Raw genomic sequence first — 230,686 nt, 5'->3', positions numbered from 1 at the left:
CATACGCATACCTTGCTGCTGGCCTTGCCGCAGGCGCTGTTGCTGCTGGCACTGTTATGGTTGCTGTGGCCCGGCGCGCGCCGGTTGCTGAAGGACAGCGTGCCAGCCCGCATCGGCCTGGCGGCTTGTTTGCTGCTGGGATTCTGCTTGCACATGGGCATGGATTTCCTCAATTCCTACGGCTTGCACCCGTTCTATCCCTTCAACAGCCGCTGGCTGTATGGCGACATGGTCTTCATTGTCGAGCCCATGTTCTGGGTCTTGCTGGGCGTGCCCGTGATCATGTCCTTGCGTTATGGCATCGTCAAAAGCGTGCTGCTGGCCGCGCTGGCGGCGGCCCTGTGCTTCTTCACCTATAAAACCTACCTGGCGCCCGCTTCGCTGGTCGTACTGCTGGGGCTGGGCATGGTGCTGGCCGTGCTGCAGGGACGTGCCGGCGAGCGGGGGCGGGGGCCGCTGCTGCTGGCCTTCGCGCTGGCCGCCACCTTCATCGGCACGCAGGGCGTGGCGTCGGCCCTCGGCCGCACGCGCATCGAGGCGGCCGTGCAGCGCCTGGACCCCGGCACGCGCGTGTGGGACGTGGCGATGACGGCATTCCCCAGCAATCCGCTGTGCTGGATTTATGTCTCGCTCGACAGCAAGACCGACGTGTACACGCTGCGGCGTGGCACCCTGAGCCTGCTGCCGGACGCGCTGGCGCCCGCCGCCTGCCCGGCCGGGCTGGCCGAAACGGCCAAGCAGGGCCAGCAACTGGCGCCCGGTATCGCCGTGTCGGCACAGGCGGCCGGCAGCCTGACCGCCTTGCGCGCGCTGCAGGAGGATAATTGCTATGTCGACGCCTGGTTCCGCTTCGCCCGCATGCCCCGCTTGAATGCGGACAAACTGACGGACGTGCGTTTCAACCCCGGCATGCTGCCCAATTTCACCACGGTCGAACTGCAACAGTTCCGCAGCCGGCCGTGTCCCGCCTACGTGCCGGGCTGGGACCGCCCCCGTGCGGACATGCTGGCGCCGCCGCAAGCGCAGCGCCCGTAGCGGATTTATTTCTTTATGGAAAAATATCGTGTGTGCTCCTGCTTCACCATGGGCGCGCATGCGAAAATTGCCAATTCAGCATAGATGTCATTCAGTTAGGATTATCTTGGAAGAGCAACACGCCTTACCTTATTTGCGGGAAACCCTGCTGTTTCTCGCCCTGGCCGGGATTTTCATTCCGCTATTGCAACGCCTGAAGGTCAACCAGGTGCTCGGTTTCCTGGCCGTCGGCGCCCTGTTCGGCCCGTTCGGCTTCGGCCTGTGGGCCGGCGACTTCACGTGGCTGACGTATTTCTCGTTCGTCCGTGCCGAGCAGGTCAGCGGCCTGGCCGAGCTGGGCGTGATGTTCTTGATGTTCATGATCGGTCTGGAACTGTCGACGGAACGGCTGTGGGCGCTGCGGCGCTGGGTATTCGGCGCGGGCGTGGGGCAGGTGGCCGTCAGCGCCTGTCTGATCGGCGCCGTGGCGTATTACTTTGGCCTGTCGCTGGAAGCGTCCATCGTGCTGGGTCTGGTGCTGTCGCTGTCGTCCACGGCCGTGGTGATGCAGTTGCTCACCGACCAGCGCTCCTTGCAGACCCCAAGCGGACAGGCGGGCTTTTCCATCCTGATGTTCCAGGATTTGATGGTGGTGCCGCTGTTCATCCTGATCGACGTGTTCGCCAGCGGACGCAGCGACGACCTGGCGTATCTGCTCAGTTTTGCGGCCGTGAAATCGGCCGGCGCCATCCTGCTGATCTATCTGCTGGGACGCCGCGTGATTCGCCCGCTGTTCCAGTTTTTCGTCAAGAAACGCCAGCCCGACGTGTTCATGGCCCTGACCCTGCTCAGCACCCTGGGCATCGCGGGCTTGACCTACCTGGCGGGCCTGTCGATGGCGCTGGGCGCCTTGCTGGCCGGCCTGCTGCTGGCGGAAACGGAATTTCGCCACGAAGTGGAAGTGACGATCGAGCCCTTCAAGGGCTTGTTGATGGGCTTGTTCTTCATGTCGGTGGGCATGCAGATCGACGTGCGCGAAATCCTCAAGTCGCCCGTCTTGATTCCCCTGGCCGTGCTGAGCCTGTTTGCCGTAAAAACCCTGGTCATCAGCGTGATTTTCCGCATCGGCGGCTTTCACTGGGGGCGCGCCGTGGAAACGGGCGTGCTGCTGGGGCAGGGCGGCGAGTTCGCCTTCATCGTCGTCGCGTATGCGCTCGGTACCAAGCTGATCGGCCCGCAGGTGGCGCAGTTCGTCATGCTGGTGGTGGGCCTGAGCCTGTTCGCCACGCCGGCGCTGGCCAAGGCGGCGCGCGCTTTCGGCAACTGGTGGGAACGGCGCCATCACCATCAACTGGCCGACCTGGCGCACGGCGCGCCGCCGCCGCAGGGCAGCACCGTCATCATCGCCGGTTTCGGCCGCGTGGGGCAGTTGCTGGCCAAGGTGCTGACGGAGCAGGATATCGCCTATGTGGCGATTGAAAATGATGCGCGCCTGGTGACGACCTTGCATCCGCGCGGTTTCCCCGTGTATTTCGGCGATGCGTCGCGCGCGGAATTGCTGCAGAAGGTCAATGCGGACCGGGCCGCCGCCGTGGTACTGACCATGGACCATGCGGCATCCGTGCTGCATGCCGTGAAATCGATCCGCCGCGAGTATCCGCAGCTGCCCGTGTATGCGCGCGCCCGCGACGAGGCGCATGCCGTGGCCCTGATACAGGCGGGCGCCACCCTGGTCGTGCCCGAGGCGCTGGAATCGGCGCTGCAACTGACGGCCACGGTGCTGCACACGGTGGGCCTGTCGGAAGCGCGCACGGCGGACATCGTGCAAGCCGAGCGCGACCGGCGCAATGCCGTGTTGCTGGCGAAGAAGTTGGTGTAGCGCAAACCTTATTGCAATCGTGCGTGTCGCCGTGCTTTGTCAATTATCTATACAATAATAGTATATGAGCACACTCACCACATGAAAGCCGCGACGAAGAGCGGAGCGGCGCCCCTGACGCCGCAGCAACTGGCGGCGCAGGAAACGCAGCAAAAATATGGCAAGCCCGAGCGGGGCTGGCGCGAGCAGGTGTACACCGTCATCTTCGAGGCGGAAACGCGCACGGGCCGCGCCTTCGATTTGCTGCTGATCGCCGCCATCCTGGTCAGCGTGACGGTGGTCGTGCTCAGCAGTGTCGCCTCCGTGGCCGAGCGCTATGGCGCCTGGCTGACGGCGCTGGAGTGGTTTTTCACCATTTTATTTACCATCGAATATGTCGCCCGCCTGTCGTGCCTGCGGCATCCGGTGCGTTACGCCAAGAGTTTTTTCGGCATTATCGACTTGCTGGCCATCGTGCCGACCTACATCGGCTTGCTGCTGCCGGGCGCCCACGTGCTGATCGACGTGCGCATTTTGCGCCTGCTGCGCATGTTCCGTATCCTCAAGCTCACGTCCTACGTGCATGAATACACGGTGCTGGGGCGGGCCTTGCTGGCCAGCCGGCGCAAGATCCTCATTTTCTTGTCTTTTGTCATGATGGTGGTCTTTCTGTTGGGTACTGTGATGTATGTCGTGGAGGGGCCGGATAACGGTTTCAGCAGTATCCCCACGTCGATCTACTGGGCCATCAGCACCATGACCACCGTCGGGTTCGGCGATATCACGCCGCGCACCGACATCGGGCGCACCATCGCTTCGCTGATGATGTTGCTCGGCTGGGGCATCCTGGCAGTGCCTACCGGCATTATCAGTGCCGAAATGACGGTACAGCGCAGTTCCAAGCTGGTCACCACGCGTACCTGTCCCACGTGCCTGAAAGAAGGGCTCGATGACGATGCCAATTTCTGCAAGAACTGCGGCGTTGACTTGCCGCCGCTGGCACGCGATTAATTCATAACCATATTTACTTTGTTAAGGCCAACATGATTCCAGTTCGCCTGATCGCGACGGGCAAAGCCGTGCCGTCGCATAGTGTGACTTCCGCCAGCCTGGACCTGACATTGGGTCATCCGGCCGGCTACACCCTGCGCAAGAGCGGCGTGCTGTCGCGCTTTGTCGCCGCGCCCGATGAATCGCAAAGCCAGCTGGGCGCCGCCGCCCTGCTCGACGCGCTGAAGAACGCCAGCCTGCGTCCGGCCGACATCGACCTGCTGATCTGCGCCAACGGCGTGCCAGAGCAGGCATTGCCGAACACGGCCTGCTTCGTCGCCGAACACGCAGGCTTGCCGCCAGGAACGCAAAGCTTCGACGTCAACGCCAGCTGCCTCAGTTTCATGGCCGCCTTCCGCGTGGCCGCCTCGATGCTGGCCGGCGGCGCCTACCGGCGCATCGCCATCGTTTCATCCGACCTCGCTTCGCGCGGCGTCGACTGGAGCGAGCCGGAAGCGTCGATGATCTTTGGCGACGGCGCCGCCGCCGTCATCGTCGAGCAGGGCGATGGCAGCGCCGGCATCCGCGCCTACAAGATGGGCACGTATCCGGAAGGGCGGCGCTACTGCGAAATCCGCGGCGGCGGCACCGAGCGCAACCCGCGCAACGGCTGCGAACCGGGCGACTACCTGTTCCGCATGGATGGCAAGGCCGTGTTCCGCCTGGCCGTCAAGGTGATGCCGGATTTCCTCGCGGAATTAATGCAGGAATCGGGCGCCGGACTGGAACGGGTCGATGTGGTCGTGCCCCACCAGGCCAGCCCATTGGGGCTCGCGCATGCGGCGCGCATCCTCGACGTTCCCGATGCTAAAATCATCAAGATATTTGAAACGCATGGCAACCAGGTGGCCGCGTCCCTGCCCACCGCCCTGCACGAGGCGGTGATGACGGGCCGGGCCGTGGCGGGCCAGCGTTTGCTGATGATGGGCACGGCCGCAGGCCTGACCATCGGCGGCATGATTCTTGACCTGTGAAGGTGGTGTGATGAGGCGGATACTGGTCACGGGAGCGACGGGCGGCTTGGGGCGCAATGCCGTGCGCACCCTGCTGGCGCAGGGCGTGGAAGTGCGCGCCACGGGCCGCAACGCCGCCGTCGGGCGCGAACTTGAACGCATGGGCGCGCAATTCGTCGCGCTCGACCTGGCGCAGGCGTCGCCGCGCCAGGTCGACGAGCTGGTGCGCGGCATGGACACCGTCTGGCACTGCGCCGCGCTGTCGTCGCCGTGGGGCGCGGAGCGCGACTTCATCGCCGCCAACGTCACGGCCACGGCGCAGTTGCTGCGCGCGGCCGCCAGCCTGCACGTGGCGCGCTTCGTGCACATTTCCACGCCGGCCATCTATTTCGATTACCACAACCGCTACGACGTGCCGGAAACCTTCCGCCCCGATTCTTTTGTCAACGCGTATGCGCGCAGCAAGGCGATGGCGGAAAAGCTGGTGCAGGATTGCGTCGACCGCCACCGCGGCATGACCTGCGTGATCCTGCGCCCGCGCGCCATCTTCGGCCCGCACGACCAGGTGCTGATCCCGCGCCTGGCGCGGGTGCTGCAGGAGCGCGGCGGCAAGCTGCCCCTGCCCAACGGCGGCGCGGCCACCATTGACGTCACCTACGTCGACAATGTCGTGCATGCGATGTGGCTGGCCACCGTGCACAAGACCATCGCTTCGGGCGCCGCCTTCAACATCACGAATGGCGAACCGGCGCGCCTGTGCGACATCTTGCGCAGCCTGTTTTGCGACCATCTGCAGCAGCCGTTCGAGATCGTCAGCGTACCTTACCGCGTGCTGGCGGTGCTTGCGCGCCTGATGCAGTTCGCTTCGCGTTTTACCCGCCGCGAACCATCGCTCACGCCCTACAGCATCGGCGCGCTCAGTTTCGACATGACGCTCGATAACGCCAAGGCGCGCAAGGTGCTCGGTTATCGTCCCGTCGTCAGCCTGCAGGACGGCATCGCCCGCACGGCGCAGTGGATGCGCCAGGAAGCGGCGGCGCACAAGGTGGGCAAGGAGCGCAATGGCTAGCATCACCGCGTTTCGCGTCGGCCACTGCACCCATCCTTCGTGCATGGTCTTGAAAGGCAGCGGGCTGGCCAGCCGCTGCTTCCCCTCGCGCGCCTACCTGATCGAGACCCGCGCGGGCCTGTACCTGTGGGACACCGGTTACGCCGAGCACTTCCGCGCCGCCACGTCGAAAGGCGTGTACCGCATGTATGCGTGGGTGACGCCGATTTCGTTTGACGAGAAGGAATCGCTGCACGGCCAGTTGCGCGCGCATGGCGTGTCGCCCGGCGACATCCACACCTTGCTGCTGTCGCACTTCCACGCCGACCATATCGCCGGCCTGCGCGACTTTCCCGGCGCGCGGCTGATGGCCTCGAAAACGGGCTGGGACGCCGTGCGCGGCCTGTCCGGCGTGGCCGCCGTGCGCCAGGCCTTCGTGCCCGAGCTGCTGCCGCCCGATATCGCCGACCGCCTGGATTTCGTGGAAAGCGTGCCCGAGACGGCCTTGCCGGCGGCCCTGCTGCCGTTTACGCACGGGCGCGACGTCAGCGGCACGGGCGAGATCTACATCGTCGACCTGCCCGGCCATGCGATCGGCCATCTTGGCGCCTTCGTGCTGCAGGACGAAGGCTGGACATTGCTGGCGTCGGACGCGGCCTGGGTGCCGGAAAGCTTCCAGCAGCTGCGCGGACCGTCCGAACTGTCGTTCCTCATCCAGCACAAGCGCGCGCTGTACTACGCCACCCTGAACCGCCTGCACCAGCTGCACCGGTCGGGCAATGCGCAGATCCGCATCACGCATGAAGACACGCCCGACTATCTGCCTGTGGCGGGCCGCCCGTGAAGCGCATCGTCTGGCTGTTATTGTCGTACTGGCGCACGCGCCGCCTGCGCTTCACCAGCCGCGCGCAGCTCGACGCCTACCAGCGCAAGCAGCTGGCGCGTTTCATCGACACCCTGTGCGCGCGCAGCGCTTACTTCGCCCCGTACCGCGATCTGCCCCTGGCGCAGTGGCCGACGATGAACAAGGCCTTGATGCTCGAGCATTTCGATGCCATGAACACGGAAGGCGTCACGCTGGCGCAGGCGATGGACGCGGCCATGGCGGCCGAGCATAGCCGCGACTTCACGCCGGCCGTCGGTGACATCACGGTGGGCCTGTCGTCGGGCACCTCGTCGCGGCGCGCCGTGTTTACCGTCAGCCCCCGCGAAAAGGCCCAATGGGCGGGCGTGATGCTGGCCAAGGCGCTGCCCGAGGGCCTGTTCTCCGGCGAGCGGGTCGCGCTGTTCCTGCGCGCGAACAGCAATCTGTACACGGCCGTGCGCTCGCCGTGGCTGACCTTTGCCTTCTATGACTTGTTCGAACCGTTCGACAGCCTGTGCGCGCGGCTGGCGCACTATCAACCGTCCGTCATCGTCGCGCCGGCCCAGGTGCTGCGCCAGCTGGCCTTGCGCGTCATCGATGGCAGCCTGGCGCTGGCGCCGAAAAAAGTCATCTCGGTGGCCGAAGTGCTGGAAGCGCAGGACCGCGCCCTGATCGCGCAGGCGTTTGGCACGGTGCATGAAATCTACCAGGCCACCGAGGGTTTCCTCGCCAGCAGCTGCGAACACGGCGTGCTGCACCTGAACGAGGAATACGTGCACATCGAGCCGCAGTGGCTCGATGCTGAGGCAGGCGAACAGCAACGTCGCTTCGTGCCCGTGATTACGGACTTTACCCGCGTCACGCAGCCCATCGTGCGCTACCGCCTGGACGATATCCTGCTCGCGCGCGCCACGCCATGCCCGTGCGGCCGCGCCACGCGCGCCATCGACGGCATCGAAGGGCGCTGCGACGACATGTTGCTGCTGCCGTCGGCGCGCGGCGGCGAGTCGGTCGCCGTGTTTGCCGACGTGCTGACGCGGGCCTTCGCGCAAGCCTTGCCGCCGGACGCCGATTACCGCCTGGCCCAGTCGGGCGAAGCGGCCCTGCAGCTGCACGCGGCCCTCGACGATGCCGGCCTGGCCGCCCTGCGCGCGCACCTGGCCGCGGTGCTGCAGGGCCTGGGCGTGGCCGTCGACGGCCTGGCCTGGACGATCAGCGGCGAATTGCCTCCCTTTGACCCCACCACGAAACGGCGCCGCATCCGGCGCCTCGCAAGCGCATGAATCCTTCTTCCATGACCATACGCGGCCGCCTGCTGCACCTGCTGGCCGGCTGGGGCAGCGTCGGCCTTGTGTATTTTTCCAGCGACCTGCTGCAAGGGCAGGGCGTGCTGCTGCCCGAAACGGCCATCGACCGCGCCATTCCCTACAGCGACTCGGCCATCTGGCTGTACCTGTCGTTCTTCATCCTGATCCCCTACGCCTACCTGGCGGCCGATGCGGCGAGGGTGCGCTGGCTGGCGCGCGCCATGGCGCTTTCCGCGCTGGCCTGCGGCGTGGTCTTCCTGCTGTATCCGACCACGCTCGCGTATCCGCCCGTCGGTGACGGCAGCGCCTGGAGCACGCAGGCGCTGCGCCTGCTGCAGGCAGCCGATTCCGCGCAAAACTGCCTGCCTTCGCTGCATGGCGCATTGACCCTGCTGTGCGTGTGGGCCTTGTGCGACAGGCGCCACCGGCTGCGCTCCGCGCTGGCCGTGGTGCTGGGCGTGGCCATCTGCTACGCCATCATCGCGCTGCGCCGGCACGTGAGCATCGACCTGGCCGCCGGCCTGGCTGTTGGCATCGCTGGCGGCATGTTGGCGAAAATGCAGGTATCCTTGGCTGCCCGTCGCGCCGTGTCCATGAAAACCGCACCATGATGAATCCCTTTGCCCTGTCGTTTTTGATCATGCTGGCCTTCGTGCTGGCCGAACTGCTGATCCTGAAATGGGTACGCAAGACACCCGTGCCGTGGAAGGACGTGATTTTCAACCTCAATTCCGGACACATACTGATGTGGGTGTTCCGTGGCGTGGAGGTGGCGGCCTTCGCCCTGCTGCTGCGCCACGTGAACCTGCACATCGTCGACCAGTGGCCGGTGGCAGCGCAATGGGTGTTCGCTTTTTTTGCCTGGGACCTGTGCTTTTACTGGATGCACCGGCTGCACCATAAAATCCCCTTGCTGTGGGCCGTGCACGTGGTGCACCACCAGGGCGAGCATTTCAACCTGTCGCTGGGCGTGCGCAATTCCTGGTATTCGTCGCTGACGAATTTCCCCTTCATCGCCATCCTGGCCGTGCTGGGCGTGCCGCTGGAAATCTTCCTCGTCGTCTCGTCGCTGCATTACACGGTGCAGTTCTACAACCACAATGCGTTGGTGAACAAGTCCGGCATCCTGGATAGCTTCATGGTCACGCCGTCGCACCACCGCGTGCACCACGGCACGGACAAGCGTTACATCAACCGCAATTTCGGCGGCACCCTGCTGCTGTGGGACCGGCTGTTCGGCAGTTTTCAGCCCGAACTCGAAGGCGTGCAAATGCGCTATGGCGTGAAGGGTATGACGCCGACGCACAACCCCCTGTTGGCCAGCAACGGCAAACTGTTCGCATGGCTGCGCACGCGCTTTCCCCATTGGCAGTCGCGCGGCACGTTCGAGGTGCCCGAGCTGTTCATCGGCAGCGGCGGCGTGATCCTGTTTGGCCTGGTGATCTATTACGTCAACCACGAAGCGGCGCTGGCGGGCGCGCAGCAAGCCATCCTGTTCGCGCTGATTTTTGCCGGCACCCTGGCGCTGGGCGGCCTGTCCGATGCGCGCCGCTGGGGCGCCATCGCCTGGGTCGCCATCGCGCTGGCCACGCCGCTGCTGTTCCTGGGCTGGTATGGCGCGCGAGATGCGTGGGGCATGGTGTTCCTGGCCGCGCTGCTGGCGCATGGCCTCGACGGCGCGCGCCGCCTGTGGTGGCCGGCAGCGGCGGGGACGCGCGCGTGACGCAGCCTGTACCTTCGCTGCCGCCGCTGCGCTTCCAGCCTGCCCGCGATTCTGCCTTCCGCCGCGAACTGCGTGCGCGCGCCGACGCCTACCTGGCGGACAAAGGAAAACACCGCTTTGGCGACCTTCGCCTGCATGCGAAGACCATCTTCCTGGCCGCGCTGACGGTGGGGCTGTATGCGCTGGCCTTGAGCGCCGACAGCACCTGGCCATTTGTCGCCAGCTATGTGGCTAGCCTGGTGGCGGCCATGGCGCTGGCCATGAATACCCTGCACGATGCGGCCCACAGCGCCGTCTTCCGCCAGGGCGCCTGGAACCGCGTGCTGATCCGCCTGGTGGGTTTGCCCGTCGGCGTGGACACGGATTTCTGGACCATCCGCCACGTGCACTTCCATCACACCTACGCCAACGTGGAAGGCTATGACCTCGACACGGAACCGAACCCGTTCCTGCGCCAGACGCCGTTCCAACGCTGGTCGCCCCAGTACCGCTATCAATACCTGTACTGGCCCGTGGTGGCGGCCCTGTCGCTGCCGTATTTGAACTGGTATGGCGACTGGCTGGACCGCTTCGGCAAGACGCCCGTGGCCGCGCACAGCCGCCTGCAGGGCTGGCGCGGCTGGCTGTCGTTCCTGGGCTGGAAGCTGGGCCACGTGGCGCTGGTGCTGGCGCTGCCCATGTGGGCGCTGCAGCAGCATGGCATCGGCTGGGGTGTGGTGCTGGGCGCGTATTTTCTGGGGCAGATGATCGCCTCGTGCGCGCTGGTGGCGCTGATCCTCGGGACGCACTGGGCCGAAGTGGAGTTTTTCCAGCCGGGGCAAGACGGCACCCTGCCGCACGACTGGTACCAGCACACGTTTTATACGGCGTGCGACTGGACGCCAAGGCCGCGCGCCCTGCGCTGGCTCGGCTACTGGCTGGGCGGCTTGAATCTGCACTTGACGCACCATTTGTTCCCCACCTGGAGCCACCGCCACTACCCGGCATTGGCGCGCATCCTGGCCGAACTGGCGCCGCGCCACGGCCTCGTCTACCGCGAACTCGGATACGGCCAGCTGCACGCCTCGCAGCAGGCGTTCCTGCGCGCCATGGGCCAGCCACCGGCACAGTCCTGACGAATCGCGCTTGACTCGTTTTCCGTTCCGTCTTACATTTCTGCAACGACAGAAATAAGAGAAATCATGGAATTAAGCCCGACTACTCAGAAATACATTCTCCACTGGGGCGAGATGGGCACCCGCTGGGGCGTCAACCGCACGGTGGCGCAAATCCACGCGCTGCTGTTCCTGGCCAACGCACCCTTGACGGCGGAAGACATCGCGGCCAGCCTGAACGTGGCCCGCTCGAACGTCAGCAACAGTCTGAAGGAATTGCAAAGCTGGGGCCTGGTGCGCATCACGCACGTGATGGGGGACCGGCGCGACCATTTCGTCGCCCTGCAGGATGTGTGGGAAATCTTCCGCGTCATCATGGAAGAGCGCAAGCGGCGCGAGATCGACCCCACCCTGACGGTGCTGCGCGAATGCGCGATCGAGGGCGAGCACGATGCGGCGATACCGCCAGAGACGCTGGCGCGCATGGGCGAGGTGCTGGCGTTTTTGGAAATGCTCAGCAGCACCTACAGCGACTACAAGAACCTGCCGCCGGCGACCCTGCAGCGCATGCTGTCGATGGGCGGCAAGGTGGCCAAGTTCCTCAGCCCGGAAGACAAACCGGGCAAGCGTGGCAAATCATGAACGGCCCCTCGGAAGGAGAACTGTTCAAGAAGGTGATGGGCGAACGGTGGCTCGCGCTGCACCCGGACATCCGCCGCCGCTTCGAGAAAAATCCCGCGCCGGGCCAGCCCCTGTACTACCGCGGCGAACTCAGTGAGCTCACCAGTTCGCGCTTGGGAAAATTCCTCGGCTGGCTGACGCGGCCCTTCATCGATGGCGCCCTGATCCCCCATGACGACCACGACTTCCCCGTCGATATCGAAGTCTATTCGCGCCCCGGCTGCCCCTTCATCTTCAAGCAGCGCACCTACCGCCTGCATGGGCGCGCGCCGATCCGCTTCACCTCCTACATGGCCGAAAGCGCAAAGGGCGAAGTGCTCGAATACGTGGGCCTGGGCCTGGGCATGAAGCTGCTGCTCCACGTCGAGGATGGCAACCTGCACTTCACCAGCGACGGTTATTTCTGGGATCTTTTCGGCTGGCGCATGCCGCTGCCCGGCGTGCTCACGCCCGGCAAGACCTATCTGTGCCACCGCAACGATACGCCGCAGCAGTTCAATATCCGCATCGAGATCCGCCACGCGCTGTTCGGCACCACGTTTACACAGGTGGGCGTGTTCCGCGAAAGCGCGGCGCCCGCCCTTTACAAGGAGACACCATGAATACGCATCTGCTGGCCCTGCAACTGATGGCGGCGCAAGGCTGCCTGGGCGCCTTCGACACCATCTATCACCATGAAATCACGGAGGCGCTGCCGCAAAAAGCCTCCGCAAGGCTGGAATTGACCATCCACGCCACGCGCGCCCTGATCTACAGCCTGCTGTTCGTCGGCCTGGCGGCCTGGGAGTGGCATGGCGCCTGGGCCTGGGTCCTGGTCATCGTGTTTGGCGTGGAAATCGTGCTGACCCTGTGGGACTTCGTCGTGGAAGACCAGACCCGCCTCTTGCCCGCCACGGAGCGCGTCACGCACACGGTGCTGGCGATTAACGCGGGCGCCTTCATCGCCTTGCTGGCCCTGAACAGCAGCCAGTGGGCCACGTTGCCGACGGCCCTCGTGTGGCAGCCGTATGGCTGGCTCAGCGTCTTCCTCGCCCTGTGCGGCGTGGGCGTGGGCTTGTCCGGCCTGCGCGACGCGTATGCCGTGTGGCAGCTGGGCCGGCGCAAGGAGATGGCGGAAAAGGAGACGGAGGATCTGCGGTTCGCCAGTACGCCGCAGACCGTGTTGGTGACGGGCGCCACGGGTTTCATCGGCCAGCAGCTGGTCAGCGCCTTGCTGGCCGACGGCCATGCGGTGACGGTGCTGACGCGCCAGCCGAAACAGGCCGCCTGGACCTTCGATGGCAAGGTGCGCTGCATCGACTCGCTGAACGAGTTGTCGGATGCGCAGCGCATCGACATGGTGGTCAACCTGGCCGGCGCGCGCATCGTCGGGCGCCGCTGGACGGACGCGCGCAAGGCGGCCTTGCGCCGCAGCCGGGTGGCGCTGACGCAGGATCTGGTGGCGTGGATCGCCCGCGCGCAGCACAAGCCGCGCGTGCTGCTGTCGGCGTCGGCCATCGGCTATTACGGCGTGCAGCCGCAGGGTGACGCGACGGAATTGACGGAGGAGAGCGCGCCGCAAGCCATCTTCATGTCGCAGCTGTGCCAGGAATGGGAAGTGGCCGCGCGCCAGGCGCAGCAGCATGGCGTGCAGGTCGGCTGCATGCGCTTTGGTCTCGTCTTCGGCCACCAGGGTTCGCTGCCGCAGATGCTGCTGCCGGTCCGCTTCGGCGTGGGCGGCCCGCTCGGCAGCGGCAAGCAGTGGGTCACGTGGGTGCATGTGCGCGACGTGATCCGCGGCATCGCCCACCTGGCGCGCCGCAGCGAAGCACAGGCAGTGAGCGGCGCCTACAACTTCTGCGCGCCGGAAGCCATCGAGCAGCGCCGCTTCGCCCGGGTGGCGGGCGCGGTGCTGCACCGGCCTTCCTTCGTACCCACGCCGGCCTTCGTCATGCGCGCCTTGCTGGGCGAGCAGGCCGACTTGCTGGTGGAAGGCCAGCGGGTCGCGCCGCGCCGGCTGCTGGCCGACGGCTTTGTCTTCCGCTATCCGCAACTGGAAGGCGCGCTGCGCAGTTTATAAGTTGGCGTAAGATGGGGATTGGAGGAACCGAACCATGCCCCGCTTCAGCCACACGATAGACAGCCATACCCATGCCTTCGCCAGCCTGCAGGAGTTGCTGGCGAAGGCCACGCCGCTGCGCTCGGGGGATGTGCTGGCGGGTGTGGCGGCCGCCAGCGCGCGCGAGCGGGTGGCGGCGCAGCTGGCGCTGGCGGACGTGCCGCTATCGCTGTTCCTCAACGAGGCGCTGGTGCCGTACGAAGACGACGAAGTCACGCGCCTGATCATCGATTCGCATGCGCGCGCCGCCTTTGCGCCGATTTCCCACCTGTGCGTGGGCGATTTTCGCGACTGGCTGCTGGACGACGCGACGGATACGCAAGCGCTGTCCGAGGTCGCCGCCGGCATCACGCCGGAGATGGCGGCGGCCGTCTCCAAGCTGATGCGCCTGCAGGACCTGGTGCTGGTGGCCCGCAAGTGCCGTGTCGTCACGTCCTTCCGCAATACCCTGGGCCTGGAGGGCCGCTTGTCCACGCGGCTGCAGCCGAACCACCCGACGGATGACGCCACGGGCATTGCGGCTTCCATCCTCGACGGTTTGACGCTGGGCAGCGGCGACGCCGTGATCGGCATCAATCCGGCCACCGACAACGTGGCGCAGGTGGTCGCGCTGCTGCACCTGCTCGACGCCGTCATCGACCAATACCAGATTCCCACCCAGTCGTGCGTGCTCACGCACATCACCAATACCCTTGAGGCGATACGCCGCGGCGCGCCCGTCGACCTGGTGTTCCAGTCGGTGGCGGGCACGCAGGCGGCCAACCGCAGCTTCGGCATCGACTTGTCTCTGCTGGCCGAGGGGCAGGCGGCGGCCCTGTCGCTGGGGCGCGGGACGGTGGGCAACAACGTCATGTATTTCGAGACGGGGCAGGGCAGCGCCCTGTCGGCCGGCGCGCACCACGGCATGGACCAGCAGACGTGCGAAGCGCGTGCGTATGCGGTGGCGCGCGCGTATCAGCCGCTGCTGGTCAATTCGGTGGTGGGCTTCATCGGCCCCGAATATCTGTACGACGGCAAGCAGATCATGCGCGCGGGGCTGGAAGACCATTTCTGCGCCAAGCTGCTTGGACTGCCCATGGGCTGCGACGTATGCTACACCAACCATGCGGAAGCGGACCAGGACGACATGGACGCCTTGCTGACCATGCTGGGCGTGGCCGGCTGCAATTTCATCATGGGCGTGCCGGGCGCGGACGACATCATGCTCGGCTACCAGAGCACTTCGTTCCACGACGCCCTGTATGCGCGCCGCGTGCTGGGCTTGCGTCCCGCGCCTGAATTCGCGGCCTGGCTGGCGCGCATGCGGATCACGGATGCGCAGGGCCGTTTGCAGACGGCGCTGGCGCCGGCCTTCCAGGCGGCCCTGCTGCGCCTGGACACCTAGGGAGACAGCATGGGCGATACCGATCCGTGGCAGGCGCTGCGCAGGTACACGGCGGCGCGCATCGCGCTCGGGCGCCGCGGCGTGAGCGTGCCGACTCGCGCGCAGCTGGCGTTCCAGCTGGCCCACGCGCAGGCGCGCGACGCCGTGCACCTGGCGCTCGATGGCGAGGCACTGGCGCGCGCCCTGGCCGCGCAGGGGCAGGACTGCGTGCAGCTGCACAGCGCCGCCGCCACGCGCGCCGACTATCTGCAGCGTCCCGACCTGGGGCGTCGGCTCGACGACGCTTCACGTGCGCGGCTGGCCGCCGGTGCCAGGGGAATCGACCTGGCGCTGGTGGCAGCCGATGGCTTGTCGGCGCTGGCCGTGCAGCGCCACGCGGCGCCCTTCCTGGCCGCCTTGCGCGCACGGCTGGCGCTGGAAGCGTGGACGCTGTCGCCGCTGCACATCGTGGCGCAGGGAAGGGTGGCCATCGGCGATGAAATAGGGGAGTTGTTGAAGGCGCGCGCCGTGCTGGTGCTGATCGGCGAGCGGCCGGGCCTGAGTTCCCCGGACAGCCTGGGCCTGTACCTGACGTGGGCGCCCGAAGCAGGCTTGCTGGACGAGCGCCGCAACTGCATCTCGAACGTGCGCCCCGAGGGGCTGGCGTATGCGCCGGCCGCGTACCGGCTGCACTACCTGTTGTCGCAGGCATTTACCAGACAGCTGTCGGGCGTGGGCTTGAAGGATGAAACGGTGGAAGAGGGCGCGGCCCTGGCGGGCGCGCGCAATTTCCTGCTGGAGTGATCAGACGTCGCGGATGTCGTCCAGCGGCCAGCGCGGGCGCACGTTGAACGAGTAATCGTGCTTGGCGGCGTCCGGATTGATTTGCAGGCGCATGGCGCCGGCAAAGGCGATCATGGCGCCGTTGTCGGTGCAGAATTCCAGCTCAGGGTAGTACACTTTAAAACGCTTTTTGGCGGCGGCCGCGTTGAGCGAGGCGCGCAGCTGCGCGTTCGCGCCCACGCCGCCGGCGATCACCAGGCGTTTCAAGCCCGTGTGCTTGAGGGCCGACACGCATTTGGCCGTCAGCACGTCGACGATGGCGTCGACGAAGCCGCGCGCGATGTTCGCCTTGTCCTGTTCGCAGATATTGGCGATGACTTTTTCTTCATGGTTCTTCACCACCGTCAGCACGGCCGTCTTCAGGCCCGAGAAGCTGAAATTGAAATCCTTCGAGTGCAGCATGGGGCGCGGCAGTTTATACGCGAGCGGATCGCCGAATTCGGCCAGGCGCGAAATGGCGGGGCCGCCCGGATAGCCGAGGCCCAGCAGCTTGGCCGACTTGTCGAACGCTTCGCCGGCCGCATCGTCAAGCGTTTCGCCCAGCATCGTGTACTGGCCCACGCCATCGACGCGCATCAGCTGCGTATGGCCGCCCGACACCAGCAGGGCGATGAAGGGGAATTGCGGCGGCTCCGACGCCAGCAATGGCGACAGCAGATGGCCTTCCAGGTGGTGGATGCCGAGCACCGGCTTGTTGATGGCCAGGCCCAGGCTGCAGGCGACGGAGGAGCCCACGAGCAGCGCGCCGGCCAGGCCCGGGCCTTGCGTGTAGGCGATGGCGTCGATTTCGGGCAGGGTGATGCCGGCCTTGGTCAGGGTTTCTTCGAGCAGCGGGATGGCGCGGCGGATATGGTCGCGCGACGCCAGTTCCGGCACCACGCCGCCATATTGCTCGTGCATGGCGACTTGCGAATAGAGGGCGTGCGACAGCAGGCCGCGTTGCGTGTCGTACAAGGCCAGGCCGGTTTCGTCACAGGAGGATTCGACGCCAAGAACAATCATGAAGGTGCTAAATAGGGAGGAGTAATCCGCCATTGTAAAGGAAAGCCGGGCAGTCCACCGTGCGGCAGGCGCACCATTTCGGCGGCAGTGTGCACTTGCGCAGTGCGCCGCGCAGGGGTTTTGCCTTGTATGTCACCCCTCTTGCGCCTGTACCGCCACTGGCACCGCTCTTGCTTATCGCATTCTGTGCTTACTCAAGGGAGCTTGCGATGCCGGAACAATGGAAAATGATTTGCCGCCTGAAGGACATGCCGCTGGCGGGCGCGCGCATGGTGCAGCGGGGCCTGGCGTGGCAGGACTTGCCAGGCGTGGCGCTGTTCCGCGCGGCGGACGATACGGTGTACGCGCTGCTCGACACGGTGCCTTGCATGGGCGGCCCGCTGGCGCATGGGGTGTTGATGGAGAAAAACCTGATGGGGCCGAAGAACAGCTGGATCATCGAGCTCGATTCGGGCCGCCTGGTGGCGCCCGTGCAGGGCATGGCGCGCACGTACGCCGTGCGCCTCATGGACGGGCGCATCTACCTGGACGTCAATGAACTCAATATCCCGGCCAGCAAGGCGGAACAGGCGCTGGCGGGATCGTTCGCCGTGCTGCCGCATGTGCAGATGGCGTGAATCGCAGGCGCAAAAAAAACGGCGCACAGGGCGCCGTTTTTCGTCTCCGCGAGAGGCTTATGCCGGGCGGTTCAATAAATGCGCATGCGCGTCGCGCAGCATGGTGGCCGTCGTCTCCCAGTCGATGCAGCCGTCGGTGACGGAGCAGCCGTAGGTCAGTTGCGACAGGTCTTGCGGGATCTTCTGGTTGCCGCTGACGATGTTCGATTCGATCATCACGCCCACCAGCGAGCGGTTGCCCTGGCGGATCTGGTTGACCACGTCGCCCATCACCAGCGGCTGCAGTTCCGGCTTTTTATAGCTGTTCGCGTGCGAGCAGTCGACCACCAGGTTGGCTGGCAGCTTGGCCTTGGCCAGCGCCTGTTCGGCGATGGCGATCGAGACCGAATCATAGTTCGGACGGCCGTCGCCGCCGCGCAGCACCACGTGGCCATACGCGTTGCCGCGCGTGCGCACGATGGCGACGTTGCCTTCCGCATTGATGCCGAGGAAGGAGTGCGGGTGCGCCGACGACAGGATGGCGTTGACGGCGATGCTGATGTCGCCATCGGTGCCGTTCTTGAAGCCGACGGGCGTCGACAGGCCGGACGACATTTCGCGGTGCGTCTGCGATTCCGTGGTGCGCGCGCCGATGGCCGTCCAGGCGATCAAATCGCCCAAGTATTGCGGCGAGATGGGGTCCAGCGCTTCTGTGGCGGTGGGCAGGCCCAGTTCGCACACGTCGAGCAGGAACTGGCGCGCCTTTTCCATGCCTTCGTTGACCTTGAAGGAATCGTCCATGTACGGATCGTTGATATAGCCTTTCCAGCCCGTGGTGGTACGCGGTTTTTCGAAATACACGCGCATCACCAGCAGCATCGTCTCCTTGACTTCCTCTTGCAGCGCTTTCAGGCGGCGCGCGTAATCGAGGCCTGCGACCGGGTCGTGGATCGAGCACGGACCGACGACGACGAACAGGCGCTGGTCCTTGCGGTCGATGATGTTGCGCAGCGCTTCGCGGCCGCGGCTGACGGTGTCGAAGGCGCTTTCCGACAGGGGCAGCTTGGCGTGCAATTCGGCCGGTGTCGGCATGGGCGCGAAGGAGGTGACGTTGATATTTTCGATGTCTGGCGTATTCATGATTCTGGCTCGGCTTTCGCTATTGCGTTCTTTAAGAGGCAATAGTGTAGCGGAAATGCGGCCTGGCGGCGGGGATGCGGCCAAAACGGGAATGGCTGAGTTGTTTTTTATGACAGGGCCGGCACGCCGCCGGCCCCCTGCCTCCGGGCGCTCAGTGGCCGCCCGCCAGGCTGGCGCCAACGCCGTAGCGGGCGATGCGCAGGTAGTTGCCGGCCAGCTCAGGCGGCCGGGGCAGGTCGGGATGGCGCCGCACATGCGCGACGATGGCGCTTTCGTGCTGGCGTATCTGCGCGTCCAGGCAGGCGATTTGCTTGCGCAGCAATTGATGCAGCGCAATCTGTCCCGCATGGAAGTGGCCTTCCAGGCGCGCCATTTCCTGTTTGCGCAACTGCCGCACGGCATGCAGACGGCGCAGCCATAGCCGCAATTCCACGTAGGCGGGCGAGGGCGGCGTCCAGGGAGCAGGGCGTGCCGCCGCGCAATACTGGGCCAGCACCACCGCGCTGCGTGCCGCATCCTTGGGCAAGCCCTGGCTGCGGAGATAGGCTTCCAGCGGCGCGGGCTGGGCATCGCAGACCAGCATGCCCATGCCGGCCAGCGCGTTGGCGGCCGCCTCGCTGTATGGCATATCGAGGCGCATGCAGACGCGTAAGCCCATGATAGTGACATCGTTCCTTTGCAGCCAGCTGCGCAGCCAGCGGTAGCCGGCCACGTCGTTTTCCAGCACCTTGCACAGCACTTCGCCGCCCGACAGCAGCACGGCCTTGAGCAGCAGCTTGTTCGGTTCGATGCCGACGAAGGTGGTTTCCTGTTTGATCGCGTGTTCCATGATGAGTTCCCCCTGTACCGTCTTATACGCAGCGGTGGCGCGTTTGGATGCGGTCGCGAGGCAGTTCACCCAAAAAATAGCGGGAAAGACTGTTGCATTGGCGCCTATGGCGTCTTCCAGCCCCTCTGCAAGGAAGAAAATCCGTGTAAGCTGGCGCCATGACGACTGTATCCATCCCCCATACCGATGTGGCCGGTGAGCCATTCCCCGCAGCACGTTTCATTAAGGAAATAGGACGCGGCAAGAACGGCGCGCGCAGCATGACGCGCGACGACGCCCGCGCCCTGTACCGCGCCATGCTCGAGGGCCGCGTGTCGGACTTGGAGTTGGGCGGCATTTTGTTATCCATGCGTATCAAGGGCGAGTCCGTGGACGAGATCGCCGGCTTCCTCGACGCGGCCGAAGCGTCGTTCGCCCCGCTGGCCGCGCCGGCCGGCGAGTTCGCCCCGATCATCATTCCCAGCTACAACGGCGCGCGCAAGATGGCGAACCTGACGGCCTTGCTGGCGCTGCTGCTGGCGCGCGCGGGCGCGCCCGTGCTCGTACATGGCGTGACGAGCGACCCGGGCCGCATCACCACGGCCGAAGTGCTGGCCGCGCTGGGCGTGCCCGCTTCGGCGGACCATGCGCAAGCCGAGGCCGCCATGGCGCGCGGCGAAGCCGCCTTCCTGCCGATCGCCGCACTGGCGCCGCGCCTGGCGCAGATGCTGTCGCTGCGGCGCGTGCTGGGCGTGCGCAATTCCACGCACACGCTGGTGAAAATCATGCAGCCGTTCGCCGGGCCGGCCCTGCGCCTGGTGTCGTACACGCACCCGGAATACCTGGAAATGCTTGGTGAATATTTCCTGACCGCCTCAGATCCGGCGCGCGGCGACGCCTTCCTGATGCGCGGCACGGAAGGCGAGACGGTGGCCAACGCCAACAAGGCGCAGCAGATCGACTGGTTTCACGGGAGCGAACGCACGCTGCTGGTGGAAAAACAGTTGCTGGTGGAAGAGTTGCCGCATTTGCCGGCCGAGCGCGATGCGGCCACCACGGCCGACTGGATCGCCGCCGTGCTGCGTGGCGAGGTACCCGTGCCGCCATCGATCGCCGGCCAAGTGGAGCAATGCCTGATGGCGTCGCGGCAGATTGCGGCACGGCCGCGCTAGCCGCGTCGCCGCAGTTTACAATGGCGTCTTTGTAATCAGCGGTGACCGGAATTCTTATGGCAAAACAATTTGATGTGGCAGTGATCGGCGCGGGCGCGGCCGGCATGATGTGTGCGGCTGTTGCCGCCCAGCAAGGCAAGCGCGTGGTGTTGATCGATCACGCGGCCAAGCTGGCCGAAAAGATCCGCATCTCGGGTGGCGGACGGTGCAATTTCACCAATATTAACGCCACGCCACAAAACTTCCTCTCGGAAAACCCCCATTTCTGCAAGAGCGCGCTGTCGCGCTACACGCCGCAGGATTTCCTCGCGCTGGTGAAAAAATACCGGATCGGCTACCACGAGAAGCACAAGGGCCAGCAATTCTGCAATGAATCGGCCGAGCAGATCATCGACATGCTCAAGGACGAGTGCGCCGCTGGCGGCGTGCACTGGCGCATGCCGTGCAAGATCGATAATGTTGCCCAGCAAGCCGACGGCGGCTTCGTGCTGCAGACCGATAGCGGCGACATCGAGACGGCCAGCATCGTCATCGCCACGGGCGGCCTGTCGATCCCGAAGATCGGCGCCACCGACTTTGCCTACCGCATCGCCAAACAATTCGATTTGATGATGGTCGAGCCGCGCCCCGCGCTGGTGCCGCTGACGTTCGATGCGGCCAGCTGGGCGCCGTTCGCGGAATTGTCCGGCATCGCGCTGGAAGTCGATGTGGAGACGGGCAGCCTGAAAGGCCGCAAGGCCACGGGCGCGCGTTTCCGCGAAGATTTGCTGTTCACGCATCGCGGCCTGTCGGGCCCGGCGATTCTGCAGATTTCCAGCTACTGGCTGCCGGGCGAGCCCATCGTCATCAATCTGTTGCCGGAAGTGGATGTGGCGCAGACCTTGATTGAAGGCAAGGGCACCCTGAAGAAGCAACTGGGCAATATCGTCGCCCAATGGCTGCCGCAGCGCCTGGCCGACTGCCTGCTGGCCGTCAACGGCCTGGCGCCGGACGCGCGCATCGCCGACATGCCCGACGCCCAGCTGCGCAAGCTGGGCCTGGCCATCAATGCCTGGTCCATCGTGCCGAACGGTTCCGAAGGCTACCGCAAGGCGGAAGTGACGCGCGGCGGCATCGACACGCGCGAACTGTCGCAGCAGACCATGATGGCGAATAAAGTGCCGGGCCTGTATTTCATCGGCGAATCGGTCGACGTGACGGGCTGGCTGGGCGGCTACAACTTCCAGTGGGCCTGGGCCTCGGGCGTGGCGGCAGGTATTGCCTTGCAGTAAGCAACTCTGTAGGATGGGGTTTTGGCGCCCTGTGCGCCGACCCCGGTGCGTGGTTTACGCCACATTCCGGCAGCGACCGCAGGCTGCATGCCGCACGCAAGTGGGGAGGGGCTTCCCTTTCCGAATAAAAGCTGCTACTATCTATCTCTTCCTATACACCACCTCAACGGTTTGAATTTTACATGACCACTATTCGCCTTAAAGAAAACGAGCCGTTCGAAGTCGCAATGCGTCGCTTCAAACGCACCATCGAAAAAACGGGTCTGCTGACCGAATTGCGCGCTCGCGAATTCTACGAAAAGCCAACAGCTGAGCGCAAGCGCAAGCTGGCAGCTGCTGTCAAGCGTCATTACAAACGCATCCGCAGCCAACAACTGCCGAAAAAATTATTCTAAGACTGTTCAGTCAGAACCAACCCGGGTAGTTCGGCGCATTGTTCGCCACGGGTTTTGTTTTGATTCGCCTGAAGTGATACTTCAGATGAGTCGCATACCCGCTCCGGTTCGCCGCAGCGGGTTTTCGCTTTTGTGGCCGCCCGCTTGGTCTGTACACACGAGCGCCGAGCCACACGAGCATCGAGCCCCACTTACCAACACGAGGATTGCCATGAGCTTGAAAGAACAAATTACCGAAGACATGAAAAACGCCATGCGCGCCAAGGAAGCGGGCAAGCTGGGCACGATTCGCCTGTTGCTGGCGGAAATCAAGCGCAAGGAAGTCGACGAGCGCATCGAATTGACGGACGCGCACGTGACGGCCATCGTGGAAAAGATGATCAAGCAGCGCAAGGATTCGATCACCCAGTTCGAAGCCGGTGGCCGTGCCGACCTGGCCGACATCGAAAAAGCCGAGCTGGTGCACCTGATCGGCTACATGCCTGCCGGCCTGTCGGACGAGGAAGTGGCGGCCGAAGTGGCTGCCGCCGTGGCCGCCTCGGGCGCCGCCGGTCCGCAAGACATGGGCAAGGTCATGGCCATCGTCAAGCCGAAGCTGGCAGGCCGCGCCGACATGACGGTGGTGTCCGCGCTGGTCAAGAAAGCCTTGACGCCGGCAGCGTAAGCATACAATAGTAGCAAGGGCTGCCCGCCGTCGCGCTGGCAGCCTGTTAACAGCCCACACGTTGACCTGGCTCAACCTCAGGCCACGTGCGGTAGTATAGTCTGACCTATAACAAGACCCGCCCTAGCCAGTGATACCTCAATCCTTCATTTCCGATTTGCTCAACCGCGTCGATATCGTCGACGTCGTGGGCCGCTATGTGCAACTGAAAAAAGGTGGCGCCAATTTCATGGGCTTGTGCCCGTTCCACAGTGAAAAGTCGCCCAGCTTTACCGTCAGCCCCACCAAGCAGTTCTATCACTGCTTCGGCTGCGGCGCGCATGGCACCTCGATCGGCTTTTTGATCGAGTATTCGGGCATGGGCTTTGTCGACGCCGTCAAGGACCTGGCGCAGAACGTGGGCATGGTCGTGCCGGAAGCGGACGACAAGATCCCGCCGGCCCAGCGCGCGCAGATCCAGGCGCAAAGCATGGCCTTGTCCGACGCCATGACGCAGGCTTGCGATTATTACCGCGGGCAATTGCGCCACGCGCCGGAAGCCATCGCCTACCTCAAGAACCGGGGCTTGACGGGCGAAGTGGCCGCTCGCTTCGGCATGGGCTTCGCGCCCGGCGGCTGGGACAACCTGCGCTCCGTCTTCCCCGACTACGACGTGGTGGCGCTGGCCGAGGCTGGGCTCGTGATCGACAAGGTCGATGAAGAGGGCAACAACCGCAAGCGCTACGACCGTTTCCGCGAACGCATCATGTTTCCGATTCGCAATACCAAGGGCCAGGTCATCGCCTTTGGCGGCCGCGTGCTCGACCATGGCGAACCGAAATACCTGAACTCGCCGGAAACCCCCTTGTTTTCCAAGGGTTTCGAACTATATGGCTTGTTCGAGGCGCGCCAGGCCATCCGTGACGCCGGCTATGTGCTCGTGACGGAGGGTTACATGGACGTGGTGGCGCTGGCGCAGATGGGTTTCCCGCAAGCGGTGGCGACCCTGGGCACGGCCTGCACGCCCACCCACGTGCAAAAACTGCTGCGCCAGACGGACAACGTGATTTTCAGCTTCGACGGCGACAAGGCCGGCCGCCGCGCCGCCCGCCGCGCGCTCGAAGCGAGCCTGGCCCACGTGTCGGACAATAAAACCATCAAATTCCTGTTCCTGCCGTCGGAACACGATCCGGACAGCTATATCCGCGAATTCGGCGCCGAAGGTTTTGAACAGCAAGTGCATGAAGCGATGCCGCTGTCGCAGTTCTTGCTGAAAGAAGTGTCGGGCGAACACGATTTGTCGGAACCGGAAGGGCGCGCCCGCGTGCAGTTCGACGCCAAGCCCCTGCTGCAGCTGATGGCGCCGTCGTCCCTGCGCCTGCAGATCGTGCGCGGCCTGGCGCAACTGACGCAATCCACGCCGGCCGAGATCGAAGCCCTGTTCGAGCTGGCGAAACCCGTTGCCGTGGCACGCCGCGCGCCGCCGAAATCGGGCCGCCCCGTGCCTGTGGGCCTGGAATTGAAGATCATGCGCATGCTGGTGGCGCATCCGCCGCTGACCATGCGCATCGACGAGGCTGCCCTGACGGCCTTCCAGCACCTGGGACCGGACGCGGCCCATAGCCTGGGGCAGCTGGTGGCCGTGGGTCAGGCGCTGGGCGAGCATGGCAGTTTTGCCGCGCTGGCGCAACAATTGAAGGAGCTGGGCAGCGAATACGACGAGATCATCGGCGAGATCGCGGCCGGCACGGAATCCGATTACGACAGCGAATTGTCGTGGCTGGTGAGCACCATCCGCGAGATCAAATTGAATGCCTTGAAGGCGGAATTGCAGCAATTGTTTGCGTCGGGTTTGCCATCGGAGAAAATTGGTGTACGCTACCGCGAAATCATGCAGGAGCAAGGCGAGCTGGAGCGCGAGCGCGACGCCGAGTTGGTGAATCGATAACCTTGCTCTGGGGGTATGTCGCGCACTGGAAAAACATTTTTCGCGTGCTATAATTAAATGCTAAGTATTGTGTGCTTTGGCAAGCTAGTTCAGTTTCGTAAATAGTATTTGTTTTCAGTAAGTTAGGCTCTTGATCGGCGCGGTGGATCGTGTCGGCAGCCAGGGCCAACTGGCGTTTTCGGCGTTGCGGGCATGGCTCGCAGACGCTGGCAAGCCGCGCCAGGCTCTCGCTCCCAACGCGGTCGATGCAGGAATTTTTGCCGAGGCGGCTGGCAACAGCTGGTGGACAGGAATTGCTGCGCTTCCCGCGGATCGTGGCCGATGAGGTGTAAGTAACGTAACAGTGTCGAATTTGCGTAGTCGGCAGGTTCGAAGATGGTGGTTCCCGCAGGTAGACAGGGAACTGGCAGCAAACTTTATCCTAATCCACCGTAAAGCAAGTCGTTGTGTAATCGAAAGCGCCTGTGCCAATCAAGAAACCCGAATCCAAAGCGGCTGTAAAGCCCACTAAAGTTACCACGAAAGCCGAAAAGGCGCTCGACCGGCCAGAAGCGCGCGTCACCAGCGCGCCCGTGGTCAGCCAGACCACCGACGCTGCCACCCTGGCAGCCATCGATACGTCCGGCTATGTCTTGCCGTCGGTAAAAGTGCCAGGCCGCCGCGGCCGCAAGCCAAAAGAATTCCAGCCAGAGAATGATGAAGTCGCCGCCCTGAACGCCGTCGAGCGGGCCGAACTGAAGGCCGTCGACAAGGCCAAGGCCAAGGATCGCAAGGCGAAAGAGCGCGCGCTGTTGAAGGATGCGTTCTCGTCGGACACGGAAGCGAGCGAGGAAGAACTCGAGCGCCGGCGCCAGAAACTCAAGACCCTGATCAAGTTCGGCAAGGAACGCGGTTTCCTGACCTACGCGGAAATCAACGATCACTTGCCCGAAAACATCGTCGATCCGGAAGCCATCGAAGGCATCATCGGTACCTTCAACGACATGGGCATCGCCGTCTACGAGCACGCGCCCGATGCGGAAACGTTGTTGCTGTCCGATAACGTCGCCGTCGTCACCAGCGATGACGAGGCGGAAGCAGCGGCCGAAGCCGCATTGTCGACCGTCGACTCCGACTTTGGCCGCACCACCGACCCCGTGCGCATGTACATGCGCGAAATGGGTTCGGTCGAGCTGCTGACGCGCGAAGGCGAGATCGAGATTGCCAAGCGCATCGAAGATGGCTTGAAAGACATGATCCAGGCCATTTCCGCCTGCCCCGTGACGATCGCCGAAATCATCGCCGCCGCCGACCGCATCGCCAACGAAGAGATCAAGATCGACGAAATCGTCGACGGCCTCGTCGATGAAAACGAACCGGTCGCCGCCGCTCCTGTCGTGGCCGCTCCCGTCGAAGAAGACGAAGAAGAGGGCGAGGCGGAAGAAGAGGAAGTCGAAGAAGAGGAAGAGGCAAGCGCTTCCGGCGCCGCCGGTTTCTCGGCCGAACAACTGGAAACCCTGAAACGCACGGCGCTGGAAAAATTCGCCGTCATTTCTCAGCAGTTCGACAAGATGCGCCGCGCCTTCGAAAAGGAAGGCTACAACTCGAAACCGTACGCCAAGGCGCAGGAAGCCATTTCGCAAGAATTGCTGGGCATCCGCTTCACGGCCAAGGTCGTGGAAAAGCTGTGCGACACCCTGCGCGGCCAGGTCGACGAAGTGCGCCATATCGAGAAGCAGATCCTCGACGTGGCCGTGAACCGCTGCGGCATGCCGCGCGCCCACTTCATCAAGGTCTTCCCCGGCAATGAAACCAACCTCGACTGGGTCGATGGCGAAGTCAACGCAGGACACGCGTACAGCGCCATCCTGGGCCGCAACATTCCGACCGTCAAGGAACTGCAGCAACGCCTGATCGACCTGCAGGCGAGGGTCGTGCTGCCGCTGCCGGACTTGCGCAACATCAACCGCCAGATGGCGGCCGGTGAAATGAAGGCGCGCAAGGCCAAGCGCGAAATGACGGAGGCCAACTTGCGCCTGGTCATCTCGATCGCCAAGAAATACACGAACCGCGGCCTGCAATTCCTCGATTTGATCCAGGAAGGCAATATCGGCCTGATGAAGGCCGTCGACAAGTTCGAGTACCGCCGCGGCTACAAGTTCTCCACGTATGCGACCTGGTGGATCCGCCAGGCCATCACGCGCTCGATCGCCGACCAGGCGCGCACGATCCGCATTCCCGTGCACATGATCGAGACGATCAACAAGATGAACCGGATTTCCCGCCAAATCCTGCAAGAAACGGGCGCGGAACCCGATCCGGCCACCCTGGCGATCAAGATGGAGATGCCCGAGGACAAGATTCGCAAGATCATGAAAATCGCCAAGGAACCGATCTCGATGGAAACGCCGATCGGCGACGACGACGATTCCCACCTGGGCGACTTCATCGAGGACAACAACACCCTGGCGCCCGCCGACGCAGCCCTGCACGCGTCCATGCGCGGCGTGGTCAAGGACGTGCTCGATTCCCTGACGCCGCGCGAAGCGAAAGTGCTGCGCATGCGTTTCGGCATCGAGATGTCCACCGACCACACCCTGGAAGAAGTGGGCAAGCAATTTGACGTGACGCGCGAGCGCATCCGCCAGATCGAAGCCAAGGCGCTGCGCAAGCTGCGCCACCCATCGCGCTCCGACAAGCTGAAAAGCTTCTTGGAAGGCAACTAGAAGCCAATAGGGCTTGACGCGCGCCCCTGATACCCCTATCCTCGCGTGTCCGTTTCCAAAACGGCCGCGCGAGGCGGGCACCAACAGCGCCGCCACGCCACAGTCCCCGGGCCTCTAGCTCATGCTTGGTTAGAGCAGCGGACTCATAATCCGTTGGTGCCGTGTTCGACTCACGGGAGGCCCACCAGAATTTAGCAATATTAGATCAAGCCCCGGCGGGCAACTGCCGGGGCTTTTTTCGTGCTGTCGTACAATCGCGGCTTGGCGCTTTGATGAAGGATGAAACAAGATGACGGCTGAAGTGAAGATTGACGACATCGTGGTGGGTGACGGCAAGGCGGCGGCGCGTGGTGCGTTGATTACGGCGCATTACCGGGGCTGGCTGGAAGATGGGACGGAGTTCGATTCGTCGCACAAGCGGGGCGAGCCTTTTCGCTGCGTGTTGAGCAATAACAAGGTCATCCAGGGCTGGATTCAGGGTTTGCAGGGCATGCAGGTCGGCGGCACGCGCAAGCTGTGGGTGCCGGCGGCGCTGGCGTATGGCGAGCGGCAGGTGGGCTTGATTCCGCCAAACTCCAATTTGGTCTTCGAGATCGAGTTGCTGGAAGTGCTGACGCGCGATTGATACGCGATGGTGCCATCAGGCTGGAACGACGTCGCCTTTTTGCAGCAACAGTTGCTCGACATCGGCGCGCAGGGCCTGCTGCGTGGGGAAGTTGGCATAGCGCAAGGTGACATAGCCGGCCAGCCTGAGCATGGCGTCGCGCTCCTTGTCCTCGCGTTCGCGTCCGGCGTGGCTGCGGTCGTCGAGCTCGATGACGGCGATGACGTTCAGTTGCTGGCTGCACAGGACAAAATCTGCCACCTTGCGGTCGAAGCGGTTTCTGTTCGCCCGCCCCTGCGCCGTCACCAGCGCGGAAAACGCCACTTGCGCCAGCACCGTGCACTCCGGCAAGGCCGTTTGCAGCAGGTGGTACATCTGCTGCTCGCGCGCCGTCATCACGGGTTTTCTGTGCAGTCGCAGCGGCGCACGGGACTTCGCGTTCCCGCGCACGGCCAGCATGGCAAAGAACAGGATCAAGGCCGCGATGGCGAGCAGGATGGTGTAGGAAGGCATGGGCTGGCATCAGGATGGACGAATCCTGATGGTACGCGAACAGCGGCGTGTTTCGTGCCACTGCCGGCGTATTTCAGGCGCTGCGCTTGTGGAAAATCAAGCCTGTTTCAGCTTGACTTGCATCACGTCCAGCGCCGGCACGATGTCGTGCAGGCTGGCCACTTCACAGGTGGGAATGGCGGCCGAGGTATTGGCCATGTTGTCCGGGTTGAACCAGCAACTGTCGATGCCGTAGCGGTTGGCGCCAAGGATGTCGGCATCGAGCCGGTCGCCGATGATGATGGTCGCGTCCTTGCTGCATGTGCGCGCCATGTCGGCGGCGTATTCAAAGAAGCGCACGTCCGGCTTGGCGTGGCCGCACGCTTCGGAGGTGGCGACGAAGGAAATGTAGTCGCCCAGGCCCGATGCGGCGATGCGGCGGTTCTGGATAGCCTCGACGCCGTTGGTGATGATGCCCACTTCGCCGATACGCGACAGGGTTTCGCACACTTGCTTGGCGCCATCGATGAGCACGACCGTGTCCGGCAGGGATTCCAGATACAGGCGGCTGGCCAGTTCCGGGGCGATGTCGATGCCGTTCAGTGCAAACGTCTTGCGGAAGCGCTCCACCTTCAGGAAATCCTTGCTCACGTCGCCCGTTTCGAAACGTTTCCACAGGTCGACGTTGATCGCCTGGTATTGGGAAAACAAGCCGTCGATGCCATCGCGCAAGCCCAGTTCATGCATGGTGTGCAGGAACGAGCGTTTTTCGGACGCCCTGAAATCGAGCAGGGTATCGTCCAGGTCAAACAGGAATAGCTGGTAGGTCATGGTATGTATTGAATGCGTGGAACTTGTCTTGCATCGTAGCACGTAGTGCTGAGTTCGGTTGGCCATGTCCTGTGCGGGCGATCCGCTACAATCGCTGCCAGACCCGAACCCCTCACTCCTTTTCTGCCCATGACCCAGCTCTCCGTCAACGTCAATAAAATCGCCCTGCTGCGCAATTCGCGCGGCCGCAACTTCCCCGACTTGCTGGCGTTTTCCGCGCGCTTTCTCGATCTGGGCGCCGCCGGCATCACCTTGCATCCACGCCCGGACCAGCGCCATGCGCGCTACGATGATGTTGCCTCGTTGCAGCGCCTGTGCGCGGAGCGGGGACGCGAACTGAATGTGGAGGGCTATCCGGCGGCGGAATTTCTGCAAGTCGTGAAAAGCGCGCGCCCGGCGCAGTGCACCTTGGTGCCCGACATGCCGGGGCAATTGACGTCCGACCACGGTTGGGATATTGAAAAGCACGCGGCGCTGCTGCGTCCCGCCATTGCGCAATTGAATGACCTGGGCATCCGCGTCAGCCTGTTTGTCGATGCCGATTACCCGGCGCTGGAATGGGCGCGCGAGGTGGGCGCACAGCGGATCGAGCTGTACACGGAGCGGTTTGCCGAGAGTTTTGGCGGTGCGCAGGCCGATGCCGTGTTTGATACCTATCTGCAGGCGGCGCGGCGAGCCCAGGCGCTGGACCTGGGCGTAAATGCCGGGCATGACCTGGATCTGCACAACCTGGCGCGTTTCCTGGACATTCCCGGCATCCTGGAAGTGTCGATCGGCCATGCGCTGGTGGTCGAGTGTATCGAGCTGGGCATGGACAAGGTGCTGGGTCGCTACCTTGAGATATGTCAATCGTAGCGGGCGCGGGCGGTGACGCTTGCAGGTGGCGGAATTGGGCTACAGCCCGTTTAACGGAATACGACGATCCGGTGGCGATAGCCGCTACGCTGAATCCCAGCCGCGTTGCCTACTTACACTGAAGCCTGACCATTTTTGGTCGTTGTTGATTGGCTGCGACGCACTGCCTGACGCCTGGCAAAGCCATGCGCAGGTAACGCTCGGTACCCGCATACAGGCAGTCCACCTGAAACAGGTATTGGGGAGCATCGAAGTTGATATTCCAGCGTTGATACAAGGTGCCGTCGCGAGTCCATTCCCTGTCCGGGACCAGGATAGGCAAGGCTTCGCCATCTGCTGGCGGCTGATCCGCCGGGTAGGACAGTACGCGCACGCCGTCAAGTCGGCTACCGGGCAGGTTCCAGCTTGATGGAGCGGCTGGTGGACAAGAAAGGGGGGCTGCGGCAGTTGGCTGCATTGGCGCGGCAGAGATGGCCAATGCCAGCAGTGCGAGCGGCTTCATTCGACCACCGAATAGCGTTCGGGGCGATTCGATGCTCCGGCCGCCGAACGGCCGAAGTAGATCACGCGGGCGCTGGGCTTATGGTTACGCCACAGGTCGAAAATTTCTATGCCGCCAGGCACCTGACGGATGAACAGTGCCGCATGGTTGCCTTGCCGCAGATTCTGATAGCGGCCATTGACGAAGGTGGCAATCAGCGTGCCTTTCGCGATGCCGCCTTGTTCCAGCAGGTCCGGCACTTTGTCGCCTTCGCGCCAAAGCGAAGAGGCACGGGCGCCGGTGAGGTGCCTGGCCAGCGTCACACACTCGCCATTTCCCACGATTTCTTTTTGCTTCGCATAGTCGGCGCGTGCAATGTAGGGCATATCGTTGCTCTCTGTGGTTGACGATGGAGAGAGCGTACGCAAGTCACGGGCAAGCAGTTTGATGTGTGCCAGAGCAATACGGAGCATTGACATGTGTCATGGCCCCGCCTGTCGCACGGGCATGCTTACATACCCACCCACCAGTTGAGCAAGGTTTCATCATCGTCGTCATCGAGGTTGACGTAGATATTGGAGAAGTACCATTCCACGCCCGTCGCCGTGCGGAAGGCATCAAAGGGGCCGTTGACGTTGTAGATGCCGTGGTGGCCCGGCACGCTGAAGGTGAGGTTGCCCTTGTACTGGCCGTCCAGCGTGCCGCCCAACTGGCTTTGCACGTCGCGTTCGAGCTGGTCCACTGCTGCTTGCGGCACGTCGTCGGCGTAGATCTGGATGCAGAAGTTGCCGCCGCGCTTTAAGACTTCGGCGGGGGCGAGCGGGTCGGCGATGCTGACGATGTCGCCGCGCGCCAGGTTCAGGGTCAGGCCTGGCGAGGCCAGTAGTTCGTAGACGTGCTCGTCAATCTGACGCGCCGGCAGGGTTTCATACACGGGGCCGTGGGTGTTTTCGCCTGCCAGTACGCGGATATGCGGCAAGCCTTCGCAATTGATGTCTTCCATTGATTCTTTCATAGTGCCGGCGTCATGTGCTGCGGGCCGCGCCAGGGTGGAGTTATGGCAATATTGTACCGGGTACGTGCCAGTGGCGCGGTACGCAACGGTGCAAACAAGGAGAGGCAATGGAGCATGTGATGCGGACAGGTGGCGGCTTATGTGGCGCCGTGTCGATCAAGGTGCGGATCAGGTGCCCATGCCGCAATGCCTGGCCTGCGGCATCTCAAGAACGCCGGATATGCAAAAGGCACGCCGTGGCGTGCCTTGATATCTGGCCTGACGGCTTCGCGTCAGACTGCGTGCTTAGAAACGGTAACTGGCGCTGATGCGCAGCACCGGGTACGCCTTGAAATCCTTGACCTTGTCGGCCAGTTTTTCGTTTTCAGCGGCAACGTCTGTTTTCAGGGCGGCGCATGCCAATGGGTCGCAGCCGGTATTGCGCAGTGAGGTTTTCGGCGAGCCCTGGAACAATACACCGATGTCGCTGGAAATGCCCCAGCCAGCTTCTTTCACCGGATTGCCCCAGCCGATGCCGATGTAGGGTGCGACCTTGCGGAAATCGATGGTACCGTCCAGCTGGCCGGCGCTGGCTGCCGTATAGGTGTTGCCGTTCAATGTGTAGCTGCCGCTTTTGTTCGGCTTGCCTTTGGCATCGATTTTATTGCCGTTGTACACGACGCCGGCGCTGACGCGGAACGCGCCGTCCATGGGGAAGTAGTCGAGCAAGGCGTCGACGGTGCGCAGCTTGAGTTTCAGCTTGTAGTCGACGTCTTCGGTGCTGGAGTCGTAGGAGTAATTCAGGAAGCCGACGCCAAAACGGGCATTCAGATTCGATTGCAGCGGCACGCTCAGGTGTGCGCCGACGCCAGTTGTACCCACGTCGGCGGCGATGGCGATTTCTGCCTGGGCTTGGCTTGCGCAGAACATGCCTGCCAGCAGGGCGGCGATCAGGTATTGCTGTTTCATTCTTACTGACTCCAGTCGTAGGTCTAATTATGTACGCGACAATTTCCCAATCGAAACTAAAGTTTCAATTGGGAAATTTCAACGAGAATAATAGAGGCTGGATTGTTGTCAGGCAAGGCGAAGTGGCAAATGGGGGTACAAGGTGTTGCTTTCCTGCCGCATCAGCTTGCGACGTGGCTTAATTGTGTGCACTGATGCCGCTGCGGAACTGTTCGAAACCGGCGCGTGCGGCTTTATAGCAATTGCCGGCGGCCGCTTCCAGGCCTTCGCGGTCGAGTACTTCGACCGTGCCGCGGCGGTACTGGATCAAGCCTTCGTCCTGCAACTTGCGCGCCGTGACGGTGACGCTTTCGCGGCGCACGCCAAGCATGTTGGCCATGGTGTCTTGCGTGACCTTCAACTCGTTCGACAGGGAACGGTCGAGGCGGTCCAGCAGCCAGCGGCACAGTTTTTGTTCGATGCTGCAATGACGACCGCCCACCACGTTCTGCGCCATTTGCGCAAACATGGCGCTGGTGTAGCGCATCAGCAATTGCGCCAGCGCGCCGCCTTCATTGAACACTTCGCGCAGGAAGGCGGTTTTCAGGCGGTAGCCGTAGCCTGCCGTCTGTACGATGGCGGTGCAGGTGGCGCGCTCGGCTTCGTACAGCACCACGCCGGCCACGCCTTCGCGGCCGATGACGGCGATTTCCGTGGTGGCGCCGTCTTCCATCACGTACAGCAGAGAAACGATGGCGTTGGTGGGGAAGTAGGTGTATTCAATCTTGCCGCCGCAATCGAACAGGTGCTTGCCGGCAGGCAAAGCGACCAGTTCCAGTTGGCAAAACAGGCGCTCCAGATCGGCACGCGACAAGGCGCGCAGCAATTCGTTCTGTTGCGCGCCCGTGATGCTGATCATGGGCGTGGCGGGCGCGGCTTGCCAGTTTTGCTGGGCGGCGGTGTGGGTATGCGTTGCTGGTGTCAGGTTGCTATAAGCTTTGTACATGGTAGGGCCTCGTCTTCTGATTTTGTTGGATGGCGCTGCTTTTCTGGCTTGCTAGCGTTGTGCTGAATCTTGTATCCACTATAGAACCAGGGGCCGCGGACGGGCATCGGATGAGCCGACGCGCTTATGTAGGCTAGGAACATTGCCTCGTGTCATCCGACTCCTACGCCTGTTGCTGCATTTTTCCCTGTGGACACAATGGTGTCCGGACAAAACAAAAAACACCGTGTCTGCGGACTTTGCCGCGAACTTTGGCCGCAGGCGGCGATCAAACCACTCTGCGCCGCCATACGACGGTGATAAAATGTTGCATTGCGGAAATTTGACTGATGTTTCGGGATGATCTGCTATTCCTGGCTGCTCCTGTTCTCCGTCACTGATCACTCCCGCCGCAATCTGCGATGCCTGCCTTGGTCGCCTCACCGCCCGCGCCGTGCCTTTGGGAGCGTGCGGTTGTCCTGTCCCGTTTACCCGTTTAATGAAGGAAAGCAACGCATGAAATGGTTCTTAGATTTGAAAATTGCCACCAAGCTGATCTTGTCGTTTGGCGCCGTGCTCGTGTTGACCGCGGCTTTGGGCGTGTCCGCGATCTTTTCCATGGCGCGCATCAATACCGCGTCGACGGACCTGTCCGTCAACTGGATGCCCAGCGTGCTGGCGGCCATGTCCATGCGCAGCGATGTCAGCGATTTCCGCCGATGGGAACTGGCGCACATGCTGGCCGCGCAGGATGCCGACATGGTGCAGAACGAAACGCGCATGACGGAAACGCAGGCCAAGCTGAAGGCCGACGGCGACAACTACCGCCGCCTGATTTCCGAACCGGGCGAGAAGGAAGCGTTTGAGCGCTTCCTGGCGCTGAACGATGAATTCATGCGTCTGCATGCAACCATGCTGAGCCTGTCGCGCGAAATGAAAAAGGAAGAGGCGCGCGCGCTGGCCGTGGGGCCGTCGGCCAAGGTCATGGCGGACATGATGGCGACCCTCGATAAACTGGTGGCGATTAACACAGACGGCGGCGTGCGCTCGAGCGCCAGCGCCGACGCCACCTATGCGGCCTCGCGCGCCAGCCTGATCGGTTTACTGGTGGGCATCGTCGTCATCGGCATGCTGCTGGCGCTGTGGGTGGCGCGCAGCGTGGCGCGCCCGCTGATCGCGGCCGTCGGGGTGGCGCGGCAGGTGGCGGCCGGCGATTTGACGGCGCATATCGTTGTGCAATCGCAAGACGAAACGGGGCAATTGATGCACGCCCTGAAAGACATGAATGCCAGCCTGCAAAACCTGGTAGGCCAGGTGCGCAGCGGCACCGATACCATCGCCACGGCGTCGAGCCAGATTGCCGCCGGCAACCAGGATTTGTCGTCGCGCACGGAGGAGCAGGCCAGTTCACTGGAAGAAACGGCCTCGTCGATGGAAGAGCTGACCTCGACCGTGAAGCAGAATGCGGACAATGCGCGCCAGGCCAACACCATGGCGCTGACCTCGTCGAGTATCGCCATCGAAGGCGGCAAGGTGGTCGGCGAAGTGGTGGGCACGATGGCGTCAATCAATGCCTCGTCGCGCAAGATCGTCGACATCATCGCCGTTATCGACGGTATTGCATTCCAGACCAATATCCTGGCCCTGAACGCGGCCGTGGAAGCGGCGCGCGCTGGCGAGCAGGGGCGTGGCTTTGCCGTCGTGGCCACGGAAGTGCGCAACCTGGCGCAGCGCTCGGCCGCCGCGGCCAAGGATATCAAGGTCCTGATCGGTGATTCGGTCGAGAAAGTCGAGGCGGGATCGAAGCTGGTGGACCAGGCGGGCCGCACGATGGATGACATCGTTGCCAGCATCACCCGCGTGACGGACATCATGAGCGAGATCACCGCCGCCAGCAGCGAGCAGAGCGCCGGTATCGAGCAGGTCAACCAGGCCATCGCCCAGATGGACCAGGTGACGCAGCAAAATGCGGCCCTGGTGGAAGAGGCGGCGGCAGCGGCCGAATCGATGCAGGAGCAGGCCGCCAGCCTGAGCGCAGTGGTCAGCATTTTCAAGCTCGACGCGGCCAGTACCGTTGCAACCCGGCCGCGCGCGCCTGTCACCGTCAAGACGCCTGCAACTGTGGCGCCTGCAGCGGCGCCGCGTCAACTGGCCGGTACGGCGCGTCGCGCGGCGCCAGTGGATGAGTGGGAAAGTTTTTAATTCAGAAATTAAGCGCGCTTGCGCGGTTTCCTGATGCCTTGGGCGGCGGGTGCGGCACCGGCTTGCTGGCGCTGTTGCCACGCCCTCAGGGCCTCTTCGTAGGCGGCCAGGTCTTCCTGGTACATTTCCAGTACGCAAAAGGTGCAACCGCTGTGGCAACACTCGTCATTGCCCGGTTTGCTGGGCGCTTGCGGTTGCGGATCGTGGAGGAAAGGCGGCGTGGGCATGGTGCGGGCAGGGAGCGGAGGAGGCATCGAAGTTGGCATAGGAGCTGGCATGATACGGCATCCTGGCGTGCCGTTGCTGGAACGCTTTTTGCTCAAAAATCACGGTTTCCGTGTACAGTTGCGGTGAATTAGGGTATCGTTTACAGCACTGATATTGTATCTTCTGCGCGCGATGTTCCGCCGGCGCGATCTCCGCCGCCATCGCAGCACATCTCTTCGACGCTCCCGCATACGCCCTACAGCATGTCCCGGAGCACGGAGGTGCCGCAAGAGCAATGATCCATGGCTTGCAAGACGGAGCTGCCTGTGCCCCGAAATGTTGTTTATTGAGAAAGCATGGCTTCCGCAGTGCGGAGGCACACCAGAAAACTTATGTCTGAAACCGAATCGACTCCTACGCCCAGCCCGGCGATTGCCCCTGAAGCGGCGCCCGCCGCTGCACTAGCACCAGCACCTGCCGCAGCCGCGGCGCCCAGCCTGACTTTTGCCGACTTTGGCCTCGCGCCTGAAATCCAGCGCGCACTGACCGACCAGGGTTACACCCATCCGACACCGATCCAGGAACAAGCGATCCCCGTGGTGCTGCAAGGCCGCGATGTGATGGGTGCCGCGCAGACGGGCACCGGCAAGACGGCCGGTTTTTCCTTGCCGATCATCCAATTGCTGATGGCGCATGCCAGCAGCAGCATGTCGCCGGCACGCCATCCTGTGCGCGCGCTGATCCTCACGCCGACGCGTGAGCTGGCGGTGCAGGTGGCCGAAAACGTCAAGGCCTACGCCAAGCACACGCCGCTGCGCTCGACCGTCGTCTTCGGCGGCATGGACATGAAGCCGCAAACCGTCATCCTGCGCGGTGGTGTGGAAATCGTCATCGCCACGCCGGGCCGCTTGCTTGACCATATCGAGCAAAAGAACATCAGCCTGAGCCAGGTGCAAATGCTGGTCATGGATGAAGCCGACCGCATGCTGGACATGGGCTTCCTGCCGGACTTGCAACGCATCATCAACTTGCTGCCGAAGCAGCGCCAGAACCTGATGTTCTCGGCCACGTTCTCGCCAGAAATCAAGAAGCTGGCCGCGACCTTCCTCAACGATCCGCTGACGATCGAAGTGGCGCGCAGCAACCAGACGGCCGACAAGGTCACGCAAGTGGTGTACAAGGTGACGGAAGATCAGAAGCATGCCTTGGTCGCCCATCTGCTGCGCCAGCGCGACCTGAAGCAGGTCATCGTCTTCTCGAATACCAAGATCGGCGCCTCGCGCCTGGCCCGCGTGCTGGAACAGGAAGGCATGAGCGCCACGGCGATTCACGGCGACAAGAGCCAGCAGGAACGCATGGCGGCGCTGGAAGCGTTCAAGAAAGGCGAGATCGACGTGCTGGTGGCCACCGACGTGGCGGCGCGCGGCCTGGACATTTCCGACCTGCCTTGCGTCATCAACTTCGACTTGCCGTACAACGCGGAAGACTATGTGCACCGCATCGGCCGCACGGGCCGCGCCGGCGCCTCGGGCGACGCCATTTCGATCTATTCGGATAAAGACGAGCGCTTGCTGGCCGATATCGAGAAACTCATCAAACAAAGCATCAAGCGCGGCGAATTGACGGGCTTCTCGCCGGCTCCCGCCCGCGGCGGCGACAGCGAGCGCCGTCCGCCGCGCCGCAGCGAAGGCGGCGAGGCGCGTCCTGCGCGCGCCCCCGAGAGCCGCCACGCTGGCGATACCGATACGCGTCCTTCGAGCCGCCCCGCGGATCGCAGCAGCCGCTCGTTCTCGCCCGGTCCGCGCCGTGACAAGGCGGACCCGTGGTTCCTCAAACCGTATGAGCCAGCGAAGGTGGCAACCCCTGTTGTCAACGCTACCGTACCAGCCGCAAAACCCAAGCAAAAAGTTGCAGCATTGCTCGGTGGGTTAACGAAGCGCTAAGCTTGCTGTATTCCGCCTACCTTCCTGTAGGCATCTTCCTCTTATGCGCCATCAAATGGCGCATTTCTGTATATTCTTTATAGCAGATGTAATAGCTTTATTTGATCTGCATTCTTCACTTTTTGGAAACTGTTTTTACTTGTAAATGTTTATAGATATCTAGAAAAGTTTCTATGGTAATTCAATGTTCAATAAATTATATTTGTGATAACTATAACGAGTAGCTTCCTTACCTCATTTGAAGTTTGCATTGGAATTTCATTGTTACCTTGTGTTACAAGCTTGTTAAATAGTTGCTGCATCTGCGATACTTCGTCTACTGGACGTGCTGAGCGTGCTTTCAGCGGCTTATGGAAATGTCAAATGTGGAGGCAAGTTGGTGAGTCAAGTGAGTGAGATGCTTTCAGGTGATACTCTTTGCAAGGTCCATGGATCTGCAGAGCGGTCTGCAACAGCTAATAAAAAAGAATGCAATGGTGTTGGAATGGTAACAAATTCTTCTGGCGAGAATGCTGCCGCCGCCAAGGTGGCGATCTTGCTGTGCACCTACCATGGGCAGCGTTTTTTGGCCGGGCAGCTTGATTCGTTTGCGGCACAAACCCATCCTAACTGGGAAGTGTGGGCTTCCGACGATGGTTCAAAAGATGCCACGCATGATATTCTGGAGAGGTACAGGGCAAAGTGGGGTGGCGAACGTCTCTCGATACATTGCGGCCCTGCTGAAGGATTTGCTGCCAATTTTCTCTCACTCACCTGCAAGGCCGATATAGCTGCGGACTACTTCGCATACTCCGATCAGGATGACATCTGGGAAGCCGATAAGTTGCAACGCGCTTTGGAATGGTTGAGTACTGTGCCGGAAGGCGTGCCTGCCTTGTACTGTTCCCGTACCCGTCTTGTAGATGGGGACGATTGCGAGATCGGCCTATCTCCCCTGTTTCCAAAGAAACCGGATTTTGCCAATGCGCTGGTGCAAAGTATCGGTGGCGGCAATACGATGGTCTTCAATATGGCGGCGAGTCAACTGTTGCGTGATGTGTGCAATGGTTTGTCGGTGCTTACGCATGACTGGTGGAACTATCTGGTGATCAGTGGCTGTGGTGGCAAAGTCTTTTATGATGCGCATCCCTCGTTGCGTTACCGCCAGCACAGTGGCAATCTGGTCGGCATGAATTCCAGTTGGATGGCCCGTCTGGCCCGTATCAGAATGCTGTTCCAGGGGCGCTTCAGGCAATGGAATGATGAGCATATTGCATCTCTGCAACTAATGCGCGACAGGCTAACTCCAGAGAACCGTCAGCTGTTGGATCTTTGGGCAACTTCGCGGAATCGCTGGCTTTTACCTCGCATGTGGGGATTGTGGAAAACCGGAATTTATCGTCAAACGATATTCGGTAATGTAGGTTTAATTGTGGCAGCAATCTTTAAAAAGATATAAAAATGAGCATAATTGTAACTGGTGGCGCGGGATTTATTGGCAGTAATTTTGTTCTGGATTGGCTTGCTCAATCCGATGAAATGGTCATTAATCTTGATAAATTAAGTTATGCTGGCAACCTGGAAAACTTGGGTAGCTTGCAAGATAATTCGTCTCATCAGTTTGTAAAAGGCGATATTGCGGATACCAAACTTCTCGGTGCACTGTTTGCGCAGTATCAGCCGCGTGCCGTGATCAATTTTGCGGCGGAGAGCCATGTAGATCGTTCCATTCTGGGGCCTGGCGAGTTTGTTCAAACCAACATCGTTGGCACCTTCAATCTGCTTGAAGTCGTGCGCGCCTATTGGGGGGCTCTGCCGGCCGTGCAGAAGGCGGAATTCCGTTTTCTCCATGTTTCCACCGATGAAGTGTATGGCTCGCTCGCTCCAGATGCGCCCGCTTTCACGGAGACGCATCGGTATGAGCCGAATAGCCCGTACTCCGCCAGCAAGGCGGCCAGCGACCATCTGGTGCGCGCCTATCATCACACGTATGGGCTGCCTGTTTTAACTACCAATTGTTCGAATAACTATGGTCCATATCATTTTCCAGAGAAATTGATACCGCTGATGATAGTCAATGCGCTGGCCGGCAAGCCGCTGCCAGTTTATGGCGACGGGCAGCAGGTGCGGGACTGGCTGTATGTAAAAGATCATTGCAGCGCCATTCGACGCGTGCTGGAGGGAGGTACACTGGGCGATGTGTACAACGTGGGCGGTTGGAACGAGAAGCCCAACCTGGAAATCGTGCAGACCGTGTGCGCCTTACTGGATGAGCTGCGTCCGCGTGTGGATGGGGTGAGCTATGCAGAGCAAGTCACGTATGTGACCGATCGTCCTGGTCATGATCGCCGCTATGCTATCGATGCGAGCAAGATTGAACGTGAGCTGAACTGGAAACCCGCAGAAACTTTTGAGACAGGCATACGCAAGACGGTCGAATGGTATCTGGCCAATGAATCCTGGGTCGCTAATGTGCAGTCCGGTAGTTATCGTGACTGGGTTTCGGCAAATTATGCCGAGCGCCAGGCATGAAGATTTTGCTCTTCGGTAAAGGCGGACAGGTTGGTTGGGAACTGCAGCGTAGCTTGGCCCCCTTGGGGAGCGTGACCATGGTGGGTACGGACAGCCAGCCATTGTGTGGTGATTTCCGTGACCTCGATGGCATCGCTGCCACCGTTCGCGCCGTTGCACCCGATGTGATTGTCAATGCGGCCGCCTATACGGCAGTCGACAAGGCGGAGAGCGACGTAGATAACTGTCGCCAGGTCAATGCGATGGCGCCCGGCGTACTCGCCGTGGAAGCCAGGCGCTGCGGTGCGCTGCTTGTGCACTACTCCACCGATTATGTGTTTGATGGCAGTGGCACCACCCCTTGGCTGGAAGAGCATGGCACCGGCCCGCTGAGTGTTTATGGCGCCACAAAGCTGCAAGGCGAGCAGTTGATTCAGTCCTCTGGCTGCGACTACCTGATCTTCCGCACGAGCTGGGTATATGCCGCGCGAGGCGGCAACTTTGCCAAGACGATGCTGCGTCTGGCGAGCGAGCGTGAGCAGTTGTCCGTTGTCAATGACCAGATTGGCGCTCCTACCGGTGCCGATCTCATATCGGATGTTACCGCGCACGCGATCATTGCGGCACGGAAGGATCCGCAACTGGCGGGTGTTTACCATCTTGCCGCCAGTGGCCATACCTCCTGGCATGGTTATGCACGCTTCGTGCTGGAAGTTGCACGGCAAAAGGGCGTCGCATTGAAGATTGATGCGGACGCTATTACTGCGGTCGATAGCACGGCTTTTCCTGCGCCCGCTCCGAGGCCGAAAAACTCCCGTCTCGATACGCATAAATTGCAAACGGCGTTCTCCTTGCTGATGCCGCGATGGCAGTCGGGCGTGGAGCGCATGCTTACTGAAATTATTGAGAGATAGTCATGAATAAACGCAAAGGTATTATTCTCGCTGGTGGTTCCGGGACTCGTTTGTATCCAGTGACCCAAGCTGTGTCGAAGCAGCTGTTGCCGGTGTATGACAAGCCAATGATTTACTATCCGCTGAGTACTTTAATGCTCGCTGGTATACGCGATATATTAATCATTTCCACACCGCAAGATACGCCGCGCTTTGAGCAATTGCTGGGTGATGGACGTGCATGGGGCATTAATCTGCAGTATGCCGTGCAGCCGGAGCCAGAGGGCCTCGCGCAGGCGTTCATTATTGGCAAGGATTTTGTCGGCGAGGATGCTTGCGCTCTGGTGCTGGGCGACAATATTTTTTATGGCCATGATTTGCAGGGCCAACTGGAACGCGCCGCCTCGCAGACTGCGGGCGCGACGGTCTTTGCCTACCATGTCCAGGATCCTGAACGCTATGGCGTGGTTGATTTCGGCGAGGATGGCCAGGCGACCAGTCTGGAAGAGAAACCATTGTCACCGAAGAGCAACTATGCGGTGACGGGGCTGTATTTTTATGACAATCAGGTGCTCGACATTGCGGCAAGTCTGAAGCCGTCCGCACGGGGGGAACTTGAGATTACCGATGTCAATCGAATCTACTTGGAGCGCAAGCAGTTGAACGTCGAGATCATGGGACGCGGTTATGCCTGGCTGGATACGGGCACGCACGAGAGTTTAATCGAGGCGAGTAATTTTATTGCGACAATCGAACATCGACAAGGTTTGAAAGTTGCATGCCCGGAAGAAATTGCGTATCGCAAAGGCTTTATTGATGCCGCACAAGTCGCCAAGTTGGCAGCGCCGCTGGCGAAAAATGGCTATGGGCAATATTTGCTGCGTTTGTTGAAAGAAGGAGTGCACCGTTGAAATTGATCAGCACACATATTCCTGACCTTTTGATTCTGGAGCCAAAAGTTTTTGGTGATGAGCGCGGTTTTTTTTTCGAGAGTTTCAATCAGCGCCAATTTAAAGAGTTGACCGGCCTGGATGTTGATTTCGTCCAGGACAACCATAGCCGCTCGGCAAAAAATGTCTTGCGTGGACTGCACTATCAAATTCAACAGCCACAGGGAAAATTGGTCCGTGTCGTACAGGGCAAGGTATTTGACGTTGCGGTCGATCTGCGGCGCAGCTCTCCGACGTTCGGCCAGCACGTCGGTCTTGAACTTTCCGCAGAAAACAAGCGTATGTTCTGGATCCCGCCAGGCTTTGCGCACGGTTTTGTGGTGCTCTCCGAGACTGCGGAATTTCTATATAAAACAACGGATTATTGGGCGCCTGAGTTCGAGCGCTCACTGTTATGGAGTGACCCTGCACTGGCCATAGCCTGGCCGCTGGACGGCGTACCACAGTTGTCTGCGAAAGATCAGGCCGGAAAAAGTTTCGATGCTGCGGAGTGCTTTGCATGAGCCAGCATGCTGTGAGTGTCAATCCGCATGCCGCGCATCCCACATCACCCGTTGCCTTGGCAAAAAGCTTGTGGCGAAATCGGCAGTTGGCCATGCAAATGACCAAGCGCGACGTGGTCGGCCGCTACAAAGGCTCGGCGATGGGCCTGGCATGGTCGTTCTTTAATCCCGTATTCATGCTGCTGGTCTACACCTATGTGTTTTCCGAGATTTTCAAGTCGCGCTGGAATGGACTTGGCGGCGACGGTACTAAAACCCAGTTCGCCATCGTGCTGTTTGTTGGCATGATCGTTCAGGGGCTGTTTTCCGAAATGCTGAACCGGGCGCCAACTTTGATTCTAGGAAATGCCAATTACGTCAAGAAAGTGGTATTTCCGATTGAGATATTACCTGTCGTGACTCTGGGCGCCGCGCTGTTTCATAGCCTGGTGAGCATCGCCGTCTTATTGATGGCGTTTGGTCTTTTTAATGGCTATCTTCAGTGGACAGCGATTTTCATACCGCTGGTCTTGCTGCCTTTGGTCATACTAACGCTCGGCATCGTCTGGATTTTGGCATCGCTTGGCGTTTTCTTGCGCGACGTCGGCCAATTTATTGGTGTCATCACCACCGTGCTGATGTTTCTGGCACCGGTGTTTTATCCTGTCAGTGCGGTTCCTGCGTCGCTCAAGCCTTTTATCATGGCCAATCCTATGACATTTATTATTGAGCAGGCACGCGATGTGCTGGTTTGGGGGCATATGCCGGATTGGGCTGGCTTGCTTGTATATACGGTGGTTGCAATATTGATCGCCTTGATTGGTTTTGTCTGGTTTCAAAAGACCAGAAAGGGTTTTGCGGATGTCCTCTGAGGAAATTGCTATTCGGGTTGAAAACCTCAGCAAGTGCTATGAAATTTATGACAATCCCCGTGATCGTCTGAAGCAATTCGTGCTGCCGCGCCTGTGGAGCCGTGCTGGCCTGAAGAAAAAACAGTATTTCCGCGAATTCTGGGCACTCAAGAATGTCTCCTTCGAGATAAAAAAAGGCGAGACCTTTGCCATTATCGGACGCAATGGCAGCGGCAAGTCAACGCTGCTGCAGATGATCTGCGGAACCTTGAGTCCCACGAGTGGCACGGTGCAGACGAATGGTCGCATTGCCGCATTGCTGGAGCTGGGTTCTGGCTTCAATCCGGAATTCACGGGGCGTGAAAACGTCTATATGAATGCTTCTGTATTGGGCCTGAACAACGATGAAATCGATGCGCGTTTCGATGCCATCGTGAGTTTCGCCGACATCGGCAGCTTCATCGAACAGCCAGTCAAAACGTATTCCAGCGGCATGATGGTACGCCTGGCATTTGCCGTCATTGCCCACGTTGACGCCGATATCCTCATCGTTGATGAGGCGCTTGCGGTGGGAGATGCCTTCTTTACACAGAAGTGCATGCGCTTCATGCGTAACTTCATGAAGAATGGCACCGTTCTGTTCGTTAGCCACGACACGGGCGCCGTCGTGAATTTGTGTAACAAGGCGGTATTGCTGGAGCGTGGCGAGTTCAAGGAGGAAGGCACACCCAAGGAAGTCATCGAGCATTATCTGGCGACCTTGTATGAGTCGACGACCGAAGCTGCGCGAGCCAAGGCCGGGAGCGACGTCGTGGCGGTAACGCGGGCAAAAGCAATGGAACTGCCCCATGTGGACATGCGTGCTTCGCTATTTAATGGTTCTACCTTGCGCAACGATATCGAGGTGTTTCAGTTTGATCCAGATCAGGCTGGCTTTGGCACAGGCGAGGCAAAAATCTTCTCGGTGCGTTTGCTTGAACCAAGTGGTGCGCCATTGTCGTGGATCGTCGGTGGCGAGGAAGTAGTATTGGAAATTCGCTGTCTTGCCCAGAGCGATATTCTGCGCCCCATTATCGGTTTCCAATTCAAGGACAGGCTCGGGCAAGTGATCTTTGCCGATAACACCTTTCTGGTTTATAAAAATAGTCCGGTGGCTGCTGCTGCGGGTACGGAACTGACCGCACGGTTCGAGTTCCGTCTTCCCGTGCTGCCCTCGGGCGATTACAGTATTTCGCCTGCTATCGCCGACGGTACGCAGGACGAGCATGTCCAGCATCACTGGTTGCACGATGCGCTGATAGTGCGCGTTCACGCCAGTTCGGCGTGCTTTGGTTTGATTGGCTTGCCAATGACAAGAATTAGTTTGGAGATTGAATAAGATGCGTTTTACAGGTGAGCGGTTTATTCCCACTGAAGAAGGAAAAATTCAGCTTGAACACTATCATCGCTATGCGGTGGTACGGGATCTGGTGGCTGGCAAGCACGTGCTCGATGTCGCTTGTGGCGAGGGGTATGGCTCGTCGATGCTGGCCGAGGTGGCTGTTGCCGTTACTGGTGTGGATATTTCCAGCGAAGCCGTGCTGCATGCAGAGGCTACCTACGTCAAACCGAATTTGACCTACCTGGAAGGTAGTGCCACCGCCTTGCCTTTTGCCGACGCGTCTTTTGATATGGTGGTCTCATTTGAGACAATTGAGCATCTGGCCGGGCAGGTTGAAATGGTGGCGGAGCTGCGCCGTGTATTGCGCCCTGAAGGCATGCTGGTCATTTCTTCGCCGAATCGCCCTGTGTATTCCGAAGAGAGCGGCGAGCATAACGAGTTTCATGTCAAGGAGTTGGATTTCGCGGAATTTGACGCTTTGCTGAAAGCCCAGTTTCCGGCGGTGCGCTATCTGGGGCAGCGCATGCTGATGGGCTCAATGATTCAACCCCTGAGCAGCGGGCCCGATGCATTGCGTGCCTGGCACATGGAGGCGGGAACGATACAGAATGGTAGCGGTCTGATGCAAGATCCCGTGTATTTCCTGGCTATCTGCGCTGCGTCGGAAAACCTTCTACCGGAAACCGGCGTGGGCATGACGTCGTTTGTTCATCCAGGAAAACAGGATCTGATCAAGCAATATGTCGGTTTCGCAAAGTGGGCCAAGGCGCAGGATGAAGCAGTGGCAGAGCGCGATGGCCATATTCGCCGCATGCAGCACGATGCTGAAGAGCACCTCGACTTCATCAAGACGCTACAGGCGCGCCAGGCTGAATGCGAGCAGCAATTACAGAGCCAGGTTGGCACCATTGCCAACCTGAATAGCGAGATGCTGTCGCAGCGTCAACTGCTTGCCGATCGGGATAGCGTTCTGCTACAGTTGCGTGAACGCCTTGCCGAGCGCGACGAAGGCTTGGCCCTGATGCGCGGCTTGCACGATAAAATTGATTCGGACGCCCAAGCCGTTACGGCAACGCATAATGCTCGCATACTGGAGCGACTGCGTTCCAGTGATGACAGCCTTGCGCACAGCCGCGACCAGGCTATTCTGGATTTGAAGCATGAGCTCGAATACTGTCATCAGCATATATCTTCGTTGATAGAAGAAACCGTGCGGCGCGGAGAGTGGGGCCAGCGGCTTGACGCTGAGGTTAAAGACGCGCGCGATGCCTTGAAGCAAATCGTCAATACCAACTCCTGGCGCATGACCAAGCCGCTACGCGAGGCGCGGCGCTGGGTGAGTGCGCCTGTAATGCAGAGTAAACGCTATATTGTAGGCGCTGTTCAGCTTGCCAAGCGTGGTTATACACGTTTGCCTATCAGTGTCAGCACTCGCATACAGCACAGATTCTTACTACAAAAACATTTGCCACGGTTATTCCGTATTGCTGCTGATCAAACTATCGGTGTTTCCGTAGAGCATGTGTCCACTGCCGCAACCATCGAAGCACATGATTTCGACACCGTCGCGCGCAGTATCGAGCTGCCCGTCTTTGATGCGCCGCTGGTGTCGGTGATCATCCCGATTTACGGGAAGTGCGACTACACTTTGCGTTGCCTGATGTCGATTGCAGCACAGCTGCCGCGGGCTTCGTTTGAAGTCATTGTGGTGGATGATTGTTCCCCCGATAGATCTGCGGAAATCCTGCAGCAGGTTCGTGGAGTGCGCCTGCTGCTCAATGAAAAAAATCAAGGTTTCATTCGTTCGTGCAACATCGGTGCGAAAGCCGCTACCGGGAAGTATCTGTATTTCCTTAATAATGATACGGAAGTGATTCACGGTTGGTTGGATGAATTGCTTAATACTTTCCACCTGTTCTCCAACGTGGGTTTTGTCGGCTCCAAACTGATCTACCCGGATGGTAGCCTGCAGGAGGCTGGCGGCATCATTTGGAAAGATGGCAGTGCCTGGAACTTTGGTCGCAATCAAAATGCATCGTTACCGGTGTATAACTATGCCCGCGAGGTTGATTACTGCTCGGGTGCGTCCATTATGGTACCGCGCCCCCTGTTTGAAGAGCTGGGCGGGTTTGATGAACATTATTTACCTGCCTATTGTGAAGATTCCGACCTCGCGTTGAAAATTCGTGATGCCGGCTATAGCGTTCTGTATCAACCAATGTCGGTCGTGATTCATCATGAAGGCATCACATCAGGAACGGATACTGGTGGCCAGGGTGCCAAGGCTTATCAGATTGAAAATAGCAAAAAGCTGTTCCAGCGCTGGAAGCATCGCCTGGCACATCACCAGGAAAATGGTATTGATGTAGATGCTGCAAAAGATAGAATGGCGCAGCGTCGCGTGCTGGTACTGGAGCATTGCACACCAACGCCAGATCAGGATGCTGGCTCGGTAAGCGTGTTCAATATTCTGCTCTTGTTGCGCAATATGGGCTATCAGGTGACATTTATTCCTGAAGACAATTTCTTGTATATGTCGGATTACACCACCTTGTTGCAGCGTGTGGGTATCGAGGTTTTATATCATCCATATCAAAATTCAGTCGAACAACATTTGATCGAATCTGGCAGCCGCTATGATTTGGCGTTCCTGTTCCGTCCTGCTGTAGTGCAAAAGCATTTACAGGCTGTACGAAAGTATGCGCCTCAAGCGAAGGTGTTGTTCTATACGCATGATTTACATTATCTGCGCATGTTGCGTGAGGCCGCGTTACAAAATAATTCGGACAAGAAAACTGCTGCGCTTGAGATGAAACAAATCGAGCTGGCAGCGATGCGTGCGGTAGACGCATCCATTCTGGTCAGTCCAGCAGAGATGGAAGTGCTGCGTACGGACTTGCCTGATCAGAAATTGCATGTATTGCCACTGATTCTGGATATTCCCGGAACTGATATTCCATTTTCGCAACGTAACGATATTGTCTTTGTCGGTGGTTTCCAGCATCCGCCTAATATTGATGCCGTTCAACATTTTGTCGCGGAAGTCATGCCGCGGTTACGTCCGTTATTGCCGGGAATACGGTTCTTTGTCGTTGGCAGCAAGCCGACTGCGGAGATCCATGCCTTGGCAGGTGACGATGTTATAATTTCTGGCTTCATCCCGGACCTGACCAGTTATTTGAACCGTATGCGTGTTGCTGTTGCACCATTGCGTTATGGTGCGGGCGTGAAAGGGAAGATCGGTACCGCGATGGCAGCAGGTTTGCCCACGGTCGCCACGGAACTTGGTGCGGAGGGCATGGGCTTGACGGATGGTGAAAATATTTTCGTCGCAGATGATCCGCAGTTGTATGCAGAAGTTATTGCCCGCTTATATGAAGATGAATCCTTATGGAATCATGTTTCAAGATCAGGAATCATTTTTTCCGAGCAGGCGTGGGGGCTGGCTGCAGGAGAGGCAAACCTGGAACGCATCCTGAACGATATTGATTTGCCGCGTTTGGCAATTGCGCCAAAATGACCTGTATCACAAACATACCCAACGGTTCTTGGCTAACTACGTATTCAGAACCGCTGGGCTATTCAGAATTGAACACGATCAAATTTATCTATCTGTAGTAGCTCAATCATGACATTATTTTTTTTGGACAGCGCGGCAACAACTGAAGCGCGCACTGTAGCTTTTATTTTGCCTATGCATATGAAGGGATCGTTATGATTATACGTGCCCGGGCACCTTTGCGTCTTGGCCTTGCTGGTGGCGGCAGCGACGTTTCCCCCTTCTGCGATCTCCATGGAGGGTATGTACTGAACGCAACCATTGATCGCTATGCTTATGCTGTGATCAAGACGTTAGATGAACCGCAGGTTCGCTTTGTTGCCACTGATCAGCAAGAAAAAGTATCGTTTGTGATCGGCGAGGCATTGCCAGTGGATGGTGAACTGCGTTTGCATATGGCGGTATACAAGCACATGATCCAGCACTACAACGCTGGCGTGCCGATGGCAATTGAACTCAGTACATTCTGCGATGCACCGGCAGGCTCTGGGCTGGGTTCTTCCTCGACGTTGGTTGTCGTGATGATTCGTGCTTTTGCCGAATTGCTTAATCTGCCGCTGGATGACTATGCGATTGCACATCTGGCGTTTCGCATCGAGCGCGTTGACTGTGGTTTGCAGGGGGGGCGGCAGGATCAATACTCCGCCACGTTTGGTGGCTTCAATTTCATGGAGTTCTACGCCGACGAGCGTGCCGTAGTCAATCCCTTACGTATCAAGAATTGGATTATCTGTGAGCTGGAGGCTTCGCTGCTGCTGTTTTATACAGGGGTATCGCGGGAGTCTGCCAAGATTATCGCGGATCAAAGCGCGAACGTGCTCTCCGGTACTGTCGAGGCAAAAGATGCGATGCATGGTATTAAGCGTGAGGCATTGGTCATGAAGGAGTGTTTGCTTCGTGGCGATTTCGATGGGATTGTCGATTCGATGCGGCAAGGTTGGGAAAGCAAAAAGCGTTCAGCCAAGACGGTATCAACTCCACATATCGAAGAAATTTATAACGCCGCCATCGCCGCAGGGGCGCTGGCCGGCAAAGTGTCGGGTGCCGGTGGCGGTGGCTTCATGATGTTCTTCGTGCCGCCTGACAAGCGCATGGACGTGGTGCGAACCTTGAGCCGTTTCGATGGTCAAGTCAGCAATTGTCATTTCACCAAAAACGGTACACAGGCATGGAGAGTTTAATGAAACAGTATATTCAGAAGCAGATCGAGGAATCGCAGCGCGTGATGACTGCCATGCTGGCTGATCAGCCATTGCAGGAAGCCACGCTGGCAGCAGCGCAAGCATGCATTACATCGCTGCAAAACGGCGGACGTATTTTGTTGGCCGGCAATGGCGGCAGTGCCGCCGATGCGCAGCATATCGCGGGCGAGTTTGTCAGCCGCTTCATGTTTGATCGTCCAGGCTTGCCGGCGATCGCGCTGACCACCGACACGTCCATCCTGACCGCCATCGGCAATGATTATGGCTATGAAAAGCTGTTCTCGCGCCAGGTGCAAGCCCACGGCAACAAGGGCGACGTGTTCATCGGCTACTCGACCTCGGGCAAGTCGCCGAACATCCTGTTGGCTTTCCAGGAAGCGCGCGCGCGCGGCCTGATTTGCATCGGCCTGACCGGTAACCGCGGAGGCCCAATGCGCGAGCTGTGCGACCATTTGCTGGAGGTGCCATCGCCGGATACCCCGAAAGTCCAGGAAGGCCATCTGGTGCTGGGGCATACTATTTGCGGTCTTGTCGAGAACGCGATTTTCACCGCGCCGAATTGATGGAAGCGATCGTTCTCGCGGGTGGTTTCGGTACCCGGCTGCGCGCCGTCGTGCCGGACTTGCCCAAGCCGATGGCGCCCGTTGCCGGGCGCCCTTTCCTTGAAATTCTGCTGAGGACCCTGGCCGCCAAAGGCTTTACCCGGGTCATCTTGTCGCTGGGCTTCATGGCGGAGAAGGTTGTCAGTCATTTCGGCCGTGAGTTCTGCGGCATGGAACTGGTGTACGAGATCGAAACGACGCCGCTCAACACGGGCGGTGCCGTGCGTGCCGCCATTGGCCACTGCCGTAGCGATCACGTGTATGTGTTCAACGGCGATACCTATCTGGACCTGGAGGTGGCCGAGCTGGAGCGCCAATGGCAAGCCACCCAGAAAGTGCAGATCGTCGTGCGCGCAGTGGAAGATACGGCGCGTTTTGGCCGTGTGGATCTGGCGCAAAGCCATATTGTTGCCTTTCGTGAAAAAGGTGCGGCGGGACCCGGCTTGATCAATGCCGGCTGCTACGTGCTGCCTGCGGCAGCGCTCGACGCATTTCCGCTGGGGCAGCCATTCTCGCTCGAAACGGAGTTCCTCATCCCTGCCGTGCAGACGACATCAGTCGGTGGCTTCGTCACGCAAGGGCTGTTCATTGATATCGGAGTGCCCGAGGATTACGACCTGGCGCAAAGCATGCTGGCGGAGATTTGATGGAAAAGCGGCGCGCCTTGTTCCTCGATCGCGATGGCGTGATCAATCACGACTCGGGCTACACCCACCGTATCGAGGATTTTCATTTTATCGACGGCATCTTTGACCTGTGCCGTGCCGCCCAGCAGGCCGGCTATCTGATCATCGTCGTCACGAACCAGGCGGGCATCGGCCGCGGCTACTATACGGAAGAGGACTTCCAAGTGCTGACCACGTGGATGGTTGGCCGCTTTGCCGCAGAGGGTGTCACGATTACCGAGGTGCTGTATTGCCCGTTTCATCCGGAGCACGGTGTAGGGGAATATAAAAGGGACAGTTTCAACCGAAAACCGCAACCCGGAATGATACTGACGGCAGCCGAGAAGCATGGTTTGGATGTTGATTCTTCGATAATGATAGGTGATAGTGAGACTGATATGCAAGCTGCGCTGAGTGCAGGAGTGAAAAAACGCTATCTCTTAATAGATAATTGCCAGTCGATATTTTCGACTAGCAGCACGGCGACACTGCTAATCGAAAATTTTTCAAATATCGCTACGAGTCTCTAGTTGCCTTATTTTAAGTATATATAATAATTTCATATAATAAAGAATGCATTGAAAATGTTAAATTTGCCAGGCCGGTTAACTATTTCCAAATTGCTGCTTAGAGGAAATAACAATTTCGACATCATGCGTTTAATCGCTGCATTGATGGTTATTGTTGGTCACGCGTATCCGATTGTCGGCGAGAAAAATCTGCAAGATCCATTGTTGGGGATTTTGCATTTTGATTACTCGGGATCGTTGGCAGTTAAATTCTTTTTCTTTCTTAGCGGTCTGTTAGTCACAGATAGTCTGTTAAAGGATTCCTCTCCCATCAAATTTTTGACGCGCCGTGCGTTGCGTGTTTTCCCAGGGCTGATACTTTGTATTTTTTTATCTATCAGCATATTCGGGCTGATTTTGACGACGTTGCCTCTGCGTGAGTATCTGGTAAGTCGCGAAACAATCGGCTATTTTTTTGGAAATATTACACTGCTTGATATTCGCTGGCGTCCCGCCGGTGTTCTGATGGATCATCAGTATGGTCTGAATGGTTCATTGTGGACATTGCCAGTAGAATTTAAGTTCTACATTGTGCTTGCGCTAGCTTCACTTTTTGGGCTGGTTCAGAGACGTCATCTTTTTTCCATGGCTTTATTTAGTATTGTTTTCGTTTCGTTTTTTGGTGCGGCGGCCAATACCATCTTCGGTGGCGGAGAAGAGGCACGATATCTGCCAGGATGTTTTGCGCTAGGCGCATTGGCTGCCGTATATAAAGAGAAAGTATTAATTCATCCCTACGGAGTAGTATGTGCATGGGTGATATTTTTCCTGGCAAAAAACCCCGTGACTGCTATACCGCAAGGTGTTTTAATCCCTGTTTTTTATATTGCACTTTTCTACACCATATTATGGATTTCAGCTCTGGAGTCGGTGAAGAAGCTGAGATTGAAATCAGATTTGTCTTACGGGATTTATCTATATGGATTTCCTGTTCAACAAGTAGTATTTCATTATTTTCCAAACGAGAGTGTTTATTTCAATCAGTTGATTTCGGCTCTTTTGGCAATTGTATTTGCCTGGATTTCCTGGAGTTTTGTTGAGAGTAAATTTATTGCATTGGGTCGTAATGCATTTTCTTTAAAAAAGTTGAATGGTGAAAAAAATCCTGATATGTATGGAGGTGTAATGCATTCAACGAACTTGAGAGTTAAGTTTTTCGAAAAGTGTTCGCGCGTGTCGATTGTTGAATTATTTTTCATGCTAGTCGCAGGGGCATTGATTCATGCAATTGCGCTTCTCTATGTTTACCCTGGATATTATTCGCCATTGCTGCCTAATCATACTGATTATTATATGGCAGCGGCTATGTTTCAATCACCAATGTGGGGGTTTTCTTATATTGGATGGCCACGTCCATTCGGGTTTATGTTGTTTAATGCAAGTGGAATCTTCGGGATCACCGCGTCTATTGCTATAGTTGTTTTCGTAGTATTGCTAAATTTTGCTCTTACTGCGATGTTGTTTAGACGGATTTTTAAAATACAAATGGGGTGGCGTTATCTTGTTGCATACTGTTTATATGTTTATTTTGCATATTCACACCCCTATTTTTATCAGTTCTATACGCATGATGCCTTATCTCAATTTGCGTATTTGGTTTTGCTTTTTGGCGCATGGTATTGGTATCGTAATGCAGCAACCCTTGATCGGAAGAATAGTGCTGTTATTGGCATTACTGCCTTGTTGGCATTTTTGTGCAAGGAAAATTTCGGTGTAGCAGTGTGCTTGCTTGCGGTAGGAATTGCATGGTTTGAACCTCGTGCACGCCTAGCAGCGCTACTGGTATGTATCGCACTGATCCTAGCTCTCGGCTATAACGCTCTCATTGGTTCTCAATTTATGGGAGGGGCGTCTAGCTCCTATAATGTTGTTGTTTCGCCAGCTTCAATATGGCGCGAATGGCGTACATATATGCGTGAAGCGTTTGGGGCAGTTGGAGGGGGAATTTTCCTTCTATCTATTTTCTTTATGATATTTTATGGAAAAGTAAATCCACTTGCACGTAAAGTTGCGATACTTTTATTCGGTGCAGTAGCTGTATTGTTGTTGCCTAATTCCCTTTTGCCTGATCACCACTATAGTGGTTATTCTTGGGCGGTTTCATATTTTGCACTTTTGCCACTTATATATATATTTAGCCTGAAGGTGAATTGGCAGGTGGCAGGACAGATTGCATTAGGCATGGCGGTGCTATATGTCCCAATGTCGCTTAAGAAGGAGTATGGCCGTAGCGATTGGGTTGTTTCACAAGAACATATTCAGCGTGATTTATTGACAGGGTTGCGTGAGTATGCAATTGCAGACTATAGACCCGGGCGAAAAATTTTGGTAACTGGATTGGTATTTCCTTTTAGTCCATTTGAACAGCCATTATCCTTGCAGAGTAAGCCGTACTGGCGTGATACTTATTATGACGTGATGCGCTATGCAAAAAAACCTATGGATGTTCATGATTCGCGAGTAAAATTTATTATTGATCCTCCGGCAGATTTATCGGCGTATTCGGAAGTCTGGACTTTTTCTAAAGACGGAAAGGCATTAGGAAAATTCAAGGAGGAGGATATAAATAAACGTCTGTCAGTCATCGATGTCAAAGATGTACAAAAGGAGATTTTTCTAATTTATCCTCAGCTTCTGAGTATTATCCAGGCACGTTCCAAGGATGAGCCGAATGGTGTTGTTCAGTTGAAAATTGGAGAGGCACTTCTGGAGTATGGTAATTTTCTTGAGGCGGAGAAGATATTGAAGCTGGCAACCGCTTCAGTGCCAGAAAATCCCTATCCGAGTTTCTTTTTGGGGAACGCATTGGTTGGGCAGAAAAAGTATGCGGAAGCGATTATGTATTTTGATCGTGCAATTTCTTTGGATGTTAATAATTCTAATGAGTATTTCAAAAAAAGTCGTGATGCTGCCATGGTGAACTTAAAAAACTCCATCAATGTTGTTTCTTTTGATAAGTAATATCGATAATTTATTTTGTATTTTTGTTTTTTGTAAAAAGGCGTAAAGTTATTTAATTTTCTATTTTTTTATTGGGGAAATTATTTGCGCTAATTTTTAATGAGTATTGTTGTGGGGATAAAAATGAAAGCAGTTATTCTTGCCGGAGGCCTCGGTACGCGGATCAGTGAAGAAACCTCGGTGCGACCAAAGCCAATGGTCGAAATCGGTGGCAAGCCTATTCTTTGGCACATCATGAAAACTTATTCCGCGCATGGCGTGAATGATTTCGTGATCTGCTGCGGCTACAAGGGCTATGTAATCAAGGAATATTTTGCCAACTATTTCCTGCACATGTCGGATGTGACCTTTGACATGGAACATAACAAGATGGAAGTGCATCAGCGTTATGCGGAACCGTGGAAAGTAACCCTGGTCGATACGGGCGAAGAAACCATGACCGGCGGCCGCCTGAAGCGGGTGGCGGACTATGTGAAGGACGAGGAGGCTTTCTGCCTCACGTACGGCGATGGCGTCAGCGACGTGAATATCAGCGAACTGATCGCTTTCCATAAAGCGCAAAAGGTCAAGGCGACGCTGACGGCCACCGTGCCGCCAGGGCGCTTCGGTGCGCTGGATATCCGCGGCAGCAAGGTCAACAGCTTCATGGAAAAGCCGAAGGGCGATGGCGCGATGATCAATGGCGGCTTTTTCGTGCTGTCACCGTCGGTACTCGACTATATCGAGGGCGACAAGACCATTTGGGAACGCGAACCGCTCGAACGCCTGGCTGACGAAGGTGATCTGGCCGCGTACCAGCATCATGGTTTCTGGCAGCCGATGGATACCTTGCGCGACAAGATGTATCTGGAAGAATTGTGGCAGTCCGGCGAGGCGCCCTGGAAGGTGAAAAAATGAATGTGGATTTCTGGCGCGGTAAGCGCGTGCTGCTGACTGGCCATACCGGCTTCAAAGGCAGCTGGATGTCGCTCTGGCTGCAATCGATGGGGGCCAACGTGGTGGGCTATGCGCTGGCGCCGCCTACCCAGCCGAGCCTGTTCGAGGAGGCGCGTGTCGCCGAAGGCATGACCAGCGTGATCGGCGATATCCGCGACCTGGCTGCCTTGCAGGCGGTGTTTGCCGAGCATCGCCCGGAAATCGTCTTCCACATGGCGGCGCAGCCGCTGGTGCGCTATTCCTATGCCGAGCCGGTCGAAACCTATGCCACCAACGTCATGGGAACGGTCAATTTGCTGGAAGCCGTGCGCATGTCGCCAGGCATCAAGGCGGTGGTGAACATCACCACCGACAAGTGTTATGAAAACCGCGAATGGGTCTGGGCCTACCGCGAAAACGAGCCGATGGGCGGCTATGATCCCTACAGCAGCAGCAAGGGATGCGCCGAGCTGGTGACGTCCGCCTACCGCTCTTCGTATTTCAATGCGCGGCAATACGACCAGCATGGCGTTGCGCTGGCGACCGTGCGCGCCGGTAATGTCATCGGTGGCGGTGACTGGGCGCTGGACCGTTTGATTCCCGATATCTTGTCCGCTTTCGAGCAAGGTCGCACTGTCAACATTCGCAATCCGAATTCCGTGCGCCCATGGCAGCACGTGCTGGAACCGTTGCGCGGCTACCTGACGCTGGCCGAACGCCTGTACCAGGATGGTGCCGCATTCGCCGAGGGATGGAACTTCGGTCCGAACGAGGATGACGCCAAGCCGGTCGGCTGGATCGTCGAGAAGATGACCGCTTTATGGGGCGACGGCGCGTTGTGGCAAAATGACGGCGGCGAGCATCCGCATGAAGCGACTTATCTGAAGCTGGACATTTCGAAAGTCCGTGCGCATCTTGGCTGGCAGCCAGCCCTGCGTCTGGAAGCGGCATTGCAAATGATCATTGAATGGTCGAAGCAGCGGCAGGCCGGTGCGGACGTGCGCAGCCTGACCATGGCGCAGATCCAGTCGTACCAGAACATCAATAATTAATAATTATCAATATACAAGCAAGGTTATCATCATGACAGCTCCACAACAAACCAAAGAACAACTCCGCGAACAAATCAGTGCCCTCGTCGCCCAATATGGCGCGCTGGCCAGTGCCCCGCGTCCATTCGAGCCAGGTGTCACCGTTGTTCCACCCGCCGGCAAAGTTGTGGGTGCTGAAGAAATGCAGATGATGGTCGACGCTTCGCTGGATGCCTGGCTGACCACTGGCCGTTTCAACGATGAGTTCGAGAAGCGCCTGGCAAAGCTGATCGGTGTGGAATTCCTGATTACCGTAAACTCCGGTTCGTCGGCCAATCTGGTGGCGTTCAACACGCTGACCTCGCCCAAACTGGGTGCGCGCGCGATCCAGCCAGGCGACGAAGTCATCGGCGTGGCGGCGGGTTTCCCGACGACCGTCAACCCGATCCTGCAGTTTGGCGCCGTGCCCGTGTTCGTGGACGTGGAACTGGGTACCTACAATATCGATGCCTCGTTGATCGAGGCGGCCATTACGCCGAAGACCAAGGCCATCATGCTGGCGCATACGCTGGGCAATCCGTACAACCTGGAAGTCATCGTCGCGCTGTGCAAGAAGTACAAGCTGTGGCTGATCGAGGATTGCTGCGATGCCCTCGGTTCGACCTATAACGGCCAGATGGTCGGCACCTTCGGCGACATTGGCACCATGAGTTTCTATCCTGCCCATCACATCACCATGGGTGAGGGCGGCGCCGTGTTCATGAACGATCCCGACCTCAAGACGATCGCCGAATCGTTCCGCGACTGGGGCCGCGACTGCTACTGCGCGCCGGGCAAGGACAATACCTGCGGCCAGCGTTTCTGCTGCAAGCTGGGCACCCTGCCGGAAGGCTATGATCACAAGTACACCTATTCGCACCTGGGCTACAACCTCAAGATTACCGACATGCAGGCAGCCTGCGGCGTGGCGCAGCTCGACCGCGCGGCTGGCTTCGTTCAGGCACGCAAGGATAATTTTGCTTACCTGAAAGATCGTCTGCAATCCTGTGCGGAATTCATGATCTTGCCTGAAGCGACTGAAAACTCGGACCCATCGTGGTTTGGTTTCCCGTTGACCCTGAAGCCGGAAGCGAACGTCAGCCGTGTCGACTTGCTGACCTACCTGGATCAGCACAAAATCGGTACCCGCCTGCTGTTCGCCGGTAACCTGACGCGCCAGCCGTACATGATCGGCCGTAACTTCCGCGTGTCGGGCGAGCTGACCAATACCGACCGTGTCATGCACGATACGTTCTGGATCGGCGTGTTCCCTGGCCTGACGCGTGAAATGCTGGATTTTACGGTGGGTAAATTGGAAGAATTCTTCGGTGTAAATTTCTAATCGGATATGACAATGTCCCCTCCAAAATCTTTTGATGCCAGAGTCCTGCGCAAGACGGTGCTGGACATGGCCCATGCTGGTGCCACGGTGCATATCGGCTGTGCTTTTTCCATCGTTGATATTCTCGCAGTGTTGTACCGGGATTTCCTCCGTTATCCGGGGAATAATCCGCGCTCGCCAGGACGTGATTACCTTGTGCTTAGCAAGGGACACGGTGTGATGGCGCAATATGCCTGCATGCGCGAACTGGGTTGGTTGGAAGAGTCCGCATTTACCGGCTATTTTGCCGATGGCAGTGAATTGAAAGGTCTGTCCGATTCGCGCATTGCTGGACTGGAAGTGACATCGGGCTCGCTGGGCCATGGTTTCTCCGTGGGTGTGGGCTTGGCGATGGGGGCCAAGTTACGTGCCACGGATCAAAAGGTTTATGCCTTGGTTGGTGACGGGGAATTGAACGAAGGACCGATTTGGGAAGGGGCCATGTTCGCCGCGCATCATGAGTTGAAAAACTTTATGTTGATCATCGATGAAAACGGTTTTCAAGCAATGGGCACGACGGAAGAAGTACTCAAGCTAGGCTCACTGGATGCAAAATTCAAAAGTTTCGGTTTTGAAACATTGACAATAGACGGCCACGACGAGAAGGCAATTGCAGAGGCTGTTGCTCAACTCTGGGCAAGTGCTTCGCCTGCGCCAAAGGCGCTTATTGCGAAAACAGTCAAAGGCAAGGGTGTACCGTTTATGGAACATAATAATATGTGGCACTACACACGGCTCAATGCTGAAACTCACGCAGCCGCCGTTGCTGCCGTAACGGGAGTGGCAGCATGAGGGCCGCTTTTTCAGAAGCGCTGGTACGTATTGCGAAGGCCGACCCGAATGTCTTGTTGCTGACGGGCGATCATGGCTATGCCTTGTTTGATGATTTTCGCAAGGCCTGCCCGGCTCAGTACATTAATGCGGGCATTGCAGAGCAAAATATGGTTGGCATGGCAGCAGGCCTGGCTCGCGCCGGTTTCAGGCCCTTTGTGTATGGCTTGAGCGCCTTCATTCCTGTGCGCGTCGTCGAGCAGATCAAGCTGGATGTTGCGCACGATCAGCTACCGGTTATTTTTATCGGTGATGGCGCCGGTTTTGTGTACAGTCATCTGGGTACCAGCCATCAGTCGACCGAGGATGTCGCGTGTACGCGTGCTATTCCCGACCTAGCAGTGTATTCGCCGGCAGATCGCTTCGAAGTTACTTTATGCATGGATAACGCTTACGAATCCAAGCTGCCTGTGTATTTGCGCATGGGGAAATCCGACCGTGGCGACGTGCATGCTCATGCCGTGCAAGCGAAAGTGGGCGCACTGCTGCCCGTACGCCCTGGTTGCTCGGACAATGTCGCGTTTATCGCTACCGGTGCCTTGTTGCGCACCGCAACCGATATCGCGGCTGCGTCCTATCCTGATGCGGCGGTTTGGAGTGCCCCATTCATCAAGCCGATTGATACCGAGCAGGTCACCGAAATCTGCCGTCGCTACAGAACGGTGATCGTGCTGGAAGAGCATTCGGTCCTGGGCGGTTTGGGATCGGTCATTACGGAAATCTCCGCAGAGCTGGCACCGGTGCGCGTACTGCGTATTGGCGTCAATGATCGCTTTTCGCACCATTGCGGTACCTATGAGTATTTGTTGAAAGAGCATGGTTTGGATCGTGCATCGATCGAACAACGTATTCATACCTATCTTGCTGCGGATTAAGTAATGAAAATTGCGATTTTAGGAGCAACGAGCCAGATTGCGCAGGATTTGGTTCGCTCCTTTGCCGAACACAGCGATGACGAACTGGTGTTGTATGCACGGCGACCGGATATCGTCCTGCAGTGGCTTGCCGCGGTCGGCCTCCCGCGGCGCTATGTTGTTGCCGATTTTTCCGCATTTAATGCCGATTTACATTTTGATGCGCTGCTTAACTTTGTTGGCGTAGGAAATCCTGCACAGGCGGCAGCCATGGGGGCGTCCATTCTTGACGTTACGCAAACCTATGACCAACTGGCACTCGCATATGTACGCAAGCATTCCACGTGCAGGTATCTCTTTCTGAGCAGCGGGGCAGCATATGGTGATGTGTTCGCTCAACCAGCGGACGACGACGTGATGGCACGCGTACCGATCAATCATCTGCAACCGCAGGATTGGTATGGCATGGCCAAGTTGTACGCAGAATGTTGCCATCGTGCCCAGCCATCGTTGCCTATTATTGATATCCGGGTATTCAATTACTTTAGCCGGACGCAGGATATGTCGGCGAGATTCCTGATTAGCGACATGCTGCGCGCGATTCGTGATCGCAGTGTATTGCTGACCAAGTCAGATTATATGGTGCGCGACTACCTGCATCCAGCCGACTTTTATCGGTTGGTACAGGCTTTGCTCAGCGCACCGTTGACGAATGACGCCGTCGATTGCTATACGCTGGCACCGGTTGACAAGTCTCAATTGCTGACAGCGTTACATGAGGCCTTCGGCTTGCGTTACGAGGTGACGCAGGCGGCAGTCAGTATCAATGCGACGGGTAGCAAGGCGCATTATTATTCGCGTAACAGACGAGCGGCACAGTTTGCTTATCAGCCACAGCTGACCTCATTGGAAGGCGTGCTCATGGAGATGCGCGCGGCGCTGGATATGTCCGGGGGCGTGGCGTGAGCTCTGACGTCGTGAAATGGCGCGACCCCAAAGTAGTGCGCTTCCTGGTGACGGGGGTACTCAACACACTTTTTGGTTATGCAGTTTTCTCCGGGCTGTTATGGTTATCGGTGCAATATCTGGTTGCGCTGATGCTGGCGACCATTGCCGGCGTGATTTTTAATTATTTCAGCTTTGGACGTCTGGTTTTTCAAACAGAAGTTCAATGGCGCATATTTGCCAAGTTTGTCGCTGCGTACGCTATTATTTACGCCATCAATGCGGCGCTGCTCTCTGCGTTGACAAAGTATTGCTCGTTGAGTCCATATGTAGGGCAGATTATTTGTATTCCGGTTAGCGTTGGATTGAGCTGGCTGTTAATGAATCATTGGGTTTATAAAAAGGATTGATGGAATGTCGGAAAAGAAGATGATCAGTATTGTCACTCCTTGTTATAACGAGGAAGAGAATATTGATGAGCTATACCAGCGCATTGCGGCAGTTATGGCAACTTTGCCGTATGATTACGAGCATATTTGCATCGATAATGCATCGACCGATGGTACTGTTAAACGCATCAAGGAATTGGCTGCACAAGATAAGCGCGTCAAGTTGATTGTCAATGCGCGTAATTTCGGACATATCAAGTCTCCATATTATGCGATTCAACAGTCCAATGGAGATGCTTGTGTGTTGATTGCATCAGATCTGCAAGATCCGCCGGAAATGATTATCGAGTTTGTGAAAAAGTGGGAAGAGGGTTTCAAGACGGTGTTGGCAGTGAAACCGGAGAGCGAAGAATCCTCCGTTATGTTTTTTTTACGTAAATCCTATTACCGCCTGATCACTAAAATTTCTGAAGTGGCACTGGTCCAGAATGCGACTGGAGCAGGTTTGTTCGATCGTGCTGTCATCGATATCCTGCGAACTATCGATGATCCCTATCCTTATTTTCGGGGATTGTTGTGCGAGATTGGATTTCCCATCGCTACGGTACCCTTCAAGCAGCCGCGGCGTCAGCGCGGTGTGACAAAGAACAATTTCTATACCCTGTATGACATCGGCATGCTGGGGATTACCAACCATTCCAAGGTGCCGCTGCGCCTGATGGCAATGAGCGGGTTCTTCCTCGCATTTCTGAGCTTGCTGGTGGCATTCATGTTCTTTGTCGCCAAGCTGCTGTTCTGGGATTCCTTCCAGCTGGGGACTGCGCCCATCCTGATCGGCATTTTCTTCTTTGGCGCCATCCAGGCTTTCTTCATTGGCGTGCTGGGGGAATATATTGGCTCCATCCATACGCAGGTGCGCAAGATGCCGCTGGTGGTGGAGCTGGAGCGCGTGAACTTCTAGCCTCCTGTACCAGTCATCCTGGCAGCGCGGTGTGCGCCAGAGTGGCGCAGGCCATGCCTCCCCCTCTCCTCTTGAAGGGCATCCGGCACGCCGTTCAGCGTGCCGGATGCCTCTTCCTAGCGTAGTTGATATCGGGGATTCTCCACCACCTTGATCTCCCGCTGCGCTTCCGCAAGCTGATTTTTTTTACTCCAGATCAAGTCCTCAATCCCGCACTGTGGCGCATATTCCTGTACCGCCAGCAGCAGCAGGGCGCGGAGTTCTTCATAATTGAAGTCCGTACAGGCACGTTGCATGTCGCTGAGGATGGTGCGCAGTTCGGACCACGGGATTTCCGCCTCTTGCGCGCGCATAATCAGCGGGTGTTCCGTGCCTTCCACGTTGTTGCCAATCAGTAATTCCTCATACAGTTTTTCACCCGAGCGCAAGCCGACATGCTCGATCTCGATGCCATCCGGCGCCGTTTTGCTGCGTACTTCCAGGCCGCTCAGATGGATCATGCGGATGGCCAGGTCCATGATCTTGACAGGGTCACCCATGTCGAGCACGAAGACGTCGCCGCCTTCACCCATGGCGCCGGCCTGCAGCACTAGCTGCGCCGCTTCGGGGATGGTCATGAAATAGCGCGTGATCTCGGGGTGTGTCAGAGTGATCGGGCCGCCCGCTTCGATTTGCTTGCGGAACAGGGGCACGACGGAGCCGGACGAGCCCAGTACGTTGCCAAAGCGCACCATGCAAAAACGCGTGTTGGTCTGTTCGCGCGCAAACGCCTGCAGGATCAGCTCGGCCAGGCGCTTGGTGGTGCCCATTACGTTGGTGGGGCGTACCGCCTTGTCCGTGGAGATCAGCACGAAGTTCCTGACGCCCGCCGCCATGGCCGCCTGAGCAATGCTGAGCGTGCCGAAGACATTGTTGCGCACTCCGTCAATGGGATTGAATTCCACCAACGGCACGTGTTTATAGGCCGCGGCGTGGTATAGGGTGTCGACCTGGAAGCTGGCCAGGATGCCCTTGCATTTTTCCGTGTCGAGCACACTGCCGAGGAATGGCAGCAGTTCGACATCCGAGTCCTGGAGCAGCTTGATGTCCTTGAGTTCCTGTTTGATCGAATACAGGGCAAACTCGGACATTTCCAGCAGAATCAGGCGCGCTGGTCGCAGCTTGATAATCTGGCGACACAATTCGGAACCGATGGAACCGCCGGCGCCCGTCACCATCACGCTTTTTCCCGTAATGCAGCGGGCGATCAGGGCCGGGTCCGGCGTGACCTTGTCGCGCCCCAGCAAATCGTCGATTTCGATGTCGCGCACGTCCTGCATGCGCAACTCGCCGTTGAGCAGACTTTCCACAGGTGGCGCCACTTTGACCTTGACCTTGTGGTTTTCAACGATGTGCAGGATATGCTTCTGCTTGCCCTTGTTGAGCGATGGCATAGCGAGGAAAATCTCGGTGATCCTGTTTTTCTCGATGACTTGCTGTAGATCCGTGGCCGCATACACCTTGATGCCGGAAATGGTGGCACCATGCAATTCCTTCATGTCGTCGATAAACGCCACCGGCAAGTACTCCTGGCCCGCCCGCAGGGCATTCGCCAGTTGGCTGCCGGCTTTGCCGGCGCCATAAATGGCCACACGCACGACATCTGCTTCCTTATTGGCATTGAGCAGCATACCCCTGGCCAGGAAGCGGCTGGTCACTACATAGGTGATGGCGCTGACCCAGTAAATGCCGAACACACCGCGTGAATAGCCTTGCATATGCGTGGCAAATGCCGCCATTGCCACTAGCAGCGCGACGGACAGGGTCACGCCGAGAATGACGACATAGACGATCTTCTGGTCGATGAAGCGGATGACTGCACGGTACAGTCCAAGGCGGATGAAGATCGGGATCGAGACCAGCGGCGTGGCGATAATCAGCCACAGGTATTGCGTGAGCAACTCCCGGTTGAGAAGATCGTAGCGCAAGGCGATCGCCAGGAAAAACGTTAGCGGCAGGAAGAACAGATCCAGCGTGGCGGCCAGCAGTTTTTTGTGCAGTCGGGAAAAGCCGAGGAATATTTTCATGTATGGGGCGAATAATTGCTCAATGAATGACAGCTTGATGCGTTAGCGCGCCGCTCAGATGGCCCGGTACTGTCGCTGCATATTAATGGGTAATGCCATCGCGGCGCACAACCTTCAGAAAGGTAAGTACGATAATCTTGATATCAAAGGGGAGCGATTGCCGCCGCAGGTATTCCACGTCGAGTTTGACCTTTTCCGGAATCGGCAATTCATCACGGCCATTGACTTGCGCCCAACCCGTCAAGCCCGGCGGCAGTTTTTCAACGCCATATTGCGTACGCAAGGCGATCAGATCGTTCTGGTTGAACAGCGCCGGACGGGGGCCGACAAAGCTCATGTCGCCGCGGATGATGCTCCACAGCTGCGGCAGTTCGTCGAGGCTGCTTTTGCGCAAGAAGTTGCCGACTGGCGTCAGGTGCGAATGGGCATCGGCGAGCAGGTGCGTGGCCACGGCCGGCGTACCTACCCGCATGCTTCGAAACTTGGGCATCTTGAAAATCGTGTTGTTCTTTCCTATGCGGTCGGACCAGTACAGGGCAGGCCCTGGCGAGGTAAGCCGGACCAGTAGCGCAACGAGCACGACGGGGATGAACAGGATCAAGGAGGCCAGCAGTACCAGCATGAGATCAAACGCACGTTTCACGTACAGTTCCTTTCGCAGCTTTTTGTAAACCTTGATCCGGTGTCAAGGGAGGTATCCAGCCCAGCAAACGGCGCGTCTTGTCGATATCGACTTGTAACGACCCGCACAGGCGCTGCGCGACAGCGCGCTTGCCGAGCAGGCTGGCGCCGAATGTCAGGCAGGCGGCGGGCACTGGGATCAGGCGCGCGGGGCGGCCCATGCGCTGCAATAATTCCGTGGTGGAGGGATCTTGCCCATCGGATACCAGAAAAGTCTGGCCGACCGCTTGCGGGTGACGCACGCAGGTGACGATCAAGTCCACCAGGTTGTCGAGTGCCACCAGACTGCGCCGGTTATGAATCGCACCCAGGGGCAGGGTGCCGCGCGCCAGCCAATGCATCAGGGCGGCGAAGTTGGCTTTGACGCCCTTGCCGTAGACCAATGGCGGACGAACGATGACCACTTGCATGCCGCTTCGGCTTGCCAGAGCGCGCAGACCTTGCTCGGCCTCCATTTTCGACACGCCATAGGCATCGACCGGCGCGGGGGCATCATCAGCCGTGAATGGCTTGTCCGCCGCCGTCATTTCGCCATTGACCTTGATGAAACTGACAAATACAAAGCGCCTGACTCCTGCTGCGGCCGCTTGCTCGGCTAATGCCAGCATCCCTTGCACGTTGACCCGGCGGAATTCTTCGAGAGGGTTTGCAGCGCTGTCATCCATGGCGTGGACGCGCGCGGCACAATGCACGAGCGCGCTTACGCCTGTCAGGGCGGCGCGCCAGTCCGTGTTATGGGCCAGCGCACCGACCACTATCTTGTCAATGCCGGGTGGAATGTGCGAACCGGCGCTGCGTACCGCGGCACGCACGGGTGTGACACCATCCTCAGCCAGCCTGGCCAGGACGGCGGAGCCCACGAAGCCGGTACCACCGGTTACCAAAATCATCTTTTACCTTTGTTGAATAACACCTGCATGGCGTATTGGCGGCATTGCCAAGCGCTCGGTGCAAAGTGTCAGGAGCGCATTTCTCCACCTATGATTTTTTGATAGTATTTTCTCATTTGAACCCCACCGATGTCAGTTTCAACATCAAGGGTAACGGTGCCTCCGGCAATGCGCATCTGGGGGGGCACCCCGCATCGCCTGTGCCCCAGGGCCATCACGCTTTGCTCCGACGGGCATGGGCGGCGATAGAGACCTTGCCATGCGCGAGTATCGCCGAGTTTAGCCTTTTTGATAGCAATGCGGGCAAGATACCTCATACACATATTCCGGCGCCAATTGCTGACGCGGCGTGACCACGGCGCGGCAGACGAAACATTGCACGGTTTCCGTCGGTTCCAGTTTCGGGTTCAGCGCCGTGCGGTAATCGAAGACGAAGCAGTCGCCCGTGTAGTGCTCGCCGCCCACTTCCTCGAAATACTTCAGGATGCCGCCGTCAAGCTGGTACACGCTGTCGTAGCCGATTTCCTTCATGTGGATGGCGGCCTTTTCACAGCGGATGCCGCCCGTGCAGAAGGTGACGACGGTCTTGCCTTCCAGTTCATCCTTGTGCGCGGCAGCCACGGCCGGGAATTCCGTAAACTTGTCGATGCGGTAATCAAGCGTGTTGTTGAACGTGCCCACGTCCACTTCAAAGGCGTTGCGCGTTTCCATCATGACCACGGGTTTGCCCGCATCGTCGACGCCGGCGTCGAGCCAGCGCTTGAGCGTATGCGCATCGACGGACGGCGCGCGGCCCAGTTCCGGCTTGATCAGCGGCATGCGCATCGTGATGATTTCTTTTTTCAACTTGACCAGCATGCGCTTGTGCGATTGCTCATTCGACAAGCTTTCTTTCCATTCCAGATCGGCCAGGCGCGCGTCGCTGCGCACCCAGGCCAGGAAGGCATCGATATGCTCGCGCGTGCCCGACAGGAACATGTTGATGCCTTCCGGTGTCAGCAGGATGGTGCCCTTCAGGCCCAGCGCCAGGCATTGCTCCTGATACAAGGGACGCATGGCTTCCGTATCGGCTAGCGTGATGAATTTATACGCGGCGATATTGACAAAGGTGGTGGCCAGCGGGCTGACAGCGGCGGAAACGGCGGGTGTTGCTGGGGTGATGGCTTGCATGATGGCGATCGGCTTAGACTGAACAGCCGATATTATAAGCCCGACAGGCCAGGCAGGATACCCGGTCCGCACCCGCGACGCGGTAGAATAGACCCCATTGAATTTTGCACGAAACGGTACACAGGATGGAAATGGTAATGCAAGAGGCCGGCGCTCCGGCAGGTTCACAGCAAGCGATGCAGCCCGGTCCTGCCTTCGTCCATTTGCGCGTGCACTCGGAGTACTCGATCGTCGATGGCCTGGTGCGCATCGACGACGTGGTCAAGGCGGCGGCGAAGGACAAGCAGGTGGCGCTGGCCGTCACCGACCTGTCGAACCTGTTCGGCATGGTCAAGTTCTACAAGGAAGCGCGCGGCAAGGGCATCAAGCCCATCGTCGGCGTCGACGTGTGGATCACGAATGACGACAACCGCGAAAAGCCGTCGCGGCTGTTGCTGCTGGCGAAGAACCGCATGGGTTATCTGCAACTGTGCGAACTGCTGTCGATGGCCTGGCTGACGAACCAATACAAGGGACGCGCCGAGCTGCGCATCGAATGGTTGCAGGCGCTGGCGACGAATACCTATGACCTGTACCCGGGCGAAAGCGCGGCGAATGGCTTGATCGTGCTGTCGGGCGCGCATTTCGGCGACGTCGGCATTGCCATCGAGAATGGCAACCTGGCCCTGGCCGAGCGCAACGCCCAGCGCTGGGCCGAGATTTTCCCTGGCCATTTCTATATCGAAATCCAGCGCGGCGGCCAGGCCAACCAGGAAGCGCAGGTGCGCCACGCGGTGGCGCTGGCGGCCAAGCTGGGCTTGCCCGTGGTGGCCACGCATCCCGTGCAATTCATTTCCCCCGAAGAATTCATTGCCCACGAAGCCCGCACCTGTATCGCCGAAGGCGAGATGCTGGCCAACGCCAAGCGCGTCAAGCGCTTCAACGACAGCCAGCGCTTCCTGTCGCAGGCCGACATGGCGGAATTGTTCGCCGACTTGCCGGCCGCGCTGGCCAATTCCGTGGAAATCGCCAAGCGCTGCAATCTAACCTTGACCCTGGGCAAGCCGCAACTGCCGAACTTCCCCACGCCGGACGGCATGACGATCGACCAGTTCCTCGTGGCCGAATCGCAGGCCGGCCTGGAAAAGCGCCTGATTCAGCTGTACCCCGATCCCGAGCGCCGCGAAAAGGAGCGTCCGCGCTACGAGTCGCGCTTGAAGTTCGAGACGGACACGATTTGCAACATGAAGTTCCCCGGCTACTTCCTCATCGTGGCCGAGTTTATCCAGTGGGCCAAGGAAAACGGCGTGCCCGTCGGTCCGGGCCGCGGCTCGGGCGCCGGTTCGCTGGTGGCGTATTCGCTGCTCATTACCGACCTCGATCCATTGCAGTACAACCTGCTGTTCGAGCGCTTCCTGAATCCCGAACGCGTCTCGATGCCCGACTTCGATATCGACTTTTGCCAGGAAGGGCGCGACCGCGTCATCCAGCACGTCAAGGATTTGTACGGCAAGGAGGCGGTCTCGCAGATCGCCACCTTCGGTACCATGGCGGCCAAGGGCGCGATCCGCGACGTGGGCCGCGTGATGGACTTCGGCTACAACTTCTGCGACGGCATCTCCAAGCTGATCCCGTTCAAGCCGGGCAAGCCCGTGTCGATCGCCGACGCCATCGAGGAAGAACCGCTGCTCAAGGAGCGCCTGGAAAACGAGGAAGAGGTCAAGCAGCTGCTGGACTTGGCGCAGCAAGTCGAAGGCATCACGCGCAATATCGGCATGCACGCGGGGGGCGTGTTGATCGCCCCCGGCAAGCTGACGGATTTCTGCCCGTTGTACACGCAGGGCGGCGACTCGGGCGTCGTGTCGCAGTACGACAAGGATGACGTGGAAGCCGTCGGCCTCGTGAAGTTCGACTTTTTGGGTCTGACCACGCTGACGATTCTCGACCGCGCCGTGCGCTACATCAAGCAGCTCGACCCGGCGCAATCGAACTTCGACCTGGCGACCTTGCCGCTGAACGACAAGCCGTCCTACGACTTGCTGACCAAGGCCAAGACCGTGGCCGTGTTCCAGCTCGAGTCGCGCGGCATGCAGGGCATGCTGAAAGACGCGCGTCCCGACCGCTTCGAAGACATTATCGCGCTCGTGGCGCTGTATCGTCCGGGCCCGATGGACCTGATTCCCGATTTCTGCAAGCGCAAGCACGGCGAACGCTTCGACTATCCCGATCCGCGCACGGAATCGATTCTGTCCGAAACCTACGGCATCATGGTGTACCAGGAGCAGGTGATGCAGATGGCGCAGATCGTCGGCGGCTATTCGCTGGGCGGCGCCGACATGCTGCGACGCGCCATGGGTAAAAAGAAAGCCGAAGAGATGGCCGAGCACCGCGAGATTTTCCGCGCCGGTGCGGCGAAAGACGGCTTGACGGCGGAAAAGGCCGACGAGATCTTCGACTTGATGGAAAAGTTCGCCGGCTACGGTTTTAATAAGTCGCACGCCGCCGCCTACGCCTTGCTGTCGTATCACACGGCATATTTAAAAGCGCACCACACGGCCGCCTTCATGGCCGCCAACTTGTCGCTGGCCATGGACGACACGGACAAGATCAAGATCCTGGTGGAAGACTCGCTGGAAATCTGCAAGCTGACCTTGTTGCCGCCGGATATCAACGAATCCGATTACCGCTTCACGCCGAGCGGCGCGCCGCCGTCCGTGAGCGGCAAGAAAGTCACGCAGATCCGCTATGGCCTGGGCGCCGTGAAGGGCTCGGGCCAGAACGCCATCGAAGCCATCATCGCCGCGCGCGAGGCAGGTGGCCCCTTCACCAGCCTGTTCGACTTCTGCAAGCGCGTGGATAAGAAACAGATCAACCGCCGCACCATCGAGTCCCTGATCCGCAGCGGCGCCTTCGATTGCCTCAAGGTCGACCGCGCCATCCTGCTCGCGTCCGTGGCGTTCGCCATGGAGTGCGCGGACCAGGCCGCCAAGGCGGCGAACCAGGTGAGCCTGTTCGGCGGCGACGACAGCGACATGGTGGCGCCGCCCGAGTACGTCAAGGTGCCCGTGTGGACCGATAAGCAGCGCCTGACGGAAGAAAAGATCGCGCTGGGCTTTTACCTGTCCGGCCACCTGTTCGATTCGTATGCGCCCGAGGCGCGCCGCTTTGCCCGCACGAAATTGTCGGAACTGTCGCCGTCGCGCGAGCCGCGCATGATGGCCGGCGTCATCACGGGCTTGCGCACGCAGATGACGCAGCGCGGCAAGATCCTCATCGTCACGCTCGATGACAAGAGCGGCACGGTGGAAGTGACGGTGTACGGCGAATTGTTCGACGCCAACCGGAAAATCTTCAAGGAAGATGAATTCCTCGCCGTCGTGGGCAAGGTGTCGGAAGACCGTTTCTCGGGCGGCTTGCGCATCACGGCCGAGAGCGCCTTCGACATCATCGCCGCGCGCGTGCAGTATGGCCGCCAGCTGGGCCTGACCTTGCCCGCCACCCTGGACGCCAAGCGCATCCGTGACGTGATCCTGCCGCACCGCGCCGACACGGGCTTGCCGATTGCCGCGCGGGTCAGCCCGCAAGGCGTCAGTTGCGTGCTGCAGTTTGGTGACGAGTGGAAAGTGGCGCCCTCGGATGAATTGCAGATGGCGCTGGAGCAAATACTGGGCGCGCAAGAAGTGGCGGTCGAATACTGACCGGCAGCGCCCGGCGCCAACAACAAAGCCAAACCGCAGACATGCTGGTTTGGCTTTTTTCGTTTACATGTCTTTCAGGCCCGTGATCGCATAACCCTTGGCGGCGATCTGCTGGTGCGGCTGTTCGATATGGTAGTCGGGCAAGGCCTGGGCATCGTCGGCCACTTCACTGGCGCGTATTTCCAGCTGCCAATCGGTATTGGTGACTTCTTCTGGAATGAGCTTTCCTTCCGGCACAGCGAGGTAGGAAAAAATGCCGTCGTGCTCGGCTCGGCGGTAGATGTCTACACGCATAACTTGCCTCCTAGTAAGCGTTGGGGGAACCGGCGCGCCAGGAAAGCACGCCGATCTTACTAGCGTAACAGGAATGTGCGGCGCATGGTTTTTGCGCGCGTGCGGGAGGCGAACTGGGGTATTGCAGGGCGGAATGACTGCGGGGCGGGGGCGGGGCGCCTGGCCCGGCAGAGGGTCAGGCTACGGCGGAAAAGTGCTCGTCGTCGAATTCGGCCGGATGCCGGGTGTCATTGGCTGCCATGGCGCTGTCGTGCATCGCATCGCCATGGCTGCGATGCGATGCCAGGCCGTTGCGCAGGCTGGCTATCATGTTCAGGGTCAGTTCGTGACGCTTGCGCGCTTCCGAACGTTTTTTGGAAGCGATCTCTTCGAGGACGAGCGCGGGAAGCGTTTCGCATGGCAACTCAAAGTCGCCATCGCCGCGGGCTGTGGCGCCAAGTTCTTGCCATAGTGCATTGTAGTCGGCGAGCAGCAGGCCATTCTTCCTTGCCGAATGGTGGCCGGCCCGGTTGGCATTGCCTACCAGAAGCATGGTGCGGCAACCGTGCTCGTATGCCAGTTGACGTACCAGGCGTATCATCAGGAACTTGGGGCGCATGCCGTGCAGGTCGCGCGTGGCTTCGCGCACGCGGCGCAAGCCTTCCGCGCCCTGCGGACCCTGGATGCAGCCGATGCCCACGCCGGTATCGTCGGGCGCGCGCGTACGGCAGCCGAAGAAGGTGAAGACCACCGTGTAGAGCACATCGTCATCATGCATCAGCTGCAAGACCATCTCGCCTTCGCGATCCATGCGGAACAGCGAAGACAGGCGCAGATGGTAGGGCGAACCGGATTTTCCCGGCACCGTGGCGAGTATGACCGGTTGGTGCGCCGCTTGTACCATCAGCTTGCCCCAGCCTTGCTGCAGGATGAAATGATAGTGGTCGACCAGCATGGACACGCGTTGCTGGCAGGACAAGCTCTTGCTCAGGTAGTGCCGGTACACCTTGTGGACCAGGCGCGGGTAGGCTTGCAGCAGGTCGCCAAAGACGGGGTGGGAATTGAGCAACTTGAGCCAGATGCGCGTCTGCCGCTGCTGCAGACGTGCCCGCAATTGCAGTTTGAACAGCTCGCGCAGGCGGGCAATGCCAGGGGGCATATCGGTGAGACCAGCATGCAGAGTAATTGCTTGTGTCATCAGGCATTTTCCTTGGTGAATGAGAACGGAGGTGGCTGCGGGCCGTGCTTCAGCGCAGCGGCGGGCAGCTCATGCCATCGGTATTGGCCAGCAGCACGGTGGCGCTACGGCTGGCGCGGGCCAGCTTGCGCGCCAGGGTGTCCGAGAATCGGTCTCGCCAGCAGTTGTTCTTAATGGCAGGTAAGACAATTTCATGGCATCCCAGCATTTCGGCCGTGTCGAGTATCGTAAAAATGATTTCGCCGGAAAAAATGTGGGTGCTGAAGGCTAGATGTGAACGGCTCAGGTATAAGCCGGCCTCGTGCATGATTTGCTCGGTTGCCAGCGCGAGCGTACCGCCGGCGTCTTCAGCCGCACCTTGCCGCGGCAGGCCGGCGGCGGGGCGTACCTGCGCTGGCGTCACATGCAGCAGGCTGACACGCACGCATATCCCCCATTCCTGTAGCCGCCTGGCGTAGCGCGCACCGAAGACGATGTCGCTGGCCCGCTTGACCGGCAGCAGGAGCAGCAGCGTATGCTGTCTCCCTGTGCTGCGCGGGGCCGCGGCGCTGTCTGTGGCGCGGTCACGGCGTTGCGGGGCAAGTCGCGATGCATGCATGGGAGGGGCGTGAAGGGAAGCGGAAACCGCGCCATCTTATCGGTGCCCTTTCCCACTGTAAATTGGCGAAACAGCGTACGGGTTTCCCTTATCTCTGCGCCCGCTTCAAGCGTGTTTAATAGCGGTAGGTGACGTAGACGGCGCCGACCGGGGAGGTCTTGCGCTGCACGATGGGGCTCTTGGCCGCGTCGCCCAGGCGGGTCTCGACGCCGACCAGGGTATTGATGGCCCAGCGTGCATCGAAGCGGTGCTCCCAGTTGACGGTGGCCTGTGCTTCATAGAAACCGGCCTTGGGCGTGTATTGCTTGAACGAGGTGTTCGCGGCCTGGGTGGCCGTGACGCCATACATGGTCTGCACGTATTTGCGCTCGCCCCAGGCCAGCTGGCCGCCGATGGTCACGCTATCCTGCTGCATGCCCTTGGCATCGGATCTGCCGTAGACCTGGCCCGTCGCTTCGAAATGCACGTTCGCGCCATTTTCGCGGTTTGACAGGGGAATGTCGCTCGAGACGCTCAGCGACAGGCCCGGCAGGGGCGAATAGCCCGCGCTGAGCAGGGCGCTGGCATTGCCCTTGACTTCGCCCATGCCCTTCAGGTAATCGCTGCCGCCCCAGCCATTGGCGCCATTGCGCTTGTGGTCTTCGCGGTTGCCGCGGTAGCCCAATGCGGCGCTGTAGCTGAAGGGGCCGGCCTGGCCGCCATAGCCGATGCCGCGCGAAGTGCTGAAGAACAGGCCATTGGCCATGGCGTAATCGAGGATGATCAGGGGCGAGGCCGACAGTTTGTCGGCGCCGGAATAGCTGGACACGGCGGCGACGCCGCCACCGATGGTGAAGACATTTTCCGCGGCGGGTTCGGCCGCCGCGGCGGCCAGCGGGTTGAGGATCATGCCGCTGGCGAGTGCCAGCGAGGTCAGCAGGGTTGTGGGTGCGTGCATGGAGTTTTCCGTCAGGTGGAGAACCGAGTCCGGAGTGGCTCGATTGACTGCCGACAGTATTGGTCCTTGCCATGAAGGGAAAATGAGCCTTATATTAAGATTGCATGAAGAACGCTTCTTTACCCATTCTTCAGCTTGCGGTGGTTTAATACTCGCCATGAAGATACTGCTGATTGAAGACGATATGGACCTGGGCAATGGCGTGCGGATTGCCTTGCGCGACCAGGGCATGCAAGTGGTCTGGGTGCGCAGCCTGGAGGATGCGGCGCGCAGCATCGAGCACGACAGCTGCGAGCTGGTGCTGCTGGACCTGGGCTTGCCCGATGGCGATGGCCTCGATTTGCTGGCCCGGCTGCGCGCCGCGCGCCTGCCCGTGCTGATCCTCAGCGCCCGCGATACGCTGGAACAGCGCTTGCGGGGCCTGGACGGTGGCGCCGACGATTACCTGGTGAAGCCCTTCGTGCTGGCCGAGCTGCTGTCGCGCGTGCGCGCGCTGGCGCGCCGCAGCTATGGCTTCGATGGCGACACCATCGAATTGCGCGGTCTGCTGCTGCAAGTGCCCACGCGGCGTGTCAGCGTGCATGGCCGGCCGGTGGAGCTCACCGCCAGTGAATATGCTCTGCTGAAGACCTTGCTGATGCGCGCCAACCGGGTCATCACGCGCCGCGTGCTGGAAGAGCATATCCTGCCCGGCGGACTGGCCAATGCCAGCAACACCCTGGATGTGCATATGGGCAACTTGCGCCGCAAGATAGGCGAGGGTTATATCCGCACCGTGCGTGGCGTCGGCTATGTCATCGACCAGCAGGGCGAGACATCCACTGCGTCGCGTGCTGGCGCATGATGGGCCGCCTCTGGGCCATGCTGCGCCGGCCCACCCTGGTGCGCCGCCTGATGATGGCGCAAATGCTGATGCTGACCATGGTGTGGAGCTTGGCCGTGGCGTATGTGCTGGTCGAAGGAGCCGATGAGGCGAGCACTGTGACCCGCGGCGTCCTGCACGCCATTATCAGCGTGGCCGATAACCTGGCCGAGCAGCCGCAGCGCCAGCAACAAAGCTTGCGCGCCATCGATGAAGCATTGCGCGAGGAATTTGAAATGGGCCAGGTGCCGGAGCTGGCGCCGCGCATTCTGGTCTGGCGTGAGGGCAAGCTGGTGTACAAGTCGCCCGATGCGCCCAGCGGTATCCGCAGTGCCGGCCCGGAGCAGATGGAAGTGGTGTACATCAAGGGCCAGGCCTGGCGCAGCCGCAGCCTGGTCGAAGGGGCCACCCGCGTGACCGTGCTGGAAGTGGGGGGCGCCTGGCAATTTTTCATCACGATCAACTCACGCGGCTACTACCTGCTGCCGCTGCTGATCAGCCTGCCGTTCCTGCTGGTGCCGGCCTGGCTGTCGATCCGCCTGGCCATGCGTCCTTGGCGCAAGGTGGCGCAGGAGGTGGCGGCGCGCGGGCCGCAGGATTTGCGTCCGCTGGCGTTCAAGCCGCCGCATGGCGAACTGGCGGCGCTGGTCGACAATATCAATGCCCTGTTGCAGCGCGTCGATGCCAGCGCCGCGCGCGAACGCAGCTTCATCGCCGATGCCACGCATGAGCTGCGCACGCCGCTGGCGGCCATGCGCGTGAATGTCGAAGCCTTGCAGGGGCAGGCGCATGATGCGCGTCAGCAAGAGCTGCTGGACGGTATCTTGAACAGCGGCAAACGGGCCGCGCGCCTGGTGGGCCAGTTGCTGCAGCTGACGCGCAGCGAAGTGCAGGCGGGCGGGGGCGAGTTGCCGCGGCGGCAGGCGCTCGATACCTTGCTGCAGGACCGTCTGGCGGCCCTCTCCGGCCTGGCCCAGGCGGGCGATATCGAGCTCGAATTGCAAGCCGGCGTCTCGCTCAGCGTACCCGGACAGCGCGAGAGCCTCGTCTCGCTGATCGACAACCTGGTGGAGAACGCCATCAAGTACAGCCCGCGCGGCAGCAGCGTGACGGTGTCGCTGCATGCGGAGCGGGGCCAGGCCGTGCTGCATGTGGCCGATCAGGGGCCGGGCATCGCGCCGGCGCTGTATGAACGCGTGTTCGACCGCTTTTTCCGCGCGCCGCAGCAGGCGCAGCCGGGCAGCGGCCTGGGCTTGTCCATCGTCGCTTCCGTCGTGCGCCAGCACGGCGGCACGATTCAGTTGCACAGCGGCAATGGCGGTCTGGGCTTGCTGGTGGAGGTGCGCTTGCCGCTGGCCGGGGCCTGACTGCGCCGGCGCGCCTTGCGACCTTGCCTGAAAATTATTTCATGTGCTTCTAACGCAAGATGGCATGGCGTGGCGCACGCTTGCGATGCATAATGCGGGACAGTTTAAAAAACACCGTTATGCGCCCATCCCTGTCCCGCTACCTGCCGTATCCCGCCTTTGTCGGCCTGTATCTGCTGTTTGACTGGGCGACCTATATCGACCCGATGTACGGGCTGAACATCACCCCCTGGAATCCCGATCCCGCGCTGGGCCTCGTATTTTGGCTGTTCCACGGCCGCAAGGCGGCGCTGCCGTGGTTTATCGCCCTGGTGGCTGGCGAGGTGCTGGTGCGCGGCATGCCGGCAGGCCTGCCCCTGACCTTGCTCTGTTCGGCATGGCTGGTGCTCGGCTATGGCGGTATCGGTGCAGTCTTGCGCCGCAGGTTCAGCAGCAGCGATATCTTCGACAACCGGCGCCGCCTGAGCGCCTGGGTTGCCATCGTGCTGCTTGGCACCGTGCTCAACGCGCTCGGCTATATTTCCTTGCTGTCGCTGACGGGACGTATCCCGGCTGGCGAATGGGCAACGGCGGTCTGGCGTTTCAGCATCGGCGACACGGTCGGCATGCTGGTGTCGATGCCGCTGATCTGGGTGCTGTTCAGCGAGCGCGGGCGCGAACGCCTGCATGCCGCCGTCTGGCGCTGGGAAACCCTGGCGTATCTGGCCCTGGCCAGCTTCGTGTTGTGGAGCCTGTTCGGTTCCATCGTGCGTTCCGAATACAAGCATTTCTATTTCCTGTTTCTCCCCGTGATCTGGGCCGCCTCGCGCCAGGGGCTGCATGGCGCCGTGCTGGCTGTGTTTGTATTGCAACTGTGCATCATCACCCTGGTGAAGTGGACGCATGCGGTCGATATCCAGTTTTATGAATTGCAATTGCTCGATGCCGTGCTGGCGCTGGTGGGATTTTTTATCGGCATCGTCGTCGACGAAATGCGCCAGGTGGCCGACGAACTGAAACACACGCTGCGCCTGGCGGCCGCCGGCGAGATGGCGGCCGCCCTCGCACATGAGCTGAACCAGCCGCTGACGGCCTTGTCGACCTATGGCAAGGCGTGCGAATACTTGCTGGAACGCGGGGAGACCGGCGCCCTGCTGCAGGGCGCCGTGGGGCATATGATCGTCGAATCGGGACGCGCCGCGGACGTGGTGCGCCGCCTGCGCGACTTTTTCCGCACGGGCGCGATGCAACTCGAAGCGGTGGAGGCGGGTGCCCTGATCGAGGGCATGGCGCGCCAGTTCACGCCGCTGTTCCATGAGCATGGCATCGAGCTGGTGCTGGCGCCGCCGTCGCCGCTGGCCGTCAATGCCGATCGCCTGCAAATCGAGCTGGTGTTGCGGAATTTATTGGCCAATGCGCAGGATGCGGTGCTGGGCCAGCCGCGCGGCCGGCGCCGCATCACGGTCTCGGCCGAGCGGCTCGAAGGCGGGCGGCTGCGCCTGTCCGTCGAAGATAGCGGTCCCGGCATTTCCAACAGCCTGGCGGCGCGCCTGTTCGAACCGTTCGTCTCGACCAAGGCCAGTGGCCTGGGGCTGGGGCTGGTGCTCAGCCGCAGCATCGTCGAAGCGCATGGCGGCCAGCTATGGGCGGAAGTGGGCAAGCATGGCATTTTTCGTTTTGTCCTGCCCCTGGCGCGCGCCAGTGCGGCCGCTACAGGAGAGTATGGTGACAAGTAATATGACGGTGTTTATCGTGGATGACGATCCCGCCGTGCGCGATGCGCTGGGTTTGCTGTTGGGCATACGCGGCTACCGCACGGCCCTGTTTTCCTGCGGCGAGGATTTCCTGGACAGCTGGCGGCCCGAGTGGGCCGGCTGCCTGCTGATCGATATCCGCATGTCGGGCATGGATGGCCTGAGCCTGCAGCGACGCTTGCTGGAGCTTAAATGCTTGCTGCCCATCATCATTATCACGGGACATGGCGACGTCGCCCTGGCGCGCCAGGCCTTCAAGGCGCAGGCCAGCGATTTCCTGGAAAAACCGTTCGACCACGACAAGTTGCTGGCAGCCATCGATGAAGCGTTTTCGCGCGAGGCGCATGCGCGCGGCCAGTTGCTGCGCCAGGTGGAGGGGTTGGCCTTGTTGCGCGCCCTGACGCCGCGCGAACGGGAAGTGATGCAGCTGGTGGTGACGGGCCAGCACAACCGCGATATCGCGCCGGCGCTGGGCATTTCCGTGCGCACGGTGGAAGTACACAAGGCGCGCCTGATGGACAAGCTGGGGGTCGATAATGTGGCCGACCTGGTGCGTATCAGCATGCTGGGCAGCGGTTAGCCGCTGCTGCGTTCTCTAGGCGATGGTCTGCAATACCTGCTCGACCGAGATCGCCTTGACCCAGTCGCTGCGCCGCGCCACCGTGATGACGGTACTGTTGGCGCTGTCGAACGGTGCCCATTCCGGATTTTTCTTGCGCATCAACGCCACTACAGGCACATGCACGGCGTTCGCCAGATGCATGATCGACGTTTCCACCGAAATAATCAGGTCGCATTGCGCCAGCATGGCCGGCAGCTGGAAAAAGTTGTCGACGGCGCTGAAGGCTTGCGTGCGTGGCAAGCCATGCGCTTGCACGACGGCATTCACCTTGGCCAGTTCCTGCGGCATGGCATTGATCAGGAAACAGGCATGCTGCCATTTCGGCATCGCCTGCATGCGCGCGATCAGTTCGACGATGCGTTCCAGCGGCCAGCCGCGCTTGTGTGACTTGGCAAACGGGTTCAGGAGTACGAGCGGCCCCTGGCGCGGGGCAAAGCCCCATGCGGCCAGCTGCTGCTGCGCCTGCTGCAGCGCGTGCTCGGGAATGTGTACGAAGGGATAGCGTTCGGCCACGGGAATGTCGAGTCCCGTCAATTGATGGAACCAGTCCGCATACACGCTGCTGATATGGTGCTCGCCCGCATCCTGTCCTGCATACGAGGCCAGCACGGCATCGATCTTGCGGTAGGCGAGGTAATGCCAGGGGCGCAGCGGGCTGAACGGCTTGCGCGTGCCGATCACCAGCCCGTTCGGGCTGATCGCGCGGGCAAGGTCCGCGTATTGCTGTGGCCTTACGTGGGCCAGCGACACGACGATGGGATAGTGTTCCGCTTTGGCCTCGCGCAGTGACTCTTCGTACAGCGCCGGGCTGTAGGTCTTGCGGTACACCTTGGCGAACAGGCCCGATTGCTCCACCCAGTCGTACAGCGAATAGGTGCGCAAGCCTTCCCATTGCCTGGCGTCGGACGTGCGGCGGACTTCGTCGACCCACAGGTGGATCTGGATATGGGGATAGGCCGCGGCAAAGGCGCGGAAACCGTTTTGCAGGTAGGTAAAGTCTCCCAGCGCCAGATGGGCGATGAACAGAATTTTGTCCGACTTTTGTAGAAGTTCGGCGGGAATCAAAGGCGTCATGTATCAGTACGATTTCAGGTATTCGTTCGATGGTGTCAAACCACTTGCTGGGAAAACTGCAGGCGATGCAGATTGGCATACGCACCGTTGGCATCCAATAATTGCTGGTGATTGCCGGTTTCCATTATTTTCCCGTGTGACAATACCACGATACGGTCCGCACGTTCAATTGTTGATAGTCTATGAGCAATAACGAGGGTGGTTTTACCTTGCATCAGGTGTTCCAGTGCCGCTTGCACGGCCCGTTCCGCCTCCGTATCCAGTGCCGAGGTGGCTTCATCGAGAATCAGGATGGGTGCATCCTTGTAGATCGCGCGGGCGATGGCCACGCGCTGGCGCTGGCCGCCGGACAGGCGCGAGCCGTTGTCGCCCAGGCGCGTTTCCAGGCCATCGGGCAAGCCGTCGATGACGTCCGACAGGAAGGCGGCGGCGGCCGCCGCTTCGACGCGTTGCCGGTCAGGCGCCGCATCGCCATACGCGATATTGGCGGCCAGGGTATCGTCGAACAGCACCACCTGCTGGCTGACCATGGCGATCTGGCTGCGCAGGCTGGTCAGGGAGATGGTATCGATATTCTGTCCATCGAGCAAAATCTCACCACTGCTGGCCGAGTAAAAGCCCGGCAGCAGGCTGACGAGGGTCGACTTGCCGCCGCCGGACATGCCGACAAAGGCGATCGTTTGTCCCGGCGCAATGCTCAGATCGATGTGGCGCAGAGCCGGCTCCGGATGTCCGGGGTAGGCAAAGCTCACGTCTTTGAACTCGATGCGGCCGCTGCTGCGGCCAATGAGCGGCTTGCCGCCCGTGCGTTCCGGTGTCTTGTCGATCAGCAAAAAGACTTCTTCCGCAGCGGCCATGCCGCGCTGCAGGGGGCCGTTGACTTCTGCCAGTTGCTTCAAGGGTGTCAGCAGCATCAGCATGGCCGTGATGAAGGAGACAAAGCCGCCGACCGTGATCTGCCCCTGTTCCGACTGGAACAGGGCCATCACGATGACCAGGGCCACGGCGGCGGCCGTGATCACCTGCGTGATGGGCACGGTGGCGGAAAAGGTGGTGGTCATGCGCATGCTGTAGCGGCGCAATTGTTCGGCACGCTCTTCGAAGCGCGACTTTTCGTAATCCTGGCCGCCGAAGATCTTGATCACTTGCTGCGCGCGCGTGGTTTCCTCGATGACCTGGGTCAGCTCGGCATTGACGGCCAGCGAGTCGCGGTTGAGTTTTTTCAGGCGCTTGCCCGTGGTGCGCACGACGATGGTCAGCACGGGCAGCAACACCAGGGTCACCAGGGTCAGTGCCCAGTTCAGGTAAAGCAGCCAGGCCAGCAGGCCCAGCACGGTCAGCGAGGAGCGCACGATCGAGGTAAACACCTTGGTCACCATCTCGATGATCTGCTGCACTTCGAACATGATGGAGTTGATGACCTTGCCCACCGTATGCGTGTTGTAAAAGTCGATGGGCAGGTTGAGCATGCTGGCAAACATCCTGCGCCGCAACTCGTTGAGGATGCGCGTGGAGACATAGCTCATCAGGTAGCTGCTGGCAAACGTCGAGGTGCCGCGCATGGCAAAGATGCCGATGACGATCAGCGGCACCAGCCAGAAGGAAAAATTCACCTTGCCGCCAAAGCCATTGTCGAGCAGCAGTTTGAGCGCATATGGCAGCAGCGGTTCCGTGGCCGCCGTGACCACCATCGCCAGCAGGGCCAGAGCCAGATGTTTCTTATAGGGCGCGTGCAGTGCGGTGAGGCGCTTCAGGTCGGGCGTGAGCATCGGTATGGTTCCTTGCAGGGACAGCAAAAACGGTCAGGCGGAAAACGAACTCAGGCAATGCGTTCTTGCTGGCGCAGCATGGCCCACAGTATCACCATCGGGAAGACCAGCATGATGATGCCGATATTCAGGGTGAGCGAGTTCGTCGTCAGGCCAAAAATCATGTAGCAGGTGCACAGTACCACGCCGGCCAGGGCGAACGGCCTGGCGTTGCCAGGGCCGTGACGCAGTGCTCGCGCAAACAGAGCCAACGGCACGAGGAAGAGCGCCAGCAAGGCCAAGACACCGATAATGCCGCGTTTGACGAGTGCATCGAGGTAATCATTATGGGCGTTGGTGTAGTCTTTGACGCTGGCGTCCATTTTGCCCCCCTCCGCAAGCGTTTGCTTGGCGGCAAGGTAGCCGCTGCGGCCCATGCCAAGCCAGATATGCTCATCGGAAAGAACCCATGCGGTACGCCACATTTCCATGCGTTGGCCGATGGATGTCGTCGCATTATCGTTGTCTTTGAATTCTTTGATGTCTTCTAACGCGGCCTTGACGCGTTGCGGCACGGGGGAGTCGGGCAGCATGTAGGCGGATATGGACACGGCGACAAGTGCGGTCATCAGAGCGCCCAGGTAGTAGATGCTGCGGCCTTTCGAGTAATAGAAGGAAAACACGCAGCCGCAGACGGGCAAGGCCAACCAGCCGCCACGGCTGCCACTGATGATGGAACCGAGGATGCCCGCCACGCCACCGGCCAGTAACAAGCTGATCCATACCAGGCGATAGCTGCTGGTCCGCGCCCAACCCAGACCGCAGAGGCATAACATCCCCAGCAGTATGCTCACATTGCCATAATGGATGGCATTGCTGGTGGCAGCCTGAGGACGGGGCATGTCAAGCATGAGCAGTTGCCAGGACGCCAGAGCGGCACCGCCAATGGCGCCGACAGCCAAGCCGCCCCACCATGCGGCCGCACGGGGCGGATAGGCAAGCAGCAGCAGCATGACGGGCGCTGCCAGCAGCGCGCGCAGGGGGATGTCGAGTTCACGGGCCGGATCAGCGTGGTACAGCATGTTGGCAGTGAAAACACAGAAATACAGTAAAAGGGTGCCCAGCAGCAGATAATCCCGGCGTTGCAGGTTCAGGCGGGGACGTTTCCATAGCAGGCAGGTGCTGGCAAGCAGAAGGGTCACGGCGCCGAATGAATAGCCGCTGGTAACGGCCAGCGCCAATGCCGAAAAAAGAAAAACAGAAACAGAAGTCAGGCCGAGCATGAAAATCCTTGGTAATGTAATTCGTCGCTATTCTGACAACTGTAGCAACATAAAGTAGGCGCCATTGTAATCGAAGGCGGTGGCAAAAACGCCCCCTGAGAAATTGGAGTTTCTATAGCTGTATAGGCGACATCAAGGGCAGAAATGAAAAAAAACCATGGTTTTGACTCATGGTTTTTTTGTAAGCAATGGTAACTTGCTGTTATTTTGACAAGGCAGAAAGTCCCTGCCTTGTGGATCAGGCGCCCGCTGGCACGCGCGTCGCTACGCCGGTGGCGATGGCCGCTTGGGACACGGCAGGCGCGACCCAGCTGCGCAGACGCTCGTCGAACGGCGACGGGATCAGTTGCAACGGCGTCAGCGCGCTGCTCTCGTGGCCTGGCAACGGCTCCTTGGCCAGCGCGGCGATGGCGCGCACGCAGGCCAGCTTCATTTCCTCGTTGATGGTGGTGGCGCCCACGTCGAGCGCGCCGCGGAAGATGTACGGGAAGCACAGCACGTTGTTGATCTGGTTCGGGTAGTCCGAGCGGCCCGTGGCCACGATGGCGTCGTCGCGCACGGCATGGACTTTTTCCGGGGCGATTTCCGGATGCGGATTGGCCAGGGCGAAGATCAGCGGCTTGGCGGCCATCGATTCGACCATCTGCGCACTCACCACGCCGCCCTTCGAGACGCCGATGAAGATGTCGGCGCCGACCATGGCGTCGGCCAGGTCGCGGTCGCTCGTATCGTTCGCGTAGCGCGCCTTGTTCTCTTCCATGCTGGCATCGCGGCCCGGGTAGATCACGCCCTGGCTGTCGCACACTTTCAGCAGCGACTTGTTCAGGCCCAGCGAGACCAGCAAGTCCAGGCAGGCGATCGAGGCCGCGCCGGCGCCGGACACGGCCACTTTCACGTTGCCGATATCCTTGCCCACCAGTTCCAGGCCGTTCAGGATGCCGGCGGCGACGATGATGGCCGTACCGTGCTGGTCGTCGTGGAAGACGGGAATGTTCATGCGCTTGCGCAATTGCTGTTCGATGTAGAAGCAGTCCGGCGCCTTGATGTCTTCCAAATTGATGCCGCCGAAGGTCGGCTCCATGCGCACCACGGTGTCGATGAACAGGTCGGGATCGTTCTCGGCCAGTTCGATGTCGAACACGTCGACGTCGGCGAATTGCTTGAACAGGCAGGCCTTGCCTTCCATCACCGGTTTGCTGGCCAGCGGGCCGATATCGCCCAGGCCCAGCACGGCCGTGCCATTCGTGATCACGGCCACCAGGTTGCTGCGCGAGGTATAGGTGCCGGCCGTGCGCGGATCTTCCACGATCGCTTCGCAGGCGAAGGCCACGCCCGGCGAGTACGCCAGGGTCAGCGCGCGGGCGTCGCCCAGCGGTTTGGTGGGCGTCACGGAAATCTTGCCTGCGCGGGGTTCGGCGTGATAGGCGAGGGCGGCTTCTTTCAGGTTGAAGGTTTCGCCGTTCTGTTCGGCGTGCTTGCTGTGGGAAGTAGACATAAGAATTCTGGGAAGGGCAACCAGGCCCGAGTGGTCAATCCGAGTCATGGTATGCAAGCGTTTGCACGCTGTCAAGGCTGGATTGTACTTAAGCCGGCCAAAACCGCTTTGGGCAACGGCATTATTTCAATGCAAGCGTTTGCTCGGTTTTTGACGGCACGGGCATTTTTTGCGATAAAATCACCGTATTGCGATCCGGGAAGCCCATGACAAACAAGAACCCCACCTTAAGCGACGTCGCGCGGGCCAGCGGCGTGCACTTTTCCACCGTGTCGCGCGTGATGAACCCGGCCACGCGGCAAATGGTCAGCGCCGAGGTGGCCGCGCGCGTGCTGGCCGAAGCGGCCCGCCTCGGCTACCGGCCCAACCGCGCCGCCTCCACCCTCGTCACGCGCAAGTCGCGCATCATCGGCGTGGTCTTGCCCGACATTACCAACGCGGTTTTTCCGCCCATCCTGCTGGGCATCGAGGAAGGCTTGCGCAAGCATGGCTACCTGGCCATCGTCGCGAACGTGGGCGCCGACGAGGAAGAGCAGCTGTTCGTCATCAACCGCCTGCTGGGGCAGCAGGTCGATGGCCTGATTTTGGCGACCGCACGGCGCGACGATCCCGTCATCAAGATGTGCATCGACCAGAATGTGCCCGTCGTCACCGTCAACCGCAGCGACGAGACGGGTGTCGCGTCCTGCGTCGTCAGCGACGACGTGGTCGGCATGCGCCTGGCCGTCGAACACTTGCTGGCGCTGGGGCACCGCCATATCGCGCACATTGCCGGCCCGGAAAATCTGTCCACGGGCCACGTGCGCCGTCTCGGTTTCCTGGCTGCCATCCAGGCCAGCGAACTCGATCCCTCGCAAGCGTTCGTGTTTGAAAGCAGCGGCTATTCGCGCGAGTGCGGCAAGGCGGCCCTGCTGGAACTGCTGCGCCAATCGCCGCGCACGACGGCCGTGGTGACGGGCAGCGACCTGGTGGCCCTCGGCTGCTACGACGCCATCCGCGAACTGGGCTTGAGCTGCCCCGAAGATATTTCCGTGGTGGGCCACAACGACATGCCGTACATGGACATGATCCGTCCGCCCCTGACCACCATCCGCATCCGCCACCATGGCATCGGCACGGAAGCGGCGCGGCTGATCCTGCAAACCATCGCCTCGCCCGATTCCCCGGTGCTCGACGTGCGCCTGAAACCGGAACTGGTGGTGCGCGAATCGACGGCGTCGCCGCGCGCCTGAGCCTGCCACTTGTTGCCCTTCTTTTGCTGGAGTATGTTTAAATCTTGATATTGATAATGATCAAGACAATGCCATGCGGACGACATCTAGGCGACAACGGCGGCATGCACAGCAGGGAGGCCGCTGATGCCGAAGCATGGCGGCATGCCCGGCAACGCCTGGCGCTATGCGCTGGGCAGCGACTATGGCTATTGCTCGCCCTTGCTTGACGGCATAGAGTTTGAAAACGAGTGGGTGACGATACGCGAATCGGCGATCCGCATCCGCGCCGGCTACGCCTGGGATGGCTGTTCGCCCTGTATCAGCGTGCTCGGCCTGTTTTATGTGGGCACGCCCGATGGCGCGCAGCACCTGGGCTTGCCGGCCACTTATCATGCCAGCCTCGTGCATGACGTGCTGTGCCAGTGGCGCGCCGACATTCCCGTCACCCGCGCGCAGTCGATCGCCATTTTCCAGCAGCTGCTCAGGGAGGTGCGCTTCCCCCTGGCGCGACTGTATGCGGGCGCCGTCTTCCTGTTCGGGCCACGGCGTGACTTCATGCGCCCTGGTGCGCGCGCGGCAGCGGCCGGCCCGCACCCGCCGGGCGCAACATTAAAGCGGCGCTGACGCCGCCGCCGGCGCCCCATGGTGTTAAACTGGCGCCCTCAACGTATTTTGCCCTCCATCGCCATGACCAAAACCAACACGCCCTCCCCGAAACGCCGCGAAGAGGGCGTCGCCAAGCTGACCGTCAATCCCTTCCTCGACGCCGAGTTTTATGCGCGCATGCGCGACTACACGGAACGCGATGCGGCCATCATCAAGGAATTGAAGGCGATCGCCGAGATCCGCGCCGGCAACAAGCAGCCCGATCCCCGCCTGGCGCCGTCGTTGCAAGCATTGCGCGATACCGTCAAGAAAGGTTTGACGTTTGGCGAGATGCTCGAGCGCATGGCCGCCGGCAAGGAAAAAGGCTTGTGGGAACCGTGGATGACGACCTTCGGCATCGAGATCCGCGCCGTCAACTACGGCGCCGGCCCGCGCAACGCCTGCCTGGTGCTGGACCTGGCCGCGAATGCCCCTGCGCACGCCATGTTCGCCAAGGCGGGCATCCAGAACTGGCGCAGCCTGGCCGCCGACGACTGCTCCGTCGTGCGCTCGGAAAAGGCGACCGAAACCACGCCGCTGAAAGTGTATGCCGTGTTTTACCTGGACCCGCTGCCAGCCTGATGATGGATCTCACGCGGCGCTTCTGGCGAGATTGACCAGCAGCGCCGCCGCCAGCAGTATCAGCATGACGCCGGACAGCCGCTCCAGCGTCGGCAGGGCATGCGCGAAGCGCTGCCGCAGCGCCGCGTTGCCGATGGCCAGCGCCACCGCCATATCCCACGCCAGCACGGCGCACACCATCCACACCGCGTAGAACAGCACCCAGCCGCTGCTGGTATGCCGGCCGGCGACCACGGAAGCGAGGCTCACATAGAACAGCGCATTCTTCGGATTGAAGATGGCGGAGAGAAATCCCATGCCCAGGCCCGTGCGCCAGCCGGTCCCGCCGCGCGTGGGAGTGCTGCCTGTGTCCAGGCGGCTGCTGCCCGCATGGCGCAGGAATAGCCAGCCCAGGTACAGCAGATAGGCACAGCCGGCCAGCTGCACGGCAAGGAACAGCATGCTGCCCGGGTGCAGCACGGCCACGCCGCCAAACGCCGCCACGATGAACACGCCATTGGCCAAGGTAATGCCGAGACACGCGCCCACCGCGCCGCGCCAGCCGTGCGCCAGCGCGCTGCGGGCGATGAGGAAAAAGTCGGGACCCGGCGACAGCAGGGCCAGGAAATGGGCGACGGCGATGAAGAGAAAATCCTGCATGAAGCGCGGCTCCGGCAATGGCGATGCGCGAGTATGCCGGGGCCGGCGACAGCCCGTATTGAAGAAAATTGCAGGCGCTTTAACCGCCCTGGCCGCGATAGCGCCCCGGCGTGATGCCCGCATGCGCCTTGAAGACGCGCTGCAGATGGCTCTGGTCGGCAAAGCCCAGTTCACAGGCGATGTCGGCCAGGGCGCCGCCCGCCTGCAGGCGGCTGCGCGCGCGGTTGACGTGCATATTCAGCTGGTAGGCGTGCGGCGTCATGCCGGTGGCGGCGCGGAAGGCACGGATCAATTGATACGGGCTCAGGTCTGCCGCTTGCGCCAGTTGCGGCAAGCTGGCCGAGGGCCGCGCCTGCAGCGTCGCGAGCACGGGCGCCAGTTGCCGCGGCAGCGGCTTGCGTTCCGACGGCAGCGGGTCGGCACGGGCGCTGGCGCAAGCGCCCAGGAACGCCAGCAGCGCCGCATCCTTCTCCGCCGCGCCGGCCTTTGAGAACAGCAGCGCATTCATGGCGCAAAACTGCGCGTACAGTTGCGGGCAGTGCAACACCGTCGCCGTGTCGCCATCGAGCGCCGGCGCGTGTGCCTGCAGCCACCGCGCATCGAGATGCAGCATCTGGTAGCTCCAGACGGTGTCGGGCAGGGGATTGCAGGCGTGCACGCAGCCGGCCGGCACCAGCACCAGGCTGCCATTGCCGAGCGCGACCTGGCCGTCCTTGCTGCCCGTGAAGATGCTGCCGCCGGCATCGATTGCGCCGATGGAAAACGTGGGATGGCTGTGCGGCTTGTAGCACGCCCGGCTGCGGCAGGCGCGCCGGCTTTCCACGTGGGGCAGGCGCGCGTCGCGCCAGAAGGCGGCGGTGCCGGGCATGGCTACATCAAAATCACGTCGTACTGTTTTTTTAGTGTCTATTGGCATCTATCGACGTCTCATGATTAAATATAAGTCTTTGATTTTATTGATTTTATGTCTGTAATTGTCTATTGACGTCCATTAGTGTTGTCACTATTATGTGTAGCTAATTGTGTAGCTACATACGATGGGCAGAAATATGACAACAAAAATCAAGAACAGAGACCGACTTGATGCCATGCAATTACAGCACTGGCTGAGGGCTGTAGAAAATGGCGTCGCACCCACGGTACGCGATCCATCGACGGACGAGGTTACCGTGCTTCCGGTGCCGTTGGCAAGGTCCGACGGGGATGGCCTGACGTTTACTATATCTAAGAGTGGGACTGCATCCTGGATATTGCGATATCGGTATGGAGGCCGTGTCCGGGAGCTGACCCTTGGAAACTATCCAGACTTGGGTCTGGCCGCTGCAAGAAAAATGGCTCGGGAAAAACGGGTGGAAATAGACCAGGGGGGCGATCCGGCTGCAGAGAAGCGGCGCATGGTTTCTTCGGCATTGAAAGATTGGACGGTCCGTCGGCTGATCGAGGACTACCGCGAGAAGATATTGGCAGACCTTTCGGTGAGTAGCCAAAAGGGTTATGGACGTAGTCTTGTCCGTATCGAAAATCGGCTAGGCGGATTGACGGTTTCTCAGGTGTCGTCAATGGATATCGTTGAGATGATCGAGTTTGTCGATGCCCCCTGGAGTGAATCGCGGACACTTCTTTCGACTGCGCGGATGTTATTCAGGCATGCCGCTGGTAGGAAGCTGGTAGCGGCCAACCCTTGTGTGGGCATTGAGCTTACCGCCTTGCTTGGCCGGCGTCCTCCTGTGCGTCTGAGGTTGATGCTGTCTGAGGCTGAGTTACGAATCGTTCTTAGAGCGAAAATGAACCGCGAGAACGCCTTGGCTGTTCGTTTGCTGCTAGGAACCGCCGTAAGGTCTGACGAACTCCGTAATGCACGCTGGGAACAGTTTGATTTTGAATCTGCAGTGTGGAGCGTGCCTTCTACGAAAACTGGACCCGGCATGCAGATCCCATTGTCTGGCCCGGTCCTGGAATGGTTGACGGAGTTGAAGACCTTGAGCGGCGATTCCTCCTTTATCTTGCCAAGTAGGGCAGAGCAACGAAAGAGGAAGTTTGGTGGCGATGCGCCTATCAATCCCAATACCATCGGAGCCGCTATTGAGTTCTGGCTCACGGAATATTCGCCTTCTGTCAGACGATTTACTCCTCATGACTTGCGCTCCACGGCAAAAAGTCATATGCGTGCATTAGGTATTCCGCGCGACATCACAGAAATGTGCCTAAATCATAAACTGCCTGGGATTGAAGGCATTTACGATGTCCATACTTATTTTCCGGAACGTAGCGAAGCGTTGGCAACCTGGGGAGCCTATCTACAGCGCCTCGAATATGCCGCTAACTAGGATTTGCAAATCCCGCGTTGTGCGGCGTTTGGCATCGTCGGCGCTGTCAAGTGTCGTGTCGCGTGCATTACGCGCTTGTCTGGCCGTTTTATCGCGTTCTCTGGCATTGTGAGCACGTATTGCTTAGTGAGCATGCGCCGACATACAAGGGAAAGCTCTCCTGAATGCTGGAGAAGCGCTGGAAATGGCAAAGTTATTTGCCATAATTGAAATATTGTCTTTGTGGTAAAATGTTGATATCGAGTTCAAGCTACGCATCGTTCAAGGTGCCGAATTCGATTCATCGCGCAGTGCCGCAAGTCTGATCAGGTCGCCTCCGAGACAAGGACGGTAGATCGATGCTTCAGCAATCCCCTTATGCCATTACAGCCCGATCTTGGTTGCCGCTCGTTCGGCAGGCTTTGCTGCGCGCTTCTTTTATCATTTCAAGGAATAAACATGAGCACCTTACCTACACTTCCTGGCGTAGTTACTTCCAACACCGCAGGCTTTCAAGCGGCATTTAAGCATGTCGGAACCAAGGATCGTCACGCATATGCGTTCGCGTCGATTGCGATCATTGCCTCTACCACGATCGAAGATGTTTTCAAAAAGGCCGAGGAACTCGGCATGCCTGCAATCGGCCCCTATAGTCACTGGATCGATGCGGATTTCCTTGCAAGCATCTTCGCAAAGTATGGCTGGGTGGCGACTGTGTGGAAGGAATGCACGGGTACGGCTACCTTGCCGGATCTCTGCATGGCGTTGGTCGACTATGACACCGACTGGGAAATGGGGCGATTTGTTGTAATCCATCGGGCCAAGGCGAGTCACGACGCAAAAATCGTGACCTACGCAATTGATCCTGCAGCAGATGCGAAGTTGCAGGTCCGTACTGACCTTGATGTGCTGCAGCCAGCCTGGTACATCGGCGTACATCCGATGGGAAAGATCGCATCATCGACGAAGAAGTAACCGGACGTTCGTCTATCTAGCTGGATAAAGCGTCCGGCTTTAGCTACTCCTGCGGCGGTGGGGGAGACAGCAATTCTGCCATGGGCACACCTAGGGCGCGTGCGATGCGCTCGATATTGCAGATTGAAATGTTTCTCTCACCGCGTTCAACGGAGGAAATGTAATTCTTGTGCAGCTCGGCATATTCCGCAACCTTCTCTTGGGTTAGCGATTTGGCGAGGCGTATGCGTCTCATGTTGACGGCGAAGAGCAGCTGCGCAGCACATTTTTGGGTTTGGAGGCTTGTCACAGGCGAAGCATCCGTTTTTTCGATGGCTAACTCCACCCACTTTGAGTTTGCTTAAAATAATTTCCATGAGACAATAAGTAAACTCAAAGTGTTATTTTAATGTTTGGCTATTCTTGTGTTCCTCATTAGGGAGATTCAATTGGCAGCAAAAAAGAAAGACGATAGTGACCTGTATATCGTATTGGGAATGGTCCTTTTCATACCATTTCTTGTCTTCGCATGGAGACATTACAGCCGACTAAAAAGGGATTTCGCGGCCAGCACTTCATCGCAGCGTATTTTCGATACCGCAAGCCTTTGGTATCCGCTAGGTCTCGGGGGCGGCCTTACGGCCGTGTCGGCATACCTGATCCTTTCGCTTGCACAAGGGCCTTGGTACCTCAGCGTCGTCTTGGCGCCTTGCCTTGCCTTCCTGTTCCTTTACTTAGGCCGACAAGTTGCTCGTTGGCTCGCAGCAACCTATTTTGGTGTCCTAGTCGATCCCTTGCAGGACAGGGTGCTGCTTCCATGCGACACGGCCAGTTATGGAATTGCTGACTACATCAGCTTTCGCTTCCTGAAGGATATGGGCACCGTAGACAGTGTTCCGTTGTCCGCCATTACAAAAATCACCCGCGAGGCCGGCAAAAGCCTGTACATACACGGTGCATTCGGTTCGCGGGCAATGACCTTCACCAACAAGCAAAAACGCGATGAGTGCATTGCTGCTATCGAATCTGCGTCCCGTCGGTCAATCCGTGCAGGCGGATTTGAGTAGCGAAAAAGGCCAATGCGGCAGCCATTTTCAACGTTATCTATGAGGAGTATCATGCAACTGAAAGCGACAACGGGCCGGCTGAGTCGCCGGAGAATTCTATTTTTACCCGCCATGTATAAAGTCGTCGGGGTAGCGATTACTCTTGGTTCTGCCTGCATATTTTCAGCATGCGGCCAGTCGAAGCCAGGTGCTTCGGATATAGAGCCGTATGTAATGGCAGAGCTGTCGAACTGCCCATTATGGTCAGTAAGCGATGTTCGCAAGGTGGATGGAATTGCAACCGAGGATTCCTATCAGGTCGATTTTTCAGCCAAATTAACTCTAAAGGCAACGCCTGAGGAAACATCGCGTGCGTATGTGGCTCATGAACGAGATACGGCCTATCTCGGCTGCCATCTTGTCATTTCACAATTGGTGGATGTGCGGCTCCGAGGCTTACCAACGAAAAAGTATGATATCTCTGGTGCTGGTGAGCTAGTCAAATCAGAGAGTGGCTGGCGGTTAAAGGGTGAGCTGGTGCAGTTAGCATTTAGTCGGGATGCCGCTGAATGGGCGGCAGTTAGTGAAGCTCCTAACCGTCCGGAACTTAAATCTTCCACTGCTGCAGTAAGGCCGCCTGCGGGAAGTGAGCAACAGGTCAATGATCAAGACACTTCAACTCAGGTCGCTCCTTGTGTAGATGCAAAAATGGTGGCTTGGGACAAACAGCATTCCAGCGAAGTTGATCAAGCTGCGGCGGCCGCCAGAGCCGCTGGGGAAGAGTTTCGCTCCAGCGCTGGCATGGAAGAGCTTGTACGGAACGACGCCATAGCTGCTGCCACCTCTGAATGCAAGTAATCTCACCGTATTTGCCAGTCCCCGCAGTTCCCTTCCAATAACAGCATCGTTACGGCAAATGATGCCCTCAATGAGGTCGCAGGCAGGTCAGAAAACACTCTGACTTGCTGTTCCCTACCTCCAAATTAGCAAAAAACGTGCACCTCTCTTCTGTTGAAGCTGTGGTACACGCACGTCCGCAATTTCTTAACATCAAAGGTCGATATGAAAAATTTTCACAATGAACGCTCGCTGACCAGCAATGCCGGGCAGGACGTTACACATGATTTTCCTAAATTTGCTCTAGGTGCTACCGTGGCTACGCCTGGTGCTTTGGATTTACTTGATCACGCTGGAGTGAATGCTTCCGACTATTTGGCTCGGCATCAGTACGGGGATTTTGGATCTATCTGCGCCGAGGATACGCAATCGAATCTTGATGCGATCAAACATGGACTGCGCATATTTTCGGCCTATGATATCGGCAAAGTCCGTCTTTGGGTCATCACTGAGGCAGACCGGTCGGTCACCACTTTGCTGCTGCCCAGCGAGTATTGAACTCCGCGTATTTCTTTCAGGGTGCGGAAGCCAGTATGTCAGCCTGATCGCTTACAAACTGAATCCTTCAGATACTCCATCTATCGTTCTGCATACCCCCAGGCACTAGCTGCCACATCGTCATTCCACTTACCTCTGCTGCAACCGTAGGAGATTCCCGCACCAATAGGTGTCGCCGCTGCATGGAAATTGATCTGTTTGCAGCGGCTCACGCTCCGCGCGGCGACTCGGCAGAGCGCATCGAAAGCAACTATGAAAATCTCAAGCAAGCCCTCCACGAATTCATCAAAATCAGTCCAAACTGTGGGGTCAGTCAAATCGCCGCAGGCGGCACCATCAGCGCTCGTGGTGAGTTACTCCGCAGCGGCGCAGTCAAACGCCACCACGCGGGCCTACGACGCGGACATTCGCCATTTTAAGCAGCATGGTGGAGCCATACCAGCAAGCGTCGCGATGGTCGCTGAATATCTGGCGAGCTTTGCCGGCACTTTGGCAGTTGCCACTTTGCAACATCGCCTTATCGCTATCCACAGGGCACATGTCGATCAAGGGCTGGAATCCCCCATTAAGGATTACTTGGTCAAGCGAACGATGCAAGGCATTCGTCGAACGGTCGGGGTTAAGCAGAGGCGAGTGACCGCTTTAGTAAAAGATGACATGATCGCTATGATGATTCACATCGACCAACAAATGGCAATGAGGGCGGCACGAGACAAGGCGCTAATTTTGGTCGGATTTGCAGGCGCATTTCGCCGGTCTGAGCTCGTCGGACTTCGATATGAGGACATCACCTATCACGATAGCGGCGTGGAGTTATTACTGCGTCGTTCCAAGACCGACCAGGAGGGGGCTGGGCGGACAGTGTTCATACCTTGTGCGCGCGGTAGTTGCTGTCCGGTCAAGGTTTTGAAGAACTGGCTCGTATTAGCTGGTATCGACAGCGGACCACTCTTCAGACCGATCAATCGGCATGACAAGCTGGTCGGATGCAAGGCGCTCACTCCACAGTCTGTGGCGTTGATCGTAAAGGCCGCTGTGAGACTTACGGCAGGCGACGAGGCAGCTGAGATGGTAGCTGGGCACAGCCTGCGGGCGGGCTACTGCACGGAAGCGGCGACAGCGGGACTTCAGCCATATCAGATCCGTGAACAGACGGGCCATCGGTCTGACATCACGTTAGAGCGTTACATCAGGCCAGTCGCAAAGAGAAAAATCCCGGGTTTACTGTAGAAGATGAGCCTTCGGCGGACTTAATTATGCAAAATACCAAATGGTCCTTGCATACATAGACCTGAGCGCGCGACAATTACATTTTGTAATACGAAAACCCGTCTGGCGACTGTATTACGCAATCCATACTAGGCGAAATAGAAAATGGCAAGACCCCTCACAGATGTGCCAAGAGAAACGACAGCGTCGCTACGCCTGAGTGAAGTTGAAAAACAAACGATTACGGATCGAGCGAAAGAGCGAGGCTTTAGATCGCTTAGTGAATATTTCCGATTCCTTGCTAACGCGGACGCGAAAACAAAGACGAAGATCAGATCTCAGCCCAGGATAAAACGCCCTCTTACTAAATATCACAAGACCAATTTGGGAACCATGTGGAATGGTGACTCGCTAGATTGGATGGCAAAAGCGGAAACCGGCAGTGTCGATTTGATTATGACTTCGCCTCCATTCGGATTGGTACGTAAAAAAACGTACGGGAACGAAGACTCGCATATGTATTGCGAATGGTTTCGCCCTTTTGCAGAGGCATTTTGTCGCGTTCTTAAGGATCAAGGCAGTCTTGTGATTGACATTGGTGGCGCGTGGAAATCCGGATTACCTACTAGAAGTCTCTATCATTTTGAACTTCTAATTATGTTGTGTGAGGAATATGGGTTTCATTTATGTCAAGAGCATTACTGGTGGAATCCGTCAAAGCTACCAACGCCCGCCGAATGGGTAAATATCAGGCGGGTCCGAGTAAAAGATGCGGTCAACTGTGTCTGGTGGTTATCGAAGACGCCGTTCCCTAAGGCTAGCAATCGCCGTGTTCTTGCGCCATATAGCGACCGTATGAAGGATTTGCTTAAGAATGGATATCAAGCGAAGACACGGCCGAGTGGTCATGTGATAAGTGAAAAATTTGGTACTGATAACGGAGGTTCTGTGCCTCCCAATTTGCTTGCGATCGCAAATACGGAGTCTAACGGTCAGTATCAAGATTTCTGCAATGAGAATGGCGTCGAAATACACCCAGCGCGGTTTCCGGCACTGCTGCCGGAATATTTCATAAAAATGCTCACCGATCCGGGGGATCTTGTATTTGACCCGTTTGGCGGTTCGTGCGTTACAGGCATGGTAGCAGAAGCATTGGAACGCCGGTGGGCATGTGTAGAGCTAAATGCAAGCTATCTGGAAGGTGCAGTTGGGCGATTTGACGGTGACGTGAAGAGCATAGCGAAAATGAAACCGTCGTCATACACAATCCATACGCCATGCGCCGTGCCCGTCTCGGACGCAGATACACCACTAGCGGCTGATGGTGGCGAAGCTCGCCCCCCGACTTCTGAAACCGCTTAGTTAGTTTGGAAATCGGCATCGTCGCAACCATCGTTCGCATCGTCGGACGGTGGAGTCCACCGAGATCTTACGTCATCAAAATTTGCGCCGATTTGCCCAGCTAAAATATTGCTGACAAACGTTCGTGGTATTGACCGCTCGGCTAAAGCTTCCGCCATTGCAGCACATTCATTGAGCGTCATCCCACCTAGACCAGCTTTTCGTATTGCTCGTTTCACAGCCTCAACTGCGGTTAGGCGACGCGGATCACCCCAGCCAGGTAAGAAAACATACTGTCCTTTCGCTATGGCGCATCGACTGCTTCTTTGAGCTATTCCTAAAATGATTGCTGGATCGCCAATTCTTTCGACATGCTTGATAATCGGGTGTAGCGCGCCCTTGAGTTCAGAAACATGTAAACCCTTACCGCGTAACTCTAAAGCATTGGTGAGTGCTTCGATTAGTTCTTCGCTTTCGCTTGTTGATAATGGCGAGTCGCGTGAGGCGAGACCCCACAGACCAGGGCCCATGTGTAATAGGTCTCCAGCCGGCTGAATTTGAAAGTAGCCGCTCAATCCACGGTCTTGCGCAATTCGCTCCCTGATCTCATCTGAGTGCATCGGGCGGCCTTCCGTGAGTAAATACGAAACGATAGCTTGATGTACGTCTATACGATTTGCGGTTCCACGGGCGCCGGTCGATCTCGACGCCCAGACCATTCTCCCAAGGTCAGCAAGGTTTCGTGAACGTTCTAGAGCAATTGAAGTGACGTACTGATTCAACCTCCCGCCAAAATCAATGCCTCGCTCCTCAATTGCCTCCGTGATTTCCCGAGCATGCCACTGCTTTTGAGTGTCAGCGCCAACAATGAGATCTTCTGCTTCTGCAATCAATAGGCTGCATTCAGCATCTGACAAAGGGAAGTGTTTCCTTAGTCCGTAAACTCCTCTCCCAAAAAGAAGTCCAACGTTCAATGCGGATTGATGTGCTCGTCGCACATCTACCTGTTTGCCATAGCGTTCATTACAGCGCTGTGATATCTCTGAATAATGAAGTGGTTTGTCAGACTCCGTTAGGACAGCCTCTACAATTCCCTCGGCTCCATAACCATAACTTACTAGCACCTTGGCAGTGCTGTCGCTACTTTGATTGGCAAAGTTCGCCCACCGGGTAGCTTCAGACCATAGCTCGGTACGGAGTTCTTCCCCTGGGCCAATTAGTAATGACTCAATAGAAGCTCGGATGTCGAGTTCTTTAGGAGCACGATCCACGGCGGCTACTAAAATTCGACGCGACGTTTTTACCTTCTCGTCCCATATATTTTGCGTGAGTTTAGAAACAAAAACCTGTCCCCTCACCCGTACTAGTGAGAAACGATTTGAGGTGAAGCGATCTAAAATGTATTCGAACGCTTGCTCTTGGAGCTCTACCCCTACAAACCACGGGTCAAGGATCTCCAAGCCAAAGAGTGGTAAGGGCTCTTGACGATTTTCCAACATTCTTTCAAGTCGTGGTTCGATATCCCTCGACCAAACTAGATGACGATTAATTCTCGCGATGCACTTGGACTCTCTTTGACGAATTCGCTCGCGTGAAACACCAAATTCTTCTCCTATTTCTTGCAATGTACGCGACCGGCTACCTATGCCCATACGTAGTCGCATTATTTTGCACTCTGAATCTCTCAGCAGAGAAAATCCGAGAGCTAGGGCATCCGCGAAGTTACCTGAATTGTTGTCTATGATCTCGGCGGCTGCTTGATTCTCGTTGGTATCCTCCTGTTCCTTGGATGTCTGCAATAATTTTGCAAAGTGAGTCCCCGTGAAACTTGAGCGACCTGAGTTGAGATATATGCGAACCAGAGGGGAAGATGGACCTTCACGAAATGTCAGAATAAGTTTCTCGTTTATTTCCTTGAGCGACTTTCTACCCATTTTCGGGAATTTTAAGATCGCCTCAGCACCTATATTCGCCAAGTCTTCGATCGTTGCTATGGAATTTTCGCGCATGCAGTTCTGGGGGCGAACTGACAGACTGAGCACTGAGATCGGGAGCGATAGTAGCCATGGTGGAGCATAACGAAGTTGATCCACAAATTGTTCTTCGTCAGGTTCACAGCCAGAATAGTAGACATAACGATTCCAGCCCATTGTTTGGCGAAGCTCTGGCGTTAGACCATGCTCAAGGGAGAGATAGGTTTCTTCGTTGACTACGCCAAACTTCGCTGCAGCGTTGGCTTGCTCTGGATTTTGACGCGACAATTCATCATACCAATGCTCGTCGATAAATAGGTCGCGCCGTCCAAGTGGCGGGGTGGCTCCTACAAGTCTTGCTTGTGGAATTATCGAAAGGCCGAGTTCATCCGCCGTCGTTTCATAGCCCCATCCGGTAAGCGAAACGTAAAATGGAATTCCTTCAATTTCGCCCGCTGGACATGGGGCGACGATGCAAGGCGAAGGGAGAGCAAAACGCGCCGATTCGCTTATAAGAACTCTGCCTTTCCATTGATCGAGTAGTTTTTCAAAGGCTGCAGTGTCCGGTCGCCAAAAACCAACGTGCACAACAGCCCCTTGACTAAGGGCGGCGAGCTCGTTCCAAGCGGCGAATACCGAACCAAGCTCACGATGAACTGATATATTCCATTTGCGTTCGTCGAGGCGTACAAGTAAAAAAGCACGTAGTTGGCTCACGGTTGTTAGACGCCATCCGATCGAGCAGCTTCTTCGAGAATCGCGCCGAAATCTATTTCCCCATTTTCTGAGCGCCGGCCTAGTTCTGTAACGCCCCACTCAGCGAGTCGCTCGACCCACCGATAGATTGGGACTTCATTGGTATCCATCAGAGCACGGATCGCCGTCGCGAATTCTCGATCGGGATCAATTGTGGCCACGCTGTAAATAGTTCCACGTGGCGACGGGGGATCGTTTGGAATTACACCATGAGCGAGTGCCAATGCTATTCCGAAACGGTAGGCGTCTGCCATGTCGGAAAAATGACCATCTTCCTTGAGACGTTCTAGAACAATTTTCGTCTTTTCACTCAGGCCGATCATAGTCGGCTCTTTCAATGGTGTGATCATGAAATTACCTTTTCAATCTTCGAATGTCTGCTGTTAACTTCTTTTATTTCGTACGCAGCGCCGATTCGCTCCGCGATTGGCGATAGATCGGTCTCTTTTCGGATCTCACCGTCGTGTACTAATAAGATTAGTTGGCTTGTTGTCGTAGGTAAGTAGCGCAATATGTTTTCTCGATGCGTTAGGTCTAGTCGCCCAAACGGTGTATCCATCACCACCGGTCCTGCAGCACGACCTGTACGGGCAAGGCCGTCGATCAAAGATAGTGCAACAATTTGTTCGGCGCCAGCGCTTCGCACCGTTACCTTGGCGCCTTTTTCATCGAGGATGGTGAGTCCATAATTTTTGTTGATCTCTAGCCCTTGGTATGCCTTCTGAGTGGTCAATTTCTTGAACGACTCCGTAGCTCGCGCTTCAACTTCGCCCCGCAGATTGTTGCGAAGCCGCTCAATGCTTTCCCCAAACACCTGCTCTAAAGTTGTGTATACGCGCACCATGGCCGTACTCCGACTAGCCCTGGCTTGGGGAAGGTTTTGCAGTGCCTTAGCAATGATCGCCAATTCCTTCTTGGCTGAATCAATATCCTTTTGATCCGACGAAATATCACCCGCAATTTGTCCCTCTTCGCGGAGCAATCCATCACGTAAAACTCGCTTTCGCGCGATGTCCGCAACATCGTGCCCTTTGATCTCCTCGCTAAGTGCCTCTGCATCGTTCTCCACTCGGGTGAGCTGAACTCCCAGCTTGCGATTTTCAGCATCAATTGCCTGAATTCTAGGGCCAACACCAGGTCGAAGTAGCTTAGTAATTTCCTGAATTTCAGCAGACACTCGCGTAAGGCCACCACGGTCCAATGTCATCGTGCGGAGGAGGGATTCCACGCCGCCCAGTTCAGTGCCAGCAATGGTTCTCCCGTTTTCTGGGAGATCTTGCCCACAAGTCGGGCAGGAAGAAGTGTCAAGTATCTTTCGCAGATCGGACGCGCGAGCCTCTAGCTTGCTGCGTTCATCCATTTGACCTGTTATCTTAGATTGCTCGCCGAAAAGGAAAGCTTGTTTGACTGAGAGTTTGGGTTGGAGAAGGTCGCGCCACGCATCGCGCAAAAGGGCTAGCCTTTCCTCAGCCAAGGCCTTTTGCTGAGCAATAATTTCCTTTTGTCGCTCTTTCGCGAAATCCAGGCGGATTTTTGACTGATGCACTTGATCAACCTTTTCAAGATCGTCATCTAGAGTCGTTCGCTCAAGTTTAGTCGCGGCTAACTTTGTTTTGAGTGACTCCATATCGTTCTCGAAGGTCTCTAGCTTCGTTTGCCAAGATGCTTGGCGATGTGCTTGGCTTTCTAGACCTGCTACATGAGAAAGGTCCTTTGTCTGTTGCTTTTGCGCACCGCGAAGCAGTGTTGCCGCCTCATGGCGGCCGTGCACGAGTGTTGGCACTCCAAGAACCTGTTCAATAGCATCCTTGATGAGCTTTCCTTTTTCACTTCCTTCAATCAGCAATGTTTCATATTCTTGGAGCAACTCGCCATCGAATAGAAAAAAACGAGAAACTTGCTCAGGCGCGAAACGATTTATTTCGGCGTCGATAAGGTGGCCTGATACGGCCATATTGTCCTTCTGGAGCATGAAAGCTACGTCAAAATCTTCAGGCCTGGATGGTTGCGCAACATGAGCGCGTTTGCTAGCCCTTCTGCGTAGGTCATAACGGTGACCATCGGCTTCGAATCGGACGCTAACCTCCATCGTCCATGACCCTTCCAGAGCAGCTTCTCGGTTGAGTAGTTCGTTAACAGGCAGTTCGCTGAGGTGACGACCAAACGCTTTCCCATAAAATACCCACCGTATCGCGTTCAATAGGCTTGTTTTCCCCCGCATATTGTCACCGAAGACTACCATCACATTTCGTGTTGGGTCCTGCGGAAATGTGAGCGTAGTCTCACCTTTATACGGCATGAAATTTTCAATCGTTAATGAAGTGAGTTTCATACTGCAACTCCGTTATTCTGTGAGTGTCCAATATGATCTTCAATTAAGCGCTGCAATTCCTGCATTGATACGTCACGGTCTACATCAAATTGATGAAGTCGTTGAAGGGCGAATACCTTTCGCAGCAACTCCTCAGGTAAATCGGAGCCAATCTCTTTTGCAACAGATAGCAGGGTGCTGAGCGCCATATCGTTGGAATCTGTGGAATTCATCATTCAGTATCGTCCTCTTCAATTCCGATTTCAAAATTGGATTCTGGGTCGAATCCGAGTGTAGTTGCCATCGCCCGCAGATCAGCGCCGGCAGTTCTGTTTATTGCAGAATTAGCGAATTCGATCGCCCGTAGAAACTCGCTCTTAAGTAGAGAAAGCTGATCTGGTTCATTTTCCAAGTTCACGGGTACAACGATCGCGTCATGAATTACGGCTAGGTACTTGTCTCTTGAACTTCTCAAAACACGCCCGCGCCTTTGGATGAACTGTCGAGGATTCTGAGACGAGGCGAGGATCATGGCATGATCGATGGATGGAATATCGACGCCTTCATCTAAGCATTTTATCGAGACCAAGACTCCGCCGAATGTGCGAAACCAAGCGAGGGTGGCAGCACGATCACCGGCCATCGCACTGTGGTATTCGACTGGCTGAATTCCAACGTCACTTAGTGCTTCCATGACATCGCGTAATTGTTGGCCGTCCTCACAGTACACAAGCCAGCGTTGGCCTTTCACATATGAATCGCGAAGAGTGGTGGCAGCCAATGGAATCTTTCCAATCGCTTTTTTTGCAATTCTGGATCGTTCGATCAAGAGCATTTTTGCTTTCTCTGAGAGCGTCCGCACGCCTATGGAATCCTCACCGCCATTACGCATCTCTAGAAAGATCCTGCGCGTCAACACCTTCCAGCGCTCAGCTTCCTCAGATGTTAGATGCACCGGATGAGGATGGTATTCGTACTCTACCAAGCGCCCTGAGTGTATTGCATCGACTAGAGTGATAGGTGGAGGGATAACTGGACCAAAGAATGCAAATAGTCCTGCGGTTCCATCAGGATCGCCATAACGTACCGGCGTTGCACTAAGTCCAAGTCGAGGGCCGCTATCAATCCGATATATTCGAGCGTTAAACGGGCTTCCGACTTGATGGCATTCGTCGGCAACAATCATTAAATGCTCTCCTCCATGAGTGCCAACAATGAAATCTTCAGTAGCCGCTGTTTGCATGGTCGAAAGAATAATGCGGGGACCTAGATCGATGGCGGGATCCGTAAGGCTACGAAGACGTCCGGAGCGTTTCCATCGATCGTTTCCAGAACCAGCAAGAAGCAACGTCGCCTCTGGCAATTCTTCACGAATCTCAGATGCCCACTGCTCAAGGAGAAGAGAACTGGGGACGAGAATGAGTGCAGGTTGACCTCTACTAATGTGTTCCTTAATCGCTAGCAATGCAGTGAAAGTTTTGCCACTGCCAGTCGCGTGCTCGAAAACACCGCGACACCCAGCAGCTTTCCATGCGTCTATCGCCGCAGCCTGGTGCGGCAACGCTGTTCGTTTTTGAACGACTATCTCTAGATTCGCCATTTCCACTTCATCTATCCCTCCTAACGCTACGATTTCCAAACGTCGCTTCGCAGCTTCTGGAAATGGTACGATTTCGATTCCGGGGACCTTGCCATCCCAAAGGCGTTCAAAGTACTTGTCATGCCGATCTACACGCTCTGCGTCGCCACTACTTTGCCAGCTGCAGAAAACCTCTATAGCTTCATGGTTCCCGCTGTTGTGCCATGCGTTCCAAGTCTCGTTAGCCGAACCTAGGAAGCTTACTCGGTTACCATCCTTGTCATTGAACACGCCCATTTTCTCATGGTAGATACCATGCGCCTCTGGCCTCAACGCCAACCGAATATCGAGTGATCCGATTCCAATCAAAGTCGCAAGTACACGCGTCCGGTACGCCGAGCGATCTGATGCGAGCAGTCGATCAATTTCTGCGACCATGAGTGCACTGACATTTTTAATGCGGGTTTCGTATCCGGACTCGATACTTTCCAAATCTTCGAAAGTCAATGATGGTGAACAGATGAGGCGTATTGTTCCTCCGCGCCGAGCAAATTCAATTGCAGCAGTTCCAATAATCAAGTAAATAGATGAGCGAAAGTATCCTACCGCTCGTTTGTAATTGCTGGATTTTTGAAGGCATGGACGATAGAATTCCTGCACTGGATCTGAGTCACCAGTCCTATACTCAGTTAGGAAACGGAGTCCTGACAGCCCATCTAAAAGTTCTTTAGTAGCCATGCTGGTCCTATGCTGCAGACATATCGTTCACCACTTTAGATAAGATTTGTATTAATAGCGGTCGGTAAGAGTGATTGTCGCACCTGTAGACTTTTTTGCAAAGTCAGTTTGTTCATCGATAGTCTATACGGCTGGTGTATTTAGAGACGGTTTAATAACTTAGCGGAAATTTAGTCGATGCAGCAGTAACGATCCCATGGCCAGGTAGATCATGTGTTCCGACACGTCAACGCGCTGTTCGTAGTCGCGCACCAGGCGCTGGTAACGCATGAGCCATGCGAACGTTCGCTCGACCACCCAGCGCCTTGGCTGAACAGCGAAACCTTGCTGCTCCTGCAGACGGCGCACGACTACCACAGTAAAGTCGAGAAACGCGGCCTTGTCCATCAACTGTCTGGGGTCGTATGCCGCATCCCCAAACAGATGCTTCACCCACGGCCAGCGTTTGATCAAGCCATCGAGCACCATCTGCGCGCCAGTGGAGTCGGCAATGTCGGCTGGCGTCAGGTTCATCGCCAGCAAGCGACCATCCGTGTCGACCGCAATGTGGCGTTTGCGCCCGCTGAGTTTCTTGTTGGCGTCATAAACTCGCGTTCGCGCGCCGGGTGCTTTCACGCTCTGGCTATCGACAACACCGGCACTCGGCAGCACCTCCCGCTCATTGCACAAGCGATCAAGCATCACGGCCAAGTCATGAATGGTACGAAACAGCATGCGCCGCATCAGCCGCCGAAACCAGTAATAAACCGTCTGATACGGCGGGAAATCATTGGGCAGCATGCGCCACTCGCATCCGGACCGTACCATGTAACGCAACGCATTGATCACCGTGCGCAAATCCGTCTTGCGAGGTCTTCCAGTCTTCGCTTGCCTTGGCAGCAGCGGCGCGATCAGACACCACTCTTCCTCTTTCACATCTGTGGGATAGCCACGTTTGAGTGCCGTCCTCACCTGCTGATGCCGGCTTCGATTCTCTTGCGTCCACATCATCAATCGCTCCAAAACATCAAAGATGCTTTGACCCGAAAGTTGATATGAAGTTTTTAAACCGTCACTTACCACACGAAAGTAGAAATCGCTTTGGCTAGCGAAAAGCCACCATTATCGATAGTTAGCCGCTCAATTTTTCGCTAGATATTCTCACTCTTCATTCGATTACCTCCCGATGAAAATGGCGTTTTTCGATGGTTACCTGCAGAGGTGCTGCTCCGGTTCTCAAACTCTGTGTATCCTCCGTTCAATGCATCGCCTGCTCAGCAAAACGCACTACAGCGGTAAATCCTCCAGTAAGCATCGCTCAAGCCATGTTTGCATTGCTTCATCGACTTGCTCCTGGCGTTGTCCATCGATAGTCTCGAGCAATTCAACAAGCAATGCGCTGGGCAGTACAAGTACAAGCTTGCGCTCCCGCTCCCCGAAGTAGATTTCACGGATTTGAACCCAGTTGGCGTCGGAAATCTCCAATGTGCTCGCATGGGGCACTAGGAAGCCAATATCACCGTAATGGGCATGATTGAGGTAGGACTGGACTTGCCTGAAATCTTGCGCCTCTGGTTTGGCATAGTTTTTTACCTCAAACACCAGCATGCTGGCGCGGTAGTCGCGTAGTAGCCGCGCAAAGAAGGGGCCGCTGCCGTTGTTCCTTGCAACGATGTCACGCCGCGTCGCCTTGGCGCAGTTAGGCTTCACATGAATTGGCGCAAGTGCATGTCCAAAGAGAAATTCCAGGGCGTCCGCGACCCATAGCTCAAACGCTTTGGCGTCTTTAGGACCACAGTCTATGCCACGCAGTGCTTCGGCCAGTCGCTGACCATCGCTGCTGCGTCTGAAACACTCACTGCAAAACATCTGGTAGACGAATTCAATCGTATCATCGAGCAGGACGCCGGTCTCTGTGGGATCCTCGAACAAGGACGCATCCACATCTTCGTACCACACAGGGCGGTATCCCGTAGCCTGGGCATACGTTAGGTCATTCACGGCTCGCAGGACGCGCTCCATCGTCCAAGCACCGCAGACAGAATACTTCAAGTAGGATTGGTCGGACTGAAACACTGTGTACAGTGGCCACGCGGGATCCACCAGCACAGCTTTCCCGTCCCGCGCACCGCGCTGCAACGCCTGCTTGAGGGCATCCGAAAGTGGATCTGTCTTGTCGCAGATCGACATCGTTACCCGCCCGGTGACGTAGGAGCGACCATAGGGATCAGCAAAACGGAGCATTGCTGACCAGGGCGAGGTCACCGCAACCGCATCGAGTACGACCAAATGAACCGATCCCGGCTGTACAGGCTCGACCAAGGTGCCGAAGTGTACATACACAGGCCAACAAGGCTGGGCTAGCGCCGTTTTGGCGGACAACCCCTGGCATTCAGTAGCAACATCATCTCCGATAGATAAACCTGCATTACGTATTTTTAGCCCGGTTTCAAGTATGTCGCTGCTGTTGTCCTGGATTACCACATCACCTGTGCGGCGCTTCTCCGCGTCATTATCATCAGGCTTATCTATCATAAACCACTCCCTAACCATCACAAGCTGCGATATCCACTTCACCTCGCGGAGGCCATGACTGCCTACATGTGGGCAGTCATGGCTAAGCTACCTTATGGAAATGGCTATGTCCAGCGGAGGGTTGCACCTTTAGGCGTTCGCAGGCATAGGCGCTGGTAACTCGCCAATAATCCGGGCACAGCACCGAGGCCGGCAGGCGTGACGGCCCGCATAGCACCAGGCAGTGGCGAGAGCACCAAACAATCACATGTCTGCATCCTGCGCTCCTGCAACCGCCCGTCCCTTTACTCCTCACGTGACACCAACTGCCGTCTTCCGTAGTCAATACGCGGTCAGCCAGGTGGAAGTCGCGGTCATCGTGCCAGGCAGCGAAACACTATGTTCGTGTTGAGGTTATGCTGCAAGGCCAGCTATGCCATCGACACTCCTGGATCGCACGCCTGTTGCGCCAACTTACGTTTGAGCTCCAGCAGGTAGTTTATGCTGCGCCGGCGCTTGTCGTGTTCAACTCCATTCTCCAAGATTGCCTTCACCAAAATTTAGTGGGACAATCTTGCGACTGGTGCTATTCAATGTTTAGACGATGCTGGCTTTACGCTTACGATTCTTACGACCGCCAACCCAGACATGCTGTAGCCCTCAATCGCAGTTCAACTCGACATTCAGTGAGAGTGTGTTAGCCAGGAATCTGACTCACTAATGGCCCTTCGGAGCCAATCGCTGAAAATCTATAGAATTTTGCTGCGTCGCCCATGTGCCTGAATTTCTGTCGCGCTAGTTGTAGTAGCTTCTCGTCGCATGTGGATATGACGAACTGTCGTTGGCCTTCCGGTGAGCTTTGCAACCCCAATATCAGGTCCAGTAGCGCATACGTATTCAGATCATCGAAGTGCGTCACGGGATCGTCCATCATGATCGAGGAGAATCCAGACCAAGTCTGCGAACTACAGGCAGTCAAAAACAGTCCCAGAACAAGCGTCTGCACCTGCGATTGACTGAAATAGTCGGTAGGCCGCAACTCCTTGCCTTTTCGGTGCACTCGGATGCTGATGGCAGAATCCTTGCTGGAAACTTCAATTTCACCAAACCCATAAACTGGCCGCAACCGCTGTTGAATCACCGCAGTCCTTGCCCCGTATTGTTTAATAAAATGCTCAGTTGCGACCGCTTGCTGGCTGCCTAGCAGTTTCGTGACGTCCTCGAAGTAACTAACCCATGGCTCAACCTTTCGGGCGCGCTCGTCAGCCTGCTCTGCGGCCTTCTCGCTGACCAAAATTCGATCGCGCATGTTTTGGAAGGCGGCGGAAGTCGCAGCCGTATCTACTGCCACTTCGATGTCGGCTACCCGGTCACGTAACTGGAGCGCGATCGTTTCGCGCTCCGACGCATCTTGAATGCGCCGATGCAACTGCTCATCACTAACCTCCCTGTGCAGTCCACCAGCGGTCAGCGCTGCGACAAGAGACTGTACTTTGGTATCGTATGCGTTCAAAATCTGAGCTGCCTCTTGATGGCCCGTACGTGCAGCTGCTAGGGTTGCCTTCGCAGCTGCGTGAATGGACTTCTGAGTATCTAGCAAGGTGCTGGCATTTTTGATAGACAAGCCCTCTTGAACGAGACGTACCTCCAGGTCGCTCAGTTGCGCGGCTAACGCCGGTAGGCTTTCCGAAAGATTGACCGTACCACGACTCGCCTCGGTAATAAGCTCGTTTAGCTGGTCTTTCACCCCCTCCAGCGCAGTTGTGGAAGCTTGGCGTTCGCGCTCTAATACTTGATAGTCATCTTGAGCTTTGGCGAGGGTAGCGTCTGCGGCAGCTAGTAGTTGCCGTGAATTGTGGACGGAGTTCGCAGCGAGATTTTCCGCTTCATTGACCTGAATGCTCATTTGGGTAAGCAATCGTGTCGTATCGTTCGATAGAGATAGCCCAATCGAAGTTAGCGCCGACGCATAGGCCGTCCGCTGCCGCTCAAGTTCATCACGCTCAACCATAGCTTGGTTTAACTGCTGTTCGTATTGGCTCAACTCGTCGGTCAGGACATTTCGCGCAGCCATCTGCGTCTGAAGTTTTGTCCTTTCGGTAGCAAGAGTCTCATTCAATTGAACAATAAGATTACTTTGAGCCATCCGTCGGTCAATTGCAGCCAAAAGCGCTTCTAGACTCCCATGATTATGACCGCAGAGCAGGCAAGTCGCGCAATCTACGTGCGTGCGGAGCTCGGCAATAAGATTTTGCAGCCTAGTATCGTTGGTTTTGGCTGAGCTCAGTTCTTGCTCTACACGAGCAACTAAGCGTTCCTGCACAGTGACCGCCTGTTGTGCTTCGCTCAACCGCAATCGCGTCGCGTCTGGCAATCCTTTCAGCTTAGCCTCAATGGCTTTTGCTGCCACCAATCTTGGTTCCGTCTGTGCCCAGTGACCGGCCTGTTCTTTAATCCGATGCACGCGAGCCACGGCATCTTCCGCAATCTTTTGTGAGGCAACAAGTCGCTGTAACGAGGCTGCGGCATCTTGCCGGGCTACCAACGCGTTAGACTGGTCAACTCTTTTCTCGTTAAGAAGCTGGTTGAGTTTGGATAGACTTTCAGCTACCGCTTGATTCTGTGCAGTCAGTTGTGCATACTCCGGTTGGACCGAGGCTGCCCATGTGAACCAATCCCGTTGGTTCTGCACTGACTGTTCCTGTGCTTTGAGTTGAGCAACCTCACTTGTAAGTAGACCGAGGCGCTCCGATGCTTCGTTGGCGCTCGTCTCAGTTTCTTCGACCTGTGCCTTACGTTCATCGAGTTGGGCGCGCATTGATTCACGTTGCCCATCTAACGTTTTTAAGGCCGCGACATGCTCAAGGGCTTTAGACACCCTCGCGCGGGAACTGGTGGCTTCAGTCGCGGAAGATTCCAACATTGCACGAAGGGCTCTTGTGTCGCGAACGCTGATGCCAGAAACGTCGAACCCGGATGCTAAAAGCGTCTGTTCTAACTCAGTGAAGCGAGCATCAAGCGCGTCCGGCGATGTACCTGAGGAGGCAATGCTTTCAAGGCGTTTTAATTCCCCCCTTTCTGCTTCAATCGAGTTGTGGGCGCTTTGAAATTGCTTCCGTGCCTCAGCGAACGTCTGCCGAGCAAGCTTAAGCACATCCTCGGCTTTTTTCAAGCCGCTAACATAGTCTTCAAACGCGAGCATGCGAGACACGATGTCTGAAGGCAGTTCGCACTTTTCTGCAACGTCACGAGTAAGCTCTTGACTGTCCTGGCTGAATAAGTGGGTAGCGCGAAATAGAGCTACCATATTTTCCACCCTATCGGCTGCGGCTGGAGCACCGCCAGTCAACAGACTCAGAACATCCTTTCTCGAAGTGACCTTTCCGTTTACCTGTGCATTGTTGTGTTCCGCTAAATTGCGAGTGATAACGTGCTGTGTACCTTCACGCTCAAGCGTAAGTGTGACCACGGTCGACTCATCACCACTGTCTAGATGCTTCGCTGCGGTTGCTAAGCCACCGCTGGTCTTAGCAAGTCGGCCAACGCCACCAGTGACTGCAAAGTCGATGGCGTCGAAAAATGACGTCTTACCGAATCCGTTGGGACCGTAAAGGATGGTGACAGCAGATCCGAACTCAAACTCCTTCCTTGTCCGATAGGCCCGGAAGTTTTGTATGGATATTGCTTTGATTGTGCCCTGTGCACGCTCTTCGGTGGTCGGATCCGGATGCGCCTCTGCTGACGTACTCGTGACTTTATCGGGTACGCCGTAGAGTCCTTCAAGACAAGCGCTAAAAATCGAACTCGCGCTACTTTGCGAGGGTACAACGAGTGCCTTCGCCAGCTCCGCCTTTAAGCTGCGCTGTCGAAGTAACGTCTGGGCTGATGGTGGGCGCGTCTGTATCCCTGGCGTGACAGGAGACAGGGGGAGAAATGGCAACCTGGCGAGGCTGCCTGCAAGGTCGCGGTTCAGATGAACGACATATTTTCTGCAGAAGTAAACATCGACCTCGACGCGAGAACTGAATGACTCGTGCACTGTAGTTTTCTCTGGAACACAGAATACGAATGACACATCCTTCGCCGACCACTCTCCGGTTCGCTTAAGGTAGTGCTTCTTGAACGCATCATAAAGCGGTTCGTAATCAGCTTCGTCGCCGACCGCAAATGCCGTGACTGCATGGCTACGCAGCATCAAGAGCACGGGTAAGCGATCCTCGCTAAGGGCCTCTTCTACGAAGGTCGCTTCGACCATAAGAGATGATAATGTGTCGCGTAGCTTTAAAGGTAAGGCTAGGACTTCAGGAGATTGCAGCATCGATTGCCTTCTTTAGTTCCGCCTCGTTGGTGGAGTCTTTGTATGCTTTGAAAACGTCGCGGTAGCTCACGCGAATGACTGCGCTGGTAGGATCGGTAATGTTGAGTTCCTTGGTCGGTTCAGCGACTTGGTCAAACAATGGCCGCATCCTTGGGTCCCACGAGTTATTGTCTTCGTCGCGACTAACCAATAGCAATTGACCTCGGTGCTCTGGCAGCAGGCTTAGGACATGCTTATCGCACTCTTCGTGGCTTCGGCCGATCACGGCCACAACTTCTATGCTCGTGTCCCCTGTCGTGATGGTCGCCTGCGACCCTTTACCGTGGTACGTCACCGAATATTGCGCTACTTCGAGAATTGAGAAGCTATTCAGAACATGCTTTACTGCCTGAGATTGAGCTCTGCTCCATTTGTCAGATGAGCTAGCTGTCTCTGGAGCGGCGATCAATATCGTCTTGCTTAGCGCGTCCGATGGCAGCCAACGAAGCGCGGTCACTGATTTTTGATGTGCAGCTCCAGCAGCACCAGCCAACGGCAAATCAGGATACTTAACTTGCAAGGATTTTTTTGAATCGTCGAGTTCATCATTGACCCACTTTACGACTGCAGGAACAACCCCAGAGGGAGCCCTAGGATCTTCCGTACCTGGGTATGGGTGTACGGTTGCGTAAGCAAGTGCAATTCTTCTGCCTGCTGCGCCTGGTGGCAGGGCCGAAGGGTTCAGTTGACGGAATGAGTGGATGCACGCTCCACGTTCTCGGAATACTGCATCCTTGAAGTTTTCCAGTGGGTTACCAGGTCGCTGAGACTCGCCGCCCGCGCAGAAAGTGGGGATATTCTCTGGCTTTATAAACTTATCGGTTGCAAAAATCAGTGCTGACTGACCGTATTGGTTTGCTATGCCCGGGACGGTATTCCCTGCCACGTTCGCCATTACTAAGCACGTGCCTTCACGAAGAACACCGGGAAACTGCATCGGATTGAAGAACGGCTGGACTTGACTCAGGAAGGAACCGTGCGACGGTCCCGGATTGCATTGCGCTACGAACAGCCATGTGAGTGGGAGCTGTGCTTCCTTTGCGGCAGCGGTCCGCTCGATGTCCTGCAAAAGCCACTCCCATACGCGACGTGCATCCCTGACTCCAATCCAGTCAAAGCAAATGAGGCTTGCAAATCGATATGGTAAGTGAGTGTCGGCATATGTCCCTTTAAATAAGTAGATGGATTGACCCTTGAACATGGACTGATTAGGAACTTGAAGTTCGATGCCCGCAGGCTCAATCTTGGTCTGAATCCAGCAAAGGACGTCACCAGATGCGATCTTTGCCCATGTTGCGCAGCAGTTGACCCATTGGTCTGGGTTGACGCGATCTAACGAACTCCCCACATCGTCATGTGTTGTGCCCGGCCTCTGAATTAGTTCACCGAACTGCTCTCGTGTTAAACCCTCAAACCCTCCAATGACGATCGTGCCCACAGGCCAACTGTTATCGGCCATTGCGGCCGCGATGCGGTCGAAGCCGTCAAGGCCAGGAAGGGTGCATTCTGGAAAAATGGTGAAATGGGTTTTCTCGGCACCGTGTGCGCATTTGCGGGCCACGGCGAGCGTGGCGTCGATACCTGTCAGTGCGGCAATTCGTACTGCGGGCGTAAGAGGAAACGGCTCCAAATGAACGAAATCGACATACGGCTGCGCGATAACCATTCCGACTTCTCCGCGCGGCAACCGTACTCCAAGCTGACCGATGTCAATCTCAATGACCTGAATCAAACGCCCCTCCTCACTATTTTGCCGAATTGTTACTGTCACACGTCCCGCAGCGAATTAACCATGTACCGAGACCGATTTGGCCGATTACGGTACAGATCATCTATTTGGGAAGCATACCATGTTGCTAAAATGGAAAATGCATAGATTGTCACTGCGGCAGCAATTGTCGACGCGGAAAACGACAATTGCCGGAATTCGGCCACGAGATTCCGTTGACGGCTGAGTCAGGGGCAGCGTTCGGGTTAGGGGAACTGGCGCTACAGCGCTACAAAATTAGTCCTTCCGTCTATTAAACATCAGTTCGTCACCTGTAGCACGGCCACACGAGTTACCCCTTCCGGCGTTCTTTGCGCTTTCGCATGATGAACTCTGACAGCGAACCACCCATGCTAAGTGAGAGAGGGATGCAGGGAAGTTCCCTGCATCCCCTCAATGGAACCCCAGTCATGATACAGGGAGAGCGCCTATTCGGGGATGTTCGGAGCCGCCGCTACGCCGCTACGTTTCTGCACAGTGCTGCTGCGAGAGCCGCCTCGTAAGCATCGTCCAACCGCTCACGTAAATTTATCCAGTTCGATTCGCAAAATGACCAGGCAGCGTGATCGTCTGACGGATGAAAATCGCCGGGATACACCAATATGTCTTCCAGTTCGAAGCAGCGGAGCTTTACGTGATTTTTCCAAGGGATATCTATGTCGATGCGGGCATGCGCAAGAATAGGCTTACGCAGCTCGTAAAAGCGCTTTTCCGGGTTGGCACTTCCGACGACGGTCTGCGATTTGCGTGGGTCAAGCGCGGGCGTGGCAAGGTACCCACGCAGTACTGCCTCCTCGGTTGGCGTCAAAAGCTTAAAAACCTCTTCGCGGGGCACTTTGTGACGCAGGCACACTCCGGTCAGGTGCAATGTCTTGCGGACTGTAGCGTTGAAAATCTTCTCGTATAAACCCCGGGCGTAGGCACCCTGCCACCGATGCAGGCTGCACAAGAGGTATTTGCGTAGAAACGGCAGACCCAGCTTAGCTTCAATACGGACCAAATAGGGCGAAGCTTCTCCGATTGATTTCCTCGGGGCGCCATTAACCCACTCACAGTGACTGAAATCGGACTTAATATAGGCGGTCACCGAAAAATCGCGTCCGGGCAGGACTACTGTATCATTGCCGGTGCTAAAAGTAAGGCAGCGATTCCCGTATAGGGCCTTGCCAGTAGCGGTCATGGCTTGAATTAATGCGACTGCGTATTCGGGCTCTGTGAAAGCCAAAATGAAAGTAATAGTCACACCATTTAGCTCCATATCAGACGTGGTAAGTAGATCTAACTGCTCACGCGGTAGACCTTCCTGGGCAAGCCAGTTACGTTGCAAACATAGTGCCGCGACGCCTGCGGCGAAGACGCTCGTTCCATGCACAACATTCTGCCCGGCGACAGCGTTAGGAATATTGATCTGCGCCTCAATCTTATCTGGTACGAGCCAGTCTGTCAGTTCATCAGTTCCGGGCGCGCAGCGAACTACCCATTTGGTCATTGTGTCGACCATGGAGCTTGGTTGGTAGGAAGGCTTTGTGTACTGGCTGGACAGTACACCCCATGGATTGCTTACGTTGCAGATTTGCGCCGGTATATCCATGCGAAGTATTTGCGGTATCTTCTTTAGACACAGGACGGTTTTGATGGTGTCGGTCATGATTTGCTTTCTGTTGAACTAAGGGCCAATCCTTTACAGCATGTCATTCAAGGTCTTTGGATCGGCGGTTGAGCGCGCGCACTTATCTGAACGGCGCTCTACTGCGTCGAAAGATTGACGGCGGACGTCGTCTATCAGAGTTCAAACATGGTTCTTACAGGTTTCAAGTCCGCAGTGGATCAACGCGCACGTTGCAAACACTATTAGGCGTATTGCCCGTGTCGGTGGTGTGCAGTCATGAAGTGGCCCCAAGGGATAAACCCAAGCTCTCTGCAGCAGTGGCGAGATGGTATTTCTGACTGGTGATCTGCAGGTTGTCGACGGTTTGATCCATGCTCGCAACCGGTGCAAATTGCTGATGCAGTGGATCGTTGCTGGATGTGATCTGGTGCTGTCTGGACCATGACAACTCGAACTCTGACCGATCATCATAGAGGGTATAGTGGTTAAGTTGTTCGTTTGAAATTGGTAACTGGTACCTGAATATGTGTGGTTTATATAGTGAGCATATTCATGTGAGCTCATGAGATCGATGGGTATCCCTTGACCTGAAAAACAGGGCTCTGAAACGCTGTAAGGAGGTGTCTGTAGTTGCATTAATGCGTCAGGCAGATTAGTTTATGGAAGGGCCACAGCGACTTTATCCTCAGAATTAAGTGGCTGCGGCTGTTGTTCTTAAGGGCTTAGCTTCTACGGAGCTGATCCTTTGTTGTGTAGCGGCGTAGCGGCTTACGACGTCAGCTTGGGTATATAGCGGGCAAAGGCATCCTCGAATTGGGCCAGTTCATATCCCTTTAACACCACGTCGGTACCGAAGCGTAAGTTCTTGCTTACGATATTGAAATCGGTCAGCAGGTTCGAGACTTCACGTGGTGTTATCGGCTTTGCATTCGCATACGAAGACCATGGACCTTCGCGATCAGTGCAGAGGATCCCGATTAGCGTGCTGGTGGCGAGCTTGCTGGTACAAGCGGAGTTGAAAGCCTTTTGGATATCTCGCAATAATTCTTCACCACCACACTTTATTTCGTCGTGACTTTTAGAAAGCGCATGTGCAGCCTGATATGCCTTTTCCAACCATCCACCACCTAAGCATTCGGCTATTGCAAAGAGCGGCTCCCAGTTGTCCTCATGCCGGTCGTTATCCAGATTCGCGGGTGCGGGCCGCGCGTTGGCGATACGATTGCGATTATCGTCTGCCCAACGTGCAATCTGTGCGCGTAGCGCTACGATTGCGTCGTTCGGAAGCGAGACGTACTTTGACACCAGTTCGTTTGGAAGTTTTCGCCGCAAATTAATGGTAATCGAACGGTCCGAGACGGTGCTGGGCATGCCTCCGATACCGGCGATTGCTTTAGCGGAAAAGGTTGAAAATCGTCTTATTTTGCCTTGCTCCATGCGTGCTACATGAGCGTGGGAGCGTGTATGGCCCGAGTTCAAGATCCCTGTCATCAGCTTTGCGCTTTCGCCCAAATATGTATCAGATTCATCAAGGAGCAACGTCGGACTATATTCGTCGACCACACGAAATAGTACTGCTGTCGTAATGTTTGACAAAGGATATGGCTTCGCCACCAGTCCAGCGAGTAGCGTCATCGCGGAAGTTTTCCCGCAACGCTTGATCGGCGAGCGGATGGCCAGCACAGGTGACACGCGTGCGACGTCAACAGTGTACGTAAACAAGATCCAGAGCGCTAGGGCGACGAAATCTTGGGCTGTCATCACGATGTGTCTTGCGAGCTGCGCGACCAGCGCACTCATCATCGACGGGCCGTTGATCGCGTTAGGCCAAAGCATAGGCGGGTCTGGTATATCTCTGTTCGCAACCTGGTTTGTATGAGTGTCTGCAAAATCTTGCGGCTCTGTTGCGTTAGCCACCTGTTCAACTACGGCAGCTGCACCGTGCAGGCGATACAGCTCATCAAAAGTGGGTGCGCCTTTCGGAACCGCGATCAGACCACCGACCAGGACCGCAGCGGCGGTTACGTTTCTCATGTTGCTGCGGCCTTCTATCCCTTCGTGCTTTCCGGCACAAACAACCAACGAGGCTTCTGGATAGGTTCGGTTAAGACTGAGTGCGACACTTCCGATGTTCTCTGCGTATAGAGCTACAGCGACACCGAACCCCGTAGCATGTTGAAGAACCATACCTGCGGCGAACGTTTCGACAACTAGTATTGTCGCGGAGGGGGCACCAATACGGCCGTAGCAGCCAGCCAGTCTGGCGCCGGGGATCAATACGTCTTCGTATACGCCACATACGTTGCGGACCATGGCCATCACATTAGTAGGGTGCTTTTCCGGCGAATAGATAACTATTGCAGTGGAGTAGTCGCATTGCGTTGGACCGAAGTAAGCATCATTAGCGAGGACATTCACTGACATGCCGTCCAATCCGTGCGCGCTCAGGTAGTTATGGTCATCGACATTGCAGGACATGTCTGCAATGACGTCAGTCACCCCAATGGACGTGGCAATGACGGTCAGGTCGCCCGCAGACAAGGGTGTAGAGGAATGATTGAGTTCAAACATTCTCGACTCCCTCGGTGGTCTCGTTGCATTTCTTTAATGACAGGCGCGGACCTGCCAAGATAGAGACGAACAACTTGATATCGAGTGGCGTGTTGGTACGGCTGGCAAGGGCGCGTGCGGCCAGAATAGCGTCCAACTCTGCCAGCAGCCAACCTACGGAACGCTTACCCAATCGAATCGCCGGCGGAACGGTACCATTTTTGACATCCTGCCAGTACGTCGAGTTTGCGCGGCCCATCTTCTTGGCGCTGGCCGGGAGGCGCAGGACGCTATGATCTTTGGTGTCGTGCATTTGCTGGATCAAAGTCATGTAAACCGGGGCGAGGGGCTTTGCCGGAACCTCCATAGCCCGACCATTCGTGGCTGATAACAGCTGGGGTTTCGTGGGTTGTCGCTCCTGCTTAATTTGTTTGGGGTTCAGTTGCATTTTGATCTCCATATCGAGCTCAGCGAGATGCCAAGCGATAAGGGAATTTTCACATTTCAACCTATTTTGGTGGCATATAGATGGGATACATCATTTAAGGAAAATCCAGCGAAATTCGGCCGAGAGGGTGTAGCCGTTTGCGTAAATTTGAATTTTGAATTAGGCTGTGCTTCATTAGCGATTACCTAAAAGGACTCTGGCATGCAGCACCCAAACTGGGAAGAATCTGGTAGCTACGCCTTTGATCCCAAAAAGCTGTCGTACCGAGGGTATGCGTGGGAGTTTTTACGGCGAAATCCTAACTTTCAGAACGAGAGCGATCAAGCACTTCTATCTAGTTCGCAACGTGAGTGCGAACAGGTGGCGACCAAATACGGTTTGCGTGACTTGGTTCCGAGTACGCACATCTATCACCCAGGAAAGCCAGAGCTTGTCTGGCTTGCGGAGACAATTTGCGAACCGCTTTTTGCCCACCGGAAAGGGCAGAAGAATGTTATTCATACTCAGCGACCCGGCGAAGTAGCGCTAATTTTTGATCTTGACGCGACGGTGAGCTCGGGGCCAGCAGCCATTGACGCATTTCTTTGGGATGCAAGAAGGATGTTAATGGCGGAGCGAATGCGATTTATAGAGACATTGCCTGAGGATGAGACGCGCCCCGTACGGGTCAAGTCGCCAAGTATCCGAAAGTCGAAACTGTTTGATTGGCTGCGCACTTACGATGCGGTTGAGTATATGGGCATCTCTCAGAAGGACGTCGCGAGGGTTCTCTACCCCGACGATTTTGTGCCTGACAAGTTCACCAAAAAGACAAGGGAACTGGCCGCGCAAAAACGAGTTTCTGACGATCGAAAACGAGCAATGAGCCTTGTCGATAACGAATACCTTGCATTGGTTCCGTTGGACTACTTACAAGATAAATCAAAGAGATGATTCGACTCATTGCGCCTGCCGCGCTACACGTGCTCGGCAGTATTGAGAACATCTGGTGCAGTCCAGCAATAGATGATTTTTTCTATGTAGCCAGTTATGTAGCTAGCGCCGTATTTTTTGCAATTCATTCATTTAAATATTTGATTTAAAAAGATAAATTAATTACATTAGAATCACGTCGTACTGCTCCTGGTGGTAGGCGTTCTCCACCTGCAGCGAGATTTTCTTGCCGATGAAGTCGCCCAGCATGGCCAGGTGCTGCGATTCTTCCTCCAAAAACAGGTCGACCACTTCCTGCGAGGCGAGGATGCGGAATTCGCGCGGGTTGAACTGTTTCGCCTCGCGCAGCAGTTCGCGCAGGATTTCATAGCAGATCGTGCGCGACGTCTTGACTTGTCCCTTGCCGGCGCAGGCGGGGCACGGTTCGCACAGGATGTGGGCCAGCGATTCGCGCGTGCGCTTGCGCGTCATTTCCACCAGGCCCAGCGGCGAGAAATTGCTCACCGAGACCTTGGTGCGGTCGCGCGACAGGGTGCGTTTGAGTTCGGCCAGCACGGCGTTGCGGTGCTCGGCGTTGTCCATGTCGATGAAGTCGAGGATGATGATGCCGCCCAGGTTGCGCAGGCGCAGCTGGCGTGCGATGGCGTGTGCCGCTTCCAGGTTGGTCTTGAAAATCGTGTCGGCGAAATTGCGCCCGCCGACAAAGCCGCCCGTGTTGACGTCGATGGTGGTCATCGCCTCCGTCTGGTCGACGATCAGGTAGCCGCCCGATTTCAGGTCGACCCGGCGGCCCAGCGCGCGCAGGATCTCTTCCTCCACACCATATAAATCGAACAATGGACGCTCGCCCGTGTAGTGCTGCAGGCGCGTCAGTTCGCTGGGCGTGTAGATTTCCGCGAATTCGCGCAGTTTTACATAGTTTTCGCGCGAGTCGACCTGGATGGTGGCCGTTTCATCGCCGACGAAGTCGCGCAGCACGCGCTGCGCCAGGCTCAAGTCCTGGTGCAGCAGGCTGGTGGCGGGACGCGTGCGCGCGCCGTGCGTGATGGTGCTCCAGGTTTTTCTCAGGTAGTCGACGTCCGCCTTCAGGTCCGCGTCGGACGCGTCCTCGGCCATGGTGCGCACGATGTAGCCGCCCTTTTCATCGGGCGGCAGCAGGCTTTGCAGACGCACGCGCAACTGTTCGCGTTCCGCTTCCTTCTCGATTTTCTGCGAGATGCCGATGTGCTTGTCTTGCGGCAGGTAGACCAGCATGCGCCCGGCGATGGAAATCTGCGTCGACAGGCGCGCCCCTTTGGTGCCGATGGGATCCTTGATCACCTGCACCGTCAGAACCTGGCCGTCGAAGAGGATTTTTTCGATCGGCGCCGGCGTGGCGTTCTGGCCGTCGTGGCCGCGCGCTTCCCAGATGTCGGCCACGTGCAGGAACGCGGCGCGTTCCAGGCCGATGTCGATGAAGGCCGACTGCATGCCCGGCAACACCCGCACCACCTTGCCGGAATACACATTGCCGGCCAGGCCGCGCGTGAGCGTGCGCTCGATGTGCAATTCCTGCACGGCGCCCTGCAGGATGAGGGCGACGCGCGTTTCTTGCGGCGTGATATTGATCAGGATGTCTTCGTTCATGGAGGCGCGGGAGTGGAGGCAACGAATGACATCATACCCGATCAGGGCAGGGGCAAACCTGCCAGTCGTAGCAACTGTGCGGTTTCGTACAGGGGCAGGCCCATGATGCCGGAATGGCTGCCTTCGATATGCTCGACGAACAGCGCGGCGCTGCCCTGGATGCCGTAGCCGCCGGCCTTGTCGTAGGGCTCGGGCGTGGTGCAGTAGGCGGTGATCGAGGCGGGCGAGAGCACGCCGAAGCGCACTTGCGACACCTGCGTGCGCTGTTCCGCGAAATCCTTGTAATGCACGGCGATCGAGGTGAGCACTTCGTGCGTGCGGCCCGACAGTTGCTGCAGCATCGCCACGGCTTCCGCCCGGTCGGCCGGTTTGCCGAGGATGACGCCGTCGATGGTGACGGTGGTGTCGGCCGCCAGCACGGGGCGCGGCGTCAGATGGCGGCGGCGCACGAGGTCCCAGGCGAAGGCGGCTTTTTCATTCGACACGCGGGCGACATAGTCGAGCGCCGACTCGCCGGGGAGGACTTCCTCGGTGACGTCGGCGCCGCGCGGGCCGTCGCTGCGCAGCAGCAGCAATTCGAAATCGACGCCGATCTGGCGCAGCAGTTCGCGCCGGCGCGGACTTTTGGAAGCAAGGTAGATCTTGTGATCAGCCGTTTTCATGGGGGAGTTCAGACGCGGTGATAGGGGTGGTTTTGCGTGATCGACCAGGCACGATACAGCTGCTCGGCGAGGATCACGCGCACCACGCCGTGTGGCAGGGTCATGCTGGAAATGCGCAGCATGCCTTCGGCGCGTGCCTTGAGTTGCGGATCGAGACCGTCGGCGCCGCCGATCAGGAAGGCCGTGTCGCGGCCATCCTGCTGCCACGCCATCAATTGCTGCGACAGGCCGACGCTGGTCAGGTCCTTGCCGCGTTCGTCGAGGGCGATGATGCGCACGCCCTTGGGCAGGACGGCTTCGATGCGTTCGCGTTCCAGCGCCATCGCCGTGGCGGCGGTCTTGCTGCCGGAACGCTCCACCGGCTTGATTTCTTTCAGCACGATGCGCAATTCCGGCGGCATGCGCTTCGCGTATTCCGCGAAGCCCGTCTCTATCCAGGCCGGCATTTTATGGCCGACCGCAGCGATGATGAGCTGCATCGAGGCTTACGCTTCGACTTTTTTGATACGCTTGATCACGGTTTTTGCCGGTGCAGCATCGGCTGCCGGCTTGGCCGCGCGTGGGGCGCGTACTTTTTTCTCCGGCAGCGCTTTCAAGGCTTTCACGGCGGCCGCTTCGGTCTTGGTTGGCGCGACTTTCACGGTTTTGCCGACGGCTTTGGAAGCGGTGGCTTTCTTCGCCGGGGCTTTCTTGGCGGCGGTGGCAGCCGTGGTTTTCTTCGCTGGCGTTTTCTTTTCGATCACGGGCGTCGCTTCCACATTGGCCTTGCTCGCCGCCAGATGGCCGCTGACCTTTTTCGGCTCGTCGCCGGCCGCTTTTTTCGGCGCGCGCTTGGCGGCACCCAGCTTGACCGGGGTGTCGCCCCAGATTTCTTCCAGGCGGTAGTAGGCGCGGATAGGCGCTTGCATGATGTGGACGATCATGTCGCCCAGATCGACCAGCACCCATTCACCGGTGTCCTCGCCTTCCATGCCGATGATGTCGCCGCCGGCGTCCTTGACCTTGTTGCGCACCGAGGCGGCCAGCGCCTTGGTTTGACGGTTCGAGGTACCGGAAACGATCGCGATGCGGTCGAACAGGCTGGTCAGGTGACTCGTTTCGAAGACGGCGATGTCTTGGCCTTTGACGTCTTCAAGGGCGTCAACGACGAGGGTTTGCAGTTTTTTGATATCCATTTAGCTTTTGTATAAATTATGTTGTTCAATATAGTCTAGCACTAGCGGGGAAACAAGCGAGTTTGCCCGATTCCCCCGTTGTAATGCCGCACGTATTTCGGTGGCGGAGATATCCACCGCGAAGTCCTGTGCCAGATAAGTCAGACCGTGCGGCGTGTTGCGGATGCTTTCCAGTGACCCCAGGCGGCGCGAAAATTCTTCGGCGACCACTTGCGGCACTGCGGTGTCATTCAGCGCGAAGCCGGGGCGGGCCGCGACGCAGATATGCGCGTATTCAAATAATTGCTGCCATTCGCGCCAGGTCGCGAGCCGCTGCAGCTGGTCGGCGCCCATCAGGAAAACGATGGAGGCGCGTGCTCCCAGCTCGGCGCGTACCTGGCGCAAGGTATCGATGGTGTAGCTGGCCTGGCCATGTTCGCTGCGCTCGATTTCCTGGCGATCGATCACGACCGGCAGTGGCAGGCCCGCAAACGCCAGGCTGGCCATCTCGGCGCGCTGCTCGCCGGTGGCGCCCAGATTGCCCTTTTGCCAGGGCGCGCCGGCCGGAATCACGCGCAGTTCATCGGCGTGCAGCAGACTGGAAAAATGCGTGCCCAGCGCGACATGGCCCCTGTGCACCGGATCGTAGCTGCCACCGAGCAGCGTCACGCACGCCGTGCTGCCCGCCGTGCCATTCGTCGTGCTAACTGCGGTCACGCCTGCAGCCAGTCGCGATGCACGAGGAAGTCAGTATACAACGCCGCTTCGGGACTGCCCGCTTCCGGGTGCCAGTCGTAGCGCCACTTGACCACGGGCGGCATCGACATCAGGATCGCCTCGGTGCGGCCGCCCGACTGCAGGCCGAACAGGGTGCCGCGGTCGAACACCAGGTTGAACTCGACATAGCGTCCGCGCCGGTAGCACTGGAAATCGCGTTCGCGTTCGCCGTAGGGCGTATCCTTGCGGCGCGCCAGGATCGGCACATAGGCGTCGATGAAGGCGTCGCCGACGCTGCGCATCATGGCAAAGCTGTCGTCGAAGCCCAGGGCATTGAAGTCGTCGAAGAAGATCCCGCCCGCGCCGCGCGCTTCGCGCCGGTGCTTCAGGTAGAAATAATCGTCGCACCACTGCTTGAATTTCGGATGCAGTTCCTCGCCAAACGACGCCAGCGCATCATGGCACACCTGGTGGAAGTGCTTCACGTCGCCCGCGTCGCCATAATACGGCGTCAGGTCCATGCCGCCGCCGAACCACCATACGGGTTCGCCATCGGCATTCACCGTGGTGAAAAAGCGCACGTTCATGTGCACCGTGGGCGCATGTGGATTACGCGGATGCAGCACCAGCGATACGCCCATCGCCTCCCACGCCTTGCCACCGAGTTCAGGGCGCGCGGCCGCGGCCGATGGCGGCAACGCGGCGCCGGTGACGTGCGAAAAATTCACGCCGCCCCGCTCGAACACATTGCCTTCCTCGATCAGCCGCGAAATGCCGCCGCCGCCCTCGGGGCGCTGCCAGGCATCGGTCAGGAAGGGCTTGCCGTCCTGCGCTTCGAGCGCCTGCACGATACGGCTTTGCAAATCGAGCAAATAGGCCTTGACGGCCGAAGGAGAGGGAGTTGACGACATCGCGTGGGCCGACGAGGCCGAAATAAAAAAGTAAGGACGGATTGTACCCTGTAACGGATTTTTGTGATAGCAAAACCGGCGATGCCGTTGCCGGCCCCGCTTTACCGGGGCGGCTTGTCCTGCACCACCTGGACATCATATTGCACGCTGTCGTGGCCCGGTTGGCGGGCGGCGTCGAGTGCTTGCGCCGCGCGCCGCCGCAGGTCGTCGCGTTCCACCGAGTCGACCGGCTGCGCCAGCGGTGCCACAGGCGTCGGCTGTCCGCGCTTGAACCACGACGGTCCCACGATCGCCACGAGCATCAGCAGCACCAGCATCAGCACTGTCATCAGGACGTTGAGCGGGCGCGCGGCGCGCCGGCCATACCGGGCCGGCGGTTTGCCGGCGGCATCGACGATCACGCGCGCCAGAGGCGAGCCGTTCGCGCGCGTGCGCGCTTGCAGCTCCTTGTATTGCAGCGGCGATAGCGTGCCCTGTTTCAGCATATGGCGCAGGGCCGCGACGGGCGTGGCGGCCAGATGCTCGGCTGGCAGGCTGTCGTGGGCGGCGTCGCGCTGCCACGTGTTGATCAGGTTTTGCTGGTACAGCGCGTCGACCGCCTGCCGGTTCACTTGCCGCAGCGCGGCGCTGGCCAGTTGCCGGCGTGGTTCATCGGCGGGCAGCTTGCGCAGCATCGTGAAAAAACGCTCCTCGGGCACCAGTTCGGCGCGCAGCAGCCAGGCCAGCGTCGCGATCTGGTCGGCATGCATCTTCAGCTCCGGCACATCGATGTCTTCGGCGGCATTGTGCGCGCGCTGCAGCTCGATGATCTCCAGCTCGGCCAGCGTATCGTCGTATTCGTCGCTGGTGATCAGGCCGAGGCGCAGCAGTTCCGCCAGCGGCAGCAGGCGCGGATCGGTGCTCATGGCTGCAGAGCTCCGCTAAACCAGCCGTACATGACGGACATCACCAGGATCAGCCCCAGCACGATCAGCGCGCCTTTCCAGGCCGGCGGGCGCTTGTACGGGATGCGGTCGTGACCATGGCGCAGCCTGGACGCTGCCATGATGTCGCGCGCCAGTTCGCTGCCATGCTCACGCACGCGCACTTCGAGCGCCTCGAACTGCGCCGTCGGCAGGATGTCGTTGACCACCAGCCAGCGCATGGCGAGCCAGGGCGCATACAACATGCGGTCGGCCGGCACCGCGGCGTGGGCCGCATCGCGCTGGAACTGGTTCAGCAAATCGAGTTCGTACAAGGCGTCGACCTCGCGGCGGTTGTAGTGCCGCACCCCCTCGGCTGCGAGCGCCTGTTGCCGGGGCGGCAGTTTGGCCATCCGCTTGTCGAAGTCATTCTTGGGCAGCAGATCGGTCAGCAGCAGCCAGCCCAGGGTGCTGACCAGGTCCGCGTCCTGGGCCAGCTCCGGCATGTCGACCGGCTCCTCGGGCGGGTGCAGGCGCTCATGGGCGGCGACATCGCGTTCCGAGTTGGCGTCGTCCAGTTCCTGCGCGGTGATCAGGCCAAGCTGGTGCAGCTGGTTCAGCGATGCGTGGGGTGGTTCGATATGCATGGACTTAGATTTTTACTTTGGCCTGGCGCAGTTCGCCGGCAAATTGCGGCGTCACCGACCAGCCATTGCCGGCGCTTTCTGCGTTGCTGCGCTGGAAGGTGAAGTCGCCTTCCAGCATGACCGCCGATCCGCCGTTGAGCATGCTCAGCACGGGGGCATTGCGTTCGATCAGCAGGCGGCAGGAATAGACGCCCGGCGAGATTTCCTTGCATGGCGCCAGCGGTTCGATTTCGGCGATTTCGCGCGTGCGCTCCATCGATTGCGTCAGCGAAAACGCTTGCCGTGGCTGGGGCGTGATGCGCGCACCAGCCATGCCGTCGCGGAAAGCCTTTTCCAGCGCCTCGCGTCCCAGGGGCTTGGCTTGCTGGGCAAAGTCGCCATCGTCGATGGTGCCAAAGCGCGCCTGGACCAGCATTGGCTGCGCGCCAACATAGCTGATGCGGCTCTTGCCGCCGCTGTCGTCGCGCGCGACGGTATAGGCATACTCCATCTTCTCGCCATCGAGTGCTAGCGTGGCCAGGCAGCCACGGATATTGTGCGACGAGGCGTAACCGGCTTCTTTCACGTCGTGCAGGTTTGCCTTGCCCACGCCTTCCGGCGCCGCCTTGTTGAGCATGCGTGTCACGGTGGCGAGCGTGTTGCTGGAGTCGCACTCGGGCACGGAATTGCCACTGACCAGGTACCAGACCATGCCGGCCAGCGCCAGCGGCGCGACGATTACCCAGGCCAGGCGCGAACCGGGAAACAGGCCATCGAGGATCACGCCGCGTACCGCCTTTGTATGTTCATCCTGGCGCCCTTGCGCATGCAGGATCGCGCGCTTTGCGTCATCACTGCCGCCGGACGCGATGCGCCGGGCCATGGACTTGAATTCTGCGCGCTGCAGCAGTTCCACATGCAGCATCCAGTTCAGCGCCTCGCCCGGCGTGGGCAGCAAGACGTCGCCGGGCAGGTGTGCCAGCGCCCGCTGGTACTGCTCCTGCGTGAGCAGCGTTTCGTCACGCAGGTGATCGAGCGATTCGCGATTGAGCACTTCCACCAGCTGCTGCAAGATCGACAAACGCAGTGCCAGCTCGTCGCCGCTGAAGTGGCGCTCCAGGCTCAGCAACAGGCTGCTCACATCCTCGGACGTAACGATCTGGCGCCGGTACAACCACATCAAGGTGTCGGGCAGCGGCGTTCCGACGGCGAGCTGTGGCAAGTCGGGATGCGCAAGCGCCTGCTCGCGCTGGCGGCGCGTGAGCAGCTTCAGCACATGCAGCGCCTCGACGGAAGTATGCGTGGGCACAGGTGGATCGCTTGTCATCGGGAATGGGTTTATTAAGAATAAAGATGATAAATTTTACAATGCAATCTCGTTTCCCCAGCGCACTATTGAACTTGCGCCTGATCCAGTTCCCTCCTGAACCGCGGTGTTACCGACCAGTGCTTGCCATCCTTGCTGCGCTGGAAGGTGAAGTCGCCTTGCTGCAGCACGGAGAGGCTCGACACGGTGGTTGGCGCCCTGCGCGCGATATCGTTACGCTCGACCAGCAGCCGGCAGGACTGGATGCCGGGTCTTACCTCGCGGCATGGCGCGAGCGCTTCGACATCGGCAATTTCGCGGTAATGCCGCGGCGACAGCAGCATGCCCAGGTCCGGGAACAGCAGCGGTTTGCCGCGCAAGCCATCCATGCCTGCCAGTATCGCCTGCAACAGTGCCTCGCGTCCGATCGGCTCGGCCTGCTGCGCGAAGTCGCCGTTCCACGCGATCTTGCCGAAGCGTGCCTGTATCAGCTCCGGCCGCGCATAGTCGTAGACGATACGGCTCGTGCGGCGACCCTCGACGCGAGCCACGGTATACGCGTATTGCATCGATTTGCCATGCGTGCTGACGGTGGCCAGGCAGCCACGGGTTTTTCGCGACCAGGCATAGCCGGCCTGTTTGATGTCGTGCAGGCTGAATTTGCCATCCGTGACCGCGGCCACGGTTTGCCTGGCGTCACAGCGCGGTACGGCATAGCTGCTGAACCAGTACCAGGCCAGGCCGGCAACGAGCAGCGCGGCAAGCGTCAGCCAGGCCAGGGGGCTCACCGGGGCATCGTTGTCTGGTGCGGCAAGGCCGCTTGGCATGGTCATGGCGAGGAATGGAGGGGGGAATCAGAATGAAAACGGGGCCGGGGCGGATGCTGTCCGCGCCGGCCCCGCCATGGGATCGTTATGGGGCGATCAATGCTTCAGGCCGCGCCAGCCGATGTCGCGGCGGTACTGCGCGCCGTCGAAATGGATTTTTTCCACGGTTTCATACGCCTGTTTCTGCGCCATCTTGATGCTGTCGCCCAGGCCCACCACGCACAGCACGCGCCCGCCGTTGGTGACCAGGCGTTCGCCCTCGATGCGGGTGCCCGCGTGGAAGGTGACGGCATCGACGGTTTCGGCCGGGATGTCGCCGATCGGCGTGCCTTTCACCGGATCGTCCGGGTAGCCGGCGGCCGCCATGACGACGCCGACGGCCGTGCGGCGGTCCCATTCCAGTTCCACGGCGTCGAGCGTGCCGTTGACGGCGTGCTCCATGACGGTGACCAGGTCCGTTTTCAGGCGCGCCATGATGGGCTGCGTTTCCGGGTCGCCCATGCGGCAATTGAATTCCAAGGTCTTCGGCGTGCCCTTGTCGTCGATCATCAGGCCCGCGTACAGGAAGCCCGTGAACGTGGTGCCGTCCTTGGCCATGCCCTGGATGGTCGGCACGATGATCTCGCGCATGACGCGCGCATGCATGGCCGGCGTGACGATCGGTGCCGGCGAATACGCGCCCATGCCGCCCGTGTTCGGGCCTTCGTCGTGGTCCTTCAGGCGTTTGTGGTCCTGGCTGGTGGCCAGCGGCAGGATGTTCTTGCCGTCGCACATGACGATGAAGCTCGCTTCTTCGCCGGCGAGGAATTCCTCGATGACGATGCGCGCGCCGGCGTCGCCGAACTGGTTATCTGCCAGCATCATGTCGACCGCCTGATGCGCTTCTTCCAGGGTCATGGCAACGACGACGCCCTTGCCGGCGGCCAGGCCGTCGGCCTTGATGACGATGGGCGCGCCCATGGCGTCGACGTAGGCGTGCGCGGGAGCGACGTCGGAAAACGTCTGGTAGGCGGCCGTCGGGATGCCGTGGCGCTGCATGAAGGCCTTGGCGAAGTCTTTCGACGATTCCAGCTGCGCCGCTTCTTTCGTGGGGCCGAAGATTTTCAGGCCGCGCGAACGGAACAGGTTGACGATGCCGGCAGCCAGCGGCACTTCCGGGCCGACGACGGTCAGGCCGATGTGTTCCTGCTGAACGAAATCGGCCAGCAATTGCGGGTCGCTGATGTCGAGATTGACCAGGCGCGCATCGCGCGCGGTGCCGCCGTTGCCCGGCGCGACATACACCATCTGTATGCGTTCGGACTGGGCCAGTTTCCAGGCCAGGGCGTGTTCGCGGCCGCCAGAGCCGACTACCAGAATTTTCATAGGGACCGTTCGTTCAGTGTGGGTTGCAGGGCGGCGGCGCCGCCCTTGAGGTGTATAGCTTATTTTTTGCTTAGTTTTCGATCAGGGCGTTCGTAAACACTTCCTGGACATCATCCAGCAGTTCCAGCGCATCGATCAGCTTTTGCATCTTGACGGCGTCGTCGCCCGTGTAGACGGTTTCCGTCGCCGGTTTCATGATGACTTCGGCCACTTCGGCCTTGAAGCCGGCCGCTTCCAGCGCTTCCTTGACGGCGGCGAAATCGTGCACGGGGGTGACCACTTCGAAGCCGCCCTCTTCATCGGCGATGACGTCGTCGGCGCCCGCTTCCAGGGCCGCTTCCATCAGCTTGTCTTCGTCCGTGCCCGGCGCGAACAGCAACTGGCCGCAGTGCTGGAACATGAAGGCGACCGAGCCTTCGTTGCCCATGTTGCCGCCGTTCTTGTTGAAGGCGTTGCGCACTTCAGCCACCGTGCGTACCTTGTTGTCGGTCATGCACTCGACGATGACGGCCGCGCCGCCCACGCCGTAGCCTTCGTAGCGCACTTCTTCGTAGTTGGCGCCATCGACGCCGCCGCTGCCGCGGTTGATCGCGCGCTGGACGTTGTCTTTTGGCATGTTCGCATCGGCCGCCTTGTCGACGGCCAGGCGCAGGCGCGGATTGGTGATGGCGTCGGCGCCGCCCATGCGGGCCGCGACCGTGATTTCCTTGATCAGGCGCGTCCAGATTTTGCCGCGCTTGGCATCGGTGGCAGCCTTTTTATGCTTGATATTGGCCCATTTGCTATGTCCTGCCATGTCGAATCTTCCTTAGACGGGTGTTCAATTGTGGCCGACATTTTAGCATATCGGCCCCCTGCGAAGCGGCATGGCCCCGTCATCAGGATGACACAATCTGTTGCTAAAGTGACGCGCTTTCACCATATCGAGGGCGCGACATCATGGCAAGTCAAATGGACAGGCGGCAATTTCTGAAATTGGGCGGCGCACTTGGCACATTCGTTACCGTCTCCGTGGCCACTGTCGGCCTGGCCGCCTGCGGCAGCACCGATTACAGCGATCCTGGCGTGCCGCTCGCATCCGGCGGCGACTGGAAATTCCCGCAAAGCGTGGCCTCGGGCGATCCGCGCGCCGACAGCGCCATGCTGTGGACGCGCGTCGTGCCCGCCAGTTTCGACGCGGTCGCGCCCGCCGTGGCCGGCAAGTCCGACGTCGCCGTGCGCCTGATCGTCAGCGCCAGCGACAATACGGCCGCCCTGGGCGGCAACACGGCCCTGGCCGGCACGCCCATCGTCGATGCGAAATTGCCGTTGAAGGCCGATTTCGACAATACCCTGCGCCACAAGGTCACGGGCTTGCAGCCTGGCCAGGTGTACTTTTACCAGTTCATCGCCGGCGACGTGCGCTCGAACGTGGGCCGCTTCAAGACGGCGCCCGCCGCCACGGCCGACGTGTCGCAGCTGCAATTCGCCTACCTGACGTGCCAGGACTGGAGCATCAACCACTGGGGCGCGCTGTCGCACATCGCCGCCAACGAATCGCTCGATTTTATCGTCCACCTGGGTGATTACATCTATGAAACGGTGGGCGAGGCCTTCCAGAGCGGTGCCGTGGAAAGCCGCCACGACCAGCTGAAATTGCCCGACGGCACGTACAAGAGCGGCACGTCCGGCGCCAAATACGCGACCACGGTGGCCGATTACCGCTACCTGTACAAGAAATACCGCACCGATGCGCGCCTGCAAGCCGTGCACGAGCGCTTCGCCTTCATCGCCGTCTGGGACGACCATGAATTCACGGACGACGCCTGGCAGGACGCATCCACCTACGAGGGCCTCGTGGCCGCCGACGGCAGCGATCTGCACCAGCCGGCCCGCCGCCGCAGCGCCAACCAGGCGTGGTTCGAGTACATGCCGGCCGACGTCACCTTCGATGCGGGTGCGACGACGTTCCAGAACATCCAGATCTACCGCGATTTCCAGTTCGGCAAACTGATGCAGCTGGTGATGACGGATGAGCGCCTGTACCGCGCCGACCATGCGATCGCCGAGTCGACCATCAATCCCGCCACGGGCAAGCCGCTGGGCAGCATCGGCAGCCGCTACCTGGTGCCGCAAGCGCTGTTCGACAGCGTGGAAGGGCAGAAGATGGCGGCCGCCACCAAGGCCGGCGCCGATCCGCTGGCGGCCGTGGGCATGCTGGGCAGCACGCAGCGCGACTGGTGGAAGGGCAAGATGAAGGCGGCGACGTCCACCTGGAAGCTGTGGGGCAATGAAGTGTCGCTGCTGCGCATGGGCTTGAATGGCACGGATGCGATCGCCACCTTGCTGGCGCTGGGCGCCATGGCGAACGTGGGCAAGGCCATCGCCAGCACCCTGCCGTTGGTGGGCGGCAGCGTGCCGCTGGCCTGCGCCATCGTTGCGGCCTCGACGGCGGGCGCCTCGTCGACCGTGGCGCAAGCGGCGGCCATGGCGATTGCCGGCGCGGCAGCCAATGCCAGTGCGCAGGGCGCCGCCGCCGTGGGCGCCGGCTTGAGCGCGGCCCAGGCCGGCATCACGGTGGCTGCCTACAACAGCGCTTCGCCGGCCGCCGCCGCGCAAGTGATCGCCTTCGGCTGGATCAAGCCCGACGTGCAAGCGAAGGGCGCCGCGTCGAGCTTTGTCGCCGCTTCCGGCCAGCAAGCCGCGCTGACGCCATTCTTCACGCGCTTCCTGCTCAATTGCGACCAGTGGGATGGCTACAACAGCGAGCGCAAGAATCTGATGGCGCACCTGAAAAACAATGGCATCGGCAACGTGGTGGCGCTCACGGGCGATATCCACTCGTTTTTTGCCGGCACGGTCAGCGACGATTTCGACGCGGCCGGCGGCGGCACGCCCGTGATGGTGGACCTGGTGTCGGCCGGCGTGAGTTCCGATTCCTTCTTCAGCTACCTGAAGTCGGCCGCCGGCAGCATGGGCGATATCGGCACCCTCGTCAGCTATCCGCTGGCCATTCCCGTCACGGGCCTGGGCACGGTCAACCTCGACGTCAACCTGCTCGACTACACCATGGGCAAGGCGGCGCCGACCGTCGACAGCCTGCTGGAGCAGTTGCGCGTGCAGCTGCGCGGCGCGCTGGCCGCCAAGGGCGTACCGGAGGCCCAGCTCGATGCGACGGTCTCTGCCGTGCAGGCTGGCTTGAAAGCGAGCACTGACTTCAGCGCGACCCTGCTGGGCCTGGCGCAGCAATTGTCCGGCCTGGGCAACAACCCGTGGATCAAGCATCTGAACACGGATGCGCAAGGCTACACGGTGGTCACCTTGACGCCGGGCAAGCTGGTGGCGCAGTTCAAGCAGGTGAATAAGCTGATCGGCACGGCGGCGCCGTCGAACGTGATCGCGCGCGTGACGACGGCGACGGTCAATGCAGGGGCGGCGGCGGTGGTGGTGTCTTAATATTATTTATTAAACGTCAAGCCCAAAGCAAGGGCTGGGGTCGGACCCTCAGGGTCCGACCCCGGTTTTTGCCGCTGGGCTTATCAGCCGCCTGTCGCTTTTGCCTTACAATCTGGGCATGAGCTCCAGTTCCCCGCAAGCAACTTCAGTATCGCTTCCCCGTTCCGTCTACCTCGGTGGCCTGGCCATCGCCGTGGGCGGGGCGGTGCTGTTTTCCACCAAGGCCATCGTCGCCAAGCTGCTGTACCGCTACCAGATCGACGCCGTCACCCTGATCGCCTTCAGGATGATCTTTTCGCTGCCCGTGTTCGCCGTCATCGCGTACTGGCAGATGCGCACGGAGCCGCCGTTATCAAACAGCGACCGTTGGCGCCTGGTCGGGCTGGGCCTCGTCGGCTATTATCTGTCCAGCTATCTGGATTTTCTTGGCCTGCAATATATTTCCGTGGGCCTGGAGCGGCTGATCCTGTTCCTCACGCCCACCTTCGTGCTCCTGATTACCACCGTGTACTTCAAGCAGCGCATCAGCCGCTTGCAGTGGCTGGCCTTGCTGACCTCGTATTGCGGCATCGTGCTGGTGTTCGTGCACGACTTGCAGGGCGGCGCCAGCAATGTGGCGCTCGGATCGACTCTCGTGCTGGGCTCGGCCTGCTCGTATGCCGTGTATCTGCTGGGCTCGGGCGAGCTGGTGAAACGCATCGGCTCCATGCGGCTCGTTTCCTACGCGATGTGCGTGGCCAGCTTTGCCTGCATCGCCCAATTTTTCATTTTGCGTCCCGTCGAGCTGCTGATTCAGCCCATGCCCGTGTATGGCTTGTCCTTGCTTAATGGCATCTTTTGCACGGTGATGCCCGTCTTCATGACGATGATCGCCGTCGAGCGCATCGGCGCGCCCGTCGCCTCGCAGGCGGGCATGATCGGCCCCGTGTCGACCCTGTTCCTGGGCGCCTTGATCCTCGATGAACCGATCACCAACTGGCAGCTGGCTGGCACCAGCCTGGTCCTGGCCGGTATTTACTTGCTGTCGAAAAAGAAATAATTCCTCCACCCACTGAAATGGTCCTCACCATGAAAACACGCATCGCCCTGATTGCCCACGACAAGAAAAAAGATGACATGATTACCCTGGCGGGCGAATACCTGGACTTTTTGAAGGGTTGCGAACTGTCGGCCACGGGCACCACGGGCGGCCGCCTGATCAATGAACTGGGCCTGGCCGTCGAACGCAAGCATTCGGGGCCGTTCGGCGGCGACTTGCAGATCGGCTCGCTGCTGGTGGAAGGCTTGATCGATTGCGTGATCTTCCTGCGCGACCCGATGACGCCGCAGCCGCACGAGCCGGACATCAATGCCTTGGTGCGCGCCTGCGACGTGCATAACGTGGCGTGCGCGACGAATCTGTCATCGGCGCACCTGGTGCTGTCGCAACTGCAGGCGCGGGCCAACGTGGCCGCCTGATTCATCCAGACGAGGAGAAGAGCATGAGTGCAACGATTACCACCAAGGCCATCCGCGTACAGCGCGTGGGCGGCCCGGACGTGATGGAATACGTGGACGTGGAACTGCCGCCGCCCGGCCCGGGCGAGGCGCGCGTGAAACACGAGGCCATCGGCCTCAATTTCATCGACGTGTATTTCCGCACGGGCCTGTACCCGCAGCCGCTGCCCAATGGCCTCGGCGTCGAGGGCGCGGGCATCGTCGAGGCGGTGGGCGAGGGCGTCACGGAAGTCAAGGTGGGCGACCGCGTGGCGTATGCGGCGCGCATCAATGGCGCCTACGCGCAGCAGCGCAACCTGCCGGCGGCCCTGCTGCTGGTGCTGCCCGAGCGCATCGGTTTCGACACGGCCGCCGCCATGATGCTGCAAGGCTTGACGGTGCAATACCTGTTCCACCGCACGGTGGCCCTGAAGGCGGGCGACACCATCCTGTTCCATGCGGCCGCGGGCGGCGTGGGCCTGATCGCCTGCCAGTGGGCGAAGGTGCTGGGCGTGAACCTGATCGGCACGGCCGGCTCCGATGAAAAGGCGGCGCTGGCCAAGGCGCATGGCGCGGCCCACGTCATCAACTACAACACGGAAAACTTCGTCGAGCGCGTGCGCGAGATCACGGGCGGCAAGGGTGTCTCTGTTGTCTACGATTCCATCGGCAAGGATACGTTTACGGGCTCGCTCGACTGCCTGGCGCCGCTGGGCATGATGGTCAGCTTCGGCAACGCGTCCGGTCCCGTGCCGGCCTTCACGCTCGGCGAGCTGGCGTCGCGCGGCTCGCTCTTCCTCACGCGTCCAGCCCTGTTCAGCTATGCCTCGAACCGCGCCAACCTGGAAGAGATGGCCACCTCGCTGTTCGGCGTCGTCAGCAGCGGCGAAGTGCAGATCGAGATCAACCAGCGCTACGGCCTGGCCCATATCGCCCAGGCGCACATGGACCTGGAAGGGCGCAAGACGACCGGCTCGACCATCATCGTGCCATGAGCGGCGGCAGCGAAAGAGACGGTACGCCGAAGTTCGGCCGCCTGCTGATCGTGCTGTTGTTGGCCGTGGCCCTGATCGGCGCGCTCACCTTTGCCGCCGAGGCGTATTACTCATAGGCATAAAACGCAGACATAAAAAAACCGGCTGGCGCATCGCTGCACCAGCCGGTTTTTTGTATTGCCGCGTCTTTACTCTATTTTTACTTCCACTTTACGAGGGACGCCGCTCTGGCCGGGGAAGTCGGCAAAGGCGCTGGCCACCATGGCCGGCATCACTTGCGACGTGGCGCGCTTGTTGCTGGTCGATTGCACGGTCACGTCGTACAGTTTCTTGCCGTGGCGGTCATTGATCGTCACGCGCAATTCGCGCTCGTATTTATGGCGCACGCTTTCTTCCACGTCCATCGGACCATACCAGTAGGGGGTGTAGCCAAAGCGGCCATAGCCTGGCCACGCGCCATAGCGGTAGCCGTAGCGGCCAGGCCAGTAGCCTGGGCCATACCAGAACGGATCGGTGGTTTGCAGCACGCGCTCAGGATAGTCGACGGTGGAAAAATTCATGGCCACGCGCAAATTGGCCGCCGCCGGGCCGGAAGCTTCGCCGAAGCCGTGCTTGGCCAGTTCCGCGCGCACCAGGTTCTGGTAGCTGCGGTATTCCAGCGTGTCGTCTTCCGCCGCTGGCGCTTCAAACGCATACGATTTGTCCTGCAGTTGCGCAGGCCACTCATGGAATACGGTCACGTCGCTGCGTATGGTGGTGGCGCATCCGGTCAGCAACACGGTCAATGCGGCCATCATGATGGTGAGATATCGTTTCATCGCATGATCTCCTGATAGTAGACGCAATTCATCGCCTAGTATTATAAGAATAGTTCTATTTGTTTCCATGCATTATTACAGAATGTTACCTGGCATGTCCGCGTGTAAGGGAATCCAACATTCCTGAGCTGAATCGCGACTATCGGGGGCTGGTGTTGGTAAAATAGGCTTTTGCCTCCGCTCCCACCCCAATCCCTATGCGCACAGACAGCCCTCAGACGATTTACCGCAAAGATTACACGCCGCCCAGCTTCCTGGTCGACAGCGTCGAACTTGGTTTCGATCTCGATCCCGCCCGCACAGTGGTGGCGAGCCGGATTCAAATGCGCCACAACCCGGCCAGCGGCAGCCGCAGCATCGAATTGCACGGCGAACACATCGAACTGGTGATGGTGCGCCTCAATGGCAAGGTGCTGAAACCATCGCAGTACAAGCTGACGCCCGGCATGCTGACCATCCCCAAGGCGCCCGACGACGTCGAACTCGATATCGAGACCGTGCTGGCGCCGCAAGACAATACGTCGCTGTCCGGCCTGTACGTGTCGAACCACAATTTCTTCACGCAGTGCGAAGCGGAAGGCTTCCGCCGCATCACCTTCTTCCCGGACCGCCCGGACGTGATGGCCAAGTACACGGTCATGCTGCGCGCCGACAAGGAACACTATCCGGTGCTGCTATCGAACGGCAATCTGATCGAAGAGGGCGACCTCGGTGATGGCCGCCATTACGCCAAGTGGGAAGACCCGTTCAAGAAGCCGTCCTATCTGTTCGCCCTGGTGGCGGCGCGCCTGGTGTGCCAGGAAGAGCGCTACACCCTGAAGTCGGGCCGCGAAGTGCTGCTGCAGGTGTGGGTGGAAGACGGCAACCTCGATAAAACCGACTACGCCATGCAGTCGCTGAAAAACTCGATCCGCTGGGACGAGGAGCGCTTCGGCCTGGAACTTGACCTGGACCGCTTCATGATCGTCGCCGTGGGCGACTTCAACATGGGCGCGATGGAAAACAAGGGGCTGAACATCTTCAATACCAAGTATGTGCTGGCCAATCCGCGCGTGGCGACCGACGTCGATTACGCGGGCATCGAAGCGGTGGTGGGCCACGAATACTTCCATAACTGGACCGGCAACCGCGTGACGTGCCGCGACTGGTTCCAGTTGTCGCTGAAAGAAGGCTTGACGGTGTTCCGCGACCAGGAATTTTCGGCCGACATGATCGGCACGGACACGGGCCGCGCCGTCACGCGCATCGACCAGGTGCGCACCTTGCGCCAGGCGCAGTTCCCCGAAGACGCCGGTCCGATGGCGCATCCCGTGCGTCCCGATTCCTTCGTCGAAATCAATAACTTTTACACGGTCACGATCTACGAAAAAGGCGCCGAAGTGGTGCGCATGTACCAGACCCTGGTGGGCCGCGACGGTTTCCGCAAGGGCATGGACCTGTACTTCGAGCGCCACGATGGCCAGGCCGTCCAGTGCGACGACTTCCGCGCCGCCATGGCCGACGCGAATGGCCGCGACTTCAGCCAGTTCGAGCGCTGGTACAGCCAGGCCGGCACGCCGGTGGTGGCCGCTTCCACGCGCTACGACGCCGCCAGCCAGACGTTTGAACTGACCCTGTCGCAAAGCTGCCCCGCCACGCCGGGCCAGCCGAAAAAACTGCCGTTCCACATTCCCGTCACCGTCGGCTTGCTGGCAGCGGATGGCCGCGACCTGCCGCTGCACGTCGACGGAGTGGCATCGAATGGTGCCACCAGCGTCGTGCTGGAATTGACCGAAGCGTCGCAAACCTTCCGCTTCACGCACGTGACCGAAGCCCCCGTGCCGTCGCTGCTGCGCGACTTTTCCGCGCCGGTGGTGCTGGAATACGATTACACCGACGCCGAGCTGCTGCACCTGTTCCGCCATGACAGCGACCCGGTCAACCGCTGGGAAGCGGGCCAGCGTCTGGCCATGGAGCGTCTGCTCAAGCTCACGGGCGCCGTCGCCGCCGGAGAGACCCTGGCGCTGGACGATACCTTCATCGAGGCGCAGCGCGCCCTGCTGGCCGACGAGACGCTCGATCCCGCCTTCCGCGAGCTGGCCCTGATCCTGCCGTCGGAAACCATCATCGCCGAGCGCATGGCGCAAGTCGACCCGCAGGCGATCCATGCGGCGCGCCAGTTCATGCGCCGCACCATCGCGGCAGCCCTGAAGCCTGAATTGCTGGCGCAATACCACGCCAACCAGACGCCGGGCGAATACAGTCCCGACGCCCTGTCGGCCGGCAAGCGCGCCTTGAAAAACCTGGCCCTGTCCTATCTGCTGATCGCGCCGGAGGCGCAAGAGCTGGCCCTGGCGCAGCGGCAGTTCGACGGCGCCGGCAACATGACGGACCGCGCGGCCGCCCTGGGCGCCCTGATACATTCGGGTTCCGCAGCGCATGCACAGGCCGCCCTGGCCAGTTTCTATGCCGATTTCGAGAATGAAGCGCTGGTGGTCGACAAGTGGTTCGCCATGCAGGCGGCGGCGCCAGCGACCGACGTGCAAGCCGTGCGCCAGCTGATGACGCATCCGGCCTTCACCCTGAAGAATCCGAACCGCGCGCGCAGCCTGATCTTCAATTTCACCAACGGCAATCCGTCGCAGTTTCATGCGGCTGACGGCAGCGGCTACGCCTTCTGGGCCGAGCAAGTCATCGCGCTCGACGCCCTGAACCCGCAGGTGGCCGCGCGCCTGGCGCGATCGATGGACCGCTGGCGCCGTTACGTGCCCGCGCTGCAAAGCCACATGCGCGACGCGCTGGAAAAAGTCGCCGGCCAGGCCAGCCTGTCGAATGACGTGATGGAAGTCGTCAGCAAGGCATTGGCCAATTAACACCGCAATCACTCATTCAAACAAAAGGGAATTCATGAAACGCATCAGTCTTACGCAATACCTGGTTGAAGAGCAGCGCTCGAACAACAGCATTCCGGCCGAACTGCGCCTGTTGATCGAAGTCGTCGCGCGCGCGTGCAAAACCATCAGCCACGCCGTCGGCAAGGGCGCGCTCGGTGAAGTGCTGGGCACGGCCGACACGGAAAACGTGCAGGGCGAAGTACAGAAAAAGCTTGACATCATCTCCAACGAGATCCTGCTGGAAGCGAACGAATGGGGCGGCCACCTGGCGGCCATGGCGTCGGAAGAGATGGAATCGATCCACCCGATCCCGAACCGCTATCCGAAGGGCGAATACATGCTGCTGTTCGACCCATTGGACGGCTCGTCTAACATCGACGTCAACGTCTCCATCGGCACCATCTTCTCGGTGCTGAAAGCGCCGGAAGGCATGGGACAGCCGACCGAGCAGGACTTCATGCAGGCGGGCAGCAAGCAAGTGGCGGCCGGCTACGCCGTGTACGGTCCGCAAACCATGCTGGTGCTGACCTTCGGCAATGGCGTGAACTGCTTCACCCTGGACCGCGAGATGGGTTCGTGGGTGCTCACGCAAAGCAATATGCAGATTCCGCCGACGACGAAGGAATTTGCCATCAACATGTCGAACGCGCGCCACTGGCATCCGCCCGTGAAACGCTATGTCGACGAACTGCTGGCCGGCGACACGGGCCCGCGCGGCACCAATTTCAACATGCGCTGGATCGCCTCGATGGTGGCCGACGTGCACCGCATCCTGAACCGCGGCGGCATCTTCATGTACCCGGCCGACCTGCGCGACACCTCGATGCCGGGCAAGCTGCGCCTGATGTACGAAGCGAACCCGATGGCCTTCATCGTCGAGCAAGCCGGCGGCGCGGCCACCGACGGCCAGCAGCGCATCATGGACATCGCCCCGCATAAGCTGCACCAGCGCGTGCCCGTCTTCCTCGGCTCGAAAGACGAAGTGGCCCGCGTCACGGCCTACCACGCGGAGTAAAAAAGCCGCACTTTTCCACGATTTTGAGCGGCCCGCAGCCGGGCCGCTAAAAAAATGCAAAAAAGTTCGCGTTGACACTAGCAAATTTTGTGCATTGTTTGTAGAATGTGGGTCTTCGCCGTTGTAGCTCAGTTGGTAGAGCAGCACATTCGTAATGTGAAGGTCGCCAGTTCGATTCCGGCCAACGGCACCAAGTTTCATCAGAAAACCCGCTCACTTGCAAAAGTCAGCGGGTTTTTTGTTGTCTGTCACATTCCCCGGCTCAGATCCACTGATCGTTTTCCACCGTGCGCTCGCCCGCCTCGCCGTCGCCCGTGTTGACCACGCCGCGCGGCTCGATCAGCAGCAGCCTGGTTTCGGCCATGGCGCACGGTTTATGTTCGACGCCCTTGGGCACCACCGTCATCTGGCCGGCACGCAGCACGACGGCGTGTCCTTCCGCGTAGCCGGGGCCGCGCAGGGCGATGCGCAATTGCCCTTCCAGCACAATAAAGGTTTCGTCCGTATCGGCGTGCCGGTGCCACTGGAATTCGCCCTGTACCTTGACGACCTTGAATTGGTAGTCATTCATTTCGGCGATGACGCGCGGCTGCCAGTGCCCGTCAATCAGGGCGACCTTGCCCGCCAGGTCGATGGATTGGCCCTGGCCGCGCGTGGTGATGGTAGTGATGGTGGTGGTGGACATGCTGTGCTCCGTTCAAGTGGCGATGCAGCCAGAATACGCATGCACTTGCGGGGCGTATTGAACGATCGTGGGTGTTTTCAGCCCTTGACGCTACCGCCGGCGTAGCGCAGCCAGCGGCCAGGCGTCAGTCCATGGGTTTTCAGGAAATGCCGCGTCATGTGGCTCTGGTCGGCGAAGCCCGCGGCCATGGCGGCCGATGCGAGCGTGGCGCCTGCCAGCAGCAGGCGCCGCACCATCTCCAGGCGCCGCATCGTCAGATAGCGGTACGGGCTGGTGCCATAGAACACGCGAAAGTCGTGCGACAGGCTCCAGCGGTCGCGTCCCGTTGCCGCTTCAAGTTCCGCCAGGGTGACGGCCCGCGTGCAGTGCGCCTGCAGGTAGTCGCGCGCGCGGCGCGCCGCCAGGAAGTCGCCTCGCAAGCGCCGAGCCGGCGTGCCGGCCACCGCCGCCAGCGCATGCGCCAGCTCGGCCAGCGCATCGCTCTGCTCCAGCGCTTCGAGCGGGTGGCCGTCGTGCGGCAGCAAGGCGGAGGTGGCGGCCGCCAGGCGGGGATCGGTCGACACGCCTCCTTCGATGAAGGGCAGCGCGCGTCCGCCCAGCACGTCCTGGAACAGCGCCGGTTCGATATACAGCATGCGGTAACGGAAGCCTGCGTCGGTGCCCGCCTGGCCATCGTGCGCCTCGTCGGGATGCAGGATCATGGTATTGCCGGGCAGGCTGTCGCGCTGCCCGCGACGGTAGCTGAAACGCTGCACGCCCGCCAGCGTGCGGCCGATGGCGTAGGTGTCGTGGCGGTGCATGGCATAGGCCTTGCCCTTGAACCACGCCTCGATGCGTTCGACCCCTTGTACCGGTTCGGCGCACTTGACCCAGTCGCTGCGCGCTGGCGCTGATGCTCGCTTCATGATGTTTGTCCGTGGATGCCCGCCCTGGTTGCCGATTGCTGACTGTACCCGCCGCGCGCGCGGCTGTCCACGAAAACCGTGAATCAGAAATTGTGCCGGATTCCCAGCGCCACGCCCGACATGGTGGCGCCCTTTGTTGCTGCGTCGCGTGCCAGGCTGTTGATGGCAAAGTCGGCGACGCCGTTGCGGCCGTTGGCCAGGCGCGTGTAGTAGGCATACAGGCTGCTGCGTTTCGATAGCTGGTAGTCGTAGCCGGCGGTGGCGTGGGTGGCGCCCGTACCGGCTCCCGCGCGCACCGTGCCGATGCTTTCCAGCGCGCCGCCGCTGGCGCGTTGGGCATGCGCCAGGCCGAAACGCAGGCCGTGGCGGCCGAACTGGCGCGTGGCGGAGACATACACCGTTCGGCGGCGCAGCTCGCCCGTGGGCGTCGCATAGCGCAGGTTTTCCAGCACCACCGCCAGCTGCGTGGCGCTGTCGAGGCGCCACGCGAGGGCCAGCTTGCTGCCACGGTCGGTCAGCCCCCGTCCCTGATAGTCGTGATGGTCTTCCTGCGCCAGGGTGGCGTACAGGGCGCCGCCGTCGTAGATCAATGCGGCCGAAGTCAGCGCCGGATGCGCGCCGCTGGCGGGCCGCTCTTCCCCCATGCCGCGCGCCACGTGCAGCGACCAGCCCTGCCACTGCGGCGTCCAGTAATGCACGCTGTTCTGCTGGCGCCGGTCGAAGGAAGACGTGTTGCTGGTATTGCTGTCGCTGGCGCCGGCGCCGTTGCCCATGAGGCTCATGTAGCCGGCCGTGGTGGGGTAGAACGGGTCGAGCGCGGACGTGGCGCTGTTGTAGGGCAGGGTCCAGTTCCCGCCAAACAGCGTGCCCCACGGGCCGGCAATGCCGACGCGCGTGTCGCGCGCGGCGATGGACCCCGCGCCCGTGTCGGGCGCCAAGGTGCCCTCGACCTGGAACAGCGCCTGCCAGCCGTCGCCCAGGTCTTCGCTGCCGCGAAAACCGAGTACCGAGCGGTTGTTGGAGACGCGCTGCACGCTGTCGCCGCTGCCTGACGAGTGCAGCGCTTCGAGCGCCACGTTCAGGCGGCCGTACAGCTGCACATTTTCTTGTGCCGCGGCGGGCAGGGTCGCCGCCAGCGCCAGCGCGCCGGCCGCCAGCAAAGGCAATCGCGTCAGCATGGCATTAGAACGCAAAGCAGCTGCACCCCAGCGCGCCCCAGAAGCCGGAATGGCTGGAGACGGGCACGGAACTCTTGCGCGCCACGTCGTGGGCGTGGGCGTGCACGCCGCAGGCGCCCTGGCACTGGTGCTGTTGCATGATGCTGCTCTTTTGCGGCGGAGCGGCGCGGTAATGGCCGGCCACGTTTTTCACGGGCGACCAGTCCGGCAACACCGGGATGGGAGGCGGCGCCAGTGGCGTAAATTCCGCCTGGCCGTAGACGATCTTGCCGCCGACGATGGTGAGTACCGATTCGATCGACTTGATGGCCTCTTCAGGTATGCTGAAAAAATCCGCGCTCAGCACGGCCAGGTCGGCCAGCATGCCTTCCTGGATGCGGCCCTTCTTGCCTTGCTCGCTGGAGAACCAGGCGCTGCCTGCCGTCCACAGTTCCAGCGCCGTGTCGCGCGACAAGCGGCTGCCCGCGTCGTACAGGCGCAAGCCGCCCACGGTGCGGCCCGATACCAGCCAGTACAGCGCCGTCCACGGGTTGTAGCTGGCGACCCGGGTGGCGTCGGTGCCGCCGCCCACCGGCACGCCCGAGGCAAGCATGCGCGCGATCGGCGGCGTCGCCTTGGCCGCTTCCGCGCCGTAGCGGTCGACAAAGTATTCGCCCTGGAAGGCCATGCGGTGCTGGATGGCGATGCCGCCGCCCAGCGCCTTGACCCGGTCGATGTTACGCGGCGTGATGGTTTCGCAATGGTCGAACATCCAGTGCAGGCCGTCGAACGGGATATCGCGGTTGACCTTTTCAAACACCGTCAGCATGCGCTCGATCGATTCGTCATAGGTGGCGTGCAGGCGGAAGGGCCAGCGTTTGGAGACCAGGTGGCGCACCACCTTTTCCAGTTCGTCGTCCATGCCGGGCGCCAGGTCCGGGCGCGGCTCGAGGAAATCCTCGAAGTCGGCGGCGGAAAACACCAGCATTTCGCCGGCGCCGTTATGGCGATAGTAATCGTCGCCCTGGCCCGGTGTGACCATCTCCGTCCATTTTTCGAAGTCTTCCAGTTCGCGTCCCTTGTTCTGCGTGAACAGGTTGTAGGCGATGCGGATCGTCAGTTGCTCTTTTTGCGCCAGTTCCTCGACCACCGCGTAGTCTTCCGGATAATTCTGGAAGCCGCCGCCCGCGTCGATGGCGCTGGTCAGGCCGAGGCGATTGAGTTCGCGCATGAACTGGCGCGTGGAATTGACTTGCAGTTCGCGCGGCAGGGTTGGACCCTTGGCCAGGGTCGCGTATAAAATCATGGCGTTCGGCCGCGCGATCAGCATGCCCGTGGGGTTGCCGGCAGCGTCGCGCACGATTTCGCCGCCCGGCGGGTTCGGCGTGTTCTTGTCGTAGCCGACCACGCGCAGGGCGGCGCGGTTGAGCAGGGCGCGGTCGTACAGGTGCAGGATGAAGACGGGCGTGTCCGGCGCGGCGGCGTTGATTTCATCGAGGGTGGGCATGCGTTTTTCCGCGAACTGGAATTCATTCCAGCCGCCTACCACGCGCACCCATTGCGGGTTCGGCGTGCGCAGTGCCTGTTCTTTCAGCATGCGCAGGGCGTCGGCCAGCGAAGGCACGCCTTCCCAGCGCAATTCCAGGTTGTAGTTCAAGCCGCCGCGGATCAGGTGCAGGTGCGAGTCGTTCAGGCCGGGAATCACGGTACGGCCGCCCAGGTCGATCACGCGGCTGTCGGGCGCGCGGTGGCGCATGACGTCTTCAAGATCGCCGACGGCGAGGAATTTGCCGTCGGCGATGGCCACGGCGCTCGCCTGCGGGCACGACTTGTCGACGGTGTGGAAGCAGCCGTTGATCAGTATCAGCGGCGCGGCGGAGGAAAGGGACGGTTCGGTCATGATGCAGCTCCATGGTGGCAATGCGGGGGAGGCCGGGGCGCGGCCAGGATCTGCGGTCAGTGTAGCCCAGGGGCCGGGAGCGGACACGGGCCAAAAGATCAGGTATGGCAGGTATGGCGGCGCGCCGACTGGTCTAAGGGCGGGTGCGGCCGCGCGCGACATGGATTACCATGCCGGCAGTAGCGGCTGGGCATGCGTCCGGATGCATTTTTTATCGCGGTTTACCGCATCGCAGGGAGTCCTCATGGATCAAGCACCACACAGCCGTTTATACGGCACCAGCCTGGGCTTTTTGGCCGGGTATGTCGATACGCTGGGCTTTATCGCCCTGTTCGGCCTGTTTACCGCCCACGTCACGGGCAACTTCGTGCTGATCGGCGCCGCGCTGGCCGAACCGACGCGCATCCCCATCCTGCTGAAAATCCTCGCCTTTCCCGCCTTTATCGCGGGCATCGTCGTCACGCGCCTGATGGTGCTGGCCATCGAGCGCCGCGGCGGTCCGGCGCTGACGCTGGCCTTCCTGCTGCAATGGATCTTGCTGGCCGGTTTCATGGTGTTCGGCGTGCTGGCCGAGCCGGTCGGCAAGGAAGCGGGCACGCTGGCGATGCTCGCCGGCTTGCTGGGCACGGCCGCCATGGGCGTGCACGGCGCCACCAGCCGTCTGCTGCTGGCGCATCTGGCGCCGACCTCCATGATGACGGGGAACGTGACGCAGATCGTGCTCGACACCGTCGACGTGCTGCGCGGCGCGGCCGATGCCGCCACCCATGCGCGCTGCGGGAAGTTCTTCTGGCCGCTGCTGGCCTTTGCGCTGGGCGCCATCGCTGCCGGCTTTGGCTACCTGGTCTTCGGTTTCGCGGCGCTGGCCGTGCCGTTGGCGCTGTTGGGCGGGCTGATCGTGGTGGAGCAGCGTAGCGGACGGACCGCCGTGCCCGTGTCCTGACCGCCGCCATGCGCGCCTTCCTGCTGTGGCTGATATTCATGCTGGCCAGTCCTTGCGGGCTGGCCATCGATGCCGCACGCGGCATCCATCAGCTGCAGCACACGCGCTGGACGGCCAGTGAAGGCGCGCCCGACGATATCATCGTCATGGCACAGGGCAATGACGGTTTCCTGTGGCTGGGCACGCATGCGGGCGTGCGCCGTTTCGACGGCTTGCGCTTCGAACCCGTGCGCGCGCGCCAGGGCAGCTTTCCCGACACGGTGGCGCTGGCGCTCAAGCGCGCCGCCGACGGCGGCATGTGGATAGGCTGGCAAGTAGGCGGCATCAGCCACGTCAAGGATGGCGTGGTGCGCAATTACGCCGAGCCGCAGGGCGTGCAGGCGGGCGCCATCTGGGGCTTTGCCATCGGCGGCGACGGCGCCGTGTGGGCGGCCGGCGTGTCCGGCATCTCGCGTTTCGATGGCCGGCGCTGGCAGGCGATGGGACCGGCGCAGGGCTATACGGCGCAAAAGGCGTCCGCCGTGTTTGCCGACCGCGATGGCCGCATCGCCGTGTTCAGCGAAAGCGGCCTGTTCATGTGGCAGGCGACGCAGTCGCGCTTCGCGCCGCCCATCGGCCGGCTTGACCTGCGCGCGCCGCCGCAGCAGGGACCCGACGGCCGCATCTATTTGCTGGAGATGCGCGGCATCCGCATCATCGAGTCGCTGGAACGCTACGACCAGCTCGATCATCGGTGGATTTACCGCGATACCAGCGGCACCAGCGGCAGCATGCTGGTCGACCGCGCCGGCACCTTGTGGTTCGACAGCCAGTACGGCTTGCACCGCACGCGCAGCGGCGGCGCGCTGGCGCCGGGACAGCTGGGCATCAGCAGCGACACGGAATCGTTCCTGCCGCGCGATGGCTTGAGCAATGTCCTCGTCGGCTCCATGTGCGACGACAATGAAGGCAATGTCTGGGTTGCCACGTACGGAGGCCTGGACCGTTTCCGCCAGGCCGCGCCCGTGGTCCTGCGCACGCGTGCCGCGCCCGGCGTGGCCGAAGTGTTCCGTACCCAGGAAATGCTGGCCGGAGCGGCAGGTGCGATGTGGCTGTCGCGCGATGACGTCCTGGGGCCCCTGCTGCTGGCGCGGGCCGACGGCACGGTGCTGCGCGCGCCGCGCCTGGGCCCCATCAGCGCCATCCTGGAAGCGCCGGACGGCCTGTGGGTGGCGGCCCGCGCCGGCCTGCAGCAGCTGGCCGGCGAGGATGGGCGCGTACTGCGCACGATCGCCTATCCATCCGACGCGGCCGCGGTCAAGCGCATGCGCGCCGGCGTGCTCGCGCCCGATGGCAGCATCTGGGGCGTGTTCAGCGGTGCCGGTGTTTTCCAGTACCGCGACGGGGCCTGGCGGCGCGAACCGCTGCTGCCCGATGGCGGCGCGAAAGTGCCGCTGGCGCTGCTGGCCGACGCGGCCGGGCGCCTGTGGCTATCGTATGCCGATGGCAGCGTCGCCATGCTGGAACGGGGGCGGCTGCACACCTTCGGTCCCGCGCAGGGCCTGGACCTGGGCAAGATTCCCATGCTGATCGAATACCGCGGGCAGGTGTGGGCGGGCGGGCAGCATGGCGTGGCGCTGTGGCGCGGCGGCCGCTTCGTCACCCTGCGCAGCGAGCCGGCCAGCGGCACCGAGGGCGTGGTGGGCCTGCTGCGCGCGCGCGACGGCAGCCTGTGGCTCAATCACGGCAGCGGCGCCGCGCACGTTTCCGCCGCCGAAGTGGACCTGGCGCTGCGCGACGCCGCCCATGCCATGCGCGCCACCTCGTACGACGCCGTCGATGGCTTGAACGGCAGCATCGGCATGCTGCACAACCGCTCGGTGGCCGAAGCGGACGATGGCAAGATCTGGTTTTCGCGCCAGAGCGCGACGTTCTGGATCGATCCGCGCCAGGCGCTTGCTCCCTTGCCGGCGCCACGCGTGGAAATCGGCGCGCTGCTGGCAGACGGCCGGCGCGTCGATCCGCCCGCAAGCGCCGGCCTGCAGCTGGCGGCAGGTACGCGCGATGTGCAATTCCATTACAACGCCGCCAGTCTGGGCACGCCGGAGCGTTTGCAGTTCCGCTACCGGCTCGACGGCTACGATACACACTGGCAGCAGGCGGGCGGCCGGCGCCTGGCGCAATACACGGGCCTGGGGCCTGGCAGCTACCGCTTCGAAGTCATCGCGGCGAATGGCGACGGCGTGGCCAGCACGGTGGCGCAACTGCCGTTCCGCGTGCTGCCCACCTTTTACCAGACCAGGTGGTTCCGCAGCCTGTGCGCGGCGCTGCTGCTTGCCGCCGTGTACGGCGGCTACCGCTGGCGGCTGCGCCAGCACGCCGCGCGCCTGCAGGCGCGGATGGAGGCGCAGCAGGCAGAGCGCGAGCGCATCGCGCGCGAGCTGCACGATACCCTGCTGCAGGGCACGCAGGCGATGATCCTGCACTTTCATAATGCCAGCATGGCCCTCGCCGAGGATGATCCCGCGCGCGCTGCCATGCTGCGCGCGCTCGACGACGCCGACCGCATGCTGGGCGAGGGGCGCGACCACGTGCACGACTTGCGCGCCGGCGACGATGCCGGCGCGCGCTGGAGCGCCATCCTGCAACGCGAAGGCGAGCGGCTGGCGGCGCAGCACGGCATCGTGTTCCGCTATGCGCAGGAAGGCGAGGCGCGCCAGCTGCATGCGCGCGCCGCGCACGAAATTTACCGCATCGCCAGCGAAGCGCTGCGCAATGCCTTCCAGCATGCGCGCGCGCAGGTGGTCGAGGTGGCGGTGCGCTATGCGCGCGGCGGCATCGAATTGCTTGTGCGCGACGATGGCCAGGGCTTGCCGCCGGTGGTGGCGGCAAACGGGCAGATTCCCGGACACTGGGGCATGCCCGGCATGCGCGAGCGCGCCGCCAGGCTCGGTGCGCGTCTATCGGTGGATGGGCGCGACGGGGGCGGCACGCAGTGGCGCCTGCGGGTGCCGGCGCGCCGCGCCTGGGCGGCGGAGCACGGTCCGCTGCGCCGCTGGTGGCAGCGCTGGCGCCGCTCAGGCGTCGAGGATGCCGCGCCGTAGCGCGATGGTGACGGCGTGGGTGCGGTCCCTGGCGCCCAGCTTGGCCAGGATGGTGCTCATGTGTGCCTTGACGGTTTCTTCCTTGATCTGCAGCAGGGCGCCCGTTTCGCGGTTGGAATTGCCTTGCGCAACCTGCTTGAGCACGTCCAGTTCGCGGTTTGACAGCACATCGCTGCAGGCATACAGCGCCAGCTCCGCCTCGATCTCGGGCGTGATGTGGCGCCGCCCCGCGTGCACGTTCTGTATCGCCGCCAGCAGTTCGTGGCGCAGCGCGCTTTTCAGCACATAGCCGCAGGCGCCCGCGCGGATGGCGCGCAGCACCTGCGTGTCGCCCTTGTAGGTGGTCAGCACGATGATGCGCGCCTGCGGATGGCGCGCGCGGATGGCGCCGATGGCGTCCAGGCCGCTCATGCGCGGCATCTGCAAATCCATCAGCGTGACATCGGGCAGCAGCGCGTCAAATTGCTGCACCGCTTGCTGGCCATCGGTGGCTTGGCCCACCAGCGCCACGCCAGGAAAGGCGCGCAGCAGGGCCGCGATGCCGTCGAGCAGCAACTGGTGGTCGTCGGCGATGAGCACGCGTATCGCTGCCGTATCGCTGTGCATGATATTGCCAGGCAAAGAGGAGTGATCGATCAAGAGTCGTCGGAACAGGGTGAGCAAAAGGTATTTTACCGCAGCGCTCGCCAGCCTGCAGGGGGGATTGCCCAGGGGAACCTATATTTAGATAGTGGTGCGGGCGCGGCGCCAGGCATACGATGCACGGCAGTACCCACTCAACCCAACTCTGCATGGATGACATCATGACCAATCCGAAACTGGAAGTCCTTACCTCCGACAATTGCCAGATCATCTTCATCGACCAGCAGCCGCAAATGGCCTTCGGCGTGCAGTCGATGGACCGGCAAGCGCTGAAAAACAATACCGTGGGCCTGGCCAAGGCCGCCAAGGTGTTCAACATCCCGACCATCATCACCACTGTCGAAACGGAAAGCTTCTCCGGCCATACCTATCCGGAACTGCTCGACGTTTTCCCCGGCAAGGATATCCTCGAGCGCAGCTCGATGAATTCGTGGGATGACCAGAAGGTGCGCGATGCGCTGGCCGCCAACGGCAAGAAGAAGGTCGTCGTGTCGGGCCTGTGGACGGAAGTGTGCAACAACAGCTTCGCCCTGTGCGCGATGCTCGAAGGCGATTACGAAATCTACATGGTGGCCGACGCCTCGGGCGGCACTTCGAAGGAAGCGCACGACTACGCCATGCAGCGCATGATCCAGGCTGGCGTGGTGCCCGTGACGTGGCAGCAGGTGCTGCTGGAATGGCAGCGCGACTGGGCGCACAAGGCAACCTATGACGCCGTCATGGCCATCGTGCGCGAACACTCGGGCGCCTACGGCATGGGCGTCGACTACGCCTACACGATGGTGCACAAGGCGCCGCAGCGCATCCATGGCGAGCACGCCACCCTGGCGCCGGTGCCGGCCAGGTAAACGCCGCGCGGCAGTGCCATGCGCCGCGCGCCTGACCGCGCGCGGCGTTTTTTTTTCATCGAAAGGAATGCGCCATGAAGTTATATGTGATTTCGCTGGCCGTGGGCTTGCTGGTCGGCATCATCTACGCCGTCTTGCAGGTGCGCTCGCCGGCGCCGCCCGCGATAGCCCTGATCGGCCTGCTGGGCATGCTGATCGGCGAACAGATCGTCCCCAGCGTCAAGCGCCTGATGGCGGGCGAAGCCATCACGGTGTCGTGGCTGCGCAGCGAATGCGTGCCAAAGATCAGCGGCGTGGAAGCGAAGCCAACGCTGGCCAAGGCCGAGCCGCAGCAGAAGGATGACGGCGTCGCCTGATATTCCCGGCAGTTAGAACGCGCCCAGCAAGCCGCGCCGGGCGGCCACCGTGGCCGCCTCGGTGCGGCTTGATACGTTGAGCTTGGTCAAAATATTATTCACGTGGAATTTGACGGTGCCCACCTCGATGCCGGCGCTGCGCGCGATCATCTTGTTGCTCTTGCCCGCCGACAGGTGCAGCAGAATGTCGTGCTCGCGTTTCGACAGGCGGTTCGCCTCGATGCGGCTGGCTTGCTGCGCCGCCAGTTCCGGCGGCAGGTAGTGCCTGCCGGCGGCCACCTGGCCGATGCACTGCGTCAGTTGCAGGAAGCCGGAATCCTTCAGCAGGTAGCCGCGCGCGCCGGCGCGCAGGGCGCGGTGCACATTGTCCTCGCCCTGGTAGGTGGTGAGGATGACGATCTTCGCTTGCGCGTCCTCGGCGCAGATGCGCTCGATCGCTTCGACGCCATGCATTTCCGGCATGTTCAAATCCATCAGCACCACGTCGGGCCGCAATTGCCGGTACAGCTCCACGGCGGCGCGGCCCGTGCCGGCCTGGCCCAGCAGACGCAAGCCGGGCAGCGAGGCGATCAGCGAGGCCAGGCCGGCCAGGATCAGCGGGTGGTCGTCGGCGATCAGCAGCGAGACAGGAGGCGCGTCGTTGTCGCGGGGCGTGTGCATGGTGGTATTCATCGTGCTGGCAGGGTGAAGTGGAAGACTGTGCCGTGCGGCGCGCCGGGCGCATGCCACAGGCGGCCGCCGTGCGCGTCGAGGATGCGGCGGCAGATCGCCAGGCCCATGCCCATGCCGTCCGGCTTGCTGGAATACAGGGCGTGGTAGAGGCGCTCGGCCGCCTGCGGCGCGATGCCGGCGCCATTGTCGGCGACGCTGAAATGCTGCACGCCCCCGTCCACGCGCGAAGACAGCAGCACCGTGCGCGGCCGGTCGCTGGTACCCTGCAGGGCCTCGATGGCGTTCATCAGCAGGTTCAGGATGACTTGCCGGAATTGTGCCGGGTCGGCCTGCAGCAGCGGGCGGCCCGGCGCCAGCTGCGTTTCCAGGTGGATGGCGTGGCGTTGCAGTGGCGCGCGCAACAGCGGCAGCAACTCCTGCACGGCGTCGTCGGCGACAAAATGATCGTGGCTGCCCGGCACGTTGCAGGCCAGGCCATGCACGCTGCGCAGCACGGCGCTGGCATGGCTGCCGGCGCTGGCGACCAGGGCCAGCGCCGCGCGCGCCTCGTCGAGGCGGGGCGGGTCGTGGTCGAGCCAGCGCAAGGCGGCATCGGCATTGAGCGCGATGGCGGCCAGCGGCTGGCGCACCTCGTGCGCGACCGACGCGGCAAATTCGCCCATGCCGCCCATGCCGCTCATGCACTGCGCCTGCGCCAGGCCGGGGTCTAGTTGCTGAGGGAAATAATGCATGCTGGCCATCGCCGTGCTCCTGTCGCTGTCGCGGCGGATGCCGCATTGCAACAAGTATGCATGGCATCGTCGCCAGGGCACTTATACGAATGGGGGAGGCGGACGGTTTTTTTGCAAGGCTGTGGCGGGAAACACCGCCGGGCGGGCCGGCGGTGCGGGAAGCGAAGAGCGGATCAGGACTTGATAAAGGCCAGCAAGTCTTCGTTCAGGCGGTCCTTGTGGGTGGCCGGCAAGCCGTGCGGCGCGCCTTCATAGATGACCAGCTTGGCGTTCTTGATGAGCTTTGCCGCCGCCTTGCCGGACGCGTCGATAGGCACGATCTGGTCGTCGCCGCCGTGCACCACCAGGGTCGGCACGGAGATCTTCTTCAGGTCGGCCGTGAAGTCCGTCTCGGAAAACTGCTTGATGCAATCGTAGGCGTTCTTGATGCCGCACTGCATGCCCTGCAGCCAGAAGGTGTCGCGCATGCCTTGCGATACCTTGTTGCCGGGACGGTTGGCGCCGAAGAACGGCACCGTCAGGTCCTTGAAGAATTGCGAGCGGTCGGCCAGCACGCCGGCGCGGATGCCGTCGAAGACGGACATCGGCAAGCCGCCCGGATTGGTCTCCGACTTGACCATCTGCGGCGGCACGGCGCCCACCAGCACGGCCTTGGCCACGCGCTTTTCGCCATGGCGGCCGATGTAGCGCGCCACTTCGCCGCCGCCCGTCGAATGGCCGACCAGGGTCGCGCCCTTGATGTCGAGCGCGTCGAGCAGGGTGGCCAGGTCGTCGGCGTAAGTATCCATGTCATTGCCCTGCCAAGGCTGGCTGGACAAGCCGTGGCCGCGGCGGTCGTGCGCGATGACGCGGTAACCGTGGCTGGCCAGGAACATCATCTGGTCTTCCCAGGCGTCGCCCTGCAGGGGCCAGCCGTGGCTGAAGACGACGGGCGTGCCCGTGCCCCAGTCCTTGAAATGGATGACGGTGCCATCCTTGACGGTGATGCTGTTGACGGTGAGCTTGCCCGGCGCGGCGGCTGCGGCAGCGGCAGGCTTGGCGGCGGCGCTGGCGCCACCGGCGGCCAGCAGGCCCGCACCGGCGGCCACACCGGCGACGCTGACGAGCAGCTTGCGGCGGGAGTTGACTTCTTCGGCTTCGATTTTCTTCGACATGATGCATTTCCTTCGGGGATGGGGGAGGGAGGCCAGGCAAGGCTGGGCATCACTGAGTCTAGGCCTTCGCGCGCGCGGGCGCCTCTGCCAAAAGACCAGTCGCGCCCGGGCGGGCGCTTGCCTATGATGGCCGGCAGCGGTGCGCCGTGCCGCCTGGCTTTTCAATGGAGCGAACATGAAGAAAAACTGGATGGCGGCGCTGGCCGGCCCCTTCTTACCCGATGCCGGCTTGCTGTTTGCGCGCGTGGCGGGCGCGCTGCTGGTGCTGCACGTGCACGGCTTGCCCAAGCTGCTGCACTTTTCCCAGGAACTGGCGCACATCGACGACCCGCTGCACCTGGGCCGCGCCGTCACCCTGTATTGCGCCCTGTTCGCGGAAATCCTCTGCCCGCTGCTGATCGCCGCCGGCTTGCTGACGCGCCTGGCCTGCCTGCCCCTGCTGTTCCTGCTGGGCGTGTCGATGCTGCTCGTGCACCCTGACTGGAGCATCGCCGACGGCCAGTTCGGCTGGCTGCTGATCATCGTCTTCGGCACCATCGCCATCGGCGGCGCGGGACGCTACTCGCTCGACGCGCGGCTGCGCGGCTAGATCACGCATTCGCGCGGCACGGCCGGCTTGTGCGCCAGCAGCAGCGATAATTTCTTCAATGCGTTGACCAGCCGCGCGCGGTCGCGGATGCTGCCCAGAGAGATGCGGATGGCGTTTGGCGGACGGCTGTCGTAGAAGGCGTCGGAAGCCGTGACGGCCACGCCCTGGGCGCGGGCGGTGGCGGCCAGTTCGCGCGAGGTCCAGTAGCTGGGCAGCGAAAACCATACGTGGATGCCGTCGCTGCGCGGGTGGCTGGTGCCCGTCAGGATGGTGCGGATGACGTCCTGGCGCGCATCGGCCTCGCTGCGTATGCCGGCCAGCAGTGCGTGCGCGGAGCCGTCGTGTATCCACTGCGTCGTCAGCGCCATCGTCACGGGTGTGGCCATCAGGGAAAACGAGCGCAGGGCATGCAGGAAGCGCTCGCGCAGCTGCGCGTCGGCGATCAGGGTGTAGGCCATGCGCAGGCCGGGCGCGAGGCATTTCGACAGGGTGGCGATATGCGACACGTGGTCCGGCGCGTAGTGCGCCAGCGGGGGCGGCGCGTCGGAGGCCAGCAGCCAGTACGGGTCATCCTCGATGATGTGCATGCCGCAGCGCTGCGCCACCTGCGTGATGGCCAGGCGGCGCGCGGCCGGCATGGTGTGCGCCGTGGGGTTTTGCAGGGTGGGGTTCAAGTACACGAGGCGCGCGTGGTGCTTGCGGCCGGCCTTTTCCAGCGCTTCGGGCAGCATGCCGTCGGCGTCCGCTTCCACGGCGACGGCCTTGCGGTTCAGCTGGCCCGCCGCCGTGCGCAAGCCAGGATACACGGCCGCTTCCGTCAGGATGGTGTCGCCGGGACGGCTGAGGGTCAGTATCAGCGCCGCCAGCGCCGCCTGCGCGCCGGGACAGGCCACGACGTGCTCCGCGTCGACATCGCCGAACATGGGCGCCAGCCAGGCGGCGCCGGCCGTGCGGTCCGCTTTGCCGCCGCCACCCAGGTGATAGCTCATCAATAAATCGCTGTCCGTGCGCAGCAGCACCTGCGCCAGTCCCTGTTTCAGCAGATCGTCGAAATCCACGCCCACGGGCGGCGGCGGGATGTTCATGCTCAGGTCCAGCATTTGCGTCAATTCGACTTTCGGCGCCGCCACATAGGTGCCGCGCGCGCCCTGTCCCTCCAGCAGGTTGCGGCGCTTGGCCTCGTCATAGGCGCGTGTCACCGTCGTCAGGTCGATCTGGAACAGCGCGGCGAGCCGGCGCTGCGGCGGCAGGCGGTCGCCGGGGCGCAGGCTGCCGTCGGACATCGCGCGCTCGAGCATGTCGGCGATCTGCAGATAGCGCGGTCCGCCGTGCTGCACGAACGGCGTGAGCCAGGCGTTGGCCTGGCTTGCATCTTGCATGGATTTTGGCTCGGACATGTGGTCTTAATGTATGGATATTGTTGCCGACATTATGCATAAAATTCCTGTTGGAATCCATACATTTATGCGGGGCCGGCTTTGTCTTCAGCTGAGCTTCACGCACGCCTCCTCGTTGCTTCCCCAGCATCCTATCTTGGCCGACATGGCGTCATGCGGCCAGGATAGTGCTCGCCAGGCCGGCGGCGATTGCTATTTCCAACAGGAATTTAAGTCTGCGCCTCAAGGTGTGGCAACGCACGGTGGCGCGAGGCAGGCGCGGTTAAGGTGGTGCTAACAGCTTGCTGCTGATCCACTGTTTGATATGGCTCAGCCCGGCAGCGTTTAGCCGCTTCTTTTCCCCTGAAGCGAGGAGAATCATGATTCGGTCACGGCATCGAGCATGGTTGAAATTATTCACTGTTAAAGGAAACCATCATGAACGCGATTGAAAAAACCAGCTCCGAGATGAACGGCACCGCCCAGGATGCCCGCCAGGATTTGCACCGCACCATCGACAAGGTGGCAAGCCAGGCCCAGCCCCTGGCCGACAAGGTGGCCACGCGCGCCCACGACGGCGTGGACCAGGTGGGCGACCGCATCGAGCAGGTCAGCGACACCGTCAGCAAAGCCTCCGAAACCCTGAGGGCGCGCGGCAAGCAATTGGGCGCCGCCTGCCAGCGCGCCGGCGAAACGGGCCGCGATTATGTGCGCGAGCGCCCGGCCATGTCCTTGCTGATCGCGGCAGCGGCCGGGTATGGCCTGTCGAAATTGCTGGGCTCGCGTAAATAAAGTTTGACGCCTTCCTGGCCGGTATTTGTCGTGGGCGCTGTTCCCTACGCCGTCATGGCGGTGCGGAACAGCGCCCACGCGCACAAGGTAGTAGCTAGTAGCAGGCAGTAAAGGAGAGTGAAGATGCGCTCCATTTTGTTGTGGTTGATCGGCATACCTATTCCCATCATTGTTTTGATTGCCCTGTTTGTGCGCTGAATGAGGAAGTTGTGGCGTTCTCCCGGGGCAAACTACTCACAGGAGACGTAATGGCTACCAACAAGAAAACGCCGTCCACCGACGGTGCGGGTTCCGTCTTGAGCAGCATGTCCGGCCCATCCGACGGCAACGCGCCGCACAGCCTGGGCGCGGACAATGACGTGGCCCGCGCGCTGCTGCAAAAGACGGCCGCCGGCCAGCAGCTGTCGGCCGCCATGGCAGCCAATCCCAAGGAGGAGGGCCAGTATGGCGAGGCGGCGCGCACGCCGGCCGAAGGCGTGCATGTGGCAACGGGCGACCCGCTGGCCACGGCCAGCACCACGGGCGAAACGCTAGCTTCTCCGAAGACGGGCGATGGCCAGCCCGCACTGGGCGAGAATGCCCGCAACGCCTCGCTGGATGGCGCCCGTAGCGACGACAGCGGCTGCGTGCTGACAACCAACCAGGGCGTGCCCGTGGGCGACAACCAGAATTCGCTGAAGGCGGGCTTGCGCGGCCCCACCCTGATGGAAGATTTTATCCTGCGTGAAAAGCTCACGCATTTCGACCATGAACGCATCCCCGAGCGCGTCGTGCATGCGCGCGGTTCGGCCGCCCACGGCTACTTCGAATGCTACAAGGAGCAAGGCAAGCTGACGCGCGCCAAACTGTTCGCCAAGGCGGGCAAGCGCACGCCCGTCTTCGTGCGCTTTTCCACGGTAGCCGGCGAGCGCGGTTCCACCGATACGGCGCGCGACGTGCGCGGCTTCGCCGTGAAGTTTTATACGGACGAGGGCAACTGGGACCTGGTCGGCAACAACATCCCCGTCTTCTTCATTCAGGATGCGATGAAGTTCCCTGACCTGGTGCACGCCGTCAAGCCCGAGCCGCACAATGGCATGCCGCAGGCGGCCAGCGCGCATGACACCTTCTGGGACTTCGCCTCGCTGTCGCCGGAAATCACGCACATGCTGATGTGGGCCATGTCCGACCGCGCCATCCCGCGCAGTTTCCGCATGATGCAGGGCTTTGGCGTGCATACCTTCCGCCTGGTCAATGCCAAGGGCCAGTCCGTGTTCTGCAAATTCCACTGGTCGCCGATGGCCGGCACGCATTCGCTCGTGTGGGACGAAGCCGTCAAGATCAGCGGCGCCGATTCCGATTTCCACCGGCGCGACCTGTGGGAAGCCATCGAGTGCGGCGAATATCCCGAATACGAGCTGTCCTTCCAGGTGTTCACGGAAGCGCAGGCGGAAGCCTTCCCCTTCGACGTGCTCGATCCCACCAAACTGATTCCCGAAGAACTGGTGCCGCTGGTCCCCGTCGGCAAAATGGTCTTGAACCGCAATCCCGACAATTTCTTCGCCGAGACGGAGCAGGTGGCCTTTTGCACGGCGCACATCGTGCCCGGTATCGATTTTTCCAACGATCCGCTGCTGCAGGGCCGTATCCACTCGTATGTGGACACGCAACTCACGCGGCTGGGCGGCGCCAACTTCCATGAAATCCCCATCAACTCCCCGCTGGCGCCCGTGCACAACAACCAGCGCGACGGCATCCATCGCCAGGCCATCAACCGGGGCCGGGTCGCGTACGAGCCCAATTCGCTGGCGGGCGGCTGTCCATTCCAGGCGGGCGCGAAGGGTTTCAACAGTTTTCCCGCATCCGCCGAAGGCGACAAGGTGCGCGGCAAGCCCGAAAAATTCGCCGAGCATTTCGGCCAGGCGCGCCTGTTCTGGATCAGCCAGACGCCGGTCGAGCAAGACCATATCGTGCATGCGTTCCGCTTCGAGCTGAGCAAGGTGCAGACGGTGGCCATCCGCCAGCGCATCGTCGCCATGCTGCGCAACGTCGACGAGACCCTGGCGCAGCGCCTGGCCGATGGCCTGGGCCTGGCCCTGCCGCCCGTCATGCCGCGCGCTTCCATGCTGCCGATCCCCATATATCCGCCATCGCCGGCCCTGTCGCTCTTTTTCCGTCCCGGCAAGACGGGCATCCATACGCTGCGCGTAGCCATCCTGGTGGGACCGGGCAGCGATGGCGCGCAGGTGCGCAGCATCTATGCCTCGCTGCTGGCCGATGGCGCCGTGCCGCGCCTGGTGGGCAGCCACCTGGGGAAAGTCGACACCAGCGGCGGCGCGCCGCTCGACGTGGAAATCTCGCTCGAGGCGGGACCGGCCGTGCTGTTCGACGCCGTCGTGGTGCCGGAAGGCCAGGGCGCCGTGCAGCAGCTGGGCAGCGACGCCAATGCGCTCGACTTCCTGCGCCTGCAATACCGCCACTGCAAGCCGATGCTGGCCGTCGGCGCGGGCAAGGGTTTGCTGGACAAGGCGGGCATACCGGCGTCACTGCCCGATGGCAAACCCGACCCGGCGATCATCGTCGCGCCTTCCGGCGACGTGGTGAAAGCCGTGGCCGCGTTCAAGAAGGCGCTGGCCGCGCACCGGGCGTTTGCGCGCGAAACGGACCCGCCGAGGGTGTGATTGCTTGCATCAGCAACGGACCGGTCCCGTTGCTTACCCGGTTTGCGCGGCACGCGCAACGCCATGCAACAATGTAAACAATAAAAACGTCCTGCGGTGATATGCTGCTGACTAGAACTGTTCATTTGCAACTATTTCGATAGCGGCAAGGAACGGCTTCAGCAAACCGGATCGCGATTACCGCATGGACAAGTACACACCTCGCACCTGGGGGCCGGGCGAACGCCCGACCTTGCCCGGGTCGCCATCGATGCCCGAACATTCGACGCCCAAGCGTGTCGCGTATTTCATCGTCGGCCTGATCGTCGCGCTGACGGGAGGACTGGGCAACGGCCTGGTGACGGCCAATCTGCTGAACCTGCAAGGTTCGCTGGCCGCCTATGCCTACCAGATGCAATGGCTGCCGGCCGCCTACGTGATGACCATCGTCTCGATGAATCTGCTGCTGGTGAAATTCCGCCAGCAGTTCGGCCTGCGCCTGTTTACGGAAGCGTTCCTGGTGCTGTACGCGCTCGTCACCTTTGCCCATCTGTATGCGAATACCTTGCCGTCGGCGATCGCCGTGCGCGCCGCGCATGGCATGGTGGGCGGCGCGCTGGGCGTGCTGGGCCTGTACTACACCTTGCAGGCGTTTCCCGCGCGGCACCGCCTGAAAGGCGTGGTGCTGGGCCTGGGCTTTGCCCAGCTGGCGCTGCCCCTGGCGCGCATCTTTACTTCCGAACTGCTGCAGATCGGCGAATGGCACGGTCTTTACCTGTTCGAGCTGGGACTGGCCCTGCTGGCGCTCGGCTGCGTGCTGGCCCTGAAACTGCCGCCCGGCGACCGCGTGCAGACGTTCGAGCCGCTCGACTTCCTCACCTTCATCCTGTTCGCGCCCGGCGTGGCCCTGCTGTGCGCCGTGCTGGCGCAGGGGCGCACGGCGTGGTGGATGGAGTCCGAGTGGGTGGGCGTTTGTCTGGCAGGCTCCATCGTGCTGATCGCCGCCTCGCTGGCCATCGAGCATAACCGCGCCCGCCCGCTGCTCAATACGCGCTGGCTCACCACGGGCAAGATCGCCAAGCTGTTTTTATCGGTGCTGCTGTTTCGCATCGTGCTGTCCGAATCGACGGGGGCGGTGGGTTTCCTGCAGGCGCTGGGCCTGAACACGGACCAGATGCAGAACCTGTTCATCGTGGTGTTGCTGGGCAGCGTGGCGGGCCTGGTGGTCAGCGCGCTGACGATCAATCCGGCGACCCTGCACCGCTCGCTGATGTTCGCGCTGCTGCTGATCGCGGCCGGCGCCCTGATCGACGCGCACGCCACCAGCCAGACGCGCCCCGTCAACATGTATGTCAGCCAGTTCCTGCTGGCCTTTGGCGGCACGTATTTCCTCGGCCCCACGATGGTGGCCGGCATGGGCGCCGTCATCGCCGAACCGCGCAACCTGGTGAGTTTTTCCGTGATGTTTACCATGACGCAGAACCTGGGCGGCTTGCTCGGGTCGGCCATCGTCGGCACCATCCAGACGGCGCGCGAAAAATACCATTCCAGCTACCTGGTCGAGCACCTGACCATGCTCGACCCGCAGGTGGCCGCGCGCGTGCAGTCGGGCGCGTCGGCCTATGGCGGCGTGCTGACGGACCCCGCCCTGCGCAGCACCCAGGGCGTGGCGCGCCTGGGCGCCATCGCCACGCGCGAAGCCAATGTGCTGGCCTATAACGACGTCTTCTTGATGATCGCCGGCGTCGCCATCGCCACCCTGATCTGGATGCTGGTCAGCCAGTCCTGGACCCGCATCACCACCGGCGCGCGTCGCCTGGTCGGCCCCGTGCGCGATGCGCAGACGGCCATGGCCATCGTCCCCATTACCAATTCGGAACCGAGCAATGACAGAAAATAACATCCCGCCACCAGCATCGACGGCGCCAGCAGCCGCACCCGCCGCCCCTTCCACGGCGCAGCCGGACCGGCGCCATCAGTGGCTGTCCGCGCTGGCCTTTGCCGCCGTCGCCCTGGTGGGCGTGCTGATCGTGCTGTATGCGTGGCGTTTGCCGCCGTTCACCAGTCCCATCGTGACGACGGAAAACGCCACCGTGCGCGGGCAGGTGACGATCATCGGCACGCAGCTGTCGGGCTACGTGGTGGAAGTGACGGTGCAGGACTTCATGGACGTCAAGGAGGGGCAGCTGCTGGTGCGCATCGACGACCGCATCTACCAGCAGCGCTACGAGCAGGCGCAGGCCCAGCTGGCCGCGCAGCAGGCGGCTCTGTCGAACTGGGCGCAGCAGAAGGCCAGCGCGCAGGCGGGCATTTCCGTCAGCGAAGCAGCGTTGGCCAACGCGGAAGCGCAGGCGCGCAAGGCCAGCGCCGACCTCAATCGCGTGGAGCAGCTGGTGGCCGACGGTTCCCTGTCGCAGCGCGAACACGACCAGTCGCGCGCCTCGCAGGCGCAGATGGCGGCGGCGCTGGCGCAAGCGCGCGCCAATCTCGACATCGCGCAGCAAAGCGTGCATAGCGTGGTGGTCAACAAGCAGGCACTGGAAGCGGCCGTGGCCAACGCGCAGGCGGCCGTCAAGGCGGCGAAGATCGACCTCGATAACACGCGCATCGTGGCGCCATCCGATGGGCAATTGGGCCAGGTGACGGTGCGCCAGGGCGCGTACGTGAATTCGGGCGCGCAGCTGATGGCGCTGGTGCCGCGCCAGATGTGGGTGATCGCCAATTTCAAGGAAACGCAGATGAACGGCGTGCAGGAAGGGCAGAGCGCCACCTTCCACGTCGACGCCCTCGATGGCGCCGTGCTGACGGGCCAGGTGGAGCGCATCTCGCCGGCCACCGGTTCCGAGTTTTCCGTGCTGCCGGCCGATAATGCGACGGGCAACTACCTCAAAATCGCCCAGCGCATTCCCGTGCGCATCCGCATCGATCCAGGACAGGCGAATGCGCGCCGCCTCGTGCCGGGCATGTCGGTGGTGGTCAGCGTCGACACGTCGGCCGTGCTGAACGACTCGGCGGACAATCCGGCGCCGCCGCCACCGCCGAAGAAGGCCAAGCCATGAAGCGCCATGCTCTGCTGATGGCCGGCGCGCTGGCGCTGGCCGGCTGCGCCGCCAAGGCGCCCTTGCAGCCGCCATCGGCCTTGCAACTGCCGTCCGGCTGGCGCGCGCAAGCCATCGGCGCACCAGCGGCGACGGGCGCCCATGTCGAGCAGCTGTGGTGGCAAGCGTTCGGCGATCCGGTCTTGAGCGACCTGGTGGGCGAGGCGCTGGCGCGCAATGGCGACTTGCGCGTGGCGCGCGCCCGGGTGCAGGAATACCGCGCGCGCCTGGCGCAGGCCGACGCGAACCTGGCGCCGAACCTGGCGTTCGACGGCTCGCCGACGCGCACGCGCACCCTCGCTTCCAGCGGCAAGCCGTATGTGACGAATGTCTTCCAGGCGGAACTGCAGGCCAGTTACGAAATCGACGTGTGGGGCCGGCTGGCCAGTCTGAGCGACGCGGCCGCCGAGAGCTACCGCGCCGAGCAGGCCAGCCTCGATGCGGCGGCCCTGTCGATCGCCGCCAGCGTGGCGACGAGTTACCTGAATCTGCGGGGACTCGACGCGCAGCTGGCGCTGACGCAATCGACGCTGCAACTGCGCGAACAGTCGCGCGAGCTGGCGCGCAAGCAGTTCGAGGTGGGTTACAGTTCGCGCCTGGAATGGCTGCAGGCGCAATCGGAATACCATGCGGCGGCCGAGCAGGTGCCGCAGCTGCAGCGGCAGATTTTTGAACAGGAAAACGCGCTGGCCATCCTCGTCGGCGGCAATCCCGGCCCCATCGCCCGCGGCTTGCCCCTGGCCGACCTGGCGGCGCCTGACGTGCCGGCCGGCCTGCCTTCCGAATTGCTGCGCCGGCGGCCCGACATCGCGCGCGCGGAACACAACCTGGCGGCCGCCAACGCCAGCCTGGCCGCCACGCGCGATCAGCTGCTGCCCTCGTTCAAGCTGACGGCCGTCGGCGGCGGGCAGGCGACGACCCTCACCGATTTCCTGCATGCGCCGACCGCCCTGTGGCGCCTGACGGCGCTGGCGGCCGGTCCCCTGTTCGATGGTGGCCGCGTACAGGCGCAGACGGATGCGGCCGGCGCGCAGCGCGACCAGCTCGTGTACGCGTATGAAAACGTGGTGCGCAACGCCTTCGCTGAAACGGAAAACAGCCTGGGCGCCATCTACCGGCTGCGGCAGCAAGCCGTGGAAAACGACGCGCGCCGCGCCACCGCGTTTGATACCCTGCGCATCGCGCACAACCGCTACCGCAATGGCTACGCCTCGTACCTGGAAGAACTCGATGCCCAGCGCACCCTGTACAGCGCCGACGTGGGGCTGCTGCAGCTGAAGACGCGCATCCTCGTCGCTTCGGTCGACCTGTACCGCGCCATGGGCGGCGGCTGGTCGCCCCAGACGCCTTAGGCGCACGTGCACGGCGTGGCCGGTTACCGCGGCCGGTGTACTATTCCGCACTGGGAAAGCGGCGGCATGGTGCCAGCCGCTCCCGTCACGAACGAGGTCGCAGCATGACGATTTTTGGTATAGGCATCCACATCCTGATCGCGGTATTTTTTGCAATTCACGTGGTGCGCAACGGGCAGCAGTTGTACTGGCTGCTCATTTTATTCATGTTCCCGCTGTTGGGCAGCGTGGTGTATTTCTTCGCCATCTACCTGCCCAATTCGCGCCTGCCGCAAGGCGCGCGCAAGGTCGCGTCGGTGGCCGTGCAGGTGCTCGATCCGAACCGCGAATTGCGCGAGGCGAAAGCCGCCTTCGAGTACACGCCGACGGCGCAAAACCAGATGCGCCTGGCCAGCGCGCAGCTGGAGGCGGGCGATGCGCGGGAAGCGGCATCGACCTATGAAGCCTGCCTGCAGGGAGCGTTTTCATCGGACCTGGAAATTCGCCTGGGCGCGGCGCGCGCCTATCTGGAATGCGCGCGCGGCGCGGAGGCCTTGACGCACCTGGAATTCATCCGCCGCAGCGACATCCATTTCCGTCCCGAGATGGTGTCCTTGCTGACGGCGCGCGCGCTGGCGCAAAGCGGGCGACAGACGGACGCGAAGGCGGAATTCGACGATGCGCTGACGCGCTACAACAGCTTCGAGTGCCGCGCCGAGTGCGCGATCTGGGCCCTGCAGCAGGGTGACAAGGTGCTGTCGGAACGCCTGCTGCTCGATATCGACAACGCCATGGCCCGCTGGAGCAGCCATACACGTGCCATGTATGCGCCATTGCTGGCGCGCCTGGAGGCGGCGCGCCGCTGATTTGTTGCCGGTGCCTGGCTCAGACGCCAGGCACCGTATTCTTGCCCTCGACCAGCTTGTACCCCTTGCCATCGAAGCCATAGCGCGCGTGGCCGTTCAAGGGCGTGGCGATGCGCGGCGGGTCTTCGTCCGGCTTGACCGTGACGCCCGGTTTGATCTTCTCGGAGGCGCCCTTGAAATCGATCAGCAGGTCGTCGTAGGCGCCGCCATTGCGCGCGGGAGCGAAGCGCCACTTGCCGTCGACCATCCAGCACTCGTCCGTGTCAGGCCCGCAGGCGCCCATATTGTCCGAATACAGGTCGATGCCGCCATCGAGCGCGGTCACCTTGCCATCGCCGATTTCAAACAGGGCCAGTTGCGTGATGGTGTAACCCTGGCCCGTGTAGCCATGGCGTATCGCCAGTCCCGGCTTGTCCGCACCCAGCATGACCCAGTGCACTTCGCCGAGTTGCCCCGAGGAACCGAGGGCGGCGATGTTTTCCAGGCGTTTCACGACTTGCCATTGGCCGTCTTCCGGCTGGCCTTTGGGCGCGAGAAAAAAGACGTTCAACAGCCCCGGCGAGGCATGCGCCGATTCGGCCGTGCCTTCCGTGTTCGCCGTTTCCGCATTCGCCACGAGGATGGCACGGCCATCGGGCAGCAGCTTGTGGCTGATGGCGCTGACCACGTAACTGAGTTTGTCGACGTGGTTATCCGGATCGGACAGGTCGGCCAGCGCATCGTCGCTGTCGCTGCGGTAGTCCTTGCCGAAGACGGCGCGCATCATGCCCGCTTCGCGTTCACGCGCCTGCGGCGTGCTCATCGCTTCCGTCCTGGGCGCGGTGGCGGCCGGCGGCGGCACGTGTTCGGTCGATGCCGTGTCGGCGGCGGCAGGGACCTCGGCTGCCACGTCAGCTGCTGCGCTGGCGCTGGCGGGGGCGGTCTTGTCGGAGCAGGCGCCGAGCAGTGCGGATACCATTAACAGGGCGAGCGGGGTGCGGTAATTCATAGGCAGGGCGGATTGCGTTCATGGAGAATGGGCGCAGTATGCCAGATAGATGGAAGCGAGGGAGCGCGGCCTGGCGGCCGGTCCTTCGCTTCCTTGCCCGCAGGGGGCGATTTTGCAGATAGTGGCAGCGCTTATTTTTCCAGCGCCACCTTGTCATCGCGCCGCAGCGGCGCCTTCTGGCGGCGCAGTTTCGCCATGCCGCGCTTGAGCAGGTGCTCCAGGTCGTCGATGTAGGTGAATACGGCCGGCACCACCAGCAGGCTCAATAAAGTCGAGGTGATCAGGCCGCCGATGACGGTAATGGCCATCGGCGAACGGAAGCTGGGGTCGGCGCCCCAGCCCAGCGCCAGCGGCATCATGCCGGCGCCCATGGCGATCGTCGTCATCAGGATGGGGCGACTGCGCTTGTGGCAGGCGTCGACCAGGGCATCGAAGCGGTTCATGCCGGCCTGGCGCGCCAGGATCGCATAGTCGACCAGCAGGATCGAGTTCTTGGTGACGATCCCCATCAGCATGATCAGGCCGATCATCGACGGCATCGACAGGGCGCTGCCCGTGATCAGGAGCGCCACGAAGGCGCCGCCGATCGACAGCGGCAGCGCCGCCAGGATGGTCACCGGTTGCATGAAGTCCTTGAACAGCAGCACCAGCACGCAGTAGATGCACAGCACGCCGATCAGCATGGCCAGGCCGAAGCTGGCGAACAACGAGGCCATCTCCTGCGCGTCGCCCAGTTCGGCGATCTTCACCGACGGCGGCAAATTCTTCATCGACGGCAGCGCGCGCGCTTCCTCGTTCAATTCGCCGAGGGTGCGCGAACCGAGTTCCACGTCGAGGGTCACGTTGCGGCTGCGGTTCAAGCGGTCGATCTGCGCCGGGCCGCTTTCCATCGTCACGCTGGCCACGTTCGCCAGGCGCACGGGGCCATTCTTGCCGGGCACCGTCAGGCGCTCGATGGCGGCCAGGTCGGCGCGCACGCTGTCGGGCAGCTTGACGCGGATCGGCACCTGGCGTTCCGGCAGGTTCATTTTCGTCAGGTCCGTGTCGTAGTCGCCGGCCGTGGCCACGCGCACCGTCTCGCCGATGGCTGCCGCCGTCACGCCCAGGTCGGCCGCCTTGGCGAAATCGGGGCGCACGATGATTTCCGGGCGCACCAGCGAGGCGCTGGAATTGACGTTGCCGATGCCTTTCAGGCCGCGCAGCTCGCGCTCGACCTTTTGCGCCGCGGCCATCAGCGCCACCGGGTCTTCCGAACGCAGCACCAGCTGCATCTTCACGCCGGTGTCGGGCGGACCCACCGTGAAGCGGGCGCCGGGGATCGTATCGAGCTTGTGGCGCAGCTGCGTTTCCAGGTCCGCCATCGACTCCTTGCGCTGGGTGCGGTGCACGGTGGTCAGGGTCAGCACGGCGCGGCGCGCCTCGGCCGCCGCGCCGGGGGCGAAGGCGTCGCCGCTGGAGCCGCCGCCTATCGAACTGAAGACGCCCTTGATGCCTTCTGTGCGCATGGCCGCGTCGCGCGCCAGGGCCGCCACGGCCTGCGTTTCGGCCAGGGTGGAGCCGGGCGGCAGTTCCAGGTTGATCTGCGTCTGCGCGCGGTCGGCAGCCGGCACGAAACCGGTCGGCAGCAGCGGCACGAGGGCGATGGCGCCGACAAAGAACAGGGCCGCGGCGATGGCCGTGATGCCGCGGTGGTTCAGGCACCAGCGCATGACGCGCAGATAGCGCGTCATCAGCCAGCCATCCTGTTCTTCCTTGTGCGGCAGCGGTTTCAGGATGTAGGCCGCCATCATCGGCGTGAGCAGGCGCGCCACCACCAGCGAGGCCAGCACGGCCAGCACGGCCGTCCAGCCGAACTGCTTGAAGAACAGGCCGGGAATGCCGCTCATGAAGGCCGTCGGCAGGAACACGGCCACCAGCGCGAAGGTGGTGGCGATCACCGCCATGCCGATTTCGTCGGCCGCTTCCATGGCCGCTTCCATGGGCGACTTGCCCATGCGCAGATGGCGCTCGATGTTTTCGATTTCCACGATGGCGTCGTCGACCAGCACGCCGACGACCAGGGCCAGCGACAGCAGGGTGACGGTGTTGAGCGTGTAGCCGAACCAGTAGATGCCGAGGAACGCCGGCATCACGGACAGGGGCAGGGCGGCGGCGGCCACCAGGGTGGCGCGCCAGTCGCGCAGGAACCACCACACCACCAGCACGGCCAGCAGCGCGCCTTCGTACAGCAGCTCCATCGAGCCCTCGAAGTTTTCCTCGACGGGGAAGGCATTGTCGATCGACTGCTGCAGCACGACATTCGGGTTGTCCTTCTGCAGCTCGGCGATGGCGGCGCGTGCGCCCCTGGCGACGGCCACTTCGCTGGCGCCCTTGGTGCGGAACACCTCGAAGGCGACGACGGTCCTGCCATCCTGCTCGGCCAGCGCGCGCGGTTCGGCGATGGTATCGCGCACGGTGGCCACCTGGTCCAGGCGGACATGGCGTCCATCCGGCAGCGGCACTTCCACGCGCGACAGTTCATCGGCCGTCTTGACGGTGGCGATGGTGCGCACCGACTGCTCGGCGCCGCTGACGTCGCCCCGCCCGCCAGGCGCTTCGCGCTGCACCAGGCGCAGCTGGCGCGAGACGTCGAGGGCCGACACTTTCAAAGCCGCCATGCGCGCCTCGTCGAGTTCCACCTGGATCTCGCGGTAGACGCCGCCCACGCGGGTGACGGCGCCCACGCCGGGCACGGTCAGGAGGCGCTTGGCCACCGTGTTGTCGACGAACCAGGACAGGTCGGGCGCGTCGAGCGGATTGTCGACACCGGGTTTTGCCGTGGCGATAAAGGTCAGCACCACCCTGCCTGCGGTGGACGCCTTGGTGACGGTGGGGTCGCGCAGCTCGGCCGGCATGTCCGCCTTGACCCGCGCGACGGCGTCGCGCACATCGTTGACGGCTTCGGCGATCTGCTTTTCCAGGATGAATTCAACGGTCACCGTGACGACGCCATCGAGCACCTTGGTGTAGATGTTCTTCACGCCTTGCAGGGTGGCGACGGAGTCTTCGATCTTGCGCGCCACTTCCGTTTCCAGTTGCGCCGGCGCGGCGCCGGGCAGCACCGCGCTGACGGTGACGATGGGCAGTTCGATGTCGGGGAAATCCTGCACCGGATTGGCCTTGTAGGCCAGCAGGCCGGCCAGGGTCAAGAGCGCGAACAGCATGATGGCCGGGATCGGATTCTTGATCGAGAGGGAGGAAAAATTCATGGGTTTCCTTACTTTTTCGCTGTCACGGCGACCGGCGCGACGGGCTTGGCTGCCACCGGAGTGACCACATTGCGTACCAGGTCGCCGTCATTGAGGAAGCCGGCGCCGCTGACGACGATCGTCGTGTCGGCCGTGATGCCGTCGATGATCTCGATGCGGTCGCTCAGGCGCCGTCCGGCCTGCACCTTGATCTGGCTGACGCGCTGGTCGGCATTCAGGCGGAAGACATAGCTGAAGCCATCGCGCACGGCGATCGCCTGCTGCGGCACCGTCAGCGCGCCCGAAGTGCCCAGTTCGAATTCGCCGCTGGCGTACATGCCGGCCTTGAACGGCGCGTTGTTGCCGCTGCTGGCAGGCAGGTCCACGTAGACGAGGGCCGAACGGGTCTGCGGGTCGACCGTGGGAGCGATCATGCGCACCTTGCCCATCAAGACGCTGCCGTTGGCCGCCTTGACCTGCGCCAGGGTGCCCGGTTTCAGGTTCAGCAGCTCGGTGGCCGTCACTTCGGCGCGCCATTCGAGGCGGCCCTGGCGGATCATGCGGAACAGCTCCGTGCCGGCGCCCACGACGGAACCGACGGTGGCCGAGCGCGAAGAGATGATGCCGCTGTCGGGCGCCACCACCTGCGTGTACTTCAGGCGCAGCTGCTGCGACGCCAGCTGCGCCTTGGCGGACGCGATGCGCGCGTTGGCCGTCTGTTCGGCCGTCAGGTATTGGCTGATCTGCTGGGCGCTGATGGCGCCCGTGCTTTGCAGCGAGCGGGCGCGCTGCGCGTTGGCCGCCGCTTCCGCCGCATTCGCTTCCGCTTCCAGGACGGCGGCCTTGGCCTGCGCCACGTCCGCGTTCACCGTGTCGTTCGAGAACACGGCCAGCACCTGGCCGGCGCGCACGACGTCACCGACGTTCACGCGTACGTCCGTCAGACGCAAGCCGTTCGATTCGCTGCCGATGACGGCTTCCTGCCAGGCGGCCACGTTGCCGTTGGCCTTCAGCTTGATGGGCAGGCTGGCCGTTTGCGGCTTGGCCGTGGTGACGGTGAGGGCCGGTTTTTGCGCCGCTTTTTTATCTTTGGCGTCGTCGGCCGCGGTGGAGGACGGGGAGTACAGGGTAACGCCGGCGCCCAGCAGCACACACAGGGCGGCAAGGGCGAGCGCCATCGGTTTCAAGGTCTGTTTTTTCATGTTGTCGTATCCGTCAAGGTGCGTTGTTGGCGATGGTGTTGCTGTTCCAGCCGCCGCCGGCGGCGCGGTACAGCGCCACCCAGGCGGCGCTGCGTTCGCGCTCGAGGTTGACCACCGTGTTTTCGGCGGCCAGGCGCGTGCGGCGCGCGTCTTCCAGTTCGATCAGGCTGGCCAGGCCATTCTTGTAGCGGTCCTCGGTGGCGACAAACGACACGCGGTAGCCTTCCAGGGCCGTTTTGGCATGGCTGCTGCGCTCGTCCGTGCTGGCCAGGTTGACCAGCGCCTCTTCCACTTCGCGCACGGCCTGTCGCACGCCGGCGCGGTATTTCACCACCGCCTCGTCGTAGCGCGCGGTGGCCGCATCGACCTGGGCGCGGCGGGTGCCGCCGTCGAAGATGGGCAGGCTGACGGCCAGCGGGCCGATGCTCCAGGTGCTGGCCGTGATGCTGCTGCCGCCAGCGCGGATATTGCCCTTGCCGATGGAGCCGGCCAGGCTCAGGCGGGGATAGCGCTGCGCCTGCGCGCCACGCACTTCGAAGCTGGCCGCCGCCACTTCGCGTTCGGCACTGTAGATGTCGGGACGCTGGCCCAGGGTTTGCGCCGGCAGCTGCGCAATCGCCACGGGCGAGGGCAGGACCGCCGGGCTGGCCGCCAGCTTCTGGCGCAGCGACGCTTCCGGCATGGCCGACAGGGCCACCAGCGCCTTGACATTCACGTCGCAGGCGGCCCGTTGTTCGATGGCGCGGCTGGCGCCGTCGGCGGCGCTGGCGCGGGCCAGGGCGGCGTTGGCGGGCGGCTGGAAGCCGGCGCCGGCGCTCAGTTCCGTCAGGCGTGCCGAGTCGCGGCGCGAGACGGCGTCCTGCTCGGACACGGCCTGCAATTGCTGGCAGGTGCGCAAGGCGTAGTACTGGTTCGCCACTTCGGCGGCGACCGAGACGCGGGCCTCATGCCAGAGCGCGCGGGCGCTGTCGTAGCGCTCCTGCGCCGCATCGCGCGTGGCGCGGTTGGCGCCGAAGACGTCGATTTCCCACGACGCCTGCAGCGCGGCCTGCGAGGTGGTGCCGCTGGGCTGGGCCGATTGCTGGCTGGTGCGCACCACGCTGCCCGTCGCGTCGAGCTTGGGCGCCAGTGCGGCGCCGCTGCCGATGCTGTCGGCGCGCGCCTGCGCGATGCGCGTGCCGGCGGCGGCGATGGTCGGGCTGACCTGTTGCGCATCGGTGATCAGTTCCACCAGCAGGCTGTCGCCCTGGCCCTGCCACCAGCTGGACAGGTCCGTCAGCTTGCCGTTATGCGGCAGCGGCGCCTGCCACTGCGCGGGCGTGCCGGCGGCCACCGTTGCGGGCGGCCCCTGCAGGGCGCAACCGCCCAGCGCCAGCACGATGCTGGCGGCCAGGACGCGTTGAACGGTGCATTGAATAGTCGTCATGCTGGTCCTTCTGCTTGTCGTTGAGCGGTGGGGGGAGAGGGAGGAAGGGCCAGGCGCCGGCGCTCCACGTCGGCCATGGCCAGCGCGTAGTCGGTCATGCGCGCCAGCCAGGTATCGATGGCGTGCGGCGTTTCCATCAGTTGCGGGCGCAAGGTGTGCAGCACCTCGGCGCCGACCATGTGCTGCAGGGCCAGCGAGGCGATGGAAAAGGCCAGGCGGTGCATGTCGTCGCTGTCGTCGGGGGCGCCCAGGTGGCGTGCCAGCACGCGCGTGAGCGCCTCGTGTTCGGCACGGATGTTCTGGTCAACCTCGCGCGCCCACAGGCCCGTCGGTTCGAGCATCTCGCGGCACCACAGGCGCATGCAGTCGCGCGCGATTTCTCCCTGCTGCATGGGGGCGAGCAATTGCGCATAAAAGCCTTCCAGACTTTGGCGCAGGGTGAAATGGGGTTGCTCGTACAGGGCGATATTGTCTTGTGGATTCGATAGTTGATGGGAGAAGGCGGCGCGGTACAGGCCCGCCTTGTCGCCAAAATAGTAGCTGATGGCCGCCGCGTTGGTTCCGGCCGCCTGCGCCAGTTCGCGCGTGGACGTCTTGGCGTAGCCCTGCTCGGCAAACAGGCGGATGGCACTGTGCAGCAGCCGCTCGCGCGACTGTTCGCCATCGGAACGGGGTTTGCGCCCGTCGTCGGCGGGCACGGTATGGGAAATGTTTTTTTCAATCATGTCGGAGATTTAATCATATATCTCAAACGATTGATATAACTAAATCGGTTGATTTAGTTAAGGAAAGATGAAGATGCGCTAAAACGCGGGCAAAAAAAAGCCCGCGTACTAGCGCGGGCTGAATCCAATGTTCGGAGAACGAATTGGAGGAGACAGGTCCACTATAGCGCTGAAAATGGTGCAGTGCAATACCGTAGAACTACGGTATCGGCCCGTTTTAAATGGCAAAAAACCATGTTTTATGTTGCGATGCACCGGGATCAAGGCTTGTTGCGCAGGGCCAAGGTAAACGTGCTGCCGGAACCGTAGTCGCTGTTGAAGAACAGGGCGCCGCCGATGGCGTTGGCCAGGTTCTGGCACAGGTACAGGCCCAGTCCCGCGCCTTCCACGTGGCGCGTGGAGGTGGAATCGAGCTGCGAGAAGGCCTGGAACAGCTTGGCCTGGTCTTCTTCCTTGATGCCGGCGCCGCTGTCGGCGATGCTCATTTCCGTCACCAGCACGTCGTCTTCCTCGCGCTGGGCCAGGCAGATGCGCACCGTGCCCTGTTCCGTGAACTTGATGGCGTTGTTGAGCAGGTTGATGAGGATTTGCGTCAGCGCGCGTCGGTCCGTGTCGATGATGACGGACGGCTGGCCCGCTTCTCCCAGCGCCATTTCCAGCGCCAGGCCCTTTTGCTGGGCCAGCGGGCGCAGGGTGTCGGCCACCTCGGCCATCAGATCCTGGCAGTGCACGGGTTCGATCGACAGGGTCAGCTTGCCCGCCTCGATCTTGGCCACGTCGAGGATGTCGTTGATCAGCGAGAGCAGATGGCGCGCGCTGGCGCGGATGGTGTTCAGCTGCTTGTCCTGGTCCGACGTCAGCGGCCCTGGCAATTTCATCAGCAGCGCGCCCGTGAAGCCGATGATGGCGTTGAGCGGTGTGCGCAGTTCATGCGACATGTTGGCGATGAAGGCGGACTTCATGCGGCTCGCCTCGGCCAGTTCCAGGTTTTTCAGGGCGATTTCGCGGTTGATGGTTTCCAGTTCGGCCGCATGGTGCGCCAGGCGCATGTTCAGCTCGATCACCTGGCGCTCGCGCGCCTGCAGTTCGCCGTTGACCTGCACCGCCTGTTCATACGTGGAAATGAGCAAATCGAGGATTTGCTGGCGTTCCGCATTGATGAAATGCTTCTGGTCGCCCAGGTACAGGGCGATGCCGATTTCCACATTCTGGTTCTTGCGCAGCTTCTGGTTCATCAGCATGTGGCTGATGCGGTTGAGCAGGTAGTCTTCCGCGTAGGGCTTGCGGATGAAATTGTCGGCGCCGCACTCGATGCCGCGGATGATGTCCTTCGGGTCGTTGAGCGAGGTGACGAGGATCACGGGGATGTCGCGCAGGGTCGGATCGGACTTGATGGCGCGGCACAGGTCGTAGCCATTCATTTCAGGCATGACGATATCGGACAGCACCAGATGCGGCTTGCGCTCGCGGATGGCGGCCAGGGCCAGCTGGCCATTCGCCGCCACGCGTGCGTTATAGTGCAGCGACTGGATCAGGCGGCGCAGGCGCTCCGCCTGGGTCGGGCTGTCCTCGACGATCAGGATCTCGATTTCGTCAGGCTTGATTTGGTTGTTGGAGTCCACAGACCTCTCCTAGGATTTCAGTGTGGTGATGCTGGGCGCCGTGAGCGCGCAATATCGACATCGTATGACTATATCGGATTTAGGTCTGCAAAAGTAACTTCCAAGTAACTATTTTGGCCACAGGGAATGCTGTGGCCGCCTGTCAATTCTCTCCCTGGAACTGGCCTGCGCGATAGGTGAGCACGAGGGTGTCGCGGTGTCCATGTTCACCAATGGGCTGGATCGGCGTCGATTCATGGATGACAAACGCATCGTCGAGCAGCAGCAGCGACCATGGCTCGGTCAGGGTAAAGCGCTTGCCATTGGGGCCGTTCGCCTCGAAGATGCGCGTCTCGCCGCCCTTGACCTGTTCACGCCCGATCAGCAGCACGGCGACGAAATCGACGCCGTCGCGGTGCGCGCCTTCCGGCGTGGGGCGGCCAATGCCATCGGTCGTATCGATGCGGAACTGGTGCGCCTCGATGAACCACGGCTGGCGGCCCTTGACCTGCGAGCAGACGTCGCCCAGCGCCCGGATCAGCTGCTGCCAGGCCGGCTGCGCGACGATGGCCGGCTCGACCGGCTCGAACAGGCGGTGCATGCCGCCGTGCAGGGCGTTGTATTCGACCGGTTGCCAGTGCGGACGGTGCGCCGTCTGCGTCAGGCGCTCGCCATCCTGCACGAAGCACGAGTGGCGCCGGCGGCGATAGCGGCCGCCATCCTTCAGGTAATTGTCCAGCGCCAGCGTGTTCCAGCTACCTTCCAGCGCGCGCAGCGCGGTCAGCGGGCAGCCGGCCAGCGCGGCCACGTCCTGCGGGCGCAGGACGGCATAGCCGTCATCGCGCAAGGCGTCCTTGACGTGGGACGGGTCGGTAAAGATCGGTGCGGAAGTGCTCATGGCGGTGCGGGCCGGAACGCGGCCTGTCTCAGTTTATCCAGCCTGGCATTCTACGACTTCGCGGCGTTTCCTGTGCAGTGCGATAAGAATTATTCTTGTTTACTTAAAAATTCTTTACCAGGGTCAGGCGCAGCGAGCGCGATTCCACCGGATGGAAGTGGATATCGTCGACGGGCTGCGCCTCGCCGGGCAGGCGCGAGGCATAGTAGTAGTCGATGGCCGAGTCGCGCCGGTTGGCCAGGTTGTAGCCTTCGACTTCCACGCGCAAGGTCTTGTCGATCTGGTAGGCGATGCGTCCGTTCAAGCCCACGCTGGCCGCCGAGCGCACGCTGTTGTCTTCGATCAGCGGGCGCGGGCCGAAGTAGCGCAGGCGCAGGGAGCCCGACCAGGGCCCCGCCGGCGTCACCGTCATGGCCAGCTGGGCCACGCCTTCGATGGCGCCGGGGATGAAGTCGCCCGCCGGGTCGCTGCCGCGCGACCGCGCCCGCGCATACGCCAGGTCCAGGTCCAGCGACAGCCAGCTGGCGGCCTTGTAGTAGCTGGAAAATTCGATGCCATAGCGGCGGCTGGGGCGGCCCGCCTCGGTGGCGCCCGCGTCGCCGATGAACAGCAGCTCGGAATCGAAGTCCAGGCGGTACAGCGACAGCGACGTTTGCAGGCCGGCGATGGCGGCGCTGCGCAAGCCCAGTTCCAGGGCGCGCGAGCGCACCAGGGGCGTGACCTTGTCTGCCGCCTCGCCCGTCTTCGGGTCGAGCGTGATCGTCGTGCCGCGCGCGTCGTTGCTGTGAAAACCATTGCCGATGTTGACATACGCTTCCGTGTCGCGCCACGGCCCGGCGATCACGCTCAGGCTGGGGCTGAACAAATGGTCGCTGGCCGTGCCCGCATTGGCTGCGCGGTCGCTGCGCACGTCGAAGCGGTAGGCGTCCGCGCGCAGTCCCGCCACGGTGCGTAGCGACCGCGACCAGCGCGTGCTGTTTTCGCCATACACGCCGATGCTCGATTCGACGATATGGTCTTGCCGCGTGGTCGACACGATCTGCCGCTGGTGCGTGTTGTACAGGCCATTGTGGATATTGTCGTTCTGCAGCTGCACGCCGATGGTGGTGTCGCTGCTGCCCCTGTCCGTGTGGCGGTGCCAGGTATGGCTGGCGTCGAGGCCGGACGTCACGCGCCGGTCGGGCTGGGCGAACTGGTCGCCGTTGTCGGGGTCGTCCAGCGCATACGTGAAATTCGAGAACAGGGCCAGGCGGTTGGCGATCACATACGCGCTGACCTTGGAGGAGACGTCGTCCGTCGTCTGGCGCCAGGCGCCCGACAGGCTGTAGCGCTGGGCCTTGCCGCCATCGCTGGCATCGATGGCGTCGAAGCGGCCCAAGGTGCCGTCCCGCACGGCGCGCAGCGGAATCTGGTCGGTGGCGTTCCAGCTGGCGTCGTACGCCATGGCCGTGACGTTGTAGCCGTTGTTGGCATAGCCGTCGCTGTAGCGCAGCACGCCATTGCGCTTGCGGTAGCGGTCCGGCTGCGTGAACGGGCCGTCGTTATGCTGCGCTTCGAGCGCGTACAGCAGGCTGCCGTCGCCCGCATCGATGGAGTCGGCCAGCAGGGCGCGGCGAAAGCCGTTTTGCCCGATGCCGGCGCTGGCGACGCCCTGCGTCAGGCGGTTCGCGTAGACGATGGACGCCGCGCCGGCCGAGGAAAAATCGCCTTGCGCCGCCGAATACGGTCCCTTCTTGTAATCGAGGCGCATGGCCAGTTCGGGGATCAGGAAGTTCAGGTCCGTCCAGCCCTGGCCGTGGCCATGGCTGCGCTGGTTGACGGGCATCTCGTCGACGGTGCTGCGCAAGTCCGTGCCGTGATCGAGGTTGAAGCCGCGCAGGTAGAACTGGTTGGCCTTGCCCTCGCCGCTATGCTGGCTGACGATCAGCCCCGGCACGGCTTCGAGCAGTTCGCCGGGCCGGTAGCTGGTGCGCGCGTCGAGCTGCCGTTGCGTGACGCTGCCCGCGTTGGCTGAATCGGCCACGCCCAGCTGGTTCAGGCGCGAACCGTCGACCAGCACGCGCTGGAAGATGTCGTCGGCGTGGGCGGCCGGTGAAAACAGGGCGGCGAGGAGGAGGAGAAGGTAGCGTGGCGTCATGGGTGTATGGGGGGGGGGCGGCGGTCTGCCGGTGTTCAGCGGATCGGCAGTTCCGTGTTCTGGCGGTCGAACATCAGCGTCTGGATGGCGCCGCTGTCCTGCACGTTGAGGGTGTTGCGCTGGCTGGGCAGGAAGTCGATCAGCAACTGGTTATGGATGCGCGTGGCGGGGGCCAGGCGCGTGCCTTCGAGCTCCTGGAAGATGACCACGTTGTCGGCATTGACCTTCATGCCGACCCAGTTCAGGCGCAATCGCTTGCCGTCCGGTCCCACCAGATAAAACTGTTTTTCGACATAGCGGCGCAGCGCCGCTTCGCTGTCTTCCTGGCCCAGGTCGAACTGGCGCTGGTACAGATTCGTCAGCAGCGCCTCGACGTCGTGGCCCGTGTAGGTGTGCACCACTTCCGTGTTGCCGCTGGCCGGGTTATAGCTGATGTCGGCGATGCCCATGTGAAAATTGTGGGCACCCGCCGCCATGCTGGCGCAGGCCAGCATGGCACAAGCGAGCAGGCGCCAGCGCTTCACGCCTCGTCGCCCTTGGCCGAGCCGCTGCCTTTCAACGGCGTCTGGAAATCGCGCATCAGGTTATCCTTGGGCGACTTCTCGCTCTTGAACAGTTCCAGGCGCGATGGCGTGATCTTTCTCGGCCAGCTATTGTTGCTGGTGTCGATGTCGGCCGTTTCCCAGTACGGGTCCTGCACCAGGCCCACCATCGGCTCATCCGTGATGACGACCTTGGTGATTTTCTTCGGCGCGTAGCGCCACACTTCGGCCGGCACGCGCTCGACGTATTTCTTGCCGCTTTTCAGTTCGATCTCGAGGATCAGCGGCATCACCATGCCGCCCACGTTCGACAGGTCGACCAGGTACAGATGCTTGCCCTGTTTCAGCAAGTCTTTTTCCCACGGTTCCAGGGTGGCCAGCGCTTCGGCATAGGCGTTGCGGTCTTTGTTGGTCACCGTGAAATCGTCGTGCTGGTTGTAGAAATCCTTCAGCTCCGGATGCGCGTCGACGCGGCGCGGCATGCCCTTGTTGGCGCGGCTCGTGACCGATTCCGGCTGGGCGTCCTTCTGCGCCTTTTTCCAGGCTTTTTCCGTTTCCGGGTTCTTCGAGCTCACGCCGTATTCGCTGATGCCGTCGATGCTGATGTCGACCGGGTCGGTGGAATAAAACCAGCCGCGCCAGAACCAGTCCAGGTCCGTGCCTGAAGCGTCTTCCATGGTGCGGAAAAAGTCGGCGGGCGTGGGGCGCTTGAACTTCCAGCGCTGTGCATATTCCTTGAACGCGTAGTCGAACAGCTCGCGTCCGAGGATGGTCTCGCGCAGGATGTTCAGGCCCGCCGCGGGCTTGGCGTAGGCGTTGTTGCCGAACTGCAGCAGCGATTCGGAGTTCGTCATGATGGGCACCTGGTCGCGGCTACGCATGTAGTCGACGATCTCGCGCGGCTCGCCGCGCGAAGCCGGGTAGTTTTCTTCCCACGCCTGCTGCGCCAGGTATTGCACGAAGGTGTTGAGGCCTTCGTCCATCCACGTCCACTGGCGCTCGTCCGAGTTGATGATCATCGGGTAGTAGTTGTGGCCCACCTCGTGGATGATCACGCCGATCAGGCCATACTTGGTGCGCTTCGAGTAGGTCAGCTCGCCCGTCTTCTTGTCCTTCACGGGGCGCGGGCCGTTGAACGAGATCATCGGATACTCCATGCCGCCCACGGGGCCGTTGACGGAGATGGCCGTCGGGTACGGGTAGGCTATGCTGTACTTGTTGTACTGTTCGATCGTGTGCACGATGGCTTGCGTGCTGTATTTTTCCCACAGCGGATTGCCCTCTTTCGGATAGTAGGACATGGCCATCACATCGCTGCCGCCCTTCTTGTAGCCCTGCGCATCCCAGATGAACTTGCGGCTCGAGGCCCAGGCGAAGTCGCGCACGTTGGCCGCCTTGAAGTGCCACGTCTTTTGCGCGCGGCTGACGGATTTTTCGGCCGCCTCCGCCTCTTTCTGCGTGACGATGACGACGGGCTTGTCGCTGCCGCGGGCCCTTTCCAGGCGTTCGCGCTGTGCGGACGACAGTACCTCCTGCGGGTTTTGCAGCGCACCGGTGGCGGCGACGATATGGTCGGCGGGAACGGTCAGCTGCACGTCGTAGTCGCCGAATTCCAGCGTGAATTCGCCCGAGCCGAGGAACTGCTTGTGCTGCCAGCCGGCCGCGTCGTAGTAGGCCGCCATGCGCGGGAACCACTGCGCCACTTCGAACAGGGCGTTCTTGTCGTCGAAGACTTCATAGCCGGCGCGCCCGCCCAGTACCTTCTGTTCATTGATGCGGTAATCCCAGTCGATCTGGAAGACGAAATCCTGGCCCGGTTTCAAGGGCTGCGGCAAATCGATGCGCATCATGGTGCAGTTGATAACGTACTTCAGGGGCTGGCCATCGGCGCTTTTCAAGGCGCGGATATGGAAGCCACCCTGAAAGTCGCCGCGCCAGGATGCCGCGCAAGCCTTCGAACTTCATGGTGTCTTCGCCCGTCGTCCTGGCCCACGCCTGGCGCGAAGGCGCCGTGGCCATGCGGCGCGCGTCGGAATCGGGCCGGTAGATATTCTGGTCCAGTTGCACCCACAGGTAGCCGAGGGTGTCGGGCGACTGGTTATGGTAGGTGATGGTGCCGCTGCCGGCGATCTCGCGTTTGGCTTCGTCCAGGGTGGCGCGGATGGTGTAGTCGGCGCGCTGCTGCCAGTAGGCGTGGCCCGGCGCGCCGGAGGCGGTGCGGTAGGTGTTCGGGGTGGGCAGCACTTCTTCGAGCTGGCGGAACTTGTCGTCGAATGGTTCGGCAGCGTAGGCCGACACGGTAAAGCACAGAGCCAACGAGGCTACGGAGCCGAAAGATAAGCGCATGGGCACCCTGATGTTGTTGTAAGGAAATAGTGGCAACTATTCTATACGCGGGGTGGGGCCAGCCATGTATCGATTTGTAATAAACAAAGGCGGATTGTGCGCCAACTTTTGCCTGGCGCTGTCAGGCGGATGCTTTACCTGATTTTGCTCGGAAAAGCGGCGCGTTTACTCACTTTTCATCAGACTGTCGCGCAACTGGTTCAGTTGTTGTTTCATGTCCACAACTTGTTCCACGCTGCAGTGGCTGGCCGTCAATATGGCTTCTGGCAACAGGGCCGCCTCGTGGCGTAGCTGGTCGCCTTGTTCCGTAAGGGAAATGATGACCTGGCGCTCGTCGCTGGCGGCGCGCGTGCGCGTCAACAGGCCCGACTGCTCCATGCGCTTGAGCAGGGGCGTCAGGGTGGCCGAGTCGAGGAACAGGCGCTCGCCCACTTCCGACACCGTCAGGCCGTCGCGCTCCCACAGCACCATCATCACCAGGTATTGCGAATAGGTCAGGCCGAGCTTACGCAAGAGCTTGCGGTACAGCTTGTTCATGGCAAGCGAGGTCGAGTACAGCGCAAAGCACAGCTGGCTGTCCAGGCGCGGCACCTGGTGCAAGGGGTTGGGGGCGGGGGTGGTATCCATGGGCACAGTATATATAGTGCGCTATTTAATTGCAATGCGCGGCGCCGGACCTGGCGATCCGGCACCGGGACGCGGACGCTTATCCGGCGTAGCGCGCGCGCAGCAGATTGAGCATCGCGACGTTCTGTTCCCACGCGTCGCTCACGGGCTGCTGCGTGTATGGCAGCGTTTGCGTGTACGGCGCGGGGCCGAATTCCGGCGTGAACGTCATGCGCTCGGCGCCGGCCGCGCGGCGCAGGGCGACGATGGCGTCCCACCAGGCCAGGTGGGCGTCGAGCGCAGGCTTGGCTTCCGGCGCGCGGAAGTCGGCCACCTGCGGCCCCTGCGCATGGCCCACGCGCGCATGCACGTGGCGCACCAGCGGCAGCACTTGCGCCAGGGGCTGCGGCTGGTCTTCCAGCAGCGATTCGCAGGCGCAGCACCAGTGCGACAGGTCGGCCGTCAAGGGCAGTTCGGGATATTGCGCCAAGTAGGGCAGCAGCAGCATCGGGTGGCCGGAAAAGCGGCTGCGGTGGATTTCATGCACGATGGGCACGCCGTGCCTGGCCGAGATGGCGGCGGCCAGGTCGATCAATTCCGCGTTCTGCGCCTGGCTGTAGTAATCCTTGCCCGTGTGCGTGTTGACCAGCACGGGGCGGGCCAGGCAGGCGTTTTCCAGCAGTTCCGCCAGGGCGGCGCGGTGCAGTTCGAAGTCGCCGTGGAAGACGGTTTCCCACTGCGCGGCGATCAGTTGCAGTCCGGCCCTGGCGATGCGGTCCGTCCACTCCTCGCGCAAGGCCGCGTCCAGCGGCAGCGACATTTCGATGCCGTCGAAGCCGGCCGCCGCTACCTTGTCGATGAAGACCTCGGGCGGCAGGTCGTTATTGCCCCAGTGGGCGGCAAAGACCTCGATGCGCATCAGACGAAGCCCCGCACGGGGAAGGACGCGTCGCGCTGGATCCAGTTGTGGGCCGCGTATTCGGTCTGGCCGTCGGTGGCGTGCAAGGTATAGGCGTGGCGCGAGACGGGCGAGCGGTTCGGCGCGCTGTAATGGGGCAGCAAGCCATGGAAGCAGACGAGGGCGCCAGCCTTCACTTCCAGCGGCACGGCCGTGCTGTCGTCAGGCCACGGCGTCGCATCGAGTTTTTCCACGCGCACGGCGTCGCCGTTGCGGATGAAGCGTTCGCGCAGCGGGCCGCGGTGGCCGCCCGGTTCCGCCCACAGGCAGCCGTTGTCCAGGGTCGCGTCTTCCAGCGCGAACCAGAAGGTGGTCACGCTGATGGGCGTGGTCTCGAAATACGTGGCGTCCTGGTGCCAGCGCACTTCGCCGCCGATGCCGGGCTGCTTGAAAATGTACATCGATTGCCAGACCTGCGCATCCGCCAGGCCCAGGTCGCGCGCCACCGCGGCCAGCTTCGGGTCGGCCGAAAAAGCGCGGAAGACGGGGTCCAGATCGTGCATGGCGTGGCCGATCTTGTTGATCGACAGGGATTTCGCCTGCTTCAGCTGGCCGTCCGCGCCGAACGCCTCTTCCTCGAAGAAGCAGCGGATGGTGTTGTCGGAGGCGAGAAAATAATCGTTGGTGTTCTTCGCCTGGTCGCGCGTGGTGAAGATCGATTGACTCTGGCTGGGATCGAATTCGTTGACAATCTGTTCGGCGCGCGCGCGCAGGGCGGCGATCTCGTCCGCACCCTTGAAGTCGGGCAGGATGAGGTAGCCGTCGCGCTGGTACTGTTCTTGTTGGTCGATCGTTAGCATGGCGGCGGCTCCGTAAGTAGATAGAAAGCGCCATTGTAGGATGGGCAAGGGCGGCAAACAATCGCCCTGCGGTTGACAGATTGTCGCCAAAGCGCAGACAATCTTTGACATGGATCAACTAAAAGCGATGGAAGTCTTTGTCGAAGTGGCGCGCCTGCGCAGCTTCACGCTGGCCGGGCAGCGCCTGGGCCTGACGCGGGCCATGGTCAGCAAGACCATCATGCAGCTGGAAGAGCGCCTGCATGCGCGCCTGCTGCACCGCTCCACGCGCGAGGTGAGCCTGACGGATGCGGGCCGCGCTTATCTGGCGCCGTGCATGGCCACCGTCAGCCAGGCGCAGGAAGCGGCGCGCATGGTGGCGCACGTGGCGCAGGCGGGAGTGGGGGCGGAGCTGGCCGGGCCGCTGCGCATCCAGGCGCCGTCGAGTTTCGGCAGCGCGTGGCTGGCCGACGCCGTCGCCCGTTTCAGCCTGCTGCACCCGCAGGTGCGCGCCGAGTTGTTTGTCGACGATGCGCTGCTCGACCCGATACGCCACGGTTTTGACTTGACCATCCGCGTGGGCGGCATCCCGGACAGCAGCGCGCTGGCCATGCGCCCGCTGGCGCCGTGCCGCGCCGTGCTGTGCGCCAGTCCCGCCTACCTGGCGCAATGGGGCGTGCCGCAGGCGCCGCAAGAGCTGTTGCAGCACCAGTGCCTGCACTTCAGCCACCTGACCGATGGCACGAACTGGCATTTCCAGCGCGGCGAGGGCGGCCAGCAAGAAGCGGTGAGCGTGCGCGTGCAGGCGGGTTTTACGGCGAACAATGGCCTGGTGCTGCACCAGGCGGCGCAGCGGGGACTCGGTATCGTCTACAGCACCACGTTCCTCGCCTGGCGCAACCTGCTCGATGGCAGCCTGCTGCCCGTGCTGTCGGACTGGGACCTGCCGCTGAATCACTTGAGCGCCCTGTATCCGGCCAGCCGCCAGCCGTCGCCCAAGGTGCGCGCGCTGATCGATTTCCTGGTGGCCGAATACCAGCCCGTGCCGCCGTGGGACCGCGAGCTGGCAGCGGCCGGATTTTTTAGCTGAAAGCGGCCGGTTCCAGCGTCCACGCGCCATCGGCGTACACGCGCTCGTCGTCCAGATACACGGCTTCGGTGACGGCGAAGATGTCGACGTGGTAGCGCGCATCCTTGCGCTTGAACTGCGGTTTCGCATACACGCCATGCTTGGCGCCCAGCGACAGGTGGATGCCGCACATGCGTTCATACGTGCCGATGTCGTTGACCAGCTGCTCGCGCGAAAAGGCGCGGTTCATGCCGAAGCCCAGTTCGCGCACCCACACTTCGCCTTCGTGGGCGCGGATGATCTCCAGCATGGCGGTAAATTCCGGCGTGGCGTGTTCCGTGCCCGTCACGCGGCCCTTGTCGATGATCAGGGTGATCGGCGTGTCGGGGCGGTTGACCATGAAGTGGGTGTCGCCAAAGACGAAGATGCGCACGCGCCCGTTCACCGCTTCCAGGTCCTGCGCTTCCGTAAATACTTCGCCCAGGGGGAACTGGCCGCCGATATTGTTCATGCCGCTGTAGTCGCCGATGTTGAGCTTGGCCGATTCGAATGGCGAAGCGAAGACCAGCTGCTCCCCGCCGCTGTCGACCATGCCGTGGCGGGCGCCGTCGATGCGCGCCTTCAGCGCATGGCCGATGCCGCGATAGTAGGCGGGGTCGTAGGCCAGCGAGGCGATGTAGTGCAGCCCCTGCACGCCGGGCATGCGCGACAAATGCACGTGCTCGATGACCTTCAGTCCCCGCTTGAATAGCTCGATGCGGATGCGGAACGCTTCCAGGCGGAAGCTGGTCGACTGGATCAGCACGACGAGGCTGCCGGCGGGCAGTTCGGCAAACGCGGCCAGCACGGCGTCGGGCGTCACTTCGTCGAAATCGATGAAGGTGGCGTCCGGCAAGGCCTGGCGATACGCTTCCGTCAGCACGACATTGAGCCAGCTGCGCTTGTCGCAGACGATCAGGGACGGTTCGTCCGGGCGGTGGCAGATGGCCATGGCCAGCAGGTCGGCCACGTTTTGCGCGGCCACTTCGGTGGCGGCGGCGCTGATGGCGTCGAGCCGGCTGGTGTCATTCTCGGGAAGCGTCATGGTGCTAAGGTGGGGGACGTGAAGTAATTGCAGCATTATAAGGTGATTGCCGCTGAAGGTGATTGCCGTTGGGCACACCATCCCCCATCCGGCACAGGACAGGCGGCTGCCGCGTCCCTGATTATCTTGTGCAGTGCTTTACGGCAATGTATTATTTAACACATGGTATGGCAGCGAGCCTGGAAGCGGCCCGGCGCAGCGGCAAATGCACGCATGCGCACGGCGGCACGCTTTCAGTGATGCAGGGACAACAAGCCGACAGGCGATGATGAAGAGTGTGATGTGATGAGCATAATCGGACAAGATATTCCCATGGAGCGGCCGGATACGGATGGGCGCGCCGCCGTCTTCGTTCCCGTCACGGGCGTCAAGGAAGATGTCCTGTTGACCATACGCAAGGGCGCGGCCATCGTCGGCTTTGCCAACCACGACCGCACCATCACCGTGTATTTTGAAAGCAACCGCTTTGACGACCCCGTGCTGGCGAAGTGGGAGCACAAGGCGCGCAAGGCCTACGACCGCCTGGTCGACAATGCGCCCACCGTGTCGAAATTGACCACCAGTCCCGCCAATTTCGAGCAGATCGGCTATATCAATGGCAAGGGCATCACCATCCGCCGCATGGAAAGCCTGCAACGCTGGCTCGCGTATTCGGAGGCAATGGAGTCTTGCCCGGCAACGGATATCATTCCGCGCACGGTGATTGCGAAACCAGAAAGCGTTAAAGTTTAAGAGCGGCTGATAAAAGACGCCCAGGGCGTTTTATCAATCGTTTCGCTTTCTCCCATTACACCACGACGATATTCGCCTGCGCCTTGAGCGGGCAGGGCAGGGTGTCGTCGAAGGTGATTTCGATGGCGCTGGCGATGAACATGCCGCCGATGTGCTGGGCGGCGATGTCGGGCGGCGTGCCGGGCTTGGTCAGGTTGACGTCCTGGGCGAAGACGAAGACCCGCCAGGTGCCGTAGACCGTTTGATCATATCGCAGCAGGGTGCGGTAAGCCCGCTTCAAGTCCAGGCTGCCCGCGTACACGCCGTCGTTGGCGCCCGGGTCGAAGCCCAGGCCGTCGTCGGTCAGCGATTCCACGAAGTACAGGCCCTGCGGCGCCTGGAACAGCACAAAGGCGTACAGCTCCGTGCCGCGGAAGACATTGCCATTGTCGCGCTTGAAGCTGGCGCGCAGCCACAACGGTTCATAGGCTTGCACGACGGCGGGGGTGTCCGTTTCCACGGGGCCCGCCACATGGATGTTGACTTGCGTTTCGGTGACCGCATGCTGGTAGGTGGCGCCGGTGGTGAAGCGGTCATATTGCCAGCTGATGTCGGCCGTGTAGGGCAGGCCCGCGTTCGGCGCTTCCGACAACACCCATTTCGCCACCACGCGCTCGGCCAGCGTCAGTTCGCCGGCGGTCGGTGCTGTTGCTTCCTGGCCACGCCAGAACGGGTCTGCGATATCGGAGCAGGCGACGGCGATGGCGCCCGAGGCGATGGCCGAGGCCACGCCCGCCACCGTGAATTCGGGCTGCCCCGAGCCGGCCCCTTCGAGCGAACAGCAATGCACGCTGGGCTCCGTTTCCTCGAAGCTGCCGCCCACGCTGAAGCTGGCCTTGCCGGAACCGAGCGCGGCAGAAATGATGGCCACCAGCGCTGCGATGATGGCGATGATGATGGCGAGAACTTTCCACCATGGGTCGGAAAACGGCAGATCCCCATGCGTGCCCGCGTAGGCGGGGTTTGGCGTCCAGACGAGGGTCATGCCGGTCGGCACGATGGGCCCGAGGCCGGGCGGGCAGCGGCAGTCTTTGTTGTCGCCGCCCGTGGCGCCCCAGCGCTTGCCCGGCAGGTGGCCCTGCGGCTTGGACAGTTCCAGGGTGCCTTCCTCGACCGTGCACGTATAGGTGCTGGTGGCGCTGTCGAAGCGCGTTTGCGAGACGAAGATTTGCTGGATCGAGCGGTGCGGCGTGTAGCCGTCCGCCTTGGCGACGAAGCTGACGAGGCGCTTGCCGGGCGTGGCGTGCTGGAAATCGGCATCCCACATGACCAGCATGGCTGCGCCGGCGGGAATGCTGGCAAAGAAGAAGGTGCGTGCCACGGGCGCGATGCCGGGGTCGCCCACGCTTTCCAGATACACGCTGACATTGTTCAGCGCGCTGCTCGACGTATTCGTCACGTGGGCGGCGATGCGCAAGCCATAGATGGCATTGTCGAAGATGCCATCGGGCAGCATGATGTTGGTGACGGGCTCGATCGCGAACGGCCGCGTCAGCACCTGCAGGGGGGTATCGCTCATGATGCTTGCTCCTCGGGGCCTTGCTGTTCTTGCGCTTGCTCTTTCTCCAGGGCGGTGACGATATAGGTGACGCCGCCCAGTATCTTGCCCTCATGGCTCTCCAGCACGCGCAGCAGCGCATACTGGCGTGGCGGCAAGGCTTCGGCGCGCAGGCTCAGGTACACGGCCTGCGCCTGGCCGCGCGGCACTTCCAGCGTCAGTTCTTGCTCGCCGGGCGCATCCCCATGGCAATGGGGCGTGCGCGCCAGACCGGCTATCAGGCGCGCGTCCCTGGCCGGCTGCCATCGCTCGAGCCCCAGGGTGGCCAGCAGGCGCTCCGGCAGCTCGCCGCCCGGTTCGATATGCAATGCCACTTTTCTGTCGGTGCGCGGCAGGGCCGCCACCGCGATGGTCAGCAATTGAGCGCGCCGCGCCGCCAGCACCACGGTGACGTTGCGCTGGGCAATCTGTTCGTGCTGCCTGGGCTGGAAGGGAAAGCCGTTGGGCAGTGGATCGGGCAGCGGGTTGATGTCGCCCGGGCCATGGGCCACGGCCAGCAGGCATTCGTGGCCGCCATTGACGATGACGGGGACCCAGGGCACCAGGCACAGCACTTCCTGCGTGGCACCGGGCGGCAAGTCGGCAAACGCGGAGCCGATCTGCGTGGCGGCGCCGACGGCGATCTGGCCGGAAGGGTCGCCCCAGTAAAAATCCACGCGCACGCCGTTCGAGGCGCTGTTGCCCGTGTTGTGCACGCGGCCCCACAGATAGTTGCTGGTGCCGGCGATGGGCGCGCCGGGCGGCCCCATCGGATCATTGCCCGGCACCACCCAGATGTCGGCGCTGTCCCACCACCAGGGCTGGCCGTCTTCGATGATCAGGTGGGCTGGCATGGCGTTCTCCTTGTCCTTGGCTGGTGCTTGTAGCTTAGGCTGCGGCGACGGAGGCTTTTTGATCGGTATCAAGGCCATGGAACACGGGACGGGTGCGTCCTTGCGTTGCTTGCGTAGGGTAATATTGCGGCAGAATGCAGTGGAATGACTCCAGGAAAAGGTTGGAATGTGCTTGAAACAGTGAATGACGTTTGCATCAACGCCGCTTGCGGCCGGATCTTGCCGCTGCGCGTGGCGCATTGCCCGTTTTGCGGTGCGCGCCAGGTGGCGCAAGCGCCTGTTCTGGAGAAACTGCCAGCGCCGCCCCCGCTGCCGCGCATGCCGCCGCCGGTGCCCGTCGCTGCGCCCATTCCTGCACCGCAACCTGCACCGCAACCCGCGCCGCCGCGTCAGCCCGCTCCCGCTCCCGAGCCCGTCCCGCCAGCGGCCCCCGCGCCGGTCAAGGCGCCGCCCGCGAAACCGGCCAGCAAGGGCTCGGTGCCGCCCCCGCGTCCGCCCGTGCGCTTGCGTACGTGGATCGCGGCGGTGGTGGTGCTGACCGGTATCTGGTTCTTCAACAAGCCGGCCGACAAGCCGGCCAGCGTGGCGGAACAGGTCGAGGCCGCCACGGCGCTGGCGGCGCAGTGCGAGCTGGACGGGGCGCGCAGCGCGCTGGCCGTGCTGAAAAGCGCCAAGGCGCCCGCCGCGCAGATCAAGCGCCTGCAGGCAAACATCAGCAAGTCCGCCGCCGCGTGCGACAGGCAACAGCAACGGGCGCAGGCGTGGACGGCGCTGCAGGACAGCGTCAGCCAGGCGCTCGATGCGGGCAAGCCGGAGCTGGCCGCCACGCGCCTGACCGCCTACGTGAAACGCTGGGGCGAGGATCCCGACACTCTGGAACTCGACGCCAAAGTGAAAGTGGCGCAAGCGAGCGCCCAGCTGGACCTGGCCGACGCCTGCCTGGCAAGGTCGGACCGGGGCTGCCTGGAAAGCAGCCTGATCGCCGCCGAGCGCTACAAGCGGCCGGAACTGGCGGCGCGCACGCAGGCGCTGCGCGCATCGCTGTCGCAACTGCTCGAGCGTTCGCTGCTGGACGCTGTGCCTGCCCCGGCCGCGGGCCAGTAGGGCACGACAATGGAGATGTCCTGCCTGCGCGTCGGGCAAGGCGCCTTGAAAATATCAAGATACCATTGCTTGCAACTACGCCACAAAAGCCTGTTTTTATGTGCGTTAGCGCACACTAGAAAATTTTAGGCAGGTGTATATTGCGAACTGATCTGTGTCTTTTGATAACAATGAAAGGGAATATCATGAAAGTAAGCAAAAATTGGATGACCGTGTGCGCCGCCGGGATGATGGTTGTGGCACTGGCTGCCTGCCAGAAGAAGGACGATGTCGCCGCAGGTCCTGCGGAACAAGCGGGCCAGAAGATCGATGCGGCCGCTGCCAAGGCTGAAGCCGACATCAAGGCCGCCGCTACCAAGGCCGACGCCGCCGTGAGCCAGGCCGCTGCCGATACGGGCGCCAAGATGGATCAGGTCGCCGCTGACGCCGACAAGAAAATGAGCGAAGCGGCCGATGCCGTCGGCAAGAAAGTGGAAAAAGCCGGCGAAAAGATGCAGGACGCCGCGCACAAGTAATACTCGCAATACCCGCGCCAGCCCGCAGCTGCCGTCACGTGATGGCGGCTGCGGCGACGCCATCGCTGGCGCCGGCTGGCCTGCCATGCGCCGCTGTCCCCGTACTTGCACCATCCATCCCGTCCGTTCCCCCCAGCACCACGCTCAAATCGACAAAGCCGTCGCGCCACGCGCGTTCCAGGTCTTGCTCCACCGCTTCCAGGGTCGTTTTTTCCACCTGCCGAAAACCGCGCAAGCCATACGCTCGGTTGCGCCCGTGCGCCTTGGCCAGGTACAGGGCCATGTCGATCAGGTTGACGCTGCGTTCCCACGTGAGGGGCCGTCCCAGCGGCGCCAGCGGATAGGGCGCGAAGCCCACGGACACGTGCACTTGGATGGCCTGCCCCTGGTAATGGATGCTTTGCGCCGCCATGCCGTTGAGGATGCGCCGCGCGATATCGTCGAGTCCGTCGCGCGCGACGGCCGGCAGGAAGGCGAGGAATTCCTCGCCGCCCCAGCGCACGATCATGTCCGTTTCGCGCAACACGTCGTGCAAGGTTTCGGCGATCGTCGTCAGCACCAGGTCGCCCGCCGCATGGCCGTAAGCGTCGTTGATGTGCTTGAAATGGTCGACGTCGAGCAGGAACAGCGCGCCCACGACATCGCCGCCGTAGGCCGGCTGCGGCTTGCCCGCATGGCTGCGCATGAATTCCTGGAAATGGCGGCGGTTGTACAGGGCCGTCAGCGGATCGCGCGAGCTCTGGCGCTTGAGCTCCTGGTTCTTCACCTTCAGCTGCACGTTCGCATGGCGCACCTTGCGGTACAGCAAGCCGACGATGGCGGACGCCATGGCCAGCACCAGCGCCAGCAGCCACCATACGCGTTGCTGCAGGCGGCGGTTGTCGATTTCCGTGCTCTTGAGCTGGTTCTCGCGGCTCAGCAGCTCGATCTGGCGCTGTTTCTTTTCCGCTTCATACTTTTCTTGTAATTCATACACGGCCTTTTGCCGCTGCTTTTCGAACAGCTGGTTGGAAATGCCGCGCTCGCGGTGGTACGCCGTGACGGCGCCGCGCAGGTCGCCCGCCTTTTCCAGCGCCATGCCGTATTCCAGCAGTACGGCCTGCATTTCCGGCTGGTTGGCCGTGCGTTCATAGTATGCCAGGCCCGTGGCCACGCTTTGTTTGCCCTCCTGCAAGCGTCCCTGGCCGAGCAGCGCCTGGCCGATGTTCAGGCGGGCCGTCGCCTCCACCTGTTCATCATTGACCAGGCGCGCCGCCGTGATGGCTTCATTCGCAAAGCGCAGGGTGCGCGCGTAATCGCCTTCCTTCAGGTAGCTGTCCGACAGGTTGACGAGGGTGACGGCCACCATGCCGCGCGCACCGAGCTGGCGTTCCAGCGCCAGCGCCGCCAGCAGGGCGCGCTGGCCCCGCTGCGGCTGCTGCGCGTCGAGCGCCAGTCCGTATTCCGTATTCTTCGCCTGCGCCATGCGGCCTGGCGAGGCCAGGGTGCTCGACACGGCCAGCAATTCGTCGAGCACTTCGAAACCCTTGTCGTATTCGCGCATCTGCGTGTACAGCAGGGTGAGGGCATTCAGGGCGGCGGCCAGGCTGGACGGGGACTTGCTCTGGCGCGCCAGGTCGACGGCCGCCTGCAGCTTGGCCAGCGCAAACGGGAAATTGCCTTCCTCTGCCCACGACTGGCCCGCGCTGATGGTCGCCTGCACGCGCACGGGCAAGTCGTCCGTGCGGTTGGCGATGCGTTCCGCCTCAAAGGCCAGCAGGTGCGAGGCGCGGCGTTCGTTCCGGGCAAACGTGATGTAGGCCTTGTTGAGTATGCCTTTCGCCAGCGCCACGTCGCTCTTGTTCCGGCGCGCGTAGGCGATCAGCTCCTCGGCCAGCTGCATGGCGAGGTCGTTCTGCCCCAGGCGCATGCGGGCGTTGCTCAGTTGGGTAAGGAATTCCGCGTGCACGGGCAAGGGGGCGCTGCGCGCCTGCGTTTCCACCTCTTGCAGGCGCTGCAGGGCGCGCGCGGGCACGAAGCGGCCATCGTCGCGCACGGCGGCAAGATACTGCTCAAGGTTGCCGACTTGGGCGTGCGCGGCAGGCGGCAGCCAGCAGGCCAATACCACCAGCCACTGCGCGCTTCGCCATGATGCCCGTTTCTGTCTGCCTGCCAACGTCCCGCTCCCGCAATGACCACCTGTCTGTCACAGATTATATTCTGTTGCAATCAAGAAATATCATGCGGTGCACAGAAATGTGCGAAAGTGCACACGGCAGGCATGGACAACGCCTCTTACTGCGCCAATTGCTGCAGCAGGTACAGGCGCTGGTACAGGCCGCCCTCGATCTGCATCAATTCCTCGTGCGGCCCCGCTTCCGTGATGCGGCCATGGTTGAGCACGATGATCCGGTCGGCCTCGCGGATGGTCGACAGGCGGTGCGCGATGGCGATGATGGTCACCTTGCCGCGCAATTCGTTGAGGGCCAGCTGCACGATCTGCTCCGTCTGGCTATCGATGCGCGACGTCGCTTCGTCCAGCAGCAAAATGCGCGGCTGGCCGGCCAGCGCGCGGGCAATCGCGATCAGCTGCTTCTGCCCCGACGACAGGCGCGAGCCGCCTTCGCCCAACGGCGTGTCGTAGCCGTGTTCCAGCGCGGCGATGAAGTCGTGCGCATGCGCGGCGCGCGCGGCCGTCTCGATCTGCTGCTGCGTGTAGCCGCGGCCCATGTCGATGTTTTCGCGCGCCGAGGCGGCCAGCAGGAAGGGGTCTTGCGGCACCAGCCCCACGTCGGCGCGGAAGTGCTCGTTGTCGATGCTGTCGAGGGCGACGCCATTGATGGCGATGCTGCCCTGCGTGACGGGGTAGAAGCGCAGCAGCAAGGACAGCAAGGTCGACTTGCCGCTGCCCGTGTGGCCGACGATGCCAAAGAAGGCGCCTTGGGGAATCGTCAGCGACAGGTCGTGCAGCACGGGCTGGTTTTCCACATACGCGAACGTCAGGCGGGCGATGTCCACGGCGGGCACGTCGCTGTTCGATTTTGCCTGCCGCAGGGCCGGCGTTTGCCTGCCCTGCGCGTGTTCAAGCGCCTGCGCTTCGTCCAGCAGGGCCGAGACGCGCGCCGTGGCCACCACCGACTGCTGCAGCTGGCTGAACTGCATGGTGATCTGGATCAGCGGTTCGATCACGCGCGCGATGTAGCTGATGAACGCATACAGTACGCCCACTTCGACGGCGCCCATCTCGCGCCGGCCGAAGCTGAAGATGACGACGGCCAGCAGCACGATGTTGAGCATGTCGAGCGCGGGGCGCAGCAGCCAGGCGTTGGCGCGCAATTCCTGCATGCGCGCCGTGTAGTGGTCCTGGTTGATGCCCGTGAAGCGGGCGCCGAAGCGCTTTTCCGCATTGTTCGCCTGCAGCACGCTCATGCCGCCGATCGATTCGGCGATCTGGCCGTTGATCTCGCTGCGCAGGGCGCGCGCGCGCGTGACGGCCGGCGCGCTCCAGCGCTGGTACAGGAAGACGATCGCCAGCACGGCCGGCAGCAGGGCCAGCACGATCAGCATCAAACGCCAGTCGAGGAAGGCCATGGCGGCCATGGTGCCGACCAGTACGATGGAGCTGTCGAGGATGACGAACAGCACCTGCACGTACAGCGATTTCACCGCTTCCGTGTCGTTGGTGACGCGGCTGACCAGTTGCCCCGTGATGGCGCGGTCAAAGAAGGACATGGGCAGGCGCAGCACGTGCTGATACACGGTTTCGCGCAGGCGCTGCACCGAACGCATGGCCAGGCCAGACAGGCGCACCAGCTGCAGGTAGCGCAGGCCGGAAGCGACCCAGCCCGTCAGCAGGCAACCGCCCAGCAGCAGTGCCATGCGCGTCCAGTCCAGGTGGCGCGGCAGCAGGTGCTGGTCGATCAGGGCCTTGCCCAGGATAGGCCCCGTCACTTCGAGGGCGGCGGCGAGGATCAGCCAGAACGTGGCCCAGTACAAATGGCGCAGGTCGGGCGCGGCGGCGCGGCGCAGCAGGCCGATGGCTTGCGCGGCCTGGCGGCGCACGGATGGCGTGGCGGTGGTGGCGTGGTCGGTCTTAGATGGCATCGAGGCTGGCCTCCAGTTGTTGATAGCGCCACTGGCTGGCATACCAGCCGTCGCGCTGCATCAGCGCGTCGTGGTTGCCCGTTTCCGTGACGTGGCCGTCGCGCAGCACCAGGATCAGGTCCGCGTTGACGACGGCGCTCAGGCGGTGGCTGGCGATGATGGCGCTGCGCTCGGGGCGCTTGCGGCGCAATTCTTCCAGGTGCTGCAGGATGCGCGTTTCCGTGCCCGTGTCGACGGCGGACAGGGCATCGTCGAGCAGCAGCAAGCCGTTGTCGGCCAGGAGCGCCCGGGCGATCGCCACGCGCTGGCGCTGGCCGCCGGACAGGGTGATGCCCTTTTCGCCCACGTGGGTGGCATAGCCATCGGGGAACTGCAAAATGTCGGCATGGATGTCGGCCAGCTGCGCCGCCCGTTCCACTTCCTCGCGCGTGGCGCCGGGGCGGGCCAGGGCGATATTGTCGGCGATGGTGGCGGAGAACAGGAACGACTCCTGCGGCACCCAGCTGATGGCCGCGCGCAGCGCGTGTAAGGTGTAAGCGTCCAGCGGCTGGCCATTCCACGTGGCCGTGCCGGTCTGCGGCGTGACCTGGCGCAGCAGCACGCGCAGCAGGGTCGACTTGCCGCTGCCCGTGGGACCCACCAGACCCAGGGTCTGGCCCGGCAGCAGGCGCAGCGAGATGCCGGACAGCGCGGGCGCCGTCTGGCCCGCATACGCAAAGCCGACGTCCTGCAATTGCAGGGGGCCGGGCGCGAGCGTGGCAATGCTGCCATGGTCGTCGATGGCCAGCGGCGCATCGAGCATCGGCTGCAGCCGCTGCCAGGCGGCGCGGCCCCGTTCGATCAGGGAAAGTACCCAGCCGGCGGCGAACATGGGCCAGATCAGCTGGCCCAGGTACATGGAAAAGCTCGTCAGCGCGCCGATGGTCAGCTGGTCTTGCCACACGAGGTAGCCGCCCAGGCCCAGGGTCAGCGCCGTGGCGGCCGTCAAGGTCAGGCCGACGGCCGGTTCATACGCCGCTTCCCAGCGCTGCGCCGTCAGGCTGGCGTTGGCCGCGTGGCCGGCCAGGGTGGAGAACTGCTTGCTGCTGCGCTCTTCCAGGCCCAGCGCGCGCAAGGTGCGCACGCCCGACAGCGATTCCTGCACATGGTCGTTCAGCGCGGAAAAGCGCTTGAGCGAATCCGTCGACGCCGTGTGGATATGGCTGGAAATGCGCCAGAAGGCCAGTCCCATCAGCGGGAAGGGCAGCAAGGCGATGCAGGCCAGGCGCCAGTCCACGCCCAGCAGCATGATGCCGAGCACCATCAGCAGGGTCAAGGTGCCGTCGAAGCCGGCCAGCATGGCTTCGCCGGCGGCCATTTCGATGGCGTCGATGTCGTTGGTCGCCAGCGCCATCAGGTCACCCGTGCGCTGGTTCTGGTAGAACGAGGCGCCCTGCTGCGACATGCGCGTGTAGAAGCGCGTGCGCAGCATCACGCCCAGCTGATAGGCGGCCTTGAACAGGGTGATGCGCCAGCCCACGCGCAGGAAGTAGATGACGACGCCGACGGCGAGCAGGGTCAGCAGCTCAAGCCACAGTTCGGCAGCCGTCATGCGGTGCGCGGCCAGCGCGTCGATGATGGCGCCCACGCGGCGCGGGATCCAGACGGTCAATGTTGCCACGCCTGTCAGCATGACGGCGGCGGCGGCATACGCCGGCCAATGCTGACGCACGAAGCCGGCGATGAGCCTCGATAAACTCATGGTTACCTTTTGTTTTGAATAATGGGGTGTCGCGGGGCGGAAGGACGGGCACGCGGACGGAAAGTACGCGTAGGATACAACAAGGCGGAAAAGCGCGCTGTGGACGGGCACGCAAAAAACGGGCCGTAGCCCGTTGTTTTGCTGCGTCAGTGCGGCGCGCGACGCTTACTTGCGACCGCTGCCTTTGCCGCCCAGCATGTCGAGCTGTTTCGATGGCGCGCCTTTGGGGGCTGCCTTGGCTGCCGGCTTGGCGGTTGGCGCAGGGGTGTGCTTCACGGCGGCCTTGGCCACGGTCTTGCCGACGGCGCTGGCCGGCTTGGCGGCCGGCTTGCTCGAAGGAAATGGTTTCGCGGCCGGTGTGGCCGGTGCCGGTGCGGGCTTGGCCGTTTCAGGCTTGGCTTCCGGCTTGGCTTCCAACTTCGCTGCCGGTTTGGTGTCGGCCGCTTTCACGGCGGGCTTGTCGGCGACCTTCTCGGCAACCTTGGCCGGCGCTGCCGCCGGTTTGGCTGCGGCAACGGGGGCGGGTGCCGCCTTGGCGGCAGGCTTGGCCACTTCGGCCGGCTTGGCGACGACGGGTGCAGGTGCCGCTGCCGGCGCTGGCGCAGCGACAGGGGCAGCGACAGGTGCGGCGACGGCCAGCGCAGGCTTGGCTGCGGCAGGAGCCGGGGCGGTGGAGGCGACTGGCGCTGCCGCATCGAGGCGCGCCTTGGCCGAGGCCAGCAATTCCGCCTGGGTGCTCGAAGCGATGCCGAACAGCTGGCGGCTGTAGGCCAGCACGCTTTCGATATTCGGCTGTGCCTGGCTGGTGCTGTAGCTGAAGAAGTCGCGCGGGTCCTGCGTGACCAGCAGGTGCTGCGCCGTTTCCGCCGTGTGCGACAGGGCGGCCTTGCCGGCGTTCAGGTTCAGGGCGATGATTTTCTCGGCGCTTTCGAAGACTTTGCTGGTGAGGGTACTGAAGATTTGCAGCTGGTTTTCCAGTTGCGACTTGGCGGCGCTGGAAAATTGTTCAGGAAGCGGAAACATATTTACTCCTTTGTACGGATTAAAATGCTGGCAAAACGCTCTGCAAAATCCCGAAAACCAGAGTTGGCCGCGTTTTGTAAAGTGGGTAGCGTGCTGAACAGCTCATCATGGACTTTTTATGATGCAACGCAATATGAATATTCTAGCGGTGATTCGAGTTAGTTGAAAGCTATTTTCTCAAGGGCGTGCGCCGCGTGTCTGGTGCGCACTTGCCGCATTCATGGGCCTGGCAGCATTTGCGGGAAGTTTGCGCTCGCGCAAAGCGTTGTCATGAAATCTATGGCTACGCTTTTGCCAGTGACCATATTCGTGCACTGCAGCATCCTTGAAAAAAGTAGATGACAATGCACTGGAAGCGCCAGATACCGTAGTCAACCGAAGGAGTGTCCGCATGGACCTTGTCATCCGCAATGCCAGCCTGCCCGACGGGCGCCGCGCCATCGATATCGCCATCGAGGGCGGCCGCATCGCCGCCGTCGGTCCCGCCTTGCCCGTGACGGGCGCGCAGGAGATCGACGCCGCCGGCGACCTCGTCACGCCGCCGTTCGTCGACGCCCACTTCCACATGGATGCCACGCTCAGCTATGGCTTGCCGCGCGTGAACGCCTCCGGCACCTTGCTCGAAGGCATCGCCCTGTGGGGCGAACTGAAGCCGCAATTGACGCAGGACGCCCTGGTGGCACGCGCCCTGCAGTATTGCGACTGGGCCGTGGCGCGCGGCTTGCTGGCCATCCGCTCGCACGTGGACATCTGCGACCCGCGCCTGCTGGCCGTCGAAGCGCTGCTCGACGTCAAGCGCCAGGTGGCGCCGTATCTCGATCTGCAGCTGGTGGCGTTTCCGCAGGACGGCATCCTGCGCAGTCCCGGCGCCTTCGACAATCTGAAGCGCGCCATCGCCATGGGCGTCGACGTGGTGGGCGGCATCCCGCATTTCGAGCGCACCATGGCGGACGGCGCGGAATCCGTGCGGCTGCTGTGCGAATTCGCCTGCGAACAGGGCCTGATGGTCGACATGCATTGCGACGAATCGGACGACCCGCTGTCGCGCCATATCGAAACCCTGGCCTTCCACAGCCAGCGCCTCGGCATGCAGGGCAGGGTGACGGGCTCGCACCTGACGTCCATGCATTCGATGGACAATTATTACGTGAGCAAGCTGCTGCCCCTGATCCGCGAGGCTGGCGTGGCGGCCATTGCCAACCCCCTCATCAACATCACCCTGCAGGCGCGCCACGATACGTATCCGAAGCGGCGCGGCATGACGCGCGTGCCCGAGATGCTGGCCGCCGGCATCCCCGTCGCCTTTGGCCACGACTGCGTGATGGACCCGTGGTACAGCCTCGGCTCGGGAGACATGCTGGAAGTGGCGCACATGGGCTTGCACGTGGCGCAGATGACGGGCCAGCAGGCGATGCACGACTGCTTCCTGGCCGTCACCGAGACGCCGGCGCGCATCCTGGGCCTGGACGGCTACGGCATCGCGCCCGGCTGCCATGCGGACTTGCTGATCCTCGATTGCGGCTCCACGGTGGAGGCGCTGCGTCTGCGCGCGGCGCGGCGCCTGGTGCTGCGGCGCGGGCAAGTCGTCAGCGAGTCGCCGCGCGCCAGTGCGCGTCTGCACCTGGCGGGCCGGCCGGAGACGGTCAATTTTCGCCTGGGGCGCTGATACAATCAGCCATCACTTGTTATCGGGAGCAGCACCTTGAAAGAAATTGACATCCGCCCGGCCAACGAAGCCGACTTCGACGCCATGTGGGCCATCTTCCAGGTCCTGGTGGCCGCTGGCGACACCTATACCTTCCCCGCCGATACCACGCGCGAAGCGTGTCACGCCTACTGGTTCGGCCCCGGCGTGCAAAGCTTTGTCGCCGTGATGGGCAGCGAGCGCCTGCTGGGCATGTACAAGCTGGTGGCGAACCAGCCGGGCCATGGATCGCACGTGGCCAATGCCTCGTTCATGGTCGACCCGGCCGCGCAGGGCGTGGGCGTGGGCCGCCTGCTGGGCGTGCACTGCATGGAGGAGGCGCGCCGCGCGGGCTACCTGGCGATGCAGTTCAACTTCGTCGTCAGCACCAACCTGGCCGCCGTCACCCTGTGGAAAAAGCTGGGCTTCACGGTCGTCGCCACCCTGCCGCTGGCCTACCATCACGCGCAGCTTGGTTATGTCGACGCCTACGTGATGTACCAGCTGCTGACCGACCCGATGCAGTGGCCGGCATGAGCGGCGCCATCACCGTCTGCGAGACGCCCCGTCTGCGTCTGCGCACCGCCACCCTGGACGATGCGGCGTTCTACATGGAACTGGTCAACGACCCGTCGTGGATCGCCAACATCGGCCAGCGCAATATCCACACCCTGGAGGCGGCCCGCGCCGCGCTGGAAACGGGACCGATGGCGCAGTTCCGCGAGCATGGCTATTCCCTGTACATCGTCGAACGCCGCAGCGATGGCGCGATGGTCGGCATGGCTGGCCTGGTGCGCCGCGACAGCCTGCCCGGCCCCGATATCGGCTATGCCGTACGACCCGCTTACTGGGGCCAGGGCTATGCCTACGAGGCGGCGGCCGCCGTCGTGCGGCACGCGCAGCAGGTACTGCGCCTGCGCACCCTGTACGGCATCACCTCGCAGCAGAACCAGGCGTCGATCAATCTGCTCAACAAACTTGGGCTGCGCTTCGAGCGTTTCTCGCGCCTGCCGCCGGAGGGCAGGGAGACGAATATCTACCGCAAGGATTTTCGCCAGGACTGAGACGGAAAATCCGTATCAGCGAAGTGAAAAAAAGTATTTAGAAACCGGCGCCTTTTGTAGTGGTGATGCGCCGTCTTTGTTTTTATAGTGGATTCACCGGTGGAAAACCGCCGGACTATAAAAATGGAGACGTGTTATGAAAATCATGACTGCTGTTGCATGGGGCGCCCTCATGTCCGCCGGGTTTGCCGACGCCTCGGCGCAAAGCTGCTCGGTGCCCGTGCTCAAGGTGCTGGCGCAGAAAAGCCTGGGCCTGACCGTGATGGAAAAGACCCTGGCCGAGTATGAAAAGAAAAACGGCACCAAGGTACAAATCAGCTATTTCGGCGAAAACGACCGCCGCTCCAAGGCCCGCCTTGACGCTTCCACCAAGGCCGGTTCCTATCAGATCTACTACATCGACGAAGCCAACGTGGCCGAATTTGCCACGGCCGGCTGGGTCGTTCCCCTGCTCAAATACCTGCCCAAGGACGCCGACTATGACGACTTCCTGCCGGGCCGCCGCGCCGTTGCCTCGTACAAGGGCGTGGCGTATTTCGCGCCACTGATCGGCGGCAGCGACTTCCTGTTCTATCGCCGCGACCTGCTGGAAAAGGCCGGCATCGCCGTGCCGAAGACGCTCGACGAACTGGTTGCCGCCGTCAAGAAGCTCAATAGTCCGCCGAACGTGTATGGCTGGGCGGCGCGCGGGCAGCGCGGCTCGGGCATGAATGTGTGGCGCTGGTCGCCGTTCATGCTGGCCGCCGGCGGCAAGTGGGAAAAGGATGGCGTACCGACCTTCAATTCGCCGCAGGCCGTCAAGGCGACGACCCTGTACCGCGACCTGTTCAAGTATTCGCCGCCCGGCGGCGCCACCTACGACTGGAGCAATGCGCTCGAAGCATTCAGGTCCGGCAAGGTGGCCTTCATGATCGAGTCGACACCGTTCGCCGACTGGATGGAAGACCCGAAAAAATCCTCGGTGGTCGACAAGGTCGGCTATGTGCGCCCGCCCGCGCCGCTGGCATCGGCCGCCTACGGCCATGGCCTGGCCATCTCCGCCACGGGCGCGAAAGATGAATGCACGCGCCAGGCGGCCGGCAAGTTCATCGCCTGGGCGACGGGCAAGGAACAGGAACAGGCGCGCCTGAAGGACAACGTCTTCAGCGACTACAACCGCAGCAGCACCATCGCCAGCGACTACTTCCGCAAGCACGTCAAGCCGCAGATCCAGGCGGGCCTGACGGACACCACGCCCGTCTCGCGCGTCACCATCTGGCCCAGCCCCGAATGGCCGGACATCGGCGACAACCTGGGCGTGGTGCTGGAAGAGGTGTTTACGGGTACGCGCGGCGACGTGCAGAGCGCGCTCGACGAAGCGAATGAGTATGCGACGGAAGTGATGCAGCGGGCCAACAGGAGAAAGTAGTCCGCTTGCCGTTCAGCCGCCGCCCGCGATGGTGGCGGCCCGCTTCCCTGTGCCTGAAAGTCCGTTGCGAAAGTGTACTTCTATGCCGCACTCCATCCGTAAAAAACGCCACACCTGGCTGCCGGCCGTCTTCCTGACGCTGCCGCTGCTGATTCTGCTGATACTGGGCCTGGTGCCCAGCATCGCCGCCATCAACCTGGCGCTGCAAAACCGCGTGCTGCGCTACAGCGACAGCGACTACGTCGGCTTTGCCAATTTTCTCCGCCTGTTCGGCGACCGCCGCTTCGTCAATGCCGTGCAAGTATCGGCCATCTGGGAAGTGGTCACCGTGGCCGGCTCGCTGCTCGTCGGCGTGCTGCTGGCCGTGTTCCTATTCGAGAAAGTCAAGGGACGCACCCGTGACGTCATCGCGCTGCTGCTGATCGTGCCCGTGCTGCTGCCGCGCGTGTCGGCCGCCTTCATCTGGAAATTCATGTATTCGCCGTTGATGGGCATTTTGAACTGGCTGCTTGAATGCGTGGGCCTGGGCGGCACGGCCTTGCTGTCCGACCCCGCCACGGCCCTGTACGCGGTGGCGCTGGTCGACATCTGGCAGTGGGGCCTGTTCTTCGGCGCCGTCATCCTGAAGCTGCTGGAAACCCTGCCCGCCGAACCGCTGGAAGCGGCGCGCCTCGACTACGCCAGTACCTTGCAGGTGTATGCGTATATCGCGCTGCCCATGCTGAAGGTGCCCATCATGAGCCTCGTGTTCATCAAGATGGTCGAGTCGCTGCGCTCGTTCGACCTGATCTACGTGATGACCAAGGGCGGCCCCGGCATCTCCACCGAAACGCTGGACATGTATGCGTATGCGCAAGGCATCGGCCTGATGGGCAAGGTGTCGTACGCGTCCAGCATGGCCGTGCTGATGATGCTGGCCACGACAATTATTTTTACATTGCTCTGGAAGCGGGTCGCCAAATGGGAAAACTGACTGTTACGCGCGGCCTCGGCGCCGTCACCACCACCGCCATCACGACCCTCATCGTGCTGGTGGCGCTGTTCCCCATCCTGTGGGCCGTGCTCAATTCCTTCAAGGAGCTGATGGACATCGTCACGCCCGTGCCGCGCTTTTTCTTCAGCCCGACCCTGGCCAACTACCAGCAGGTGCTGGCCAGCCCGGAAGTGCTGACGGGCCTGGGCAACAGCGTGGCCATCGTCGGCGTGGCCGTCCTGCTGGGCGCCGTGCTGGGCGTGCCGGCCGCGTATGCGATCGCCCGCTATCCGATCCCGGCCAAGAAGGATATCCAGTTCTTTCTGCTGTCGCTGCGCTTTTTGCCGCCCGTCGCCGTGGCCATTCCATTGATCTCGATCTGGATCGACCTGGGCCTGTACGACTCGCGCCTGTCGATGGTGGTGACGTATCTGCTGGTGACCCTGTCGACCATCATCTGGCTGTCGATTCCCGCCTTTGCGCGCATCCCGAAGGAGATCGAGGAAGCGGCCGCGCTGGACGGCTACGGTCCCTACCAGGTGTTCTGGCACGTGGCTCTGCCCGTGGCCTCGAAGACCCTGATGGGCGGCATCGTCTTCAGCTTCGTGCTGGTCTGGAATGAACTGATGATCGCGCTGGCGCTCACCTCCTCGAAGAGCATGACTCTGCCCGTGGTGGCGTCGGCCTTCACGTCGATGGGCCAGGAAGTGCCGTGGGGCGTGGTGAACGCTTCCACCGTGCTGCTGGCGCTGCCGCCGCTGCTGTTCGTCGGCATCCTGGGACGGCTGCTCAACTCCATGCTCAAACATAAATAAGGACTCCAATCATGCAAGCACTCGTACTGGAACACGCGCATTCCATCACCCTGCGCGACATCGACGTGCCGCTCGCCGTCGGCCCGCGCGACGTGAAGATCAAGATTCATACCGTGGGCATCTGCGGCAGCGACGTGCACTACTTCAAACATGGCAGGATCGGCCCCTTTGCCGTCGAAGCGCCGATGGTGCTCGGCCACGAGGCCTCCGGCGTGGTGGCGGAAGTGGGCGCGGAAGTCACGCACCTGAAAGTGGGCGACCGGGTCTGCATGGAGCCGGGCGTGCCGCAGTTCGATTCGCCCGCCACCATGCGCGGCCTGTACAACCTAGATCCGGCCGTGCGCTTCTGGGCCACGCCGCCCATCCACGGCTGCCTCACGCCGTACGTCGTGCATCCGGCCGCGTTCACCTTCAAGCTGCCCGACAGCGTCAGCTTCGGCGAAGGCGCCATCGTCGAGCCGCTGGCCATCGGCTTGCAGGCGGCGAAGAAGGCGGCCATCAAGCCGGGCGACGTGGCGGTGGTCATCGGCGCCGGCACCATCGGCGCCATGAATGCGCTGGCCGCGCTGGCGGGCGGCTGCTCGCGCGTGATCCTGGCCGACCTGGTGCCGGAAAAGCTGGCCCTGTTCGCCGATAATCCCGCCGTGACCACGGTCGACGTGCGTCAGGCCAGCCTTGCCGACACGGTGCGCGAGGCCACCGATGGCTGGGGCGCCGACATCGTCTTCGAAGCGAGCGGCAGCATGCGCGCCTACGACAACATCACCGATCTGCTCTGCCCGAACGGCTGCCTGGTGCTGGTCGGCATGCCGCCGGATAAGGTGCCTTTGGATATCGTCGCCATCCAGGCCAAGGAAGTGCGCATTGAATCCGTCTTCCGCTACGCGAACATCTTCCCGCGCGCCATCGCCTTGCTGGCCTCGGGCAAGATCGACGTGAAACCCTTCATTTCGCGCACCTTCGGCTTTGCCGACGGCGTGCAGGCGTTCGAGGAAGCGGCCCTGGGCCATCCGCGCGACGTCAAGATCCAAATCGAACTGGCGGGAGACTGATCATGGCAAATATCGCCTGCAGGCAGCTGCACAAGACGTATGACGAGAAGACGGCCGTGCTGCAGCCGTTCGACCTGGACATCGATGACGGCGAATTCATCGTCCTGCTGGGGCCATCGGGCTGCGGCAAGTCGACCCTGCTGCGCATGATCGCGGGCCTGGAAGACATCAGCGGCGGCGAGCTGCTGATCGGCGGCGCCGTCGTCAACGATTTGCCGCCCCGCGCGCGCAACGTGGCGATGGTGTTCCAGAACTACGCGCTGTATCCGCACATGACGGTGTACGACAATATCGCCTTCGGCCTGCGCCGCCTGAAAGTGCCGAACGACGAGATCGAGCGCCGCGTGCGCGAGGTGGCGGCCATCCTCAGCCTGGACAGCCTGCTCGATCGCAAGCCGCGCGCCATGTCGGGCGGCCAGCAGCAGCGCACGGCGATTGCGCGCGCCATGATCAAGACGCCGCAAGTGTTTCTGTTCGACGAGCCGCTGTCGAACCTCGACGCCAAGCTGCGCGCGCAGCTGCGCGCCGACATCAAGCGCTTGCACCGGCGCCTGCGCACCACCACCCTGTACGTCACGCACGACCAGCTGGAAGCGATGACCCTGGCCGACCGCGTGGTGCTGATGAAGGGCGGACATATCGAGCAGATCGGCACGCCGGCGGACCTGTACAACCATCCGCGCACGCTGTTCGCGGCAGGCTTCATCGGCACGCCGGCCATGAACTTCATCGATGGCGTCGTCGAAAAGGAAGGCGGGCAAACGGTGCTCGTGTGCGCCGGCTACCGCTGGCCATTGATTTCGCCCCGCTTCGCCGCGCTGCCGGCGGGCATGCGCGTGGTCTTCGGCCTGCGCCCGAATCACTTGCGCGCGGCGCCAGCGCAGGCACGAACGCAGGAGCCGGCGGGCACGCATGGCCTGGCGTGCGCGATCGACCTGGTCGAGCTGCTGGGCGCCGAAGCGCTGATCAGCTTTCAGTGCGGCGCCTTGACCTTGTCGGCCCTGCTGCCGGCGAATGCGGCCAACAGCGCGGCGCAGGTAGGGCAGACCCTGGCGCTGGCTTTCGACGAGGAACACATGCATCTGTTCGACGCCGACAGCGGGCTGGCGGTGGCCGCGGGCTGAAGTCGTTAAAATAGGGGACCGAGACCGTGCAAGGGAACTGCCGTGACGCCTGACCTGGAACTGATCCACAAACCGATCCATGAATCGTTTCGCGCGTGGGCGCACGGCTTTCCGCACACCGTGGCAAAATGGCATTTTCATCCCGAGTACGAACTGCACTTCATCATCACGTCGAGCGGCAAATTCTTCATCGGCGACCATATCGGCAGTTACGGAGCGGGCAATCTGATCCTGACGGGGCCGAACCTGCCGCACAACTGGGTCAGCGAACTGCCGGAAGGCGTGGTCCTGCCCGAGCGCGACCTGGTGCTGCAGTTTTCCAGCGACTTCATCGAACGTTGCGCGCTGCTGTTCCCGGAAATGGCGCCACTGAAAGCGCTGCTGGCCGAGGCGGGCAGGGGCTTGCAATTTCCCGATGCGCTGGGCCTGCGCCTGGTGCCGCTGATGAAGGAGTTGACGACGGCGCAGGGCTTGCGCCGGGTCGAGCTGTTTACGCGCCTGTTCGGCGAGCTGTGCGACTGCCGCGAGCGGCGCCCGCTGGCCAGCGTCACCTACCTGGCGCAGGCGGGGCGCTACATGTCCTCGACCATCAACCTGGTGCTGGCCTATATCAAGCAGAACATCACGCTCGATTTCTGCGAGCAGGACGTGGCCGACGTGGCGGAGATGAACACCCTGAAATTCACGCGTTTCTTCCGCAAGCACACGGGCACCTCGTTCATTCAATACGTCAACCAGGAGCGCATCGCGCTGGCTTGCGAGCTGCTGATGAACACGGACATGAAGGTCACCGACATCTGCTACCGCACGGGATTCAACAACCTCTCCAATTTCAACCGCCAGTTTTTGGCGCACAAGCAGATGTCGCCGTCGAAATTCCGCTCCTGCCTGCTGATGAACATGCCCGAGCCGTCCGGCGACGGCCATTCTTAACTTTCTTTTGGAATCAAATGACTTATCTCGGTATCGATATCGGCACTTCCGAAGTCAAGGCCATCCTCACCGATGACGCCCAGGCCATCCTGGCCAGCGCCGGCGTGACCCTGCGCGTCTCCAGTCCCCATCCCGGCTGGTCGGAACAGAATCCCGAGGACTGGTGGCATGCCACCCTGGACGTCATCGCCGCCATCCGCGCCGCGCAGCCGGTGGCGTTTTCCGGCTTGCGCGGCATCGCGCTGTCGGGCCAGATGCATGGCGCCACCCTGCTCGACAAGCAGCAGCACGTGCTGCGCGCCGCCATCCTGTGGAACGACACGCGCGCGTTTGCCGAATGCGTGGAACTGGAAGCGCTGGTGCCCGAGTCGCGCGCCATCACGGGCAACCAGGCCATGCCCGGCTTCACGGCGCCCAAGCTGCTGTGGCTGCAAAAATACGAGCCGCCGCTGTTCCGCGCCACGGCCAAGGTCTTGCTGCCCAAGGATTACGTGGCCCTGCGCCTGACGGGCGAGTATGTGTCCGACATGTCCGACGCTTCCGGCACCCTGTGGCTGGACGTGGCCAAACGCGACTGGTCCGAGCGCATGCTGGCCGCCACCGGCCTCTCGCGCGAGCACATGCCGCGTCTGGTCGAAGGCAGCGCTAGCGCCGCGCAGGTGCGATCCTCGCTGTGCCAGGAATGGGGCATCGCGCACACGGTGCTGCTGGCCGGCGGCGCGGGCGACAACGCGGCCGCCGCCGTGGGCCTGGGCGTGGTGGAGCCGGGCGCCGGCTTGCTGTCGCTGGGCACGTCCGGCGTGCTGTTCGCCGGCAGCGACGGCTTCGCGCCGAATCCGGGCCAGGGCGTGCACGCGTTTTGCCATTGCCTGCCCGAGCGCTGGCACCAGATGAGCGTGATCCTCAGCGCCGCGTCCAGCCTCAGCTGGGTGGCGCGGCTGACGCAGTCGTCCGACATCGGCGAACTGGTGAACCTGGCCGAACGCGTCGAGGCGCGCTCGGCACCCGTCTTCCTGCCGTATTTGAGCGGCGAACGCACGCCGCACAACGATGCGTCCGCGCGCGGCGTGTTTTTCGGCCTGTCGACGGAACATGGGCGCGCGGAACTGGCCTACAGCGTGATGGAAGGCGTGGCCTTTGCCATGGCCGACGGCAATGCGGCTCTGCGCAGCGCTGGCACGCGACTGGAAGAGGCGTCGTTCGTGGGCGGCGGTTCGCGCAGCCGTTTCTGGGCCCAGCTGTGCGCGAATGCCTCCGGTCTGAACGTGCTGCGCCACGACCACGGCGTGGCCGGCGGCACCCTGGGCGCGGCGCGCCTGGCGCAGATGGCGGTGACGGGCTTGCCGCCCGCGCAGGTGTGCACGCGCCCGGCCGTGCAGGAAACGGTGGCGCCGCAGGCGTGCGCCGTGCTCGACGAGCGCCTGGCGCGCTACCGGCGGCTGTATCCGCTGCTGCGCGCGGAGTTCGCGGGAGCGGCCGCGGCGCGCTGAGGCCGCTGGCAAGATTGCCCGCCTGACCATCCTGCGGGCGCGGCAATATGGCCAGACAGTCAACCTTCCCGTGTAATTTGTTGTTTCTATGTTGAAAGTGTTTCTTTAGCGAAAGCGCCGCTTGGTTTTTCACGGGGCGCGCCGCATGATTTCCTTATTTGGTGAGAATTGGATAGATTCGGCGGCGCCTTTGTTGCCATCCTGTTCTTGCCGTCGGGAGAAACACATGCAACTTGCGAATCTGAAAATCTCCGTCCGCCTGGGTCTGTTGGGCGCCTTCTTCTTTCTTGCGCTGGTGTTCGTTGGCGTGCGCGGCTGGAGCGCGCTCGACGCGGCCAGCGCGCGCAGCGCGGACGCCATGCAGCGCTCCGTGGCCCTGACGGAAGCGGTGGACGCGGCGCGCAGCGCGCAGGTGGAATTCAAGATCCAGGTGCAGGAATGGAAAAACATCCTGCTGCGCGGCGGCGATGCGGCCGCCTTCCAGCGCTACCGCGAGGCCTTCGTCACCAGTGGCGCGCAGACGCGCAAGGAATTGAAAAGCCTGCAGGCGATGATGGGCGCATTAAAACTCGACACGGCGCCCGTGGAGCAGGCGCTGCAGGCGCACGACGCGCTGGGCGTGAGCTACCTGGCGGCTTTGCAAAAGTATGACGGCGCGCGCGCCGACAGCGCCCAGACCGTCGATGCGCTGGTCAAGGGCATGGACCGCGAGCCGACGCGCCAGATCGACGCCATCGTCGCCGTCATCGGCAAGCAGTCGCACAGTCTGATGGCGCAGATGAAGGAGCAGGATGCGGCTGCGCACCGCAGCGCCAGCATCGCCATGCTGGCCACCGTGCTGGTGACCCTGGTCATCGGCAGCGTCACCGTGTGGTGGCTGATCCGCAGCATCACCGTGCCGCTGGGCGCGGCCGTCGGCATCGCCCAGCAGGTGGCGGCGGGCGACTTGCGCGCCGTCGTGGCCGACGGCAGCCGCGATGAAATCGGCGACCTGCTGCGCGCCTTGAAGGCGATGAGCGGCAACCTGGCCGCCATCGTGGGCCGCGTGCGCGCCGGCACGGACGCCATCGCCACGGCGTCGAGCGAAATTGCCAGCGGCAATATGGACCTGTCTTCGCGCACGGAAGAGCAGGCCAGCTCACTGGAAGAGACGGCCGCCTCGATGATCGAGCTGACGTCCACCGTGCGGCAGAATAACGACAACGCCGACCAGGCGCGCCAGCTGGCCGGCGGCGCGTCCGACGTGGCGCAGCGCGGTGGCGAGGCCGTGGCGCAGGTGGTGCAGACCATGAGCCATATCAATGCCTCGTCGAAGCGCATCGTCGACATCATCGCCGTCATCGACGGCATCGCTTTCCAGACGAATATCCTGGCCCTGAATGCGGCCGTGGAAGCGGCGCGCGCGGGCGAGCAGGGACGCGGTTTCGCCGTCGTGGCGACGGAAGTGCGCAGCCTGGCGCACCGCTCGGCAGCGGCGGCCATGGAAATCAAGCAACTGATCGGCGAATCCGTGCGCACGGTGGAAGAGGGCAGCGTGCTGGCCGGCCAGGCGGGGCGCACGATGGATGACGTGGTGAGCAGCGTGCAGCGCGTCAACGCCATCATCGGCGAGATCGCCGTGGCCAGCGTGGAGCAGCGCGACGGCATCGAGCAGATCAGCATCGCCATCAGCCAGATGGATGGCGTGACGCAGCAGAACGCGGCGCTGGTGGAGCAGGCCGCCGCCGCCGCGGATGCGCTGCAGCAGCAGGCGGCCAGCCTGGCCGACGCCGTCAGCATCTTCAAGCTGCACGGGACGCCCGGCGTGGCCGTACCGGCGGGCGGCGCCCCGGCGCGGAAGCTGTCGCTGGCCTGACGCGGGCGTGCCGCCGTGCCGCTTGACGCCAGTCAAGCGGCGCCCCATCAGGCAACTATCGCGCCGAAATTCTTATACTATTTCCTTTCCGCATGGTTCTGCGCCCGGCCGCATGGCGCGCGTTGCAAAGGAAAAGCATGTCTTCCATCTCTTGCCTGCCGGGTGACGCATGACGGCGCTGCTGCTGGCCCTGTGCCTGACCCTGGCCGTGATGCTGAGCGTGCTGCTGGCCTGCCAGTGGCAGGCGGCGCGCACGTGGCGCCTGCGCCATGCGACGGGCGTGGTGCTGCAGGCGGCGCAGGCGCGGCGCATGGCCGATGCGCTGGCGCTGCTGCATGCCTTGCCGGCGGCCGTGATCGGCACGGACCACGACGGCGTGGTGCGCTACCTGAATCCCCGCGCCAGCGCCATGGGCGGACGGCTGGGCGACGATGGACTGGGCCAGCCCGTGACGCAGCTGCTGCCGCTGTTCCATGACGGTACGCCCGTCGATGCGGCGCGCCAGGTGCGCGATTGCGTGGCGCGGCAGGAAGTGCTGGAGGTGGTGCGCGGCGCCGTGCTGCTGCGCCATCTCGATGGCAAACGCATCGACGTGCAATACAGCTGCGCGCCGCTGGCGCAGGGCGGCGCGGTGCTGCTGCTGCACGATGTGTCGGCGCGCCGGCGCGCCGAGCAGCAACTGGAATTCATCGCCCACCACGACGGCTTGACGGGGTTGCCGAACCGCCTGCATTTCCAGATCCGCTTCGAGCACGGCATCGCCTATGCGCGCCGCCACCAGGCGTTGCTGGCGGTGCTGTTCGTCGACATCGACCGCTTCAAATCCATCAACGACAGCCTGGGGCACGACGTGGGCGACCAGGTGCTGACGGAGTTCGCGCGCCGGGTGCAGCAGTGCGTGCGCAAGGTCGACACGGTGGCGCGCCAGGGCGGCGACGAGTTCATCATCCTGCTGACGGAATTGCGCACGGCGCACGATGCGGAGCGGGTGGCCGAGAAAATCGTCGGCGCCATCGCCGCGCCCTTCGTCATCGGCGAATACAGCCTGTCGGTGGCGGCCAGCGTGGGCGTGGCCCTGTACCCGGACGACGACGACGACGTCAATGCGCTGATCGAGAAGGCCGACCTGGCCATGTACGCGGCCAAGCGCCACGCGCCGGGCACCTGTTTGCGCTACGCGCCGCGCATGCAGACGCAATCGTATTCGCGCACCATCCTCGAGACGGCCCTGCGCCACGCGCTCGAACGCGACGAGTTCGCCCTGTTCTACCAGCCGCGCATGGACTTGAAGACGCGCACGATCACGGGCGTGAAGGCGCTGCTGCGCTGGAAGCACCCGGAACTGGGCCTGATGATGCCGCTCGACTTCTTGCCGGTGCTGGAGGAAAGCGCCCTGATCCTGCCGGTGGGGGCCTGGGTGATGGCCACGGCGGTGGAACAGGCGCGCAGCTGGATCGCGCAGGGGCAGATGCTGACCGTGTCCGTCAGCCTGTCGGCACGCCAGTTCTACCAGCGCGATATCGCGCGCAATGTCGCCGCCGCGCTGGAGGCGGCCGGCGTGCCCGGGCATTGCATCGAGCTGGAAATCGCCGCCGGCATCCTGATCGACCGCAACCAGAACTGCGAGCTGATATTGCGCCAGTTCCGCCAGCTGGGCATGGCGATCGCCATCAGCGATTTCGGCACGGGCGACGCTTCGCTCAATTACCTGAAACGCTTTCCCACGGATGCCGTGAAGATCGAAAAGTGCTTCGTCGACGACGTGGGCAAGCCAGGCAACGACGGCGCTATGGTGCGCGCCATCGTGGCGATGGCGCGCACGCTCGGACTGCGCACCATCGCCGGCGGCGTGGAAAGCGGCGAGCAGCTGGAACTGCTGGCCGAGATGGGCTGCGACGAGGCGTTTGGCTATTTTCTCGGCCGCGCCATGGCGCCCGAGGGCATCGAGGCGCTGCTCAAGTCGCCTAGCCCGGCCTGACGGACAGCGCCGCCAGCAGCACGGCAGCCAGCACGGCAGCGCCGCCGGTAACGCGCGCCAGGCGCATGGCCTGGTGCGGCGCATACGGCAGCAGCCAGATCAGCAGCAAGCCGCAGCCCGTCAGGCTGCCGACCCAGTAGACGAGGCCATAGCCGCCGCCGGCGATGTGCATGGCCCAGGCCAGGCCGGCCGCCAGCGCCAGCCAGCCAGCCCACTGCAGGCGGCGGCGCAGCGACGCGGGCGGCTCGGCGCCGCGTCCGTGCAGGTCGGCGTAGTGGCGGTCCATCGCCAGGCACAGCGACGACAGGCCCGCGTAGCACAGGGCTAAGACGAGGAAGTTGGCTAACAGCTCCATCATGCGGCCTCCATCGTCGTTGCCGGCTTGGCGGCGGGTGTGGTTTTGGCCGCCTTCATGGGCAGCGGTTTCAGCTTGAACGCCGCATACGCGAGGCCCAGGCCCAGCACCAGTACCACCAGGTCGAAGGCGGCCACCGCCACGGGGCCGCGGCCCAGGAACAGGGTCACGCCCAGGTGCGAACTGGTGGTGAAGACGTTCAGCACGGGCAGCGACGCCAGCAGGAAGGCGCCGGCGGCCAGCTGCATGCGCCACATGGCGCGCGAGGGGCGCAGCTGGGCGATGATGGCGGCCAGGGCCCAGGCGCCGAAGAAGCAGGCGATTTCCTCCTTCGAGCGCTCTTCCATCGCCACCGGCAGCAGGCGGTTGGCCCAGAAGTAGGCGCCGAAGGCGATCGGCATGCCGGCGATGGCGCCGATGTTGAGCGCTTCCACCAGGCGCAGGCCGAAGCTGGCGCGCTTGCCGGCGGCCAGCGCCTTGGCCTGCTTCTGGCGCGTCTTGACGGCCCACAGCAGGGCGCCCGTGGCGACCATGGCGCAGCCGGCCAGGCCTGACAGGAAGAACAGGGCGCGCAGCAGCGGTCCGCCGAAATGCGCGACGTGCAGGCCAACCATCACGCCGTGCGTGGCGGCCGCGCCGGGCTGCGTGTCGCCATCGGTGGCCAGCAACTTGCCGGACACGCCATCGAACTCCATCGACGGCTGCTTCGACGACATGTCGCGTCCCCCGGCGCGCGTCAGCGAAATGGTGGCGTTGGCGTCGCCCGGGTGGTTCACGGAGATGCGCTCGACCTTGCCGCCCCAGTGCTGTTCCGCCTGGCGCACGAGGGGCGCGAACGGCGTCAGGGGCGCGGCCACGCCGGCCGGCTTGCTGTCGCCCGAACGGCCGGGAAACGCTTCGGCGAAGAAGGCGTCCTGATCGCCCTTGTAGGCGGCCGTGGCGCCGGACGGCATGTACAGGAACATCAGGGTGACCAGTCCCGTGTAGGTGATCATGATGTGATAGGGCAGGGCCAGCACGGCCGTCACGTTGTGCGCGTCGAGCCACGAGCGCTGGCCCTTTTTCGGCCGGAAGGTAAACAGGTCCTTGAAGATGCGCTTGTGCGTGACGATGCCGCTGATGATGGCAACGAACATGAACATGGCGCAGAAACCCACGATCCAGCGGGCCCAGATGGCCGACATGTAGTGCAGGTCGAAGTGCAGGCGGTAGAGGAATTCGCCGCCGCGCGTCTCGCGCGGCTTGGACAGCACCTCGCCCGTGGCCGGATCGGCTTTTTCGCTATGAAAATTGCCGCGCCGTCCGCGTTTCTTTTCACCCGGTTGCGATGGCTTGCTCCAGCCCAGTTGCGTGGCGGGACTGCGCTCGCCGGGCAGGCTGATGAACCAGCGCGTGGCGCCTTGGGCGCGTTCCTGCATCGCCTGCTGCGCCACCTTGGCCGCTTCCTCGGTGCTCACCTGGCTGGCGGCGGCGCCATGCAATTCGGGCTGCATCCACAAGGTGATTTCATTGCGGTAGTAGCTGGCCGTGCCGGCGCAAAACACCAGCAGCAAGATCCAGCAGACGAGCAGGCCGGACCAGGTGTGCAGCCATGCCATCGACTGGCGGAAACCTTCTTTCATGCGAGACTCCAGGATAGTGCATCCATCCACTGCAGGATGGCGGCGATGACGGCGGCCGGAATCAGGAGACCCAGCCAGGCGCGCAGGGCGCTGCGCGTGGCGAAGACCCACATCACGGCGCAGGTGTAGATGGCAAACGACAGCAGGGTGGCTGTCATGACGGCTTCGGCACGGGCCATGGGCAAGCTCACCGACAGCAGCATGGTGAGCAGCGCGGCCAGCACGTAGCCGCCGACGATGGCCGCCACGCTGCGCGACGCCACGCCGAGGCGGTACACGGCGCCGGCGGACAGGCGCAGGCGCGCAGGTTTTTCAATCGTTTCGTTGGTGGCTGGCGCTTGCATGGTCAGTCGTGATCCTTGCTCGGTGGCTGGGCCGGGCCGGCCGGCAGCGGCGTCACGCCGTGCGGCTGCACCAGGCTCAGGGTGGTCACGAACATGGCCTTGTCATACGCTTGCGTGCCGCGCTGGCCGGCCGTCTTGTCCGTGTGCTGCACTTCCAGCACATAGGTGCCCTTCCATGGCAGCGGGAAGCTGACCAGGCCTTGCGCATCGCTCCACGCTTCCTTGCCCCAGCCCGATTGCACCACAGCGTTGACCTTGGCTTGCGCCAGCGGCTTGCCCTGGTAGCTGACCTGGAACTGGCCCGGTTGACCGGTCGGTACCAGGTCCAGGGTCAGCGCGGGCGCCTGCGCCTTGCCGTCGGCGACCAGGCGCGCGGCGGGAATCCACACGGTGCGCGTGCTCTTGCCATCCTTCTTCTCTTCCCACGACGGGTAGTTGTCTTCCTCGACGATGATGCTTTCGCCGGCGCCCGCCTTGCCATTCAGGATGAACGCGCCGGCTGTCTTGCTTGCCTGCAGCGGCTGCGCGCCCTTGGCCGATATCCACGTCACGTTCCTGATGCTGAACTTGTCGAGCAGGCCGGGCGACGCTTCGCGCAGGTTGTCGCCGAATTCGCCGAAGTACACGCTGGCGGCCTTGCCGTCCTGCTGCAGCCAGATCTGGTGCGCGCTGGCGCTGCCGCAGGCGAGGGTCGCGCCCAGCAGGGCGGCGGCGAGGGCGCCGAGGCGCGCGATGGAAGTGAGGTGCATGGTGTATGCCTTAGTTTGTGGTGAGAAACGTGGTTATCGCAGCGGTGCAAGTTACCGGAAAGTGGCGGCGCCAGGGCCGGCCAGCGAACATGCTTGCGCCATGAAACGACCTTTTTCGTTATTGACAGGGGAAGGCTTGCTTGGCGGGGATGCCTGGCTGGCGCAGCGTGTCATTCAGCTGCGCACCAGCCATGCCGTCCTGGCCGGTCGATGGCAGGCGGGACATGCGGGATGCGGATTCCGCATGGAATCCAAATGTGAATGAGAACTATTCTTATTATAGTGCGGGGTTGCGAGACATGCAAGAGTGCGGTGGCATTGCTGCAACCGGCTTAAGCGGTTTACCGTACCGTGGCAGCCGTACAACGCTTTGCCGCTGGCCCGGCATGCGTTAACATGGGGAGTTAATAGGGAGGCAACATGACTATACAAATCATCAATACGGCGCCGATTGCCGGCCAGCGGCCAGGCACGTCGGGCCTGCGCAAGAAAGTGGGCGTGTTCAGCCAGCCGCAGTACCTGGAAAATTTCGTGCAGAGCGTTTTTGACACGCTCGGCGACTGCCATGGCCAGACCCTGGTGCTGGGCGGCGACGGCCGCTTTTACAACCGCGCGGCGATCCAGACGGTGCTGCGCATGGCGGCCGCGCATGGCTACGCGCGCGTGCTGCTGGGGCAGGGCGGCATCCTGTCGACGCCGGCCGTCAGCTGCGTCATCCGCAAGCATGGCGCCAGCGGCGGCCTCATCTTGTCGGCCAGCCATAATCCGGGTGGCCCCGATGGCGATTTCGGCATCAAGTACAACATCGCCAATGGCGGCCCGGCGCCCGAGAAGGTCACCGAAGCCATCTACGCCCGCACGCAAGCCATTACCGAATACCGCATCAGCGACGCTGCCGACATCGACCTCGATGCGCTGGGATTGGTGCGCATCGAGCAGATGACGGTCGAGGTGATCGACCCGGTCCTCGATTACGCGGAACTGATGCAGCAGCTGTTCGATTTCGACGCCATCCGCGCCCTGTTCGCGGGCGGCTTGCGCCTCTGCTTTGACGGCATGCACGCCGTCTCCGGCCCGTATGCGACGGCCATCCTGGAAGACATGCTGGGCGCGACCAAGGGCAGCGTCATCAACGGCGTGCCCCTGGAAGACTTCGGCGGCGGCCATCCCGACCCGAATCCCGTCAACGCGCAGGAATTGATCGCCATCATGGCGGCCGGCGATGGCCCCGACTTCGGCGCCGCCTCGGACGGCGACGGCGACCGCAACATGATCGTCGGCCGGCGCTTCGACGTTACGCCGTCGGACAGCCTGGCGATTCTGGCCGCGAATGCCAGCGTGGCGCCAGGCTACCGCGCCGGCTTGAAGGGCATCGCCCGCTCCATGCCGACGTCGGGCGCGGCCGACCGCGTCGCCAGCGCGCTGGGCATCCCGTGCTACGAGACGCCGACGGGCTGGAAGTTCTTCGGCACCCTGCTCGACGCGGACATGGCGACGCTGTGCGGCGAAGAGAGCTACGGCACGGGCTCGAACCACGTGCGCGAAAAGGATGGCCTGTGGGCCGTGCTGTTCTGGCTCAACCTGCTGGCAGCGAAAAAACAATCGGTGGAAGACATCGTGCGCGCACACTGGGCCACGTATGGCCGCAATTACTATTCGCGCCACGATTACGAAGACATCGACAGCGCCGGCGCGCAGCAGCTGATGGAAGCCGTGCGCGGCCGGCTGGCCGCCCTGCCGGGCCAGGTGTTCGATGGCTATACGGTGGCGCTGGCCGACGATTTCAGCTACACGGACCCCGTCGACGGTTCCGTGGCGACGCAGCAGGGCATCCGCATCGTCATGAAGGATGGCGCGCGCATCGTGCTGCGCCTGTCCGGCACGGGCACCGAAGGCGCCACCCTGCGCCTGTACCTGGAGCGCGACGAGGCTGACGCCGCGCAGCACGGCATGCCGACCCAGGAGGCGCTGGCGCCACTGATCGCCATCGCCGAACAGGTGGCGCAGATCCGCGAGCGCACGGGGCGCGACGCGCCGACCGTGACGACGTAAAAAAAGGGCGCCCGAGGGCGCCCTTCTTCATTGCGGCGGATTAAACCGGCATCATGCTTTTGCCGGGATGGCCGCCTGGCGGTAGTTGTCGACCATCTTGTAGCGCTTCGCATACAGGCCGAAAGCCAGCATGGCGACGGCGGCGAAGGCGGCGAAGAAGAACATCTGGAAGGCCGTCACGCTGATGCCGCTTTCGGCGATCTTGCCGATCACGCCTTCGTTCATGACGCTGCGGTTGACGATCAGCACCCACAGGTTGCCCACCGTGGTCGACAGATTCCAGAAGCTCATGATGGCGCCCTTCATCGAGACGGGCGCCTGGCTGTACGCAAACTCCAGTCCTGTCGCCGAGACCAGCACTTCGCCAAACGTCAGCAGGGCGTACGGCAGGATCTGCCACATGATGGAGACGGCGTTGCCGCTGTCGAGGGCCAGTTGCAGCAAGCCGATGACGATCCAGGCCAGCGAGGAAAAGCCGATGCCGGCCGTCATGCGGCGCAAGGCCGTCGCTTCCAGGCCGAAGCGGTTGAGCATTGGGTACAGCACCAGGTTGTTGAACGGGATCAAGAGCATCACCAGCATCGGGTTCAGCGCCTGCATCTGCGCCGGCAGGAACCAGCTTGGTTTTTCCATGGTGTTCGCCTGCACGATCCACGTCGAGGCCTTCTGGTCGAACAGCGAGAAGAAGGGCGTGACGAGGGCGAAGATGACGAGGATGCGCAACACGGCGCGCACGCCTTCGACGGCTTCGTCCGGGTGGATGCCGCGTGCGCGTTCCAGCTGCATGGCCGTGCCGATGCTGCCGAAGGCCAGCAGCAGGACCAGCGCCGTACACGCGGAAATCACGAAGCCCCATTCGGGAATGCTGTAGAACGCATACAGGGCACCGATCACGCCGACATACGCCACGTACAGGCCGGGACGCGAACCGCCATCGACGCGCGCCAGCAGGGCCGTGCGGGCCACGCGGGTGAACGAATCGGGATTCGGCGGCGCCGGCGGCACGTGCACGTATTTCTTGGCGCCCATCCAGAAGACGATGGTGGCGGCCAGCATCATCAGGCCGGGGATGCCGAAGGCGATCGACGGACCGAAGTCGCGCAGGAACATCGGCATCAGCAGCGAGGCGAAGAAGGAGCCGAAGTTAATGATCCAGTAGAACAGGTCGAACACCAGCTTGGCCTTGTGCTTGTTGGTCTGGTCGAACTGGTCGCCGACGAACGAGGCGACGAGGGGCTTGATGCCGCCGGAACCGAAGGCGATCAGGAACAGGCCGAAATAGAAGCCGTTGACGCTGTTTTCAAACAGGGCCAGGCAGGCATGGCCGGCGCAATACACGAGGCTGAGCCAGAAGATGGTGTTGTACTTGCCAAAGAAGCGGTCGGCCAGCCAGCCGCCCAGCAGCGGGAAGAAGTACACGCCGATGACGAAGGTGTGGAAGACGTGCTTGGCTTCGCCCGTGCGCTGGTCGATCGGGATCATCAGCAGCAGGGTGCTGATGAGGAATGGCGTCAGGATGTTGCGCATGCCATAGAAGCTGAAGCGTTCGCAGCCTTCGTTGGCGATGATGTACGGTATTTGCCGGGGCATCTTGCCCGTGGCGGTTTGTGTCTCGGCCGATGACATTGGCTCTCCCCAAGTTTTTTTTGTAAGCCGCGATGCTAAGGCCTGCCGCGTTTGCTTGCAACAGAAAAAACGGCCTGTCCGCTATTTCGCAGGGATTTGTAAGGTATTGATTTTCATAAAGACATTACTTTCGGCACTTGCACTGGCACTTGCACGAGCCGGGCGGGGCAGCCACAGCTGCATCGGCAGCATGCCGTCCGATGCGGGACAGTCTTCCAGGGTAAAACCGCAAGCGAGGTACAGGGTCAACGCCGCGTGGTTGTCCTGCGCCACGGCCAGGCGCACGCGGCCCAGTTCGGGAATGGCGCAGGCATGGTCGATGGCGGCCTGCACCAGTTGCCGTCCCGCGCCGCGCCCGCGCGCCTGCGGCGCCACGTACACGCCCCACAGGCTGGCCTTGTCATGCACGACGGCAATCGGTTCGCGGCGCAGGCCGGCAATGGCGATCAATTGTTCCTTGTCGAAAACGCCAAATATTATTTGGCGGGAAGTGATGCGCAAGCGCTGGGCTATCTGTGCCAGCGGCAAGCCGCTCTCCGCCGCGTACGTCGTGCAGAAGGTGGCGGGCAGTTCGGCGATGCCGGCCAGGCGCAGCGCGCGGTAGGCGGCAACGTCGTCGGGCGCGAGCGGGCGGACGGTGGTGGCGGGCATGTGGCCGAGTATCGGGCTTCGATGCCAGAAAGTAAACCTTGCGTTGCGGCGGTATCGAACATAAGATATATCTTATTGCGATATATCTTAAGGAATGCCATGTCCCTTTTTCTTTGTGGCACGCCCCCGCTGCGCGCGGCGGCCCACCGCCACGGCGATGCGCCGGGCGCCGCCGCCAGCGTTGCCAAGCCTGTTCCCGCCGCGCGCGGGCCGAAAATGTTTGATGCGGGCACCTTGCGCTACCTGGTGCTGCAATTGATCGCCGACAAGCCGCGCCACGGCTACGACATCATCCAGGCCATCGCGCAGCGCGCCGGCGGTGCGTACGCGCCCAGCCCCGGCGCCATCTATCCGCTGATGCATGGTCTGGTGGGCCACGGTTACGTGGCCGTCAGCCGCGATGGCAACAAGAAACTGCACAGCATTACGCCGGAAGGGCTGGCTTTCCTGGCAGCGAACCGCGCCTATGTCGACGCGATTGCCGCGAGGATCGACGCGCCGGCCGGCGCGGACGACGACCTGCGCCACCTGATGCACGAATTGAAGGCGGCCGTGCTGGCACGCGCACGCGCGGGGGATGCGGACGCTTGCCGTCTTGACGCCATCCGCGCCATCCTGCGCCAGGCCCGTACCGAGATCGAGGCGCTCGCATGATGGCCGCGCCCGTCCCCATGCTGACACCGGCCCGCGAGCGCGCGATGCTGTGGCTGCTGGCCCTCACGCAATTTACCGTCATCATGGATTTCATGGTGATGATGCCGCTGGCGCCCCAGCTGATGCAGGCGTTCTCCATCGGCCCGGCCGCCGTCTCCGGCGCCGTTTCGGCCTACGCCTGGTGCGCGGGCCTGTCCGGCTTGCTGGCGGCCACGTATATCGACCGCTTCGACCGCAAGAAGCTGCTGCTGACCATGTTTTGCCTGTTCACCGTGTCGAATCTGGCTTGCGCGCTGGCGCCGAACTTCCATGTGCTGCTGTGGTCGCGCGCCTTTGCCGGGCTGACGGGCGGCGTGCTGGGCGCCATGGTCATGGCCATCATCGGCGACGTGATTCCTGCCGAGCGGCGCGGCGCGGCCACGGGCATCGTCATGACCTCGTTTGCCATGGCGGCCGTGGGCGGCGTGCCCATCGGCGTGGTGCTGGCCGCGCACTTTGGCTGGGCGTCGCCGTTTTTCCTGCTGGTCGTGCTGTCGCTGCTGGTCTGGCTGGGCGCGGCGCGCGTGCTGCCCTCGCTGACGGCGCACACGGGCGCGGCTGCCACGCCGCTGCGCCAGGTGCTGCCGAAGTTGCTGGCGCTGTTCCGCGAGCGACGCCACCTGCAAGCGTTTGCCTTGTCGATTGTCAACATGACGGCGGGTATGCTGGTGATCCCCTTCATTTCACCCGTACTGGTGGGCAATATGGGGCTGGCGCCGGCCGACGTCACCTGGGTGTACCTGGCGGGCGGCTGCGCCACGATCTTCACGGCGCGCCTGATCGGCCGCTGGGCGGACCGGGCCGGCAAGCAGCAGGTGTACCGCTGGGTCTCGCTGCTGTCGATCGCGCCGCTGCTGTTCATGACGCACTTGCCCCAGTTGCCGCTGCTGGGGCTGATGCTGGCGTTTCCCTTCTTTATGGCACTCGTTTCGGGCCGCACGATACCGCTGCAGGCGCTGCTGACGACCATCCCGGAACCGCACAAGCGCGGCGCCTTTCTCAGCGCCAATTCGGCCCTGCAAAGCCTGGGCAGCGGCCTGGGCGCGTGGCTGGGCGGCCTGAGCCTGCAGACGGACGCGGCCGGCCACATCAGCGGCTATGGCGTCAATGGCTGGCTGGCGGCGGGCTTGTCGCTGTGGACGGTGTGGTGGGTGGCGCGCGTGCGCGGCGCGGCGCCGCAGGGGGCGCCGGCGTAGGGGAGCTTATTGAGGGACGATGCGCTGCATGGGCGCGTTGTCCTTGCGCCATTGTTCCAGGCTGATCAGCTCACCGCTGACGATGTCGTCGACGAGGATGCGCTTGCCGTCAGGCGAAACGATGAAACTCTCCCAGCGGTGCGCGGCATCGGGCGTGTTTTCGACAAAGCTCAGCTGATAACAGGCGACGCCATCGACGAGGCGCGTCTCGGGCGACGTTTCCATCACGGCGCCGTGCGCGCGGCCGCCCGACGCCTTTTCGATATGCGCCGACCAGGCCTTAATCTCCGGCAACGCCATCAGCGCATCGACGGCGCGCGCGTTCTGCTCTTGCGCCGGACTGCTCGCGGCCGGGGGATTGCCTGCGTGCGGCGCGGACTGCTGGTGCAGGTAGAACGCGCCGAGTCCGGCGGCCAGCAAGCCGGCCAGGATGCCGGCGATGATGGTGGTTTTGGAAGAAGAGGCGCGTGGCGGCATGATGGCGATGGGGAGAAAGAAGGACGATGGCGGCCATGCTAAAGCAAAACGCACGCATGGGCAATCGTTGGAGTTGCTAAAAAGAAAGATGAAAAAAAGCCACCTTCCGTAGAAGGTGGCTTTCGGGGCCGCCGGGCAGGCGCTGGCAGGTTTTGGCTTGCCAGCCTTGTCCCGGCGTAAGCGTCCCTGCGCGCCGTCGCCTGCGCGCGGGGACGCCGGACATTACATCATGCCGTCCATGCCGCCCATGCCGCCCATACCACCCATGCCGCCGCCCATGCCGCCGGCTGCCTTGTCGTCAGCGATTTCGCAGACCATGCAGTCGGTCGTCAGCATCAGCGAAGCGATCGAAGCGGCGTTTTGCAGCGCCGAACGGGTCACTTTGGCTGGGTCCAGAACGCCCATTTCCACCATGTCGCCATACGTGCCGTTGGCAGCGTTGTAGCCGTAGTTGCCCGAGCCAGCCAGTACGGCTGCCACGACGACCGAAGCTTCTTCGCCAGCGTTTTGCACGATCATGCGCAGTGGCTCTTCCATTGCGCGCAGGACGATCTTGATACCGGCATCTTGATCAGGGTTGTCGCCCTTGACCGTGATGTTGGCGCGTGCGCGCAGCAGGGCTACGCCGCCGCCTGGCACGATGCCTTCTTCCACGGCAGCGCGGGTCGCGTGCAGTGCATCTTCAACGCGGGCTTTTTTCTCTTTCATTTCGACTTCGGTGGCTGCGCCAACCTTGATCACGGCAACGCCGCCGGCCAGTTTGGCCACGCGCTCTTGCAGTTTTTCACGGTCGTAGTCCGAGGTCGCTTCTTCGATCTGTACACGCACTTGTTTCACGCGTGCTTCGATCGAGGCAGCTTCGCCGGCGCCATCGATGACGATGGTGTTTTCCTTGCCCACTTCGATGCGTTTCGCTTGGCCCAGTTCGGCCAGGGTCACTTTTTCCAGGGTCAGGCCGACTTCTTCAGCGATCACTTGGCCGCCGGTCAGGACAGCGATGTCTTCCAGCATGGCCTTGCGGCGGTCGCCGAAGCCAGGGGCTTTCACTGCGCAGGTTTTCAGGATGCCGCGGATGTTGTTCACCACCAGGGTCGCCAGCGCTTCGCCTTCGATGTCTTCGGCGATGATCAGCAGTGGGCGGCCAGCTTTGGCGACTTGTTCCAGTACCGGCAGCAGGTCACGGATGTTCGAGATTTTCTTGTCGCACAGCAGGACGAATGGGCTGTCCAGTACGGCAACTTGTTTCTCTGGGTTGTTGATGAAGTATGGCGACAGGTAGCCGCGGTCGAACTGCATGCCTTCAACGATGTCCAGCTCGTCGTTCAGCGACTTGCCGTCTTCCACGGTGATCACGCCTTCTTTGCCGACTTTTTCCATCGCTTCAGCGATACGCTCGCCGATCGAGTAGTCCGAGTTCGCCGAGATCGCGCCAACTTGGGCGATTTCCTTGGTCGTGGTGCAAGGACGGGCGATTTTCGCCAGTTCTTCGACGGTCGCCGCAACGGCTTTGTCGATACCGCGCTTCAGGTCCATCGGGTTCATGCCGGCGGCAACGAACTTCATGCCTTCGCGCACGATGGCTTGTGCCAGCACGGTCGCGGTGGTGGTGCCGTCGCCGGCGTTGTCGCTGGTGCGGGAAGCAACTTCCTTGACCATTTGCGCGCCCATGTTCATGAGCTTGTCTTTGAGTTCAACTTCTTTCGCTACCGACACACCATCCTTGGTGACGGTAGGGGCGCCGAACGAGCGCTCCAGGACGACGTTGCGGCCTTTCGGGCCCAGCGTTACTTTGACTGCGTTGGCGAGGATGTTGACGCCTTCGACCATCTTGGCGCGCGCTGCGTCGCCGAATACTACTTCTTTAGCTGCCATGTTCAATTCTCCTGAGTTTCGGGATGTATCTGTCTACAACGTGGAAACAATTACTTGACGACGATCGCCATGATGTCTTCTTCGCGCATGACCAGCAGCTCATCGCCGTCAACTTTGACGGTTTGGCCGGCGTACTTGCCGAACAGGACGCGGTCGCCCACTTTGACATCCAGAGGACGGACTTTGCCGTCGTCGAGAATCTTGCCATTGCCTACGGCAAGGACTTCGCCTTGATCCGGTTTTTCAGCAGCTGCATCAGGAATGATGAGGCCGGACGCAGTCTTGGTTTCCTGGTCGAGGCGTTTGACGATGACGCGATCGTTCAATGGGCGCAGATTCATACAAAACTCCTTAAAGTTCAATGGATAGGTGTTGCTAAGTGAATACATGCCTGGCACAGCGCCAGACGTGCTTTCAGTGACCGCCGTTGAAAGCAGCCCGCAACGGTCAAGCAAACCCCATGTCATCCTGTCCTTGCCTGTTTCCGGCAGTGGTGCATCGCGGCGTCGCCCGCCGCGTAGCGTTCCCTGCAGTGGCCTGGCAAGCACCATCAGTCCTGAGGATTACTACGAAAGAGTTTGTTAGCACTCTCTACTAACGAGTGCTAATTATAGGGACGCTAAGGGTCAACTTCAAGGGCTTATTCAAAGGGAACATATAGATAGATGCTGAGCAGAGCCTGCATCTACACAGGGTTTGCGCCAGCGCAAGCCTCGTTCCCGGGCGTCAGCAACAGGCGCGACTCTAGCATGCCGTCCGGAGAGGCGGCGTTCCTGTACGCACAGGAAACAGAGTTTGACTATGAAATTTGATAAGATGATTGCAATTGCATATCAATATCACCACTTGCACCAGAAAGCACGCCATGCCATTCCCGATTTCCCGTCCCGCCCTGCGCCTGCTGGGCGCCACCCTCATCGGTCTCGCCTGCCTGGGTAATGCCGGCGCGCAAACGCCCACCATCGTCGACGAGATCACCGTGGCCACCCTGACGCCGCTGGAAAAGGAAATGTTGCTCAATGACTTGTTCAACGACTTGAACAAGGATGACGACGACCAGGAAGCCCATGTATGGAACAACGGCGCCGACAATGGCGTGCTGGTGAAAGTCACATACAACTTCAGCAACTCCGGCATGACGGAGCACAGCCTGAAGGCGCACGTCTGCCGCGACATGAAATTCGTCGTCACGGCGGCAGGCAAGTCGCAGGACCTGAGCCGCCGCACCTGTTCGCAGAACAGCGGCCGCTGGGATGTGCAGGGCAAGGACCCGGCCGTCGTCGTGTCACCGCCTTTCCTGTCCGACGTCACCATCGCCAAGCTCAATGCGCAGGAACAAAAATCCTTGCTGACGGCCGCCGTGCGCACCCTGAAAGATGAAGAGGATGGCAAGACCCGTGAATGGAGCAACAAGGGGCTGGGCAATGCCGTGCCCTTGCGCGTCACTTTGACGCCCTCGCGGACGGACGCCAAACCTGGCAGCTACCGCCGCACTTGCCGCGATTTGACGATGGTGCTTGATGGCAAGGGTGGACAACAGACGCTGACGCGCCGCTCTTGCGAAAACAGCTATGGCGGACTCGATATCGAACCTGATTACGTCGACGAGTAAATCGCTGCCGTCGCGGCGCTGGCGGATGCGTGCAGATGGCGAAAAGCGCCAGAAAAAGCGTGTATTGTCCGCCAACTGCCCTGCATTGATGTAAATATGTGTGACAGCGGCGTGATTCGATTGACGCCCATGGAGCGTCCGCCCTATAGTGGCGGGATGATTTCCGAATTCAATGAATTATCCGACAAAATAGGCCTGCTGGCCGAAATGACCCATGCGCTGCGCCGTGAAAACGCGCAACTGCGCAAGGACAATGCCGCGCTGGCCGCCGAGAACGCCCTGTATGTGCAACGCATGCGCGAGGCGCAGGAGCGGGTGGAAGCGTTGCTGGAAAAAATTCCCGAACTGGTGCAAGCTGGCCTGGAGCAAGCCGCTTCGGAAGCGGGCGCCTATATTGCCGAGAACGAGAAGGAAGCGTAATGTCGCGTGTCGATGTCAATATCATGGGCCAGTCCTACAGCATGGTGTGTCGCGACGGCGAAGAGCGCGCGCTGCGCGAAGCGGCGATCTATCTTGACAGTAAAATGAAAGCCATCCGCGACGCGGGCAAGGTCAAGGGCAACGACCGCATCGCCGTGCTGGCCGCCCTGGGCGTGGCCGCGGAATTCCTCTCCGTGAAGTCGCCGCAAGGTCCGCTGTCGGAATTGACGATACTGGAAGTGAAGCAGAAAATCTCGGCCATGCATACCGTCCTGGATAGCGCATTGACGCCCCAGGAAAACCTTTTTTAAGCGGACACGGTACGATTTGTCTTTGCGATGCGCGATCAAAGGAGTAAACTTGGGTCTACCCTGCGGTGTTCGCGATTGCCATATATTCCTTGAACCATTTATGCGCATCGGTTGCGAATTTTGTTTGATGGGAGTGAGCGTCGCTCGTTCGACGAACCCGAAATTGAACTAACGTGACCACCTTGAACCGTTTGGTTCGGGATGCCGGCATAGCGGCACAGGCGGGGCCCAATTTGCAGTACAAAGAAAACGGTTGCAGCATCATGCGCAACCGTTTTTTTACGCCTGGTGCTTTTGAGAGGGAGTGAGCATGAAACAATACTGGCTGATGAAATCCGAACCCGATGAAGTGAGCATCGACGACCTGATGGCCGCGCCCCAGCACACCATGCCGTGGTTTGGCGTGCGCAACTACCAGGCGCGCAACTTCATGCGCGATGGCATGCGGCCCGGCGATGGCGTGCTGTTCTACCATTCGAGCTGCCCGCAGCCGGGCGTGGCGGGCGTGGCCGAAGTGGCCAGCGGCGCGTATCCCGATCACAGCCAGTTTGAAGAGGGCGGCAAATATTTCGATGCCAAGGCCACGCCTGAACAGCCGCGCTGGATCAGCGTCGACGTGCGCGGCGTGAAGAAGACGGCGCTGCTGCCCCTGTCCGAGATGCGCCAGATGCCCGAACTGGAAGACATGCTGCTGCTCAAGAAGGGCAGCCGCTTGTCCATCACGCCCGTGACGCCGGCGCAATGGAGAGCGATTACAAGCAAGTTACAAGGCTGATCGCCGTTCAGGCCGGGCGGGCCTTGGTGGGCGGCGTGCCCATGACCTGGCTTTTATACGCCCACACGAGCAGGGCGATGGCGCCGACGATCATCGGCAGGGACAGCATCTGGCCCGACGTGATCGGCACGCCCAGCCACACGACTTCCCAGTCCGGCGTGCGGAAGTATTCCGTGAAGAAGCGCGCGCAGCCGTACAGCAGGGTGAACATGGCGCCGACGGCCATGCGCGGGCGCTGCTTGCGCGCATACAGCCACAGGATGATGAAGACGAGGATGCCGTCGATCAGCATCTGGTACAGGGGCGACGGGTGCACGGGATACGGAATGCCCGGCCACTGCATGGCCCATGGCAGGGTGTCCGGCGCGATGCGGCCCGGCAGTTCGGCATTGATGAAGTTGCCCAGGCGGCCGGCCGCGTAGCCGAGCGGCACCAGCGGGGCGATGAAGTCGAGCACGTCGAACAGGTTGCGGCCCGCTTTGCGGCTCCACAGATACATGGCCAGGATGACGCCGAGGAAGCCGCCATGGAAGGACATGCCGCCATGCCAGACCATGAAGATCTCGAGCGGATTGTGCAGGAAGTATTCGGGGCGGTAGAACAGCACTTCGCCCAGGCGCCCGCCGATCACCACGCCCAGCATGCCGTAGAACAGCATGTCGTCGAGGTCTTCCTTCTGCCAGCCCAGCACGGCGATATGCGGCTGCTTGATGCGCACGCGGCCCAGGAGAATGAACAGGGCGAAGGCCAGCACATACATCAGGCCGTACCAGTGCACGGCGAGCGGGCCGATTTGTATGGCGATCGGGTCGGGCATCGGGTGTATCAGCATGGGGTTTCTTTCTTTGTTTAAAGCCAAGGTTGCGTAGTATGGGGGCGCTGGCGGTTTTTTGCCTTAGCGGCCACTTAATTTATTGGGCGGTCGCGCCGATCTGCTTGCGCAGCAGCGCCAGGAATCCTTGCAGCACGGCGGACGGATTGTCGCGGCGCCAGGCCAGGCCCGTTTCCACCAGCGGCGTGGCGTCCTGCAACGGCCTGTATTCTACGCCGGGGCGCATCAGGTTCGATACCGATTGTGGCACAAGCGCGATGCCCATGCCAGCCGAGACGAGGCTGACGATGGTTTGCATCTGGATCGCTTCCTGGCCGATCTGCGGCGTGATGCCGGCCGAGCGGAATACGCCGAGGATGGCGTCGTGCAGGGCGGGCGAGATCGCGCGCGGGAAGATGATCAGGGGCAGGGGCGGCACGTCGCGCAGGCGCACGGGTCCCGGTGCCGTCAGGATGGCGAGGCCGGACGGCGCGGCCAGCACCAGCGGTTCGGCCAGCACGGGCAGGTAATCGAGCTCTCCTTTCGCCTTCTCGGGCAGCGGTGGGATCAACAGGCCAGCATCCGTGCGCCCGGCCAGCAATTCCTCGAGCTGGAGGTCGGAGGTGGCTTCCTGCAGCGCGATCCGCACTTGCGGGTAGGCCGTCCGGTAAGCGCGCAGCAAGGGCGGCAGCACGCTGTAGTCGGCCGACGAAACAAACGCCAGGCTCAGGCGCCCCGCTTCGCCCTGCGCGGCCCGCCGCACCAGCGCGGGCAAATCGAGCGCCTGCGCCAACAGCCGGCGCGCCTCGGGCAGCAGGGCCGTGCCGGCCGGCGTCAGCTGCACCTCCCGGCGCGTGCGCACGAACAGGGGCGCGCCCAGCAATTCTTCCAGGGCCATGATCGTCTGCGACAGGGGCGGCTGCGTCATGTGCAGGCGCGCGGCGGCGCGGCCGAAGTGCAATTCCTCGGCGACGGTGACAAAGTAGCGCAGCTGGCGCAGCTCGAGATTCATATGCGTTTCCATGTGGAATAAGTGCTGTGATATATAAAACGACTCACAGACACGTGCATCATATATTTGACAGTGGGGCGCGCGCAAGGCAATCTGGCGTACCCCCACTGCATGCAGGGTTTTGTTGCAAGCCCGCGCAGTCCAGCACCCATTACTCTTGGAAGGTCCCCATCATGCCGCAATACCGCTCCCGCACCACCACCCACGGCCGCAACATGGCTGGCGCCCGCGCCCTGTGGCGCGCCACCGGCATGAAGGACGGCGACTTCGACAAGCCGATCATCGCCGTCGTCAACTCGTTCACCCAGTTCGTGCCCGGTCACGTGCATCTGAAGGACCTGGGCCAGATGGTGGCGCGCGAAATCGAGGCGGCCGGCGGCGTGGCCAAGGAATTCAACACCATCGCCGTCGATGACGGCATCGCCATGGGCCACGGCGGCATGCTGTATTCGCTGCCCTCGCGCGACCTGATCGCCGACTCCGTCGAATACATGGTCAACGCCCACTGCGCCGACGCCATGGTCTGCATCTCGAACTGCGACAAGATCACGCCGGGCATGCTGATGGCCGCCATGCGCATCAACATCCCCGTCGTGTTTATTTCCGGCGGGCCGATGGAAGCGGGCAAGGTCGTCAAGGTCGTCAACGGCAGCCAGAAGATCATCAAGCTGGACCTGGTCGACGCCATGATCAAGGCCGGCGACAGCACCGTCTCCGACGCCGACGTGGCCGAGATCGAACGCTCGGCCTGTCCGACCTGCGGTTCCTGCTCCGGCATGTTTACGGCCAACTCGATGAATTGCCTGACCGAGGCGCTGGGCCTGGCCCTGCCCGGCAACGGCACGATTTTGGCCACGCACTCGGACCGCCAGCAGCTGTTCCTGCGCGCGGGCCGTTTGATCGTCGAACTGGCCAAGCGCCATTACGAGCAGGATGATTACACCGTGCTGCCCCGTTCCATCGCCACCAAGGCGGCGTTCGAGAACGCCATGGCGCTCGACGTCTCCATGGGCGGCTCGACCAACACCGTGCTGCACTTGCTGGCCGCCGCGCACGAGGCGGAAGTGGCATTCACGATGGCCGACATCGACCGCATCTCGCGCAAGGTGCCGTGCCTGTGCAAGGTGGCGCCGATGACGGACAAATACCATATCGAAGACGTGCACCGCGCGGGCGGCATCGTGGGCATCCTGGGCGAACTGGCGCGCGCCGGCCTGCTCAACACCACTTTGCCGACCATCCACGCGCCCACCCTGGCCGACGCCATCGCGCAAAACGACATCATGTGCACGGACGATCCGGCCGTGCATGAACTGTTCCGCGCCGCGCCGGGCGGCGTGCCGACGCAGACGGCGTTTTCGCAGTCGGAGCGCTTCGCCGCCGTCGACACGGACCGCGCCACCGGCTGCATCCGCGACAAGGCCCACGCCTACTCGCAGGATGGCGGCCTGGCCGTCTTGTACGGCAACCTGGCTGAAAAGGGCTGCATCGTCAAGACGGCGGGCGTCGATGAAAGCATCCTGAAATTCTCGGGCAAGGCGCGCGTGTTCGAAAGCCAGGATTCCGCTGTTGAAGCGATTTTGGCCGATACTGTGCATGAGGGCGACGTCGTCATCATCCGCTACGAAGGTCCGAAAGGCGGCCCCGGCATGCAGGAAATGCTGTATCCGACTTCGTACATCAAGTCGAAGGGCCTGGGCAAGGCGTGCGCGCTGTTCACGGACGGACGCTTCTCGGGCGGCTCCTCGGGCCTGGTGATCGGCCACGCCTCGCCGGAAGCGGCCGAAGGCGGCGCCATCGGCCTGGTGGAAGAGGGCGATTTCATCGACATCGACATCCCCGAGCGCACCATCAACCTGCGCGTCACGGATGCCGAACTGGCCGCGCGCCGCGCCGCCATGGAAGCGAAGGGCGATGATGCCTGGCTGCCCGTCAACCGCGAGCGCTATGTGTCGCAGGCGCTGCAGGCGTATGCGGCCCTGACGACGTCGGCCGACCGCGGCGCCGTGCGCGATCTCTCCCAGCTGAAGAAGCAGAAACGCTGATTTGTTGCATAAGTGCGACGGCCGGCCCCGTTTGACTGGACGGGGCCGGCCGTCGTTACATCGCCTTACAAACAACATGGCCATGGGCGCGCAGATGGGGCAGAATAGGACTGCCTTCTGACGACATTGCGTTACTACATTGAAACGCTTGATCTGGGCTCGTGGTGCATCTGCGGAAACACAGTAAAATGCCGCAGGAAGTAACTTTGGAGAAAAGACAATGAAACGTTTTATGTTGGTGAGTGTATTGACCGTATCGGCTCTGGCATCGCAAGCAGCGTTGGCCAATCCGGATCTGGCGAAAGCAAAGAACTGCATGGCTTGCCACGCGGTGAGCACGAAACTGGTGGGCCCTGCGTTCAAGGACGTGGCTGCCAAGTACGCCGGTCAGAAAGACGCGGAAGCCAAGCTCGCGGCGAAAGTCATGAAGGGCGGTTCCGGCACCTGGGGCGCGATCCCGATGCCAGCGAACCCGCAAGTGAGCGATGCTGAAGCTCACACCCTGGTCAAATGGGTACTGGCACAGAAATAATCTGTGCCGCGGTACCTGCAATCAGCGCGCCGGCAATCCCGGCGCATTTTTTTTGCCTGCCGCGTTCAGATTGCCCATGCCCTCCAATGTCGCCCGCACCGCCTCGTCGAGCGGCGTATGCGGCTCCTGGCCCAGCACGGCCAGCAGCCGCGCATTCTCCATGGACAAGGGCGTTTGCCACAGATAGCGCATCTCGCGCATTTCGCGCAGGGTCGCCACGAACGGCGACGCCAGCGTCACCAGCCACCACGGAAAACGCCGGATGGCGGGCGCAGCGCCCGTCGCCCGTGCCACCACGCGGGCAATCGCGCCCGTCATTTGCCGGCCGTCGTGGTCCCAGTGGCCGGCCATGTGAAAGCGCGCAAATGGCGGCAAGGTGGCGCGCACGGCCAGCAGTTGCAGCATCGTGCGCGCCACGTCGGGCAGGTAGGACCACTGGTGGCCCACGCCGGGCGCGCCCGGATACAGGATGCTGCGCACGCTTTGGCCCGGCTTTACCAGGCCCTGCGAAAACCAGTTGTTGCCGGCGCGGGGGCCGAAGAAGTCGCCCGCGCGCACGATCAGCACCCTGGCGCCCTGCGTGCTGGCCCGTTCCAGCCGCGCTTCCAGTTCCACGCGGATGGCGCCCTTGCGCGTCAGCGGGTGCTGCGGCGCGTCTTCCGCCAGCAGCGGGAAAGCGTCGGGACCGAAGTTGTACACGGTGCCGGGCAGCACGATGGTGGCGCCTTCGGCGATCGCCGCCGCGATGGTGTTGTCGAGCATGGGCAGCACCAGCCGGCCCCAGTGGCGGTAGCCGGGCGGGTTGACGGCGTGCACGATGACGGCGCAGCCCTTGGCGGCCGCCAGCACGTCCGCGCGCGCCAGCGCATCGCCGCGCAGCCACTCGATGCGGTCGCTCCGTGGCGATGGCGTCTCGCCCCGCGTGAGGGCGCGTACCCGCCAGCCCGCCGCCAATAGCTGGCGCACCATCTCGCCGCCGATGCCGCCCGTGGCGCCCAGTACCAATGCCGTTTTCGTGTCTTCCATGCTGACCTCCGTGTGGTTGATGGCGCCAGTATCTGCCGCGCAAGGCTGATTGGGAATTGACGAGCATCGAGCACAGGCTATACATTTATGTATGACCGCCACATCCATCGCCTGGGAATACTACCGTTCGCTGCTGGCCGTGCTGCAGCACGGCTCCCTGTCCGGCGCCGCCCGCGCGCTGGGCATCACGCAACCTACCGTCGGCCGGCATATCGCCGCGCTGGAACAGGCGCTGGGCGCGACCCTGTTTACGCGCTCCCAGCTGGGCTTGCTCCCCACGGAAGTGGCGCTGGCGTTGCGGCCACATGCGGAAACCATGGAGCACACTGCCGCCCTGATGGAGCGCGCCGCCAGCAGCCAGGGGCAGGGCGTGACCGGCGTCGTGCGCATCGCGGCCAGCGAAGTGGTGGGCGTGGAAGTGCTGCCGACTATCCTGGCCCGGCTGCGCGCGCGGCACCCTGGCTTGACCATTGAATTGGTATTGAGCAACAAGGTGCAGGATTTGCTGCGCCGGGAGGCGGACATCGCCGTGCGCATGCTGCGTCCGCGCCAGGAGCAGCTGGTGGCGCGCAAGGTGGGCGATATCGAACTTGGCCTGCATGCGCACGCGGATTACCTGGCGCGCCATGGCACGCCGCTGGACTTGGCCGACCTGGCACGGCATGCCGTCATCGGTTACGACGAGGCGAGCCCGTTCGTGCGCAACGCGGGCGCCGCCTTCCAGGGTTTTTCGCGGGACAACTTTGCCTGGCGCAGCGACAGCGACCTGGCGCAACTGGCCCTGATCCGCGCGGGCGCCGGCATCGGCGTGTGCCAGGCGGGGCTGGCGGCGCGCGATCCGTCCTTGCGGCGCGTGTTGCCGCAAGCGTTTACGCTGCCGATGGCAACATGGGTCACCATGCATGCAGACTTGCGCGGCAGCCTGCGCTGCCGCGCCACCTTCGACGCGCTGGCCGAAGGATTACGCGATTACGTTGCCAGCCAGCCGCTTATTTGACGACTTCCATCTTGGTCTTCTTGCCGTCGCGATATGTAAACAAGGTCAGCGCGCCATCCTTGATGTCGCCGTTGGCGTCGAACGCAATCGGGCCCGTCACACCCTGGTAGTGCACCTTGGCCAGGAACGGCAGGTAGACGGACGGTTTCGACGATTTGGCATCGGCCATGGCGGTGGCCATGGTCATCACGGCGTCGTACACGTATGGCGCGTACAGCTGCACTTCCATGTTGTACTTTTGCTTGTAGCGGGCGCGGAAATCGTCCATGCCTTTTTGCTGCGCGCCCGTCACGCCGCCCGCTTCCGCGCAGGTGACCATGTCCTCGCCCACGGCGTCGCCCGCCAGCTTGCCCAGCGGCTCCGTGCACAGGCCGTCGCCGCCCATGAACTTGGCCTTGATGCCCAGCGCCTTCATCTGGCGCAGCATGGGGCCGCCCACGGAATCCATGCCGCCAAAGAAGATCAGGTCGGGATTTTTCGACTTGATGCTGGTCAGGATGGCATTGAAGTCGGTAGCGTTGGCATTCGTAAATTCCTTGCCGACGATTTGCACGCCTGGCGCCGCCTTCTTGGCGCCCTTGACGAACTGTTCCGCCACGCCCTGGCCGTAGGCCGTGCGGTCATCGATGACGGCGATTTTCTTCGCCTGCAGCTTGCCCACGGCATACGCGCCCAACGTTCCGCCCAGCTTGTTGTCATTGGCGACGACGCGGAAGGCCGTGTTGAATTTTTGCTGGGTGTACGTCGGGTTGGTGGCGGCCGGCGAAATCTGCGGAATGCCGGCATTGAAGTAAATGCGCGAGGCGGGAATCGTCGTGCCCGAGTTCAGGTGGCCGACGACGCCGTTGACCTTGGCGTCGACGAGCTTTTGCGCCACGGCCGTGCCCTGCTTGGGATCGGCCGCGTCATCTTCGGGCACCAGCACGAATTTCACGGCTTTGCCGTCGATCTTGAAGCCTTTGGCGTTCAAGTCTTCGATGGCCATCTTGGCCGCGTTCTCGTTATCCTTGCCCAGGTGGGAGCTGGCGCCAGAGACCGGGGCGACGTGGCCTATCTTGATGATTTCCTGTGCGCCCGCATGGCCGGCAAAGGCGAGGGCGACGGCGAGAGGAAGGACTTTGGTCTTGAGCAGCATAAACATTCTCCAATGGATAAAGATACGGCGGCGTCTCGTGAAAACCGCTTCGACAGGCGGTACGTGTGAAGCAAGGTACAACAAAAAACAGGCGGCGCAAAGCCGCTTTTGGGGCTTTTTGCATTTTGTCGCAACAATCACCAAAGTGAGGCGCGATGCACCGATTTTGCAGGCGCGAGCGCACCAAAGAATGGCGTTGCGAGGGGGAAAGGTGTAGGGGGAATGCTGACATTAACCCAGCGGCAAGGACTGGGGTCGGACCCTCAGGGTCCGACCCCGGCAATTCGCTGTTAGGGGTAAGAGTGGCTTGATTGCTGTGCAGGAGGATGCAAATGTCCCAACTCATGGCTGACCGCATGCGCCACAATCTGTTCCAGCGATTGCTGCAAGTCTTCGCGCAGGGCGCCGCGCATGCCGATCAGGGCGTTTTGCAGGGCCGTCTGCAGCACGTGGGCGATGCGTTCTTCCAGCAGGTGGTCGATCTTGCCCTGCACCTGGTGCAGGATGCGCTGGGTCAGGCGTGCTTCGATGACGTCCCAGTCGGGTTGAGCTATGCTCGGTGGCAATGCCGGCGTTGTCTCGACGGCAGGCGCGGCCGCAGCTGGCGCGACTGGCTCCGTCACGTCCGGCCCCAGCAGCACCTCCGTCAGCAGGGGAATGCCCGGGTCGAATGGCTGCTGGCTCATGTTTTACCTGCCACGAAGTGGGTCGGCTGCACGTTCTGCTGGCGGTAGTGCAGGAAGCGCTGGCGGCCCGCCTGCGCATCTTGCTCATCCATGGAGACGATCTCGAACACGCGCTGGAATTGCGCGTAATTGGCGGGCGGCAGCTGCGACAGGTTGACGAGGATGTCGTGGTGCGGCAGCTCGGCTGCCGCGTCATCGGTCAGGATGATGGGCGTTTGCCCCGCCAGCGGGTCGCCGGCCAGCACGTGCGGCAGGAAATCCGTGGCGGAAATGGTCCACATGGCGCTGTTCAAGGCGTCGAGCTGGGCGCCATCTTGCACCAGGACGACCACCTTGTTGCCTGCCATGTAGGCCTTGCGCGCCAGGCGGCAGGCGTAGGCCAGCTTGTCCGGCACGTTGCTGTGAAAATCGACGCGGCTCATGGCGGTCAGGCTGCCATGCCGCTGTGGCGCAGCAGGGCGTCGATCGACGGTTCGCGGCCGCGGAAGGCCGTGAACGATTCGAGCGCGGGACGCGAGCCGCCGACGGACAGGATTTCTTGCAGGTAACGCTTGCCCGCCGCCGTGGTGGCGGCCGGCCCCAGCGCGCGGGCTTCCTCGAACGCCGCATAGGCGTCGGCGGACAGCACCTCGGCCCATTTGTAGCTGTAGTAGCCGGCCGCGTAGCCGCCGGCAAAGATATGTCCAAAAGAATTCTGGAAGCGGTTGAAGGCGGGCGGGATGATCAGCGCGAACTTGGCGCGCACGCCGTCGATCAGCTGCTGCACGCTCTGGCCAGTGCCGGCGTCGTAGTCATAGTGCAAATGCATGTCGAGCAGGGAAAATTCCACCTGGCGCAGGGTTTGCAGGCCGGACTGGAAATTCTTGGCGGCCAGCATCTTGTCGTACAGCGCGCGCGGCAGCGGCGCGCCCGTGACGGCGTGCGCCGTCATGTGTTCGAGCACTTCCCATTCCCAGCAGAAGTTTTCCATGAATTGCGACGGCAGTTCCACGGCATCCCATTCGACGCCGGCGATACCCGACACGCCCAG

General features: G+C 61.4%; 199 protein-coding genes, 2 tRNA genes, 1 other RNA gene and 3 pseudogenes (2 of these 205 cut by a window edge). 109 read left to right on the top strand and 96 right to left on the bottom strand.

The annotated features are described in order from the left end of the window. From GCN78_RS04085 to eutC, 15 genes are all read left to right on the top strand, one after another. Positions 1-1,035, top strand: partial view of a metal-dependent hydrolase gene (locus GCN78_RS04085; protein ID WP_152250531.1) — the 3' portion only. The gene continues 210 nt to the left of window position 1, outside the view; the window shows 1,035 of its 1,245 coding nt (coding positions 211-1,245); its start codon lies off the left edge, out of view; its stop codon occupies positions 1,033-1,035. Between the two features lie 106 nt (positions 1,036-1,141). After that, entirely contained in the window at positions 1,142-2,893 is a 1,752-nt protein-coding gene (locus GCN78_RS04080) for a cation:proton antiporter domain-containing protein (protein ID WP_152250530.1), read from the top strand. Positions 2,894-2,974: 81 nt separating this feature from the next. Beyond that, on the top strand, positions 2,975-3,883 hold the full coding sequence (locus tag GCN78_RS04075) for an ion transporter (protein ID WP_152250529.1): 909 nt from the start codon (positions 2,975-2,977) through the stop codon (positions 3,881-3,883). Positions 3,884-3,915: 32 nt separating this feature from the next. Next, positions 3,916-4,896 (top strand): 3-oxoacyl-[acyl-carrier-protein] synthase III C-terminal domain-containing protein, encoded by a 981-nt coding sequence (locus GCN78_RS04070; RefSeq protein ID WP_152250528.1) that lies wholly within the window; start codon positions 3,916-3,918, stop codon positions 4,894-4,896. A 10-nt stretch (positions 4,897-4,906) separates the two neighbouring features. Continuing rightward, entirely contained in the window at positions 4,907-5,944 is a 1,038-nt protein-coding gene (locus GCN78_RS04065) for an NAD-dependent epimerase/dehydratase family protein (RefSeq protein WP_152250527.1), read from the top strand. Next, a complete protein-coding gene (locus tag GCN78_RS04060; protein ID WP_152250526.1) occupies positions 5,937-6,767 on the top strand; it encodes an MBL fold metallo-hydrolase in 831 nt (276 codons plus the stop codon). The genes GCN78_RS04065 and GCN78_RS04060 overlap by 8 nt, the downstream gene beginning before the upstream one ends. Beyond that, a complete protein-coding gene (locus GCN78_RS04055) occupies positions 6,764-8,071 on the top strand; it encodes a F390 synthetase-related protein (RefSeq protein ID WP_152250525.1) in 1,308 nt (435 codons plus the stop codon). The genes GCN78_RS04060 and GCN78_RS04055 overlap by 4 nt, the downstream gene beginning before the upstream one ends. Beyond that, complete coding sequence (locus GCN78_RS04050; RefSeq protein WP_152250524.1) at positions 8,068-8,706, top strand: phosphatase PAP2 family protein; 639 nt, start codon at positions 8,068-8,070, stop codon at positions 8,704-8,706. Before GCN78_RS04055 ends, GCN78_RS04050 begins: the two co-directional genes overlap by 4 nt. After that, positions 8,703-9,818 (top strand): sterol desaturase family protein, encoded by a 1,116-nt coding sequence (locus tag GCN78_RS04045; protein WP_152250523.1) that lies wholly within the window; start codon positions 8,703-8,705, stop codon positions 9,816-9,818. The genes GCN78_RS04050 and GCN78_RS04045 overlap by 4 nt, the downstream gene beginning before the upstream one ends. Next, on the top strand, positions 9,815-10,933 hold the full coding sequence (locus GCN78_RS04040; protein WP_226939449.1) for a fatty acid desaturase family protein: 1,119 nt from the start codon (positions 9,815-9,817) through the stop codon (positions 10,931-10,933). The genes GCN78_RS04045 and GCN78_RS04040 overlap by 4 nt, the downstream gene beginning before the upstream one ends. 66 nt (positions 10,934-10,999) lie before the next feature. Beyond that, positions 11,000-11,554, top strand: coding sequence for a GbsR/MarR family transcriptional regulator (locus GCN78_RS04035; RefSeq protein WP_152250521.1), 555 nt, complete (start codon positions 11,000-11,002; stop codon positions 11,552-11,554). Next, on the top strand, positions 11,551-12,195 hold the full coding sequence (locus tag GCN78_RS04030) for a DUF4166 domain-containing protein (RefSeq protein WP_193316600.1): 645 nt from the start codon (positions 11,551-11,553) through the stop codon (positions 12,193-12,195). Before GCN78_RS04035 ends, GCN78_RS04030 begins: the two co-directional genes overlap by 4 nt. Then, positions 12,192-13,652 carry a TIGR01777 family oxidoreductase gene (locus GCN78_RS04025; RefSeq protein WP_152250520.1) on the top strand — a complete coding sequence of 487 codons (1,461 nt, stop codon included), beginning with the start codon at positions 12,192-12,194 and terminating at the stop codon, positions 13,650-13,652. The genes GCN78_RS04030 and GCN78_RS04025 overlap by 4 nt, the downstream gene beginning before the upstream one ends. 34 nt (positions 13,653-13,686) lie before the next feature. Next, positions 13,687-15,075 carry an ethanolamine ammonia-lyase subunit EutB gene (locus GCN78_RS04020; RefSeq protein ID WP_152250519.1) on the top strand — a complete coding sequence of 463 codons (1,389 nt, stop codon included), beginning with the start codon at positions 13,687-13,689 and terminating at the stop codon, positions 15,073-15,075. A 9-nt stretch (positions 15,076-15,084) separates the two neighbouring features. Beyond that, on the top strand, positions 15,085-15,858 hold the full coding sequence (gene eutC, locus GCN78_RS04015; protein ID WP_152250518.1) for an ethanolamine ammonia-lyase subunit EutC: 774 nt from the start codon (positions 15,085-15,087) through the stop codon (positions 15,856-15,858). On the opposite strand, the gene tsaD is transcribed toward eutC, so the two are convergent. Beyond that, on the bottom strand, positions 15,859-16,899 hold the full coding sequence (gene tsaD, locus GCN78_RS04010) for a tRNA (adenosine(37)-N6)-threonylcarbamoyltransferase complex transferase subunit TsaD (protein WP_152250517.1): 1,041 nt from the start codon (positions 16,897-16,899) through the stop codon (positions 15,859-15,861). Positions 16,900-17,108: 209 nt separating this feature from the next. On the opposite strand from tsaD, the gene GCN78_RS04005 reads away from it, so the two are divergent. After that, entirely contained in the window at positions 17,109-17,516 is a 408-nt protein-coding gene (locus GCN78_RS04005; protein ID WP_152250516.1) for a nitrite reductase (NAD(P)H) small subunit, read from the top strand. A gap of 57 nt (positions 17,517-17,573) precedes the next feature. Here GCN78_RS04005 and GCN78_RS04000 read toward each other — a convergent pair whose 3' ends face one another. After that, positions 17,574-18,635 (bottom strand): 3-deoxy-7-phosphoheptulonate synthase, encoded by a 1,062-nt coding sequence (locus tag GCN78_RS04000; RefSeq protein WP_152250515.1) that lies wholly within the window; start codon positions 18,633-18,635, stop codon positions 17,574-17,576. 151 nt (positions 18,636-18,786) lie between these two features. Then, positions 18,787-19,464 (bottom strand): hypothetical protein, encoded by a 678-nt coding sequence (locus tag GCN78_RS03995; protein WP_152250514.1) that lies wholly within the window; start codon positions 19,462-19,464, stop codon positions 18,787-18,789. A 158-nt stretch (positions 19,465-19,622) separates the two neighbouring features. Here GCN78_RS03995 and ybiB point away from each other — a divergent pair, with 158 nt between their 5' ends. The 8 genes from ybiB to GCN78_RS03955 all read left to right on the top strand — a co-directional run bounded on the left by ybiB (position 19,623) and on the right by GCN78_RS03955 (position 28,202). After that, on the top strand, positions 19,623-20,615 hold the full coding sequence (ybiB, locus tag GCN78_RS03990; protein ID WP_152250513.1) for a DNA-binding protein YbiB: 993 nt from the start codon (positions 19,623-19,625) through the stop codon (positions 20,613-20,615). 56 nt (positions 20,616-20,671) lie between these two features. Continuing rightward, positions 20,672-21,886: a BaiN/RdsA family NAD(P)/FAD-dependent oxidoreductase gene (locus tag GCN78_RS03985; RefSeq protein WP_152250512.1), complete on the top strand. Its 1,215-nt coding sequence runs from the start codon at positions 20,672-20,674 to the stop codon at positions 21,884-21,886. Positions 21,887-22,068: 182 nt separating this feature from the next. Further along, positions 22,069-22,281 carry a 30S ribosomal protein S21 gene (rpsU, locus tag GCN78_RS03980; protein WP_008451879.1) on the top strand — a complete coding sequence of 71 codons (213 nt, stop codon included), beginning with the start codon at positions 22,069-22,071 and terminating at the stop codon, positions 22,279-22,281. Between the two features lie 211 nt (positions 22,282-22,492). Beyond that, positions 22,493-22,945, top strand: a complete 453-nt coding sequence (locus tag GCN78_RS03975) for a GatB/YqeY domain-containing protein (protein WP_070287781.1) — start codon at positions 22,493-22,495, stop codon at positions 22,943-22,945. Positions 22,946-23,075: 130 nt separating this feature from the next. Further along, positions 23,076-24,872, top strand: a complete 1,797-nt coding sequence (gene dnaG, locus GCN78_RS03970) for a DNA primase (protein WP_131685402.1) — start codon at positions 23,076-23,078, stop codon at positions 24,870-24,872. A 464-nt stretch (positions 24,873-25,336) separates the two neighbouring features. Further along, positions 25,337-27,577 carry an RNA polymerase sigma factor RpoD gene (rpoD, locus tag GCN78_RS03965; RefSeq protein WP_152250511.1) on the top strand — a complete coding sequence of 747 codons (2,241 nt, stop codon included), beginning with the start codon at positions 25,337-25,339 and terminating at the stop codon, positions 27,575-27,577. A 108-nt stretch (positions 27,578-27,685) separates the two neighbouring features. Next, positions 27,686-27,764, top strand: a tRNA-Ile gene (locus GCN78_RS03960). 102 nt (positions 27,765-27,866) lie between these two features. Next, positions 27,867-28,202, top strand: a complete 336-nt coding sequence (locus tag GCN78_RS03955; protein WP_152250510.1) for an FKBP-type peptidyl-prolyl cis-trans isomerase — start codon at positions 27,867-27,869, stop codon at positions 28,200-28,202. 15 nt (positions 28,203-28,217) lie between these two features. On the opposite strand, the gene GCN78_RS03950 is transcribed toward GCN78_RS03955, so the two are convergent. Together GCN78_RS03950 and GCN78_RS03945 are read right to left on the bottom strand one after the other, a co-directional pair. Beyond that, the gene (locus GCN78_RS03950; protein WP_193316599.1) at positions 28,218-28,694 is read right to left on the bottom strand and encodes a DUF2726 domain-containing protein; all 477 of its coding nucleotides are present in this window, start codon (positions 28,692-28,694) and stop codon (positions 28,218-28,220) included. A 96-nt stretch (positions 28,695-28,790) separates the two neighbouring features. Continuing rightward, positions 28,791-29,504, bottom strand: coding sequence for a YjjG family noncanonical pyrimidine nucleotidase (locus tag GCN78_RS03945; protein WP_152250509.1), 714 nt, complete (start codon positions 29,502-29,504; stop codon positions 28,791-28,793). Between the two features lie 129 nt (positions 29,505-29,633). Here GCN78_RS03945 and GCN78_RS03940 point away from each other — a divergent pair, with 129 nt between their 5' ends. Beyond that, on the top strand, positions 29,634-30,359 hold the full coding sequence (locus tag GCN78_RS03940; protein ID WP_152250508.1) for a pyridoxine 5'-phosphate synthase: 726 nt from the start codon (positions 29,634-29,636) through the stop codon (positions 30,357-30,359). 109 nt (positions 30,360-30,468) lie between these two features. On the opposite strand, the gene GCN78_RS03935 is transcribed toward GCN78_RS03940, so the two are convergent. From GCN78_RS03935 to GCN78_RS03915, 5 genes are all read right to left on the bottom strand, one after another. Beyond that, a complete protein-coding gene (locus GCN78_RS03935) occupies positions 30,469-30,861 on the bottom strand; it encodes an STY0301 family protein (RefSeq protein WP_152250507.1) in 393 nt (130 codons plus the stop codon). Next, the gene (locus GCN78_RS03930; protein ID WP_226939448.1) at positions 30,858-31,319 is read right to left on the bottom strand and encodes a BPSL0067 family protein; all 462 of its coding nucleotides are present in this window, start codon (positions 31,317-31,319) and stop codon (positions 30,858-30,860) included. Before GCN78_RS03930 ends, GCN78_RS03935 begins: the two co-directional genes overlap by 4 nt. A gap of 32 nt (positions 31,320-31,351) precedes the next feature. After that, a complete protein-coding gene (locus tag GCN78_RS03925; protein WP_152250506.1) occupies positions 31,352-31,843 on the bottom strand; it encodes a DUF4265 domain-containing protein in 492 nt (163 codons plus the stop codon). Positions 31,844-32,140: 297 nt separating this feature from the next. After that, positions 32,141-32,803, bottom strand: a complete 663-nt coding sequence (locus GCN78_RS03920) for a hypothetical protein (RefSeq protein WP_193316598.1) — start codon at positions 32,801-32,803, stop codon at positions 32,141-32,143. Positions 32,804-32,981: 178 nt separating this feature from the next. After that, positions 32,982-33,701 carry a Crp/Fnr family transcriptional regulator gene (locus GCN78_RS03915; RefSeq protein WP_035828139.1) on the bottom strand — a complete coding sequence of 240 codons (720 nt, stop codon included), beginning with the start codon at positions 33,699-33,701 and terminating at the stop codon, positions 32,982-32,984. A gap of 582 nt (positions 33,702-34,283) precedes the next feature. On the opposite strand from GCN78_RS03915, the gene GCN78_RS03910 reads away from it, so the two are divergent. Further along, the gene (locus GCN78_RS03910) at positions 34,284-35,969 is read left to right on the top strand and encodes a methyl-accepting chemotaxis protein (RefSeq protein WP_152250505.1); all 1,686 of its coding nucleotides are present in this window, start codon (positions 34,284-34,286) and stop codon (positions 35,967-35,969) included. A gap of 8 nt (positions 35,970-35,977) precedes the next feature. Here the strand turns inward: GCN78_RS03910 and GCN78_RS03905 are convergent, their stop codons facing one another. Next, entirely contained in the window at positions 35,978-36,223 is a 246-nt protein-coding gene (locus GCN78_RS03905; RefSeq protein ID WP_226939447.1) for an oxidoreductase-like domain-containing protein, read from the bottom strand. 345 nt (positions 36,224-36,568) lie between these two features. On the opposite strand from GCN78_RS03905, the gene GCN78_RS03900 reads away from it, so the two are divergent. The 22 genes from GCN78_RS03900 (at position 36,569) to GCN78_RS03795 (ending at position 62,070) form a co-directional block, all read left to right on the top strand. Next, on the top strand, positions 36,569-38,119 hold the full coding sequence (locus GCN78_RS03900; RefSeq protein ID WP_152250504.1) for a DEAD/DEAH box helicase: 1,551 nt from the start codon (positions 36,569-36,571) through the stop codon (positions 38,117-38,119). Positions 38,120-38,498: 379 nt separating this feature from the next. Then, the gene (locus GCN78_RS03895) at positions 38,499-39,557 is read left to right on the top strand and encodes a glycosyltransferase family 2 protein (RefSeq protein WP_226939446.1); all 1,059 of its coding nucleotides are present in this window, start codon (positions 38,499-38,501) and stop codon (positions 39,555-39,557) included. A gap of 2 nt (positions 39,558-39,559) precedes the next feature. Then, the gene (gene rfbB / locus GCN78_RS03890; RefSeq protein WP_152250503.1) at positions 39,560-40,630 is read left to right on the top strand and encodes a dTDP-glucose 4,6-dehydratase; all 1,071 of its coding nucleotides are present in this window, start codon (positions 39,560-39,562) and stop codon (positions 40,628-40,630) included. Further along, on the top strand, positions 40,627-41,523 hold the full coding sequence (gene rfbD, locus GCN78_RS03885) for a dTDP-4-dehydrorhamnose reductase (protein ID WP_152250502.1): 897 nt from the start codon (positions 40,627-40,629) through the stop codon (positions 41,521-41,523). Before rfbB ends, rfbD begins: the two co-directional genes overlap by 4 nt. A gap of 2 nt (positions 41,524-41,525) precedes the next feature. Then, positions 41,526-42,413, top strand: coding sequence for a glucose-1-phosphate thymidylyltransferase RfbA (gene rfbA, locus GCN78_RS03880; protein ID WP_152250501.1), 888 nt, complete (start codon positions 41,526-41,528; stop codon positions 42,411-42,413). Next, on the top strand, positions 42,410-42,955 hold the full coding sequence (gene rfbC, locus GCN78_RS03875) for a dTDP-4-dehydrorhamnose 3,5-epimerase (protein ID WP_152250500.1): 546 nt from the start codon (positions 42,410-42,412) through the stop codon (positions 42,953-42,955). The genes rfbA and rfbC overlap by 4 nt, the downstream gene beginning before the upstream one ends. Next, positions 42,952-43,806: an ABC transporter permease gene (locus tag GCN78_RS03870; protein ID WP_152250499.1), complete on the top strand. Its 855-nt coding sequence runs from the start codon at positions 42,952-42,954 to the stop codon at positions 43,804-43,806. The genes rfbC and GCN78_RS03870 overlap by 4 nt, the downstream gene beginning before the upstream one ends. Then, positions 43,796-45,163: an ABC transporter ATP-binding protein gene (locus tag GCN78_RS03865; protein WP_152250498.1), complete on the top strand. Its 1,368-nt coding sequence runs from the start codon at positions 43,796-43,798 to the stop codon at positions 45,161-45,163. Before GCN78_RS03870 ends, GCN78_RS03865 begins: the two co-directional genes overlap by 11 nt. Position 45,164: 1 nt before the next feature. Then, positions 45,165-48,686, top strand: coding sequence for a glycosyltransferase (locus tag GCN78_RS03860; RefSeq protein WP_152250497.1), 3,522 nt, complete (start codon positions 45,165-45,167; stop codon positions 48,684-48,686). 194 nt (positions 48,687-48,880) lie between these two features. Next, positions 48,881-49,906 carry a GHMP family kinase ATP-binding protein gene (locus GCN78_RS03855; RefSeq protein WP_152250496.1) on the top strand — a complete coding sequence of 342 codons (1,026 nt, stop codon included), beginning with the start codon at positions 48,881-48,883 and terminating at the stop codon, positions 49,904-49,906. Continuing rightward, complete coding sequence (locus GCN78_RS03850; protein ID WP_413465174.1) at positions 49,906-50,490, top strand: D-sedoheptulose 7-phosphate isomerase; 585 nt, start codon at positions 49,906-49,908, stop codon at positions 50,488-50,490. Before GCN78_RS03855 ends, GCN78_RS03850 begins: the two co-directional genes overlap by 1 nt. After that, positions 50,490-51,176: a nucleotidyltransferase family protein gene (locus GCN78_RS03845; RefSeq protein ID WP_152250494.1), complete on the top strand. Its 687-nt coding sequence runs from the start codon at positions 50,490-50,492 to the stop codon at positions 51,174-51,176. The genes GCN78_RS03850 and GCN78_RS03845 overlap by 1 nt, the downstream gene beginning before the upstream one ends. Beyond that, positions 51,176-51,724 carry a D-glycero-alpha-D-manno-heptose-1,7-bisphosphate 7-phosphatase gene (locus GCN78_RS03840; protein ID WP_152250493.1) on the top strand — a complete coding sequence of 183 codons (549 nt, stop codon included), beginning with the start codon at positions 51,176-51,178 and terminating at the stop codon, positions 51,722-51,724. The genes GCN78_RS03845 and GCN78_RS03840 overlap by 1 nt, the downstream gene beginning before the upstream one ends. A 54-nt stretch (positions 51,725-51,778) precedes the next feature. Next, positions 51,779-54,724 (top strand): acyltransferase family protein, encoded by a 2,946-nt coding sequence (locus tag GCN78_RS03835; protein ID WP_152250492.1) that lies wholly within the window; start codon positions 51,779-51,781, stop codon positions 54,722-54,724. 123 nt (positions 54,725-54,847) lie between these two features. Further along, positions 54,848-55,621, top strand: coding sequence for a glucose-1-phosphate cytidylyltransferase (rfbF, locus tag GCN78_RS03830; protein WP_152250491.1), 774 nt, complete (start codon positions 54,848-54,850; stop codon positions 55,619-55,621). Then, positions 55,618-56,691, top strand: a complete 1,074-nt coding sequence (gene rfbG / locus GCN78_RS03825) for a CDP-glucose 4,6-dehydratase (protein WP_152250490.1) — start codon at positions 55,618-55,620, stop codon at positions 56,689-56,691. Before rfbF ends, rfbG begins: the two co-directional genes overlap by 4 nt. A 31-nt stretch (positions 56,692-56,722) precedes the next feature. Then, a complete protein-coding gene (rfbH, locus tag GCN78_RS03820) occupies positions 56,723-58,051 on the top strand; it encodes a lipopolysaccharide biosynthesis protein RfbH (protein WP_152250489.1) in 1,329 nt (442 codons plus the stop codon). A 12-nt stretch (positions 58,052-58,063) separates the two neighbouring features. Further along, positions 58,064-58,882 carry a transketolase gene (locus GCN78_RS03815; protein WP_152250488.1) on the top strand — a complete coding sequence of 273 codons (819 nt, stop codon included), beginning with the start codon at positions 58,064-58,066 and terminating at the stop codon, positions 58,880-58,882. Continuing rightward, positions 58,879-59,796 (top strand): transketolase family protein, encoded by a 918-nt coding sequence (locus GCN78_RS03810; RefSeq protein WP_152250487.1) that lies wholly within the window; start codon positions 58,879-58,881, stop codon positions 59,794-59,796. The genes GCN78_RS03815 and GCN78_RS03810 overlap by 4 nt, the downstream gene beginning before the upstream one ends. Positions 59,797-59,799: 3 nt before the next feature. After that, entirely contained in the window at positions 59,800-60,741 is a 942-nt protein-coding gene (locus tag GCN78_RS03805) for an NAD-dependent epimerase/dehydratase family protein (protein WP_152250486.1), read from the top strand. Further along, positions 60,738-61,130, top strand: a complete 393-nt coding sequence (locus GCN78_RS03800; protein ID WP_193316596.1) for a GtrA family protein — start codon at positions 60,738-60,740, stop codon at positions 61,128-61,130. The genes GCN78_RS03805 and GCN78_RS03800 overlap by 4 nt, the downstream gene beginning before the upstream one ends. A 4-nt stretch (positions 61,131-61,134) precedes the next feature. Next, positions 61,135-62,070 (top strand): glycosyltransferase, encoded by a 936-nt coding sequence (locus GCN78_RS03795; protein WP_152250484.1) that lies wholly within the window; start codon positions 61,135-61,137, stop codon positions 62,068-62,070. A gap of 116 nt (positions 62,071-62,186) precedes the next feature. On the opposite strand, the gene GCN78_RS03790 is transcribed toward GCN78_RS03795, so the two are convergent. From GCN78_RS03790 to GCN78_RS03775, 4 genes are all read right to left on the bottom strand, one after another. Then, on the bottom strand, positions 62,187-64,136 hold the full coding sequence (locus GCN78_RS03790; protein ID WP_152250483.1) for a polysaccharide biosynthesis protein: 1,950 nt from the start codon (positions 64,134-64,136) through the stop codon (positions 62,187-62,189). 82 nt (positions 64,137-64,218) lie between these two features. Next, positions 64,219-64,779, bottom strand: coding sequence for a sugar transferase (locus tag GCN78_RS03785; protein ID WP_152250482.1), 561 nt, complete (start codon positions 64,777-64,779; stop codon positions 64,219-64,221). Beyond that, positions 64,763-65,707: a UDP-glucose 4-epimerase family protein gene (locus GCN78_RS03780; protein WP_152250481.1), complete on the bottom strand. Its 945-nt coding sequence runs from the start codon at positions 65,705-65,707 to the stop codon at positions 64,763-64,765. Before GCN78_RS03780 ends, GCN78_RS03785 begins: the two co-directional genes overlap by 17 nt. Positions 65,708-65,986: 279 nt before the next feature. Further along, positions 65,987-66,877 (bottom strand): sulfurtransferase, encoded by an 891-nt coding sequence (locus tag GCN78_RS03775; RefSeq protein ID WP_193316595.1) that lies wholly within the window; start codon positions 66,875-66,877, stop codon positions 65,987-65,989. Between the two features lie 137 nt (positions 66,878-67,014). Between GCN78_RS03775 and dnaE the strand changes: the two genes are divergently transcribed. Then, positions 67,015-70,554, top strand: a complete 3,540-nt coding sequence (dnaE, locus tag GCN78_RS03770; protein WP_152250480.1) for a DNA polymerase III subunit alpha — start codon at positions 67,015-67,017, stop codon at positions 70,552-70,554. Between the two features lie 63 nt (positions 70,555-70,617). Here dnaE and GCN78_RS03765 read toward each other — a convergent pair whose 3' ends face one another. The 4 genes from GCN78_RS03765 to GCN78_RS03750 form a co-directional block, all read right to left on the bottom strand. Further along, positions 70,618-70,848, bottom strand: a complete 231-nt coding sequence (locus GCN78_RS03765) for a DUF6139 family protein (RefSeq protein WP_152250479.1) — start codon at positions 70,846-70,848, stop codon at positions 70,618-70,620. Between the two features lie 175 nt (positions 70,849-71,023). Beyond that, positions 71,024-72,025: a VirK/YbjX family protein gene (locus GCN78_RS03760; RefSeq protein WP_152250478.1), complete on the bottom strand. Its 1,002-nt coding sequence runs from the start codon at positions 72,023-72,025 to the stop codon at positions 71,024-71,026. Between the two features lie 49 nt (positions 72,026-72,074). After that, positions 72,075-72,623, bottom strand: coding sequence for a hypothetical protein (locus GCN78_RS03755; protein WP_152250477.1), 549 nt, complete (start codon positions 72,621-72,623; stop codon positions 72,075-72,077). Between the two features lie 115 nt (positions 72,624-72,738). Then, the gene (locus tag GCN78_RS03750; RefSeq protein ID WP_193316594.1) at positions 72,739-73,560 is read right to left on the bottom strand and encodes a MipA/OmpV family protein; all 822 of its coding nucleotides are present in this window, start codon (positions 73,558-73,560) and stop codon (positions 72,739-72,741) included. A gap of 157 nt (positions 73,561-73,717) precedes the next feature. On the opposite strand from GCN78_RS03750, the gene GCN78_RS03745 reads away from it, so the two are divergent. The 4 genes from GCN78_RS03745 to GCN78_RS03730 all read left to right on the top strand — a co-directional run bounded on the left by GCN78_RS03745 (position 73,718) and on the right by GCN78_RS03730 (position 78,102). After that, positions 73,718-74,404, top strand: a complete 687-nt coding sequence (locus GCN78_RS03745; protein ID WP_152250475.1) for a response regulator — start codon at positions 73,718-73,720, stop codon at positions 74,402-74,404. Further along, positions 74,401-75,789 carry a sensor histidine kinase gene (locus GCN78_RS03740; RefSeq protein WP_152250474.1) on the top strand — a complete coding sequence of 463 codons (1,389 nt, stop codon included), beginning with the start codon at positions 74,401-74,403 and terminating at the stop codon, positions 75,787-75,789. The genes GCN78_RS03745 and GCN78_RS03740 overlap by 4 nt, the downstream gene beginning before the upstream one ends. A 119-nt stretch (positions 75,790-75,908) precedes the next feature. Continuing rightward, positions 75,909-77,504: an ATP-binding protein gene (locus GCN78_RS03735; protein WP_152250473.1), complete on the top strand. Its 1,596-nt coding sequence runs from the start codon at positions 75,909-75,911 to the stop codon at positions 77,502-77,504. Further along, complete coding sequence (locus tag GCN78_RS03730; RefSeq protein ID WP_152250472.1) at positions 77,491-78,102, top strand: response regulator transcription factor; 612 nt, start codon at positions 77,491-77,493, stop codon at positions 78,100-78,102. Before GCN78_RS03735 ends, GCN78_RS03730 begins: the two co-directional genes overlap by 14 nt. A gap of 15 nt (positions 78,103-78,117) precedes the next feature. Here GCN78_RS03730 and GCN78_RS03725 read toward each other — a convergent pair whose 3' ends face one another. From GCN78_RS03725 to GCN78_RS03710, 4 genes and pseudogenes are all read right to left on the bottom strand, one after another. After that, the gene (locus tag GCN78_RS03725; protein ID WP_152250471.1) at positions 78,118-79,218 is read right to left on the bottom strand and encodes a glycosyltransferase family 9 protein; all 1,101 of its coding nucleotides are present in this window, start codon (positions 79,216-79,218) and stop codon (positions 78,118-78,120) included. 35 nt (positions 79,219-79,253) lie between these two features. Continuing rightward, the gene (gene msbA, locus GCN78_RS03720) at positions 79,254-80,987 is read right to left on the bottom strand and encodes a lipid A export permease/ATP-binding protein MsbA (RefSeq protein ID WP_152250470.1); all 1,734 of its coding nucleotides are present in this window, start codon (positions 80,985-80,987) and stop codon (positions 79,254-79,256) included. Positions 80,988-81,037: 50 nt separating this feature from the next. Then, positions 81,038-82,249, bottom strand: coding sequence for an O-antigen ligase family protein (locus GCN78_RS03715; RefSeq protein ID WP_152250469.1), 1,212 nt, complete (start codon positions 82,247-82,249; stop codon positions 81,038-81,040). A 256-nt stretch (positions 82,250-82,505) separates the two neighbouring features. Beyond that, positions 82,506-83,744, bottom strand: a pseudogene (locus tag GCN78_RS03710) (malic enzyme-like NAD(P)-binding protein); the annotation flags it as partial. A gap of 206 nt (positions 83,745-83,950) precedes the next feature. Between GCN78_RS03710 and GCN78_RS03705 the strand changes: the two are divergent. The 3 genes from GCN78_RS03705 (at position 83,951) to GCN78_RS03695 (ending at position 86,185) form a co-directional block, all read left to right on the top strand. Continuing rightward, positions 83,951-84,976 carry a LacI family DNA-binding transcriptional regulator gene (locus tag GCN78_RS03705; RefSeq protein WP_152250467.1) on the top strand — a complete coding sequence of 342 codons (1,026 nt, stop codon included), beginning with the start codon at positions 83,951-83,953 and terminating at the stop codon, positions 84,974-84,976. A 126-nt stretch (positions 84,977-85,102) separates the two neighbouring features. Beyond that, entirely contained in the window at positions 85,103-85,582 is a 480-nt protein-coding gene (locus GCN78_RS03700) for a hypothetical protein (RefSeq protein WP_193316593.1), read from the top strand. 63 nt (positions 85,583-85,645) lie between these two features. Beyond that, a complete protein-coding gene (locus tag GCN78_RS03695) occupies positions 85,646-86,185 on the top strand; it encodes a hypothetical protein (RefSeq protein WP_226939445.1) in 540 nt (179 codons plus the stop codon). 9 nt (positions 86,186-86,194) lie between these two features. On the opposite strand, the gene GCN78_RS03690 is transcribed toward GCN78_RS03695, so the two are convergent. Together GCN78_RS03690 and GCN78_RS03685 are read right to left on the bottom strand one after the other, a co-directional pair. Next, the gene (locus GCN78_RS03690) at positions 86,195-86,824 is read right to left on the bottom strand and encodes a LysE family translocator (RefSeq protein ID WP_152250466.1); all 630 of its coding nucleotides are present in this window, start codon (positions 86,822-86,824) and stop codon (positions 86,195-86,197) included. 79 nt (positions 86,825-86,903) lie between these two features. Next, positions 86,904-87,692, bottom strand: a complete 789-nt coding sequence (locus GCN78_RS03685; RefSeq protein ID WP_152250465.1) for an AraC family transcriptional regulator — start codon at positions 87,690-87,692, stop codon at positions 86,904-86,906. Positions 87,693-87,873: 181 nt separating this feature from the next. Between GCN78_RS03685 and GCN78_RS03680 the strand changes: the two genes are divergently transcribed. Together GCN78_RS03680 and GCN78_RS03675 are read left to right on the top strand one after the other, a co-directional pair. After that, entirely contained in the window at positions 87,874-89,151 is a 1,278-nt protein-coding gene (locus GCN78_RS03680; protein WP_226939444.1) for a tyrosine-type recombinase/integrase, read from the top strand. A gap of 438 nt (positions 89,152-89,589) precedes the next feature. Further along, the gene (locus GCN78_RS03675) at positions 89,590-90,105 is read left to right on the top strand and encodes a hypothetical protein (RefSeq protein WP_152250464.1); all 516 of its coding nucleotides are present in this window, start codon (positions 89,590-89,592) and stop codon (positions 90,103-90,105) included. A 43-nt stretch (positions 90,106-90,148) separates the two neighbouring features. On the opposite strand, the gene GCN78_RS03670 is transcribed toward GCN78_RS03675, so the two are convergent. Continuing rightward, on the bottom strand, positions 90,149-90,340 hold the full coding sequence (locus GCN78_RS03670; protein WP_152250589.1) for a helix-turn-helix domain-containing protein: 192 nt from the start codon (positions 90,338-90,340) through the stop codon (positions 90,149-90,151). Positions 90,341-90,533: 193 nt separating this feature from the next. Here GCN78_RS03670 and GCN78_RS03665 point away from each other — a divergent pair, with 193 nt between their 5' ends. From GCN78_RS03665 to GCN78_RS03645, 5 genes are all read left to right on the top strand, one after another. Then, positions 90,534-91,151, top strand: coding sequence for a hypothetical protein (locus GCN78_RS03665; protein WP_152250463.1), 618 nt, complete (start codon positions 90,534-90,536; stop codon positions 91,149-91,151). Positions 91,152-91,202: 51 nt separating this feature from the next. Continuing rightward, positions 91,203-91,988, top strand: coding sequence for a hypothetical protein (locus GCN78_RS03660; protein ID WP_152250462.1), 786 nt, complete (start codon positions 91,203-91,205; stop codon positions 91,986-91,988). Between the two features lie 204 nt (positions 91,989-92,192). Next, a complete protein-coding gene (locus GCN78_RS03655; protein ID WP_226939443.1) occupies positions 92,193-92,525 on the top strand; it encodes a hypothetical protein in 333 nt (110 codons plus the stop codon). Between the two features lie 252 nt (positions 92,526-92,777). Continuing rightward, positions 92,778-93,755, top strand: coding sequence for a site-specific integrase (locus tag GCN78_RS03650; protein WP_226939442.1), 978 nt, complete (start codon positions 92,778-92,780; stop codon positions 93,753-93,755). 144 nt (positions 93,756-93,899) lie between these two features. Beyond that, positions 93,900-95,096 carry a DNA-methyltransferase gene (locus GCN78_RS03645; protein WP_152250461.1) on the top strand — a complete coding sequence of 399 codons (1,197 nt, stop codon included), beginning with the start codon at positions 93,900-93,902 and terminating at the stop codon, positions 95,094-95,096. Here GCN78_RS03645 and GCN78_RS03640 read toward each other — a convergent pair. The 12 genes from GCN78_RS03640 to GCN78_RS03585 form a co-directional block, all read right to left on the bottom strand. Continuing rightward, the gene (locus GCN78_RS03640; RefSeq protein WP_152250460.1) at positions 95,093-97,765 is read right to left on the bottom strand and encodes a DNA-directed RNA polymerase subunit alpha C-terminal domain-containing protein; all 2,673 of its coding nucleotides are present in this window, start codon (positions 97,763-97,765) and stop codon (positions 95,093-95,095) included. The genes GCN78_RS03645 and GCN78_RS03640 overlap by 4 nt on opposite strands. 5 nt (positions 97,766-97,770) lie before the next feature. Next, entirely contained in the window at positions 97,771-98,154 is a 384-nt protein-coding gene (locus GCN78_RS03635; protein ID WP_152250459.1) for a hypothetical protein, read from the bottom strand. After that, positions 98,151-100,136 carry an AAA family ATPase gene (locus GCN78_RS03630; RefSeq protein ID WP_152250458.1) on the bottom strand — a complete coding sequence of 662 codons (1,986 nt, stop codon included), beginning with the start codon at positions 100,134-100,136 and terminating at the stop codon, positions 98,151-98,153. Before GCN78_RS03630 ends, GCN78_RS03635 begins: the two co-directional genes overlap by 4 nt. After that, positions 100,133-100,351 carry a DNA modification system-associated small protein gene (locus tag GCN78_RS03625; protein WP_152250457.1) on the bottom strand — a complete coding sequence of 73 codons (219 nt, stop codon included), beginning with the start codon at positions 100,349-100,351 and terminating at the stop codon, positions 100,133-100,135. Before GCN78_RS03625 ends, GCN78_RS03630 begins: the two co-directional genes overlap by 4 nt. Continuing rightward, positions 100,348-102,432 (bottom strand): DEAD/DEAH box helicase family protein, encoded by a 2,085-nt coding sequence (locus GCN78_RS03620; protein WP_152250456.1) that lies wholly within the window; start codon positions 102,430-102,432, stop codon positions 100,348-100,350. The genes GCN78_RS03625 and GCN78_RS03620 overlap by 4 nt, the downstream gene beginning before the upstream one ends. A gap of 159 nt (positions 102,433-102,591) precedes the next feature. Beyond that, complete coding sequence (locus GCN78_RS03615) at positions 102,592-103,419, bottom strand: IS5 family transposase (RefSeq protein WP_152250586.1); 828 nt, start codon at positions 103,417-103,419, stop codon at positions 102,592-102,594. Positions 103,420-103,698: 279 nt separating this feature from the next. Then, complete coding sequence (locus GCN78_RS03610; protein ID WP_152250455.1) at positions 103,699-104,946, bottom strand: hypothetical protein; 1,248 nt, start codon at positions 104,944-104,946, stop codon at positions 103,699-103,701. A gap of 676 nt (positions 104,947-105,622) precedes the next feature. Then, on the bottom strand, positions 105,623-109,243 hold the full coding sequence (locus GCN78_RS03605) for an AAA family ATPase (RefSeq protein ID WP_152250454.1): 3,621 nt from the start codon (positions 109,241-109,243) through the stop codon (positions 105,623-105,625). Then, entirely contained in the window at positions 109,227-111,014 is a 1,788-nt protein-coding gene (locus tag GCN78_RS03600; RefSeq protein WP_152250453.1) for a hypothetical protein, read from the bottom strand. Before GCN78_RS03600 ends, GCN78_RS03605 begins: the two co-directional genes overlap by 17 nt. 490 nt (positions 111,015-111,504) lie before the next feature. Next, entirely contained in the window at positions 111,505-112,698 is a 1,194-nt protein-coding gene (locus GCN78_RS03595) for a hypothetical protein (RefSeq protein ID WP_152250452.1), read from the bottom strand. 729 nt (positions 112,699-113,427) lie between these two features. After that, positions 113,428-115,230: a DUF3631 domain-containing protein gene (locus GCN78_RS03590; protein WP_152250451.1), complete on the bottom strand. Its 1,803-nt coding sequence runs from the start codon at positions 115,228-115,230 to the stop codon at positions 113,428-113,430. Then, a complete protein-coding gene (locus GCN78_RS03585; protein WP_226939441.1) occupies positions 115,223-115,657 on the bottom strand; it encodes a helix-turn-helix transcriptional regulator in 435 nt (144 codons plus the stop codon). Before GCN78_RS03585 ends, GCN78_RS03590 begins: the two co-directional genes overlap by 8 nt. Before the next feature lie 201 nt (positions 115,658-115,858). Here GCN78_RS03585 and GCN78_RS03580 point away from each other — a divergent pair, with 201 nt between their 5' ends. Continuing rightward, entirely contained in the window at positions 115,859-116,590 is a 732-nt protein-coding gene (locus tag GCN78_RS03580; protein ID WP_152250450.1) for a transcriptional regulator domain-containing protein, read from the top strand. A 162-nt stretch (positions 116,591-116,752) separates the two neighbouring features. Here the strand turns inward: GCN78_RS03580 and rng are convergent, their stop codons facing one another. From rng to GCN78_RS03520, 12 genes are all read right to left on the bottom strand, one after another. Continuing rightward, positions 116,753-118,216 (bottom strand): ribonuclease G, encoded by a 1,464-nt coding sequence (gene rng / locus GCN78_RS03575; protein WP_034747098.1) that lies wholly within the window; start codon positions 118,214-118,216, stop codon positions 116,753-116,755. A 41-nt stretch (positions 118,217-118,257) separates the two neighbouring features. Then, positions 118,258-118,878, bottom strand: coding sequence for a Maf family protein (locus GCN78_RS03570; RefSeq protein ID WP_152250449.1), 621 nt, complete (start codon positions 118,876-118,878; stop codon positions 118,258-118,260). Between the two features lie 8 nt (positions 118,879-118,886). Then, complete coding sequence (gene rlmH, locus GCN78_RS03565) at positions 118,887-119,357, bottom strand: 23S rRNA (pseudouridine(1915)-N(3))-methyltransferase RlmH (RefSeq protein ID WP_034747108.1); 471 nt, start codon at positions 119,355-119,357, stop codon at positions 118,887-118,889. A 6-nt stretch (positions 119,358-119,363) separates the two neighbouring features. Next, positions 119,364-120,053 carry a ribosome silencing factor gene (rsfS, locus tag GCN78_RS03560; protein WP_152250448.1) on the bottom strand — a complete coding sequence of 230 codons (690 nt, stop codon included), beginning with the start codon at positions 120,051-120,053 and terminating at the stop codon, positions 119,364-119,366. Further along, positions 120,054-120,749 (bottom strand): nicotinate-nucleotide adenylyltransferase, encoded by a 696-nt coding sequence (locus GCN78_RS03555; RefSeq protein ID WP_152250447.1) that lies wholly within the window; start codon positions 120,747-120,749, stop codon positions 120,054-120,056. Beyond that, complete coding sequence (gene hemF / locus GCN78_RS03550) at positions 120,746-121,660, bottom strand: oxygen-dependent coproporphyrinogen oxidase (protein WP_152250446.1); 915 nt, start codon at positions 121,658-121,660, stop codon at positions 120,746-120,748. Before hemF ends, GCN78_RS03555 begins: the two co-directional genes overlap by 4 nt. Positions 121,661-121,761: 101 nt before the next feature. After that, on the bottom strand, positions 121,762-122,565 hold the full coding sequence (locus GCN78_RS03545; protein WP_152250445.1) for a hypothetical protein: 804 nt from the start codon (positions 122,563-122,565) through the stop codon (positions 121,762-121,764). Beyond that, positions 122,562-123,209 carry a hypothetical protein gene (locus tag GCN78_RS03540; RefSeq protein WP_152250444.1) on the bottom strand — a complete coding sequence of 216 codons (648 nt, stop codon included), beginning with the start codon at positions 123,207-123,209 and terminating at the stop codon, positions 122,562-122,564. Before GCN78_RS03540 ends, GCN78_RS03545 begins: the two co-directional genes overlap by 4 nt. A 4-nt stretch (positions 123,210-123,213) precedes the next feature. Further along, entirely contained in the window at positions 123,214-124,497 is a 1,284-nt protein-coding gene (locus GCN78_RS03535; RefSeq protein ID WP_152250443.1) for a hypothetical protein, read from the bottom strand. 83 nt (positions 124,498-124,580) lie between these two features. Beyond that, positions 124,581-125,327: a hypothetical protein gene (locus GCN78_RS03530; RefSeq protein WP_152250442.1), complete on the bottom strand. Its 747-nt coding sequence runs from the start codon at positions 125,325-125,327 to the stop codon at positions 124,581-124,583. Between the two features lie 90 nt (positions 125,328-125,417). After that, positions 125,418-126,686, bottom strand: coding sequence for a phosphoribosylamine--glycine ligase (gene purD / locus GCN78_RS03525; protein WP_152250441.1), 1,269 nt, complete (start codon positions 126,684-126,686; stop codon positions 125,418-125,420). A 70-nt stretch (positions 126,687-126,756) separates the two neighbouring features. Then, positions 126,757-127,482, bottom strand: coding sequence for a YebC/PmpR family DNA-binding transcriptional regulator (locus tag GCN78_RS03520; protein ID WP_152250440.1), 726 nt, complete (start codon positions 127,480-127,482; stop codon positions 126,757-126,759). A 143-nt stretch (positions 127,483-127,625) separates the two neighbouring features. On the opposite strand from GCN78_RS03520, the gene GCN78_RS03515 reads away from it, so the two are divergent. The 4 genes from GCN78_RS03515 (at position 127,626) to GCN78_RS03500 (ending at position 132,592) form a co-directional block, all read left to right on the top strand. Next, a complete protein-coding gene (locus tag GCN78_RS03515) occupies positions 127,626-130,121 on the top strand; it encodes an alkaline phosphatase D family protein (RefSeq protein WP_226939440.1) in 2,496 nt (831 codons plus the stop codon). 118 nt (positions 130,122-130,239) lie between these two features. Continuing rightward, entirely contained in the window at positions 130,240-131,160 is a 921-nt protein-coding gene (locus tag GCN78_RS03510) for a DMT family transporter (protein WP_152250439.1), read from the top strand. A 29-nt stretch (positions 131,161-131,189) separates the two neighbouring features. Then, positions 131,190-131,579, top strand: coding sequence for a methylglyoxal synthase (locus GCN78_RS03505; protein ID WP_152250438.1), 390 nt, complete (start codon positions 131,190-131,192; stop codon positions 131,577-131,579). A gap of 23 nt (positions 131,580-131,602) precedes the next feature. Further along, positions 131,603-132,592: a quinone oxidoreductase family protein gene (locus GCN78_RS03500; protein WP_152250437.1), complete on the top strand. Its 990-nt coding sequence runs from the start codon at positions 131,603-131,605 to the stop codon at positions 132,590-132,592. Positions 132,593-132,780: 188 nt separating this feature from the next. Here GCN78_RS03500 and GCN78_RS03495 read toward each other — a convergent pair whose 3' ends face one another. After that, positions 132,781-133,410, bottom strand: coding sequence for a DUF4136 domain-containing protein (locus tag GCN78_RS03495; protein WP_152250436.1), 630 nt, complete (start codon positions 133,408-133,410; stop codon positions 132,781-132,783). 197 nt (positions 133,411-133,607) lie between these two features. On the opposite strand from GCN78_RS03495, the gene pepN reads away from it, so the two are divergent. The 3 genes from pepN (at position 133,608) to GCN78_RS03480 (ending at position 137,491) form a co-directional block, all read left to right on the top strand. Continuing rightward, positions 133,608-136,262 (top strand): aminopeptidase N, encoded by a 2,655-nt coding sequence (gene pepN / locus GCN78_RS03490; protein ID WP_152250435.1) that lies wholly within the window; start codon positions 133,608-133,610, stop codon positions 136,260-136,262. A 34-nt stretch (positions 136,263-136,296) separates the two neighbouring features. Next, positions 136,297-137,298 carry a class 1 fructose-bisphosphatase gene (locus GCN78_RS03485; RefSeq protein WP_131685345.1) on the top strand — a complete coding sequence of 334 codons (1,002 nt, stop codon included), beginning with the start codon at positions 136,297-136,299 and terminating at the stop codon, positions 137,296-137,298. Between the two features lie 117 nt (positions 137,299-137,415). Further along, positions 137,416-137,491, top strand: a tRNA-Thr gene (locus GCN78_RS03480). A 69-nt stretch (positions 137,492-137,560) separates the two neighbouring features. Here the strand turns inward: GCN78_RS03480 and GCN78_RS03475 are convergent. From GCN78_RS03475 to GCN78_RS03460, 4 genes are all read right to left on the bottom strand, one after another. Then, on the bottom strand, positions 137,561-137,983 hold the full coding sequence (locus GCN78_RS03475) for a cupin domain-containing protein (RefSeq protein WP_152250434.1): 423 nt from the start codon (positions 137,981-137,983) through the stop codon (positions 137,561-137,563). Between the two features lie 77 nt (positions 137,984-138,060). Next, positions 138,061-138,888, bottom strand: coding sequence for an AraC family transcriptional regulator (locus tag GCN78_RS03470; RefSeq protein WP_152250433.1), 828 nt, complete (start codon positions 138,886-138,888; stop codon positions 138,061-138,063). A gap of 83 nt (positions 138,889-138,971) precedes the next feature. Then, positions 138,972-140,066 carry a porin gene (locus GCN78_RS03465; RefSeq protein WP_152250583.1) on the bottom strand — a complete coding sequence of 365 codons (1,095 nt, stop codon included), beginning with the start codon at positions 140,064-140,066 and terminating at the stop codon, positions 138,972-138,974. Between the two features lie 4 nt (positions 140,067-140,070). Beyond that, positions 140,071-141,945: an amidohydrolase gene (locus tag GCN78_RS03460; protein WP_152250432.1), complete on the bottom strand. Its 1,875-nt coding sequence runs from the start codon at positions 141,943-141,945 to the stop codon at positions 140,071-140,073. Positions 141,946-142,189: 244 nt separating this feature from the next. Between GCN78_RS03460 and GCN78_RS03455 the strand changes: the two genes are divergently transcribed. Further along, positions 142,190-142,888 carry a YoaK family protein gene (locus GCN78_RS03455; protein ID WP_152250431.1) on the top strand — a complete coding sequence of 233 codons (699 nt, stop codon included), beginning with the start codon at positions 142,190-142,192 and terminating at the stop codon, positions 142,886-142,888. Positions 142,889-142,896: 8 nt separating this feature from the next. Beyond that, positions 142,897-145,971, top strand: coding sequence for a sensor histidine kinase (locus tag GCN78_RS03450; protein ID WP_152250430.1), 3,075 nt, complete (start codon positions 142,897-142,899; stop codon positions 145,969-145,971). On the opposite strand, the gene GCN78_RS03445 is transcribed toward GCN78_RS03450, so the two are convergent. After that, positions 145,945-146,577, bottom strand: coding sequence for a response regulator transcription factor (locus GCN78_RS03445; protein ID WP_152250429.1), 633 nt, complete (start codon positions 146,575-146,577; stop codon positions 145,945-145,947). The two genes, GCN78_RS03450 and GCN78_RS03445, sit on opposite strands and share 27 nt — an antisense overlap. Before the next feature lie 197 nt (positions 146,578-146,774). On the opposite strand from GCN78_RS03445, the gene GCN78_RS03440 reads away from it, so the two are divergent. Then, on the top strand, positions 146,775-147,461 hold the full coding sequence (locus GCN78_RS03440; protein WP_152250428.1) for a hydrolase: 687 nt from the start codon (positions 146,775-146,777) through the stop codon (positions 147,459-147,461). A 74-nt stretch (positions 147,462-147,535) separates the two neighbouring features. Then, positions 147,536-147,817, top strand: a complete 282-nt coding sequence (locus GCN78_RS03435) for a XapX domain-containing protein (protein ID WP_152250427.1) — start codon at positions 147,536-147,538, stop codon at positions 147,815-147,817. Positions 147,818-147,829: 12 nt separating this feature from the next. Here the strand turns inward: GCN78_RS03435 and GCN78_RS03430 are convergent, their stop codons facing one another. The 3 genes from GCN78_RS03430 to GCN78_RS03420 all read right to left on the bottom strand — a co-directional run bounded on the left by GCN78_RS03430 (position 147,830) and on the right by GCN78_RS03420 (position 150,374). After that, entirely contained in the window at positions 147,830-148,477 is a 648-nt protein-coding gene (locus tag GCN78_RS03430) for a response regulator (protein ID WP_152250426.1), read from the bottom strand. An 8-nt stretch (positions 148,478-148,485) separates the two neighbouring features. Beyond that, on the bottom strand, positions 148,486-149,220 hold the full coding sequence (locus GCN78_RS03425; RefSeq protein WP_193316592.1) for a sensor histidine kinase: 735 nt from the start codon (positions 149,218-149,220) through the stop codon (positions 148,486-148,488). 173 nt (positions 149,221-149,393) lie between these two features. Next, positions 149,394-150,374, bottom strand: coding sequence for an alpha/beta fold hydrolase (locus GCN78_RS03420; protein ID WP_152250424.1), 981 nt, complete (start codon positions 150,372-150,374; stop codon positions 149,394-149,396). Positions 150,375-150,549: 175 nt separating this feature from the next. Between GCN78_RS03420 and GCN78_RS03415 the strand changes: the two genes are divergently transcribed. Beyond that, positions 150,550-150,963, top strand: a complete 414-nt coding sequence (locus GCN78_RS03415; RefSeq protein ID WP_226939439.1) for a DoxX family protein — start codon at positions 150,550-150,552, stop codon at positions 150,961-150,963. Here GCN78_RS03415 and GCN78_RS03410 read toward each other — a convergent pair. Then, positions 150,960-152,360, bottom strand: a complete 1,401-nt coding sequence (locus GCN78_RS03410; RefSeq protein WP_152250423.1) for an aminotransferase-like domain-containing protein — start codon at positions 152,358-152,360, stop codon at positions 150,960-150,962. The two genes, GCN78_RS03415 and GCN78_RS03410, sit on opposite strands and share 4 nt — an antisense overlap. Before the next feature lie 417 nt (positions 152,361-152,777). Between GCN78_RS03410 and GCN78_RS03405 the strand changes: the two genes are divergently transcribed. From GCN78_RS03405 to GCN78_RS03380, 6 genes are all read left to right on the top strand, one after another. Further along, complete coding sequence (locus GCN78_RS03405; protein WP_152250422.1) at positions 152,778-153,131, top strand: ElaB/YgaM/YqjD family protein; 354 nt, start codon at positions 152,778-152,780, stop codon at positions 153,129-153,131. Positions 153,132-153,379: 248 nt separating this feature from the next. Continuing rightward, on the top strand, positions 153,380-155,791 hold the full coding sequence (locus GCN78_RS03400) for a catalase (protein WP_152250421.1): 2,412 nt from the start codon (positions 153,380-153,382) through the stop codon (positions 155,789-155,791). 184 nt (positions 155,792-155,975) lie between these two features. Beyond that, a complete protein-coding gene (locus GCN78_RS03395) occupies positions 155,976-157,670 on the top strand; it encodes an MFS transporter (protein WP_193316591.1) in 1,695 nt (564 codons plus the stop codon). Further along, complete coding sequence (locus GCN78_RS03390) at positions 157,657-158,829, top strand: HlyD family secretion protein (RefSeq protein ID WP_193316590.1); 1,173 nt, start codon at positions 157,657-157,659, stop codon at positions 158,827-158,829. The genes GCN78_RS03395 and GCN78_RS03390 overlap by 14 nt, the downstream gene beginning before the upstream one ends. Beyond that, complete coding sequence (locus tag GCN78_RS03385; RefSeq protein WP_152250420.1) at positions 158,826-160,220, top strand: efflux transporter outer membrane subunit; 1,395 nt, start codon at positions 158,826-158,828, stop codon at positions 160,218-160,220. Before GCN78_RS03390 ends, GCN78_RS03385 begins: the two co-directional genes overlap by 4 nt. Positions 160,221-160,324: 104 nt before the next feature. Beyond that, positions 160,325-161,065 carry a hypothetical protein gene (locus tag GCN78_RS03380; RefSeq protein WP_152250419.1) on the top strand — a complete coding sequence of 247 codons (741 nt, stop codon included), beginning with the start codon at positions 160,325-160,327 and terminating at the stop codon, positions 161,063-161,065. 19 nt (positions 161,066-161,084) lie between these two features. Here the strand turns inward: GCN78_RS03380 and GCN78_RS03375 are convergent, their stop codons facing one another. From GCN78_RS03375 to GCN78_RS03315, 13 genes and pseudogenes are all read right to left on the bottom strand, one after another. Then, positions 161,085-162,053, bottom strand: a complete 969-nt coding sequence (locus GCN78_RS03375) for a hypothetical protein (RefSeq protein WP_152250418.1) — start codon at positions 162,051-162,053, stop codon at positions 161,085-161,087. A gap of 131 nt (positions 162,054-162,184) precedes the next feature. Next, a complete protein-coding gene (locus GCN78_RS03370) occupies positions 162,185-165,301 on the bottom strand; it encodes an efflux RND transporter permease subunit (RefSeq protein ID WP_152250417.1) in 3,117 nt (1,038 codons plus the stop codon). 8 nt (positions 165,302-165,309) lie between these two features. Continuing rightward, positions 165,310-166,482: an efflux RND transporter periplasmic adaptor subunit gene (locus GCN78_RS03365; protein ID WP_152250416.1), complete on the bottom strand. Its 1,173-nt coding sequence runs from the start codon at positions 166,480-166,482 to the stop codon at positions 165,310-165,312. 13 nt (positions 166,483-166,495) lie between these two features. Beyond that, the gene (locus GCN78_RS03360) at positions 166,496-167,908 is read right to left on the bottom strand and encodes an efflux transporter outer membrane subunit (protein ID WP_226939437.1); all 1,413 of its coding nucleotides are present in this window, start codon (positions 167,906-167,908) and stop codon (positions 166,496-166,498) included. Beyond that, the gene (locus GCN78_RS03355; RefSeq protein ID WP_152250415.1) at positions 167,905-168,633 is read right to left on the bottom strand and encodes a CerR family C-terminal domain-containing protein; all 729 of its coding nucleotides are present in this window, start codon (positions 168,631-168,633) and stop codon (positions 167,905-167,907) included. The genes GCN78_RS03360 and GCN78_RS03355 overlap by 4 nt, the downstream gene beginning before the upstream one ends. Positions 168,634-168,893: 260 nt before the next feature. Then, on the bottom strand, positions 168,894-170,255 hold the full coding sequence (locus GCN78_RS03350; RefSeq protein ID WP_152250414.1) for a hybrid sensor histidine kinase/response regulator: 1,362 nt from the start codon (positions 170,253-170,255) through the stop codon (positions 168,894-168,896). A 142-nt stretch (positions 170,256-170,397) separates the two neighbouring features. Then, on the bottom strand, positions 170,398-171,132 hold the full coding sequence (locus tag GCN78_RS03345; RefSeq protein ID WP_152250413.1) for a 2OG-Fe dioxygenase family protein: 735 nt from the start codon (positions 171,130-171,132) through the stop codon (positions 170,398-170,400). A gap of 103 nt (positions 171,133-171,235) precedes the next feature. Beyond that, the gene (locus GCN78_RS03340; RefSeq protein ID WP_152250412.1) at positions 171,236-173,269 is read right to left on the bottom strand and encodes a TonB-dependent receptor; all 2,034 of its coding nucleotides are present in this window, start codon (positions 173,267-173,269) and stop codon (positions 171,236-171,238) included. Positions 173,270-173,304: 35 nt separating this feature from the next. Beyond that, positions 173,305-173,793, bottom strand: coding sequence for a DUF6702 family protein (locus tag GCN78_RS03335; RefSeq protein WP_152250411.1), 489 nt, complete (start codon positions 173,791-173,793; stop codon positions 173,305-173,307). Beyond that, a pseudogene (locus tag GCN78_RS03330) lies at positions 173,790-176,157 on the bottom strand (M1 family metallopeptidase). Before GCN78_RS03330 ends, GCN78_RS03335 begins: the two are co-directional and overlap by 4 nt. A gap of 165 nt (positions 176,158-176,322) precedes the next feature. Next, on the bottom strand, positions 176,323-176,784 hold the full coding sequence (locus tag GCN78_RS03325; protein ID WP_152250410.1) for a MarR family winged helix-turn-helix transcriptional regulator: 462 nt from the start codon (positions 176,782-176,784) through the stop codon (positions 176,323-176,325). A 79-nt stretch (positions 176,785-176,863) separates the two neighbouring features. Continuing rightward, the gene (locus GCN78_RS03320; RefSeq protein ID WP_152250409.1) at positions 176,864-177,682 is read right to left on the bottom strand and encodes a sugar phosphate isomerase/epimerase family protein; all 819 of its coding nucleotides are present in this window, start codon (positions 177,680-177,682) and stop codon (positions 176,864-176,866) included. Beyond that, positions 177,682-178,521: a phytanoyl-CoA dioxygenase family protein gene (locus GCN78_RS03315; RefSeq protein WP_152250408.1), complete on the bottom strand. Its 840-nt coding sequence runs from the start codon at positions 178,519-178,521 to the stop codon at positions 177,682-177,684. Before GCN78_RS03315 ends, GCN78_RS03320 begins: the two co-directional genes overlap by 1 nt. A 109-nt stretch (positions 178,522-178,630) precedes the next feature. Between GCN78_RS03315 and GCN78_RS03310 the strand changes: the two genes are divergently transcribed. Further along, entirely contained in the window at positions 178,631-179,590 is a 960-nt protein-coding gene (locus tag GCN78_RS03310; protein WP_226939436.1) for a LysR family transcriptional regulator, read from the top strand. Here GCN78_RS03310 and GCN78_RS03305 read toward each other — a convergent pair. Further along, positions 179,583-180,653: a M29 family metallopeptidase gene (locus tag GCN78_RS03305; RefSeq protein WP_152250407.1), complete on the bottom strand. Its 1,071-nt coding sequence runs from the start codon at positions 180,651-180,653 to the stop codon at positions 179,583-179,585. The two genes, GCN78_RS03310 and GCN78_RS03305, sit on opposite strands and share 8 nt — an antisense overlap. A 312-nt stretch (positions 180,654-180,965) precedes the next feature. On the opposite strand from GCN78_RS03305, the gene GCN78_RS03300 reads away from it, so the two are divergent. Further along, entirely contained in the window at positions 180,966-181,385 is a 420-nt protein-coding gene (locus tag GCN78_RS03300) for a hypothetical protein (protein ID WP_152250577.1), read from the top strand. 55 nt (positions 181,386-181,440) lie between these two features. Here GCN78_RS03300 and GCN78_RS03295 read toward each other — a convergent pair whose 3' ends face one another. Next, a complete protein-coding gene (locus GCN78_RS03295; RefSeq protein ID WP_152250406.1) occupies positions 181,441-182,943 on the bottom strand; it encodes a hypothetical protein in 1,503 nt (500 codons plus the stop codon). After that, positions 182,940-183,815: a hypothetical protein gene (locus GCN78_RS03290; protein ID WP_152250405.1), complete on the bottom strand. Its 876-nt coding sequence runs from the start codon at positions 183,813-183,815 to the stop codon at positions 182,940-182,942. Before GCN78_RS03290 ends, GCN78_RS03295 begins: the two co-directional genes overlap by 4 nt. 168 nt (positions 183,816-183,983) lie before the next feature. On the opposite strand from GCN78_RS03290, the gene GCN78_RS03285 reads away from it, so the two are divergent. After that, the gene (locus tag GCN78_RS03285; protein ID WP_152250404.1) at positions 183,984-184,919 is read left to right on the top strand and encodes a hypothetical protein; all 936 of its coding nucleotides are present in this window, start codon (positions 183,984-183,986) and stop codon (positions 184,917-184,919) included. A 185-nt stretch (positions 184,920-185,104) separates the two neighbouring features. Further along, positions 185,105-185,434, top strand: a complete 330-nt coding sequence (locus GCN78_RS03280; RefSeq protein ID WP_035821678.1) for a hypothetical protein — start codon at positions 185,105-185,107, stop codon at positions 185,432-185,434. A gap of 34 nt (positions 185,435-185,468) precedes the next feature. On the opposite strand, the gene GCN78_RS03275 is transcribed toward GCN78_RS03280, so the two are convergent. The 4 genes from GCN78_RS03275 to GCN78_RS29960 form a co-directional block, all read right to left on the bottom strand. After that, a complete protein-coding gene (locus GCN78_RS03275; protein WP_319633125.1) occupies positions 185,469-187,541 on the bottom strand; it encodes a sensor domain-containing diguanylate cyclase in 2,073 nt (690 codons plus the stop codon). A 167-nt stretch (positions 187,542-187,708) separates the two neighbouring features. Then, positions 187,709-189,517, bottom strand: a complete 1,809-nt coding sequence (locus tag GCN78_RS03270) for an ABC transporter ATP-binding protein (protein ID WP_152250403.1) — start codon at positions 189,515-189,517, stop codon at positions 187,709-187,711. Beyond that, on the bottom strand, positions 189,507-191,258 hold the full coding sequence (locus GCN78_RS03265) for an ABC transporter ATP-binding protein (RefSeq protein WP_152250402.1): 1,752 nt from the start codon (positions 191,256-191,258) through the stop codon (positions 189,507-189,509). The genes GCN78_RS03270 and GCN78_RS03265 overlap by 11 nt, the downstream gene beginning before the upstream one ends. A gap of 165 nt (positions 191,259-191,423) precedes the next feature. After that, positions 191,424-192,281, bottom strand: a complete 858-nt coding sequence (locus tag GCN78_RS29960) for a phasin family protein (protein ID WP_152250401.1) — start codon at positions 192,279-192,281, stop codon at positions 191,424-191,426. Between the two features lie 391 nt (positions 192,282-192,672). Here GCN78_RS29960 and GCN78_RS03255 point away from each other — a divergent pair, with 391 nt between their 5' ends. The 12 genes and pseudogenes from GCN78_RS03255 to GCN78_RS03200 all read left to right on the top strand — a co-directional run bounded on the left by GCN78_RS03255 (position 192,673) and on the right by GCN78_RS03200 (position 206,657). After that, positions 192,673-193,947 carry an amidohydrolase family protein gene (locus GCN78_RS03255; RefSeq protein WP_152250400.1) on the top strand — a complete coding sequence of 425 codons (1,275 nt, stop codon included), beginning with the start codon at positions 192,673-192,675 and terminating at the stop codon, positions 193,945-193,947. Between the two features lie 36 nt (positions 193,948-193,983). Further along, positions 193,984-194,502: a GNAT family N-acetyltransferase gene (locus GCN78_RS03250; protein ID WP_152250399.1), complete on the top strand. Its 519-nt coding sequence runs from the start codon at positions 193,984-193,986 to the stop codon at positions 194,500-194,502. Next, complete coding sequence (locus GCN78_RS03245) at positions 194,499-195,029, top strand: GNAT family N-acetyltransferase (RefSeq protein WP_226939435.1); 531 nt, start codon at positions 194,499-194,501, stop codon at positions 195,027-195,029. Before GCN78_RS03250 ends, GCN78_RS03245 begins: the two co-directional genes overlap by 4 nt. 136 nt (positions 195,030-195,165) lie before the next feature. After that, on the top strand, positions 195,166-196,437 hold the full coding sequence (locus GCN78_RS03240; protein ID WP_152250398.1) for an ABC transporter substrate-binding protein: 1,272 nt from the start codon (positions 195,166-195,168) through the stop codon (positions 196,435-196,437). A gap of 82 nt (positions 196,438-196,519) precedes the next feature. Next, the gene (locus GCN78_RS03235; RefSeq protein ID WP_152250397.1) at positions 196,520-197,410 is read left to right on the top strand and encodes a carbohydrate ABC transporter permease; all 891 of its coding nucleotides are present in this window, start codon (positions 196,520-196,522) and stop codon (positions 197,408-197,410) included. After that, positions 197,398-198,225, top strand: coding sequence for a carbohydrate ABC transporter permease (locus GCN78_RS03230; protein WP_152250396.1), 828 nt, complete (start codon positions 197,398-197,400; stop codon positions 198,223-198,225). The genes GCN78_RS03235 and GCN78_RS03230 overlap by 13 nt, the downstream gene beginning before the upstream one ends. An 11-nt stretch (positions 198,226-198,236) precedes the next feature. Next, positions 198,237-199,277, top strand: a complete 1,041-nt coding sequence (locus GCN78_RS03225; RefSeq protein ID WP_152250395.1) for an NAD(P)-dependent alcohol dehydrogenase — start codon at positions 198,237-198,239, stop codon at positions 199,275-199,277. Positions 199,278-199,279: 2 nt separating this feature from the next. Next, positions 199,280-200,380 (top strand): annotated as a pseudogene (locus GCN78_RS03220) (ABC transporter ATP-binding protein); the annotation flags it as partial. 63 nt (positions 200,381-200,443) lie between these two features. Continuing rightward, entirely contained in the window at positions 200,444-201,334 is an 891-nt protein-coding gene (locus GCN78_RS03215) for an AraC family transcriptional regulator (protein WP_152250393.1), read from the top strand. 17 nt (positions 201,335-201,351) lie between these two features. After that, entirely contained in the window at positions 201,352-202,824 is a 1,473-nt protein-coding gene (gene xylB / locus GCN78_RS03210; RefSeq protein ID WP_152250392.1) for a xylulokinase, read from the top strand. Positions 202,825-203,050: 226 nt separating this feature from the next. Continuing rightward, positions 203,051-204,679 (top strand): methyl-accepting chemotaxis protein, encoded by a 1,629-nt coding sequence (locus GCN78_RS03205; RefSeq protein ID WP_152250391.1) that lies wholly within the window; start codon positions 203,051-203,053, stop codon positions 204,677-204,679. Positions 204,680-204,848: 169 nt separating this feature from the next. Next, positions 204,849-206,657 (top strand): putative bifunctional diguanylate cyclase/phosphodiesterase, encoded by a 1,809-nt coding sequence (locus GCN78_RS03200; protein WP_152250390.1) that lies wholly within the window; start codon positions 204,849-204,851, stop codon positions 206,655-206,657. On the opposite strand, the gene GCN78_RS03195 is transcribed toward GCN78_RS03200, so the two are convergent. From GCN78_RS03195 to GCN78_RS03180, 4 genes are read right to left on the bottom strand one after another with little or no spacing between them, the layout of a single operon-like run. Beyond that, positions 206,644-207,015 carry a DUF3325 domain-containing protein gene (locus GCN78_RS03195; RefSeq protein ID WP_152250389.1) on the bottom strand — a complete coding sequence of 124 codons (372 nt, stop codon included), beginning with the start codon at positions 207,013-207,015 and terminating at the stop codon, positions 206,644-206,646. The two genes, GCN78_RS03200 and GCN78_RS03195, sit on opposite strands and share 14 nt — an antisense overlap. Continuing rightward, the gene (locus tag GCN78_RS03190; protein WP_152250388.1) at positions 207,012-208,634 is read right to left on the bottom strand and encodes a PepSY-associated TM helix domain-containing protein; all 1,623 of its coding nucleotides are present in this window, start codon (positions 208,632-208,634) and stop codon (positions 207,012-207,014) included. Before GCN78_RS03190 ends, GCN78_RS03195 begins: the two co-directional genes overlap by 4 nt. Next, the gene (locus GCN78_RS03185) at positions 208,631-208,978 is read right to left on the bottom strand and encodes a DUF3649 domain-containing protein (protein ID WP_152250387.1); all 348 of its coding nucleotides are present in this window, start codon (positions 208,976-208,978) and stop codon (positions 208,631-208,633) included. The genes GCN78_RS03190 and GCN78_RS03185 overlap by 4 nt, the downstream gene beginning before the upstream one ends. A gap of 2 nt (positions 208,979-208,980) precedes the next feature. Then, a complete protein-coding gene (locus tag GCN78_RS03180; protein ID WP_152250386.1) occupies positions 208,981-209,727 on the bottom strand; it encodes a DUF4198 domain-containing protein in 747 nt (248 codons plus the stop codon). A gap of 420 nt (positions 209,728-210,147) precedes the next feature. Here GCN78_RS03180 and GCN78_RS03175 point away from each other — a divergent pair, with 420 nt between their 5' ends. Further along, positions 210,148-211,779: an alpha-D-glucose phosphate-specific phosphoglucomutase gene (locus GCN78_RS03175; protein ID WP_152250385.1), complete on the top strand. Its 1,632-nt coding sequence runs from the start codon at positions 210,148-210,150 to the stop codon at positions 211,777-211,779. Positions 211,780-211,830: 51 nt separating this feature from the next. Here GCN78_RS03175 and GCN78_RS03170 read toward each other — a convergent pair whose 3' ends face one another. Beyond that, the gene (locus GCN78_RS03170) at positions 211,831-213,405 is read right to left on the bottom strand and encodes a POT-type proton-dependent oligopeptide transporter (RefSeq protein WP_152250384.1); all 1,575 of its coding nucleotides are present in this window, start codon (positions 213,403-213,405) and stop codon (positions 211,831-211,833) included. Between the two features lie 81 nt (positions 213,406-213,486). Further along, complete coding sequence (locus GCN78_RS03165; RefSeq protein WP_152250383.1) at positions 213,487-214,056, bottom strand: GNAT family N-acetyltransferase; 570 nt, start codon at positions 214,054-214,056, stop codon at positions 213,487-213,489. 99 nt (positions 214,057-214,155) lie between these two features. Here GCN78_RS03165 and GCN78_RS03160 point away from each other — a divergent pair, with 99 nt between their 5' ends. Both GCN78_RS03160 and GCN78_RS03155 read left to right on the top strand, forming a co-directional pair. Next, entirely contained in the window at positions 214,156-214,710 is a 555-nt protein-coding gene (locus GCN78_RS03160) for a PadR family transcriptional regulator (RefSeq protein WP_226939434.1), read from the top strand. Next, entirely contained in the window at positions 214,707-215,945 is a 1,239-nt protein-coding gene (locus tag GCN78_RS03155; RefSeq protein ID WP_152250382.1) for an MFS transporter, read from the top strand. The genes GCN78_RS03160 and GCN78_RS03155 overlap by 4 nt, the downstream gene beginning before the upstream one ends. A gap of 6 nt (positions 215,946-215,951) precedes the next feature. Here GCN78_RS03155 and GCN78_RS03150 read toward each other — a convergent pair whose 3' ends face one another. From GCN78_RS03150 to groES, 3 genes are all read right to left on the bottom strand, one after another. Beyond that, positions 215,952-216,476, bottom strand: coding sequence for a hypothetical protein (locus tag GCN78_RS03150; RefSeq protein ID WP_226939433.1), 525 nt, complete (start codon positions 216,474-216,476; stop codon positions 215,952-215,954). Between the two features lie 168 nt (positions 216,477-216,644). Continuing rightward, positions 216,645-218,294 (bottom strand): chaperonin GroEL, encoded by a 1,650-nt coding sequence (groL, locus tag GCN78_RS03145; protein WP_070281377.1) that lies wholly within the window; start codon positions 218,292-218,294, stop codon positions 216,645-216,647. A gap of 50 nt (positions 218,295-218,344) precedes the next feature. Beyond that, complete coding sequence (groES, locus tag GCN78_RS03140) at positions 218,345-218,635, bottom strand: co-chaperone GroES (RefSeq protein ID WP_010400979.1); 291 nt, start codon at positions 218,633-218,635, stop codon at positions 218,345-218,347. A 524-nt stretch (positions 218,636-219,159) separates the two neighbouring features. Between groES and GCN78_RS03135 the strand changes: the two genes are divergently transcribed. The 5 genes from GCN78_RS03135 (at position 219,160) to GCN78_RS03115 (ending at position 221,412) form a co-directional block, all read left to right on the top strand. Beyond that, positions 219,160-219,906 carry a hypothetical protein gene (locus GCN78_RS03135; RefSeq protein WP_152250381.1) on the top strand — a complete coding sequence of 249 codons (747 nt, stop codon included), beginning with the start codon at positions 219,160-219,162 and terminating at the stop codon, positions 219,904-219,906. 156 nt (positions 219,907-220,062) lie between these two features. Further along, the gene (locus tag GCN78_RS03130; protein WP_034747342.1) at positions 220,063-220,326 is read left to right on the top strand and encodes a hypothetical protein; all 264 of its coding nucleotides are present in this window, start codon (positions 220,063-220,065) and stop codon (positions 220,324-220,326) included. Continuing rightward, entirely contained in the window at positions 220,326-220,637 is a 312-nt protein-coding gene (locus GCN78_RS03125; RefSeq protein ID WP_152250380.1) for a cell division protein ZapA, read from the top strand. Before GCN78_RS03130 ends, GCN78_RS03125 begins: the two co-directional genes overlap by 1 nt. Before the next feature lie 54 nt (positions 220,638-220,691). After that, a non-coding RNA gene (gene ssrS / locus GCN78_RS03120) (6S RNA) lies at positions 220,692-220,869 on the top strand. A 78-nt stretch (positions 220,870-220,947) separates the two neighbouring features. Then, the gene (locus GCN78_RS03115; RefSeq protein WP_152250379.1) at positions 220,948-221,412 is read left to right on the top strand and encodes an EVE domain-containing protein; all 465 of its coding nucleotides are present in this window, start codon (positions 220,948-220,950) and stop codon (positions 221,410-221,412) included. A 7-nt stretch (positions 221,413-221,419) separates the two neighbouring features. Here the strand turns inward: GCN78_RS03115 and lgt are convergent, their stop codons facing one another. Further along, entirely contained in the window at positions 221,420-222,244 is an 825-nt protein-coding gene (lgt, locus tag GCN78_RS03110) for a prolipoprotein diacylglyceryl transferase (RefSeq protein WP_152250378.1), read from the bottom strand. Positions 222,245-222,323: 79 nt separating this feature from the next. After that, positions 222,324-223,235 (bottom strand): LysR family transcriptional regulator, encoded by a 912-nt coding sequence (locus GCN78_RS03105; protein ID WP_152250377.1) that lies wholly within the window; start codon positions 223,233-223,235, stop codon positions 222,324-222,326. A 173-nt stretch (positions 223,236-223,408) separates the two neighbouring features. Between GCN78_RS03105 and ilvD the strand changes: the two genes are divergently transcribed. Further along, entirely contained in the window at positions 223,409-225,280 is a 1,872-nt protein-coding gene (gene ilvD / locus GCN78_RS03100) for a dihydroxy-acid dehydratase (protein WP_152250376.1), read from the top strand. A gap of 220 nt (positions 225,281-225,500) precedes the next feature. Then, positions 225,501-225,812 carry a c-type cytochrome gene (locus tag GCN78_RS03095; RefSeq protein WP_070221905.1) on the top strand — a complete coding sequence of 104 codons (312 nt, stop codon included), beginning with the start codon at positions 225,501-225,503 and terminating at the stop codon, positions 225,810-225,812. A gap of 21 nt (positions 225,813-225,833) precedes the next feature. On the opposite strand, the gene GCN78_RS03090 is transcribed toward GCN78_RS03095, so the two are convergent. After that, complete coding sequence (locus tag GCN78_RS03090; RefSeq protein WP_152250375.1) at positions 225,834-226,838, bottom strand: NAD-dependent epimerase/dehydratase family protein; 1,005 nt, start codon at positions 226,836-226,838, stop codon at positions 225,834-225,836. Positions 226,839-226,929: 91 nt separating this feature from the next. Between GCN78_RS03090 and GCN78_RS03085 the strand changes: the two genes are divergently transcribed. Continuing rightward, positions 226,930-227,835 (top strand): LysR family transcriptional regulator, encoded by a 906-nt coding sequence (locus GCN78_RS03085; RefSeq protein ID WP_152250374.1) that lies wholly within the window; start codon positions 226,930-226,932, stop codon positions 227,833-227,835. Here GCN78_RS03085 and GCN78_RS03080 read toward each other — a convergent pair. From GCN78_RS03080 to GCN78_RS03065, 4 genes are all read right to left on the bottom strand, one after another. Further along, positions 227,828-228,970, bottom strand: coding sequence for a branched-chain amino acid ABC transporter substrate-binding protein (locus GCN78_RS03080; protein ID WP_152250373.1), 1,143 nt, complete (start codon positions 228,968-228,970; stop codon positions 227,828-227,830). The genes GCN78_RS03085 and GCN78_RS03080 overlap by 8 nt on opposite strands. A 290-nt stretch (positions 228,971-229,260) precedes the next feature. Then, a complete protein-coding gene (locus tag GCN78_RS03075; protein WP_152250372.1) occupies positions 229,261-229,656 on the bottom strand; it encodes a hypothetical protein in 396 nt (131 codons plus the stop codon). Beyond that, positions 229,653-230,078 carry a DNA polymerase III subunit chi gene (locus GCN78_RS03070; RefSeq protein ID WP_152250371.1) on the bottom strand — a complete coding sequence of 142 codons (426 nt, stop codon included), beginning with the start codon at positions 230,076-230,078 and terminating at the stop codon, positions 229,653-229,655. Before GCN78_RS03070 ends, GCN78_RS03075 begins: the two co-directional genes overlap by 4 nt. Before the next feature lie 5 nt (positions 230,079-230,083). After that, positions 230,084-230,686, bottom strand: partial view of a M3 family metallopeptidase gene (locus tag GCN78_RS03065; RefSeq protein WP_152250370.1) — the final stretch only. Its footprint extends 1,467 nt past the window's final position; only the last 603 of its 2,070 coding nucleotides appear in the window; the start codon falls outside the window, past its right edge; it ends in the stop codon at positions 230,084-230,086.

The organism is Janthinobacterium rivuli (assembly GCF_009208735.1).
In the GTDB taxonomy this organism is placed as follows: domain Bacteria; phylum Pseudomonadota; class Gammaproteobacteria; order Burkholderiales; family Burkholderiaceae_D; genus Janthinobacterium.
This window is presented reverse-complemented; position numbering and strand designations above follow the sequence as displayed.

What these genes read in the sequence shown, in the direction of transcription:
- GCN78_RS03380 (WP_152250419.1), top strand. Translation starts at nt 160,325, where the DNA reads ATGACGATTTTTGGTATAGGCATCCACATCCTGATCGCGGTATTTTTT.
- eutC (WP_152250518.1), top strand. Translation starts at nt 15,085, where the DNA reads ATGGGCGATACCGATCCGTGGCAGGCGCTGCGCAGGTACACGGCGGCG.
- GCN78_RS03540 (WP_152250444.1), bottom strand. Translation starts at nt 123,209, where the DNA reads ATGCATATCGAACCACCCCACGCATCGCTGAACCAGCTGCACCAGCTT.
- GCN78_RS03235 (WP_152250397.1), top strand. Translation starts at nt 196,520, where the DNA reads ATGCCGCACTCCATCCGTAAAAAACGCCACACCTGGCTGCCGGCCGTC.
- GCN78_RS03245 (WP_226939435.1), top strand. Translation starts at nt 194,499, where the DNA reads ATGAGCGGCGCCATCACCGTCTGCGAGACGCCCCGTCTGCGTCTGCGC.
- GCN78_RS03675 (WP_152250464.1), top strand. Translation starts at nt 89,590, where the DNA reads ATGAGCACCTTACCTACACTTCCTGGCGTAGTTACTTCCAACACCGCA.
- GCN78_RS04045 (WP_152250523.1), top strand. Translation starts at nt 8,703, where the DNA reads ATGATGAATCCCTTTGCCCTGTCGTTTTTGATCATGCTGGCCTTCGTG.
- GCN78_RS03765 (WP_152250479.1), bottom strand. Translation starts at nt 70,848, where the DNA reads ATGCGTGTAGACATCTACCGCCGAGCCGAGCACGACGGCATTTTTTCC.
- GCN78_RS03465 (WP_152250583.1), bottom strand. Translation starts at nt 140,066, where the DNA reads ATGCTGACGCGATTGCCTTTGCTGGCGGCCGGCGCGCTGGCGCTGGCG.
- GCN78_RS03420 (WP_152250424.1), bottom strand. Translation starts at nt 150,374, where the DNA reads ATGTCGAAGAAAATCGAAGCCGAAGAAGTCAACTCCCGCCGCAAGCTG.
- GCN78_RS03700 (WP_193316593.1), top strand. Translation starts at nt 85,103, where the DNA reads ATGCCGAAGCATGGCGGCATGCCCGGCAACGCCTGGCGCTATGCGCTG.
- GCN78_RS03955 (WP_152250510.1), top strand. Translation starts at nt 27,867, where the DNA reads ATGACGGCTGAAGTGAAGATTGACGACATCGTGGTGGGTGACGGCAAG.
- GCN78_RS03790 (WP_152250483.1), bottom strand. Translation starts at nt 64,136, where the DNA reads ATGAAAATATTCCTCGGCTTTTCCCGACTGCACAAAAAACTGCTGGCC.
- GCN78_RS03855 (WP_152250496.1), top strand. Translation starts at nt 48,881, where the DNA reads ATGATTATACGTGCCCGGGCACCTTTGCGTCTTGGCCTTGCTGGTGGC.
- rng (WP_034747098.1), bottom strand. Translation starts at nt 118,216, where the DNA reads ATGAACGAAGACATCCTGATCAATATCACGCCGCAAGAAACGCGCGTC.
- GCN78_RS03935 (WP_152250507.1), bottom strand. Translation starts at nt 30,861, where the DNA reads ATGAAGCCGCTCGCACTGCTGGCATTGGCCATCTCTGCCGCGCCAATG.
- GCN78_RS03180 (WP_152250386.1), bottom strand. Translation starts at nt 209,727, where the DNA reads ATGCACCTCACTTCCATCGCGCGCCTCGGCGCCCTCGCCGCCGCCCTG.
- GCN78_RS03845 (WP_152250494.1), top strand. Translation starts at nt 50,490, where the DNA reads ATGGAAGCGATCGTTCTCGCGGGTGGTTTCGGTACCCGGCTGCGCGCC.
- GCN78_RS03475 (WP_152250434.1), bottom strand. Translation starts at nt 137,983, where the DNA reads ATGTCCACCACCACCATCACTACCATCACCACGCGCGGCCAGGGCCAA.
- GCN78_RS03625 (WP_152250457.1), bottom strand. Translation starts at nt 100,351, where the DNA reads ATGATGAATTCCACAGATTCCAACGATATGGCGCTCAGCACCCTGCTA.
- GCN78_RS03405 (WP_152250422.1), top strand. Translation starts at nt 152,778, where the DNA reads ATGAACGCGATTGAAAAAACCAGCTCCGAGATGAACGGCACCGCCCAG.
- GCN78_RS03320 (WP_152250409.1), bottom strand. Translation starts at nt 177,682, where the DNA reads ATGCGCATCGAGGTCTTTGCCGCCCACTGGGGCAATAACGACCTGCCG.
- rfbD (WP_152250502.1), top strand. Translation starts at nt 40,627, where the DNA reads ATGAAGATTTTGCTCTTCGGTAAAGGCGGACAGGTTGGTTGGGAACTG.
- GCN78_RS03200 (WP_152250390.1), top strand. Translation starts at nt 204,849, where the DNA reads ATGACGGCGCTGCTGCTGGCCCTGTGCCTGACCCTGGCCGTGATGCTG.
- GCN78_RS03255 (WP_152250400.1), top strand. Translation starts at nt 192,673, where the DNA reads ATGGACCTTGTCATCCGCAATGCCAGCCTGCCCGACGGGCGCCGCGCC.
- GCN78_RS03160 (WP_226939434.1), top strand. Translation starts at nt 214,156, where the DNA reads ATGTCCCTTTTTCTTTGTGGCACGCCCCCGCTGCGCGCGGCGGCCCAC.
- GCN78_RS03185 (WP_152250387.1), bottom strand. Translation starts at nt 208,978, where the DNA reads ATGCAAGCGCCAGCCACCAACGAAACGATTGAAAAACCTGCGCGCCTG.
- hemF (WP_152250446.1), bottom strand. Translation starts at nt 121,660, where the DNA reads ATGTCGTCAACTCCCTCTCCTTCGGCCGTCAAGGCCTATTTGCTCGAT.
- GCN78_RS03435 (WP_152250427.1), top strand. Translation starts at nt 147,536, where the DNA reads ATGAAGTTATATGTGATTTCGCTGGCCGTGGGCTTGCTGGTCGGCATC.
- GCN78_RS03860 (WP_152250497.1), top strand. Translation starts at nt 45,165, where the DNA reads ATGCGTTTTACAGGTGAGCGGTTTATTCCCACTGAAGAAGGAAAAATT.
- GCN78_RS03900 (WP_152250504.1), top strand. Translation starts at nt 36,569, where the DNA reads ATGTCTGAAACCGAATCGACTCCTACGCCCAGCCCGGCGATTGCCCCT.
- GCN78_RS03835 (WP_152250492.1), top strand. Translation starts at nt 51,779, where the DNA reads ATGTTAAATTTGCCAGGCCGGTTAACTATTTCCAAATTGCTGCTTAGA.
- rfbG (WP_152250490.1), top strand. Translation starts at nt 55,618, where the DNA reads ATGAATGTGGATTTCTGGCGCGGTAAGCGCGTGCTGCTGACTGGCCAT.
- pepN (WP_152250435.1), top strand. Translation starts at nt 133,608, where the DNA reads ATGCGCACAGACAGCCCTCAGACGATTTACCGCAAAGATTACACGCCG.
- GCN78_RS03940 (WP_152250508.1), top strand. Translation starts at nt 29,634, where the DNA reads ATGACCCAGCTCTCCGTCAACGTCAATAAAATCGCCCTGCTGCGCAAT.
- groES (WP_010400979.1), bottom strand. Translation starts at nt 218,635, where the DNA reads ATGAATCTGCGCCCATTGAACGATCGCGTCATCGTCAAACGCCTCGAC.
- GCN78_RS03690 (WP_152250466.1), bottom strand. Translation starts at nt 86,824, where the DNA reads ATGCAGGATTTTCTCTTCATCGCCGTCGCCCATTTCCTGGCCCTGCTG.
- GCN78_RS03375 (WP_152250418.1), bottom strand. Translation starts at nt 162,053, where the DNA reads ATGAATTACCGCACCCCGCTCGCCCTGTTAATGGTATCCGCACTGCTC.
- GCN78_RS03280 (WP_035821678.1), top strand. Translation starts at nt 185,105, where the DNA reads ATGAAAGTAAGCAAAAATTGGATGACCGTGTGCGCCGCCGGGATGATG.
- GCN78_RS03495 (WP_152250436.1), bottom strand. Translation starts at nt 133,410, where the DNA reads ATGAAACGATATCTCACCATCATGATGGCCGCATTGACCGTGTTGCTG.
- GCN78_RS03705 (WP_152250467.1), top strand. Translation starts at nt 83,951, where the DNA reads ATGACAAACAAGAACCCCACCTTAAGCGACGTCGCGCGGGCCAGCGGC.
- GCN78_RS03230 (WP_152250396.1), top strand. Translation starts at nt 197,398, where the DNA reads ATGGGAAAACTGACTGTTACGCGCGGCCTCGGCGCCGTCACCACCACC.
- GCN78_RS03345 (WP_152250413.1), bottom strand. Translation starts at nt 171,132, where the DNA reads ATGAGCACTTCCGCACCGATCTTTACCGACCCGTCCCACGTCAAGGAC.
- GCN78_RS03585 (WP_226939441.1), bottom strand. Translation starts at nt 115,657, where the DNA reads ATGCAACTGAACCCCAAACAAATTAAGCAGGAGCGACAACCCACGAAA.
- rfbH (WP_152250489.1), top strand. Translation starts at nt 56,723, where the DNA reads ATGACAGCTCCACAACAAACCAAAGAACAACTCCGCGAACAAATCAGT.
- GCN78_RS03265 (WP_152250402.1), bottom strand. Translation starts at nt 191,258, where the DNA reads ATGAGTTTATCGAGGCTCATCGCCGGCTTCGTGCGTCAGCATTGGCCG.
- GCN78_RS03505 (WP_152250438.1), top strand. Translation starts at nt 131,190, where the DNA reads ATGAAAACACGCATCGCCCTGATTGCCCACGACAAGAAAAAAGATGAC.
- GCN78_RS03500 (WP_152250437.1), top strand. Translation starts at nt 131,603, where the DNA reads ATGAGTGCAACGATTACCACCAAGGCCATCCGCGTACAGCGCGTGGGC.
- purD (WP_152250441.1), bottom strand. Translation starts at nt 126,686, where the DNA reads ATGAAAATTCTGGTAGTCGGCTCTGGCGGCCGCGAACACGCCCTGGCC.
- GCN78_RS03300 (WP_152250577.1), top strand. Translation starts at nt 180,966, where the DNA reads ATGGAGCGGCCGGATACGGATGGGCGCGCCGCCGTCTTCGTTCCCGTC.
- GCN78_RS29960 (WP_152250401.1), bottom strand. Translation starts at nt 192,281, where the DNA reads ATGTTTCCGCTTCCTGAACAATTTTCCAGCGCCGCCAAGTCGCAACTG.
- rfbF (WP_152250491.1), top strand. Translation starts at nt 54,848, where the DNA reads ATGAAAGCAGTTATTCTTGCCGGAGGCCTCGGTACGCGGATCAGTGAA.
- GCN78_RS03695 (WP_226939445.1), top strand. Translation starts at nt 85,646, where the DNA reads ATGACCAAAACCAACACGCCCTCCCCGAAACGCCGCGAAGAGGGCGTC.
- GCN78_RS03635 (WP_152250459.1), bottom strand. Translation starts at nt 98,154, where the DNA reads ATGATCACACCATTGAAAGAGCCGACTATGATCGGCCTGAGTGAAAAG.
- GCN78_RS03905 (WP_226939447.1), bottom strand. Translation starts at nt 36,223, where the DNA reads ATGCCTCCTCCGCTCCCTGCCCGCACCATGCCCACGCCGCCTTTCCTC.
- groL (WP_070281377.1), bottom strand. Translation starts at nt 218,294, where the DNA reads ATGGCAGCTAAAGAAGTAGTATTCGGCGACGCAGCGCGCGCCAAGATG.
- GCN78_RS03270 (WP_152250403.1), bottom strand. Translation starts at nt 189,517, where the DNA reads ATGCCATCTAAGACCGACCACGCCACCACCGCCACGCCATCCGTGCGC.
- GCN78_RS04060 (WP_152250526.1), top strand. Translation starts at nt 5,937, where the DNA reads ATGGCTAGCATCACCGCGTTTCGCGTCGGCCACTGCACCCATCCTTCG.
- GCN78_RS03360 (WP_226939437.1), bottom strand. Translation starts at nt 167,908, where the DNA reads ATGACGACTATTCAATGCACCGTTCAACGCGTCCTGGCCGCCAGCATC.
- GCN78_RS03645 (WP_152250461.1), top strand. Translation starts at nt 93,900, where the DNA reads ATGGCAAGACCCCTCACAGATGTGCCAAGAGAAACGACAGCGTCGCTA.
- GCN78_RS03340 (WP_152250412.1), bottom strand. Translation starts at nt 173,269, where the DNA reads ATGACGCCACGCTACCTTCTCCTCCTCCTCGCCGCCCTGTTTTCACCG.
- GCN78_RS03620 (WP_152250456.1), bottom strand. Translation starts at nt 102,432, where the DNA reads ATGGCTACTAAAGAACTTTTAGATGGGCTGTCAGGACTCCGTTTCCTA.
- GCN78_RS03455 (WP_152250431.1), top strand. Translation starts at nt 142,190, where the DNA reads ATGGATCAAGCACCACACAGCCGTTTATACGGCACCAGCCTGGGCTTT.
- GCN78_RS03795 (WP_152250484.1), top strand. Translation starts at nt 61,135, where the DNA reads ATGTCGGAAAAGAAGATGATCAGTATTGTCACTCCTTGTTATAACGAG.
- GCN78_RS03530 (WP_152250442.1), bottom strand. Translation starts at nt 125,327, where the DNA reads ATGACCATGCCAAGCGGCCTTGCCGCACCAGACAACGATGCCCCGGTG.
- GCN78_RS03385 (WP_152250420.1), top strand. Translation starts at nt 158,826, where the DNA reads ATGAAGCGCCATGCTCTGCTGATGGCCGGCGCGCTGGCGCTGGCCGGC.
- GCN78_RS03685 (WP_152250465.1), bottom strand. Translation starts at nt 87,692, where the DNA reads ATGCCCGGCACCGCCGCCTTCTGGCGCGACGCGCGCCTGCCCCACGTG.
- GCN78_RS03760 (WP_152250478.1), bottom strand. Translation starts at nt 72,025, where the DNA reads ATGACACAAGCAATTACTCTGCATGCTGGTCTCACCGATATGCCCCCT.
- GCN78_RS03810 (WP_152250487.1), top strand. Translation starts at nt 58,879, where the DNA reads ATGAGGGCCGCTTTTTCAGAAGCGCTGGTACGTATTGCGAAGGCCGAC.
- GCN78_RS03440 (WP_152250428.1), top strand. Translation starts at nt 146,775, where the DNA reads ATGACCAATCCGAAACTGGAAGTCCTTACCTCCGACAATTGCCAGATC.
- GCN78_RS03915 (WP_035828139.1), bottom strand. Translation starts at nt 33,701, where the DNA reads ATGATCAGCATCACGGGCGCGCAACAGAACGAATTGCTGCGCGCCTTG.
- GCN78_RS03840 (WP_152250493.1), top strand. Translation starts at nt 51,176, where the DNA reads ATGGAAAAGCGGCGCGCCTTGTTCCTCGATCGCGATGGCGTGATCAAT.
- GCN78_RS03425 (WP_193316592.1), bottom strand. Translation starts at nt 149,220, where the DNA reads ATGCATTATTTCCCTCAGCAACTAGACCCCGGCCTGGCGCAGGCGCAG.
- GCN78_RS03070 (WP_152250371.1), bottom strand. Translation starts at nt 230,078, where the DNA reads ATGAGCCGCGTCGATTTTCACAGCAACGTGCCGGACAAGCTGGCCTAC.
- GCN78_RS03740 (WP_152250474.1), top strand. Translation starts at nt 74,401, where the DNA reads ATGATGGGCCGCCTCTGGGCCATGCTGCGCCGGCCCACCCTGGTGCGC.
- GCN78_RS03290 (WP_152250405.1), bottom strand. Translation starts at nt 183,815, where the DNA reads ATGCCAGCCCACCTGATCATCGAAGACGGCCAGCCCTGGTGGTGGGAC.
- GCN78_RS04065 (WP_152250527.1), top strand. Translation starts at nt 4,907, where the DNA reads ATGAGGCGGATACTGGTCACGGGAGCGACGGGCGGCTTGGGGCGCAAT.
- GCN78_RS03205 (WP_152250391.1), top strand. Translation starts at nt 203,051, where the DNA reads ATGCAACTTGCGAATCTGAAAATCTCCGTCCGCCTGGGTCTGTTGGGC.
- rpsU (WP_008451879.1), top strand. Translation starts at nt 22,069, where the DNA reads ATGACCACTATTCGCCTTAAAGAAAACGAGCCGTTCGAAGTCGCAATG.
- GCN78_RS03670 (WP_152250589.1), bottom strand. Translation starts at nt 90,340, where the DNA reads ATGAGACGCATACGCCTCGCCAAATCGCTAACCCAAGAGAAGGTTGCG.
- GCN78_RS03090 (WP_152250375.1), bottom strand. Translation starts at nt 226,838, where the DNA reads ATGGAAGACACGAAAACGGCATTGGTACTGGGCGCCACGGGCGGCATC.
- GCN78_RS03930 (WP_226939448.1), bottom strand. Translation starts at nt 31,319, where the DNA reads ATGTCAATGCTCCGTATTGCTCTGGCACACATCAAACTGCTTGCCCGT.
- GCN78_RS03650 (WP_226939442.1), top strand. Translation starts at nt 92,778, where the DNA reads ATGAAAATCTCAAGCAAGCCCTCCACGAATTCATCAAAATCAGTCCAA.
- GCN78_RS03365 (WP_152250416.1), bottom strand. Translation starts at nt 166,482, where the DNA reads ATGAAAAAACAGACCTTGAAACCGATGGCGCTCGCCCTTGCCGCCCTG.
- GCN78_RS03995 (WP_152250514.1), bottom strand. Translation starts at nt 19,464, where the DNA reads ATGGAACACGCGATCAAACAGGAAACCACCTTCGTCGGCATCGAACCG.
- GCN78_RS03630 (WP_152250458.1), bottom strand. Translation starts at nt 100,136, where the DNA reads ATGAAACTCACTTCATTAACGATTGAAAATTTCATGCCGTATAAAGGT.
- GCN78_RS03730 (WP_152250472.1), top strand. Translation starts at nt 77,491, where the DNA reads ATGGTGACAAGTAATATGACGGTGTTTATCGTGGATGACGATCCCGCC.
- GCN78_RS03135 (WP_152250381.1), top strand. Translation starts at nt 219,160, where the DNA reads ATGCCATTCCCGATTTCCCGTCCCGCCCTGCGCCTGCTGGGCGCCACC.
- GCN78_RS03075 (WP_152250372.1), bottom strand. Translation starts at nt 229,656, where the DNA reads ATGAGCCAGCAGCCATTCGACCCGGGCATTCCCCTGCTGACGGAGGTG.
- GCN78_RS03095 (WP_070221905.1), top strand. Translation starts at nt 225,501, where the DNA reads ATGAAACGTTTTATGTTGGTGAGTGTATTGACCGTATCGGCTCTGGCA.
- GCN78_RS03315 (WP_152250408.1), bottom strand. Translation starts at nt 178,521, where the DNA reads ATGCTAACGATCGACCAACAAGAACAGTACCAGCGCGACGGCTACCTC.
- GCN78_RS03130 (WP_034747342.1), top strand. Translation starts at nt 220,063, where the DNA reads ATGATTTCCGAATTCAATGAATTATCCGACAAAATAGGCCTGCTGGCC.
- GCN78_RS03295 (WP_152250406.1), bottom strand. Translation starts at nt 182,943, where the DNA reads ATGAGCGATACCCCCCTGCAGGTGCTGACGCGGCCGTTCGCGATCGAG.
- GCN78_RS03485 (WP_131685345.1), top strand. Translation starts at nt 136,297, where the DNA reads ATGAAACGCATCAGTCTTACGCAATACCTGGTTGAAGAGCAGCGCTCG.
- lgt (WP_152250378.1), bottom strand. Translation starts at nt 222,244, where the DNA reads ATGCTGATACACCCGATGCCCGACCCGATCGCCATACAAATCGGCCCG.
- GCN78_RS04020 (WP_152250519.1), top strand. Translation starts at nt 13,687, where the DNA reads ATGCCCCGCTTCAGCCACACGATAGACAGCCATACCCATGCCTTCGCC.
- GCN78_RS03195 (WP_152250389.1), bottom strand. Translation starts at nt 207,015, where the DNA reads ATGATGGAGCTGTTAGCCAACTTCCTCGTCTTAGCCCTGTGCTACGCG.
- ilvD (WP_152250376.1), top strand. Translation starts at nt 223,409, where the DNA reads ATGCCGCAATACCGCTCCCGCACCACCACCCACGGCCGCAACATGGCT.
- GCN78_RS03410 (WP_152250423.1), bottom strand. Translation starts at nt 152,360, where the DNA reads ATGTCCGAGCCAAAATCCATGCAAGATGCAAGCCAGGCCAACGCCTGG.
- GCN78_RS03080 (WP_152250373.1), bottom strand. Translation starts at nt 228,970, where the DNA reads ATGCTGCTCAAGACCAAAGTCCTTCCTCTCGCCGTCGCCCTCGCCTTT.
- GCN78_RS03570 (WP_152250449.1), bottom strand. Translation starts at nt 118,878, where the DNA reads ATGAAAACGGCTGATCACAAGATCTACCTTGCTTCCAAAAGTCCGCGC.
- GCN78_RS04050 (WP_152250524.1), top strand. Translation starts at nt 8,068, where the DNA reads ATGAATCCTTCTTCCATGACCATACGCGGCCGCCTGCTGCACCTGCTG.
- GCN78_RS03805 (WP_152250486.1), top strand. Translation starts at nt 59,800, where the DNA reads ATGAAAATTGCGATTTTAGGAGCAACGAGCCAGATTGCGCAGGATTTG.
- GCN78_RS03415 (WP_226939439.1), top strand. Translation starts at nt 150,550, where the DNA reads ATGAAGAAAAACTGGATGGCGGCGCTGGCCGGCCCCTTCTTACCCGAT.
- GCN78_RS03355 (WP_152250415.1), bottom strand. Translation starts at nt 168,633, where the DNA reads ATGATTGAAAAAAACATTTCCCATACCGTGCCCGCCGACGACGGGCGC.
- GCN78_RS03815 (WP_152250488.1), top strand. Translation starts at nt 58,064, where the DNA reads ATGTCCCCTCCAAAATCTTTTGATGCCAGAGTCCTGCGCAAGACGGTG.
- GCN78_RS03655 (WP_226939443.1), top strand. Translation starts at nt 92,193, where the DNA reads ATGAAAAATTTTCACAATGAACGCTCGCTGACCAGCAATGCCGGGCAG.
- GCN78_RS03305 (WP_152250407.1), bottom strand. Translation starts at nt 180,653, where the DNA reads ATGACGCTTCCCGAGAATGACACCAGCCGGCTCGACGCCATCAGCGCC.
- GCN78_RS03085 (WP_152250374.1), top strand. Translation starts at nt 226,930, where the DNA reads ATGACCGCCACATCCATCGCCTGGGAATACTACCGTTCGCTGCTGGCC.
- GCN78_RS03725 (WP_152250471.1), bottom strand. Translation starts at nt 79,218, where the DNA reads ATGACGCCTTTGATTCCCGCCGAACTTCTACAAAAGTCGGACAAAATT.
- GCN78_RS03515 (WP_226939440.1), top strand. Translation starts at nt 127,626, where the DNA reads ATGGCAAGTCAAATGGACAGGCGGCAATTTCTGAAATTGGGCGGCGCA.
- GCN78_RS03610 (WP_152250455.1), bottom strand. Translation starts at nt 104,946, where the DNA reads ATGATAGATAAGCCTGATGATAATGACGCGGAGAAGCGCCGCACAGGT.
- GCN78_RS03105 (WP_152250377.1), bottom strand. Translation starts at nt 223,235, where the DNA reads ATGAATCTCGAGCTGCGCCAGCTGCGCTACTTTGTCACCGTCGCCGAG.
- GCN78_RS03125 (WP_152250380.1), top strand. Translation starts at nt 220,326, where the DNA reads ATGTCGCGTGTCGATGTCAATATCATGGGCCAGTCCTACAGCATGGTG.
- GCN78_RS03735 (WP_152250473.1), top strand. Translation starts at nt 75,909, where the DNA reads ATGCGCCCATCCCTGTCCCGCTACCTGCCGTATCCCGCCTTTGTCGGC.
- GCN78_RS03985 (WP_152250512.1), top strand. Translation starts at nt 20,672, where the DNA reads ATGGCAAAACAATTTGATGTGGCAGTGATCGGCGCGGGCGCGGCCGGC.
- ybiB (WP_152250513.1), top strand. Translation starts at nt 19,623, where the DNA reads ATGACGACTGTATCCATCCCCCATACCGATGTGGCCGGTGAGCCATTC.
- GCN78_RS04075 (WP_152250529.1), top strand. Translation starts at nt 2,975, where the DNA reads ATGAAAGCCGCGACGAAGAGCGGAGCGGCGCCCCTGACGCCGCAGCAA.
- GCN78_RS03115 (WP_152250379.1), top strand. Translation starts at nt 220,948, where the DNA reads ATGAAACAATACTGGCTGATGAAATCCGAACCCGATGAAGTGAGCATC.
- GCN78_RS03750 (WP_193316594.1), bottom strand. Translation starts at nt 73,560, where the DNA reads ATGCACGCACCCACAACCCTGCTGACCTCGCTGGCACTCGCCAGCGGC.
- rfbA (WP_152250501.1), top strand. Translation starts at nt 41,526, where the DNA reads ATGAATAAACGCAAAGGTATTATTCTCGCTGGTGGTTCCGGGACTCGT.
- GCN78_RS03925 (WP_152250506.1), bottom strand. Translation starts at nt 31,843, where the DNA reads ATGGAAGACATCAATTGCGAAGGCTTGCCGCATATCCGCGTACTGGCA.
- xylB (WP_152250392.1), top strand. Translation starts at nt 201,352, where the DNA reads ATGACTTATCTCGGTATCGATATCGGCACTTCCGAAGTCAAGGCCATC.
- msbA (WP_152250470.1), bottom strand. Translation starts at nt 80,987, where the DNA reads ATGCTCACGCCCGACCTGAAGCGCCTCACCGCACTGCACGCGCCCTAT.
- GCN78_RS03510 (WP_152250439.1), top strand. Translation starts at nt 130,240, where the DNA reads ATGAGCTCCAGTTCCCCGCAAGCAACTTCAGTATCGCTTCCCCGTTCC.
- GCN78_RS03165 (WP_152250383.1), bottom strand. Translation starts at nt 214,056, where the DNA reads ATGCCCGCCACCACCGTCCGCCCGCTCGCGCCCGACGACGTTGCCGCC.
- GCN78_RS03580 (WP_152250450.1), top strand. Translation starts at nt 115,859, where the DNA reads ATGCAGCACCCAAACTGGGAAGAATCTGGTAGCTACGCCTTTGATCCC.
- GCN78_RS03775 (WP_193316595.1), bottom strand. Translation starts at nt 66,877, where the DNA reads ATGCAAGCCATCACCCCAGCAACACCCGCCGTTTCCGCCGCTGTCAGC.
- tsaD (WP_152250517.1), bottom strand. Translation starts at nt 16,899, where the DNA reads ATGATTGTTCTTGGCGTCGAATCCTCCTGTGACGAAACCGGCCTGGCC.
- GCN78_RS03310 (WP_226939436.1), top strand. Translation starts at nt 178,631, where the DNA reads ATGGATCAACTAAAAGCGATGGAAGTCTTTGTCGAAGTGGCGCGCCTG.
- GCN78_RS03325 (WP_152250410.1), bottom strand. Translation starts at nt 176,784, where the DNA reads ATGGATACCACCCCCGCCCCCAACCCCTTGCACCAGGTGCCGCGCCTG.
- GCN78_RS03715 (WP_152250469.1), bottom strand. Translation starts at nt 82,249, where the DNA reads ATGCTCGGCCTGACTTCTGTTTCTGTTTTTCTTTTTTCGGCATTGGCG.
- GCN78_RS03470 (WP_152250433.1), bottom strand. Translation starts at nt 138,888, where the DNA reads ATGAAGCGAGCATCAGCGCCAGCGCGCAGCGACTGGGTCAAGTGCGCC.
- GCN78_RS04005 (WP_152250516.1), top strand. Translation starts at nt 17,109, where the DNA reads ATGCCGGAACAATGGAAAATGATTTGCCGCCTGAAGGACATGCCGCTG.
- GCN78_RS03595 (WP_152250452.1), bottom strand. Translation starts at nt 112,698, where the DNA reads ATGACCGACACCATCAAAACCGTCCTGTGTCTAAAGAAGATACCGCAA.
- GCN78_RS03950 (WP_193316599.1), bottom strand. Translation starts at nt 28,694, where the DNA reads ATGCCTTCCTACACCATCCTGCTCGCCATCGCGGCCTTGATCCTGTTC.
- GCN78_RS03395 (WP_193316591.1), top strand. Translation starts at nt 155,976, where the DNA reads ATGGACAAGTACACACCTCGCACCTGGGGGCCGGGCGAACGCCCGACC.
- GCN78_RS03240 (WP_152250398.1), top strand. Translation starts at nt 195,166, where the DNA reads ATGAAAATCATGACTGCTGTTGCATGGGGCGCCCTCATGTCCGCCGGG.
- GCN78_RS03865 (WP_152250498.1), top strand. Translation starts at nt 43,796, where the DNA reads ATGTCCTCTGAGGAAATTGCTATTCGGGTTGAAAACCTCAGCAAGTGC.
- GCN78_RS03920 (WP_193316598.1), bottom strand. Translation starts at nt 32,803, where the DNA reads ATGAAACAGCAATACCTGATCGCCGCCCTGCTGGCAGGCATGTTCTGC.
- GCN78_RS03615 (WP_152250586.1), bottom strand. Translation starts at nt 103,419, where the DNA reads ATGTGGACGCAAGAGAATCGAAGCCGGCATCAGCAGGTGAGGACGGCA.
- GCN78_RS03445 (WP_152250429.1), bottom strand. Translation starts at nt 146,577, where the DNA reads ATGCACAGCGATACGGCAGCGATACGCGTGCTCATCGCCGACGACCAC.
- GCN78_RS04070 (WP_152250528.1), top strand. Translation starts at nt 3,916, where the DNA reads ATGATTCCAGTTCGCCTGATCGCGACGGGCAAAGCCGTGCCGTCGCAT.
- GCN78_RS03170 (WP_152250384.1), bottom strand. Translation starts at nt 213,405, where the DNA reads ATGTCATCGGCCGAGACACAAACCGCCACGGGCAAGATGCCCCGGCAA.
- GCN78_RS04025 (WP_152250520.1), top strand. Translation starts at nt 12,192, where the DNA reads ATGAATACGCATCTGCTGGCCCTGCAACTGATGGCGGCGCAAGGCTGC.
- GCN78_RS04030 (WP_193316600.1), top strand. Translation starts at nt 11,551, where the DNA reads ATGAACGGCCCCTCGGAAGGAGAACTGTTCAAGAAGGTGATGGGCGAA.
- GCN78_RS03780 (WP_152250481.1), bottom strand. Translation starts at nt 65,707, where the DNA reads ATGATTTTGGTAACCGGTGGTACCGGCTTCGTGGGCTCCGCCGTCCTG.
- GCN78_RS03910 (WP_152250505.1), top strand. Translation starts at nt 34,284, where the DNA reads ATGAAATGGTTCTTAGATTTGAAAATTGCCACCAAGCTGATCTTGTCG.
- GCN78_RS03400 (WP_152250421.1), top strand. Translation starts at nt 153,380, where the DNA reads ATGGCTACCAACAAGAAAACGCCGTCCACCGACGGTGCGGGTTCCGTC.
- GCN78_RS03175 (WP_152250385.1), top strand. Translation starts at nt 210,148, where the DNA reads ATGACTATACAAATCATCAATACGGCGCCGATTGCCGGCCAGCGGCCA.
- GCN78_RS03745 (WP_152250475.1), top strand. Translation starts at nt 73,718, where the DNA reads ATGAAGATACTGCTGATTGAAGACGATATGGACCTGGGCAATGGCGTG.
- GCN78_RS03430 (WP_152250426.1), bottom strand. Translation starts at nt 148,477, where the DNA reads ATGCACACGCCCCGCGACAACGACGCGCCTCCTGTCTCGCTGCTGATC.
- GCN78_RS03975 (WP_070287781.1), top strand. Translation starts at nt 22,493, where the DNA reads ATGAGCTTGAAAGAACAAATTACCGAAGACATGAAAAACGCCATGCGC.
- GCN78_RS03680 (WP_226939444.1), top strand. Translation starts at nt 87,874, where the DNA reads ATGACAACAAAAATCAAGAACAGAGACCGACTTGATGCCATGCAATTA.
- rfbB (WP_152250503.1), top strand. Translation starts at nt 39,560, where the DNA reads ATGAGCATAATTGTAACTGGTGGCGCGGGATTTATTGGCAGTAATTTT.
- GCN78_RS03190 (WP_152250388.1), bottom strand. Translation starts at nt 208,634, where the DNA reads ATGAAAGAAGGTTTCCGCCAGTCGATGGCATGGCTGCACACCTGGTCC.
- GCN78_RS03450 (WP_152250430.1), top strand. Translation starts at nt 142,897, where the DNA reads ATGCGCGCCTTCCTGCTGTGGCTGATATTCATGCTGGCCAGTCCTTGC.
- GCN78_RS03590 (WP_152250451.1), bottom strand. Translation starts at nt 115,230, where the DNA reads ATGTTTGAACTCAATCATTCCTCTACACCCTTGTCTGCGGGCGACCTG.
- GCN78_RS03460 (WP_152250432.1), bottom strand. Translation starts at nt 141,945, where the DNA reads ATGACCGAACCGTCCCTTTCCTCCGCCGCGCCGCTGATACTGATCAAC.
- dnaE (WP_152250480.1), top strand. Translation starts at nt 67,015, where the DNA reads ATGCAAGAGGCCGGCGCTCCGGCAGGTTCACAGCAAGCGATGCAGCCC.
- GCN78_RS03225 (WP_152250395.1), top strand. Translation starts at nt 198,237, where the DNA reads ATGCAAGCACTCGTACTGGAACACGCGCATTCCATCACCCTGCGCGAC.
- GCN78_RS03850 (WP_413465174.1), top strand. Translation starts at nt 49,906, where the DNA reads ATGAAACAGTATATTCAGAAGCAGATCGAGGAATCGCAGCGCGTGATG.
- GCN78_RS03945 (WP_152250509.1), bottom strand. Translation starts at nt 29,504, where the DNA reads ATGACCTACCAGCTATTCCTGTTTGACCTGGACGATACCCTGCTCGAT.
- GCN78_RS03545 (WP_152250445.1), bottom strand. Translation starts at nt 122,565, where the DNA reads ATGAGCACCGATCCGCGCCTGCTGCCGCTGGCGGAACTGCTGCGCCTC.
- GCN78_RS04035 (WP_152250521.1), top strand. Translation starts at nt 11,000, where the DNA reads ATGGAATTAAGCCCGACTACTCAGAAATACATTCTCCACTGGGGCGAG.
- GCN78_RS03660 (WP_152250462.1), top strand. Translation starts at nt 91,203, where the DNA reads ATGCAACTGAAAGCGACAACGGGCCGGCTGAGTCGCCGGAGAATTCTA.
- GCN78_RS04000 (WP_152250515.1), bottom strand. Translation starts at nt 18,635, where the DNA reads ATGAATACGCCAGACATCGAAAATATCAACGTCACCTCCTTCGCGCCC.
- GCN78_RS03605 (WP_152250454.1), bottom strand. Translation starts at nt 109,243, where the DNA reads ATGCTGCAATCTCCTGAAGTCCTAGCCTTACCTTTAAAGCTACGCGAC.
- GCN78_RS03755 (WP_152250477.1), bottom strand. Translation starts at nt 72,623, where the DNA reads ATGCATGCATCGCGACTTGCCCCGCAACGCCGTGACCGCGCCACAGAC.
- rlmH (WP_034747108.1), bottom strand. Translation starts at nt 119,357, where the DNA reads ATGCAGCTCATCATCGCTGCGGTCGGCCATAAAATGCCGGCCTGGATA.
- GCN78_RS03520 (WP_152250440.1), bottom strand. Translation starts at nt 127,482, where the DNA reads ATGGCAGGACATAGCAAATGGGCCAATATCAAGCATAAAAAGGCTGCC.
- GCN78_RS03390 (WP_193316590.1), top strand. Translation starts at nt 157,657, where the DNA reads ATGACAGAAAATAACATCCCGCCACCAGCATCGACGGCGCCAGCAGCC.
- GCN78_RS03155 (WP_152250382.1), top strand. Translation starts at nt 214,707, where the DNA reads ATGATGGCCGCGCCCGTCCCCATGCTGACACCGGCCCGCGAGCGCGCG.
- GCN78_RS03370 (WP_152250417.1), bottom strand. Translation starts at nt 165,301, where the DNA reads ATGAATTTTTCCTCCCTCTCGATCAAGAATCCGATCCCGGCCATCATG.
- GCN78_RS03870 (WP_152250499.1), top strand. Translation starts at nt 42,952, where the DNA reads ATGAGCCAGCATGCTGTGAGTGTCAATCCGCATGCCGCGCATCCCACA.
- rsfS (WP_152250448.1), bottom strand. Translation starts at nt 120,053, where the DNA reads ATGGATATCAAAAAACTGCAAACCCTCGTCGTTGACGCCCTTGAAGAC.